The organism is Nitrosomonas sp. Is79A3, assembly GCF_000219585.1.
Classification (GTDB): Bacteria; Pseudomonadota; Gammaproteobacteria; order Burkholderiales; family Nitrosomonadaceae; genus Nitrosomonas.
The window spans coordinates 576,716-807,401 of the sequence record NC_015731.1 but is presented as its reverse complement, the minus strand read 5'-3'; the positions used below and the strand labels follow the sequence as shown (position 1 = coordinate 807,401).

At 45.9% G+C, this 230,686-nt stretch carries 206 protein-coding genes, 4 tRNA genes, 3 rRNA genes, 2 pseudogenes and 1 riboswitch (2 of these 216 cut by a window edge); of the genes and pseudogenes, 106 read left to right on the top strand and 109 right to left on the bottom strand.

The genetic code is table 11. The annotated features are described in order from the left end of the window. On the top strand, positions 1 to 799 hold the end of the coding sequence (locus NIT79A3_RS03650; protein WP_348225712.1) for a cytochrome c. Its footprint begins 1,229 nt before the window's first position; 799 of the gene's 2,028 nt are visible here — the last part of the coding sequence; its start codon lies beyond the left edge, outside the window; it ends in the stop codon at positions 797 to 799. Between the two features lie 91 nt (positions 800 to 890). On the opposite strand, the gene NIT79A3_RS03645 is transcribed toward NIT79A3_RS03650, so the two are convergent. Next, the gene (locus NIT79A3_RS03645; RefSeq protein WP_013964911.1) at positions 891 to 1,241 is read right to left on the bottom strand and encodes a DUF3579 domain-containing protein; all 351 of its coding nucleotides are present in this window, start codon (positions 1,239 to 1,241) and stop codon (positions 891 to 893) included. A gap of 379 nt (positions 1,242 to 1,620) precedes the next feature. Between NIT79A3_RS03645 and NIT79A3_RS03640 the strand changes: the two genes are divergently transcribed. Continuing rightward, the gene (locus NIT79A3_RS03640) at positions 1,621 to 2,706 is read left to right on the top strand and encodes an aminopeptidase (RefSeq protein WP_013964910.1); all 1,086 of its coding nucleotides are present in this window, start codon (positions 1,621 to 1,623) and stop codon (positions 2,704 to 2,706) included. Positions 2,707 to 2,714: 8 nt separating this feature from the next. On the opposite strand, the gene NIT79A3_RS03635 is transcribed toward NIT79A3_RS03640, so the two are convergent. Then, the gene (locus NIT79A3_RS03635) at positions 2,715 to 3,320 is read right to left on the bottom strand and encodes an HD domain-containing phosphohydrolase (RefSeq protein WP_156797006.1); all 606 of its coding nucleotides are present in this window, start codon (positions 3,318 to 3,320) and stop codon (positions 2,715 to 2,717) included. A gap of 102 nt (positions 3,321 to 3,422) precedes the next feature. On the opposite strand from NIT79A3_RS03635, the gene NIT79A3_RS03630 reads away from it, so the two are divergent. The 6 genes from NIT79A3_RS03630 to NIT79A3_RS17680 all read left to right on the top strand — a co-directional run bounded on the left by NIT79A3_RS03630 (position 3,423) and on the right by NIT79A3_RS17680 (position 11,666). Beyond that, positions 3,423 to 4,385 carry an IS5 family transposase gene (locus tag NIT79A3_RS03630; RefSeq protein WP_013964908.1) on the top strand — a complete coding sequence of 321 codons (963 nt, stop codon included), beginning with the start codon at positions 3,423 to 3,425 and terminating at the stop codon, positions 4,383 to 4,385. Between the two features lie 177 nt (positions 4,386 to 4,562). Next, positions 4,563 to 4,958, top strand: coding sequence for a flagellin (locus tag NIT79A3_RS03625; protein ID WP_049785333.1), 396 nt, complete (start codon positions 4,563 to 4,565; stop codon positions 4,956 to 4,958). Between the two features lie 269 nt (positions 4,959 to 5,227). Continuing rightward, entirely contained in the window at positions 5,228 to 6,847 is a 1,620-nt protein-coding gene (locus tag NIT79A3_RS03620) for a multicopper oxidase domain-containing protein (RefSeq protein ID WP_013964907.1), read from the top strand. Between the two features lie 636 nt (positions 6,848 to 7,483). Then, positions 7,484 to 8,350, top strand: a complete 867-nt coding sequence (locus tag NIT79A3_RS03615) for an HDOD domain-containing protein (protein ID WP_041360507.1) — start codon at positions 7,484 to 7,486, stop codon at positions 8,348 to 8,350. 229 nt (positions 8,351 to 8,579) lie between these two features. Continuing rightward, a complete protein-coding gene (locus NIT79A3_RS03610) occupies positions 8,580 to 10,532 on the top strand; it encodes a multicopper oxidase domain-containing protein (RefSeq protein ID WP_013964905.1) in 1,953 nt (650 codons plus the stop codon). Positions 10,533 to 11,138: 606 nt separating this feature from the next. Continuing rightward, positions 11,139 to 11,666: an FxDxF family PEP-CTERM protein gene (locus NIT79A3_RS17680; RefSeq protein ID WP_013964904.1), complete on the top strand. Its 528-nt coding sequence runs from the start codon at positions 11,139 to 11,141 to the stop codon at positions 11,664 to 11,666. 203 nt (positions 11,667 to 11,869) lie between these two features. Here NIT79A3_RS17680 and NIT79A3_RS03600 read toward each other — a convergent pair whose 3' ends face one another. After that, positions 11,870 to 12,256 (bottom strand): hypothetical protein, encoded by a 387-nt coding sequence (locus tag NIT79A3_RS03600; RefSeq protein ID WP_013964903.1) that lies wholly within the window; start codon positions 12,254 to 12,256, stop codon positions 11,870 to 11,872. Positions 12,257 to 12,476: 220 nt separating this feature from the next. On the opposite strand from NIT79A3_RS03600, the gene NIT79A3_RS03595 reads away from it, so the two are divergent. From NIT79A3_RS03595 to NIT79A3_RS03575, 5 genes are all read left to right on the top strand, one after another. Beyond that, complete coding sequence (locus NIT79A3_RS03595; protein ID WP_013964902.1) at positions 12,477 to 13,649, top strand: alkaline phosphatase PhoX; 1,173 nt, start codon at positions 12,477 to 12,479, stop codon at positions 13,647 to 13,649. A 167-nt stretch (positions 13,650 to 13,816) separates the two neighbouring features. Beyond that, a complete protein-coding gene (locus NIT79A3_RS03590; RefSeq protein ID WP_013964901.1) occupies positions 13,817 to 14,764 on the top strand; it encodes a DnaJ C-terminal domain-containing protein in 948 nt (315 codons plus the stop codon). Between the two features lie 3 nt (positions 14,765 to 14,767). Beyond that, positions 14,768 to 15,085 carry a chaperone modulator CbpM gene (locus tag NIT79A3_RS03585; RefSeq protein WP_013964900.1) on the top strand — a complete coding sequence of 106 codons (318 nt, stop codon included), beginning with the start codon at positions 14,768 to 14,770 and terminating at the stop codon, positions 15,083 to 15,085. A gap of 37 nt (positions 15,086 to 15,122) precedes the next feature. Further along, positions 15,123 to 15,560 (top strand): thioredoxin TrxC, encoded by a 438-nt coding sequence (gene trxC, locus NIT79A3_RS03580; protein ID WP_156797005.1) that lies wholly within the window; start codon positions 15,123 to 15,125, stop codon positions 15,558 to 15,560. 27 nt (positions 15,561 to 15,587) lie between these two features. Beyond that, the gene (locus tag NIT79A3_RS03575) at positions 15,588 to 16,745 is read left to right on the top strand and encodes a trypsin-like peptidase domain-containing protein (protein WP_013964898.1); all 1,158 of its coding nucleotides are present in this window, start codon (positions 15,588 to 15,590) and stop codon (positions 16,743 to 16,745) included. 62 nt (positions 16,746 to 16,807) lie between these two features. On the opposite strand, the gene NIT79A3_RS18540 is transcribed toward NIT79A3_RS03575, so the two are convergent. The 4 genes from NIT79A3_RS18540 to NIT79A3_RS03560 form a co-directional block, all read right to left on the bottom strand. Next, a complete protein-coding gene (locus tag NIT79A3_RS18540) occupies positions 16,808 to 16,951 on the bottom strand; it encodes a hypothetical protein (protein WP_156797004.1) in 144 nt (47 codons plus the stop codon). 59 nt (positions 16,952 to 17,010) lie between these two features. Next, complete coding sequence (locus tag NIT79A3_RS03570; RefSeq protein ID WP_348225711.1) at positions 17,011 to 18,237, bottom strand: cytochrome c; 1,227 nt, start codon at positions 18,235 to 18,237, stop codon at positions 17,011 to 17,013. Positions 18,238 to 18,299: 62 nt separating this feature from the next. Further along, the gene (locus NIT79A3_RS03565) at positions 18,300 to 19,019 is read right to left on the bottom strand and encodes a c-type cytochrome (RefSeq protein WP_013964896.1); all 720 of its coding nucleotides are present in this window, start codon (positions 19,017 to 19,019) and stop codon (positions 18,300 to 18,302) included. Between the two features lie 119 nt (positions 19,020 to 19,138). Then, a complete protein-coding gene (locus NIT79A3_RS03560) occupies positions 19,139 to 20,728 on the bottom strand; it encodes an alginate export family protein (protein ID WP_348225710.1) in 1,590 nt (529 codons plus the stop codon). A gap of 404 nt (positions 20,729 to 21,132) precedes the next feature. Here NIT79A3_RS03560 and NIT79A3_RS03555 point away from each other — a divergent pair, with 404 nt between their 5' ends. Next, the gene (locus tag NIT79A3_RS03555; RefSeq protein ID WP_013964894.1) at positions 21,133 to 22,962 is read left to right on the top strand and encodes a sigma 54-interacting transcriptional regulator; all 1,830 of its coding nucleotides are present in this window, start codon (positions 21,133 to 21,135) and stop codon (positions 22,960 to 22,962) included. 53 nt (positions 22,963 to 23,015) lie between these two features. On the opposite strand, the pseudogene NIT79A3_RS03550 reads toward NIT79A3_RS03555, so the two are convergent. Together NIT79A3_RS03550 and NIT79A3_RS03545 are read right to left on the bottom strand one after the other, a co-directional pair. After that, a pseudogene (locus NIT79A3_RS03550) lies at positions 23,016 to 24,241 on the bottom strand (IS256 family transposase). A gap of 143 nt (positions 24,242 to 24,384) precedes the next feature. Next, on the bottom strand, positions 24,385 to 25,944 hold the full coding sequence (locus tag NIT79A3_RS03545) for an adenylyltransferase/cytidyltransferase family protein (RefSeq protein WP_013964893.1): 1,560 nt from the start codon (positions 25,942 to 25,944) through the stop codon (positions 24,385 to 24,387). A 154-nt stretch (positions 25,945 to 26,098) separates the two neighbouring features. On the opposite strand from NIT79A3_RS03545, the gene NIT79A3_RS03540 reads away from it, so the two are divergent. After that, the gene (locus NIT79A3_RS03540) at positions 26,099 to 26,698 is read left to right on the top strand and encodes a hemolysin expression modulating protein (RefSeq protein ID WP_013964892.1); all 600 of its coding nucleotides are present in this window, start codon (positions 26,099 to 26,101) and stop codon (positions 26,696 to 26,698) included. A 74-nt stretch (positions 26,699 to 26,772) separates the two neighbouring features. Here NIT79A3_RS03540 and NIT79A3_RS03535 read toward each other — a convergent pair whose 3' ends face one another. From NIT79A3_RS03535 to NIT79A3_RS03510, 7 genes are all read right to left on the bottom strand, one after another. Continuing rightward, positions 26,773 to 27,858 carry a multicopper oxidase domain-containing protein gene (locus tag NIT79A3_RS03535; RefSeq protein ID WP_013964891.1) on the bottom strand — a complete coding sequence of 362 codons (1,086 nt, stop codon included), beginning with the start codon at positions 27,856 to 27,858 and terminating at the stop codon, positions 26,773 to 26,775. A gap of 260 nt (positions 27,859 to 28,118) precedes the next feature. After that, positions 28,119 to 30,341 carry a hypothetical protein gene (locus NIT79A3_RS03530; RefSeq protein WP_348225709.1) on the bottom strand — a complete coding sequence of 741 codons (2,223 nt, stop codon included), beginning with the start codon at positions 30,339 to 30,341 and terminating at the stop codon, positions 28,119 to 28,121. 151 nt (positions 30,342 to 30,492) lie between these two features. After that, on the bottom strand, positions 30,493 to 32,817 hold the full coding sequence (locus tag NIT79A3_RS03525; RefSeq protein ID WP_348225708.1) for a TonB-dependent siderophore receptor: 2,325 nt from the start codon (positions 32,815 to 32,817) through the stop codon (positions 30,493 to 30,495). Positions 32,818 to 33,194: 377 nt separating this feature from the next. After that, positions 33,195 to 33,419 carry a (2Fe-2S)-binding protein gene (locus tag NIT79A3_RS18150; protein ID WP_013964888.1) on the bottom strand — a complete coding sequence of 75 codons (225 nt, stop codon included), beginning with the start codon at positions 33,417 to 33,419 and terminating at the stop codon, positions 33,195 to 33,197. A gap of 599 nt (positions 33,420 to 34,018) precedes the next feature. Further along, entirely contained in the window at positions 34,019 to 34,438 is a 420-nt protein-coding gene (locus NIT79A3_RS03520) for a biopolymer transporter ExbD (RefSeq protein ID WP_013964887.1), read from the bottom strand. After that, the gene (locus NIT79A3_RS03515; protein WP_013964886.1) at positions 34,438 to 35,196 is read right to left on the bottom strand and encodes a MotA/TolQ/ExbB proton channel family protein; all 759 of its coding nucleotides are present in this window, start codon (positions 35,194 to 35,196) and stop codon (positions 34,438 to 34,440) included. Before NIT79A3_RS03515 ends, NIT79A3_RS03520 begins: the two co-directional genes overlap by 1 nt. 3 nt (positions 35,197 to 35,199) lie before the next feature. Then, a complete protein-coding gene (locus NIT79A3_RS03510) occupies positions 35,200 to 35,895 on the bottom strand; it encodes an energy transducer TonB (protein WP_013964885.1) in 696 nt (231 codons plus the stop codon). A 294-nt stretch (positions 35,896 to 36,189) separates the two neighbouring features. Here NIT79A3_RS03510 and NIT79A3_RS03505 point away from each other — a divergent pair, with 294 nt between their 5' ends. From NIT79A3_RS03505 to NIT79A3_RS03475, 7 genes are all read left to right on the top strand, one after another. Next, the gene (locus tag NIT79A3_RS03505; protein WP_013964884.1) at positions 36,190 to 36,606 is read left to right on the top strand and encodes an RDD family protein; all 417 of its coding nucleotides are present in this window, start codon (positions 36,190 to 36,192) and stop codon (positions 36,604 to 36,606) included. 220 nt (positions 36,607 to 36,826) lie between these two features. Then, complete coding sequence (locus NIT79A3_RS03500) at positions 36,827 to 37,756, top strand: GGDEF domain-containing protein (RefSeq protein WP_013964883.1); 930 nt, start codon at positions 36,827 to 36,829, stop codon at positions 37,754 to 37,756. A gap of 202 nt (positions 37,757 to 37,958) precedes the next feature. Next, on the top strand, positions 37,959 to 40,253 hold the full coding sequence (locus tag NIT79A3_RS03495) for a DNA translocase FtsK (RefSeq protein WP_013964882.1): 2,295 nt from the start codon (positions 37,959 to 37,961) through the stop codon (positions 40,251 to 40,253). A gap of 56 nt (positions 40,254 to 40,309) precedes the next feature. After that, entirely contained in the window at positions 40,310 to 40,936 is a 627-nt protein-coding gene (gene lolA / locus NIT79A3_RS03490) for an outer membrane lipoprotein chaperone LolA (protein ID WP_013964881.1), read from the top strand. Beyond that, entirely contained in the window at positions 40,914 to 42,248 is a 1,335-nt protein-coding gene (locus NIT79A3_RS03485; RefSeq protein WP_013964880.1) for a replication-associated recombination protein A, read from the top strand. Before lolA ends, NIT79A3_RS03485 begins: the two co-directional genes overlap by 23 nt. An 88-nt stretch (positions 42,249 to 42,336) precedes the next feature. Next, a complete protein-coding gene (gene serS / locus NIT79A3_RS03480; protein WP_013964879.1) occupies positions 42,337 to 43,653 on the top strand; it encodes a serine--tRNA ligase in 1,317 nt (438 codons plus the stop codon). Positions 43,654 to 43,692: 39 nt separating this feature from the next. Further along, positions 43,693 to 44,376 (top strand): DUF6781 family protein, encoded by a 684-nt coding sequence (locus NIT79A3_RS03475; RefSeq protein ID WP_013964878.1) that lies wholly within the window; start codon positions 43,693 to 43,695, stop codon positions 44,374 to 44,376. A 15-nt stretch (positions 44,377 to 44,391) separates the two neighbouring features. Here NIT79A3_RS03475 and NIT79A3_RS03470 read toward each other — a convergent pair whose 3' ends face one another. Continuing rightward, positions 44,392 to 45,279 carry a recombination-associated protein RdgC gene (locus NIT79A3_RS03470; RefSeq protein WP_013964877.1) on the bottom strand — a complete coding sequence of 296 codons (888 nt, stop codon included), beginning with the start codon at positions 45,277 to 45,279 and terminating at the stop codon, positions 44,392 to 44,394. 45 nt (positions 45,280 to 45,324) lie between these two features. Here NIT79A3_RS03470 and NIT79A3_RS03465 point away from each other — a divergent pair, with 45 nt between their 5' ends. Both NIT79A3_RS03465 and NIT79A3_RS03460 read left to right on the top strand, forming a co-directional pair. Beyond that, positions 45,325 to 45,663: a DUF2007 domain-containing protein gene (locus NIT79A3_RS03465; protein WP_013964876.1), complete on the top strand. Its 339-nt coding sequence runs from the start codon at positions 45,325 to 45,327 to the stop codon at positions 45,661 to 45,663. 81 nt (positions 45,664 to 45,744) lie between these two features. Further along, positions 45,745 to 47,973 (top strand): Tex family protein, encoded by a 2,229-nt coding sequence (locus NIT79A3_RS03460; protein WP_013964875.1) that lies wholly within the window; start codon positions 45,745 to 45,747, stop codon positions 47,971 to 47,973. A gap of 125 nt (positions 47,974 to 48,098) precedes the next feature. Here NIT79A3_RS03460 and NIT79A3_RS03455 read toward each other — a convergent pair whose 3' ends face one another. Continuing rightward, entirely contained in the window at positions 48,099 to 50,081 is a 1,983-nt protein-coding gene (locus NIT79A3_RS03455; protein ID WP_348225707.1) for a tetratricopeptide repeat protein, read from the bottom strand. On the opposite strand from NIT79A3_RS03455, the gene NIT79A3_RS19290 reads away from it, so the two are divergent. Together NIT79A3_RS19290 and NIT79A3_RS03445 are read left to right on the top strand one after the other, a co-directional pair. Then, complete coding sequence (locus NIT79A3_RS19290; protein ID WP_348225706.1) at positions 50,070 to 50,408, top strand: hypothetical protein; 339 nt, start codon at positions 50,070 to 50,072, stop codon at positions 50,406 to 50,408. The genes NIT79A3_RS03455 and NIT79A3_RS19290 overlap by 12 nt on opposite strands. Before the next feature lie 730 nt (positions 50,409 to 51,138). Beyond that, complete coding sequence (locus NIT79A3_RS03445) at positions 51,139 to 51,879, top strand: hypothetical protein (protein ID WP_013964873.1); 741 nt, start codon at positions 51,139 to 51,141, stop codon at positions 51,877 to 51,879. A 77-nt stretch (positions 51,880 to 51,956) separates the two neighbouring features. Here NIT79A3_RS03445 and NIT79A3_RS03440 read toward each other — a convergent pair whose 3' ends face one another. From NIT79A3_RS03440 to NIT79A3_RS03425, 4 genes are all read right to left on the bottom strand, one after another. Continuing rightward, positions 51,957 to 52,217, bottom strand: a complete 261-nt coding sequence (locus NIT79A3_RS03440) for a DUF5062 family protein (protein WP_013964872.1) — start codon at positions 52,215 to 52,217, stop codon at positions 51,957 to 51,959. Positions 52,218 to 52,294: 77 nt separating this feature from the next. Further along, a complete protein-coding gene (locus tag NIT79A3_RS03435; RefSeq protein WP_013964871.1) occupies positions 52,295 to 52,711 on the bottom strand; it encodes a DUF86 domain-containing protein in 417 nt (138 codons plus the stop codon). Next, positions 52,699 to 53,076, bottom strand: coding sequence for a nucleotidyltransferase domain-containing protein (locus tag NIT79A3_RS03430; RefSeq protein ID WP_013964870.1), 378 nt, complete (start codon positions 53,074 to 53,076; stop codon positions 52,699 to 52,701). The genes NIT79A3_RS03435 and NIT79A3_RS03430 overlap by 13 nt, the downstream gene beginning before the upstream one ends. Next, positions 53,069 to 54,775 carry a glutamine--tRNA ligase/YqeY domain fusion protein gene (locus NIT79A3_RS03425; RefSeq protein WP_083817939.1) on the bottom strand — a complete coding sequence of 569 codons (1,707 nt, stop codon included), beginning with the start codon at positions 54,773 to 54,775 and terminating at the stop codon, positions 53,069 to 53,071. The genes NIT79A3_RS03430 and NIT79A3_RS03425 overlap by 8 nt, the downstream gene beginning before the upstream one ends. 290 nt (positions 54,776 to 55,065) lie before the next feature. On the opposite strand from NIT79A3_RS03425, the gene rplM reads away from it, so the two are divergent. From rplM to erpA, 6 genes are all read left to right on the top strand, one after another. Next, on the top strand, positions 55,066 to 55,500 hold the full coding sequence (rplM, locus tag NIT79A3_RS03420) for a 50S ribosomal protein L13 (protein ID WP_013964868.1): 435 nt from the start codon (positions 55,066 to 55,068) through the stop codon (positions 55,498 to 55,500). Between the two features lie 3 nt (positions 55,501 to 55,503). Beyond that, on the top strand, positions 55,504 to 55,896 hold the full coding sequence (rpsI, locus tag NIT79A3_RS03415; protein ID WP_013964867.1) for a 30S ribosomal protein S9: 393 nt from the start codon (positions 55,504 to 55,506) through the stop codon (positions 55,894 to 55,896). A 107-nt stretch (positions 55,897 to 56,003) separates the two neighbouring features. After that, positions 56,004 to 57,032, top strand: coding sequence for an N-acetyl-gamma-glutamyl-phosphate reductase (argC, locus tag NIT79A3_RS03410; RefSeq protein ID WP_013964866.1), 1,029 nt, complete (start codon positions 56,004 to 56,006; stop codon positions 57,030 to 57,032). 125 nt (positions 57,033 to 57,157) lie between these two features. Continuing rightward, entirely contained in the window at positions 57,158 to 57,892 is a 735-nt protein-coding gene (locus NIT79A3_RS03405) for a DUF6776 family protein (protein ID WP_013964865.1), read from the top strand. A gap of 12 nt (positions 57,893 to 57,904) precedes the next feature. Next, positions 57,905 to 58,366 (top strand): polymer-forming cytoskeletal protein, encoded by a 462-nt coding sequence (locus NIT79A3_RS03400; protein ID WP_013964864.1) that lies wholly within the window; start codon positions 57,905 to 57,907, stop codon positions 58,364 to 58,366. A gap of 81 nt (positions 58,367 to 58,447) precedes the next feature. Continuing rightward, the gene (gene erpA / locus NIT79A3_RS03395; protein ID WP_013964863.1) at positions 58,448 to 58,792 is read left to right on the top strand and encodes an iron-sulfur cluster insertion protein ErpA; all 345 of its coding nucleotides are present in this window, start codon (positions 58,448 to 58,450) and stop codon (positions 58,790 to 58,792) included. A gap of 27 nt (positions 58,793 to 58,819) precedes the next feature. Here the strand turns inward: erpA and NIT79A3_RS03390 are convergent, their stop codons facing one another. Further along, positions 58,820 to 59,926, bottom strand: coding sequence for an anhydro-N-acetylmuramic acid kinase (locus NIT79A3_RS03390; protein ID WP_041360109.1), 1,107 nt, complete (start codon positions 59,924 to 59,926; stop codon positions 58,820 to 58,822). Between the two features lie 95 nt (positions 59,927 to 60,021). Then, positions 60,022 to 61,356 (bottom strand): peptidoglycan DD-metalloendopeptidase family protein, encoded by a 1,335-nt coding sequence (locus NIT79A3_RS03385; protein WP_013964861.1) that lies wholly within the window; start codon positions 61,354 to 61,356, stop codon positions 60,022 to 60,024. Positions 61,357 to 61,509: 153 nt separating this feature from the next. Between NIT79A3_RS03385 and tyrS the strand changes: the two genes are divergently transcribed. The 3 genes from tyrS (at position 61,510) to NIT79A3_RS03370 (ending at position 65,074) form a co-directional block, all read left to right on the top strand. Further along, the gene (tyrS, locus tag NIT79A3_RS03380) at positions 61,510 to 62,712 is read left to right on the top strand and encodes a tyrosine--tRNA ligase (protein WP_013964860.1); all 1,203 of its coding nucleotides are present in this window, start codon (positions 61,510 to 61,512) and stop codon (positions 62,710 to 62,712) included. Between the two features lie 338 nt (positions 62,713 to 63,050). Next, positions 63,051 to 64,433, top strand: coding sequence for a DEAD/DEAH box helicase (locus NIT79A3_RS03375; RefSeq protein WP_013964859.1), 1,383 nt, complete (start codon positions 63,051 to 63,053; stop codon positions 64,431 to 64,433). 98 nt (positions 64,434 to 64,531) lie between these two features. Beyond that, positions 64,532 to 65,074: a hypothetical protein gene (locus NIT79A3_RS03370; RefSeq protein ID WP_013964858.1), complete on the top strand. Its 543-nt coding sequence runs from the start codon at positions 64,532 to 64,534 to the stop codon at positions 65,072 to 65,074. A 31-nt stretch (positions 65,075 to 65,105) separates the two neighbouring features. Here the strand turns inward: NIT79A3_RS03370 and NIT79A3_RS03365 are convergent, their stop codons facing one another. From NIT79A3_RS03365 to rfbA, 4 genes are all read right to left on the bottom strand, one after another. Then, positions 65,106 to 65,891, bottom strand: coding sequence for a hypothetical protein (locus tag NIT79A3_RS03365; protein WP_013964857.1), 786 nt, complete (start codon positions 65,889 to 65,891; stop codon positions 65,106 to 65,108). A 72-nt stretch (positions 65,892 to 65,963) separates the two neighbouring features. Further along, positions 65,964 to 67,313, bottom strand: coding sequence for a DNA repair protein RadA (radA, locus tag NIT79A3_RS03360; RefSeq protein ID WP_013964856.1), 1,350 nt, complete (start codon positions 67,311 to 67,313; stop codon positions 65,964 to 65,966). 10 nt (positions 67,314 to 67,323) lie between these two features. Then, a complete protein-coding gene (gene rfbC, locus NIT79A3_RS03355; protein ID WP_013964855.1) occupies positions 67,324 to 67,872 on the bottom strand; it encodes a dTDP-4-dehydrorhamnose 3,5-epimerase in 549 nt (182 codons plus the stop codon). 13 nt (positions 67,873 to 67,885) lie between these two features. Next, on the bottom strand, positions 67,886 to 68,818 hold the full coding sequence (rfbA, locus tag NIT79A3_RS03350; protein ID WP_013964854.1) for a glucose-1-phosphate thymidylyltransferase RfbA: 933 nt from the start codon (positions 68,816 to 68,818) through the stop codon (positions 67,886 to 67,888). A gap of 215 nt (positions 68,819 to 69,033) precedes the next feature. Here rfbA and NIT79A3_RS03345 point away from each other — a divergent pair, with 215 nt between their 5' ends. Continuing rightward, positions 69,034 to 70,686: an ABC transporter transmembrane domain-containing protein gene (locus NIT79A3_RS03345; protein WP_348225705.1), complete on the top strand. Its 1,653-nt coding sequence runs from the start codon at positions 69,034 to 69,036 to the stop codon at positions 70,684 to 70,686. A 42-nt stretch (positions 70,687 to 70,728) separates the two neighbouring features. Here NIT79A3_RS03345 and NIT79A3_RS03340 read toward each other — a convergent pair whose 3' ends face one another. From NIT79A3_RS03340 to NIT79A3_RS03330, 3 genes are all read right to left on the bottom strand, one after another. Next, positions 70,729 to 72,618: a nucleoside-diphosphate sugar epimerase/dehydratase gene (locus NIT79A3_RS03340; protein ID WP_013964852.1), complete on the bottom strand. Its 1,890-nt coding sequence runs from the start codon at positions 72,616 to 72,618 to the stop codon at positions 70,729 to 70,731. A gap of 1 nt (position 72,619) precedes the next feature. Beyond that, the gene (locus tag NIT79A3_RS03335; protein WP_348225704.1) at positions 72,620 to 73,642 is read right to left on the bottom strand and encodes a glycosyltransferase family 4 protein; all 1,023 of its coding nucleotides are present in this window, start codon (positions 73,640 to 73,642) and stop codon (positions 72,620 to 72,622) included. Positions 73,643 to 73,725: 83 nt separating this feature from the next. After that, positions 73,726 to 74,943, bottom strand: coding sequence for an alanine--glyoxylate aminotransferase family protein (locus tag NIT79A3_RS03330; protein ID WP_013964850.1), 1,218 nt, complete (start codon positions 74,941 to 74,943; stop codon positions 73,726 to 73,728). A 468-nt stretch (positions 74,944 to 75,411) separates the two neighbouring features. Between NIT79A3_RS03330 and NIT79A3_RS03325 the strand changes: the two genes are divergently transcribed. Both NIT79A3_RS03325 and NIT79A3_RS03320 read left to right on the top strand, forming a co-directional pair. Next, on the top strand, positions 75,412 to 75,885 hold the full coding sequence (locus NIT79A3_RS03325; RefSeq protein WP_348225703.1) for a hypothetical protein: 474 nt from the start codon (positions 75,412 to 75,414) through the stop codon (positions 75,883 to 75,885). Between the two features lie 222 nt (positions 75,886 to 76,107). Further along, positions 76,108 to 76,362 carry a helix-turn-helix transcriptional regulator gene (locus tag NIT79A3_RS03320; protein ID WP_013964848.1) on the top strand — a complete coding sequence of 85 codons (255 nt, stop codon included), beginning with the start codon at positions 76,108 to 76,110 and terminating at the stop codon, positions 76,360 to 76,362. A 213-nt stretch (positions 76,363 to 76,575) separates the two neighbouring features. Here NIT79A3_RS03320 and NIT79A3_RS03315 read toward each other — a convergent pair whose 3' ends face one another. Further along, positions 76,576 to 77,184, bottom strand: coding sequence for a hypothetical protein (locus NIT79A3_RS03315; protein ID WP_013964847.1), 609 nt, complete (start codon positions 77,182 to 77,184; stop codon positions 76,576 to 76,578). Positions 77,185 to 77,518: 334 nt separating this feature from the next. After that, positions 77,519 to 77,624, top strand: a riboswitch (guanidine-I (ykkC/yxkD leader). A gap of 62 nt (positions 77,625 to 77,686) precedes the next feature. Here NIT79A3_RS03315 and NIT79A3_RS03310 point away from each other — a divergent pair. The 6 genes from NIT79A3_RS03310 (at position 77,687) to NIT79A3_RS03285 (ending at position 86,711) form a co-directional block, all read left to right on the top strand. Further along, the gene (locus NIT79A3_RS03310) at positions 77,687 to 79,123 is read left to right on the top strand and encodes an APC family permease (RefSeq protein WP_013964846.1); all 1,437 of its coding nucleotides are present in this window, start codon (positions 77,687 to 77,689) and stop codon (positions 79,121 to 79,123) included. A 25-nt stretch (positions 79,124 to 79,148) separates the two neighbouring features. Further along, positions 79,149 to 79,874, top strand: a complete 726-nt coding sequence (locus NIT79A3_RS03305; RefSeq protein WP_013964845.1) for an urea amidolyase associated protein UAAP1 — start codon at positions 79,149 to 79,151, stop codon at positions 79,872 to 79,874. Further along, on the top strand, positions 79,871 to 80,536 hold the full coding sequence (locus NIT79A3_RS03300; protein WP_013964844.1) for an urea amidolyase associated protein UAAP2: 666 nt from the start codon (positions 79,871 to 79,873) through the stop codon (positions 80,534 to 80,536). The genes NIT79A3_RS03305 and NIT79A3_RS03300 overlap by 4 nt, the downstream gene beginning before the upstream one ends. Before the next feature lie 63 nt (positions 80,537 to 80,599). Next, positions 80,600 to 84,226 carry an urea carboxylase gene (uca, locus tag NIT79A3_RS03295; RefSeq protein ID WP_013964843.1) on the top strand — a complete coding sequence of 1,209 codons (3,627 nt, stop codon included), beginning with the start codon at positions 80,600 to 80,602 and terminating at the stop codon, positions 84,224 to 84,226. A 2-nt stretch (positions 84,227 to 84,228) separates the two neighbouring features. Beyond that, positions 84,229 to 86,046, top strand: a complete 1,818-nt coding sequence (gene atzF / locus NIT79A3_RS03290) for an allophanate hydrolase (protein WP_013964842.1) — start codon at positions 84,229 to 84,231, stop codon at positions 86,044 to 86,046. After that, entirely contained in the window at positions 86,010 to 86,711 is a 702-nt protein-coding gene (locus tag NIT79A3_RS03285; RefSeq protein WP_348225702.1) for a thiopurine S-methyltransferase, read from the top strand. Before atzF ends, NIT79A3_RS03285 begins: the two co-directional genes overlap by 37 nt. A gap of 146 nt (positions 86,712 to 86,857) precedes the next feature. Here the strand turns inward: NIT79A3_RS03285 and NIT79A3_RS03280 are convergent, their stop codons facing one another. Then, positions 86,858 to 90,187 (bottom strand): EAL domain-containing protein, encoded by a 3,330-nt coding sequence (locus NIT79A3_RS03280; RefSeq protein ID WP_013964840.1) that lies wholly within the window; start codon positions 90,185 to 90,187, stop codon positions 86,858 to 86,860. Between the two features lie 414 nt (positions 90,188 to 90,601). Between NIT79A3_RS03280 and NIT79A3_RS03275 the strand changes: the two genes are divergently transcribed. Further along, a complete protein-coding gene (locus NIT79A3_RS03275) occupies positions 90,602 to 91,981 on the top strand; it encodes an L-serine ammonia-lyase (RefSeq protein WP_013964839.1) in 1,380 nt (459 codons plus the stop codon). Between the two features lie 7 nt (positions 91,982 to 91,988). Here the strand turns inward: NIT79A3_RS03275 and NIT79A3_RS03270 are convergent, their stop codons facing one another. Further along, positions 91,989 to 93,344: a DUF3422 domain-containing protein gene (locus tag NIT79A3_RS03270; protein ID WP_013964838.1), complete on the bottom strand. Its 1,356-nt coding sequence runs from the start codon at positions 93,342 to 93,344 to the stop codon at positions 91,989 to 91,991. A 164-nt stretch (positions 93,345 to 93,508) separates the two neighbouring features. Between NIT79A3_RS03270 and NIT79A3_RS19005 the strand changes: the two genes are divergently transcribed. The 4 genes from NIT79A3_RS19005 to NIT79A3_RS03255 all read left to right on the top strand — a co-directional run bounded on the left by NIT79A3_RS19005 (position 93,509) and on the right by NIT79A3_RS03255 (position 95,352). After that, on the top strand, positions 93,509 to 93,706 hold the full coding sequence (locus NIT79A3_RS19005; protein WP_198009384.1) for a hypothetical protein: 198 nt from the start codon (positions 93,509 to 93,511) through the stop codon (positions 93,704 to 93,706). Beyond that, positions 93,672 to 94,175, top strand: a complete 504-nt coding sequence (locus tag NIT79A3_RS03265; protein ID WP_013964644.1) for a winged helix-turn-helix domain-containing protein — start codon at positions 93,672 to 93,674, stop codon at positions 94,173 to 94,175. Before NIT79A3_RS19005 ends, NIT79A3_RS03265 begins: the two co-directional genes overlap by 35 nt. After that, the gene (locus NIT79A3_RS19000) at positions 94,148 to 94,732 is read left to right on the top strand and encodes an IS630 family transposase (protein ID WP_013964837.1); all 585 of its coding nucleotides are present in this window, start codon (positions 94,148 to 94,150) and stop codon (positions 94,730 to 94,732) included. Before NIT79A3_RS03265 ends, NIT79A3_RS19000 begins: the two co-directional genes overlap by 28 nt. A 158-nt stretch (positions 94,733 to 94,890) precedes the next feature. Next, entirely contained in the window at positions 94,891 to 95,352 is a 462-nt protein-coding gene (locus tag NIT79A3_RS03255; RefSeq protein WP_013964836.1) for a hypothetical protein, read from the top strand. 95 nt (positions 95,353 to 95,447) lie between these two features. On the opposite strand, the gene NIT79A3_RS03250 is transcribed toward NIT79A3_RS03255, so the two are convergent. The 5 genes from NIT79A3_RS03250 to NIT79A3_RS03230 all read right to left on the bottom strand — a co-directional run bounded on the left by NIT79A3_RS03250 (position 95,448) and on the right by NIT79A3_RS03230 (position 103,213). Further along, positions 95,448 to 95,924, bottom strand: coding sequence for a hotdog fold thioesterase (locus NIT79A3_RS03250; RefSeq protein WP_013964835.1), 477 nt, complete (start codon positions 95,922 to 95,924; stop codon positions 95,448 to 95,450). 217 nt (positions 95,925 to 96,141) lie between these two features. Further along, complete coding sequence (locus tag NIT79A3_RS03245) at positions 96,142 to 97,065, bottom strand: histone deacetylase family protein (protein ID WP_013964833.1); 924 nt, start codon at positions 97,063 to 97,065, stop codon at positions 96,142 to 96,144. A 57-nt stretch (positions 97,066 to 97,122) separates the two neighbouring features. Beyond that, complete coding sequence (locus NIT79A3_RS03240; RefSeq protein WP_013964832.1) at positions 97,123 to 99,801, bottom strand: bifunctional acetate--CoA ligase family protein/GNAT family N-acetyltransferase; 2,679 nt, start codon at positions 99,799 to 99,801, stop codon at positions 97,123 to 97,125. A 235-nt stretch (positions 99,802 to 100,036) separates the two neighbouring features. After that, a complete protein-coding gene (locus tag NIT79A3_RS03235; protein ID WP_013964831.1) occupies positions 100,037 to 101,014 on the bottom strand; it encodes an ABC transporter permease in 978 nt (325 codons plus the stop codon). Between the two features lie 21 nt (positions 101,015 to 101,035). Further along, positions 101,036 to 103,213, bottom strand: coding sequence for an ABC transporter substrate-binding protein (locus NIT79A3_RS03230; protein ID WP_013964830.1), 2,178 nt, complete (start codon positions 103,211 to 103,213; stop codon positions 101,036 to 101,038). 154 nt (positions 103,214 to 103,367) lie between these two features. Here NIT79A3_RS03230 and fabI point away from each other — a divergent pair, with 154 nt between their 5' ends. Continuing rightward, positions 103,368 to 104,153 carry an enoyl-ACP reductase FabI gene (fabI, locus tag NIT79A3_RS03225; protein ID WP_013964829.1) on the top strand — a complete coding sequence of 262 codons (786 nt, stop codon included), beginning with the start codon at positions 103,368 to 103,370 and terminating at the stop codon, positions 104,151 to 104,153. 49 nt (positions 104,154 to 104,202) lie between these two features. Here fabI and NIT79A3_RS03220 read toward each other — a convergent pair whose 3' ends face one another. The 9 genes from NIT79A3_RS03220 to NIT79A3_RS03180 form a co-directional block, all read right to left on the bottom strand. Further along, on the bottom strand, positions 104,203 to 106,086 hold the full coding sequence (locus NIT79A3_RS03220; protein ID WP_013964828.1) for a SurA N-terminal domain-containing protein: 1,884 nt from the start codon (positions 106,084 to 106,086) through the stop codon (positions 104,203 to 104,205). Between the two features lie 85 nt (positions 106,087 to 106,171). Continuing rightward, positions 106,172 to 106,248: transfer RNA gene (locus tag NIT79A3_RS03215), tRNA-Asp, on the bottom strand. Positions 106,249 to 106,272: 24 nt separating this feature from the next. Next, positions 106,273 to 106,348: transfer RNA gene (locus NIT79A3_RS03210), tRNA-Val, on the bottom strand. A 14-nt stretch (positions 106,349 to 106,362) separates the two neighbouring features. Further along, complete coding sequence (locus NIT79A3_RS03205) at positions 106,363 to 106,635, bottom strand: HU family DNA-binding protein (protein WP_013964827.1); 273 nt, start codon at positions 106,633 to 106,635, stop codon at positions 106,363 to 106,365. A 237-nt stretch (positions 106,636 to 106,872) separates the two neighbouring features. Further along, a complete protein-coding gene (locus NIT79A3_RS03200; RefSeq protein WP_013964826.1) occupies positions 106,873 to 107,865 on the bottom strand; it encodes an NAD(P)H-dependent glycerol-3-phosphate dehydrogenase in 993 nt (330 codons plus the stop codon). Continuing rightward, positions 107,862 to 108,344: an SH3 domain-containing protein gene (locus tag NIT79A3_RS03195; RefSeq protein ID WP_013964825.1), complete on the bottom strand. Its 483-nt coding sequence runs from the start codon at positions 108,342 to 108,344 to the stop codon at positions 107,862 to 107,864. Before NIT79A3_RS03195 ends, NIT79A3_RS03200 begins: the two co-directional genes overlap by 4 nt. A gap of 38 nt (positions 108,345 to 108,382) precedes the next feature. Then, positions 108,383 to 108,820: a protein-export chaperone SecB gene (secB, locus tag NIT79A3_RS03190; protein ID WP_013964824.1), complete on the bottom strand. Its 438-nt coding sequence runs from the start codon at positions 108,818 to 108,820 to the stop codon at positions 108,383 to 108,385. 73 nt (positions 108,821 to 108,893) lie between these two features. After that, positions 108,894 to 109,151, bottom strand: coding sequence for a glutaredoxin 3 (gene grxC, locus NIT79A3_RS03185; protein WP_013964823.1), 258 nt, complete (start codon positions 109,149 to 109,151; stop codon positions 108,894 to 108,896). Between the two features lie 8 nt (positions 109,152 to 109,159). Beyond that, positions 109,160 to 109,495: a rhodanese-like domain-containing protein gene (locus tag NIT79A3_RS03180; protein WP_348225701.1), complete on the bottom strand. Its 336-nt coding sequence runs from the start codon at positions 109,493 to 109,495 to the stop codon at positions 109,160 to 109,162. A gap of 435 nt (positions 109,496 to 109,930) precedes the next feature. Between NIT79A3_RS03180 and gpmA the strand changes: the two genes are divergently transcribed. From gpmA to moeB, 4 genes are all read left to right on the top strand, one after another. Continuing rightward, positions 109,931 to 110,680 (top strand): 2,3-diphosphoglycerate-dependent phosphoglycerate mutase, encoded by a 750-nt coding sequence (gene gpmA / locus NIT79A3_RS03175; protein WP_013964821.1) that lies wholly within the window; start codon positions 109,931 to 109,933, stop codon positions 110,678 to 110,680. Positions 110,681 to 110,871: 191 nt separating this feature from the next. Beyond that, positions 110,872 to 111,951, top strand: a complete 1,080-nt coding sequence (locus NIT79A3_RS03170; RefSeq protein ID WP_348225700.1) for a peptidoglycan DD-metalloendopeptidase family protein — start codon at positions 110,872 to 110,874, stop codon at positions 111,949 to 111,951. 46 nt (positions 111,952 to 111,997) lie between these two features. Next, entirely contained in the window at positions 111,998 to 113,428 is a 1,431-nt protein-coding gene (locus NIT79A3_RS03165) for a S41 family peptidase (protein ID WP_013964819.1), read from the top strand. A 12-nt stretch (positions 113,429 to 113,440) separates the two neighbouring features. Continuing rightward, the gene (gene moeB / locus NIT79A3_RS03160; protein WP_013964818.1) at positions 113,441 to 114,214 is read left to right on the top strand and encodes a molybdopterin-synthase adenylyltransferase MoeB; all 774 of its coding nucleotides are present in this window, start codon (positions 113,441 to 113,443) and stop codon (positions 114,212 to 114,214) included. 21 nt (positions 114,215 to 114,235) lie between these two features. Here moeB and slmA read toward each other — a convergent pair whose 3' ends face one another. Continuing rightward, the gene (gene slmA / locus NIT79A3_RS03155; protein WP_013964817.1) at positions 114,236 to 114,838 is read right to left on the bottom strand and encodes a nucleoid occlusion factor SlmA; all 603 of its coding nucleotides are present in this window, start codon (positions 114,836 to 114,838) and stop codon (positions 114,236 to 114,238) included. A gap of 166 nt (positions 114,839 to 115,004) precedes the next feature. Further along, positions 115,005 to 116,120 (bottom strand): ISAs1 family transposase, encoded by a 1,116-nt coding sequence (locus NIT79A3_RS03150; protein ID WP_013964816.1) that lies wholly within the window; start codon positions 116,118 to 116,120, stop codon positions 115,005 to 115,007. A 146-nt stretch (positions 116,121 to 116,266) separates the two neighbouring features. On the opposite strand from NIT79A3_RS03150, the gene NIT79A3_RS03145 reads away from it, so the two are divergent. Genes NIT79A3_RS03145 through lspA form a run of 3 tightly spaced genes read left to right on the top strand, consistent with a single transcriptional unit; the run spans position 116,267 to position 120,588 of the window. After that, positions 116,267 to 117,214 carry a bifunctional riboflavin kinase/FAD synthetase gene (locus tag NIT79A3_RS03145; RefSeq protein WP_041360492.1) on the top strand — a complete coding sequence of 316 codons (948 nt, stop codon included), beginning with the start codon at positions 116,267 to 116,269 and terminating at the stop codon, positions 117,212 to 117,214. A gap of 41 nt (positions 117,215 to 117,255) precedes the next feature. Then, a complete protein-coding gene (gene ileS / locus NIT79A3_RS03140) occupies positions 117,256 to 120,063 on the top strand; it encodes an isoleucine--tRNA ligase (RefSeq protein ID WP_013964814.1) in 2,808 nt (935 codons plus the stop codon). A gap of 33 nt (positions 120,064 to 120,096) precedes the next feature. After that, positions 120,097 to 120,588, top strand: coding sequence for a signal peptidase II (lspA, locus tag NIT79A3_RS03135; RefSeq protein ID WP_013964813.1), 492 nt, complete (start codon positions 120,097 to 120,099; stop codon positions 120,586 to 120,588). 30 nt (positions 120,589 to 120,618) lie between these two features. Here lspA and NIT79A3_RS18995 read toward each other — a convergent pair whose 3' ends face one another. The 3 genes from NIT79A3_RS18995 to NIT79A3_RS03130 all read right to left on the bottom strand — a co-directional run bounded on the left by NIT79A3_RS18995 (position 120,619) and on the right by NIT79A3_RS03130 (position 121,644). Then, a complete protein-coding gene (locus tag NIT79A3_RS18995; RefSeq protein ID WP_013964812.1) occupies positions 120,619 to 120,792 on the bottom strand; it encodes a hypothetical protein in 174 nt (57 codons plus the stop codon). Between the two features lie 232 nt (positions 120,793 to 121,024). Then, positions 121,025 to 121,096, bottom strand: a complete 72-nt coding sequence (locus NIT79A3_RS19285) for a hypothetical protein (RefSeq protein ID WP_348225758.1) — start codon at positions 121,094 to 121,096, stop codon at positions 121,025 to 121,027. Then, a complete protein-coding gene (locus NIT79A3_RS03130) occupies positions 121,087 to 121,644 on the bottom strand; it encodes a pyruvate-binding protein (RefSeq protein ID WP_348225699.1) in 558 nt (185 codons plus the stop codon). The genes NIT79A3_RS19285 and NIT79A3_RS03130 overlap by 10 nt, the downstream gene beginning before the upstream one ends. A gap of 246 nt (positions 121,645 to 121,890) precedes the next feature. On the opposite strand from NIT79A3_RS03130, the gene NIT79A3_RS03125 reads away from it, so the two are divergent. After that, entirely contained in the window at positions 121,891 to 122,331 is a 441-nt protein-coding gene (locus NIT79A3_RS03125) for a pyrimidine dimer DNA glycosylase/endonuclease V (RefSeq protein ID WP_013964810.1), read from the top strand. Positions 122,332 to 122,425: 94 nt separating this feature from the next. On the opposite strand, the gene NIT79A3_RS03120 is transcribed toward NIT79A3_RS03125, so the two are convergent. Next, positions 122,426 to 123,472 carry a hypothetical protein gene (locus tag NIT79A3_RS03120; RefSeq protein WP_156796999.1) on the bottom strand — a complete coding sequence of 349 codons (1,047 nt, stop codon included), beginning with the start codon at positions 123,470 to 123,472 and terminating at the stop codon, positions 122,426 to 122,428. Between the two features lie 278 nt (positions 123,473 to 123,750). Then, positions 123,751 to 124,497, bottom strand: a complete 747-nt coding sequence (locus tag NIT79A3_RS03115) for a Mut7-C RNAse domain-containing protein (RefSeq protein WP_013964808.1) — start codon at positions 124,495 to 124,497, stop codon at positions 123,751 to 123,753. A gap of 167 nt (positions 124,498 to 124,664) precedes the next feature. Here NIT79A3_RS03115 and NIT79A3_RS03110 point away from each other — a divergent pair, with 167 nt between their 5' ends. Then, a complete protein-coding gene (locus NIT79A3_RS03110; protein WP_013964807.1) occupies positions 124,665 to 124,856 on the top strand; it encodes a hypothetical protein in 192 nt (63 codons plus the stop codon). 135 nt (positions 124,857 to 124,991) lie between these two features. Here NIT79A3_RS03110 and NIT79A3_RS03105 read toward each other — a convergent pair whose 3' ends face one another. Both NIT79A3_RS03105 and NIT79A3_RS03100 read right to left on the bottom strand, forming a co-directional pair. After that, entirely contained in the window at positions 124,992 to 126,272 is a 1,281-nt protein-coding gene (locus tag NIT79A3_RS03105; protein ID WP_013964806.1) for a cytochrome P450, read from the bottom strand. Between the two features lie 50 nt (positions 126,273 to 126,322). After that, positions 126,323 to 128,386, bottom strand: coding sequence for a di-heme-cytochrome C peroxidase (locus tag NIT79A3_RS03100; protein ID WP_013964805.1), 2,064 nt, complete (start codon positions 128,384 to 128,386; stop codon positions 126,323 to 126,325). 434 nt (positions 128,387 to 128,820) lie between these two features. On the opposite strand from NIT79A3_RS03100, the gene NIT79A3_RS03095 reads away from it, so the two are divergent. Further along, positions 128,821 to 130,314, top strand: a complete 1,494-nt coding sequence (locus NIT79A3_RS03095) for a bifunctional metallophosphatase/5'-nucleotidase (protein ID WP_013964804.1) — start codon at positions 128,821 to 128,823, stop codon at positions 130,312 to 130,314. A gap of 243 nt (positions 130,315 to 130,557) precedes the next feature. Here NIT79A3_RS03095 and NIT79A3_RS03090 read toward each other — a convergent pair whose 3' ends face one another. After that, positions 130,558 to 130,905 carry a hypothetical protein gene (locus NIT79A3_RS03090; RefSeq protein WP_013964803.1) on the bottom strand — a complete coding sequence of 116 codons (348 nt, stop codon included), beginning with the start codon at positions 130,903 to 130,905 and terminating at the stop codon, positions 130,558 to 130,560. Between the two features lie 307 nt (positions 130,906 to 131,212). Here NIT79A3_RS03090 and NIT79A3_RS03085 point away from each other — a divergent pair, with 307 nt between their 5' ends. The 5 genes from NIT79A3_RS03085 to greA all read left to right on the top strand — a co-directional run bounded on the left by NIT79A3_RS03085 (position 131,213) and on the right by greA (position 139,652). Beyond that, positions 131,213 to 132,631 (top strand): acetyl-CoA carboxylase biotin carboxylase subunit, encoded by a 1,419-nt coding sequence (locus NIT79A3_RS03085; protein ID WP_041360491.1) that lies wholly within the window; start codon positions 131,213 to 131,215, stop codon positions 132,629 to 132,631. 33 nt (positions 132,632 to 132,664) lie between these two features. Then, positions 132,665 to 134,491: a sodium-extruding oxaloacetate decarboxylase subunit alpha gene (gene oadA, locus NIT79A3_RS03080; RefSeq protein WP_013964801.1), complete on the top strand. Its 1,827-nt coding sequence runs from the start codon at positions 132,665 to 132,667 to the stop codon at positions 134,489 to 134,491. 213 nt (positions 134,492 to 134,704) lie between these two features. Further along, on the top strand, positions 134,705 to 135,859 hold the full coding sequence (carA, locus tag NIT79A3_RS03075; RefSeq protein WP_013964800.1) for a glutamine-hydrolyzing carbamoyl-phosphate synthase small subunit: 1,155 nt from the start codon (positions 134,705 to 134,707) through the stop codon (positions 135,857 to 135,859). A 47-nt stretch (positions 135,860 to 135,906) separates the two neighbouring features. Then, positions 135,907 to 139,116, top strand: coding sequence for a carbamoyl-phosphate synthase large subunit (gene carB, locus NIT79A3_RS03070; protein WP_013964799.1), 3,210 nt, complete (start codon positions 135,907 to 135,909; stop codon positions 139,114 to 139,116). Between the two features lie 59 nt (positions 139,117 to 139,175). Next, positions 139,176 to 139,652 carry a transcription elongation factor GreA gene (greA, locus tag NIT79A3_RS03065; protein WP_013964798.1) on the top strand — a complete coding sequence of 159 codons (477 nt, stop codon included), beginning with the start codon at positions 139,176 to 139,178 and terminating at the stop codon, positions 139,650 to 139,652. A gap of 21 nt (positions 139,653 to 139,673) precedes the next feature. Here the strand turns inward: greA and yhbY are convergent, their stop codons facing one another. Then, positions 139,674 to 140,027 carry a ribosome assembly RNA-binding protein YhbY gene (gene yhbY / locus NIT79A3_RS03060; protein ID WP_013964797.1) on the bottom strand — a complete coding sequence of 118 codons (354 nt, stop codon included), beginning with the start codon at positions 140,025 to 140,027 and terminating at the stop codon, positions 139,674 to 139,676. A gap of 30 nt (positions 140,028 to 140,057) precedes the next feature. Between yhbY and NIT79A3_RS03055 the strand changes: the two genes are divergently transcribed. The 6 genes from NIT79A3_RS03055 to cysG all read left to right on the top strand — a co-directional run bounded on the left by NIT79A3_RS03055 (position 140,058) and on the right by cysG (position 147,941). Further along, positions 140,058 to 140,675: an RlmE family RNA methyltransferase gene (locus tag NIT79A3_RS03055; protein ID WP_013964796.1), complete on the top strand. Its 618-nt coding sequence runs from the start codon at positions 140,058 to 140,060 to the stop codon at positions 140,673 to 140,675. A 172-nt stretch (positions 140,676 to 140,847) separates the two neighbouring features. Then, a complete protein-coding gene (gene ftsH, locus NIT79A3_RS03050; protein WP_013964795.1) occupies positions 140,848 to 142,761 on the top strand; it encodes an ATP-dependent zinc metalloprotease FtsH in 1,914 nt (637 codons plus the stop codon). A 100-nt stretch (positions 142,762 to 142,861) separates the two neighbouring features. Next, a complete protein-coding gene (folP, locus tag NIT79A3_RS03045; RefSeq protein WP_013964794.1) occupies positions 142,862 to 143,671 on the top strand; it encodes a dihydropteroate synthase in 810 nt (269 codons plus the stop codon). Between the two features lie 68 nt (positions 143,672 to 143,739). Beyond that, positions 143,740 to 145,101: a phosphoglucosamine mutase gene (gene glmM, locus NIT79A3_RS03040; RefSeq protein WP_013964793.1), complete on the top strand. Its 1,362-nt coding sequence runs from the start codon at positions 143,740 to 143,742 to the stop codon at positions 145,099 to 145,101. Positions 145,102 to 145,335: 234 nt separating this feature from the next. After that, positions 145,336 to 146,334 carry a PstS family phosphate ABC transporter substrate-binding protein gene (locus tag NIT79A3_RS03035; RefSeq protein ID WP_013964792.1) on the top strand — a complete coding sequence of 333 codons (999 nt, stop codon included), beginning with the start codon at positions 145,336 to 145,338 and terminating at the stop codon, positions 146,332 to 146,334. Positions 146,335 to 146,495: 161 nt separating this feature from the next. Further along, entirely contained in the window at positions 146,496 to 147,941 is a 1,446-nt protein-coding gene (gene cysG / locus NIT79A3_RS03030; RefSeq protein WP_013964791.1) for a siroheme synthase CysG, read from the top strand. A gap of 93 nt (positions 147,942 to 148,034) precedes the next feature. Here cysG and nadC read toward each other — a convergent pair whose 3' ends face one another. Beyond that, a complete protein-coding gene (gene nadC / locus NIT79A3_RS03025) occupies positions 148,035 to 148,898 on the bottom strand; it encodes a carboxylating nicotinate-nucleotide diphosphorylase (RefSeq protein WP_013964790.1) in 864 nt (287 codons plus the stop codon). 143 nt (positions 148,899 to 149,041) lie between these two features. Between nadC and NIT79A3_RS03020 the strand changes: the two genes are divergently transcribed. The 6 genes from NIT79A3_RS03020 (at position 149,042) to bamC (ending at position 159,902) form a co-directional block, all read left to right on the top strand. Beyond that, the gene (locus NIT79A3_RS03020; protein WP_013964789.1) at positions 149,042 to 150,529 is read left to right on the top strand and encodes an FMN-binding glutamate synthase family protein; all 1,488 of its coding nucleotides are present in this window, start codon (positions 149,042 to 149,044) and stop codon (positions 150,527 to 150,529) included. A 220-nt stretch (positions 150,530 to 150,749) separates the two neighbouring features. Further along, positions 150,750 to 153,848: a GGDEF domain-containing phosphodiesterase gene (locus tag NIT79A3_RS03015; protein ID WP_013964788.1), complete on the top strand. Its 3,099-nt coding sequence runs from the start codon at positions 150,750 to 150,752 to the stop codon at positions 153,846 to 153,848. Positions 153,849 to 153,913: 65 nt separating this feature from the next. Next, positions 153,914 to 156,529 carry an ATP-dependent chaperone ClpB gene (gene clpB / locus NIT79A3_RS03010; protein ID WP_013964787.1) on the top strand — a complete coding sequence of 872 codons (2,616 nt, stop codon included), beginning with the start codon at positions 153,914 to 153,916 and terminating at the stop codon, positions 156,527 to 156,529. A gap of 61 nt (positions 156,530 to 156,590) precedes the next feature. Beyond that, positions 156,591 to 157,553 carry an IS5 family transposase gene (locus NIT79A3_RS03005; RefSeq protein ID WP_013964369.1) on the top strand — a complete coding sequence of 321 codons (963 nt, stop codon included), beginning with the start codon at positions 156,591 to 156,593 and terminating at the stop codon, positions 157,551 to 157,553. Between the two features lie 302 nt (positions 157,554 to 157,855). Continuing rightward, complete coding sequence (gene dapA, locus NIT79A3_RS03000; protein ID WP_013964786.1) at positions 157,856 to 158,743, top strand: 4-hydroxy-tetrahydrodipicolinate synthase; 888 nt, start codon at positions 157,856 to 157,858, stop codon at positions 158,741 to 158,743. A gap of 10 nt (positions 158,744 to 158,753) precedes the next feature. Next, complete coding sequence (gene bamC, locus NIT79A3_RS02995; RefSeq protein ID WP_156796997.1) at positions 158,754 to 159,902, top strand: outer membrane protein assembly factor BamC; 1,149 nt, start codon at positions 158,754 to 158,756, stop codon at positions 159,900 to 159,902. Between the two features lie 148 nt (positions 159,903 to 160,050). Here bamC and NIT79A3_RS18525 read toward each other — a convergent pair whose 3' ends face one another. From NIT79A3_RS18525 to msrB, 5 genes are all read right to left on the bottom strand, one after another. Then, entirely contained in the window at positions 160,051 to 160,197 is a 147-nt protein-coding gene (locus NIT79A3_RS18525; protein WP_156796996.1) for a hypothetical protein, read from the bottom strand. A gap of 336 nt (positions 160,198 to 160,533) precedes the next feature. Further along, positions 160,534 to 160,686: a hypothetical protein gene (locus NIT79A3_RS18990; protein WP_013964783.1), complete on the bottom strand. Its 153-nt coding sequence runs from the start codon at positions 160,684 to 160,686 to the stop codon at positions 160,534 to 160,536. A gap of 573 nt (positions 160,687 to 161,259) precedes the next feature. Beyond that, positions 161,260 to 162,384 carry a cupin domain-containing protein gene (locus NIT79A3_RS02990; RefSeq protein ID WP_013964781.1) on the bottom strand — a complete coding sequence of 375 codons (1,125 nt, stop codon included), beginning with the start codon at positions 162,382 to 162,384 and terminating at the stop codon, positions 161,260 to 161,262. 10 nt (positions 162,385 to 162,394) lie between these two features. Next, complete coding sequence (msrA, locus tag NIT79A3_RS02985; RefSeq protein ID WP_348225698.1) at positions 162,395 to 162,970, bottom strand: peptide-methionine (S)-S-oxide reductase MsrA; 576 nt, start codon at positions 162,968 to 162,970, stop codon at positions 162,395 to 162,397. 82 nt (positions 162,971 to 163,052) lie between these two features. Beyond that, positions 163,053 to 163,577: a peptide-methionine (R)-S-oxide reductase MsrB gene (gene msrB / locus NIT79A3_RS02980; RefSeq protein WP_013964779.1), complete on the bottom strand. Its 525-nt coding sequence runs from the start codon at positions 163,575 to 163,577 to the stop codon at positions 163,053 to 163,055. Between the two features lie 193 nt (positions 163,578 to 163,770). Here msrB and NIT79A3_RS02975 point away from each other — a divergent pair, with 193 nt between their 5' ends. The 4 genes from NIT79A3_RS02975 to rfbD all read left to right on the top strand — a co-directional run bounded on the left by NIT79A3_RS02975 (position 163,771) and on the right by rfbD (position 168,080). Beyond that, complete coding sequence (locus NIT79A3_RS02975; protein WP_013964778.1) at positions 163,771 to 164,739, top strand: acetyl-CoA carboxylase carboxyltransferase subunit alpha; 969 nt, start codon at positions 163,771 to 163,773, stop codon at positions 164,737 to 164,739. Further along, positions 164,708 to 166,060: a tRNA lysidine(34) synthetase TilS gene (gene tilS, locus NIT79A3_RS02970; protein WP_013964777.1), complete on the top strand. Its 1,353-nt coding sequence runs from the start codon at positions 164,708 to 164,710 to the stop codon at positions 166,058 to 166,060. The genes NIT79A3_RS02975 and tilS overlap by 32 nt, the downstream gene beginning before the upstream one ends. 68 nt (positions 166,061 to 166,128) lie before the next feature. Next, positions 166,129 to 167,184: a dTDP-glucose 4,6-dehydratase gene (rfbB, locus tag NIT79A3_RS02965; protein WP_013964776.1), complete on the top strand. Its 1,056-nt coding sequence runs from the start codon at positions 166,129 to 166,131 to the stop codon at positions 167,182 to 167,184. Further along, a complete protein-coding gene (rfbD, locus tag NIT79A3_RS02960) occupies positions 167,184 to 168,080 on the top strand; it encodes a dTDP-4-dehydrorhamnose reductase (protein WP_013964775.1) in 897 nt (298 codons plus the stop codon). The genes rfbB and rfbD overlap by 1 nt, the downstream gene beginning before the upstream one ends. Before the next feature lie 110 nt (positions 168,081 to 168,190). Here the strand turns inward: rfbD and NIT79A3_RS02955 are convergent, their stop codons facing one another. From NIT79A3_RS02955 to prfB, 7 genes are all read right to left on the bottom strand, one after another. Beyond that, the gene (locus NIT79A3_RS02955; protein WP_013964774.1) at positions 168,191 to 169,135 is read right to left on the bottom strand and encodes a S49 family peptidase; all 945 of its coding nucleotides are present in this window, start codon (positions 169,133 to 169,135) and stop codon (positions 168,191 to 168,193) included. 199 nt (positions 169,136 to 169,334) lie between these two features. Further along, positions 169,335 to 169,447 (bottom strand): 5S ribosomal RNA (gene rrf, locus NIT79A3_RS02950). 120 nt (positions 169,448 to 169,567) lie between these two features. Beyond that, a 23S ribosomal RNA gene (locus tag NIT79A3_RS02945) occupies positions 169,568 to 172,497 on the bottom strand. Between the two features lie 264 nt (positions 172,498 to 172,761). Next, positions 172,762 to 172,837 (bottom strand) — tRNA-Ala (locus NIT79A3_RS02940). Between the two features lie 8 nt (positions 172,838 to 172,845). Continuing rightward, positions 172,846 to 172,922: transfer RNA gene (locus NIT79A3_RS02935), tRNA-Ile, on the bottom strand. A gap of 116 nt (positions 172,923 to 173,038) precedes the next feature. Further along, a 16S ribosomal RNA gene (locus NIT79A3_RS02930) occupies positions 173,039 to 174,576 on the bottom strand. The 16S, 23S and 5S rRNA genes sit together here with 2 tRNA genes alongside, the layout of an rRNA operon. A 319-nt stretch (positions 174,577 to 174,895) precedes the next feature. After that, positions 174,896 to 176,003, bottom strand: a protein-coding gene (gene prfB, locus NIT79A3_RS02925) for a peptide chain release factor 2 (protein ID WP_013964773.1) whose coding sequence is annotated in 2 segments (ribosomal slippage) — positions 174,896 to 175,921 and positions 175,923 to 176,003 — 1,107 coding nt in all. Because the reading frame shifts where the segments join, the coding sequence is not laid out codon by codon here. A gap of 244 nt (positions 176,004 to 176,247) precedes the next feature. On the opposite strand from prfB, the gene ispD reads away from it, so the two are divergent. The 6 genes from ispD to NIT79A3_RS02895 all read left to right on the top strand — a co-directional run bounded on the left by ispD (position 176,248) and on the right by NIT79A3_RS02895 (position 179,936). Further along, entirely contained in the window at positions 176,248 to 176,952 is a 705-nt protein-coding gene (gene ispD, locus NIT79A3_RS02920; protein WP_013964772.1) for a 2-C-methyl-D-erythritol 4-phosphate cytidylyltransferase, read from the top strand. Next, positions 176,949 to 177,446, top strand: a complete 498-nt coding sequence (gene ispF, locus NIT79A3_RS02915) for a 2-C-methyl-D-erythritol 2,4-cyclodiphosphate synthase (RefSeq protein WP_013964771.1) — start codon at positions 176,949 to 176,951, stop codon at positions 177,444 to 177,446. Before ispD ends, ispF begins: the two co-directional genes overlap by 4 nt. Continuing rightward, the gene (thpR, locus tag NIT79A3_RS02910; RefSeq protein ID WP_013964770.1) at positions 177,439 to 177,981 is read left to right on the top strand and encodes an RNA 2',3'-cyclic phosphodiesterase; all 543 of its coding nucleotides are present in this window, start codon (positions 177,439 to 177,441) and stop codon (positions 177,979 to 177,981) included. Before ispF ends, thpR begins: the two co-directional genes overlap by 8 nt. Positions 177,982 to 178,075: 94 nt before the next feature. Then, positions 178,076 to 178,750, top strand: coding sequence for a tRNA (adenosine(37)-N6)-threonylcarbamoyltransferase complex dimerization subunit type 1 TsaB (gene tsaB, locus NIT79A3_RS02905; RefSeq protein ID WP_013964769.1), 675 nt, complete (start codon positions 178,076 to 178,078; stop codon positions 178,748 to 178,750). Further along, entirely contained in the window at positions 178,747 to 179,208 is a 462-nt protein-coding gene (gene rimI, locus NIT79A3_RS02900) for a ribosomal protein S18-alanine N-acetyltransferase (protein ID WP_013964768.1), read from the top strand. Before tsaB ends, rimI begins: the two co-directional genes overlap by 4 nt. Beyond that, a complete protein-coding gene (locus NIT79A3_RS02895; RefSeq protein WP_013964767.1) occupies positions 179,205 to 179,936 on the top strand; it encodes a uracil-DNA glycosylase in 732 nt (243 codons plus the stop codon). The genes rimI and NIT79A3_RS02895 overlap by 4 nt, the downstream gene beginning before the upstream one ends. 307 nt (positions 179,937 to 180,243) lie before the next feature. On the opposite strand, the gene NIT79A3_RS02890 is transcribed toward NIT79A3_RS02895, so the two are convergent. Continuing rightward, positions 180,244 to 181,587 carry an ATP-binding protein gene (locus tag NIT79A3_RS02890; RefSeq protein ID WP_013964766.1) on the bottom strand — a complete coding sequence of 448 codons (1,344 nt, stop codon included), beginning with the start codon at positions 181,585 to 181,587 and terminating at the stop codon, positions 180,244 to 180,246. Between the two features lie 3 nt (positions 181,588 to 181,590). Further along, complete coding sequence (locus tag NIT79A3_RS02885; RefSeq protein ID WP_348225697.1) at positions 181,591 to 182,313, bottom strand: response regulator transcription factor; 723 nt, start codon at positions 182,311 to 182,313, stop codon at positions 181,591 to 181,593. 199 nt (positions 182,314 to 182,512) lie between these two features. On the opposite strand from NIT79A3_RS02885, the gene NIT79A3_RS02880 reads away from it, so the two are divergent. Beyond that, positions 182,513 to 183,091: a Spy/CpxP family protein refolding chaperone gene (locus NIT79A3_RS02880; protein WP_013964764.1), complete on the top strand. Its 579-nt coding sequence runs from the start codon at positions 182,513 to 182,515 to the stop codon at positions 183,089 to 183,091. Positions 183,092 to 183,239: 148 nt separating this feature from the next. Further along, a complete protein-coding gene (locus tag NIT79A3_RS02875; protein WP_013964763.1) occupies positions 183,240 to 184,229 on the top strand; it encodes an EF-hand domain-containing protein in 990 nt (329 codons plus the stop codon). Positions 184,230 to 184,357: 128 nt separating this feature from the next. On the opposite strand, the gene NIT79A3_RS02870 is transcribed toward NIT79A3_RS02875, so the two are convergent. The 4 genes and pseudogenes from NIT79A3_RS02870 to lplT all read right to left on the bottom strand — a co-directional run bounded on the left by NIT79A3_RS02870 (position 184,358) and on the right by lplT (position 190,628). Beyond that, the gene (locus NIT79A3_RS02870) at positions 184,358 to 184,600 is read right to left on the bottom strand and encodes a type II toxin-antitoxin system ParD family antitoxin (RefSeq protein WP_013964762.1); all 243 of its coding nucleotides are present in this window, start codon (positions 184,598 to 184,600) and stop codon (positions 184,358 to 184,360) included. 49 nt (positions 184,601 to 184,649) lie between these two features. Further along, positions 184,650 to 184,775 (bottom strand): annotated as a pseudogene (locus NIT79A3_RS18520) (IS1595 family transposase); the annotation flags it as partial. Between the two features lie 102 nt (positions 184,776 to 184,877). Beyond that, positions 184,878 to 189,089 carry a DEAD/DEAH box helicase gene (locus tag NIT79A3_RS02865; protein WP_013964761.1) on the bottom strand — a complete coding sequence of 1,404 codons (4,212 nt, stop codon included), beginning with the start codon at positions 189,087 to 189,089 and terminating at the stop codon, positions 184,878 to 184,880. Positions 189,090 to 189,353: 264 nt separating this feature from the next. Further along, positions 189,354 to 190,628, bottom strand: a complete 1,275-nt coding sequence (gene lplT / locus NIT79A3_RS02860) for a lysophospholipid transporter LplT (protein ID WP_013964760.1) — start codon at positions 190,626 to 190,628, stop codon at positions 189,354 to 189,356. Positions 190,629 to 190,890: 262 nt separating this feature from the next. Here lplT and alr point away from each other — a divergent pair, with 262 nt between their 5' ends. After that, positions 190,891 to 191,967, top strand: a complete 1,077-nt coding sequence (gene alr / locus NIT79A3_RS02855) for an alanine racemase (RefSeq protein ID WP_013964759.1) — start codon at positions 190,891 to 190,893, stop codon at positions 191,965 to 191,967. A 54-nt stretch (positions 191,968 to 192,021) separates the two neighbouring features. Here alr and NIT79A3_RS02850 read toward each other — a convergent pair whose 3' ends face one another. The 14 genes from NIT79A3_RS02850 to NIT79A3_RS02785 form a co-directional block, all read right to left on the bottom strand. Next, on the bottom strand, positions 192,022 to 192,816 hold the full coding sequence (locus NIT79A3_RS02850; protein ID WP_013964758.1) for a peptidylprolyl isomerase: 795 nt from the start codon (positions 192,814 to 192,816) through the stop codon (positions 192,022 to 192,024). 164 nt (positions 192,817 to 192,980) lie between these two features. After that, positions 192,981 to 193,283 (bottom strand): YciI family protein, encoded by a 303-nt coding sequence (locus tag NIT79A3_RS02845; RefSeq protein WP_041360486.1) that lies wholly within the window; start codon positions 193,281 to 193,283, stop codon positions 192,981 to 192,983. After that, entirely contained in the window at positions 193,283 to 193,894 is a 612-nt protein-coding gene (locus NIT79A3_RS02840) for a septation protein A (RefSeq protein ID WP_041360485.1), read from the bottom strand. The genes NIT79A3_RS02845 and NIT79A3_RS02840 overlap by 1 nt, the downstream gene beginning before the upstream one ends. Before the next feature lie 70 nt (positions 193,895 to 193,964). Further along, positions 193,965 to 195,116 (bottom strand): FAD-dependent oxidoreductase, encoded by a 1,152-nt coding sequence (locus NIT79A3_RS02835; RefSeq protein ID WP_013964755.1) that lies wholly within the window; start codon positions 195,114 to 195,116, stop codon positions 193,965 to 193,967. Next, a complete protein-coding gene (locus NIT79A3_RS02830; protein WP_013964754.1) occupies positions 195,116 to 195,280 on the bottom strand; it encodes a rubredoxin in 165 nt (54 codons plus the stop codon). The genes NIT79A3_RS02835 and NIT79A3_RS02830 overlap by 1 nt, the downstream gene beginning before the upstream one ends. A 188-nt stretch (positions 195,281 to 195,468) precedes the next feature. Next, a complete protein-coding gene (locus tag NIT79A3_RS02825; RefSeq protein ID WP_013964753.1) occupies positions 195,469 to 196,233 on the bottom strand; it encodes a VacJ family lipoprotein in 765 nt (254 codons plus the stop codon). Between the two features lie 225 nt (positions 196,234 to 196,458). Next, positions 196,459 to 198,552, bottom strand: a complete 2,094-nt coding sequence (locus tag NIT79A3_RS02820; protein WP_013964752.1) for a M3 family metallopeptidase — start codon at positions 198,550 to 198,552, stop codon at positions 196,459 to 196,461. A 70-nt stretch (positions 198,553 to 198,622) separates the two neighbouring features. Next, positions 198,623 to 199,897: a dihydroorotase gene (locus tag NIT79A3_RS02815; RefSeq protein ID WP_013964751.1), complete on the bottom strand. Its 1,275-nt coding sequence runs from the start codon at positions 199,895 to 199,897 to the stop codon at positions 198,623 to 198,625. A gap of 10 nt (positions 199,898 to 199,907) precedes the next feature. After that, positions 199,908 to 200,867, bottom strand: coding sequence for an aspartate carbamoyltransferase catalytic subunit (locus NIT79A3_RS02810; RefSeq protein ID WP_013964750.1), 960 nt, complete (start codon positions 200,865 to 200,867; stop codon positions 199,908 to 199,910). Further along, on the bottom strand, positions 200,864 to 201,370 hold the full coding sequence (gene pyrR, locus NIT79A3_RS02805; RefSeq protein WP_013964749.1) for a bifunctional pyr operon transcriptional regulator/uracil phosphoribosyltransferase PyrR: 507 nt from the start codon (positions 201,368 to 201,370) through the stop codon (positions 200,864 to 200,866). Before pyrR ends, NIT79A3_RS02810 begins: the two co-directional genes overlap by 4 nt. Next, positions 201,351 to 201,836, bottom strand: a complete 486-nt coding sequence (gene ruvX, locus NIT79A3_RS02800) for a Holliday junction resolvase RuvX (RefSeq protein WP_013964748.1) — start codon at positions 201,834 to 201,836, stop codon at positions 201,351 to 201,353. Before ruvX ends, pyrR begins: the two co-directional genes overlap by 20 nt. Positions 201,837 to 201,848: 12 nt before the next feature. Next, on the bottom strand, positions 201,849 to 202,412 hold the full coding sequence (locus NIT79A3_RS02795; RefSeq protein ID WP_013964747.1) for a YqgE/AlgH family protein: 564 nt from the start codon (positions 202,410 to 202,412) through the stop codon (positions 201,849 to 201,851). A 78-nt stretch (positions 202,413 to 202,490) separates the two neighbouring features. Further along, a complete protein-coding gene (coq7, locus tag NIT79A3_RS02790) occupies positions 202,491 to 203,117 on the bottom strand; it encodes a 2-polyprenyl-3-methyl-6-methoxy-1,4-benzoquinone monooxygenase (protein ID WP_013964746.1) in 627 nt (208 codons plus the stop codon). 111 nt (positions 203,118 to 203,228) lie between these two features. Further along, positions 203,229 to 204,515, bottom strand: coding sequence for a (Fe-S)-binding protein (locus NIT79A3_RS02785; protein ID WP_013964745.1), 1,287 nt, complete (start codon positions 204,513 to 204,515; stop codon positions 203,229 to 203,231). A 180-nt stretch (positions 204,516 to 204,695) separates the two neighbouring features. Here NIT79A3_RS02785 and rpsP point away from each other — a divergent pair, with 180 nt between their 5' ends. Genes rpsP through rplS form a run of 4 tightly spaced genes read left to right on the top strand, consistent with a single transcriptional unit; the run spans position 204,696 to position 206,723 of the window. Further along, the gene (rpsP, locus tag NIT79A3_RS02780; RefSeq protein WP_013964744.1) at positions 204,696 to 204,962 is read left to right on the top strand and encodes a 30S ribosomal protein S16; all 267 of its coding nucleotides are present in this window, start codon (positions 204,696 to 204,698) and stop codon (positions 204,960 to 204,962) included. 31 nt (positions 204,963 to 204,993) lie between these two features. Then, positions 204,994 to 205,497 (top strand): ribosome maturation factor RimM, encoded by a 504-nt coding sequence (gene rimM / locus NIT79A3_RS02775; RefSeq protein ID WP_013964743.1) that lies wholly within the window; start codon positions 204,994 to 204,996, stop codon positions 205,495 to 205,497. 11 nt (positions 205,498 to 205,508) lie between these two features. Beyond that, on the top strand, positions 205,509 to 206,279 hold the full coding sequence (gene trmD / locus NIT79A3_RS02770; RefSeq protein WP_013964742.1) for a tRNA (guanosine(37)-N1)-methyltransferase TrmD: 771 nt from the start codon (positions 205,509 to 205,511) through the stop codon (positions 206,277 to 206,279). Positions 206,280 to 206,303: 24 nt separating this feature from the next. Then, positions 206,304 to 206,723, top strand: a complete 420-nt coding sequence (gene rplS / locus NIT79A3_RS02765; RefSeq protein WP_013964741.1) for a 50S ribosomal protein L19 — start codon at positions 206,304 to 206,306, stop codon at positions 206,721 to 206,723. Between the two features lie 87 nt (positions 206,724 to 206,810). On the opposite strand, the gene NIT79A3_RS02760 is transcribed toward rplS, so the two are convergent. The 9 genes from NIT79A3_RS02760 to NIT79A3_RS02720 form a co-directional block, all read right to left on the bottom strand. Beyond that, positions 206,811 to 207,155, bottom strand: a complete 345-nt coding sequence (locus NIT79A3_RS02760) for an arsenate reductase family protein (RefSeq protein ID WP_013964740.1) — start codon at positions 207,153 to 207,155, stop codon at positions 206,811 to 206,813. Positions 207,156 to 207,213: 58 nt separating this feature from the next. After that, the gene (locus NIT79A3_RS02755; protein ID WP_013964739.1) at positions 207,214 to 207,729 is read right to left on the bottom strand and encodes an invasion associated locus B family protein; all 516 of its coding nucleotides are present in this window, start codon (positions 207,727 to 207,729) and stop codon (positions 207,214 to 207,216) included. A 100-nt stretch (positions 207,730 to 207,829) separates the two neighbouring features. Then, on the bottom strand, positions 207,830 to 208,084 hold the full coding sequence (locus NIT79A3_RS02750) for a DUF2024 family protein (RefSeq protein ID WP_013964738.1): 255 nt from the start codon (positions 208,082 to 208,084) through the stop codon (positions 207,830 to 207,832). A 177-nt stretch (positions 208,085 to 208,261) separates the two neighbouring features. Continuing rightward, positions 208,262 to 208,945: a class I SAM-dependent methyltransferase gene (locus NIT79A3_RS02745; protein WP_013964737.1), complete on the bottom strand. Its 684-nt coding sequence runs from the start codon at positions 208,943 to 208,945 to the stop codon at positions 208,262 to 208,264. 38 nt (positions 208,946 to 208,983) lie between these two features. Continuing rightward, entirely contained in the window at positions 208,984 to 209,955 is a 972-nt protein-coding gene (locus NIT79A3_RS02740; RefSeq protein WP_013964736.1) for a class I SAM-dependent methyltransferase, read from the bottom strand. A gap of 7 nt (positions 209,956 to 209,962) precedes the next feature. Further along, on the bottom strand, positions 209,963 to 211,156 hold the full coding sequence (locus NIT79A3_RS02735; RefSeq protein WP_013964735.1) for an O-antigen ligase family protein: 1,194 nt from the start codon (positions 211,154 to 211,156) through the stop codon (positions 209,963 to 209,965). Between the two features lie 62 nt (positions 211,157 to 211,218). Further along, positions 211,219 to 212,334 carry a glycosyltransferase family 2 protein gene (locus tag NIT79A3_RS02730; protein ID WP_013964734.1) on the bottom strand — a complete coding sequence of 372 codons (1,116 nt, stop codon included), beginning with the start codon at positions 212,332 to 212,334 and terminating at the stop codon, positions 211,219 to 211,221. A gap of 220 nt (positions 212,335 to 212,554) precedes the next feature. Then, complete coding sequence (locus NIT79A3_RS02725; RefSeq protein ID WP_348225696.1) at positions 212,555 to 213,325, bottom strand: FkbM family methyltransferase; 771 nt, start codon at positions 213,323 to 213,325, stop codon at positions 212,555 to 212,557. 54 nt (positions 213,326 to 213,379) lie between these two features. Beyond that, entirely contained in the window at positions 213,380 to 214,645 is a 1,266-nt protein-coding gene (locus tag NIT79A3_RS02720) for a hypothetical protein (protein ID WP_041360481.1), read from the bottom strand. Positions 214,646 to 214,928: 283 nt separating this feature from the next. On the opposite strand from NIT79A3_RS02720, the gene NIT79A3_RS02715 reads away from it, so the two are divergent. From NIT79A3_RS02715 to NIT79A3_RS02680, 8 genes are all read left to right on the top strand, one after another. Continuing rightward, a complete protein-coding gene (locus tag NIT79A3_RS02715) occupies positions 214,929 to 215,678 on the top strand; it encodes a 3-deoxy-manno-octulosonate cytidylyltransferase (RefSeq protein ID WP_013964731.1) in 750 nt (249 codons plus the stop codon). A gap of 8 nt (positions 215,679 to 215,686) precedes the next feature. Further along, complete coding sequence (locus NIT79A3_RS02710; RefSeq protein WP_013964730.1) at positions 215,687 to 216,457, top strand: aldolase/citrate lyase family protein; 771 nt, start codon at positions 215,687 to 215,689, stop codon at positions 216,455 to 216,457. Continuing rightward, positions 216,454 to 217,392, top strand: coding sequence for a phosphoglycerate dehydrogenase (locus NIT79A3_RS02705; protein ID WP_013964729.1), 939 nt, complete (start codon positions 216,454 to 216,456; stop codon positions 217,390 to 217,392). Before NIT79A3_RS02710 ends, NIT79A3_RS02705 begins: the two co-directional genes overlap by 4 nt. Positions 217,393 to 217,396: 4 nt before the next feature. Further along, on the top strand, positions 217,397 to 218,326 hold the full coding sequence (locus NIT79A3_RS02700; RefSeq protein WP_013964728.1) for an NAD(P)-dependent oxidoreductase: 930 nt from the start codon (positions 217,397 to 217,399) through the stop codon (positions 218,324 to 218,326). Positions 218,327 to 218,328: 2 nt separating this feature from the next. Then, the gene (locus tag NIT79A3_RS02695) at positions 218,329 to 218,970 is read left to right on the top strand and encodes an HAD-IA family hydrolase (RefSeq protein ID WP_013964727.1); all 642 of its coding nucleotides are present in this window, start codon (positions 218,329 to 218,331) and stop codon (positions 218,968 to 218,970) included. A gap of 16 nt (positions 218,971 to 218,986) precedes the next feature. Next, complete coding sequence (pgl, locus tag NIT79A3_RS02690) at positions 218,987 to 219,691, top strand: 6-phosphogluconolactonase (RefSeq protein ID WP_013964726.1); 705 nt, start codon at positions 218,987 to 218,989, stop codon at positions 219,689 to 219,691. A 174-nt stretch (positions 219,692 to 219,865) separates the two neighbouring features. Next, positions 219,866 to 220,804 (top strand): hypothetical protein, encoded by a 939-nt coding sequence (locus NIT79A3_RS02685; protein WP_013964725.1) that lies wholly within the window; start codon positions 219,866 to 219,868, stop codon positions 220,802 to 220,804. 25 nt (positions 220,805 to 220,829) lie between these two features. Further along, complete coding sequence (locus NIT79A3_RS02680; protein ID WP_156796991.1) at positions 220,830 to 221,255, top strand: hypothetical protein; 426 nt, start codon at positions 220,830 to 220,832, stop codon at positions 221,253 to 221,255. Positions 221,256 to 221,618: 363 nt separating this feature from the next. Here the strand turns inward: NIT79A3_RS02680 and NIT79A3_RS02670 are convergent, their stop codons facing one another. Together NIT79A3_RS02670 and NIT79A3_RS02665 are read right to left on the bottom strand one after the other, a co-directional pair. Further along, positions 221,619 to 221,813: an addiction module protein gene (locus NIT79A3_RS02670; RefSeq protein ID WP_013964723.1), complete on the bottom strand. Its 195-nt coding sequence runs from the start codon at positions 221,811 to 221,813 to the stop codon at positions 221,619 to 221,621. Between the two features lie 65 nt (positions 221,814 to 221,878). Continuing rightward, positions 221,879 to 222,799: a sulfotransferase domain-containing protein gene (locus NIT79A3_RS02665; RefSeq protein WP_013964722.1), complete on the bottom strand. Its 921-nt coding sequence runs from the start codon at positions 222,797 to 222,799 to the stop codon at positions 221,879 to 221,881. A 178-nt stretch (positions 222,800 to 222,977) separates the two neighbouring features. On the opposite strand from NIT79A3_RS02665, the gene NIT79A3_RS02660 reads away from it, so the two are divergent. Next, entirely contained in the window at positions 222,978 to 223,271 is a 294-nt protein-coding gene (locus NIT79A3_RS02660) for a BrnT family toxin (protein ID WP_013964721.1), read from the top strand. Continuing rightward, positions 223,255 to 223,575 (top strand): hypothetical protein, encoded by a 321-nt coding sequence (locus NIT79A3_RS02655; RefSeq protein WP_013964720.1) that lies wholly within the window; start codon positions 223,255 to 223,257, stop codon positions 223,573 to 223,575. The genes NIT79A3_RS02660 and NIT79A3_RS02655 overlap by 17 nt, the downstream gene beginning before the upstream one ends. Positions 223,576 to 223,736: 161 nt before the next feature. Here the strand turns inward: NIT79A3_RS02655 and NIT79A3_RS02650 are convergent, their stop codons facing one another. Then, positions 223,737 to 224,159, bottom strand: a complete 423-nt coding sequence (locus NIT79A3_RS02650; RefSeq protein ID WP_013964719.1) for an acyl-CoA thioesterase — start codon at positions 224,157 to 224,159, stop codon at positions 223,737 to 223,739. A 172-nt stretch (positions 224,160 to 224,331) separates the two neighbouring features. Between NIT79A3_RS02650 and NIT79A3_RS02645 the strand changes: the two genes are divergently transcribed. Beyond that, positions 224,332 to 225,171, top strand: a complete 840-nt coding sequence (locus NIT79A3_RS02645) for a ferritin-like domain-containing protein (protein ID WP_013964718.1) — start codon at positions 224,332 to 224,334, stop codon at positions 225,169 to 225,171. A 25-nt stretch (positions 225,172 to 225,196) separates the two neighbouring features. Here the strand turns inward: NIT79A3_RS02645 and metW are convergent, their stop codons facing one another. From metW to NIT79A3_RS02620, 5 genes are all read right to left on the bottom strand, one after another. After that, on the bottom strand, positions 225,197 to 225,811 hold the full coding sequence (metW, locus tag NIT79A3_RS02640) for a methionine biosynthesis protein MetW (protein WP_013964717.1): 615 nt from the start codon (positions 225,809 to 225,811) through the stop codon (positions 225,197 to 225,199). 22 nt (positions 225,812 to 225,833) lie between these two features. Continuing rightward, a complete protein-coding gene (locus tag NIT79A3_RS02635) occupies positions 225,834 to 226,961 on the bottom strand; it encodes a homoserine O-acetyltransferase (RefSeq protein WP_013964716.1) in 1,128 nt (375 codons plus the stop codon). 142 nt (positions 226,962 to 227,103) lie between these two features. Next, positions 227,104 to 228,831 (bottom strand): phosphoenolpyruvate--protein phosphotransferase, encoded by a 1,728-nt coding sequence (gene ptsP, locus NIT79A3_RS02630; RefSeq protein WP_013964715.1) that lies wholly within the window; start codon positions 228,829 to 228,831, stop codon positions 227,104 to 227,106. Continuing rightward, a complete protein-coding gene (locus NIT79A3_RS02625) occupies positions 228,828 to 229,097 on the bottom strand; it encodes an HPr family phosphocarrier protein (RefSeq protein ID WP_013964714.1) in 270 nt (89 codons plus the stop codon). The genes ptsP and NIT79A3_RS02625 overlap by 4 nt, the downstream gene beginning before the upstream one ends. Further along, positions 229,087 to 229,491: a PTS fructose transporter subunit IIA gene (locus NIT79A3_RS02620; protein ID WP_013964713.1), complete on the bottom strand. Its 405-nt coding sequence runs from the start codon at positions 229,489 to 229,491 to the stop codon at positions 229,087 to 229,089. Before NIT79A3_RS02620 ends, NIT79A3_RS02625 begins: the two co-directional genes overlap by 11 nt. Positions 229,492 to 229,768: 277 nt before the next feature. Here NIT79A3_RS02620 and NIT79A3_RS02615 point away from each other — a divergent pair, with 277 nt between their 5' ends. Further along, positions 229,769 to 230,686: the 5' portion of a diguanylate cyclase gene (locus tag NIT79A3_RS02615; RefSeq protein WP_156796990.1), read on the top strand. Its footprint extends 288 nt past the window's final position; 918 of the gene's 1,206 nt are visible here — the first part of the coding sequence; the start codon lies at positions 229,769 to 229,771; the stop codon falls past the right edge of the window.

Here is a 230,686-nt window from a genome sequence, read left to right as displayed (position 1 = left end):
GCCCAAGCTCGACAACACACGGTTGACTAGGGGTGCAGAATTATTTGCTCAATATTGCGCATCGTGCCATGGTCAAATAAATCGGTCAGATCCTGATCGACGCGTCGTCGCTAAAATGATTTCAGTCTCTTCCGTAGGAACGGATTCTAAAATGGCTGCAAACAGCATAGAATTTACCGGCTATAGCGGCATTCTCAAGAATCAATATGTTAGCGTCAGTACCGGTAACATCTTATTGCAAAGTCAAGCACCAGCGGTTGCTCTACTGACCTCCGCTACGCGCAATGTGGTTACCACGCCCGATCGCGACAAATGGTTTATACGACGATGGGTAGAGCGATCGTTTGATTTTGCCTATACATTTTTTGATAATGAAGTGCAATCTTCCCTTAAAAACGGGAACTACACGCCTGATACGACTGCCAAACCTTTTGCTTCGGTAATGGCTTATAAAGCACGCCCGCTCAATGGCATCTGGGCAACCGCTCCTTACTTACATAATGGCTCGGTACCGACACTGTATGATCTACTTCTACCCAAAAGACAAATAAATGATCCGATAGAAGCTGAATATCGGCCGGATGAATTTATGGCCGGTTCGCGTGAATTTGATCCGGAAAAAGTTGGCTTAAAATCTGCTGGCTACGATGGCTTCTTGTTTCGAACCAACATTTGGGGTAATAACAATAGTGGGCATGAATATGCTTCCGGCCGTACACCACAACCGGACGGAACATTTCTACCAGCATTGACTAAAGAACAACGGCTGGATCTGCTGGAATACCTTAAGACTTTATAACTGATATCAGGAAAATGATTACGACTCAGCTTGCATTAACTGCCTAAAACTCCAGCCATCTCCATGAGAATCTTATTCCCCAGTGATGCATTCATAGAGCGAGCGTCAGCTTTCTTACCGGCAACGCCACTTCTGGCACCGTTGCAGATTCATTCAGGTAAATCACTTTTCTTCTTGATACCACTTTGAGCTGGTTGTCACTGGCAAAATCCATAATAAATTCATAAGCGCCCGGATTGCTATTTTTTAGCACTGTTTTTACCCGCACACCCGCTTGCCCATCATGTATGACAGGTTGCGCATGCTCAGAGTATACCCAACGCCCATGGCTATCATAGCTGGCGAGCGCTCCGCAGAGCCTTTCTGACCAATCACTCGGACGAAATGGCCGACCATTGGGAGTAATACCCAGAACCAGCCACTCTTCAGGTTCGAACTTCATCTGTAATGCGGCCAAAATAAAGGCAAGAATTTACAAATAATATGCACTCTAGACATAACAGTTCTCTGAACTGTTGTTCAGAAATGATTTGGTAATTTTTTTGAGATCATGCCAAGAATTCATGATAAGAATCTTCTCTTTCTTTAAAATCCTGGTATTTATATCGGCGCATCTTGAAAAAAATAGAGGGCAGTTTCGATAAAACACAGTAGTAACTATGGAATTAATCAGGAAAAATAGGATCTGAAGCTTTACAACTAAGATCACCCACAACTTGAGTCAAATCTGTTTAAAATTGTTTGAGAAAAAAAAAGAAAGATGAGTATGATGCTTTATTTCATATCTTAGTTTTTCTATTTCATCAGGAGATAGTGTAGCTTTGCGAATTCCATACACCTTAAGACTTGTCATAATTACGAGTCAGGTTATCTGGCTCAGTGCGTGCGCCAATCTTCCATACTATGCTCAAGCCGTTGATGGGCATTTTAATGTTTTACGCCGCTCGCAACCGATTAGTGCGATTATTGCTCATCCTGATACGGATCCCAAATTAAAGCACTCACTGAGCAAAATTGTTCAATTGCGTGAATTTGCCAGTCGTGAATTGAAGTTGCCTGATAACCTGAGCTATACCAGTTATGCGGATTTAGAGCGACCCTACGTAGTATGGAATGTTTTTGCTTCGCCGGAGCTTTCTTTGAAACTCAAAGAATGGTGTTTTGTGCAGGTAGGTTGCGTCAATTATCGCGGTTTTTTCTCTCAAGCCAAGGCAGAACATTATGCAGAAGTGCTTAGAAATGAGGGTTATGATGTGTATGTCGGTGGAATCCGCGCCTATTCCACCTTAGGCTGGTTCAGCGATCCGGTATTAAATACCTTTATCGGGTATTCTGAAATGAATCTTGCCCGTCTGATATTTCATGAGCTCGCTCATCAGGTAGTTTATGTGCCCGGTGACAGTGTTTTCAATGAATCTTTTGCTACCGCAGTTGAGCATGAAGGTGTCCGGCGCTGGTTTGAGAGTAATGGTACAGTTTTTCAGCAAGCTGTATTAAATGCGAGGCAAGAAAGAGAGGCTATTTTTACCAATCTGGTGTTAAAACATCGCAAACGGTTACAAGAATTATTCCATTCGGATATCAGTAACGCTGAGAAACGTATCCAAAAAACACATATATTTGAGGAACTCCGCGAAGAATTCTTACACCTGAAAGCCGACAAAGCTGAGTTCAGCAGTTATGACCAATGGTTTGCGCAACCATTAAATAACGCATTACTGGCAACTGTTTCCATTTACACTCAGTTATTACCCTCATTCCAGGCAATTCTTACCCAACAAGACAAGGATATGGAAAGGTTCTTTAATGCCGTCACAGAAATTAGCAAGCTTCCGAAGAAGGAGCGAAATTTAGTGTTGCAGAAGGCTGCTGAAGGAAGTCAGGAGCGGATAGTTGCCGAGCGTTAGCGTTTCACTTACAGCATACTCACAACTGTGAGTCGTGGCGTTAGATACTGCAGCGTCTGGCATTCCCCTTCATCTTTATATTGTTCTCGTATTACAACAATTTTGTCTATATTTTCAATAAACAAATCAACTAGCTGCGGATCGAACTGCATTCCAGCCTTGCTTTTGATGTACTCAACGGCTCTTTCGATGGGCCAGGCTTCTTTATAGGGTCTTGGCGATGTGAGCGCATCAAAAACATCACTGATGGCGGTAATACGGCCTTCGATTGGAATAGAAGCTGCTCTAAGTTGCTTGGGATATCCGTTTCCATCCCAGTGCTCGTGATGTGATAGCGCAATACTGGCCGCCAGTTGCACCATCAAGGACTCATGCTTGGTTAGCAGATCAGCGCCCGTTTGCGCATGCCTACGCATTTTTTCCCATTCTACATCGGTCAGTTTCCCTGCCTTCAGCAGTATATGATCAGGAATGCCAATTTTACCAATATCATGCAATGGCGCAGCTTTTTCAATCAGATAACAGATATCAGCAGGCAACTCCAAAGCTTCAGAAAGAATGCGCGCGTACTTACCCACACGTATGACGTGCTTGCCGGTATCATTATCACGCATTTCACCCACTTGGGCCAGAATGCTGATTAAGGAAACTCTGATTAAGTCCCAAAAACTTGTAAAATACGCGGTAGATTGTAACCACTGCAAGGGAATGCATTGATGAAACAATTAGTATTGTCGATTCCATTATTTATCAAGAAACCAAAAGTAACTCGCCGGCAAAAGTTTCTCGAAGAAATGGAGCAAGTGGTTCCATGGGTAGACTGGACGAATCGGATCGCGCCGCACTATCCGGTAGCAGGTTTGGGACGCAAGCCATTTGCGTTGGAAGCGATGCTGCGGATTCATATGATGCAGCAATGGTTTGGTTATTCAGATCCGGCAATGGAAGAAGCGTTACATGATGTGCCGATGCTACGTGAATTTGCAGGACTAGATGCGGGAGAAGATGTTATGCCTGATGAGACGACGATCCTCAAGTTTCGCCACCTGCTGGAGAGGCATCACTTGGCACAAAGCCTGTTTGCTGAAACAACTGGGCGGTTAGCGCAACAGGGATTATTGCTGCGTCAGGGCACGATAGTTGACGCCACGCTGATAGCGGCTGCGCCATCGACCAAGAACCGGCAACGCAAACGTGATGGCGAGATGAGTTCGACTAAGAAAGGCAACAACTATTACTTTGGATTAAAAGCACACATAGGCGTAGATGCCGATTCCGGCCTGGTGCATAGCCTGGAAATTACCACGGCCAAAGTGGCCGATGGCAACATGATTGATGCGCTGGTACATGGCGAAGAGGCAATTGTATTGGGTGATCGGGCTTATACTCGTAATGATCGCAATCTGGAAGCGCAACGACAGCCGGAAGAGCCGGTCTGGGGTATGCCATTCAAACGCAAGCGCGGTGAGGAATTGCCAGCAGAACATGTCGTGCTCAATCGTATGCTAGCTTCACTACGCGCAAAGGTTGAACATCCGTTTCGTATTGTCAAAAGACAATTTGGTTATACCAAAGTCCGTTACCGAGGATTATTCAAGAATGCACAACAGCTTTATCTGTTGTTTGCCTTGGCTAATCTTTACCATGTCCGTAAGGTGTGGATGCCAACCACGGGATAATTCCGTCCAATATCCCTGAAAATCAGCCTCAGGGGACAGAATAGTATGCAATCTGCTAAAAATTACAGTTATTAATCGCACAATAATGCCTATATTAGCTACTTTACCGATAGCTTTGTCGACAAAACTGGAATAAATAACTTAATCAGAGCTTCCTTAAGAAGCGGTGAAAATCCCATGAGCGGTTTCAACGAGATCTGGGAAAATATAGCAGTTGCTGCAGTAGGTAATAGCAAACAGTTTCAAGTAGGCGCAAATAAATCTGATACCCTTAATGTGACTTTAGGGGCTGTTAATACTGCGGCAATGAGCATCCAAAGTGTGGATCTGGTCAACAATGCAGGATTTGCTACTTATATGATGGATCTTGCATTGAATCATATCAATGAGGAAAGATCGAAGATCGGTGCGCAGTTAAATCGTCTGGAATCTGTCATTGCCAATAACCAAACCAGTGTTGAGCCTACAACGGCTAGTAAATCGCGAATACAGGATGCTGATTATGCCCTAGAGACAACATCGTTAACTAAAAAACAGATCATGCAGCAAGCTGCCACTGCAGTATTGGCCTAGGCAAATACATCTCCACAAATGTTGATGGCGTTATTGTCTCACCCATAAGTGTTGTAACTTCCTATTCTCCCGCTTTTCTCAGATCCGTCCCCAAAATAGAATTTCCCTACTTTGCTTTAATCGGGTTGCTAATTATCCTTGAGCTGGTACACTAATTTCTAGAATAGTAATCTTGCCATTAGCTGTTATTCTTAAAGCTACAAAAAATTGATATTGAGATACTTTCTATCTAGCCACAAGACTTATCGTTATCATGCGAGAGGTTAATCATGACACACATTGATTACAAAAGACGTCAATTCCTGCAATATGCGACAATAGGTACGATCGCCGCCACATTGCCCGGTTTTGCACTGGCAGAAAGCCAAGGGTTTAGTAAGGCTCCCAACAGTTCATTCAAAGCCGATGTTGAAGTCGCATTAACCGCTCAAACCGCTGACGTCCCTATTCTTGCGGGCGCTCATACTCATGTTTTTAAGTACACTGGGAAATTGCTGAAGGGGCCCCAATCAGCACTTAAAGAATTGCCGGGTTATTTAGGACCGATCCTCAATTTCGAGCAGGGCCAAAAAGTCCGAATATACTTTTATAATCAATTGCCAGAACCATGTGTTACCCACTGGCACGGCATGCATGTACCCCAGGTAATGGACGGACATCCTATGTACGCCATATATCATGGCGAACAGTATGTTTATGAATTTGAGGTGAAGAACCCTGCTGGCACTAACTGGTATCATTCTCACACGCATGAATTAACCGCCACGCAGGTATATCAAGGCCTGGCAGGCCTCATTACCATATCCAATGAAGCTGAACGAAAACTGAATTTGCCCAGCGGTGAATTTGATCTCCCGCTTGTCATTCAGGATCGCAGCTTCACTAATGGCAATCAATTACGTTACATGCTTAATAGGCACCAGCGGATGAGAGGTTTTCTGGGCGACACGATTCTGGTCAATGGCCAAGAAAACAGCATTATTCCCGTAAAAACCAGAGCCTATCGTTTGCGTATACTCAATGGATCGAATTCCAGAATTTACAAGTTAGGCTGGGATGACGGCACTCCCGTAATCGCAATCGGCACAGATGGCGGCTTATTGGAGAAGCCTGAAACTTTACCCTATATTATGCTTGCTCCTGCTGAACGTGTTGAGCTGTGGGTTGATTTTAGTGGCAGAAAACCCGGTTCTGATCTCATGTTGCAAAGCTTGGCCTATCAGGGATCTACATCGCCTATGGGAGGTGGCATGGGTGGCGGAATGCGTCAGGGCATGGGTAGAATGGGTATGATGGATGATGCATCGGCCCAAAATGAAGTTATTTCTATTGCCAAGTTCCATATTACCGAAAAAATCAGTGATTCACCCAAGTTGCCTGCAGAACTAATTCCCATGCGCCGATTGACCGCTCAGGATATCTCCAATCCCGATAAAACTGTTCCTATTGCCATTGGCATGCGGCACATGACATTCCAATTAAATGGCAGAACATTTGACATGCAAGATCATACGGAAATTGAAAATATCCCAGTCAATAGTGTTCAGAAAATAAGGATATTCCACGATACTCACGGAGGCATGAGTAGAGGAGGAATGCGCGGGAGCAGGGGCGGCATGGGCATGATGATGGCAATGCCACATCCTATTCACTTGCATGGTCAGCAGTTTCAAATTCTATCGCGAACGCAGACCAATCAAGGATACGCATATGATACTGTCAAAGACGGATTTATCAACAGCGGCTGGAAAGACACTGTCCTGGTGATGCCGGGAGAAGAAGTAGAAATTATAAAACCGTTTAAGGATTTCACCGGCTTATTCCTTTACCACTGCCATAATCTGGAGCATGAAGATATGGGGATGATGCGCAATTTCCTAATAAGCTGATTTTCTTTGGGTTGAGTTTTTTACAAGCATTTTACGTTCTCGCCCGTCCGTACACCACTCTGTGCGCAGGATGCCGAACGAACGGAAAATGCATCAACTTGAATCTTCTTATTAAGCTTTATTCCTCTTGACAGGCAATTCAAACCAGAACTGAACATTAGGTTAAGGATGACTTACTAGGGCTGAATTCGATCGGCATACAAAACTTTATTGCCCCCCGCAGTATGCGTCAGCAAAATATCCAGCCTTTCCGCTTGTGTCAGTCCGCAGCAGATTTACACATTCTTTCCTGCAACAAACTAAATGAGTAAATCGAACAACTAGCAAATTTTTTCGTGCGCTTCCTCGAAAAAGGTGAGATTTCTCAGAAAAGATAACATTTTACATCTCTATTTACCCAATACTTATTATGGATGCTTTCTATAATGATGCATCCTGTCACCTACTCCAGTGATTCGACATTCACTGGGCCTCACCAAATGTCAGAGTAGTTGATTGTGCTGTGAAATACTGATTGCTGGAAAATTTCTCATGGCAAAATTTTGTGCCCAACCATTATTGTTACAGTGTTTATCAGCATTCAGCATGAGTCAAACTGTACTAAGAGAAGTGGAATTTTCGCGGGAGGAGCGCACTATGTCTCACAGCATTATCGGCTTGCAGCAATCTCTTGAACATATTAATACGCTGCCTGCTATGCCGGTCATTGCCCAAAAAATGCTTGCATTAGCGTTGAATACAGACGAAGGTGAAACGCAACTGCTCAAACTCATCGCACAAGACCCGCAGATTTCTGCCAAGATCATTGGATTGTCTAATTCCTCCTTGTTTGGAGTGCCAGGTACAATATCCTCGATCAGCGATGCTGCCATGTTCCTGGGTCTGACGCAGGTGAAATCAATCGCTATCGGTATGGCCACCCTGTCAGCTTTGACTAAACCACCTGAGGGTAAATTTAAATCCACTGATTTGTGGATTCACAGTATGGCCATCGCCACCACGATGCGCGCTATTGCCAGACACATACCTGCACGAAACCGTCCGATGGACGATCAAATTTTCCTCTCGGGACTTTTGCATGATATTGGATATAACGTACTAAGCTTTATTGCAAAAGACATCAGCGATACACTTTATGAAAGACTGAGCACTGCTTCCGGAATATCACTTTTAGAAATAGAGCGCGAGCTACTTGGTACACATCACGGTGAGATCGGCGCACAACTGGCTGCACATTGGGGATTACCGGCGGAAATCATTGCTGTGATACGCTATCACCATATACCCGACCACACGAATGCTGAAACCGGCCAACCCCTGGTCAAACTTGTCAATATTGCAGAGAAAATGCTACCGGATTTTGCGAACGCCGAACACACGACACAATCAATTACCGGACAGGAATGTACCGATCTTGGCATAGATCCAAGCAAGGCCGATGCTATTACCGAAGAGATTGGAATCGTTGCTGAGCAGGCCAAACAGCTTGCTAGCACTGTTTGATAACACAATATGGAACAGGGTTTCTGACATTCTGCATCCATGCATTTCCAGGAGATTACGACAGTAATCAATGAACTCGCAACCCAATCAAAGTGCGACCAAGGATCTTTAGTGTTCCAGCACGATTCGACCGGAATTCTTGATTCAATCGGCACTTTCTTCCCCGGCCCAGCCATAGTAACCGGATAAATAATGGCTGGTTGATCAGCAACTCATTAGGAATAAAGAAATGAAAAAAAACACCTATCAGTTATTCACCATCCAGTTAATCTTCTTTGTTTTTCTCGTCATGACGATCGCATTGACACATGCGCTTGTTCACGCTGCGCCACTGCAAATGCCTGTATCAGCCAGCTCCGGTTCCACGAAATCATTAAGCGTGCAATTGGATGTTGAATCCGCCAAGTACACACTGTTTGGCCCATCTCCGACTGCCAAGAACGGCCCCAGCGAGAATCCGGTGGTAAGTGTGCGCGGAGCAAAACTCACCCATAGCAAGCCAGCCGCTTCCCAATCTGCCAACCATTTACTGGTTGGGCCTACGTTACGCGTGCGCCCTGGAGACAAGCTGAATATTCTTTTCCGGAATAACCTCAACTATGAGAAATCTGCAGGTGATGCAAGCCATAGCACCACTAATCCGCATGGATTTGATGTCATCAATCTGCATACCCATGGATTGCACGTTTCACCCAGCAGTCCGAGCGATAATGTATTGCTGAATATTTTTCCGAAGAAAACACCCAAAGAACCATTGAACGAATGTTATGCTGAATTCGGCAAAGAAAATTGTGTGACAGAAAAATTTGCTTATGCTTACAAAATTCCCGTCAACCACCCTTCCGGCACCTACTGGTATCATGCGCACAAACACGGTGCTGTCGCAATGCATTTGGCCAACGGCATTGCCGGCGCCTTAATCATTGAAGATCCGGTGCATGGTTTGGAAAGCTTAGCCGCAGTGCAAAAGGCACGCGAACAAATTATTCTGTTGCAGGAAGTCGCTTACGGCGGCAATTATCCGGATAACACCGGTTCAGGCACTGAAAAAGATCCCTATCGCATCGATTGCATGAGCGTATACGGCAATCAAAATGGTTGCGCATTCGGTGGACAAAAACCACCCGCCCCTGGTATTACCAATAACGAATTATCCGTCAACGGCCAGTTCCAGCCGTCGATCACCATGTCGACCAACGAGGCGCAGCTTTGGCGCGTGATTAACGGTAGTATCGGCAATGTCGTCCCAATGTGCTTGATGCCTGTTAATCAGCCAAACGACAAAACTGCCACAGCAAGCCCGGCGGCATATGTTCTTGCGGCAGACGGCGTTCCTGTGCAGAACCCCAATGCCGGAAAAAACGATCTACCGGTACTCTTGACCAACCCGGTTGTGAAACCAACTGATGGCGCAGGAGTATTGAACAATGAGCTGCTCTTCCTAGCCGCAGGCCAAAGACTCGATTTAATGGTAAAGGCGCCATCCACTCCGGGCACTTATGCTCTGTATGATGGCGTTGATCAATCCGGCAATGCGATTCCCCGAGATCAAATATGCCAAGCATCTACCTATGTGCAGCTAACCCCGATCCTCACCGTAAATGTCGAGGTCAGCACGAGTGAAATTGCCTACAATACCGATGTACCAACGCAACAGGCACTCAACAGACTAACAGCGCCGGTCACCATCACAGCTGCCGAAAGCCCCGAGTTGCCTACTCAGGGCGCTGTCTTTGGTTTCACCAATAGCGAATTCGCTCCGATTGACGGTGGCGCATCGGTCATCAACGCCAGAGTTTTCAATCCCATCCGCAGTCAGCGCGATCTCGCACTGAAACAAGTCGATCTATGGTCCGCGCAAAGCGCCGTGGGAACGCATATGTTCCATATCCATATCAATTCATTTCAATTGGTTTCCCGCGGACAAGTGAAATATTCGTTCCCTATCTGGCGGGATACATTGCTGGTAGAGACACAATCCGATAAGGAAGGAAATGCAGAAATCGGCGATATCGTGCAATTCCTGCAAAAACCGCTGGACTACACTGGCTCCTTGGTCATGCACTGCCATAATGTTTTTCATGAAGATAATGGCATGATGGAATTGGTAAAAATTCTACCGCCTGTCAGTATCCACAAACCTTCACACAAGAGAGACGCGGGATCGCATTCATCGCGATAAATTCTGGAAAACGGTTCAGGTTCGTCAGACAAAAAACCTGAACCGAATTAATTGATTTAAAATTTTTATCCGTCAAAAGATCAGTCGAACCTAATCGTCCTGAGCCAGTCAAAATTATTTCTTAAAAGCAGCGTACAAGGCTTATTTACAGGCACCTGCTTGATTATCGCTGAACTTGTCAAACTTGTACTGAAACATCATGTCGAGCAATTGACAACAGTGCCTTTGAATACTTCTCGTTGTTTTTTTTCTCGCCCATTACTTATAATATATCGATGTTCTTGATCGTGATTCAAGTTCTAAAAAAGCCGTAGTGATACAACGAAGAACACTAAATAACCACCGGACAAAACCGGTGGCATTAACCTTTCAACGGATAATAAGAAATATACCCCATTGTTATAAAACGTAATAAATTCAGTCTATTTTATGCCAATTTTAGTACATCTGTACTATAAAAACAGGAAGAATCTCATGGTTCTAAAAAGAAATTAAATGTTAGTATATTTAATAATGATAGTAGAAAATTATTATCATTAAGTACAATTGCTTTATTAACGGATAGTTATAAGAAAATTTTTTATAACCTCACTTTGGGAGTTTGATATGAAAAATAGTAAAATGAAAATACTAACAATTATTGCTGTGATGTGTTTTGGTATTGGTTCAGCAAATGCTACCACAACGGCTCTGAGCTTCAGTTATAACGCACCAAATTGGGATGCTGTTTTTGGTAACAATGCTGTTACTGGGTTTTTTAATGACCATTATACTTTTACTGTACCTGTAGGTGCCGGCGGTGGTGGGGGAGGCAGTGTAATATCAGGTTTTGCAGAATTTGGACCTGATGTATTTATTACAACTTTTGACTTAATTGATACTACCACGGCTTCAACTATTGCTTCAGGAACAGCGGGTCCTGGTATTTTCAAGTTTTTTAGTTTTTCAGGCTTAAATCCTGCTGATAGCTATGAAATTAATGTGAAAGGTGGTCTACTCGGATCTTCAGGCAGTGGTTCATATGCTGGGAATTTTCATATTTCCCCAATTCCTGAACCAGAAACTTATGCCATGTTATTGGCTGGTTTAGGTTTGGTCGGATTTATGGTGCGTCGCAGAAAAGAAATCGTTTAATTTGATCGAACTGTATTTCAGACAACCCCGCCAATATTGCGGGGTTTCTAGCTTGAGAGTAAAGTAGCTGTTTTTTATAGATCGTTGAGAAACGTATTCGAGGCAACCAATGCAAGGCCAGTGGCACCAGATTTGATCGCACTACTCTCCTTTCATCCCCACTCTGATTCTGACAAGTATTTTCCCGCTTAAATTACACCGCATCAATCATAATTACCGGCATTCTGCCGAGAAGCATAAATATAGCCACAGATTGCACCAATAATCACGCCTAATGGCGCGGCGATAAAAATTCCTATCAATGGCCCCTGATTGGTGTCTTTGGCAAAAACCATGGGACCCAAAAAACCAACGATAAAACATAATCCACCGAGAATCAACGCGCCGCTAATAACAGCGATACCGATACCCGTTTTCTCTCCAGAAACCAGTTTCCAAGTAAACCATGCAGCTAGGGATGCACAAGCGAGTGAAAAAGTCGTGCCGAGCCAGAAAGGAAAACTGGTCGTAATCGTTAAAATGGTGCTGATAAAAAACAGCACAGTCAAAAACATCAGTAGAGATACAATTGGTTTCAGTATTTGAATCATTGCAATACGCTTTTTATATTAGTAAGCATTTATGAAAGTTCTGAATAATGCACATTCGTCATTCCGAACAAAGTGAGGAATCTTTGGCAATCAACACTCAACACGAGAGATTTTTCGCTAGGTTCGAAATGCCAGTTATTTGGAGATCCCTTGACAGTGCAACATTGTAAACTATCTCCCATGTATCCATTGCTTGGATTTACTACATGAGGTTCTCAGTATGAATACATTTAACCCGCGCCGGCGCAAATTATTGCAATACGGTTTCATCGGGCTGGGTGCTTTTTTTGGTAATGCTTTGTTGCCGTCTCCGTTGAAGGCGGCATCCTTGGCATTGTCTTTAGCAGCACGCGGAGAGCTGCTGCCACCGGATCAGAATGGCGTGCGTCTGCCCGCGGGTTTTACTTCCCGCATCCTAGCGCATTCGGGGCAAACACTTTTTGGCTATACCTGGCACGCTGCACCGGATGGTGGCGCTGTTTTTGCTACTGCTAATGGCGGTTGGATTTATGTTTCCAATAGCGAGCTGGACAATCAAGCGGGCGGTGTGGGAGCATTGCGCTTCAATGCACAGGGAGAAGTTATAGATGCGTATTCGATTCTGAGTCAGACCAACCGCAATTGCGCCGGTGGGCATACCCCGTGGCAGACTTGGCTGTCGTGCGAAGAAATTGAAAAAGGCCGGGTGTGGGAGTGCGATCCGCTTGGCCGGAAAGCAGCGCAAGTCAGAAGCGCTTTGGGTATATTTAAGCATGAAGCGGTGGCCGTGGATACGCGCAACATGCAACTGTATCTAACCGAAGATCAGTCCGATGGTTGTTTATATCGCTATACCGCACGCTCATTTGATGCTACCGGGAATCCCAATCTGGATGATGGTTTCTTGGAAGTCGCCGAGGTCGTCGAAGGCCCTATTGGCGCAGTGCGTTGGCATACACTGCCCGATCCACTGGCAATCACGACACCGGCGCGCAAACAAGTTGCCAACAGCACCCGGTTTAATGGCGGCGAAGGTATCTGGTATCACCAGGGCATAGTCTACTTCACCACCAAAGGCGATAACCGGGTGTGGGCGTATACTGTGCAACAGCATCGCCTCAGTGTCGTCTACAATGCGGCTTCATATCTACAACCGGTATTAACCGGCGTGGATAATATCATTACCAATGCTGCGGGAGATTTGCTAGTGGCTGAAGATGGCGGTGATATGCAGATTGTTGTGCTGACTGCAGGCAAGGTTTTGCCCTTATTACAAGTGGTAGGCCATAATCGTTCGGAGATTGCTGGCCCCGCTTTCAATCCTGACGGCTCCCGTTTGTATTTCAGTTCACAACGCGGCAAAACCGGGCGCGATAAGGATGGCATAACGTTTGAAATTACTGGTCCATTTTGATTGCAGTACTCTAAAGCTTTTCTCCGGCACTTGATAAATTCGTTCAGTGGTCCCATTTATCCCGGAAACTGCAACAGGTTTTATGTGCGTAAATGAAACTTCACTATTTGGCTTAAAGCAGCAATAATGTTCATGGCGTGACTGCGTGATCAACAGGGAGAATTGATTTGGAATTCAAGGATTACTATAAGACACTTGGCGTTTCACGCGATGCGACAGCAGAGGAAATCAAGAAAGCATACCGCCGCCTCGCGCGCAAGTATCATCCGGATGTTTCCAAGGAAACTAACGCCGAACAGAAAATGAAAGAAGTTAATGAAGCCAATGCGGTACTTTCCGATCCGGAAAAACGCGCAGCTTATGATCAATTGGGGCAGGGACGCGGATTCCAGCCAGGCAGTGATTTTCAACCGCCTCCCGGCTGGGATGCCGGTTTTGAATTCCGTGGACAAGGATTTAACGGTGCACAGGCTGCCGATTTCAGTGATTTCTTTGCGGAATTATTCGGCAAACAAATGGGCGCTGGCGGTCGGCAAGCCCACCATCGGATGCGCGGCGAAGACCATCACGCCAAAATCATGCTCGATCTGGAAGATACCTACCACGGTGCCACACGCAGCCTGACACTGCGTATGCCCAAACTCGACAGTCAGGGACGCACCGTGCTCGCCGACCACATGTTGAATGTCAGAATTCCCAAAGGGGTACATGCCGGGCAAGTGATCCGGCTTGCCGGACAGGGTGGTCCGGGCCATGCTGGGGAAGCTTCCGGAGACTTGTTCCTGGAAGTTCATTTCAAACCGCACAGCCGTTACCGGATTGAAAACAAAGACATCTACGCCACGTTACCGGTCGCACCGTGGGAAGCGGCACTGGGAGCAACAGTTAAAATACCGGTGCCGGATGGTCAGGTGGAAGTGCGGATACCGGAAAACTCTCAATCAGGCCGCAAGCTGCGCTTGAAAGGACGCGGCATCCCTGCTGCCACACCCGGCGACCTATATCTGGTGCTGGAAGTTGTGCTACCGCCCGCTACTACATCCAAGGAACGTGAGTTTTATCAAACTATGGCGCAGGAACTTGCTTTTAATCCACGCCAGAATCTCGGAGTCTAAATCATGTCGCACGAAATCGATGCCATTTTACTTGAGGATACCAAGCTCAACCTGGATGAACTGGCGAGAAGTTGCCAGATCAACCGTGAATGGATTATTGAGCGCGTTCGATGGGGCCTGTTGCTGGATGAGGATTTAATCACTAACGATCCTGCTGCATGGCTATTTGATAGCCGTAGTTTTATGCGGGTCAAGAGAATCATAGCGATTGAGCGGGATTTTGAAGGTAACCCGGAATTAGCCGGTTTGGTCGCCGATCTGCTCGAAGAAGTTGAAGTGTTACGCGCCCGGCTGAAAGCATCCGAGTTGAATGAAGATTAACAAAGCATCTGCCAGCCAAACGAATTAAATAGGAATATTGCTCATGCCTTTACATATCGTGTGTCCGCACTGTCACGCCACCAATCGCGTACCGGCAGATCGCCTCAGTGCATCGCCCAATTGTGGTGCTTGCCATAAAGGGCTGTTTATCGCAAAACCAGTTGAATTAACAGAAAGTCATTTCAACCGGCATATCGCGAACAGCGATATTCCGGTTCTGGTTGATTTCTGGGCACCGTGGTGCGGTCCGTGCCGCATGATGGCACCTGCATTCACCAAAGCTGCTGCTTTGCTAGAACCGGGGATGCGCCTTGCTAAGGTTAACACGGAAGAAGAACAAGGCTTAGCGGCTCGTTACAACATTCGCAGTATTCCGACTTTGGCGCTGTTTAAAAGTGGCCAGGAAATCGCCAGACAATCGGGCGCCATGAGCGAACAGGATCTGGTGCGATGGGCGCAAACGCACAACAAATAATGACCAATACTAAAGGAACAAACACCTATGCCCAATAACGGATTTCTATCCCGTTTCATCTGGACCTCACTCGCAGCCATATTGCTGGCGTTATTTTTCCATAGCTTCCTTTATCATTACTTCCCGGATATCCTCCACCCGGACTATTTTACCGACAAGGATAAGCAGGAAAATGCCGAGCCGCGAGTAGTCCAGGCACGTGGCAATTTAGCCGAAGACGAAAAAAGCACGATTGAATTATTTGAGAATTCGCGTGATTCAGTTGTATTTATCACCACACGCCAACGTGTCATGGATGCATGGACGCGCAATATTTTTTCTGTTCCCAGCGGCACCGGTTCAGGTTTTATCTGGGACGATAATGGCCATATCATCACCAATCTCCATGTCATCAAAGGCGCCAGTGAGGCCACCGTACGCCTGGCTGACGGGCGCGATTACAAAGCCTCCCTAGTTGGCGCCAGCCCGGCGCATGACATTGCCGTACTGAAAATTGGTATTGGTTTCCAGCGCCCTGTCCCGGTTCCTTTGGGTACCAGCCACGATCTCAAGGTCGGGCAGAAAGTATTCGCAATCGGCAATCCTTTTGGCTTGGATTGGACATTAACGACCGGTATTGTCTCGGCACTGGATCGTTCACTCCCAAGCGGTGACGGACGTACCATCGACAATCTGATCCAAACCGATGCCGCCATCAACCCAGGTAATTCCGGTGGTCCCTTATTGGATTCCGCAGGGCGCCTGATCGGCATCAATACCGCCATTTATAGCCCCAGCGGTGCCAGTGCCGGTATTGGATTTTCTGTGCCGGTTGATACCGTCAATCGCGTAGTTCCTCAAATCATCAGCCGCGGCAAATATATCCGTCCGGCAATGGGCATTACCGTCGATAGTAAACTCAATAATCGCCTAACAGAACACTTGAAAATAACCGGTGTTATCATCCTGAGCATCAGCCCCGGATCAGCGGCGGACTCAGCCGGACTTCAAGGTGCAACGATCACCCCCGAAGGTAATATCATCGCGAACGATATTATTGTGGCACTCGAAAATAAACCCATTGATTCCGTCGATAAGCTACTCGCTCGGGTTGATAGCTATAAAGTTGGCGATACCATCAAGATCACCGTGTTGCGAAAAGGTGAAAAAATTGACGTGCCGGTTACGCTACAACCGGGTGAGTGACATAAAGTCAGAAATTCCATAAAAGCGGCACGTTATTGATTCGAAGCAACTGACAAAGCAATCTATTGTTCACCAGTCAGCACAATGACTGAAAAATCATCGCTGCTGCCCGCGTGGCGTGCAGCCTTGAATACATTCGCATGATCCGCTTCACACTCGTTGACGAAGAGAGAAGCAATTTGAGCATCATCCAAGGCTTCGTTCAATCCGTCGCTGCATAGAATGCCCTGGTGTATAAGAGTTCATACTTTACTGCGCGCCATAATTAGTCCCCTCCTTTACTTCGATCAACATCCACTGCTGTCACCAAACTGCTACGATTTCCCCAAGCATTCCGTATATACGACACCACCAGAGCTACCTCTTCATCATGTAAAATCTGCTGGAATGGCGGCATTCCATAAGGTCTAGGATTTCCTGCTGTCGTGGGTGGATATCCGCCATTCAGCACGCTGCGAATAGTATTCAATGGCGAACTCATCAACACCCCTCGATTACCGGCCAGCGCGGGATAAATACCTGGGGCTCCCTCTCCATCGGCACCATGGCACGTTTGGCAATGTTTCTCATACAATTTCCCACCAAAATCCAGATGCCTCTGCAAGCTACCTGACATCACTGAGAAACGGACACCAGGCACTTTACCAGCTTCATTTTCCGTGAGCGCCTTTAGATAGATCGCCATGCCGTTAATATCATCCTGTGACAAATATTGAAGGCTTTGTCTTATAACGGTTGCCATGGGACCTGAAGCTACGGCACGCTTTGTTATACCAGTCGCCAACAGTTCAACGATTTCTTCGATTGACCAGCCACCAATACCTGCTTCCTGATATGAGGACAAGGAAGGCGCATACCAATTCGTACCCATTATTTTCCCACCTGTCAGCGTAACATCTTGACTAGCTCCAAATACATTGCGGGTTGTATGGCAAGCATTACAATGGCCTAAACCCTGCACGAGATAAGCACCGCGATTCCAAGCATCACTCTTGGATTGATCCGGCTCATAAACACCCTCTCTGAAATACATAACGCGCCAAATGGCTAACAACGGTTTGAAATTATAGGGAAAAAAAATATCGTTTGGTGGATTGGATTGCGAAACGGGCGGTATAGATTGAAGATACACAAAAATCGCATTGGCGTCTTGCCGCGTGACTTTGGTGTATTCGGTGTAGGGAAAAGCAGGATACAGGAGTCTCCCATCACGTGACTTACCCTGATGTAGTGCTTGCCAAAAATCTTGTTGACTCCAAAGACCAATTCCTGTTTCTTTGTCAGAAGTAATATTGGGTGTAACGAAAATGCCAAATGAAGTAGATAATCGGCGTCCGCCCGCAAACGGTTGACCACCCTTAGTTGTATGGCATCCCATGCAATTACCAACGCGCGCTAAATAGGCGCCATGCTGCACTTCGACAGAGCGGTCAGGTTCCTCAGCAATCGCGCACGTAGCTTGCGTTATCGAAAGAAATAATAACGATGCCATGCATGCCAAAAATAAGGCATTAAATTTACAATTATTTATATTATATTTTATAGCCAAATGCCTCATTCTTTACCCTCGGCTTCCGTGATGTTTTGGCTGCAACGATGCACTAATTCAGGTAAAAGCGTACTAATTGGTCTTGGTTCCCCTGAAACAAACTGATTTGCTAACCATTTCGCAACCGCATTAACTTCATCATCGGTCAATTGTTTAGCAATTTCAGACATACAGTCAGGCACTTGACCGCGCATAATGCCTCCATTTCGCCATCCACCTAGCTGCGCCGTAATATAAGCTCGGGATAATCCCAGCAATCCCGGGATAGCAGGCTCTATACCCATCAAATCATCTCCATGACAAGCGCTGCATGCTGGAATATTCCTCCCTGGATTTCCCATACGAATAAGTTGTTCTGCCAGTTCGATTTCCTCGGGTTGCATATAAATTTGTTCTGGTAAAGGATAGGGCAACTGTAGAGAAGAAAAATATTGGGCTATTTCATATAAGTATTCATCTGACATGTTTTCCAACAGAATAGCCATCGGTTGATAATAACGCCGGCCATCCCTGAAATTGCGTAACTGATTAATGAGATACCCCTGTGGCTTACCCGCTATGCGAGGGTAATAAGCATCACGCCCCGCTTTATCTTCAGCGCCATGGCAAATGGTACAAGCCCTAATGCGTTCAGCCATCGTGTCCGGTACTTCAACAGGTGTGCCGCCATAAACGGACGACACACAAGTCATACAAAAAAATGCCCATAAAATAAAACGCATCATTTAGGATTTCTTTCCCATCTATAGGTAGTCAAATTAGCGAAGAATGATCGCGCACTGTTGTCATTTTTTAATCAAAATAAATAGCTACAAAGCTGCATGGAAGCAGTCTCAGGAAATTATCAAAAACGGATATTGTACTGAACATAGAAAAGATCAGCCGAGATTCCTGGCCGTTGTTTCTCTAGATAATTACCGCTAAACAGTTTTGAGTAACCGACCAGCACATCTTGATGGCGGTTTACATGGAAGTTCGCACGAAAATCGATCTCATCGCCGACATGACTGCCTGATTGGCCTGTTGGGTCTCTCATGGTGGCTAAGCCAGAAGCGTTATATAAATAATCGGTGTTATTCGCCAGATAGAATCTATGGTACTGGGAAATAAACGTAAACCATGGCATTGGATGTAAGGTGAATTGCGCATTGATGTCATGTATATTTTGACGTCCTACACGATCCAGGAAACCCATGTAGTAGTGACCGAACGGGAAGAGCTGATTAAATGTATTACTTCTGCCATCATTGGATTTGCTATCGCCGGATGCGAAATCATAGCGTATCCAAGCTTGTGGATTCATCGGCAAGGGTAAACGATAACCCACGCCGCTCGCAACTGCAAAGGCGGAAACATCCAAATTGGACCGTTGACCGAACTGATACATACCTTCCAATTCGTATAATAAATTGTCAAAATTTCCAACAAACCGGCCACCCAGGGTATGAAGGTTTGAGTTTCCTTGCAGAATATTTCCTGTTAACACATTGGCTGAACTAAGATTTCTATTGTTATCCAGGCTGAGGAAATAGAGATCAATTAAATGACCGGGTTTCGGCTTGTTGGTAGCCCACAGGCCATAAAAATTCTGTTGCGTATCCCAGTTATCAACATTACCTTTTTCGATAATCATCGGGCGCATCCAGAATGCATCAACGTCCCATGTCGGCGTGCGCCAGAAAGCTTTGACACCTTGGAATGTTCTGCGGGTGTTGACCCAATCGAGCGTAGAAATCAATCTTTGTGAGCCGTACATTAATTCTTGACGGCCGACACGCACATAAACGGGACCATTGTTAACACTGGCAACTTTTATATCGGTAAAAAGATTGAGTATGTCTGCATGATTTCTATCCGTGACGAGCGGAGGCAATTCGGAGCCGAATGCACGCGCATCAATACCTTCTGCAAACAAACGTACTTTGTCTTTATACCATAAGTCCGCGTGGAATCGTGTGCGCAACATATGGAAGTCATTATTAGTACCGGCTGCATTTAAACGGCTATCCGTTTCATGCGTGTAGCGGTACCAAAAATTACCACCAAAAGAGAGCAACCAGTCATTGCCGAGATGCATTCTTTTGACGGGGTCAAAAATATCTTTTTCATGCCCTGGGGTATCCAGGTAGCGGAAATCAATGTCGTATGCGGGAGTAGTCAGCAGTGCAAATGGTGCATAAGGGGCAACCGGCGGTTTTTCACGCTTATTACCGGTGATCAAATCCCACAGTGAAAAATAACCTGGTCCGGTTGGCGGCAACAGAAATAAGCCAGGGCGCGATGGAGCGGTAACTGGCGGAACTTTTGACATGTCAACAGCACCACTGGGTGCACTGACCCCAGTTGCAGCCGCTGCAGTGGTTGTTGCAGGCGGATTTGTATTTGCCGGAGCCGGAGCTTGCGTCTGCGCCTGCACTTGAAAGGCCAGACACATCAATCCTAAACAGCATAAACAGATTTTCAGGAATAATTCACGTACTCTTGTTGGTAGGATTCTTATTGACCGCTTAGTTGTCACCGATGAAGGTATCAAATAGCATAATTTTTTCATTAACTTAATTTCCTTTCCTTTTATTTTAAATACTTATACCGGTGATAAATCTATATTTCAGCAAAGCTGAATTCAGCATTGTGTCCACAGCAAACAAGGAATCCTCCTCCGTTCTGAAATGCCCCTGAATTTAGATATAGATGTTAGTGCCGGAATATGTTTAGCATTATTCATGCCAAAAATAAATTGTTGATTAAATTGTTTTTTTATTATTAATACAGGAACAATATTTCGTTATTCTCAATTTATTGAGATATTATTCTCAAAAATTTGTGAATCTACTTGTGATGATTAATACCTTTAAAACACTGTTTCAAAATTCGCCCCTGTTCCTTGCAATACTTGATGACACACTTATTTGTCGTGACATCAACGAAACTTGGCGTAACTATCTGAATCTGTCTGCAACAGAGACCGTTGCCTTAGCTGTTGAGGAATTATTTGATGATTCGCATAATGTTACAAATCAGATTGAGCAAGTGGCGCATATCGGCCGGATCTTAATTGAATGCCCTGTTACTTTATTAGCGAAGAATCACCTTAGCCTGCTGTTGCATCAAGGATTGTTATCAGCATGGCGCATACAACCGAACCATGACACAGAAGTTTGGGTGTTACTTGTATTTTGTGACCTTACTGAGCACGGCCAAACTTCAAACGAACTACGTCGATTACAAACCATACACGAGTTAATCCTTAACGCAGCTGGAGAAGGTGTCTACGGAGTAGACAACCAAGGCAATACAATTTTTGTCAATGAAGCTGCCACTCAGATACTGGGCTGGCGTGGCGTAGATGTGATTGGAAAACCATTGCATGCCATCCATCATCATTCGTATCCTGACGGCTCGCCCTATCCAAGCAGCGAATGTCCAATTTACGCCGCTCTTCAAGATGGCACGGTGCATCATGGAGACAACGAAGTATTTTGGCATACCGACGGTACCGCAGTTCCTGTTGAGTATACAAGCACACCGATTCGAGAAGACGGCCAGCTCACGGGTGCAGTCGTTATCTTCCGGGATATAACTGAGCGCAAAAAAAACGAACAGCAGCGTATGCTGGCCTATGAAGAGATCAAAATACTGAAGGATTTGCTAGAACATGAGCTTGACTATCTACGGGATGAAATAAATGTCACGATCCATTTCGGCGAGATTATCGGCGAAAGCCAAGCTTTAAAACGCACGCTTGCCCAGATTGAAGCAGTGGCCAAAATGCCGACAAGCGTTCTAATTCTGGGAGAATCAGGTGTTGGAAAAGAAATGGTTGCACGCGCAATTCATGTGAATAGCTCCAGAGCTAGCAAGCAACTTGTGAAAGTGAACTGCGCCTCTATCCCCAAGAATCTTTTTGAAAGTGAATTCTTTGGGCATGTTCGCGGATCATTTACCGGCGCTCATCGCGATCGGATTGGGCGTTTTCAGTTGGCTGAAGGCGGCACTCTTTTTCTTGATGAAATCGGTGAGATACCGATCGATTTGCAAGGAAAATTGTTACGAGTGCTCCAAGAACATGAGTTTGAGCGCGTGGGAGACGACAAAACTATTAATAGCAATGTACGAATTATTGCTGCAACTAACCGTAACTTAAAGGCTGAGGTCGATGCTGGCCGGTTTCGTGAGGATTTGTTTTATCGCTTAAGTGTTTTTCCTATCGAAGTGCCGCCATTGCGAGAGCGTGTCAAAGATATCGGTCCTCTGGCGGCCCAATTCTTAAGTAGCATCTGCATTGAATTGGGACATGATTCTTTATCATTGACCCAACAGCAATTAGACATTCTGAATAGGTATCATTGGCCCGGCAATATCAGAGAGCTCAAAAATGTCATTGAACGAGCTGTAATTCTTACAAAAGGCAAGCGGCTCAGACTAGATTTGGCTATGCCTGGTAATAATGAAGCCACGCAAACCCAAGTATATATACCATCATCCGGAGAAACAGAGTTCGTTACAGATGCAGTTTTTCGCGAAAAAGAAAAAATAAACATGTGTGCTGCCTTACGACACGCAGGCTGGCGTATATCCGGCACAGACGGCGCAGCTGAACTATTGGGTATTAAACCTTCTACCTTTGCTTATAGGATGAAATTACTTGGAATTAAGAAGCCAGATTAATTGAATAGTCTTCGTCATTGAGGGTATCCTAAATTTTGTGTAAGTGGCGGTAATTACTGCTGAGGCATCCTTTCCTCAAACTGAATAGTAAACCTGTTTAACGCAGGTTTCCAATCGCGCAGTGGCATCGTCCATTTCTTGCTGATATTGATCAGTGCCAAATAGAACAATTTAGTAACAGCTTCATCATTTGGAAATGAGCTCCTATTTTTACTAACTTTACGTAAACTCATGTTCACCGACTCAATGGCATTGGTGGTGTAAATGATTTTGCGTATTTCAGGGGGGTAATCGAAGAACGGAATAATACGCATCCAATTGTTACGCCAGGATTTAGCAATTGGCGGATAAGCATCATCCCATTTCACTTCAAATTCAGTGAGATATTGCTCTGCCTCGTCTGCTGTTGATGCGCTGTAAACGCGCTTCAAATCAGTTGCAACCAGACCGCGTTTATTCCAGCCCACGTAATTTAAACTATTACGCACCATATGCACATGCAAAGCTGTACCGTGGCTTGCGGGTAGACCGCCTCAATGGCTTCAGGAAAGCCTTTTAAGCCATCCACACAGGCGATGAAGATGTCTTGTATGCCACGGTTCTTAAGTTCAGTGACAACGCCCAGCCAGAATTTAGCACCTTCAGTCTGCGAGACCCATAAACCCAGCACTTCTTTTTCGCCTTGCATGTTTATGCCAATGGCAAGGTATACGGCTTTGGTACGCACCGCACCGGCATCACGGACTTTGACGTGGATGCAATCCAGATAAATGACGGGATAGACTGCATCCAGCGGGCGGGACTGCCATTGCTTCACATCTTCCATCACTGCATCGGTAACGGATGAGATCAGTGTAGGCGAAACCTCCGCACCATACATCTCGATCAGGTGACTCTGGATTTCGCGTACCGTCATACCACGCGAGTACAGTGATATGATCTTGTCATCAAAGCCAGTCCAGCGTGTTTGGTGCTTAGAGATCAGTTGTGGTTCAAAGCTGCCCTCGCGATCACGAGGGATTTCAATCGGCAACTCACCAAATTCGCCCTTAAGGGTCTTGCTGCTTTTGCCGTTGCGGGCATTGCCAGTGAGGTTGCTGACAGTAGCATGTTTGTCATGACCCAAGTGCTCAGTCATTTCCGCTTGTAACGCACGTTCAATCAGCGCCTTGGTGAGTTGCTTAAGTAAGCCATTCTCTCCAATTAGGTCTTCTGGCTTTTTATAGCCTGATAACAGTTGGTCAATTAAATCGTTGGGTAAAGTTCTTGTTGTCGTCATTTCTTATCCATTTCTGAAAGTAGCAGTTTCCTGCAAAATGACCACTTACACAAAATTTCTTACACCCTCTCGTCATTTAATTTATTTGATTACACAAACTTACCGGGAATGATAAGTACGTCTACTCATCAGACACATCGCACCTACTTACTCGTTATGACGGCTTCTTTACTTCCCGCACCTTCCAGAATGCGCATAACAAGATTGGATGTCGAAATACCGGGTGTATACGTGAGTTCTTGAATCATTTCTGCCGGTAATGACTCACACAGCTTATATTTATCTAAGCGCTCCTGCTCGGATGCGCACGCGAAAGTATAAATGTCGAAACCATGCTGTTGCATAAATGCTTTAGTGACATTCACCGGCGTATCCGTCATTACGGCATCCACATATTTGCAAGCAGCAACAACAGCAGCACGTTCGGCTTGTTGCATGACAGGAAGTTTCCCCTTATTCTCGACAACACGCTCATCCGAAACCACGCACACCGTCAAATGCGTGCCCAATGCGCGTGCTGCTTGTAAAAAATTCACATGACCTTCATGAAACAAATCGGCCACCATGCGTGTATACACGCGTCGTTGCGGTTGATTTATCGGCCACACGGGAATTTCCCGATTTAACCGCATCATGGCTCGTTCCATCCACTGACGGCTACGCAATGCGAGCACGTTGTCAGGATCCTTCAGAGCGATTTGATGCGCATAACACCAGGCCTTAGCCAGGTCCCCTGATAGCCAGCGTTGCACAAGCCGGTGATACGCATAACAGCGCACTAGCAGGGTAAAATTTTCCAGATTATGTGCGGATATCACAGTATCCCAGTTGGGATTTGGCGTGCGCCAATCGCCATAAAATGCCGTCAGGATTTTTTCCGGCTGCCGCGGAAACCAGACTTGACCGTATTCTGAGCTACGCTGCATCAAATCAAACTTGGGAAAAACGGATACCCGCTGATAGTCATCTGGATAACCAGGTAGTGAAAAACCACCGACTATCTGTTTTCCTCTCGCTTGCAAACCACAGACATCGAGCGTAATCCCCAATTCCGGGTGCACATAATCACGATAATTGGCATATTCAATGCGCATAGGCGAGCTGACCCACCCGGCTTGCTCCAATGCATTGCAGCATGCATCCCAGGATTCCATCCGCACGGCTATATCTAGATCTTTGTCGAAATCCAGTAAACATCCGTTACGAACCAGCCCCAGCAGTGTGCCGGCAAAAGGAAATGCCGGTATATCCAGCTTAGCTAATTCCGCACAAGTCTTCCACAGCAAATTCTCTGCTTCTCCGGTGGCAAATAGATTCTCGTCAGATTGCAGTCGCTTAGCCAGCGCTTTTTGCGGCGGGATTTTTCCTGATTTTGCCAGCGCCATTAAGTGTTTCAGCGCACAGGTAAAATGTGTATGCGCACCGGATAAATCTAACAAAATGAAACTCGCTGTCCCCATTATTTGTGCCCACTGTGCCTTGTGAAAATCACCTTGCACATGCGCATAAATTTTTGCTGCGTAAACAAGTGTGTCGGCCGTGCGCTTAGTGCGCATTGCCAGTGAACACCATAACCTCGCAATATCTTGAGACAGCGGATATTCATTTTTTAACGGATCCAGAATCTCACTCGCATCATTCATTTTGCCCGTAGCGATTAAATCCTTCGCTTTCACTAATAATTCATCAAGCTTATCGGTCATGATTATGCATGTTTTGGTTAATTCAATTAATAAGTCTTGTATTTTACCTATTATTTAATATAATAGGAATCATTCTCATTACTATTTGCACAATAATGAGAAGATTGATAAATTTAAATTAATTATTTGATTCAGTATTTCGGGAGGTAAAACCATGGCATTTGATAAAATACCGCGTCCTAGTAGCGGCTCAGGGAAGGTTGAGATAATCGATGGTATAGAATTTCCAGGATTGGGTTCTGGAGGATTTGGTCCCAATGATTTCCTTTTCATCGGTTCTGATGGAGATGATTTTGATTTGATCGGCGGCACCGGTCACGATGAACTCGAAGGCGAAGCCGGTAACGACAAGTTATTAGGCGGGGATGGAAATGATAGAGTGGAAGGCGATGACGGAGAAGACGATCTGGATGGTCAGGATGGCACTGATATACTGGAGGGCGGTGCTGGCAATGATATTCTAAGAGCGGGCTACGGTCATGACGAACTAACCGGTGGTACGGGCGATGATACGTTTGGTTTTTATGCACTGGGGCACTTTCATGTTAAAGACTTTAGTATCGGTGAAGATCAATTGTTTTTTGATGCAGAAAAAATTGGCGTAAATGATCTTTCAGAACTCGTTGGGTATATAACAAATATTGATCAGAGAAGTGACGGTGTAACCGTTGAATTCGGCCCCAATGCATCAATTGAGCTTGTTGGTGTCAATCTCGCTGATATCAGTGCTGATATGGTAGTTTTTCACCTTTGAACGCTTCACTCAATAAATAGCAGAATTTCATAAGCATGAGCCCGGACAATCAATCCGGGCTCAGTTTATTGCATTTATTCCACGGTATAGATTGTCACCATACCCGCACTAATATGATCGTTCACGTGGCAATGATACATCCAAACACCTTGAACATCAGGATTCATATCCAGCGTTTTGGTCGCAGCCGGCAATACTTCTGTCACATCCAATCGATTGCCATTGTGTAACAATGTTGCACCATGCCAATGCGGCGTATGCAGGTCCACTTCAGTGCCCATGCCCATAATATACCAGCGCACACGTTCTCCTTTTCGCATTACATACCCCTGATTATTGCTATAGACCAATCCATTTATACTATGCATCAAATTACTTTCCTGGAACTCTTCATCTTCTGGATCACAAGCGCCGTTGCAGTTAGAAAGATTGGTATCCAGATATGGGCTGGCGTTTTCATCAAACACCGTAAACAGTGAAATAAATTCACGATCAACGTCTGTAGGAATTCTATCCGGATTTCCATACCCTTCTTTCGTAATGATTATCGGACCAATCAATCCAGCATTGGTATCTGCTGGTTCATCACGATGACTATGATAAATCCAAACAATAGAAGATGGATCGTTTTTGCCTGGCCCCGATCGTTCTGGAACATCCCAGAAATAGGTATGTTCTCCACCCGGTGCAACAACGCCATTCGGTTTATGATGACTATCCCCCTCTTTAGGAGAATGGGCAGCACCTTCATGCGCACTGGTATAAAGGACACCATGCGGGTGGATACTCGCTGGAAAACGCGTATTGTTTTTAAAGTGAACGATAATCTTATCCCCTACCGAAGCGCGAATCACGGGCCCCAGTATGCCCAGATGCTCTTCCTTGGATCCGCGTTGTTTTAGCGCACCAAATCCTTCCGTATATTCCCGGTAAACAGATTTCAAATAACGCCGGCCAATCCCTTGTTCTACAAATACACGCTGATCAGCCGCAAACCCTTTATCCGACATCGGATTAATCGGAAACGAAGGCGCATAATCCCAAACCACTTCATCAGCCGCTATCCAATATACCCGGTCTAGCGACTCAGCCAAAACCGAGTTGCTGATGAATTCAACCCACACAATGGCAACGATACACAATATTTTATTTTTCAACATCAAGAAATTCCTTCTGATTAAATATAACAATGCTTTCAGAACACTGTCTTGAAAAATGATTTGCCTCATCCGATCTGTTTCAATCAAACACACAAAGCGCGCATGTCATGGATATTGGCTGGCTACTAATGAGGAAAACACGTTGGCTGGCTGACTAGACCTGCTATAAACAAACACAGGCAAAAATATTTCTTAAAGCGATACTTTTATAAATCGCAACCATGTCCTACCGGAAGAATCTTACAGTACGGCATTTATTCCTAAACTAGCTCCTTTTCATAGGCTGAGATCACTTCTACAATCACCGATCGTGCCGCGATCGCTTTGGATGAATCGCCGGATTCACTGGATTCTTTTAGATCCTGCAGTGCATTTTCCATCTTCACTCGCTGCAAAGCGCCCAAGCGTAATTCCAGGTCCGGCAGAAAAATATTGGCATACAAGGATAATCTCTCGGCCGCAAGCATCGCCAGAGCTTTATCAGTACCAAATGCTGATTCCATCAGGCGCAGATTTCTATTCATTTGGCCAATAATGCCTCTGCTTATTTCGCTGACGATTTCGTCAGCGGCTACATTTTCCAAACCACCGATCAATTGCGCTTTGATGCGATTGCTGCCTGACGGGTTATCCTGTGAAATAAATCCTTCAACGATACGATAGAAAAACTCTCCTTCAATCTGTTTCTCCCTTGCATCGTCGGCATCGGTATCCCTTTTTGCGATTATCCCTTCGACTTCGCTCAGCACACCAATCAAGAAACTTCTGACCAAAGGAATCACTATGTTTTCACGTGCTATCGCAACCTGCGCTAGATCATCCGCGCTCGCTTTGTTTAAGGCTTGCCTACCATTTACAAAAGCGAGCGTAATCTGATCGTCTAAATTCGGATTACTCCCAGCTTTAAGTGTTTGTTTATCCGCTGTCAATACCATATTCTCCTTGGCTGCCGTACCGATAATAGCCTGGTAAGCTGCATAGGCCAGATCCCATTCAAACAACAGATCATCTATTGCAAGATCATCGAAATGATCACCCACCAAAGTTATCCGGTTATACACAGCAAGGGCGAAAACGCGCTGCAGAGATTTGTCTATCGCTTGAGCAGCTAACAGAACTTGATTTTCATTCTTAATGAAATCTATCGCTGTCAGAATATCCTTATCAATGGACAATCCGTACATTTGGTCAATGAACTGCGTCAATTGCTGCAAATCACCGGAATACTGTGCAGCAATCGCATCCGCATCCAACGGAAACTGATTCCGTAACTCACTGACCGCTTGAAATGCAGCCACAGCGCCATCAACGATTAATCCTGTCTCATGCGTTTTTGTGTATTTGGTGACATTAAGCTCATTCTCATAATTGGTCAGAATCGTTGAAATAGCTTGACGCGCTTCTGCCGATTTCGGCCCACTATTCTCACTGCTCGCACTTTGCAGATTACTTAATGCAGTTTCCAGATTGCTGCGCACGCTAGCACCTAGGCGTAACTCTATATCCGGCAAAAGGATCTTAGCAAAACTCATCGCGCCCGAAGCTTCCGCCATCGCTTGCACGCGATTTACGCCAATATTTTCTGCTTGGCCATTCATCTCACCTTTTACCCTACCGGTCAAACCTTTACTTAATTCGCTCACGATTTCATCCGCTACAATGCCTGCGGCATTTCCCGTTAGCTGAGCTTTAATGAGCAAATTACCTGTTGGATTATCTCTCGCAATCAGCGATTCGATAATACGATAAAAAATTTCTCCTTCTTTTTGCTCCTTGCGCGTCTCTTCTGGATCTGTATTTCGATGTTCGATTGCACCTGCTACTTCACGTAAAACCGCAATGTAATACGCACGTGCTAATGACATCCTCGTAACATAGCGCTCAACAGCAACCGTTGCGAAATCTTCGGTCGGATTGCTTTTGTTTAGCGCCGATCTAATTCGCGCAATCGATTCATTAAACTGAATATCCAATCCTGGATTGCTGCCTTCTTCTATAGACTGTCTATCGGCAGTAAGCACTTGATTGGCTCTTGCAACAGTTCCAGTTATCGCTTGGAATGCTGCGACTGATTCATCTAACATTTGAATTAATGTGGCTGACGTTGCTTCATCAAATTGATCTCGTATGGCGGTAATTCGATTCCAGATATTTTGATAAAAGACACGCTGCAATGTCTTATCGATCACTTGACCCGCCAATTCTGACTCTCTATCCTTTTTGATATCATCAATTGCAGCCAGGATTGCGCTATCCAGACTCAGCGCATTGGCCGTATCAACCTCCTGTGCCAGTGTTTGCAACGTTCCAGCGTAAGCATTAGTAATAGCATCTGCGTTCATTGGCGACTCTTTTCGTAGCGTCCCAATCTTTTTGAAAGCCCCAACTGCCGTTTCAATGGCATGAATATTTGATGACGGCTCCGATGTCGCGGCAAGTATCCCTGCACTACTCATTCCAAGCACACTGAAGCTCAAACACATAACCAATGCTCTGCTCATTGAAATGATGCATTCTTTAGAAAAAAACATTATGGAAGATCCTTCTTAAATTATAAATGATAATACGAACCTAAATGATAACTATTTTCATTTACAAAATCAAATAAAATCCCGCCTAAACTTATTCAAGCTACTAGAAATTAACGCTCAACATGGCTCGGACAGCAAATGGCGATCCGGGCGTAATGTTGTTATTATTTTGCACTGCTGCAAAATAATGAGTATCAAACAGATTTTCAATGTTCAATTGCGCACGGACCTGTTTCGTTAATTGAGCAAATAGGGCGGCGTCTACGCGCGTAAAATCCGGTATCTTGACTGTATTATCCGTCGAAGCAAACATGCCACCCCGATAAATCACACCAAAAGCCGCACCAATCCGAGGGGTTATATCATATCGATTCCATACTGAGAATGTATGACGGGGAAGCTCTGCCACCGATGCGCCTTTTAAGGCGGCACTTGATTGGGTACTGGTAATTTCACCGACTTGATAGGCATACCCTCCCATGACGCTCCAGTTTGAAGTCAGTTGACCGTTGAGGCTCACCTCGACTCCCTGGATGCGCTGGCCTTTGGTTAAAAAAGATCGCGATGAATCATTCGGATCAACCGTAATTACATTTGTACGATCCAGTTGAAACACAGCGCCTGTTAAAGCCAGATCAGGACGAATATCCCATTTAACCCCTGTTTCAAGGGTTGTAAATTTTTCTGGCTGAAGTACGGCAGACGTTACTGTTAGTGAAGTCAGTTGATCACCCGCGCGCGGAACATAGGCCCGGCTATAGCTCGCATAAATCGAAACAGGCTGTATCGGTTTATAAATTATGCCAAAGCGTGGAGAAATCAAACCATCGCTCGTCTTTAAGTGGGTTCTGTCGCCATTTTTTTGTTGAAAATTCACTTCGAACAAATCATAGCGAACCCCGGCAATTAGCTGAAGTTGAGGCAGTAGCTCAATCTGATCCTGAACGTATAATGACGTAACATTCACCACACTCCGATTGAATGCATCCTGATCTTTGGTTAAAAAAGTAATCGGTACATTCGTAATCGGATTATTTAAAGGGACCCGCAGGCTGCCGCTTGACAGATCATTATTAAAAAAACCTGTCTGCCGCCTGTTATGGGTTTCCTGGCGACCAATCTCGATACCAGCCATCAGCGTATGTGAAATCGGACCAGTATTTAAAGAATAGAGTAAATTCGTCTGATTAAAAACATTCTCACGGGTGGTCGCATTATTGTAGGCACCCAGATTTAACGAATCCACTCCTCTAAGGGTAAAAACTTGACTATTCGCAAATATATTTTGATATAACTTATCATAAGTTGCGTAATTCGTCCGGTTTTGCAGCGTAAAACCGGAATCGAATTTGTGTTCAATCATCGAGTTGAACGATAACACATCAATTTTTGCGTTGCTGCGTTTAGGATCACCGAAAAACTGCGATCTATGTACGTCAACAGGCTGCCCCATAAATGAAGGAATCCCCCGGTCCGCCGTACGATCATCGTGGAAACGCTCCATGTTTACGATCACTTTGGTGCGATGAGTCGGTTTGATTGTAACCGTTGGTGAAATCCCAAGCCGCTCCATACTGACACCATCTCGAAAACTTCCAGAATCTTCGTACATGGCATTCAAACGAACTGCAGCCACATCATTAATCACATGACCTACATCAGCCGTCATTCTTTTTTGATTAAATGAGCCCCCCTGAAAAGTAAATTCTCGTATTGGATTCCAGTTTGCTTGCTTCGAGACGCGATTAATAACGCCCCCCGAACCACCGCGGCCAAAAATCATGCCATTTGCGCCTTTCAGCACCTCAATCCGGTCAATGTTATAAAGATCCCGGTAGAATTCGGCATCGTCCCGGATACCGTCTATAAAAAAATCACCGGTCGAGCGGTTACCACGAAATACAAGCGCATCACGATTACCTTCACCTTGCGAGACACCCACACCGGGGACATAACGCACGGCATCACCGATACTCCGGATTGATTGATCTTTAATCAGTTCATTGGTTATCACCGAAATGGATTGCGGTACATCGCGCAACAAAGTATTGGTTTTCGTTGCTGTACTGGTACTTACTGCCGCATACCGGTTTGTATTGCTGGCGGTGATCTGTATTGAAGGCAATGTAGTCACGACAGGATCTGCTGAGGACCCAGGTACTTCTGTAAGTGTAAAACTATCGTTCTGTTGCACTACTTGCAGGCCGGAACCTGCAAGCAACTGATCCAGCCCTGGTTTAATCTCAAAATCGCCGGTTAATCCTAGCGTTACTTTTCCCTGTAATTTCACAGGATCAATAGCAAGTTTTATCCCCGCTTGTTGCGAGAACTGAATTAAAGCCTCGTGCAAGAAACCAGCAGGAATATTGTAGGTCCGTAGCGCAGGCGTGGCACTATTTAATGATTCTGCGAAACCTGGTTTAGGCAAAAAAACAAACGCCAGACTCAGGCTGATCAATACTGCAAAAAAATAAATACTTCGAGCAAGACCATGGATAATCATAATATTAGGGCGTAATTATTTTTGCAGTTTTTACCAAACCCTGAAACAGGTAACTGTCATTTCAACATAACAAATTAGACGGAAAAGGATCCGATGATGAAGATAGGTCTAAAAGGCAGCTTGGATTAGGTTCGTCGACTAATTACACCGGTTACTCTGTTTGCAGTTAGCCAAAACATCCTTGAATTCGTACAACAGAAACATATCTGGAACTTCCTAGTAACTCATGCTTTCTTACTGCGCGCCAAGTAAGCGGCAATCGTCAATTAAAGAAAAAACCATACCGCTACTGCTTCTCCTTTTCAGGCTGCAGTTCCACACATACATGTTGATTGGGGAATGAAATCCTGTAATTGGGATTTTTGTACCAATGTCTGATCCAGTACCTGTTTAGCATGGCACGCACAAATGCCACATTGTTCGGTAACCCCCAGAGTGGCCTTCAGGTCTCTCATGCGATCGGCGCCCTGATAGATCGCTTCGCGTATTGCACTTTCTGTTACTCCTTTGCAGACACATACATACATATTAAACACCTTAAGATCTATATTCGAAATAAATTTATATATAAAACAAAGATCAAAAAATTATTACTAATGAGAATGATTCTTAATTATACCAGCATCTTTATAAAAAGCAATCCCATTCAACCCTCCCCCAGGCAAAATTTATAGCGCCTGGAACCATCTCTGCATCACGGTGCAACTGGAGAGAAAATCCGACAAAAATTAGAAATAATCATTTCTGATGCAGTATTGAATAACCAGGAATTACGCAGGAGGATGGTAAAAAACTTGAATGATTTGAGAGCTTAGCAGGCTGTTGAGAAACTATCTGCGATGCCACTACGATGTTAAAAACAAGCTCAAAATGTTCATTTATCACGCATAAACGGCACTTTTTCGCCTGTTTTTCCTTACGGCGGCTGCCTCGGAAACGTTTTTCAACAAACTGTAGCGCATGTAACTGGTGAGAAAACTTGGCAGTATCAAACTAAGCGCTTGTCAGATCAGAAATAATCTCCCGCATCAGGTATTTTATATTGCCCTGCCAAGTCTTGCTGAACAGATCTTTTTTTCTGTAACGTCTCTACCTGAAGAAGATTCAAGACTGGCTTTGATCGTTCTTACTGCTCCGAAGGATCCGTAATAAAGCCGATTCTCGCCATACCGGCTTTGGCTGCTATGCTCATCACCCGTGCAACGTGCTCATAATGTGCCAGCTTATCCGCGCGAATATGTAGTTCTGTTTTAGGCGCCTGAGTCACTTTCGCTGCAAAGCGCGGCGCCAATTGTTCCAATGCTACGGGCTCACCGTTCCAAAAAAGACTGCCATCCGCACGGATAGCCAATTCAACATGCTCCGGCTGAGTAATATTGGGAGCACTCTCAGCTTTTGGCAAATCGATTTTGACTGAATGTGTAAGCAGCGGCGCTGTAATAATAAAAATTATTAACAATACCAGCATGACATCCACCAGCGGCACCACGTTAATTTCCGCCATGGGTGCCTGACGCCCGCTATCTTGCATACTCCCGAATGCCATTATTGCCCCCTTTCAACAGCGATGTCCGTCATTTCTGCGACAGCCGCCGGCGGTGTTTGCAGTGAAGAAGCCGGTGCATCATTGTTATCACCTACAGTAATCAGTGTGAACAGATCATGCGCAAAAGCTTCCAGGCGCGCGAGCCAAATACGATTCCGGCGCACAAAAGCGTTATAGGCAAGCACTGCCGGTATAGCCACTGCCAGCCCTAATGCTGTCATGATCAATGCTTCACCGACAGGACCGGCCACTTTATCCAAGGTGCCCTGACCTGAGAGTCCAATCTGTATTAACGCATGATAAATTCCCCATACCGTTCCGAACAAACCAATATAAGGCGCCGCCGAACCTGCGGATGCAATCAGAGTCAGACCATTTTCAACACGGGTAGCTTCCTGATCAATGCCGTTCCGTAAAGTGCGTGTAAGAAACTCACTGGCACCGCCAGCGGCTGCCAATTTATGTGAGCTGTGAATCTTGGAATCAGCTGCCGCATCAATACCCAGCTTGGCAAGCTCTGCAAACGCATTATTCGGGGCGGCATTCTTAAACTCCACATTAACCGCTTGCAGGGAATCAAAACTCCAGAAATGTTTTAGGAAAGCTTCGGCGCGGCGTTTAGCAATAAGGTTCGCAATAGTTTTTGTGATGATCAAATACCAGCTCGCAATTGAAAGTGACAACAGTAATACCAGCACACTGATGCCAACACCATCGATTTGAGCGAGAAAGTGAGAAAAGCCGAGTCCTTTTTCCATTGGTTAATTTCCTTGCAGTACAAAATTAAAAGGTTGTAAGGCAACAGCCCGAACCGGCTGGCCATTTCGCAGCGATGGATTACATTGCCAGCTTTTCACTGCGGTTAATGCAGCCGCATCAAGACGCTCATAACCACTGCTATTTATAACTTTTGCATCATCAATATGCCCAGTTTCGTCCAATTCCACGCGCAGCACCAATTTACCCTCTTCGCCCATACGCCGGGAAATGGCAGGATAATCGGGGGCAGTCAATTTAGGACAAGAAACAGACAACTCCGATGACAACGTGACTGGCCCTGTTTGCATTTGCGTTGGCGGGACCGCAGCCACAGGTTTGGATTCTTTCGCTTGCTCCATTACTGGTTCTGGTAAAGATTCAACCTGTTTCTGCTCAGATGCTACAGCCGATTTTGCTACAAGGCGCTCTTGTTTCGGCTTAACCACAGGTTTCTTAGCTGGCTGGAGCTTAACTGGTGCAGGTTCTGGCAAGGCTTTAGGTGCAGTATTAGGCGGTGATGATGCAATCAACTCGGCAAATAAGGTAACCACTTGTTCAGGTGGTGGAATTAAACGTTGATTCCATAGAAAATAAAATAATGCAGCATGCACTATGAGTACAAACAGCAATCCGGGGAATGAGATCAAACGTTGCTGCGACCCTAAGTACTCAATATTTTTCCGAGATAATGATTGCATTACAGAATAACAAATAATCCAGACAAACTTCTTACTTACTTGATCTAAAATAGCTTGGATGCCAGTGATTTTTCTTTTTGTTTATGAACGCCAATACAACTTCGACATATGTTGTTAATATATATAAATTCGGGTTATGCTTATCTATGAAATATAATAACGCAAACGATAATAATTATCAATCACCAAGACTTATACTGAATTATTTTTTAGCATACAATTCCCGTTAATTCCTCAGCGATTCTTATTCGGCTATCACATTCGTAGCGTCACTTTTATCGACCCAATTCAAACATGATCTCCTCAACACCCGGTTTCTGGCGGCGAATAATCTGCATGATTTATGAGTTTCTTCTCTTATTGGCTGTTTTATTTATTGCCAGTTTTATTTTTCATCTCATTTTCAGCGATACACAAGCCGCCTATTTTAGGCCATTGTTTCAGTTTTATCTGCTTGTTATTATGGGGTGCTACTTTTCCTGGTACTGGACACATGGCGGACAAACGTTGGCTATGCAGACATGGAAGATGCGACTTGTCGCCGCAGATGGCAGCAGCTTAACGAAAAAACAGGCCATTACACGATACCTGTTTGCATTAATAGGCATTTTCTTTTTTGGTTTTGGAATTATCTGGGCGCTATTGGACCGGGATCGTCAATTTCTTCATGACCGGTTGGCAGGGACACGCATCATTAAAAAAGAAAATTAAGAATTGATAAAAATTTGCTACTTTCTGGGGAAGTCATTAGGCCTTATCTATGCACTTAAGCAATGCACAGAATTTCAAGTTTTGTTTTTAAGAAACAATGTATAATAAAAAATTGTTATAATTTTTCCGGCGTGTTCATTTACATATTTAAAGATTGATTTCCATAATCCGTAAAATATGAATACAAACCATACTTTCATACAGATCTTATTCCAAACAGATGCGTAGCCAAATTTTCTCCGCAACCACCAATCTAAAACTCTTGCTCAGAGAATGCGCAATCCAAGGTAATAGTCTAATTATCTTAGTTGCAACGCTCTCTATTTTGATAATTGATTTGCATCTGCCATTGGGTGTTGCGGCCGGTGTACCGTATGCTTTAGTCATATTTGCGAGTCTGTGGGTGTGCGGAATTCAATTTACCTATTTGATTGCTGCGTTGGGCATTATGTTCACAATAGCCGGTTTCTACCTATCACCCGGCATTGCAGTACCGATGAATATTGTTCTGTTTAATCGGGGAATTACATTATTATTGATTATTTGCTCCGCGATGATGGTCATCAAGATCAAAAAGGCGAATATAGACATATCCACCCTAATGTCTCAGATACTGGTCGACCCAATCACCGGATATAAGAATAGGCAAGCTTTTGAGACTGAATTAGACACCGAAATATTACGCTGCAAACGATATCATCGAAATCTATCAGTCGCCATTATTGACATTGATCTCTTAAAGCTATTTAGTGATAACTATGATTTTAGAAATAAAAATGATTCCATAAAAAAAATTTCTCAAGAGATCAAAGCGGACATCCGCACATCCGATCTTTTCTACCGCATAGACATTAATGTATTCGCTATCGTATTTCCTGAAACAGAATTAGCCAAAGCAAAAGAAGTATGTGAAGCCATTCGCAAAAAAGTTACTGCCAAGATAGATAAAAACACAGAAAATAAAATCACCATAAGTATCGGCATCGCTATGTTGAGTGAAGCCGATAAAAGAATAAATTTATGTAAGCGTGCAGAAGATGCGCTATTTATTTCAAAACGGAACGGAGGGAATTTTGTTTCAACTTTGCCCGAAGTTGCCAATAAAGATAAACCTCACGTAGCTGCTATCTTATCGCGATCAAGATCTTAGTTGAATAAATTTTGAGATTTTTCTCGAACATTTTCACTTTCAGGATTGAAACCAAGACAGATGCTATCTTGCTCGACCCTACTCAAATACCTAAGATTTCAACAATAAAATGTATTTACCGATGCATTAGAGAAATTACTTCAAATTCTCTTATATAATTCAGTGTATCAGTCAGACCAAACCTTTCGTTTCTGAGATACCCATGAGTTTAATGAATAAACCAATGGCCAAGAAAAGTGGCCATTCCTTCTCACCAAGAGTAGCTCGATTATTGCGTGAATCCGGCTGGCTGATCCTGGTAGGCGCTGCACTTTATCTCATAATGATATTTTTCAGTTATGATCGCGGTGATGCAGGCTGGTCACATAGCGGCGATTTCAATCAGATTCAGAATGCGGGCGGACACGTTGGTGCATGGCTGGCTGATTTTCTGCTGTACCTGTTTGGCGCATCCGCATGGTGGTGGGTCGCTTTCTTTCTCTCAGCCGTGAGCTGGAGCTATCATCGTATTGATACCGCAGGAATTTTTGACCGGCACTCCCTGTTACTCTCAGCAGGAGGGTTTCTACTATTATTGTCAGCCAGTAGCGGATTGGAATCGCTCAGGTTTTACACCATCAGTGTTTCACTACCGCTGGTGCCTGGCGGCATGCTGGGCAGCACAATAAGCCATTATTTCTCGCAGATATTAGGTTTTACCGGTGCAACACTGACATTATTAATATTCATCGCGATTGGTTTCAGTCAATTTACCGGCCTATCCTGGGTACGTTTTGTAGAAAAGATTGGTGAAAGCATTGAGAATCTCTTATTACTGATAAAAGATCTGTGGGAAACAAGAAAAGACAAATTTGCAGGCATCATAGCATCACGCGTACGCGAAAAAGTTGTCGAAAATGAAAAGAAACGCATAGAGAGTACTCCGCTTCTGCATATTGAGCCGCCAACCACGAATATAATTAAATCGCAACGTATCATCAAAGAGAGACAGCCCTCGCTGTTTTCTGATTTACCCGACTCGCCTTTACCCCCTTTGCATCTTCTGGATGAGCCCGAAAAAGACTTTGAAGTACTTTCCAAGGAAACCATTGAATTCACTTCGCGTTTAATTGAACGAAAACTCAAGGAATTTGGTGTGGATGTGAAAGTAGTCGCCGCCTTTCCCGGCCCAGTTATCACCCGCTATGAAATTGAACCGGCGGTCGGCGTCAAAGGCAATCAGGTCATCAATCTGATTAAAGATCTGGCGCGCGCATTATCCGTTGCCAGTATCCGGGTGGTCGAAACCATTCCGGGGAAAACCAGTATGGGACTCGAGATTCCCAACCCCAAGCGGCAAATTGTGCGACTGCAGGAAATCCTCAGTTCACAGGTCTATGCCGATTCCGCTTCACCACTGACCATTGCGTTAGGTAAAGATATCAGCGGCCGCCCGGTCGTATCGGATCTGGCGAAAATGCCTCATGCGCTGGTAGCAGGGACAACTGGATCAGGAAAATCCGTCGCGATTAATGCAGTCATTCTAAGCCTGGTCTATAAAACCACTCCCGATCAAACCCGCCTGATCCTGATTGACCCGAAAATGCTGGAATTATCCGTATATGAAGGCATCCCGCATCTGCTAACACCCGTTGTAACCGACATGCGCGAAGCCGCCAGCGCGCTACGCTGGTGTGTCAACGAAATGGAACGGCGCTACAAGCTGATGTCAGCGCTCGGTGTCCGCAATCTCGGCGGCTACAACCAGAAAATTCGTGATGCAGCTAAAAATGAAGAGCCTGTAGTTGACCCATTTGCGCCGCCAGAAGCACCGGAGTACCTGGAAGAATTACCGCTCATAGTCGTGGTGATTGATGAATTAGCCGATTTGATGATGGTCGCAGGTAAAAAGGTTGAGCATCTGATTGCCCGGCTTGCACAAAAAGCACGGGCATCCGGCATACATCTTTTATTGGCAACGCAGCGCCCTTCGGTCGATGTGATTACCGGCCTGATCAAAGCTAATATTCCGACCCGGATTGCCTTTCAAGTATCCAGCAAGATTGACTCACGCACCATTCTCGACCAAATGGGTGCTGAGGCGCTGCTGGGCCAAGGGGACATGCTGTATTTACCGCCGGGTAGCGGCTACCCGCAACGCATTCACGGCGCTTTTGTTGCCGATCACGAAGTACACAGGGTGGTTGAGTATCTGAAAGAACATGGCGAACCGAACTACATCGAAGATATTTTAAAGATTGATGACGAAGAAAGCGATGCCGGTAATTCGCTTGACCCGAAGAAGTCAGCAGAGGGTGAAGCCGATCCACTCTATGACGAAGCTGTCGCCATCGTCATCAAAACCCGCCGCGCTTCGATCTCTTTGGTGCAAAGGAATTTGCGCATCGGCTATAATCGCGCAGCGCGGCTCATCGAAGAAATGGAACGCACCGGTTTGGTTTCATCCATGCAAAGTAATGGAAACCGGGAAGTATTGGCCCCGGCACGCGGCGAATGATCCAATTCTCAGCTACCATGCTTAATATCCCCCGACAACATCACAACAGGAACATTATGGTTCGTTCAAGCTGTGCCTTCTTTTTCTTGTTATTCGTCAGCCTGATACCGGTATGCGTTGAAGCGGCCGCCATCGACAGTCTCAAAACCTTCATCCAGGAAACCCGTACGGTACGCGCAAATTTTTCACAAACGCTGTATGACAAAAACGCACGCACGCTACAGGAATCAAACGGTACCATGCAATTTGAGCGCCCGGAGAAATTCCGCTGGACGTATGATAAACCTTATGAGCAACTCATCGTAGGTGACGGCACTCAGGTCTGGTTTTATGATCGTGACCTCAATCAGGTTACCATACGGCAATTCAATATTGCTATCGGCAGCAGCCCGGCCGCCCTGCTTGCCGGTAGCAGCGCCATTGAAGACAATTTTGAGCTGATTGAGCTCGGTCTGCAAAATCAGATTGAATGGCTTGAAGCCATCCCCAAAAGTAAAGAAAGCGCTTTTGAGTTTATCCAAATGGGATTCTCACCGGAAGGCGCGCTCAAAATTATGGCGTTACGCGATAATTTTGGTCAAACCACATTACTGGTATTCTCAGATCTGGATAAGAATCCCAACTTACCGGCTGATTTATTTAAATTCATACCTCCTGACAATGCAGATGTCATCAGCGAGTGATACCGGTCTGTTTTCACCCAACAAACCCAAAGCACCCCTCGCCGAACAGTTACGTCCCAAGCATCTGAGCGACGTTATCGGGCAAAGCCACCTGCTCGCTGCTGGAAAGCCGCTGCGTCTGGCTTTTGAATCGGGCAAACCGCATTCGATGATTTTATGGGGTCCGCCGGGAACAGGAAAAACCACGCTGGCACGCATTATGTCAACCGAGTTCAATAGCGAGTTCATTGCTTTGTCTGCCGTGCTGTCAGGCATAAAAGATATCCGCAATGCGATTGAACAAGCCCAATTAGTTTTACAACAAAGCGGGCGGCATACCATTCTTTTTGTCGACGAAGTACACCGTTTTAACAAATCGCAACAAGATGCATTCTTGCCATACGTTGAACAAGGCTTGATCACTTTCGTCGGCGCCACGACCGAGAATCCCTCGTTTGAAGTGAATAATGCGCTACTGTCACGTGCGCAGGTTTATGTGCTCACTGCCTTATCCCAAGAAGAATTGTCTCAGCTATTTGATCGCGCACAAAAACTGGCGCTCGGTAATCTGCAATTCTCGGACGAAGCGCGACATCTCTTGATCGAATTCTCCGATGGTGATGCGCGACGTTTGCTGAATTTACTGGAACAAATCAGCACCGCTGCTGAGACCGAAGACATACTGCAAATCAGCAAGGACACTGTACTCAATGCATTGCCACGTAATGCACGCAACTTTGACAACGGCGGGGACGCGTTCTACGATCAGATATCCGCCTTGCATAAATCCATTCGCGGATCCTCACCCGACGCGGCACTCTACTGGCTGTGCCGTATGCTGGATGGTGGAACCGATGCACTGTATATCGGGCGGCGTTTGATTCGCATGGCGAGCGAAGACATCGGCCTGGCAGATCCCCGCGCCTTGCGTCTGGCTTTAGATGCCTGTGAGACTTATGAGCGGTTGGGCAGCCCCGAAGGCGAGCTGGCATTGGCACAAGCGGCTTTGTATCTTGCTTGCGCACCGAAAAGTAACGCAGCCTATTTGGCCTACAATAAAGCACGTGCTTTTATTGCCCACGATAAATCACGCCGTGTCCCCATCCATCTGCGCAATGCGCCAACCCAATTGATGAAAGAAATCGGTCATGGAAACACATACCGCTATGCGCATGATTGCCCGGAGGCATACGCGGCTGGAGAAAATTACTTCCCGGACGAAATGCCGGAGGTCAGTTTTTATCAACCAACGGTTTATGGCTTAGAGCAAAAAATACAAGAAAAAATGACTTATTTGCGCAATTTGGATAAGCAAGCTAAGCATAAAATATAGCAATCTCAATTTTAATGGAACGAAACTGGGATTCTCAGAGATACCTAAAAATCATTTCAATCTATACCGGCTATTTTGGAGTTTTTGCATGTTAGAGATTCAACAACTACGGACTGATCTGGATACTGTCACTCGGCGGCTTACCAAAAGAGGTTATGCCTTTCCGACCGAAGCGTTCAATGCCTTAGAGGCGGAACGCAAAACCATTCAGACCCAGACTCAGGAGCTGCAAGCACAGCGCAATGCGGCGTCAAAGAAAATCGGCAATGCCAAGAGTAAAGGGGAAGATGTTTCGGCCATAATGGCCGAAGTGGCGCATCTGGGCGACGCGCTAAAGCAAGCCGAGACGCAATTGGAGCAAATTCAGAACAGCTTGCAGAAAATATTGCTCGAAGTCCCTAACCTGCCGCACGACAGCGTGCCGGAAGGAAAAAATGAAGAGCATAATCAACAGATTCGCCGCTGGGGCGAGCCACGGCAATTTGATTTTGACATCAAAGATCATGTCAGTATCGGTGAAGATCTAGGGTTATTGGATTTTGAGACGGCTGCGAAACTCAGTGGCGCGCGCTTCAGCCTGATGAAAGGCGGGCTTGCTCGTTTACACCGCGCACTCGCACAATTCATGCTGGATACCCATACACAAGAACACGGCTATATTGAAACGTATGTACCCTATCTGGTTAACCAGGAAAGTTTACGCGGTACGGGTCAGTTACCCAAATTCGAAGAAGACCTGTTTGCCGTCAATACAGGTGGCGCAGAAAATAGCACCGCGAACCACTCGCCTGCATTTCATCTCATCCCGACCGCGGAAGTACCCATTACCAATATGGTGCGTGATGAAATCGTACCGCTGCAATCCCTGCCGCTAAAATATGTTGCACATACGCCGTGTTTCCGTTCCGAGGCGGGCAGCTATGGCAGGGATACGCGCGGGCTGATCCGCCAGCATCAATTCGACAAGGTTGAACTGGTGCATATTGTTCACCCCGAACAATCCTATGAAGCTTTGGAACAACTGGTCGGTCATGCGGAAAAGATTTTACAGAAATTGGCACTCCCATATCGTGTCATGGCACTGTGCACCGGCGACATGGGGTTTTCGGCGGCAAAAACATACGATATTGAAGTCTGGCTGCCGGCACAAAATACCTACCGGGAAATCTCCTCATGCAGTAACTGTGAAGCATTCCAAGCGCGGCGCATGCAAGCACGCTTCCGTAATGAAAATGGAAAACCCGCGCTGCTGCATACATTGAACGGTTCCGGTCTGGCTGTGGGCCGCACGCTGGTCGCGGTGCTGGAAAATTATCAGAATGCGGATGGCAGTGTCTCCATTCCGGAAGTTTTACGTCCTTATATGAATGGTCTTGACCTACTCGGGAGTACCGGAGGAAAATGAAATTGAGGTATCTTTTATTATTTTATAGGACTCATCATCATGCACAATGAAAATACCAGTAAGCCAAATAATAGTGATATTGAAGCGTTAGAAGCGGAAGTTCGTGAGGCGGTAGCCAATGGTTCACATATCCAGGATACCGTACACCGTTTAACGCTGAAAGCCATGAATGCGCAACATATTGACCTGGAATCCTTAAAGCGGATTATCACAGCCGTCATGCAAGGCGCGCACGACGGTACTTCGCAACAGTTACTACAGGCAACCAATCAGGCGCATGCTGCAAAATCACAAATCATTGAAGCCGTCGCTGGATTGGATTCAGCGCTGGCAAAATTTGCCGAAGCTTCGAAACTTGCCATTGAAGAAGCGGCAGGGCAGGCAAAAAAATTCTCTGATACAGAATTGGCGCGCACCCGCTCTGACCTGGAGAGCCTGGAAAGTTTATTCCTGGATACGCTGCATCACACCGCCACAGCCGCACAAGGGTTGATTGCCGATGTTCTGCTCGATTTGAGCCATCATGCCAAAAATACTGGCACTAATGTGGGTTCGCAGTTGAAAGAAACATTAGCCACTCTTGCGCAACAAATCGCCTCGGTTGGACATTCACAAGTGGAAGCCGGTGCCAGTCTGGCACAAAAAACCGCTGATTTTGTGAGCAAATCAGCGAATGGCGTGCTGTCTGGAATCAAGGATCAAGCCAAAACCGGCAAACACTAAACTAGCCCAGCCGGTTTAACCATGATCTTCGCCGCCCAATGCATCGATGACATCGGTGATGAGTTGGCTCAATTCACCCGTCATAATGGCAAAGTCACTGGCAAATAATTCTTCATCCGATTCGGTGGATTCTTTCAGGATATCCAAAGGTGTAATCCGCCGAAGTTGAAGATTATCCTGCAAAACAAATGAAACTTTGCTGTTCCAAGTCATCGCCAATTTAATCACCCGCTTTCCTGCGCGGATATGCCGCGTTGTTTCTTCGGCTTCCAAAACATGGCGGGTATATTTGACCGTTGCTTTCTCATCACTCATGCCTTGCAGTTCACAATCGCGATCTATCGTGAATATCGACGGCAAGTCATCGCCGGACAACCATCGTGTCATGGCCGAAGCAGGCGAAATTTGCGTATCCAGCGGCTCCAAAGCCAGGTCATTCACCGATTTCAGCAGTACCTCAACGAATTCATCGGCTTTGTTGGGACTCGCCGTATCGATAACCACCCGGTTATTGATGCCATCGATCCAAGCATAGGTTTTGTGGCGTTGTGTAAAAGCGCGCGGCAATAATTCAATGATCGTGGCTTCCTTAATGTCTCTAACCTGTTTCTTGCCCGGTTTGTAGCCTTGCATTTGTTCAATTTGCACAAGCCTGGATTTGGCATGTTGATTGATCACCCCAGCCGGCAATAATTTCTTTTCGACCCCCAAAGCGACCAGCCACTGCTGGCCATAAGCATGCACAAAACTCTCTTTCTCCTCGCGCGGCACGACCCAGCCACGGCTTTGCATCTCCATTTGCATGCAGGGTTGCAAGGCGCGCTGTGAAAGTGCCTCCTCGAGACTATTCAGTGTTATATTTCCACCGGTGATACGATAAGCTTGTAAGTTTCTGAACCACATAATTTTACTCAACTAACTGATTGTTTATTTAGCAATTATCATTGCATGAAAAAAGTTTACTCTGCCAACAACTTGATGGAAGCACAGATAGTACTTGATCTGCTCGAACACGCCTATATCCCGGCGCAATTATTTAACCAGCACGCGCAAGGCGGGATGGGAGACATTCCGTTTACGCATGCCTACCCGGAAGTTTGGGTCATGCGTGACGAAGACTATGAACGCGGTAAATTGATTGTACAAACGTATGAAAAAACACCGGCAACAACCGGCACCATCCATTGTCCTGCTTGCGGCGAGGAAAATCCAACTAATTTTCAGTTATGCTGGAAATGCGGTTCCGGTCTGGAAATTGTTCTGCGCCCAAGCAACATGCCTGAGTAGTTGCTAAAATCCTGTTGCGGTGGATAGATAGTAACGCAACCAACTTATTTTCATTCTAATTACCCATAAATATAACCATTCATGCTGCCATCGATAGAACACCGTCTTGCTAAAGAACTTGCTGTAAAACTGACACAAATTCTATCCACCGTTAAATTATTGGACGAAGGCGCCACCGTGCCTTTTATCGCCCGCTATCGCAAAGAAGCCACCGGTGGACTGGATGACGTGCAACTGCGCTTGCTGGAAGAGCGCTTGCACAGTTTGCGTGAACTCGAAAAAAGGCGGCTTGCGATCATTCTAGCGATCGAAAAGCAAAACAAAATGACCCCGGAACTGCTCGATGCTATCACGCATACCGAAGACAAAGCGCACCTGGAAGATTTGTATCTGCCGTACCGCAAAAAACGCCGCACCAAGGCGCAAATGGCCCATGAAGCCGGTTTGCAGGCGTTGGTGGATTCACTGTTGAATAACCCGATGCTCAATCCGGAAACCGAAGCAGCCAAATATCTTAAAGCGCCTTTCACCACTGGGGAAGGTGACAATCCCGGCGTTGCCGATACTGCTGCCGCGCTGGAAGGCGCACAGCACATCCTGATGGAACATTTCTCCGAACAGGCGCCGCTACTCCAGACGCTGCGTGAATACTTGCGCACGCATGGCATCTTGACCGCCAAAGCCGCTAAGGACAAAAAAGACAGCGACACCAAATTCACCGATTACCATGACTACGCAGAGGCGATCAGCAAAATCCCGTCGCATCGCGCGCTGGCCTTGCTGCGCGGTGAGCGCGAAGCAATTTTGAAGTTAAAGCTACACCTGGATTCCGAAATCGAAGAAAAAGCGCGCACGACCACGCTCAATCCGTGCGAGCTGTTGATCGCCCGGCAATTCAGCATTCACGATCAAAAACGCCCGGCCGATGCCTGGTTGATCGATACGGTTCGCGCGAGCTGGCGCACGAAAATCTTTGCGCATCTGGAAACCGAGTTCATGAGCAGCCTGCAGGAACGCGCCGAAACGGAAGCGATTCAGGTTTTCGCGCAAAATCTCAAAGCCCTGCTGCTCGCCCCGCCCGCCGGTCCGCGCGTCACCATCGGCCTCGATCCGGGGCTACGCACCGGCGTGAAAGTCGCGGTCGTCGATGCCACCGGAAAAGTATTGGCCACCACCACCATTTATCCGCACCCGCCGAGAAATGACTGGGATTCTGCGCTGCAGACGTTAAAGCAACTGGCCGAGCAACATCAAGCAACGCTGATTGCGATTGGTAACGGTACCGCATCTCGGGAAACCGATCATCTGGCGAAGGATCTGATTAAAAAATACCCGCAACTCAAACTCACTTCGATCATGGTATCCGAAGCCGGTGCCTCGGTGTATTCCGCTTCCGAACTCGCTTCCGAAGAATTACCGGATCTGGATGTGTCGCTGCGCGGCGCCGTGTCGATTGCGCGCCGGTTGCAAGATCCGCTGGCCGAACTGGTCAAGATCGACCCCAAATCGATTGGCGTCGGCCAATATCAGCATGACGTTGATCAAAACAAATTGGCGCGCTCACTCGATTCCGTGGTGGAAGACAGCGTCAATGCCATCGGTGTCGACGTGAATACCGCTTCTCCGGCTTTGCTGCGCTATGTCGCCGGTCTCAGCAGCAAAATCGCGCACAATATCGTCACGCAACGCAACACCAAAGGCAGGTTCGTTAAGCGTACAGACTTGCTGAAAGTCCCCAGCCTAGGTGAAAAAACCTTTGAACAAGCCGCCGGATTCTTGCGCATTGCCAACGGTACGAACCCGCTCGATGCTTCCGCCGTGCACCCGGAATCATACCCGCTGGTCGAGCAAATCCTCCGTGACGTCAGCCTGGATGTCAGTGGATTGATCGGCAATCAACCGGTGCTAAAATCCATCCGCCCGGAAAAATACGCGAATGCGCAATTCGGCCTGCTGACCGTCAAAGACATCCTGCACGAACTCGAAAAACCCGGCCGCGACCCGCGCTCCACGTTTAAAACTGCCACGTTCAAGGAAGGCATCGAAACGATGAAGGACCTGCACTCCGGCATGGTGCTCGAAGGCGTGGTCACCAACGTCGCCGCGTTCGGCGCGTTTGTCGACATCGGCGTGCATCAGGATGGACTCGTGCATATCTCCGCATTGGCGGATAAGTTTGTCAAGGATCCGCATACGGTTGTTAAGGTGGGGCAAGTGGTTACCGTGAAAGTGTTGGAGGTCGATGAGAAGCGCAAACGGATAGCGTTAACAATGCGGTTAAGCGATGGCGCAGTGACAAAACATTATTGATCCGGCCATTAAAAAGATTTATTGAAACTCCGTATTCCGGTCTTCTCTGCTATAAAAAATCGAACTGTTTAATAGCCGACTCTATAACCTCGATTTCTCTGCGATTCAATTCCTGACAAAAACCATCAGTTGTTATCATCCGGTTCCGACGCAGATTCAAGTAGCCAAGCAAACTGCGCAGGAACCTGAATGTTCTCATCGCGTATGCGCCGCTTGATATGTTGCAACTGAGTCCTTATCGCCATTAATTGTTTGATTTCATCGGCTGTCGGTTTTCCGCTATCCGCCAGACGAAGCAACAGGTTATTCAGGCTATCCGCCAGAGCCGGACCGTACGCGGCGAAGTTGTCCTGCGCCAGCTGCTCATAGATCTGCACCGCGCGCTCGATCGCAGCCAATCCATCCGCGCGCTGCCCGCCCTCAGCCAGATCAATCGACAAGTTATTCAGGCTATCCGCCAGATCCGGGCCGTACGCGGCAAAGTTGTCTTGCGCCAGCTGCTCTCGGATCTGCACCGCGCGCTCGATCGCAGCCAATCCATCCGCTCGCTTTCCGCTATCCGCCAGATGGACAGACAGGTTATTCAGGCTCCTCGCCAGATTCGGGCCGTACGCGGCGAAGTTGTCCTGCGCCAGCTGCTCATAGTTCTGCACCGCGCTTTGATCGGTTGCGATGGCCAACGGTAACAGTGTGTGCTCCAGATTGTTCCGGCTTAAGGCGGCATTGACTGTGGCACTGCGCTCGAAATCCCGGCTGATCCAGTCGATCAGACTTTGCAGCGGCCACGGCCGTTTCAGGATAAATTGCGCGTCGTGAATCAGCCGCCCAAGAATGGAACTGGCTTCACTGCTATCCATGGCTGCAGCCAGTGCGCAGTATTGCCACGCCCCGGTTTGATCGCCGGCGACTTCGGTCAATGCATAGTGCAGCAGGTCGGCGGCGAGCAAATCGGGCTGCAATGCGTGAATACCACCGTCCAACCACAGACTGGTTTGTTTGATCTGGGGTAGCTTGGGCAAACGGCAATCGAGCGGCAGGGTTTCACTGGCCTGGATTAACTGGCGCAATGCCGCACTGTCCAGTTTTCCGGATATTCCGGCCAGCGCGCGCAGCATTACCAGGCTGTAGAAATCGAGTGACAATTGCTTGGCTTCCTTGACCAAGCGGTTGACTTCGTATTGCTGCACCAACGCGCGCAGGATCGCCGGTGCGCTTAAGTCTTGGGCATCGGGTTGCAACATGCGGTGTATCGCCATCGCCAGCACAAACAGCGGACGCTGGTGCGCTGTATTGAGTTGCTGCCATTGCTGAAAGCTGGATTCCGTCAGCGGCAAAGGCGGCACGGCAAGCTGCTGGCGTCGATGCAATTGCTGCCACGCGGCTTGAAATAATTCCCAAGCGTTAGAGTCACCGGTTGTCAACCCCGTTAATTCAAAACCGGGCGTCATGATCGTTTGTGCGGTCTGCGTCAGTTGTTTCAGAAAATCCCCGTTACGCCCCAGCAATAAAACGCGCAGCTTGCATGACAACGATTGCCGAGCGAGCGCGTCCAACAATGCGCTGACTTTTTCCGGGCGTTGTTCCGGGTAATCGATGACCAATAATGTTCCCGCACCGGCGGTATACCAGCAACCACTCAGCCCCTGCGCTTCACCCGCCTGCCAGCCTTTTTGTTCGCGCAATTGACGGGCGAATTCGAACGCCAGCCGGGTTTTTCCGGTACCACCCTCACCAATGATCATGCGGCTGCTGATCGGATTCGGCGAATCCGTCCAGTCGTGCAAGGCTTTGAGTTCCTGCTCGCGGCCAATCAGGTCGGTCAGGCGGCTTTTCCAGCTCAGCAGGTATTCAATGCTATCTGCATTGAAGCTGCCGCTGAGATCGGGAATGTTGAGACAGCGCTTGCCCTGGCCTTCGCTCACCCAATATTCGTTTTCCTGCCATTCGAAACATAAACCGCTCAACCACTGTTGCAAGGTTTGCAGCAGATCGGCGGGCGCAGCCGCTTCGGCCCGGATCAATTGGCGCAAATGCGCCGGATCTTCACCGCGCACCAATCCGGCCAGCACACGATGCGGCAGGGGATCGTCCAGGGTATGAAATTTCAAGGCGTTGGCGCCTTGCAGAAACAGCGAACATTGCGCAATGTGTTCGGGCGACGCGCCCGGCAACAGCACCGGAATGATGCAGTGCTGACGTTGCTGAATTTGGCGCCGCAACGCTGCATCGGCTTCGGCTTGTTGGTACGGGCCGATGCCGTTTGTGCCAAAAAAAATCAGGATCGTGCGGCTACCGCTGAGCTCATTTTCCAGATTCCGCATCCATTGATCGCCCGGCAAAATATCCCATTTATCCAGGAAGCATTTCACCCCTTGTTTTTCCAGCGTAGCAGCGATGATCTCTACCGACGGCTTGTCGGCGCCGTTATGCGATAAAAAAGCATCATTTGAATAATTGGTCATTCATCACCCATGAACCTATGCGCAAAGAGGCGAATCCCCCGGCAGCAGTGCCGATGATAAATCGCCCGGGCATCGGGCGGGAATTTTTTTAACGAGGTAGGGTGGATCAGCGAAGCGCCATCCACCTAGCCCAGAGGTTGCGGAACTCGATCAGAATGGCACTTTTCCGCGAAGCCTGGTTGCATGCGATGTTTCCGGTACTGGAACGCCGACACTTCAGAGCGAGGCTTATGTGTCTGGATCTATGATTTACGCTTCAAATTCTCAGAACTACCGTCTTCTTTCCGCTACGGCGTGTGCCGCCAAAATGATCACTCCGGCTGGGAAATGTTCCGGCAGCGGGGATTGTTCTATATTGACTAACAACGCAGCTACAAAACACATATTTCACGATAGAATGTACCGGCAACACAAGCATTGTCATTCAGTTTATGATGTCGTTGTCATCACACAAGGAGAATCATCATGGCAAAAGGACAGCAACGCAAAAACAAAGAAGCAAAGAAACCTAAAAAAGAAACACCCAAGTAATCAAAAAACCGAGGTCGTGAATTAAGAAAATCTCTGCCTCTCCATCCTTGATTCACGACTTAATCCCGTCAACTACTGAAATTTATAATGGTAGAGACTGCGGATAAAAATAGGCAGTGCCTTTATTTTTCCATGCTCTATCTAAATTTATTTATGCATCATGAGGAGCATCGTGTCTCAATTGAAGCCATCTTTTATTCAAGACATCCGCAATGCACTTGGTAAATCGCAATTTACACCTGAAGATTTCGATCTCGACTTCCCAAAGGCAGGGCATTTTCTGGTAAAGATCACATTTATCCACAAACCCGAATACTCTCTTGCACTGCTTGAGGACGTGAAACAAGAACAAGTAACCGTCGAACAGAAATATTTGATGAGTTCCAGGACAGAACGAATTCGCCAAGTTATCTACTCCATAAAAGCAGTACCTGGTCGATTCAAGGTTGAATCAGACATTGAGGTCTCAGAGCCTGGTGATGTCCTAGAAGAGATACCAAAATGGTGTGAAAACATCAGAGCAGACCTCTATGCACTCACTCCACCAGTACAAGACCCGCTTGAGCTCCTGCGCCAGCAATTCAAGGCAAGCCTTGATGAGCTAGTCAAAGAACCAGAAGCGTACTTTAGCGACAATGAATTATCCGTAGTCGACAAGCGATTCGATCAGCTATACGAAGATGTCGCTCAGCTTCGTGAGCAATACTCACTGACAAAGCAACAACTCGCGGAATTCCAGAAGGAACTTGACGAATTCAAGAAAAGTGCTCGCGCCTATCCAAAGGGCCTTTGGGCACGAATTACCTGCAACAGACTGGTTAAGGCTACCGGACAGATTATCAATTCTCCAGAAGGTCGTACTCTCATATTTGAACAGATACGAAAAGCTCTTGGTCTAGCTGATAACGCATAACTCTTCATCCAACCGAAAATCCGATGGTATAAGTTGCAATACAATATATTCCGCCTATCGATATCTTACATCACGCATCACTTTAACAACGGATGATCCTTGGGCAGTTGTTTGGCATACCACATCGTCAGTTTATGCCGCATGGATTTTTCGGCGACTTGATCTTCCGGTAACGGCTGCATGACTTTATCGTGCACCAACAGGCGATAAATGTAGAGCAGTTTTTCACTTGCCGAATCAGTCGCTTCAAATTCGACCACGCCCCGGCCCTCCGCATACTTCACGCCAGCCAGCATGGCTTCTTTGAATAAAGCAGCTTCATTTTTTAGTTTTTTCATGGCGATCCTCGTTAAGTGTGTGCAATCCCCATGATACCCCGGCATGAAGATACAGCCATCTTATTTGCCAGCCATTGCTATAAAGCAGCATACCGGCTGACTTCCTGGGCAAACCGGCGAAAGTCTTGCAAAGAATTTTGGCAGATTGCATAAACAATTTCCCAATTAATCGCTTCATAGTTATGCACGGCGATATTTCTAAAACCGATCGATTTTTTTAAATGCTCGCAAGTATCGGATGTGATGATGTCCAGTTCATTGAGTGTCGTAAAAACTTCGCCCATAGTTTGCGGAGAGGGTTTATTGGCCGTGCTGATAATATGGCTGCCGATATCAACACAAAGCTGGACAGCCCGAGTGAGGTTAATAACCAATATGTCTTGCAAATCCAGACTCTGAACCAGAAGATTGATATTATCCGGTTTTTTATCTTCAATGCGTTGAATGCAGCGCCGCAGCGATTCAATCTTTTCCGCAAGAATCAATTGATCCATTTATTGCGCCTCTCGGTCAGGATTCGCTGGTGCAGCGGAAGAAAATCGGCGACGTTCAGTAAATGCCGGGTTAACAGCTCGGCATACGCGGCATCACCACCAATCAGCCGGATTCCCTTAAATACCTGGCCCGTAATGGGTTCCGGCACATGATACAAATCAACAATGTCGACCGGGCGGCCAAATTCAGCGCCGATGATTTGTATCAGTTGCAGTTTAAAGTCTGCAGTGAGCGGCGCTTGCGCCAATATGCCCAGATCGACGTCACTGTCCGGGCGCGCATTGCCTGTCGCCTGTGAACCAAACAAAATTGCCAGCTTGATTTCCGGGTATTGCAACAGTAATGTGGTTAATCGGCTATGCACCCGCAACTTTCCCCCACGAATCGCGCAAGGTCACGGCGCGGTTAAAGACAGCCTTACCGGGTTTCATGTCGATGCGGTCGGCAATGAAATAGCCGTTGCGTTCAAACTGGAAACTTTGTTCGGGCTGCGCATCACAGAGCGATTGTTCCACATATGCGGTGATGATTGCCTTTGAATCAGAATTGAGCGATGTTTTGTAATCCTTGTCGCCGCTATCCGGGTAGGGATCGGTAAACAAGCGATCGTACAGGCGTATTTCCGCCGGTTGCGCGTGCTTGGCGGAAAGCCAGTGGATATTGCCTTTGACTTTACGGCTTTCCGATCCGGGAGTTCCACTTTTGGTATCCGGGTCGTAGGTGCAATAGATTGCCTCGATTTCACCCTGCGCATTTTTATCCACTTGCACGCATTTGACGATAAAAGCGTAGCGTAATCGCACTTCCGCACCAGGAGACAGGCGAAAATAACCTTTAGTTGGCACTTCCATGAAATCATCACGTTCGATATACAATGTTTTGGAAAAAGGAATCGTGCGTTTACCCCATTCCGGTTTTTGCGGATGATTCGGCGCAAAGCAATCTTCTTGCTGATCTTCCGGATAATTGTCGATGATCAGTTTCAGCGGCCTAAGTACGGCAATGCGGCGCGCTGCGCTTTCATTCAGATCTTCACGCAAGCAGTCTTCCAATATGCTCATATCAATCCAGGAATCCGCTTTACTGATACCAATCCGGTCGGCAAACAACCGGATCGAACGCGGCGTAAAACCACGGCGGCGTACACCGGCAAGCGTGCTCAACCGGGGATCATCCCAGCCATCCACCAGTTTGCTCTCCACCAGTTCAATTAATTTACGTTTGCTCATGACGGTGTAAGTCAGATTGAGGCGAGCAAATTCGATTTGCTGCGGATGGCACGGCACTTTGCCGGCCAGTTGGTCCAATACCCAATCGTACAATGGCCGGTGATCTTCAAATTCCAATGTGCACAAGGAGTGCGTAATTTTTTCCAGTGCATCGGAAATGCAGTGTGTATAGTCGTACATCGGATAAATGCACCATTGGTTGCCGGTGCGCTGATGATGCACGTGGCGGATACGGTAAATCACCGGGTCACGCATATTGATGTTGGGCGAAGCCATGTCGATCTTGGCTCTCAGCACATATTGACCATCCGGGAATTCACCAGATTTCATGCGTTGGAACAAATTCAGATTTTCTGCAATGGGACGATCCCGGTAAGGACTATTTTTTCCGGGACTGGTCAGTGTGCCGCGCATCTCGCGGATTTCCTCCGCCGTGAGACCTTCGACGTAGGCCTTTCCCTGATTGACCAGATACTCGGCAAATTCATATAATCGATCAAAATAATCGGAAGAATAATAAAGATGCTTGCCCCAATCAAAACCGAGCCAGGATACACTGTCACAAATCGAATCGACGTATTCCTGCGCCTCTTTCTCCGGATTGGTATCGTCAAAACGTAAATGACATACGCCACCATAATCATGCGCAATGCCAAAATTAAGACAGATACTCTTAGCGTGACCAATGTGCAAGTAGCCATTGGGTTCGGGCGGAAAGCGTGTTTCCACGCGTCCATTCCATTTACCGGTACGATTATCCTCATCAATGATATTACGAATAAAATTGGAAGATACTGACTCAATAGGTAAATTAGTTTCGGATTTCTCTTTCAAAGCTCGTCTCTCGGCATGTAATTGATATGTTACTGTAAAATACCACACATGGTGTCTAATTATCAGAAGTTCGCTCGAACTGATTGTTCGAATGTCAGCAGAGCGTCTCCCGGCAGATTATAGCGACGATTAACGTAAAAGCCACCACCCTTGATAGACTACTCGCCGCTGCATGCTTCAGTTTAGGGCTCATCTTTAGCCAAGCATAAAATAACTCGTTCTAAATTTGACTTTTACCCGTGTCTGACATAGAATTCCCGGCTCTTTTTGAATAAGCAGGACAGGTTTTCGTGAAAACATTTTCAGCCAAACCACGCGAAGTAAGTCATGACTGGTTTGTCATTGACGCGACCGATAAAGTACTTGGTCGGCTTGCTTCGTTAATTGCCCATCGTTTACGTGGCAAACATAAACCCATCTTCACACCGCATGTTGATACCGGTGATTATATTGTCGTTGTCAATGTCGATAAGTTGCGCGTTACCGGCAATAAAATGGACGATAAAATCTATTATCGCCATACCGGCTACCCAGGTGGAATATATGAAACTAACTTTAGGAAAATGCATGCGCGTTTTCCAGGCCGCCCTCTTGAAAAAGCGGTTAAAGGTATGTTGCCCAAAGGACCGCTGGGATATGCGATGTTAAAAAAACTTAAGGTATATGCGGGTGATGCACACCCCCATGCCGCTCAACAACCCAAACCACTAGAAGTTAGGGCCTAATTTATGACCACTCAATATAATTATGGAACCGGCCGGCGTAAAAGTGCTGTCGCACGTGTTTTTATCAAACCCGGAAAAGGTGAAATCACCATCAATAACAAACCCATTGATGACTTTTTTTCACGCAAGACCGGTCGCATGATTGTAAGACAGCCGCTGGAATTAACAAATAATTCCACCACATTTGATATCATGGTAAACATCCATGGCGGTGGTGAATCAGGCCAGGCAGGCGCAGTCCGGCACGGTATTACCCGTGCATTGATTGATTATGATGCGACACTGAAACCTGTATTAAGCAAAGCTGGTTTGGTTACCCGTGATGCACGGGAAGTTGAGAGAAAAAAAGTTGGCTTGCGTAAGGCGCGGCGACGCAAACAATTCTCTAAACGATAATTCTTTATTATTGTTTGGATCTAAAAAGCCGCCTCTTATCAGGCGGCTTTTTTATTTGATATTTAGCAAATAGGCATACGCCTTCTGAAAAAACAGCAGGAGTCACGATGGTCAATGTAGGCATTGTTGGTGGAACAGGGTACACAGGTGTGGAATTACTGCGCTTACTGGCACAACACCCAAAAGTCAAAATCAAGGCAATTACCTCACGTAGCGAAGCGGGCATGAGTGTCGCCGAATTATTTACTAATCTGCGAGGACATATCGATCTCAAATTCAGCGACCCTGCTGATGCCAAACTCAACAAGTGTGATCTGGTATTCTTTGCCACTCCGAATGGTATCGCAATGCAGCAAGCCGAATCCCTCCTTAAAGCTGGCGTTAAGATCATCGACTTGGCCGCTGATTTTCGCATCAAGAATGTGACCGAATGGGAAAAGTGGTACGGCATGCAACATGCCTGCCCCGGCCTGGTCGCTGAGGCGGTATACGGTTTACCGGAAATTAACCGCGAACAAGTCAAGAATGCGCGTTTGATTGCCAATCCTGGCTGCTATCCAACAGCGGTACAACTTGGCTTTTTACCGCTGATTGAAGCGGGAATCATTGATTTGGATTACCTCATTGCCGATGTCAAATCGGGCGTATCCGGTGCAGGCCGAAAAGCCGAAGTACATACGCTGCATGCTGAAGCATCCGATAATTTCAAGGCCTATGGTGTTCCAGGACACCGGCATCTCCCAGAAATCAGACAGGGCCTTGCCAATGTAGCCAAGCGGCCGGTCGGCCTAACATTTGTCCCGCATCTGGTACCGATGATTCGAGGCATTCATGCAACGCTCTATGGCAAACTGACCAAACAGATTGACTTGCAGGCACTCTACGAGAAACGCTACCAGAATGAAGCTTTTGTCGACGTGTTACCCGCAGGCAAGCACCCGGAAACCCGCTCGGTACGCGGTTCGAATATTTGCCGTATTGCCGTGCATCAACCACAAAACAGCGACACGGTCGTGATACTATCAGTAACTGATAATCTGGTAAAAGGCGCGGCAGGGCAAGCAATACAAAATATGAATATAATGTTCGGTCTACCTGAAACACTTGGCATTAACCAAGTTCCACTTTTACCTTAATGTGCTATTATTTCTGATGCATCAGAATCTGATTACGATTACAGAAAGAGGATCTTCATCAATACCGGCAACATTGTTATGATCATGTGCAGATAATTTGAATATCCTTTTATAGAGCGCCACAGGTGTACAAGTTTTTCCAGAAAAAACCCAAGATTCTTTCTCCTCGCGTTGTCGTGCGCCCGCATCTGTCTTGGCAATTTCTCCTAACAGCAATTATTATTTGCGGCTCATTATTAACTCTGCTGTCATGGGGCATGTACGAAGCTGGCAGGCAATCAGTAAATACACAAAATGACATTGACCAAGAAAAGTTAGCGCATTCTTATGATCCAGGAAATTGCAGACAAACAAAAAAGCAAAAATTATGCAATCAGATCGGTGATTTGATACAACAATTACAAATCAGCAATACCGCCAATGAGAATCTTGCTGAACAAGTAAAATCGCTTGCTAACGAGAATGATCATTTAAAGGAAAAACAGGCGTTCTTTCAGCATCTAATAGCCAGCAATACAAAAAATGGCCTTTCGATATATCATTTTAGTTTGAAAGAAACACAGACTCCTGGTAAATACCGCTATGCGCTGACACTCATCCAGGGCGGAGAAAGGCCTAATGATTTCAAGGGAAACCTAAGATTCCAGGTTAAGCTGTTGCAAAATGATCAAAGTAAAATCATACCGCTTACCAACAAAAATGCCACGCAAGACTTTCCTGTCAAATTCAAGTCTTTTCACAGACTGGAAGAAACTTTCAATGTACCCCCTGATACCATCGTAGAAAACTTGCAAGTGCAAATTTATAAAAATAATGACAACAAGGCCATATTAACCGAAACTGTGCAACCGGCATTGTGAAGGAGAAGAAATATGTTCGGCAGGAAAAAGAAAAAATCGCTTCACCCCCATATTGATACCTTGATCGGTGCAAACACGCATATCACAGGAGATATTAATTTCACAGGCGGTCTGCGAATTGATGGACACATTTCCGGTAATGTCATAGCAGCCGATGATGAACATAGCACACTGGTACTCAGCACTGAAGGTAGCATAACAGGTAAAATAAAAGTCGCCAATGTCGTAATCAATGGCACAGTAACCGGCCCTATTCAGGCACAAGAGTATCTGGAATTACAAGAAAAAGCGAAGGTATATGGCGACGTTCAGTACGGTTCTTTAGAGATTCAACTGGGCGCCTCGGTGGAAGGAAAAATGATCCACCAGAGCAAACCGGATGCTGAGAGTGCGCAACAACCTGAGACAATGATAGCATTAATGCCATCCGCAGTAGAAAAGCAGCATATTCCCACAGAAAACGATGCGGTATAATGAAATGCGCGATGAACCATTGGGTATTTTAGAAACCTAAAGATAACAAACAACTATGAAACTATGACTGTAGGAACTACTATGAGCACTGAAACTAATACGCCTCTCTTATTTACTGATAGCGCCGCTTCTAAAGTCAAACAACTCATTGAAGAAGAAGGGAATAATAATCTTAATCTCAGAGTTTTTATCAGTGGTGGCGGCTGCTCTGGCTTCCAATATGGTTTTACTTTTGATGAATTGATTAATGAAGATGACACCATTATGGAAAAAAACGGCGTCAAACTGCTAGTTGACCCAATGAGTTTCCAGTATTTGATCGGTGCTGAAATCGACTATCAAGAGAACCTGCAAGGCGCCCAATTTATCATCAAAAATCCCGGCGCCACCAGCACTTGCGGTTGCGGGTCATCGTTTTCCGTATAAGTCATCTGCATCAATAGGGGAATAAATTCAGGCTGGATAAATCGCTCCCAGAATCCTGTCTCCTTTCGCGCCGGTAACGGCAGCCAAGCTTCCAGTTTTACGCAGCATCGTTTGCTGTGCCAGCCAGGCAAATGCAAAGGCCTCCACCCAATCTACTGCCACACCCAATTGATCGGTCAGCGCCACCGCCTTTCCTGGAATGACATCGATCAAGCGATCCAGCAGTAAAGTATTATGTGCGCCGCCACCACAGACATAGACTTCTTCAGCAGTCTGGCAGTATTCCTGTATCGATCTGGCAATTGTTATCGCTGTTAATTGCAGCAATGTGGCTTGCACATCTTCCGGCGTTTCATTCCCCATTAATTTTTTTTCCAGCCACTGAACATTAAACAAATCCCTTCCAGTACTTTTTGGGGGCTGGCGCAAGAAAAAATAGTCCGCCAATAGCGCTTCCAGCAAGACAGGAATAATCCGGCCTGTGGCTGCCCATTGTCCATTGTTGTCATATGTTTTTCCGGTATGACGCAAACACCAGGCATCCATTAGAAGATTTCCTGGACCGCAATCGAAGCCGATGATTGAGTGAGAGGGATCAAGACTGGTTATATTAGCGATACCGCCGATATTGACAATAACGCGATGGCAATCGGGATGCTTGAAAACCGCATCGTGAAAAGCTGGAACCAAAGGAGCGCCCTGACCGCCTGCAGCGATGTCGCGGCTTCTGAAATCAGCGACTACTGTTATCTGAGTTAACTCAGCCAGTAAAGCGCCATTGACAAGCTGAATCGTATAATTTTTTTCTACTTCTGGGCAGTGTCTAACCGTCTGCCCGTGACATCCGATTGCGACAATCTGTTGGGGTGCGATACCGGCATTTTCCAACAAGCCCGCAGTAGCTTGTGCATAAAGACAGGACAATTGGTTACTAAGAATTGCGGCGCGATTGAGTTCATCATAACCGGGTTGATGCAATAACAGCAATTGCTCACGCAATTGATCATCATAAGCGCAAAAAAAAGTTTGCAGTAAAACCGGCGTGGAGCTACCAAAATCAACCAGAACGGTATCGACACCATCCAGGCTTGTGCCTGACATGATGCCTATAAATAGCGAGCCGATTTCAACTATCCTTCAGTGCTTTGGAAAGGGTTTCAATACTGATTTTCATCAATGTAAATTGGCGGTTCTGTTAAAAAACCGCCAATTACACGTTTTATTCCTTATTATTCTAGCGATGCGAGTTGAATATTACGCATGATATTTAAACGCGCGACCAGCGAGTGAGTCTCCTTCTGGAAAGTATTCAAATCACGCTTCGCAATCGGCGGGGCAGTCGGAAGAACAACCTTTGTCGGATCGCGTTGCACACCGTCAACACGTAATTCATAATGTAAATGCGGGCCCGTTGCCATACCGGTCGAGCCAACATAGCCAATCACATCCCCCTGATTAACCCGCTTGCCTTTGCCCATCCCGCTTGCAAAGCGAGACAAATGGCCGTACGCTGATTCATACTTGCCATTATGTTTGAGAACAACCAAATTGCCGTACCCTTTTTGTGAGCCGGAGAATGAAATGATCCCACTTGCCGTTGCTCTTACAGGAGTTCCGGTCTGTGCGGCATAATCAATGCCTCGATGCGCACGCCATTCTTTAAGGATTGGATGAAAACGTGCATTCGTGAAACCTGAGCTGACACGCGAGAAAGCCAGCGGCGAAAGCAAAAATGCCTTGCGTAAACTTTCTCCTTCCGGCGTGTAATAGCCATCTGCACCGTTAGATGCTTTGAAATAGATTGCCTGATGGGATTTTCCCTTATTGATAAACTCAACTGCTAATACACGGCCTGTTTTAGCGCGTTTACCATTATCATTCGAGAATGTTTCATACACGACCGTAAAGCGGTCACCCTGACGCAAGTCCCGATAAAAATCGATTTCCGATGCAAATATTTCAGTCAGCTGCATGGCGATATTGTTGGGTATACCCGCGTTATCGGTCGCAGCAAACAGAGAACTGTTGATGACACCGGATTTCATATGAATCTGAGTATCGAGCTCAATCGATTGCTCAGTCATTTTGAATACATCATCTGTCTTTTCCATCAAAAACAGTTCTTCGTTGCCAAAGAAGTAGCGCAGTGTCAATAACTCGCCATCGGCCGTAGTCTGCGCATAGATGGTTTTACCTGGCTTCAGTTGGCGCATCGCACGGCTTCCCCGTGCTGCCTGTAAAAACTCAGTCGAATCCTGATTACTGACATCCAGCCGATTTAAAATCGCTGCGATGGTATCGCCACGCCGGATGTTTTCCTGGCGCCAGAAAGTGTGATTGGTTTGAGTCTCGGAGAGAACATCTGGAATGGATAGATCAAGGACTACTTCTTCTACTTGAATTTCTTCAAATGAGCGCGTATTGGGTGCAATTCCAAACGCAGTGACGATACCGAATAATGGTATGCTGGATAATGCCACCAGCCAGCGAATTGTTTTTTTTGTTAGTTTTGATGAGTTTTGAGCTAGAATCCTTTGTTTACTGCTAAGTAGTGAATATAGCATCTATGAAGTACCTCCAGTCATTTGTATCATTTACAGACAGGCGCGAGTCTAACATGAAAATAGTCAATTTGTACTAGAGTACAACTAGGAATGTCCTAGTAAAATATTTCCACATATTAAAATATTAATAAAAATCCTTGACTTACATCTATCGTGAATAAATCAATAAAATCCCAGCTTGAAATTATAAAACGCGGAAGCCACGAACTATTAGTTGAAACAGAGCTGGAAAGTAAGCTTATTTCTGGGAAACCCTTACGCATCAAGGCTGGTTTTGATCCAACCGCCCCGGATTTGCATCTGGGTCATACTGTCTTACTCAACAAACTGCGCCAGCTACAGGATATGGGACACCACATTCTGTTTCTGATTGGTGATTTCACGGGCATGATTGGTGATCCAAGCGGGAAAAACACTACTCGTCCGCCGCTGACCCGCGAGCAAGTTGCGGAAAACGCCAAATCCTATACCGCCCAGGTTTTTAAAATATTAAAACCTGAGCATACGGAAGTGGTGTTTAACTCATCCTGGATGGACAAACTGAATGCCGCCGATCTCATCAAATTAGCTGCCACACATACGGTCGCACGTATGCTGGAACGGGATGATTTTGACAAACGCTACAGCAACAATCAGGCAATCGCCATTCATGAATTTCTTTATCCCTTAATCCAGGGCTATGATTCCGTTGCACTGAGGGCTGATCTTGAATTGGGCGGAACCGATCAGAAATTTAACTTGCTCATGGGGCGAGAACTGCAAAAGCACTTTGGACAATCGCAGCAATGCATACTCACAATGCCGTTGCTGGAAGGACTGGATGGTGTCAATAAAATGTCCAAGTCTTTAAATAATTACGTGGGTATCACCGAAAGCTCGAAAGAGATTTTCGGCAAGCTGATGTCCGTATCGGATCAGCTCATGTGGCGTTACTTCGAACTGTTATCTTTTGAATCTTTGCAAACCATTCAGAAATGGCGCGAAGAAGTACAGGAAGGACGCAATCCGCGGGATATTAAGGTAAAGCTCGCACAGGAAATTGTCGTGCGTTTTCATAGCCAACAGGATGCGGCGGAAGCACTCGCCGATTTTGAGGCACGCTTTAAACATGGCGCATTACCTGATGAAATACCGGAAAAAATAATTCAGGCACAAGATAATGAGATACCTTTGGTACAAATATTAAAACTGGCGGGATTAACTGCCAGTACCAGTGAAGCGCTCCGTATGATCGATCAGGGTGCCGTCAAATTAAATGGCGAAAAAATAGAAGACAAATCAACCAAAATCATGCGCGGAGAATCCGTCGTCATACAAGTGGGCAAAAGAAAGTTTGCCAAAGTCGTTATCCAGTAATTCCCTCATCCAGCTTGACGCGTTGTGTCTCAATTATTCTGTTTGGAATCAAAAATCCGGCATGCCATTTGTGAAATAGCGCAAATAAATTGCAAGTAATTATATAATCAAGTATACTGCTCGGCTAAGGTTGATTGGGGCTATTTTTGAAACTTCCTGATCAAGTTTATCTGGTTTCATCGTTCCTGGCCTCTCTTCAATTTTTCAAGTTTCTCCGGAAAATGTGCAGCAATCTTGGTTAGCGGCGATGCTTTATTTAATGCGCTAGCAAGGCTATGCTCCATTCTATGGCGTTCTCCTGGCTCGTGCGTCCAATTCTCACTTTTTAGGAAAACGACGTGTCTTTTGAAGATCTGAACTTAAATCCATCTATTATTAAAGCAATTCAAGACGCAGGGTACACAACCCCTACGCCGATTCAGAAACAAGCCATACCTGAATTACTGTCAGGTCACGATATCATGGCATCTGCACAAACAGGAACCGGCAAAACAGCCGCCTTCATGTTACCAGCACTGCATCTCCTGGCTACACCGGCAAAAACACCTGGTCGTGGCCCACGCGTTTTAGTACTGACCCCGACGCGTGAACTTGCACTGCAAGTCTCCGAAGCAGCCCTGAAATACGGCAAATACCTCCCACGTACAAAAGTCGTCAGCATACTGGGTGGCATGCCTTATCCATTGCAGAACAAACTGTTATCACAACCTGTCGATATTTTAGTCGCCACACCGGGACGTCTGATTGACCATATACAACGTGGCCGGATTGATTTCAAACGATTAGAAATGCTCGTATTGGATGAAGCAGATCGCATGTTGGACATGGGTTTTATCGATGATGTTGAAACGATTGCAGCCGCTACACCAGCCACGCGGCAAACCCTATTGTTTTCTGCTACTTTGGATGGCGCGATTGATAAGGTTGCAGCGAAACTTTTAAAATCTCCCAAACGAATTCAAGTGGCTTCTCAGAAAGCAAGGCTCGATAATATTGAGCAACGATTACATTATGTAGACGATATGTCGCATAAGAATCGTTTATTAAATCACGTATTACGTGACGAAGCTCTCAAACAAGCCATTGTTTTCACAGCAACCAAACGTGACGCGGATACATTGGCCGATAACCTCTATGCGCAAGGTTATGCAGCAGCTGCGTTACATGGCGACATGAATCAACGCGAACGCACCCGCACACTCACCAAACTTCGCAGTGGCGGATTACGTGTTCTGGTGGCAACGGATGTAGCCGCCAGGGGTATTGATATCGCTGATATTACGCATGTGATCAATTTTGACTTGCCTAAATTTGCGGAAGACTACGTGCACCGCATTGGCCGTACTGGCCGTGCAGGTGCTGCAGGTGTTGCAGTCTCCTTTGCATCCAACAGGGATAGCGCGCATCTGACAAAAATCGAACGCTATACCGGGCAACGCATTGCATCGCATATTATTCCCGGCCTGGAACCCCGTATCAAACAACGCCCCCAGAGCAGTGGTTTCAATGGCGCGCCGAGCGTGGCCCAGAAACGTAAACGCACACCGTTAGCACAAAATGGCCGTCAAAACTTTAGTGCGCCGCACGAATTCAAAGGCAATAGTAATAATGATAACGGAAACAATCGCCGTGGTCGCCCATTCGATCAGGAAAACCGTGGCAATTCTTTCCGCACCAATAGCAACCCCAAAGCCGGTTACCAATCGGCCCGTCCTAAGTAACACGCAGTAAAACCGCTTTGTTCCGGGTGACTCGGAGCAAAGCGGTTCATCAACATCACACCAATATATTTCGCACTGATCTTGTTAACAAACTACTAATGGATCATTTCGAAAATATCATCTCTACTTTGCTTGAAGCTGAGGGTTATTGGGTGCGCAGATCGTTCAAGATCAATGTGACGAAAGAGGAGAAACATCTAATTGGTAAACATTCGATTCCCAGACCAGAGATTGATCTTCTTGCATTCAAATTTTCCGCTAATGAAGTGCTTGCCCTCGAGGCAAAATCTTTTCTTGATTCGTTCGGCGTTAATTTCGAACAACTTCAGGAAAAACACGAAGTACCAAAGGGAAGATACAAGTTATTTACGTCCGAGAATTATCGTTCAATCGCGCTCTCCAGATTGCTTTCAGATCTCGTTGCTTGCGGGGTTATGGCAGATGCTAATACAAAGATCACTCTTGGCCTCGCTGCTGGCAAGGTTTACCAAAATCGGAGTGACCCAATCCGAGAATTCATGTCAGACAGAAATTGGTTTTTTTGGTCACCTGAAGATATCAAAGAAAAAGTTGAAGCTCTCGCGAAGCGCGGTTATGAGAACGATCCAGCCATCATTACTGCTAAGATTCTGATGCGGTAAAACATAGAAATTCCGGTGCAATGCGCTTCGCTTATTGGCACCCTACCAACGTCCGTTTCCGCAATATCTGCACAATCCGATAAGCCGCATATGCCGCAATCAGGTGCTTTAGCGTATGGCCGCTGATCCAGCCATCCGTCCAAACAAATATTTGCCCATCCAGCACTTCAGCCAGTTTCGCAATCGCATACAAAGCAATCACTTGATAAACATAGCTGCCGCGCGTGTAACGCGATGGAAAACGCAGGCTGATCCAGACAATCAGCAGAATCGAATAAAACTGCATCACAATATAAAAGTTCAAGTTGCCCGTGCCTTGCAGTTCAGTCCAATACCAATACAACACGCTAAATACGGCTGAAACGACAAGCAGGGGTAATGCCCACAAACCGGCAGCCGGGCTTATGCGGTCAACCAGCGTTGCGGACAGCAAAGCGGCAATACCGATGACAATGGGCAACCGATCCCACATCAAATGATCAACATCCGGCGTCCAGTGATAATACATCGATCCGAGTGCGGCTGCGGTCACACTGAAAAATAACACCCCGTACGGTAAGCATTCTTTGAGGTCATGAAATGTGGTTTGCGAAGGTGCCCGATAAACCCGCAACAGAAACACCAGCCCAGCACTGCCGCTGAGAAAAAAAGCCAGGTTGGAAATGACATCATTGAAATTGGGAATACCGGAAAAACTGCGCTGATCGGCGAACTGGTGGTAATTGGCTGGCTGCGGAACGGGTGGCAGGATCATTGCGGCAGCAACGACCAAAACCGTTATCCCCGCGAGTATCCAGAGCTGCCGGTGCATTTCCATTAAATCAGTCCTTGATTACGTTCGTGGTGATCTTGTCGAACCATGAATGTAATCAACTGCTTCAATGTTTTTCTAATGCATATGTGCAACTGCATCCCTGATCCGCGCAACGGCAATGATGTCCATGCCTGGAATGGCTTGTTTGGGCTTATTGGCTAGCGGAATGATGGCTTGTTTAAAACCCAGTTTCGCCGCTTCTTTCAGTCTTTCCTGTCCGCGTTGCACCGGGCGTATTTCGCCAGCCAGGCCCACCTCACCGATGACGATCATTTTTTCCGCCAGCGGTTTATTCTTCAGCGACGAGACTACCGCCAGTAAAATCGCAAGATCAGCACCCGGTTCGGTAATTTTCACGCCGCCGACGGCATTGACGAACACGTCTTGATCGAAACAGGGGATCCCCGCGTGGCGGTGCAATACCGCGAGCAGCATGGCTAAGCGGTTTTGTTCCAAACCGACGCATAACCGGCGCGGATTGGGCGAGCGCGCTTCATCGACCAATGCCTGTATTTCAACCAACAGCGGGCGCGTGCCTTCTTGTGTGACCATGATGCACGATCCCGGCACTTGCGTGTCATGATGCGAAAGAAACAGTGCCGAAGGATTCTTGACCTCACGCAATCCCTTTTCGCTCATAGAAAACACACCCAATTCATTGACCGCGCCAAAACGATTCTTGAAAGCGCGGATCATGCGAAAACTGGAATGCATATCGCCTTCAAAATACAGCACCGTATCGACCATATGTTCCAGCACACGCGGACCAGCCAGCGCACCTTCCTTGGTCACATGACCAACCAGAATAATGCAAATTCCGCTTGCCTTCGCCAAGCGTGTTAATTGTGCTGCACACTCGCGCACTTGCGCAACAGATCCCGGCGCGGACTGTAATACCTCCGAATAGATCGTCTGAATAGAATCAATCACGGCTACAGCCGGTTTCCGTTCAATCAGAACAGACTGGATTTTCTCCAGTTGAATTTCCGCAAATAAATTAACTGTTTCCACATTCAGCGCTAAACGCTTGGCGCGTAATGCCACTTGGTGCGCGGATTCTTCACCGCTTACATACAATACAGAGCGATGACTCGACAAATGGGAGAGTGCTTGCAGTAATAATGTCGACTTACCAATACCAGGATCCCCGCCTAATAGCACCACACCGCCTTGCACCAGACCACCGCCAAGAACCCGGTCAAGCTCATCCACACCTGTCGGATAGCGCGGTTCTTCACGCGCTTCGATAGTACTTAAATTTTGCACCTGACCGACTTCTGATACTGGACTGAACCGCGATACAGATTTCTCTGCAATGGTTTCTATTAAGGTATTCCATGACTGGCAATGCGGACACTGCCCTTGCCATTTTAAGGTTTGCCCGCCACACTCAGTACACGAGTAGATCGTTTTCTGCTTGGCCATCGCTCAACAGCTAATCATAAACTTCGGCAGCATTGAATGAGATTCCACGCGCATCCTTTTCAGACAGAATTGGCTGCTTGCCAGCAAGCGGCCAATCTATCGCCAAAGTTGCATCATTCCACACAATGCAGCGCTCGTATTCAGGCGCCCAGTAATCAGTCGTGTTATATAAAAACTCCGCATAATCAGAGAGGACTATAAACCCATGGGCAAAGCCTGCCGGAACCCATAATTGTTTTTTGTTCTCTGCGCTGAGTATTTCTCCCACCCATTGTCCAAAAGTTGGGGATGAACGGCGGATATCCACTGCCACGTCGAATACTTCTCCCACCACCACACGCACCAGCTTTCCTTGGGCTTGTTTGATCTGGTAATGCAAGCCGCGCAAAACATGTTGAATGGAACGTGAGTGATTACTTTGTACAAAGTTTATTTTTTCCCCTACTGCTGACTCAAATTCACGCTGATTAAAACTTTCGAAAAAGAACCCGCGTTCATCGCCAAAAACACGCGGTTCAAATAACAGAACTTCTGGAATAGCCAACTGGGTTGATTTCATCTATCGGTCTCGATCAAAATTCACGTTTTAGTACTTGCAGCAAATACTGCCCATAGCCATTTTTGGCCAACGGGATCGCCAGTTTCTCCAGTTGCGCTGCATCAATCCATCCTTGCCTGAAGGCTATCTCTTCCGGGCAGGCAATTTTCAATCCTTGCCGATGTTCAATGGTGGCGACAAATTGACTCGCATCCAGCAATGATTCGTGTGTACCGGTATCCAACCACGCATAGCCACGCCCCATGATTTCAACTCGCAATGCAGATCGCTCCAGATAAATACGATTCAAGTCGGTAATTTCCAGTTCATTGCGTGCCGATGGTTTCAAGCTTTTGGCGTAATCCACTACCTGCTGATCATAAAAATACAAACCGGTGACGGCATAATGGGATTTCGGATGTTCGGGCTTTTCTTCCAGATTAATCACACTCCCCTTCGCATCAAATTCAACCACGCCATACCGCTCCGGATCATGTACATGATAGGCAAAAACACTCGCTCCTTGCGTACGTTCCATCGCACTTGTGAGTAAATGATGAAAATCGTGTCCATGAAAAATGTTATCGCCCAATACAAGTGCTGAACAATCGTTACCAATAAACGATTCGCCAATGATAAATGCTTGCGCAAGGCCGTCTGGCGAGGGTTGTTCGGCATACGATATATTCAATCCCCACTGATGACCATCCCGCAAAAGCTCTGCGTAATTTCCAACATCACGCGGTGTCGAAATGACCAGAATATCCCGGATTCCCGCCAGCATTAAGGTACTGAGCGGGTAATAAATCATCGGCTTATCAAACACCGGCAACAACTGTTTGGAAACCGTCTGAGTAACCGGATAAAGCCGCGTACCGGAACCGCCCGCAAGTACAATACCTTTTCGCCGCGGGAGTGTGGCTTTTAATAAATCTCTTGTCGTATATGAAGTATTTGCTGTTGGCATAAATAAAATCCCGATGTTCACACGCTTATGAACGAATCGCTTTCACCCGGATTAATTCACTAGAAATAATGAGGCTTGTATTATATCTGTTTCACGTTCCGGATAATTGCACGATGTAATAGCAACTGAATGTTCAGGTAGAATTACGCATTATGATCCGCGCACACCTTTTCCTCCGCTTACTCAGAAGACTTGTTCCCCATTGGAAATTACTCTTGCTGGCATTATTTGCCATGTTGGTCATGGCAGCCGCTTTAGCTTCCCTGCCCATACTGATTAAACAAATACTTGAAAGTACCTTTATCCATAAAGATCAATCGCTGATGCAAACAGCAGTGCTGGCGATGATTGCATTATTTATAATCCGTGGAATCGCAGGCTATCTCGGTATCTATACTGTCAACAAAGCCACCGGCAAATTAGGTATTGATTTACGCCTGGATTTTTTTTACAAGCTGCTGACACTACCGGTCAGTCACTATAGCCACCTCAATAAAAATAATGAAATCAACACGCTGATTTCCGATATCAACCAGATAACTCAGACCATACCCAGATATATCACCATCATTACGCAAGATAGCCTAACTATCATTGGATTGGCTATTTGCACGCTTTATCTCAATCAAGAATTCTCTTTGCTATTACTTATGGTAGCTGCGTTCGTCATATTAATAACTCAGATGATGCACAGTCATTTAAACAGGCCTGACCCAAAAAGCTTGTTGGCCTCTAAAAATCTGTTTGAACACTTATCGCAATCCATCGCACATCACAGAAAAATCAGATTAGACGGCGGACAGATGTATGAAAGTCAACGTCTTGGAAAAATTTCCGAAACCATTTATCAGGCAGAAATGCAACAAGCAATAGTTAGTGCACTGATTATCCCTGCAAGCCAGATAATTACTGCATTGATTTTGACAGCCGTCACTTACATGATTGCGCTACAAGCTATTGATGACACACTGAATCTCCACGAAATCGGCGCACTCATTTCCGTTGTATTACTCCTCATCATGCCGATAAATCGCATCGCCGGCATACCCAAACAACTTGCGCATGACCAGAAGATCATAGAAACCATCTTTTCATTCCTAGATCAAGCATCCGAACAAGATGTCGGGATCATTAGCATTCCACATGTCAGCGGGAAATTAGTTTTTGAGCAAGTGCGCTTCTGTAGTGATGCACAAGCAACGCCCATTCTGAATCATATTAACTTCACCATAAAACTAGGCGAAGTAACTGTTTTTACCGGGTATACCACAAGGGAGAAAGATACGCTCATTAACCTGATACTTCACTTACAACAACCAACCAGTGGAAAAATATTGCTGGATGATCATCCGCTCGCCGATATCCAGCTGAATAACTTACATGCCAATATCGCCATGGTCGCGGAAGATGATTATTTGCTGGATGAGAAAATCGCCGGCAACATAGCGTATGGTGCGATGCGCTGTGCCAACGAAGCGAAAATTACCACTGCAGCACACGCTTCTCACGCGATAGAATTTATCCGGCACATGCCGGAAGGTTTACAAACGCTGATTGGCAAAGAAAGTACAACAATCAACAAACAACAATTACATCTGCTTGCCATTGCACGTGCGTTAGTTAAAAACGCCCCCATCCTGATTTTAGATGAAATACCCACGGCACAGGAAGAATCTAATTCTGAAAACCTCTTGCCAGCCTTGGAAAAACTAATACAAAATCGCACGACTCTGATTTTCAATCAACATATTCCTCAATTGAAAAAGATTGATCGAATCGTTGTTCTGGAAAACGGGTGTATCACAGAAAGCCTGAAAGAACCGAACAATTTCCAGGCAAAGAAAGAAAAACAAGCAGTGAACAATTAGCGTTAGTTTTTTGGAGCCATGTTGCAGCTGAAAACCAATCAGTTAATGCTCCGTTTCCTTAGTGATATATTCCGGCACCCACTTGACCAGTTGATCCCGGACTTCCTGATCGCTTAAAACAGTTATTTTATTCAACCAGACAGTCAGCTCGGATAGCCACTGTTCATCAACCTGGCGTGCCTGCGCAATACGTAATTTTTGATGCGGTGTCGGAAAAGTATTCTCACTGGCTGCCAGCAGCTCCTCATGCAACTTCTCACCAGGCCGCAGTCCACTGAAAACAATACGAATATCATCCTCTCCCAATCCCGACAAATGGATTAGATCATTAGCCAGATCAACAATCTTGACCGGGTCACCCATATCCAACACAAATATTTCCCCGCCGCCTTTTGTCCCTCCCATCAGCCCGGCTTGTAAAACCAGTTGTGCCGCCTCCGGGATAGACATGAAATAACGTGTCATTTCCGGATGAGTGATCGTGATGGGACCCCCTCTGGCAATCTGTTCGCGAAATTTTGGGATAACACTGCCGGTACTACCCAATACATTGCCAAAACGCACCATTACAAAGCAGGTTTGATTCGATTGATTATTCTGGTCAGGTTTCGCATTCTTTGTAATAGACTGCTGCAAAGCTTGACACACCATCTCAGCCAGTCGCTTACTGGCTCCCATAACACTCACAGGATTGACCGCTTTATCTGTCGAAATAAGTACAAATTTTTTCACGCCAAAACTTATCGCCACCTGAGCCAGCACATACGTACCCAGGACATTATTCAGCAAAGCTTGGCACGCATTTTCTTGTTCCATGAGCGGAACATGCTTGTAAGCAGCGGCATGAAAGACTACGGAAGGCCGGAATTGCGTGAATAATTGTGTCATGCGCGCATGGTCTTTGATATCACCGATGACAAACGACATAGCCATGCCAGGAAAACGCGACAAGAATTCCTCTTGTATGCTGTAGAGTGCAAATTCGTTCAGTTCAAGGAAAACAATGCGATTGGGTTTAAATGCAGCGAGCTGGCGGCATAATTCTGACCCAATCGAACCGCCCGCTCCTGTAACCAGGATTACTTTTCCTGTCAGCAAACCATGTAATCCGTCATTATCCAAAACTACAGGCGCTCTACCCAGCAAATCATCGAGCTCTATCTCACGAATCTGTGACACGGTGGTTTTACCACTGATCAGATCTGCGTAAGACGGCACCGTCATCGCTTTCACGCCGATTTCCGAGCACATCTCCAAAGCTTGGCGGTGTATTCGACGAGAAACGGATGGTATGGCAATAATCACATGACCGACATTCAGTTTCTGCACCCACTGCGGCAATTCATTGATCGTGCCGAGCACACGAATGCCTTGCAATCGCGTACCCAATTTTCTTGGATCATCATCCAGCATTCCAACAACGTGCCAGTCACGGCTTCTCGTCAAATCTTTAACCAGACTCACTGCAGTACTGCCGGCGCCGAGTATCAATACCAGCTTCGCTTCATTACTCTCCAGACCATAGAGACGGCGCTCTTTCCATGCGCGATAGGTTAAACGGCTGCCACCCATGATCAGCAGCAATAATAATGGCGCCAACAGAATGACCGCTATTGGAATATTGACCAGCAAACCCAATGGCCACAAGATCAGCAATACAGTCACAGTACCGCTTATCACCGTGACAAAAATTCTTTTTAGATCAGGTAGGCTGGCATAGCGCCATAATCCGCGGTAAAGTCCGAGCCACAAAAAGAAACTGCCCTGAACAAGCACTGTCCACGGCAGAATTTCCAGCAAGAGCTGTAATGAAGGCGCAGGAATCTCAAAATTAAAACGAAATAGATAAGCAAGCCACCATGCTACGGCAATTGCAATAAAATCATGCGTGAAAGCAATGAAGGTGCGTATTCCGTATTTTCTGCGAAACATACTATCCCCGATTGGAATAATATTTCTGATTCCAATCAGAAATAAACATTAATAGCAAATAAAAACCTCCCCATAACATTGCAACCCAACTTTGCACCGCCGGGTCTTGCCTATCCGCCCACACAGCACTTGCGCCTGCGGTGAGCATCAAAGCATAAGCCGATAAAGCCGTATTACGATGGCCAAAACCGCTTTGCACCAAGCGCTGATAATAATGCTCACGATGCGCTTGCCAGATTTTTCTCCCGCGCAACAGACGCTTTATCAGTGTGACTGTCGAATCTGCGATAAAAGGTAAGAATACCAGCAACGGCACCCACAATGACCACAAACTATCCATCCATCCGAGTATTCCCAATACAGCGGCCAGGAATCCAAGTGGAATAGCCCCCACATCGCCCAGGAAAATGCGCGCCGGATAAAAATTATGGCGCAAAAATGCGGCAGCGGCGGCGGCTATTGAAAAATTAATGACAGCAAAATCGTAATTCCCTGCCAAATATGCAATTAAGCCATAATAGCCAAACCCAATCACGGTCATTCCGCCCGCCAGGCCATCCGAGCCATCCATAAAGTTATAAAGATTAGCCATCCAGACCACTGCAACTGCGGCACACAATGCCATCATCCAGCCATAGGGCTCCAACAATAGCGTCACAGCAAATCCAGCGGCAACGATACTCTGAATCAGCAACCGGCACCACACCGGCGCGTGCCAAACATCGTCAATCAATGATATACCCGCCAGCAGGCCTATACCTACCCAAACCGTAATGGGCATTACAACCGAAAAACATAACCAGGCAGTGATTACCCCGAATAACAAGCCTAAGCCACCAATACGGGACACCGGCACAGAATGTAGCGAACGTGAATTCGGATGATCCAACACCCAATCAGCCTTTCTCTTGATCAACCATAAAATTGAGAAAAAAGAGATAAAAAAAGACACCAGCGGCGCTGCTACAACTGATAGGGGAGAATCCAAAACCATAGTGACCGGATTATCCGTTATAAGTGTCAATAAAAGACATATGCCACTTTCTCATCGTACACAACGAGAAAGTGGCATGGAGCGGCTAAAATGCCAGCAATTCCGAGAAAACCTTAAGACATAGGTTTTTCTGCATACTTCTGATGCGCCGCTGTTGCCGCAGCACCGCGTTCTACTTTCATGCCCATGTCGGATAGAATACTTTCCAGTGCATTTAAGCAGAAAATCACGTTCTCTACGCGACAGGATGTGCCCATCAGGCCGAAGCGCCATACTTTTCCTGCAAAATCACCCAAACCGGCGCCAATCTCAAGACTATAGTCATCCAACAAGCGGCGGCGGACTTCTTTTTCATCCACACCAGCCGGTACAAAAACGGAATTCAATTGCGGCAAGCGATGTTGCTCCGCAACCACATAATTCATGCCCAATGTCGCGAACCCGGCTTTTAAGGCTTCATAATTATACCGATGCCGTGCCCAGGAATGTTCCAATCCTTCTTCAGCCAGCATCAACAATGATTCATGTAGTGCATACAACGCATTGGTCGGTGCCGTATGGTGATACGTACGGGCTGATGATCCCCAGTAATTTAACAACAAGCCGATATCCATAAACCAGCTATGTACTTTCGTCTTACGATTCTTAACCAGTTCGGTTACACGCTCGGAGAAACTCACTGGAGACAGACCGGGCGGGCAAGATAAGCATTTTTGACTGCCGGAATAAATCGCATCAATTCCCCACTCATCGACTTTAATCGGCGTGCCGCCCAGCGAAGTGACGGTATCCACAATCGTCAGGCAATTATATTTGCGCGCGATTTCGCACAGTGTCTTGGCATCGGACTGCGCGCCGGTAGAAGTTTCTGCGTGAACAAACGCAACAATCTTGGCATCGGGGTTCTTTTTCAGCGCATCTTCCACTTTCTGCGGATCAACCGGTTCACCCCATTTATCCTCCACAACGACCGCAACACCGCCATGACGCTCAACGTTCTCAATCATACGGCCGCCGAAAACCCCATTGCGACACACGATCACTTTATCACCGGGTTCGATCATGTTAACAAAGCACATTTCCATACCGACAGATCCCGGTCCGGAAACCGGAAAAGTCATCCGGTTTTTGGTTTGGAATGCATAGCGCATCAACCCCTTAATCTCTTCCATCATTTCGGTAAAAACAGGGTCAAGGTGACCTAAGGTCGGACGTGCCATGGCATTCAGCACGCGCGGATGGGTATCCGATGGCCCCGGTCCCATCAGAACGCGCTGGGGTGGATAAAATATTTTGATTTCTTTTTCTGGGCGAAAATCTTCGGTATTCATGAACAATCCTAAGTTAATAATGTAATCTGATCTATTTTTGAAAAATGTTGATTCTAACAAGTGAAACGAGAGTTTACTATAAACAAAGGTGTGCTCAATAAATTATCCTTATAGAAAAGCAAAGAAAATCTCATAACAATCTGAAGTTTTGAGCTATTAGTGTTAGCCGGCAGTTTTTACGTTACACATTGAGATTATCTGGTCCCGCAAGACGCTAGTAAAACATGGAGAGCGCTGAGACAACAACGATTTCTTTACTTAAATAAAACAGAAAATTTGCAGATACTGGTTCATTCAGAGGATACGGCCTGCACTATCTAATCCTCCTTCGCTCATGGGCAATACAAAATGATTCTGATACCATTCGATTTACCCTAAATATTAAAATTCTAAGCTTTCCATCTTATGCGCCATTCTCTAAAAAAATCGATCCCGCTTCTGCTCTGTACATTCATGTTATCCGCTTGCATGACAACACCCACACGAGAAGAATTACTCAGTCAGAAAATTATTTATAGCCGCAGCAGTGACAAAAATTATCTGGAAATTGCGGAATGTCTAAAAAGCGAGGAAGGATTTCCTTTACCGAAATGGCATCGTCATACCTGGCGTGATATCAATACCTATTTTATCTACCACGAATCTTTCCAAGTAGATGGATACCCGCAAATGCACGACGAAGCTGCCAAGACTTACTACATCACTGAGATTCATAATCCTAAGTCTTCAGGGAACATCAACAAACCCATTACCCACGGCAATGGGAACTGGATCATGACGATCAAAGATACCGGTAATGCGCAGAACACCCAATCCGAAATCGAAATTCGTAGCAGCAAAGATCTGCTAAGCAATTATCCACCGGCCTCTTATACACCGGATCCTAACGCTTCACTCTCCCAGCGCTTATACAAGGTGGAAACAATTGATCATTGTTTTTGATTAATATGCGATCTATGAAAAGTGGAAAGATATTGTAATAATTTCCTGCCAATAAGGGTTATCGCTGATTGAGGGTTCTTCTGATGAAGCATTAAAAGGCGAATGGGATGGCTACCGATCTTCACAGTTAAATCAGCAATATCGAGTCATTTATAAAATCATCGCCAATGAAGTTTATGTGCAAGTTGAGCAAGTATCGCCCCACGATTACCGGAGAAAAAAATGAATGAATATCAACTGGCAAAAAAAACGTGTGGTGTCACCGTAGGTGAATCCGTAAAAATTATTCGCGAGCTTCAGGGATTCAGTCAGAACGAATTAGCAGAACTGACCGGTATTCCGCAATCGACAATCTCTGCCATCGAGCATGACAAAATCAATTTAGGGATAGAACGTGCAAAAATAATAGCAAAAGCACTGAAATGTCACCCTGCGGTATTGGTTTTTCCCGGGTGGAATATTGAGGTTGCTGCATAGAGAAGTGTGATGTTGGGGTTCCTATCGTCACCCCAACCTACCGCGCTCGGAACTGGCTGCCAGTTCGTGTCGTTCATTTAAATCCAGATCAACGCGTTCCCGAAAAAACCAATCAAAAGGAGGTTAATTTAGAACTCAAAAAGACAGCATAAATTCATACGCTCAGGCGACAACTAGCTTGACAACGACCGTTAGACCTCGGTTGGAGTTGCCTCATTCGAGATGCCCCTGCTTCTCTAACTCGGTGGCCGCTCCTTGAAAGGCTCCGAAGAATTCCGTGACCACCTCAATGATCCGCTGGAGCGACTGGTCCGTGATATCAAGGTAGTACAGCTGCCCCTCGTATGGCGCGCTAAATCGGTCAGGCTCCCGGAAGCCGGTGAGAGCGTACTTGCCATCGGGGGCATGGACCTCCGGATGCGCCTCGTTTTCGCCCTTGTGTGCGGTTGCATGGCGGAGAGCCTCGATATCAGGGAAGTAGTCATCCAACATCTTGCGCGCGCCTCGCATCTTGGACATATTGAGGAGGCTGCGCAGCGACGGGCAAGTGCGTAACAGAACTGATTGAATTTTCTCGAGGCGAGCCCGAAGATGATAGAGCTCCAGCACGCATTCGTTGCAGGCTATGAAGCGCCACCTGCTTGCTACTGAAAGGGACACTGAGGGTGGAGGATGCTTGGCAGTCTTGTAAAGCATCAGCGCCGCTTCCCACGCTAGGACACTGTATTCAAGCCCGGTCAAGTGCGCGCTGACGGTCTTGATTGCATCCACCTCTTCACCAGGGGTTGCAGCAGATGGCCAGAGCAGCGGAGAACGGGGCATTCCGAGGTCTAACTAGGATTAGACTTCCGAAATAACGTAATATAATGCGTCACAAATGAGATCCGATACTGTATTGTTCATATCATCCCCTTATGTTTTAAGCTAAAAGATCGATTTAGCTATCATCATACCAGACTTGTCAGACCCGCAAATACAGAATGAAAACAACGAGACGCTGGAATCCAGTTCTGCAATTTACCTATCAATACAAGCAATAGCGCAATCTGCAAAACCATTGCTTTTTACAAACCACACATTTAAAATGCCACCCGTTACTCGCTTTCTAAAATGCCAATTGAACGATTGGCAGCATAGCAACTCAAAAAGCAGTAATTCAATGGGAAACTAGGGTTCCGGTCGATACAATAAACGGCGTCAGGTCCAAGAGTTTCCGGTCTCGTGATAGCGAGGCTCCACGGAGGGATAAAAGCCCGGGAGGTTAAACGTAATGTACTCGAAGTACATTACAATCTCGGTAAACCCTTTTGTATGGAGACTGGTTATGTCAGGTTCAACAAAACAAATCGCTGCTTCGCAAGATACCCATGTAACAGGTGACACCCTCAATCGCAGCATGAGTGTATGGCACAGTTTCACGCTCGGTTTTGCGGTTGTCTCGCCGGTCGCCGGACTGTATGCCATCATCGGTGTGCAAACTGTAGTCGCCGGTGGCGGCTGGTTTGCTGCATTGGCAGTTTGCTTGCTCATGCAGTTATTGGTGGCGACTGTTTACGCCGAATTGTCTTCACAGTTTCCGATTGCTGGCGGGGCCTATAAATGGGCGCGGCAACTCGGCGGCGCGATCGCCGGGCAATATGCCGGCGTGATTTATATTTGCTCCACCATCGCCATGGTCACCACGACCGCTTATACCGGCGGCTTCTGGCTCGCCACCTTTTGCGGATCGCCGGGTGACGGCGGCGGCATGATGGTGCTCTGGGGTGCGATATTTCTGCTTATCTGCACATTACTCAATCTGGCCCCTGTCAGTATTTTCAATCTGGTGATCAAACTGGGTGTTTACGCGGAAGTCGTCGGGTCATTCGGCGTGGCGTTGTTATTATTTTTTTTCTTCCGTCAGCATCCTGTCATGGAATTGTTCCAGCACATGGGTACCGGAACAGCGCCCAGTGAAATGGCTGCTTTCCTGGCGGCACTGGCCATTGCCGGCTGGGCATTTATCGGTTTTGATGCGTGCTCGACCACCGCGGAAGAAACCCATCAACCGAAACGCATGGTACCCCGTGCAATTTTCATGTCGCTGCTCGTTGTCGGCACAGTCGTTTTATTTAACTCAGCCGCGCTGATTTTGGCCTTTGAGCATGATACATTGAGAAATTCCAGCCATACGGCCGATCCCGTTACCCCCTTGATCGCCAGCAGCATTGGCGATTGGTTTGAGAAACCCTTTTTGGCCATTGTGATGACTGCTTTCCTGGCCTGCGGCGCATCCATGGTCAAATACTCTTCACGCATTGTTTTTTCCATGGCGCGCGAAGGCAATATGCCAGCACTGTTGAGTCAGGTGACGGCGAGCAAAACACCGCGCAATGCGGTTCTCTTCACCGTTCTGCTGGCAGGTTGCGGATTGGTATTTGGGCTCAATGACGACGCTGTGGCGACCATCATCGCTTTCGGTACTGGCGGTTTATATGCCATGTTCGCGTTCACCACGGGCTTTGCTTTGTTTGCCCGGCTCACAGGCCGGTGGAATCCCGCGCTGGGCGAATTAAAACTGGGCGCATGGGGATTGGTCATCAACAGCCTGGCATTTATCTGGTCATTATTTGAACTCATCAATATCGCCTGGCCGCGTCCCTACGCGATTTCAGCGGATGCGCCCTGGTGGCAATTGTGGGCCACTCCGCTGGTATTAGGAAGCATTTTAACGATCACTACGCTGTATATCCTTTGCAAAAAATGGATAACTATTAAGTGAAATCATTTTCAACAAGGAGTTCATCATGAGTCAACCCAACACATTGATCTGGGAACAATCCATCCCAGGCGGATGCCACTGGTCAGGCATTCTGCGTCGTGGCACAACGTTACGTCTGACCGATGTACAGGGCGGTGCGAATGCGGCTGTTTTGTTCTTTAATCAGGAAGAAAAACTCGAACGCTACAATATGGCCGATACCTTGAAATCGCAGCACACCTTCCGCCTGACTAAAGGGCATGCTTGCCATTCCGATATGGGGCGGATTTTTTGTTGCATCACAGCCGACACCGCCGGTTGGAACGACACGGTATGCGGCTTGAGTGATAGCAATTTAATTCAGCACAAATACGGGGTTGCGCGCTATCAGGAGCATCGCAATGAAATGGCTCGCAGTGGTCTGGATGGCATGCTGATCGAATTGGGTAAGTGGGGACTAGGGATGCGTGACATTGTTTCCAATATCAATTTTTTCAGCAAAGTCACCCCGGATGCCCTCGGTGAACTGGCATTTCAACCAGGGAACAGCAAGGCGGGTGATTATGTTGATTTGAGCTTCGTGATGAATACCTTGGTGGTGTTATCGGCCGCACCGCATCCTCTGGATCCCAAGGCATCTTATCAACCTGGCGCAGTCAATCTGGCGGTATTTAACACACCTGTGGAAGCAGTTACAGAATGCCTGTGTAGCGCAGAAAATACCCGCGCATTAAAGAATACACAACATTTTTATTGTGGAGACGAAAAATGAATACGTCTTATCCCATTACAAGTCAGTTTGATCCCAATCACGCCGTCATCGATGAAATCTGTGCGGCTGGGGAACCTTGGGTCAAACTCGTGAAGCAAGGGCAAATTTTCCGCATTGTCGATTTGGAAGGCAATCAAGCCGTTGATACGTTGTTTTTTAACGCAAATCATGCTGTGGAACGCTACAGCGCAACGGATACGATACGCGCCCAGAATAAACTGTATTTAACCACTGGCAGCAAGCTCTACTCCAACCTGGGCAATGTCATGCTCACAATCGTGGCCGATACCTGCGGGCGCCACGACACACTGGGCGGTGCCTGTGCGGCAGAAAGCAATACGGTGCGCTATGCGCTGGAGAAGTTTCCGATGCACAGCTGCCGTGATAGCTTTTTACATGCACTGGCGCATGATCCGCTTTGCCAGCAGCTTGGGATGAATAAGCGCGATTTGCCGAGCAACATCAATTTTTTCATGAACGTGCCTGTGACTGAAGCAGGCGGATTGGAATTTGTCGATGGCATTTCCGCCTCCGGCATGTACGTAGAAATGCAGGCTGAAATGGATGTCTTGGTATTGATTTCGAATTGCCCGCAACTGAACAATCCATGCAATGCTTATAACCCGACGCCGATTCGTTTACTGGTCTGGGATTCTCAATAAGGGATCAATCGGATTGGATTAACTGAGTTCAGCTGATGAATCATCAAGAAAAAGGATAACGCTATGTTCGAAAAAGTCTTGATTGCCAATCGTGGCGCCATTGCTTGCCGTATTATCCGCACGCTGCGCCGCATGAATGTAAAAAGTGTGGCGGTTTATACCGAAGCCGATGCCTTATCGCGCCATGTGACCGAAGCGGATGAAACTTACTGTATTGGCAGCGGTATTGCGGCTGAGAGTTATCTGCGCGCCGATAAAATATTGGAAATCGCACAGCAAGCGGGCGCGCAAGCCATTCACCCTGGCTACGGCTTCCTCAGTGAGAAAGCCGACTTTGCTGAACAATGTATTGCGCATGGCATTTGTTTTATCGGCCCTACTCCGCAACAAATGCGCGCCTTTGGTTTAAAACATACCGCACGCGCGTTGGCATTGGAAAATCAGGTGCCACTCCTGCCAGGAACCGATCTGCTGGAAAACCTTGAAGCGGCTTGTCATCAGGCTAAGCATATCAGTTATCCGGTCATGCTGAAAAGCACTGCTGGCGGTGGCGGCATCGGCATGCGCCTGTGCTGGAATCAGGATGAGCTGATCGGTGCTTACGAATCGGTCAAGAATCTGGCACAAAACAATTTCAAGGATGCCGGTCTTTTCCTGGAAAAATTTGTCGACCGGGCACGCCATATTGAAGTACAGATTTTTGGTGACGGCAAAGGCCAAGTCGTTGCACTGGGCGAACGAGATTGTTCCATGCAACGGCGCAACCAGAAAGTGATTGAGGAAACACCCGCCCCCAACCTCCCGCCGCATCTGCGCCAGGCATTGCTGGACACTGCGGTACGCCTTGGCAAAGCCATTCATTATCAATCCGCTGGCACCGTTGAATACATTTTCGATGCCGCCAGCGGTCAATTTTATTTTCTCGAAGTCAACACGCGCCTGCAGGTTGAACATGGCGTGACTGAGGAAGTCACCGGTATCGATCTGGTGGAATGGATGGTACGGCAAGCTGCGGGCGAACTTCCTTCGCTCGATTCTTTCACCATCAAACCCAATGGCGCGTCCATTCAGGTACGGGTTTATGCTGAAAATCCTGCCAAAGATTTCCAGCCTTCCAGCGGCATACTGACTGCAGCGGAATTTTCTACTGCAGCACGTGTGGAAACCTGGGTCGAGCGCGGCATTGAGGTATCCGCATTTTATGATCCGATGCTGGCAAAAATTATTGTGCATGGATCTGATCGTGACACAGCGATCGCCAAGCTGCTGGGCGTACTGGATGACACATCGTTGCAGGGCATCGAAACCAATCTGGCGTATCTCAAACAAATTCTGTACAGCGCCGTGTTTCGCAGCGGACAACCGTATACGCAATTCCTCAATGGCTTCCATTATCAGCCGCATAGTATCGATGTGCTGAATGCGGGCGTACAAACCTCGATACAAGATTATCCGGGACGGATCGGTTACTGGAACGTCGGTGTTCCACCTTCCGGACCGATGGATAGCCTGGCTTTTCGTCTTGCCAACCGACTGGTCAATAATCCTGAAGATAGCGCCGGACTGGAAATTACCCTGGCAGGCCCAACACTGCGTTTTAATTGCGACAGCATCATCGCAATCTGCGGCGCGCCCATTGATGGGTTACTGGACAGTGAACCATTGGCCCAATGGCAATCTCACTTCGTCAAAGCCGGTGCGCTATTGCAATTTGGCAAAGTGAAACAATCAGGCAGCCGGGTTTACTTGGCCGTGCAAGGGGGGTTTCAGGTGCCTGATTATCTGGGCAGTAAATCCACTTTTACGCTCGGTCAATTCGGCGGGCATGGCGGGCGTGTGCTGCGCGTTGGCGATGTTTTGCATATTCAACCGGCACAACCTTCCGAGATTTTGCCTTCACAGCATTTGCCGCAGGAATTGATTCCTCATTATACGGATCATTGGGAAATCGCCGTGTTGGTTGGACCGCATGGTGCACCTGATTTCTTTACGGAAGCGGATATCGAGCATTTTTTTGCCGCTGAATGGAAGGTACATCATAATTCCAGCCGGACGGGTGTCCGTCTGATTGGTCCTAAACCGCAATGGGCGCGAACCGATGGCGGAGAGGCCGGACTGCATCCATCGAATATTCACGATAACGCGTATGCGATTGGCGCCGTCGATTTTACCGGCGATATGCCGATTATCCTGGGTCCTGATGGTCCTAGCCTGGGTGGTTTCGTCTGTCCGGTCACCATCGCCCATGCGGAATTATGGAAAACCGGACAACTCAAGCCGGGTGACAGTGTTCGTTTTCTGCCCATCGCGCTGGCGCATGCACTTGCACTGGAAAAACAGCAGAATCTGCTTATTCAGCAGCTTCATGTTGATCAAATTCCTATTACCAGCGCTCACTCCGGAAATCCAGGCTGCCCAGTTCTGCATCGCATTCCCGGGCACACAGGGCAAGTTCAAGTCACTTACCGGCAATCCGGCGATAAATATCTGTTGATTGAATATGGGCCGCCCGTGCTCGATCTGAATTTGCGCTTTCGCGCGCATGCTTTGATGACCTGGCTACAGCAGCGCATCGAAGCCGGGGAGCTGGCCGGGATTCTGGATCTGACGCCTGGTATTCGATCGCTACAGATTCATTTTGATTCCAACCGGCTGGCTCGCGATACTTTATTGGATCTTCTGATTGCAGGGGAAAGCAAGCTGCCCGCTATCGATGACATGGAAGTGCCGTCTCGCATCATCCACCTGCCTCTATCCTGGGATGACGCCGCCACACGATTGGCCATTGAAAAATACATGCAATCGGTACGCAGCGACGCCCCCTGGTGCCCCAGCAATATTGAATTTATCCGCCGCATTAATGGATTGGAGCAAATCGAGGATGTTCAACATATTGTATTTGCAGCCAGTTATTTGGTTATGGGGCTGGGTGATGTCTATCTGGGCGCGCCCGTAGCCACACCACTGGATCCGCGTCACCGTCTTGTCACCACCAAATACAATCCGGCACGTACTTGGACACCCGAGAATGCCGTCGGCATTGGTGGCGCCTATTTATGCGTGTACGGAATGGAAGGCCCGGGCGGCTATCAATTTGTCGGACGTACAATACCCATGTGGAACCGCTACCGTCAAACGGCTGACTTTAAGGAAGGCAAACCCTGGTTATTGCGCTTCTTTGATCAAATCCGCTTTTATCCGGTCAGTGAAAGCGAACTGCTCAAGCTGCGCAAGGATTTCATTAGCGGGCGCTTCAAACTGCGTACCGAAGAAACGGTTCTGAGCCTGAAACAATACAACGCTTTCTTGCAACAGCATGCTGCCAGCATTAGCGCATTCAAGGCCACGCAACAAACAGCGTTTGAAGCCGAACGGCAGCGCTGGGAAGCCAATGGTCAATCACAGTATGTCAGTGAAGATATGCTCGACGAAGCGGATACCCAAAGCGAACTGGATCTGCCACCGGGCGCACAAGCTGTCAGTTCGCAAGTAACGGGTACAGTTTGGAAGCTGCTGGTCAAAGAAGGTGACCATGTGGATGCAGGCAATCCGGTTATTATGATCGAATCGATGAAAATGGAATTCCCGGTAGACGCGCCGCTCACTGGCACCGTGCGGCAGATATTCTGCAAACAAGGCGGATATGTCTCTGCCGGACAGATATTGTTCGTCATTCAGGAAGAAAATTAATCATGGGAAAGCTTTTACCGCTTGGTGACATTGCAACTTTGCTGGAAAGCTATGCGCGCAATGAACACTCACCGACTCAGTTGGTTGAAACAATTCATGCCGAGATTCAGAATGATCCCGATCATGTCTGGATTTCTACGCTCCCGCTGGAATCATTGCGCGATTATGCCCGCAAAGTGGAAGCTGAAGGTATGACGTCTCTCCCGCTGTATGGCGTACCCTTCGCTATCAAAGATAATATTGATCTGGCAGAGTTACCCACAACGGCAGCTTGTCCAGCGTTTGCCTACACACCCTCTGGCAATGCAACTGTCGTGCAAAGATTGATCAATGCAGGTGCCATCCCGATTGGCAAAACCAACCTCGATCAATTCGCCACCGGATTAAATGGTACACGATCGCCGTATGGCGCTTGCCGGAACGCATTCAATCCCACTTATATTTCCGGCGGCTCCAGTTCAGGTTCGGCTGTCGCTGTAGCCAAGGGACAGGTATGTTTCAGCCTCGGCACCGATACCGCCGGTTCAGGCAGGGTTCCCGCTGCATTTAACAACCTGATCGGATATAAACCTACCATAGGCTGGCTCTCGGCGCATGGCATGGTCCCGGCCTGCCGTTCCCTGGATACGGTATCCCTCTTCACCTTGACTGCTGCAGATGCGGCTCGCATCCTGACAATCTCTGCCGGTTACGACGCAGCCGATATCTATTCCAGGAAAAGAGAAGGACACGGCTTCAACTTTGGCACGGCAGCCCATTTCCGCTTTGCTATTCCGAGCAAGCAGCAGCTACAGTTTTTCGGTAATCGCGACAGCGATCGATTGTTTAACGAAGCGGTAGTCCAGGTGCAAAAACTGGGTGGAGAGGCCATTGAAATAGATTTTGAGCCATTCCTCGAAGCCGCTCGCCTTCTTTACGAAGGCCCTTGGATAGCCGAACGTTATGCGGCAATTCAATCATTCTATGAGTTGCATGACGAGCAGATCATTGCGCCAGTCCGTGAAATCATCGCAACCGCGAAACAACGCTCGGCTGCAGATGCATTCAATGGATTCTATCAATTGCGCCGGATTAAACAGGAAGCAGATCAGATTTGGGCAAAGGTTGATTGTTTAATGACTCCAACGGCCGGTACGATCTATTCCATTCAAGCCATGCAGCAAGATCCTATTCGTTTGAATACTAATCTGAGCTACTACACGAACTTCATGAATTTGCTCGACTATGCTGCAGTTGCCGTCCCTGCTGGTTTTCAGAGAGACGGACTGCCTTTTGGCATAACGCTGGCAGCACCGCCCCATCAGGATGAACCCTTGCTACAACTTGCTCACCGTTTGCAGCAAGCTTATTCATTCCCGCTGGGTGCAACTGGCATTACGTTTCCCTCCAGTGTCCACTTTCCTGGTGTTTCTCTATCGAGTCAGGTTCGTATTGTTGTCTGTGGTGCGCATTTATCCGGTTTGCCATTAAATGAGCAGTTGACTAGCCACCGGGGTCGATTAATCGCAACGACCACCACTTCATCAGACTATAGACTCTACGCATTACCAGGCAACCCGCCACTACGCCCTGGGTTAATTCGCGTAAACAAAAATGCGCAGGGTGTCCCGATTGAAGTGGAGGTTTGGGAGCTACCAGCCCGCGAATTGGGGAGTTTTGTAGCCAATATTCCAGCGCCGCTGGGAATCGGCTCGATAACCTTGGCAAACGGTGACACCCTACCAGGTTTCCTCTGCGAACATTATGCCATCGAAAATGCTGCAGATATCAGTTACTCGGGTGGATGGCGCAACTACCTGCGACAATTGGCTGGCTCATAATGCAGAAAGAATACTGGCTGGATCGTTGGGAACGGAAAGATACCGGTTTTCATCAGAATGAAATCAATCCGTATTTGAGTCAATTTTGGCAGAGCTTACAGCTTGCTCCGGGTAGTGCGGTGCTTGTGCCGCTGTGCGGCAAAAGCCGCGATATGCTTTGGCTGCATCAACAGGGGCATACGGTTCTGGGTGTCGAATTAAGTATCGTTGCAGCACAGGCATTCTTTACAGAGAATGGCCTGACACCTCAGTGCAGCGTGCATGATCGATTCACCCATCTGGAAGCAAATGACATGCACATTTTGTGTGGTGATTTTTTTGATTTGCGTGAAAATGATATAGCAAAAGTTACTGCGGTCTACGATCGCGCGGCATTAATCGCATTACCGCCGGAAATGCATAAACGCTATACGCACCATCTGTTGTCTATTCTTCCACCCGCAACGCAAATCCTGCTCGTCACACTCGACTACCCTCAGTACGAAATGTCCGGCCCGCCGTTTGCAGTTTCCATGGATGAAGTTACTTTACTCTATCAGCCGCACGCCGGAATCACGTTGTTGTCACAACAAGATGTGCTCGAACAAAATCCGCGCTTTCAAGATCGCGGCTTGAGCCGGTTACAGGAAAATACAATTTTGCTGAAAACATTGAGAAAGCTCTGATTAAGTCCTTCGACAGGCTCAGGACGAACGGTAATATATTGATCACGTTCGTAGTAAGCTTGTCGAACCATCAATGTAATCAACTTAATCAGAGATTCCTTGATCTTATAGTATGGAATCGGGTTGATCAGGACAAATAGCAGTCCTTACGCCTCAATCCGGTTCTTCTGTTCGACTAGCAACAGCTCAAACGCTTGCTGCGCAATCGGGATCGAATACAGAAAACCCTGTACATAATCGCAGCCAAAATGAATCAGCAAATCCTGCTGTTCTTTGGTTTCAACACCCTCGGCTATGGTTTTGATATCCAGTTTATGCGCCATCACAATAATGGCTTCTACCAGCGCCCGGTCTGTCGCATTGTCTATCAGCTGATTAATAAAAGAACGATCTATCTTGAGATAATCAATATCAAACTTCTTTAAATAAGAAAGCGAAGAGAAGCCGGTACCAAAATCATCAATGGAAACTTCTATGCCGTTATTACGAAACTCCAGCAGGTACTCTTGCACAACAGAAGAGTCTTTTAGCAATAGCCCTTCGGTAATTTCCACGTTAATGCAATTTCCTGGCAACCCCATTTGACTCAGGTGATCAAACCAGCGGCCATTATTCATATATTTGAACTGAATAGGAGATACATTCACACTGATTTGAATTGTATAACCGTACTCCTGCCGCCACTGATCAATCAGGGCAATCGATCGTTTAAATACCATCTCTCCGATTTCCACAATTAAGCCGCTTTCCTCGGCTAATGGGATAAAGGTAGCCGGGCTAATCATGCCGCGTAGCGGGTGTTTCCAGCGCAACAGCGCTTCTGCCTTGATAATACGTCCACTGGATAGCTCCAGGATCGGTTGATAATAAACGTGCAGTTCATTTTTTACGATTGCTTGCCTGAGATCATGAATAAGCAGCATTTTTTCATGCGCTTCCTGCTGCATGGAAGCAGTAAAGTAGCAGAAACGGTTACGGCCTTGCAGTTTTGCTGCATACATCGCCTGGTCTGCATGCTTCATCAAGCTTTTCATGTCAGCTCCGTCCTGGGGATAAGAGACGATGCCGATACTGGTGGAAATAAAATGATTGATCTGACTGTGACTAAAATTAAACGGTTTGTTCAATTCTTGAATAATCTTCCGGGCAAGCGTTTCAGCCTGCAGATGATTCTCTGCAGAATTCGTTACAATAACCGCAAACTCGTCTCCACCCAGACGCGCGACCGTATCGGATTGATCGACGCATAACCGGATACGCAAGGCAACTTCTCGCAGCAAATCATCGCCTTTGTCATGACCCAATGTATCGTTGATATCTTTAAAGTGATCCAAATCCAGAAGCAGCAATGTGAGCATCGATTCATTGCAATACGATTTCCTGATCTCAAGTTCCAAACGATTCTTAAACAAATTCCGGTTGGGCAAGCCGGTCAACTGATCATAATTAGCCTGCGACAGGATTATTTCGTCTTTTTTATTCTTCTCAGTGATATCCGAAAACTGTGCAACATGGCAGTGAACACGGCCATCCGGATGACGAATAACATGAATACTGAGCCATTTGGCGTGAACAATACCGTCCTTGCGCAGATCCCAGATTTCTCCTTGCCAGCAGCCTTCATTTAAAAGCTTGCACCCCATATCCTGATAAAAAGCCTCGTTATGCCAGCCTGATCGCAGCATCGTTGAATCCTTGCCAATAACATCTGCGATCTCGTAACCAGTCATACGCGTAAAAGCCGGGTTAACTTGTATAATCCGGTTGTTTTCATCCGTGACCATAATGGCTTCATTGCTCGACTGATAAATAGTGGTCGCCAGACGCATCGAATCGTGCGCTTGCTTTTGCTGTGTAATATCCTGATAGATACCCAGCACCCCTATGATTTCATGATTTGTATTCAGCAGCGGTACTTTAGAGGTCTCTATCCAAATGGTTTCTCCGGCAGGATTATTCAACGGTTCTTCGTAGTAAAGTTTCGGGATTCCTGAGTTGATCACGTTCCGGTCGTCATTCCGGTAGTGATCCGCCTGATCCCTCGTCCAACTTAAATCGTAATCCACTTTACCGATAATTTCCTGAGGCGACCCTATCCCTGCATCTTTAGCAAAAACAGGATTACAACCCAAATAACGGGATTCTTTATCTTTCCAGAAGATACGTGCCGGCATTGTATCCACAATAGTTTTGAGCAAGTTGCGCGATTCCGCCAGTTCCGATTCTTTCATTTTTTGATCGGTAATATTGGTAATCGTACCCACATAACCCAGTACATCACCATTCTGATTCCGTTCAGCTTGTGCCAGACCTAGAATCCAGGTAATTATTTGTTCATCAGTTTGCAAGCGATACTCGCACCTGAACTGCTGTTGATGTTTCACGGCTGCATTCCATTCATCAACCACTTTCTCGCGGTCATCCGGATGAATTGCGTGAGTCCATCCATCTCCTGCAGCCGCTACAACATCCATACCGGCCATACTGCACCAACGCTCATTCACATACAGGCATCTACCCGCTGCATCGGTGCGAAAAATACCGACCGGCGCCACTTCAGTCAAGCTGCGAAAAAGCTGCTCATTATTGCGTAGCGCTATTTCCAGCTGTTTTTGCGGGGTGATATCAACAAATACACCATTCCACCGCGTATTGCCATCCCCTTCTCGTTGCGGTATCGCGTGACCTCGTATCCATTTCTCACCTGCGGAAGTTTGTATAGGAAATTCATAAAACCATGGCATCAGCTTTTCCATTGAATCCCGAATGGATGCTTCCATGCCCGGTGCAGCATGATCGGGTATTCGTTGAAACAAAATTTCAACATTCGCTATGCATTCGGCCGCAGAACAACCAACCAAATTAACAATGCCCTCACTCATAAAAGGAAGCGTGCGATGACCGGTTGCATCAACACAGAACTCATACACTGCACCCGGTATACTTGCGACAAGATTGCGAAAACGTCTTTCACTGGCTTGCAACTCAGCGGTACGCTGCATTACCGTATGTTCGAGATTTTCCTTCAATGACAGGATTTCCGCCTCTGCTGCTTTACGCTCAGTGATGTTGCGGAATATGCCGCGCATGGCAACGGGTTTATTATCTTCACGATAAAGACTTACATTACCTTCCACAACGATGATTTGCCCATCCTTTGTTTGAAATGGCACCTCGATTAATCCAACATGCTCACCCGCCATGATACGTTCCATAAACTTCTGGCAATGCGCACGACAATCCGGATGTATGATGTTAAAGATATTCAACGTGGCGACTTCTTCCACCGAGTATCCGAGTGCTTCGCGCCAAGCGCGGTTCACGAAAAGAAAATGTCCATCCGGTGCAATACTCTGAATCAAATCTTTAATACCGTCGAACAATTCACTCAGCTGCCCCTCGCTTAGTATAGTGGAAACAAGAATCGTCGCCTCACGGTTAGGAGAATCTGCTGAGATTATAAAATCGCGAATCATAGCATTGATTTAGAAAAAGAAAGTCATCCAAAATAATGGCAGAAAGAGTTCAAACAGGACAACATAGAAGAATAATTTATCTATGAAATACAATATTATACAAACAATATCTTACACCAAACATACAAGAAATATTATAAGTATTTAATCATACAGTTTAAAGAAACATTACAACTGTCTTTCCATGTCCATTAGATTACAATATTCTTTCCGCTTTATGGACAATAACACGAAGACTCATTAAATCTTACTGCTACTGTGGTATATGAACCCAATAACCTCCGATACTCAAAAAAATTTGTTGAGTCAATGCAAGACATATAGCATACTAGCTGCGCTATAATTTTCAGCGCGAATATTCCACAAAACATCACCTTGATCCTCTAAGAATTTCGAATTTTCACAGGCAATTTAATGTTCATTAGCGTTCTTGATCTTTTCAAAATAGGTATTGGTCCATCCAGTTCACATACGATGGGTCCTATGGTTGCAGCCAAGGATTTTCGAGACCGTATCGAGGTTTTTATTTCCAGCCATCCCGTGCCATCTTTCCTGCAGGTACGCTGTACCTTACGGGGATCATTAGCGTTCACTGGCAAAGGTCACGCCACCGATCGTGCGGTGACCTTAGGCATGCATGAATATACACCGCGAGGATTGGCGAAACTGAATGTGAATGAATTGTTCCAAAAACTTTGGCAACAAAACACCATCCGCATCAACGAATCGACAGTGATCCACTTTAATCCGCCTGAAGATATTATCTTCGATCGCGGAGAACCGCTGCCGGAACATCCGAATGGCATGATTTTTCAGTTGCTGGACGGAACCGGCAAGACCCTGTTGACCGAAACTTATTTCTCAATTGGCGGCGGTTTTATCACCACGTTGTCTGAAATTGGTCAAATTGTTGCGCCCATTAAAATGGAGGCAACCAGTTCCTGCGGCTTTCCGTTTGATTCAGCCAACCAGATGATGAAAATGTCAGCCGACAGCGGCCTATCGATTGCTGCGATGAAGCGAAGTAATGAACTGGAGCGCATCAGTGAAGCAGAATTGAACGAGGGATTGGATGCAGTTTGGAATGCAATGCAAACTTGCCTGGAAAATGGTCTTGTGGCTGAAGGCCGGTTACCCGGCGGACTTAACATTAAACGGCGCGCGCATTCTTTGTTTCAACAGTTACAAGAGAATCCGCAAAAAGCCAATTTGAATGACTGGCTGTGCGCCTATGCCATGGCGGTGAATGAAGAAAATGCAGCAGGTCATATGGTGGTTACGGCACCCACCAACGGTGCAGCAGGCGTCATACCGGCAGTTATTTATTATGCGGTAAAACATGAGGGTGCAACGCAGGAACAAGTACGTGATTTCTTGCTGGTAGCCGGTGCAATCGGCGGACTGATCAAACATAACAGTTCAATTTCCGGCGCTGAAGTAGGTTGTCAAGGCGAAGTGGGCTCTGCCTCAGCCATGGCGGCTGCAGGCTTATGCGCAATTAAAGGCGGCACTACCGAGCAAATTGAGAACGCTGCAGAAATCGCACTGGAGCATCATTTGGGCATGACCTGCGATCCGGTAGGAAGTCTGGTGCAGGTGCCGTGTATTGAACGCAATGGATTTGGCGCCATCAAAGCTTATACCGCGTCATCACTGGCAATCCGTGGCGATGGCCAGCATTTTATGTCATTGGATAATTGCATCGCTGCCATGAAACAAACCGGACTGGAAATGTCGGTCAAATATAAGGAAACCTCTCTGGGCGGGCTGGCGGTCAGCGTCACCGAGTGTTAATCATCAATCACTCATCCCGATGCAGCTTTCTAATCACGTGGCGCAAACCGCTCACAACAAAAAAGACGCTCAATACTACGATGGGAATCGCGATACCGGTCAGCAATTCAACATTAATATCGTGCCCCGCAGCCTGGAGCGCTTTTAATCCATAGCCCAGAATACCCAGCAAGTAGTAGCTCAGCACGACAACCGACAAACCTTCAACCGTCTCCTGCATGCGCAATTGCACATGAGCACGATGGTCCATAGACTTCAACAAATCGCGAATCTGCGCTTCCATGGACAGGTCAACCCGTGTGCGCAGCAAAGCCGATGCACGCCCGAGACGCATCGACAGCGTCTCCAGTTTGGTATGCACCAATTCACACGTGCCCATCGCTGAAGACAATCGCTGAATCATGAATTCCTGCAGCATCTGCAATCCCTCAATACGCTCTTCGCGTAATTCGGTAATGCGTAATTTCACGATATCGTAATAGGCTCTGGATGCATTAAAACGATGACTGGTTTGCGCAGACAATCGCTCGGTTTCCGCCGCCAAACGCGTCAGTTCGTCCAGCAAGCGCTGTTCGTCTTCGATACTGGTCAGTTCCACATTGTCTGCTATCAGTGTAGCCAGCCGCTGATCGGCGCGCGCCAATTGCGGAATGATCTCGCGCGTTACCGGCAATGGCAGCATCGCCAGCATGCGGTAAGTTTCGATCTCAAGCAGTCGTTGCACCAATCGTCCAACCTGACGGCTGCGCAAATTTTCATCATGGATCAGTATGCGGCCAAAATTATCATGATGTATCTGATTATCACTCCACACACTGGCAGCACCTCCCGCCACCTTGGAACCGATCACTGTTCCGGAAGCAAACAAAATAGACAGTTCATGCAAGCTACGCTTGGGTCGTGACCGGTCCTCCAAAGCAATATGCGTCGCTACCAGCAACTCTCCGGGCAAGCGGACCAACCACTCCTGCGGCACGTATTCAATCGCCGGATGCTCAAAGGGGGTCACAAATGGCTTTGCACGATAAACAGTATACGTCGAGTATTCGGTATGCCGTTCCCAACGGAGGCGGAATTCGCCAAAATCCGCACTGAAATCATTTTCGTGCGTATTGGGCGGAGCAATGCCATAGCGGACACATAACTCACCGATCAATTTACGTTCCTGATCAACCCAGTGCCGCTCGGACATTAATACCAAATGCGAAAGTTGAACAGGCGGCGCCAAAAGTTCATACGCGACCGAATTCAGCTCGTTATGTAACTCCTGCCTTTGCGAATATTCAGGGATAGTCAGCAATTTCTCTTGCGGCGGATCTTGCGATTCAGTAATCAATGAAGACAACGGGGTGAGAGAATCCATAACAACGGCCTGATTAGATTTAACCAGTCTGTAGCATACCTAATTTTTATTACGAATAGATGAATCTTTTCGCTATCGGAAATAAATCAACGCTCAAGGAACGTTGATTTATTAACATTTAGAGAGATACACCCTGAGCCTAGCATGTTTGCTGTGAAGGATTTGTGATAGCAGAAAAACCAGCAATGACTCAGCAAAACACTTCTAAATTAATTGCATATTTCTTTTGTATAAAGAGCGGAATGATGCTATTCACAAACTGCCATCTTATTCCAATTACAGATAAAAACAGTAATAATATAGCTTTTATTTTTGGTAGAGGCCATCATGGCACGGAAGGCAAGTGGGACGGAGCAACTTGAGGTAGCGATGGAACGGTTAAAGAAAGCCAAGACTGCGGCAGAACTTCGAGCTGCGCAAGCGATAGTGCTGCCATTGTCGCTAGGTTTGAGTCTGGAGCAGACAGCGCTTGCCATTGGCCGTTCAGTAGGTGTCACCTGCAGAATGCGTACCCGGTATGATCCAGCGACGGGAGAGGAAAAGAAAGCCACGCGCAGCAAACGCGAATTACGTAACCGGGCCAAGGCCAGTTTGGAGCAGGAAGCCAGGATTCTGGATGAAGTGCTGAGTGAGGCTGCTACCGGTGGCGTGGTCATTGTTCCGCCCTTGAAACCGGCGGTTGAAGCTAGGCTGGGCAAGCCACTGGCTTTGTCTACTCTGTACCAAATGTTGGCACGGCATGGCTGGCGCAAACTGGCCCCGGATAAAAGCCATCCACAAGCCGACCCAGCAGCGCGCGAGGCGTGGAAAAAAAACTCCCCGAGCGGCTAACCGAGGAAGTGGCGGCTTTTGCGGTCTCGCGCCCGCTGCGTCTAATGTTTCAGGATGAAGCGCGTTTCGGCCGCATCAGCGATGTACGGCACTGCTGGGACAAGAAGCCCCATCGTCCCATGGTACGTGCCATGCTGACGCAACAATACACCTACGCTTATGGCGCAGTCAGCCCACTGGATGGGCGATTTGATTCCCTAATCCTGCCCTGGGTGAACGGGGACTGCATGCAACTTTTCGTGGATGAAATCGCGGCACGTTACCCGCATGAAAATATCATTATGGTGATGGACGGTGCAGGCTGGCACAAAAGCCAAACCATGAAATTGGCAGAGAATATGCGAATCCTGTTTCTACCACCTTACTCGCCAGAACTCAACCCGCAGGAACATGTATGGGATGAATTGCGGGAAAAATTCTTTCATAACCGCGCCTTCGATAGTCTGGATGCGCTTGAGATACATCTGGAAAGCGCGCTAAAAAGCTTTGAATTAAACCAGGAGACTATGCGTAGCATTGCCGGATGGGATTGGATTATTAATGCTGTTTTAAAATAAAATTGGAATTAGATCTCAGAATCTAACTGATGATTTCTCACCCAGCTTTATCAGTACATTTTTGATGATGATCTGTGTATCATAAGGTTCAAGATTCTTAGCCTTTTTATGAAATCTGATTTTTATAACCGATAAACCAGAATAAGACAGGGAAACCCATGGGCGCCATTTTCTTTTATATTGTTGTTTATTTCATTGGATATTACGGTTCCAATATATTGAACATGCTGACGGTACGTCCGTTCATTACTAATCGTTACATGGCTGCATTGCTGCCGGTTTATGGCGTTGCCTTGACGCACGCCTACGTGTTGGTGAATAGCCCCCCTCCTCCAGGCTCAGACGTCACAGTGGAATATGCATTGCTGGTTTTTATTACTATGCCGGTTGTTGTGGTTACGCTAGGCGCGGCTTATTTCATGTGGAACAGCAAAGGTAAAGATGAGGATCGTACCGGGGACAATCCATCAGATGACGACAGGAGTTCTGCTGAAACGGCTACCGCTGAAGCCGCCGAGCTAAAAACAGAAGAGCAATCCGGAAATACTGAGTCATCGGATGAGAAAGTAGTCCCCAAAGAAGTGGAAATCAGCAAGAGTAAAGACAGCAAGGAAACTTAAAAAGCGCATAGACAACGCTGGTTCAAGTTTTCGTTCCACATCAACAAAAAAACCCTCATACCGGAAGCATGAGGGTTTTTTGTTAGATTAATGCGTTATGACTCTCTTTCGACGATCACATGTTCCTTCTGCACACTGAGCGTGCCTTGTTCAATGATCGCCAATGTTAATCGTGAAATCGCTACGCGCTTGCCAGTAGCTTCTTCAACAATATCCGTTTGCCAGACTTGTGTACGGCGGCCAGTATGTAACGGTGTGCAAATACCAATAACATGACCCTTGGTAACCGCGCGAACATGGTTGATATTAAGCTCCAGACCGACCGCACGGTACTTTTCCGGGTCAATTGTCATCCAACCCGACACACTGCCCAAGGTTTCAGATAGCACGCAACTGGCACCGCCATGCAGGATACCGAATGGTTGCGTTGTGCGCTTATCGACGGGCATACGCGCCTTCAAAAAATCAGGCCCCAGCTCGGTAAACTGAATACCGATATGTTCGCCCATATTGGCATTGCGTAAACCTTCCAGATACGCAATGGTGTAATCTTTAAACCAAATAGCACTCATGAAACATTTCCTTTTTTATTCTTTTGGTAATCGGTAACACTTAACCCGGATATTGCATGGAGGAATCAATGTTTGCAATTATAGTGCAAAGTCACAGGTTCCAGCACATACATGGACGGTATGCACAGCGGATTCAAAAAACGGCAGTAACCTTGATTTGGATTTTAAAAATGGGTTTTGCAAAAAACTCTATTATGCGATCCGCCAAACCGGTGCTTTAAAGTCCGCTAAGTACTTTGATATGGGCCAGCGCGCTGCGGCCTAGAGCATGCAAAGCATAGCCCCCTTCTAGGGCGGACACAATTCGGCCATTGGCGTGATCGATGGCGATACGCTTAAGTGTTTCTGTAATCCACAGGTAATCTTCCTCGCGCAAAGCAAGTCCGCCCATGTCATCTTCCCGGTGTGCGTCGAATCCTGCTGAAATTAACAACAGCTCTGGTTTGAATTGTTCCAGGGCTGGCAGCCAATTTTCTGTCACGGCAACACGAAATTGCGCGCCCGTTGCACCAGCGGCAAGCGGCACGTTGATAATATGTTCATTGCCGCTATCAACACCCTCGTAAGGATAATACGGATGCCGGAATGTTGAGCACAGCATGACACGGTTATCGCCATTGAAAATCTCATCAGTCCCATTGCCGTGGTGCACATCAAAATCGGCAATTGCCACACGGCTCAGGCCGTAATGCGCAAGCGCATGGGCGGCGGCGACCGCTACATTATTGAATATGCAAAATCCCGCAGCGCTGCTGCGCCCGGCATGATGGCCGGGCGGACGAATATTGCAGAATGCGTTTTCATTCTGGCCCGACATCACCAAGTCAACCGCTTTGACCGCCGCACCAGCAGCATGCAAAGCAGCTTCCAGGCTATACGGATTCATTGCCGTGTCCGCATCGAGATAAACCAGCCCATTACTGGGTGAAGCCCTGAAAATAGTTTCGATATAATCAATCGAATGGGCGCGCTGGAGTTGTTCCTTACTTGCGGCAGGAGCGTCTTGCCGGTCCAGAAAAGGCATCAAACCGGAAGCGATGAGCTGATCCTCGATGGCTTGAATGCGCGTAGGGCATTCGGGATGGCCCGCTCCCATATTGTGTTTGAGCGAGGAAGGATGAGTCAGGTAGGCGGTTTTCATAGGTGCTTACTCTTTTCGTTTGCTGTTAACCCAATACGGGTTGATTTTATTCATTAATCATAATATTTTTCTGACACGCTTGATGTTGTCGTCGTCTAATCTATCTTCAATGCTAAAGCCGAGCCTGTTCATCAGTTTCAACATATTGGTATTGGTTTTAAGCACTTCACCGGCCATGACTTTTAACCCCTTGGCGCGGGCAGCATCCATCAGCGCCGTCATGAGTTTCTGTCCCAATCCTTTGCCCTGCATGGCATCTGCGATAACCAGCGCAAATTCGCAGCTTTCCCCCTCAGGACTGATGGCAAAACGCGCAACACCCAATTCGATTTCTTTGTCTTGTTCGAAGGTTACTGCGATTAACGCCATTTCGCGACTGTAATCAATTTGTGTAAAGCGCAACAACATAGTCTGGCTGAGTTCCTGCACGCTGAACATAAAACGGAAATAACGCGCTTCTTCCGATAAGCCACGTACAAAAGCCTGCTCAATCTCCGCATCTTCCGGACGGATCGGTCTTATGGTGATATTTCTGCCGTCAGCCAATTGCCAAGTGCTGATCAGATGTGCGGGATAAGGGTAAATCGCCATATGTGCATAGCGGTCAGCGCTGGGATGACGCAAGGCAATTACGATGCGCGCATCGGCTGCGAGCGCACCGTGCTCATCGACAATCAGCGGGTTGATATCCATTTCCGTCAATGCTGGCAGCTCGCATACCATCTCTGATACGCGTAACAATACACTTTCCAGTGCAGCCATAGCAACCGGCGGCATATGCCGGAAAGTACCGAGCATCTTCGCAGCATGCGTACTTTGAATCAAATCTTTCACCAGGAAAGTGTTAAGCGGAGGCAAAACAACAGCGCGGTCACCGATCACTTCCACCATAGTACCGCCAACACCAAAGGTAATCACCGGACCAAATACCGCATCGTAAGTAACACCCACCATTAGCTCGCGGCCATTCGGTTTAACTACCATGGGCTCTATCGAAACACCATCCATCTGTGCATCCGGGCGATTCAATTTAACGTTTGCGATAATCGTATGGTAAGCCGCTGTTACTGCTTGGGCGTTCACCAGATTCAGTAGTACACCGCCGGCATCGGTTTTATGGGTGATGTCGCGGGAGTTGACTTTCATCACCACGGGAAATCCCAACTGTTGCGCGATGAGCATTGCTTCATTTGGCGAATGCGCGATCATGGTCTGTGCTACCGGAATATGAAAGGCAGAAAGCAAAGCTTTCGATTCCATTTCACTTAATATCTTCCGCCGGTCCTGCAACGCGCCGTCTATAATCATGCGCGCAGCTTCTACATCGGGTTCCAGGTGATGCGACAAAGGCCCCGGCATTTGCATCAGCAGCTTCTGATTACGATAGTAGGCTGACAGATACGAGAATACCTCTACCGCCGGCTCGGGCGTGCGGAAATTGGGTTTCTTCGCCAGATTAAAAGCGACACGGGATTCCGCTACCTGTGATTCCCCCATCCAGCAAGTCAGCAAAGGTTTGCTGTTTTGCTTCGACAACTCTATTAATGTGTTCGCCGCTTCCAGCGGTTTGGTCATGGCTTGCGGAGTCAATATTGCCAGCACTCCATCCACATTGGAGTCCTCCAGGCATGCGCGCACAGCCTGCTGGTAGCGGTCAGCCTGCGCATCTCCGATCACATCCACCGGATTACCGTGTGACCAGGTGGGCGGCAGCACCTGATTTAACTGCTCCATGGTGGCATCTGACAAAGTAGCCATTTCCAGACCCAGATCAATTGCATGATCAGTGGCCATCACGCCGGGACCGCCTCCGTTGGTGACGATTGCCAGCCGATTACCGCTGGGATGAAAACCACAGGACAGTGCTTTTGCGGCTGAGAATAATTGCGTAATGGTTTGAACACGCACAACACCAGCACGCCGGACCGCGGCATCGAATGCATCATCTGATCCAACCAGTGATGCAGTATGCGACATGGCTGCTTTGGAACCCGCTGCATGGCGCCCGACTTTCACCAGTATGACCGGTTTGATGCGCGCGGCAGCACGCAGAGAACTCATAAAGCTGCGGGCATTTCGAATGCCTTCGATGTACAACAAAATATTCTGAGTCAGCTGATCTGTCACCAGATAGTCTAGAATTTCACCAAAATCCACATCGGCAGTTGAACCCAGAGAAACCACACTGGAAAACCCCACATCATTGGTCTGCGCCCAATCCAGAATAGCGGTGCAGAGTGCGCCCGATTGTGACACAAAAGCCAGATTTCCCGCGTTTGCGCTGCCTTTATTAAACGTTGCATTCAGACCTCTGTCAGGACGCATGATACCCAGGCAATTGGGACCAAGCAGGCGTATTCCATAGCGGCGCGCATTTTCCAGTACCGCACACTCCAATGCCCGCCCGGTAGCGCCAATTTCGGAAAAGCCCGCAGAAATAATGACAGCAGCCTTGATTCCATGCTTGCCGCAATCTTCAATAATGTCAGGTACGGTTTGCGCGGGCGTGGCAATCACTGCAAGTTCTACAATTTCACTAACCTGGAATAATGAGGCATAGGCTTTATGCCCTTGAATTTCTTTATGCTTGGGATTGATGGGAAAAAGTACGCCTTTGTAGCCACTTTTCAGCATGTTGCTCAGAACAATCTGACCAACAGAATCCACACGATCGCTTGCTCCAAATATAGCAACCGATTCAGGTGAAAAGAGCGGTTTGAGATAGTGTTGACTCATGTTGTTAAAATCCCGATTATTTAGCCAGAGTGATTAACAGGCCGTTGAAAAACTATCTGCATTGCCGCTGCGGTGTTAAAAACAGACTCATAATGCTCATTTATTAAGCATAAACTGCGCTTTTTCGCCTGTTTTTGCCTTGCATCGGCTGCCTCGAAAACGTTTTTCAACGGCCTATTAAATGCTCAGTTTCTGGGTGCTGAGATTATTTTTGGGGCATCTTACATTGCCAGCTTTATGCTAGGCGAATTCGAGGATCAACGAGCGTGTAGGATATATCGGTTAAAATTAAGCCTATGATATACAGCATTGATCCCAAAAAGACCATTGCCCGCACAATTGCAAAATCCTGCGAATTAATCGCATCAATGGTATAGCTGCCAAGCCCGGGAATACCAAAAAACGATTCAACCAGCAAGCTGCCTAAAAATAACAAAGGCACCACAACCACCGCACCCGTTAAAATAGGAATCATTGCGTTCCTGAGTACATGCTTAAACAAAACAATACGCTCGGACAGCCCCTTCGCTCTGGCTGTGCGCACATACTCTTTATTCATTTCTTCCAGAAAAACTGTGCGGTACCAGCGCGTACTGGATCCAATGCTACCGATTACGCCAATTAGGATAGGCAACAACAGAAATTTGGCTGCATCCAGCCCGCTTCCATAACCCGATATGGGCACCCAATGCCATAGCTTGCTCACTAAAAATTGCCCCGCAATAATATAAAACAAGCTGGAAATAGACATCAACGCCACACAAAAAACCACTCCCCAGAAATCTATATAAGTGGCGCGAAAAAAAACCATCAGCAATGCGATAGTAATGTACACAACTAATCCCAAGACAAATACCGGCAATGCAATGGCAAGGCTAGGCAACATGCGCGACTTGATCTCCAGTGCAATATCGCGTCCATCATCTGCCCGGCCGAAATCGAAAACAAACATTGATACCGATTTCTCGAAGAAAATTGTATCGGTCAATTTTCCCAGTTTCTCAGCTTCCTGATTGAACAACAGCGGTTTATCATAGCCACGCTCGATTTTCCATTTTTCTATTGCTTCAGGCGTAACGTATTTAATGCCCAATTGCATACGCGCCATGTCATCGGGTGTATTCACCACAAAAAACAAAGCGAATGTAATCAGATTCACTCCGATGAGAATCGGTATTGCATATAAAATACGTCTAATAATATAGCCAAACATTGCTGATGTAATATTGTAATTTCAAGAGGATGCTGTGCGCACGGCCGTGCTGCTTTCATGACGGCGAAAAGCCGCTATAGCAGGGAAAAGACTGAGTGCCGCTATCACCAGCAGCAGCGTAATGGGCCACAATACCGGCTCATTCCATTCACGGCGTTTTTGCGCTCTCAACGTAGCGTCTATTTTTAAATACTTAAGATTATTATTCGATATTCTGTTGGGTTTAATATTCTGATACCAGGAATGATACAACCCATAATCTTTTGGATGATATCCCCACAACCAAGGGGCATCATGACGTAATATTTCCACCATACGATCAATTATTAATTGCCGCTGTGGCCCATCATCCATATTCTTCATCTGTTCAAATAATTTATTGTATTCAGTATTATCATAGTTAGCCGCATTCTCGCCACTGTTGCGCACTTTACTTTGCGGCCCGTACAATAAAAACAGAAAATTCTCTGCATCAGGATAGTCTGCATTCCACCCCCATTCAAAAATTTGCGCATTTCCTTTACGGATTTTGTCTTGGAAACGATTGTAATCAGTACTCCTTACCACCAGTTGTATATTTAATTTTTGGAACTGTTTACGCATCCAATCGAGCTTTGATCTGTCTTCAGAACTGCGCGCCGTCACATCAAAATACAGGACTAAGGGTGCGCCGGTTCGCTGATCTATTCCATTTGGATATCCTGCCTCGGCAAGCAAAGCCTTTGCAACTTGAATTGATTTGCGCTGCGGTTGATCATTCATCCATTCATACACCACGGGATTGATACCTTCTTTCCCCTCACGATACCCTGCAATACCCGGAGAGATCGGACTTTGAGCCGGCATTCCGCGGCCATTTGCAAAAATTGAAATAAATTCTTCATAGTCCACAGCGATAGAAATCGCTTGCCTGAGTTTTCTTGCCGATTCACGTTCCTGCGCATTACTTCCGCCCACTACCGGATCCAGCAGATTAAAACCCATGTAATAAGTCGACACCGCCACGGTAGTTTCCAGCCTTATCCCTTGTTCTGCCATGGTTTCAGTGACGGTTGCTTCTCCCTGACCCACCAACTGCACGGCTTGGTCAAAACTATCTGAACCAATACCGGTAGCATCGTAATAACCTTGCAAAAATTTGTTCCACCGTGGAATACTTTCTTTTTCGCGGGTAAAAATAATTTTATCGATAAATGGCAATTTCTTTCCCGAATCAATTAACAAGCCATTTTCTTCATCTCCCGGCATCCCTTCAGCCGGATAGAATTCATCATGAAAATTAGGATTCTTTTCCAATGCCATTCTCAAATTAGGATTATTCTCGGTTAACATATACGGGCCTGTACCAACCGGATACCAGTCCAATGTAATGTTTTTTTGCATTAATCCTTTCTGCGAATAAAAGCGATCCGCTTCCCAAGGAATCGGTGCAAAAAAAGGCATCGCCAGCCAATAGACAAATTGCGGATACTTACCGGCTATTTTTATGCGATAAGTATATCTATCGACAACCTGCACTCCAGCTAACTGATAATCTCTCAGGTCGAGGTATGTTTTTCCATCGGATTGATTTTGGTCGGCTTGTTTTAATACCTTGGCATAGTCGCTGAGCCCCACTATGTAATCCGCCATGAGCCCGTATATCGGCGAATGCAATCTGGGATGCGCCAAGCGTTTGATCTGATATACATAATCTTCCGCAAGCAATTCTCTTGTAGTTGTTTGAGGAAAATCAGATAACTTGAATACCGCTGCCATTTCTTGTTCATTCAGATCATGGTACAACCAGTCACCTTGCGCATTACTTACAAATGCTGGATGCGGTTGAAAAAGAATTCCCGGTTTAATTGAGATTTCATAAATACTATAGGCAATATCCGCCGCCTGCGCATCATCCGCTAATTGATTTCCTTCATTATCAAGATATTTCACAATGGGTATTTCTTTTGCCGTCGCTGGAATCAATGCAAAAGGGCGTTTTAAATAATGATATTGCAGCGGGGGTTCATAAATTTGCGCGGTGAATTGAATTTCATTAGAACTATAGGATTGCACCGGATCAAGATGCTTGGGCCGCTCGGTAAATACATTATAAAGGATATTTTTCTCTGCATCCGCGGCTGAGTAGGGATTATTCCAATTAGAATCCCCGCAGGCAGATAAAACAAAAGCTTGCAGAATCAACAACCATGATGTCATAACTAATTTTTCCATTGCAAACCCAGTTTATCGGAATTAGCCTGTTTTAAGCAAAATAATACGCGAATACCTTATATCTTTTCTTACACAACTCCACTTATTTCTCCCTTCAGCTATAATTTGCTGATTCACACAATTTTACAAGGAAATTTGTATGGGATTTCTCGCAAATAAACGCGTACTCATTACTGGGTTACTGAGCAACCGCTCAATTGCTTATGGCATCGCCAAGGCCATGAAGCGTGAAGGCGCATCACTGGCTTTTACTTACCAGGGTGAAGAAATCCGTGGACGCGTCGAAAAGCTGGCTGCTGAATTTGATAGCAACTTGCTATTTCCCTGTAATGTAGCCAGCGACAATGAAATCACGCTGTGTTTTGAAAATCTGAAAAAACATTGGGACGGGCTGGATTGCATTATTCATTCAATTGCGTTTGCTCCTCGTGAAGCGCTAACCGGTGATTACCTGGAAAGTGTTAACCGGGAAGCCTTTCGCATCGCGCATGATATCAGCGCCTATAGCTTTTCTGCGCTCGCCAAAGCTGCGCTACCTTTAATGCAAAATAGAAATGGCGCGCTGCTAACATTAAGCTATTTGGGTGCAGTCCGGGTCATGCCAAACTACAACGTTATGGGATTAGCCAAAGCCAGCCTTGAAGCAAATGTCCGCTTCATGGCTTCCAGCCTGGGTCCCAAAGGTATACGCGTCAATGCAATCTCTGCTGGACCTATTAAAACCCTGGCAGCTTCCGGTATCGGAAATTTTGGAAAATTATTGGGTTATACCGAGAAAGTTTCACCACTTCGCCGCAATGTAACAACCGATGAAGTGGGTAATGTGGCTGCTTTTTTATGCAGCGATCTTGCCAGCGGTATTACCGGAGAGATAACTTATGTTGATGCAGGATTCAATACCGTCGCATTTAATATTGATGAATAGAAAGTCCAGCCTATGATAATGCAATTTCAACGAGAGTAATTTCTAAAAACTAGAAATTATCTTGTTTGATTTTCACCTCATAGCGCTGCCTGAGTGCAGCCAGATAGGAAGACATTTCTTCTTGCGTGATCATCTGTTGCAACTGTTTAGTAAAGTTATCAAGCTTTGCTTTGTCTGTAGATTCTGGCTCTATAACTTTACTGATACGTACCAGATTAAACCCGCCACTTGGATTAGCTGTTCCGGTATAAACGGGTAAATTATTGGTTTCTGCTCTAAAAATGGCACGTAATGTTTCATGATCCAATCCTTGCGATTGCATATAAGAAATCTGCTTTGCATCGCTCCAAGTTACATCATCAACATCTTCACCGGCTTGTAAGCGTGCAAGCTTTGTTTTCCCCTCTTCAACGGCAATTGCTTCTGCCATTTGCTTCTTCAGCTTCTCTACGATCTGATCTCTAACCACCATCAGTGATTGTACAGTAGCAGGCTTGTGTTCAAGAATACGAGCGGATACAAATGTATCCGGTTTAACTTCAATAGCACCAGTATTTCTTTGATTTAAAATAACATCTTCAGAAAAAATTGCCGACAAAAGCTTTTCATTAGCTAGAATGGCTGGCTCTGTTGCACTTCTGGTAATCCAGTCACTCGTTTGGATTGGCAACTCAAATTTTTCTGCTGCTGCCTGCAGATTATCTCCCTGCTCATAGACCACATTACTGAAATCTTCAGCAATCTCCCCAAAAACACTTCCTACCATCTCTATTTTGAGTTTCTTCTCGATTTGTTCTCGTACCTCTTCCAAACCGGGGCTTTTCCCTTCCTTGATAGCGGTTAGTTTAATCACATGAAAACCAAAATCTGTTTCTACGATGTCACTGATTTCATCCAGTTGCATTGAAAAAATTTTGTCTTCAAAGGATTTAACCATAACGCCACGGCCAAAGAAACCAAGATCTCCCCCTTGCGCTGCTGAGCCTGGATCATCCGAATTTTCCTTGGTGATTTCTGCAAATTTCTCAGGATTCTGCCTAACTTGCTCTAATATTCCCTCGGCTCTGTCCCGCGCTGCCTGTTTTACATCGTCCGGCGCGTCAGGTGGCACACTAATCAGAATATGACTGGCTTTACGTTCTTCAGGTTGACCAAATTCACCCTGATGTTCCGCAAAATAAGCGTTGATCGCTTCATTACTTACTGTTTCATTCTTCGCTACCGCATCCAGCGACAAAACCAGATATTCAATCCGCGCACGTTCTGGCAAATTAAAGTCGGCTTTATGTTTCTCATAGTAAGCGGCGATATCCGCTTCTGCTGGGTTTACTTGTGATAAAAATTGTTCAGGAGTAATCTGTGATTGACTGATCTCACGCTGCACTTCACTGAGATACTGCACCCTCTCAGCAACCATTTTAGGGGCAAATGCATTTTCGCTATAGCCATCTAATAACTGCTGTAACAAAAGCTCTTGACGTACACGCGACTCAAAAGTTACTGGGTTAAGACCTTGACTTCTCAACAATTCCTCATACTGCTGTTTGGAAAATTTATTATCCCTTTGAAAGGCGGGTATATCCCGGATCGTTTTAACTAGCTGCGAGTCCAGAACAATAAATCCATTACTAATGGCTTCACGATGTAGCAATCGTTGCTGAATAAGTCTTTCCAATACTGAGTTTCTTACTTCGAAAGTATCGAGCATTGCGCTATCAAAATTAGCGCCCAGCATGGCTCGCATTCTTTCATGATGATCACGTAAGGCTTGTTCGTACTCACGGCGCGGGATTTCTTCACCATCTACTATTGCGACATAGCCTTCGCCACCCTTATCTCGATACGATTCAACGCCCCAAAATAAAAATGGCAATACTGCCAAGCCCATTATGACTTGGACGACACGCTTCTTACGGTTGACGAAATCAAACACTATTAGAACCTGAAAATACTAGAAAGTAAAAAGTAAGGGCGAAGAATTTTTATACAGTCAGCTAACACAATTACAATTTTTTATTTGGCGGAGTGGACGGGACTCGAACCCGCGACCCCCGGCGTGACAGGCCGGTATTCTAACCAACTGAACTACCACTCCTAGAACTAGCTAAATTGAATTGACTGGTGGGTGCTGACGGGATCGAACCGCCGACATTCGCCTTGTAAGGGCGACGCTCTACCAGCTGAGCTAAGCACCCGGTCAGAAAGTGCGCTAGTTTACTGCATCTTTGAGTGCTTTACCAGCACTGAATTTAGGAACCTTGGCTGCCTTGATTTTAATGGCAGCGCCTGTACGTGGATTACGACCTGTACGTGCAGCTCTTGCACCTACTTTAAAAGTACCAAATCCGACCAAAGTTACACTTTCATTCTTTTTGAGCGCTCCTTTTATTGCAGTTAACGCTCCATCCAATGCACTTCCTGCGGAGGCTTTAGAAATTTTAGCCGATTTTGCGATAGCTTCGATAAGTTCGGATTTGTTCATATAATTCCCCTTCTAAGTTAATGGTAATTAAATCACAAGCAAGTACTGCAGTCGCTCTTATATCAAGCTGCCAACGCCTGGTCAAGCGAATTAAGGCCTTCCTGCCACATCATTTATCTGACTAATCAGACGGTTTAACAGAAGCAAGTTATCCAAATGAACTACAAAATTTCATAAAAACAACTAACTAATCACACAAAATAGAAACTACATGAAGTTCCTTATGTCAATTTTGTATTAATAAATTTCTGTTTTTTGTTCGCGATTTAGCAACACTTCGACGGCTGTCCGGGCTGACACACCCTCATGCAAAATACTACAGACTGCTTGTGTAATCGGCATTTCTATATTCAATCGATCACCGAGTTTTAATACTGATTGTGCCGTGTGCACGCCTTCAGCAACATGCCCGAGTTCATTCAAAATATCATTCAATGATTTCCCTTCAGCCAGCATCAATCCCACTTTCCTATTTCGAGATAAATCACCGGTACTCGTCAGAATTAAATCACCAACCCCAGCCAGCCCCATAAAAGTTTTCATACTCCCGCCTAAACCAAGTCCTAAACGGGTAATTTCCATCAATCCACGCGTAATCAGTGCTGCACGTGCATTATGTCCAAATCCAATTCCATCAGAAATACCCGCAGCGATGGTGATTACGTTCTTTATCGCACCACCTGTTTCCACACCGACCACATCTTGACTGGTATAAATACGTAGCCTCGAACTATGCAATTCAGCTGCTATTTTGCTGGAAAAATCAACATCTTTGGATGCCAGCGTCAAAGCGGTTGGCAGCCCTTGCGCCACTTCTTCTGCGAAACTAGGACCAGACAGTACGCCGCAGTGCGGCAATATGGCAGAATATTCTGCTTCGACAACTTGGTGCGGCAGATAAGTGGTTTCTGATTCGAAACCTTTACAACCCCATAGGATCGGTATCTTGATTTTTCTTGCGGCAATAGCACGCAAAGTTTCACGCAAACCTGCAATGGGTACTACAATTAAAGCAAGCTCCGCGGTATCAAGTGCTTCATTGAGTATAGATGTGATTTTCAAAGATTCGGGCAAAGGATAACCCGGCAGGAAACTTTGATTAATACGCTCCCTTTCCATCTCAATCGCATGATCTGGATCTTTTGACCACAAACTGATCTGATGACGTGCAGATAAGCTAATTGCTAATGCCGAACCCCATGCACCTGCACCCAGTACAGCAATTCTCATGAACCCCAAACCTGATTAACTTTGACATAGCCAGTCTGCCCATCGAGATGCCGCACTTTTACCCAGCCTTTAACGTCAGAGTCTATCCATTCCATAACGATATTTTCCTCGGCTTGAAATACCAGCTCCGAGTTAATATCAGCTGATTGGTGAATATTAGCTAATGGTACGGTCACGACAACATAACGCTGTTGGTTTAAAACTTTCTTTTCAACCCAGGCAAGACTCCCGCTACTGTCACGCACTTTGGCCCAACCCTCCACATCCACTACAACTTCTACCGGAAGATATCGGCTTGCTACATATAATTTGTCGGCTCTGAGCGATGGTGCGTCATACATAACAACTGCATTTTCAGCTATTGAAAAAAACTCCATCTCTGCAGCCAAATGACTCGGAAGATACAACAAGATAGTAGTCAGCAAAACGCGCATGCTGTTTTTTAACCAGAATGACTGAATCAGCAGGCTTTTTCTCATTGGTATATTCACCCACAGGTTTCCGGATTTTTGTATTTCTAATTCGCGTTTGTTTCTGCTCTTTTTTGATGATAGATAGCTTCAAAATTTACTGGATTAAGAATAACAGGTGGAAATCCAGCTCGTGTCACAACATCCGATACTGTTTCTCGTAAATAAGGAAAAAGAATATTAGGACAGCCAATGCCCAGTATCGGATCAATATCCCCGTCAGGCACATGACGAATACGAAAAATACCTGCCTGCTGAACTTCAGCCAGAAACATTATTTTGTCTTTGATCTTAGCTGTTACCGTTACTGTTAATAGCACCTCATACAACCCGTCATCAATGCTTTGGCTTTTCGTTCCAAGCTGCAAATTAATTTCAGGTGTATCCCTTTCGAGAAAGATATTGGGCGCATTGGGAATCTCTAAGGAAAGATCCTTTACATAGATTTTTTCTATGGCGAAAACTGGTTGCTGTTGCTCACTCATATTGACTTTTTCCAGTAGTGAATTAAAAAGTTTTATACCATCAATTGTTATCGCATCAACCTTAATCCTGCGATCAAGTTGCCAGCAATGCTGCCAATTCGCCTTTGCGATCCAGTTGCGTCAAATCATCATACCCGCCCACATGTCTTTCACCAATGTAAATCTGTGGAACAGTGCGGCGGCCTGTTTTACCCATCATCTCAGCACGCTGAGCCGGCTCAAGATCAATACGTATTTTTTCAATTTCCTGAACCCCTTTTGAGCGCAACAAGCTCTCTGCCATTTTGCAGTAAGGACAAAAACCCGTTGTGTACATAATAACCTTGGGCATTTAGCTCTCTATCGCTTAACCATAGGCAAGCCCGCACGCTTCCAGGAGTCAATACCACCCATGAGGTTAATCACTTGAGGGAAGCCGTTCTTCCTTAGAACCAAACTGGCATGATTGGATCGAATACCACCAGGGTATATCACCAAAATGGGTTTTTCCTTATATTTTTGTAGTTCTACCCAACGTTCCTCAATCTTTTCGGATGGAATATGTTTTGAATTCGGCAAATGACCTACCGCATACTCGCTATCATCACGGACATCCAGCACCAATGCATCCTGGTAATTTATCAGTTGCACGGCCGCAAGCGTGTCGATTTCTTTGATACCACGACGCGTTACCAAGGGCAACAGCAATAATAAGCCACTGATTATTGCTGTTATAAGAAAGAGGAAATTTTCTAATCTAAGAAGAAAATGATCTTGAAGTAATGATAATTCCATATAAGCTTTATTCTGTTTTTTTAAATGTTAATTTTATCAGAAACTGGAAAATTACGGGATTTCCTTGATCCTGCCGTTAAAGCCCACGCATAATAACATTATGCGTATCGATTAATAGTAATTAATCCTGGAATTAATTATACCCAATCTGTTTTATCAGCTATTCACAGTAAAAACAAAAATCAGTCATCATTTTTCACAAAAAGTACCTTACTTATCTTTTATTCGCACAAAAGAATCAGCCGGATACTGTGTTTGCAGTTAAAAATATAATAAAATATCAATATTTTTTAACACTGATTGTTGAAACTTACTCCTCCTTTTCAAAAGGTCACTATGAAAAAAATTGTTCTCCTGCGTCATGGAGAAAGTACCTGGAATAAAGAAAATAGATTTACTGGCTGGACAGATGTTGATTTAACACCTAAAGGCTTGCAGGAAGCGCAAAATGCCGGGCAGCTTCTACACGAGCAAGGGTTTGCATTTGATGTCGCGTATACGTCAGTTCTCAAACGCGCCATTCGCACCTTATGGGTAGTGCTTGATGAAATGAACCAAATGTGGATTCCCATACAACACACTTGGCGATTAAATGAACGTCATTATGGCGCTCTACAAGGTTTGAACAAAGCCGAAACTGCAGCCGAATATGGCGATGAGCAAGTTTTAATATGGCGAAGAAGCTATGATGTCAGGCCGCCCGCATTAACCACCGATGATGAACGCTATGCTGGCACTGATCCGCGATATAAAGACTTAGCGTCTGAGGATATACCTTTGACCGAGTGCCTAAAAGATACGGTCGCAAGATTTTTACCCTATTGGAATGCGGTTATAGCACCTCAAGTTCAGTCTGGAAAAAGCGTTATCATTGCTGCACATGGAAATTCTTTAAGAGCACTGGTTAAGTATTTGGATAATATCTCTGATGAAGAGATCTTAAACTGCAACATTCCAACCGGCATCCCGTTAGTTTATGAATTAGATGATAATATGAAGCCGATCAGGAGTTATTATTTAGGGAATCAGAACAAAATTCAGGAAGCCATGCAAATTGTAGCTAATCAGGGTAAGTCAGCAGTTTAGGGCACAACTAATTCACTTATTCAGATATGAGTGTAAACCATACACTATTTCGAATAAATCATACCAATCTGGAAGTTGATACGTTTAATTTTATCTCTATACGATATATTCAGTTGATGCTGATGATATGCGTTTTGATCTTTTTCTGTCCGCTCTCAGCATTTTCGAACAATCAAGAGAATCTTAAGCTGTTGCGTGAACGCATCCAATCCCTGCAAAAAGATTTAACAAACAAGGAAGCGTTAAAACAGGACACAACGGATACATTACAAGAAACTGAGCGTGCAATCAGCAATATCACGCACAGATTGAGCAAGCTCATTGAGACTGACCGCCAAGCCAATGAAGAATACAAGCAACTGCAAATACAACACAATCAAATCAGAAGCAAAATCGAATCAGAACGAAATCAATTAGAAAGATTGCTCTATCAACAATATGTTGGGGGGCAGCAAGATTATTTAAGATTAGTGTTAAATCAGCAAAACCCTAATCAGATTGCACGGGATATCTATTATTATCAGCAACTTTCACTTACTCTTTCGGGTATTATCAAGAATCTTCAGAATGATCAAGATGAAATTGAGACACTAACGCAAACCAGCCGTCAAAAAAAAGAAGAAATCACTGCTAATCAAGCCGAGTATTTCAGTCAACGTAAAAAACTTGAGCAAGAAAAAGCCAAACACCAGATTATACTCTCGCAGGTATCTGGTCAAATTACCCAACAGCAACGTGAAATTAATAAACTCGAGAGTGATGAAAAGCGCATAACCAATTTAGTTGATGAGATAAATAAATTACTTGTTCAAGAAAAATCTACGAGCACATTGATTAACAATAAGCTCCCAGATGCTTCTACGACAGGTTCTCCATTCTCAACGCTTAAAGGCAAATTAAATTTACCCGTGCGAGGGAAACTTGTGAACACTTTTGGTGGTCAACGCTCAGGTAAGTATGTTTCATGGAAAGGACTGTTCATTCAATCACCCGATGGAAGTGATGTTAAAGCCATCTCAGGTGGTAGAGTGGTATTTGCAGACTGGTTGCGAGGTTTTGGCAATCTGATAATTCTGGATCATGGAAACAACTATATGAGTCTTTATGGCAACAACGCAACACTCCATAAACAAGTGGGTGATACTATTCGTAGCGGCGATACGATTGCAACAGTTGGAAATAGCGGTGGTAATGCAGATTCAGGTTTATACTTTGAACTTCGTCATGGAGGTAAGCCGTTTGACCCTTTGACGTGGATAAAAATAGAATAAACGTAGCGGCCATTTACATAATTTTGATCAGTGCGGAGATAGCATAATGAGTAACGTAGTCAAGAAAACAGGTTTAATTCTAATTGGCGCAATCGCTGGAATAATGCTCAGTTTGAATTTCTCTGCTATTGCCAAGAAAGATAATATCGAGGCGATCCATCCGCTGCCGATCGAAGAATTACGTACATTCGCTCAGGTATTCGGTCGCATCAAAAGTGATTATGTCGAATCTGTGGAAGACAAAAAACTGATTACTGAAGCTATCAATGGCATGCTGGTCGGATTGGATCCCCATTCATCCTACCTCGACAAAGACGATTACAAGGAACTACAAATCGGAACGCAAGGTGAATTCGGCGGTTTAGGCATCCAGGTCACCATGGAAGACGGCGTCGTAAAAGTAATTTCACCAATTGAAGATACTCCCGCATTTCGTGCAGGTATCAAAACCGGCGATTTAATAGTTAAACTGGATGACACCGTTGTAAAAGGCATGACACTGAATGATGCAATTAAACTCATGCGTGGCAAACCGAATACTTCCATAAAGATTACCATTGTGCGGGAAGGTGAAACAGAACCGCTGGTGTTTAATCTAGTGCGTGACATCATAAAAATCCAGAGTGTCAAATCGAAAATGATCGAGCCTGGGTATGCGTATATCCGCATCACACAGTTTCAAGAACAAACCGGCGAGAATCTCGCGCAAGCGATTAGGACACTTTTTGCAGAAAATACTGGATCTATGAAAGGACTAATACTGGATCTGCGCAATGATCCAGGTGGATTACTGAATGGTGCTGTCGCTGTATCAGCCGCTTTTCTGCCAGAAAATGCACTGGTTGTATACACGGAAGGACGCAGTCCCGATGCGAAAATGAAATTGCACGCCAATCCTGAGTATTATCTGCGAGGACCTGATGAAGATTATTTAAAGGATCTTCCTTCTGAAGTCAAAACCGTACCGATGATTACATTGGTCAACGGAGGTTCTGCTTCAGCATCAGAAATTGTAGCAGGCGCCTTGCAAGATCATAAACGCTCTGTAGTCATGGGATCGCAAACGTTTGGTAAAGGCTCTGTTCAAACGATATTACCATTAGGAAATAATACAGCGATCAAATTAACTACCGCGCGCTACTATACCCCCAATGGCCAATCGATCCAGGCAAAAGGAATTACTCCCGATATTCTGGATGAAGCCGATAGTGGTGATGATCAGCGCCTGCGTGAAGCAGATCTGAATCGCCATCTATCGAGCGGTAAAAAAACGGAAACAAAAAAAACGGACTCTGATACAGACAAAGCAGTTCAAAAACCTGTAAGCAAGAAAAAAGCAAATAAGGCTAAAGACAAGAAAGATAGAACCCCTATCGAATTTGGCTCTGCAGATGATCTTTTACTAACACAAGCCATGAATTACTTTAAGGGTATTACTGCACCACCTGAAAAAAAGACCGATGAAAGCGATAGCTGATTCACAAGGATCGTGAATGATAACCAGTTACTTCGGTATAGCCGTCATATCCTGCTCCCGCAAATTGATATTGCGGGGCAGGAGAAACTCAATCACGCACGTGTATTAATTGTCGGCGCTGGCGGTTTAAGTTCTCCTATAGCGCTGTATCTTGCTGCCAGTGGAGTAGGTAACCTGATCATTTGTGATGGTGATCAGGTTGATCTTACCAACTTACAGCGGCAAATTATCCATGACAGCAATTCAATCGGCCTAGCAAAAGTCCTCTCAGCAAAGCAAACACTCAACAGAATTAATCCGGAAGTCAGCGTCCTCGCAATCCAGGAACACGCCGGCACGACAAAACTATTACAACTTGTCACAGGAGTGGATGCCGTAGTCGACGCCAGCGATAACTTCAGCACCCGCTATGCCGTTAATCAAGCTTGTGTTACTCAAAAGAAACCTTTGATTTCCGGTGCTGTAGTACGTTTTGATGGTCAAGTCAGCACATTTGATTTGCGCCATGCCGACAGCCCTTGTTATCACTGTTTATATCCCATTATCTACGGAGAACAGGAAGATATGCCTTGTGCAATCATGGGCGTATTCTCGCCGCTGGTAGGGATTATCGGCTGCATGCAGGCTGCAGAGACACTAAAAATCCTGTTAAATATTGGAGAAAGTCTGAATGGCAGATTGCTGTTATTAGATAGCCTCACCATGAATTGGCGCACAATCAAGCTGCACAAAGATCCAGCCTGTTCGGTGTGTCATTCATCAGTATCTGCTGATACTGATGTCTAATGAGCCGTTGATTTTTTTGCTTTAGCGAAGTTCTGCAGGAAGTAAATTCAGCCTCTGCACCTCCCAGTTTGCAAGTGGATCACGCCTGAACTCACTTTTCACAAACTGATACCAGCGGCCAACAACAAAGCACATGAATAAATTGGCTTGCGCAGCAGCATCAAAATTGGTTTTTATTTGTTGCTCGCTAACAGCAAACCGTAACGCCTGCTTTAAAGTAGCTTCCAACCGATCATGCAACTGATTAATACGTAACTGCAAATGTTCATTCTCATTCACCAGCACATCACCGATCAAGATACGCGTCATGCCCGGATTTTTTTGTGAAAAACCTAATAACAATAACAATAATTTTTCGATCTGCTTTATGCCACAATTTTCCTCTTGCAGAATTTTGTTAATCAGCACAAACAATGTTCGCTCAATAAATTCAATCAAAGCTTCAAACATCTGCGACTTATTAGAAAAGCAGCGATACAGAGATGATTCTGAAATTTCCAGCTGAGCGGCTAACGCTGCGGTAGTAATCCTTTTTCTCTGCGGATACTCCAGCATCCTGGCCAACGCCTGTAGGATCTGATCTTCTCTTTCACTGGATTTTTTTGGCTGATATGAAGGCTTCAATTGGGTAACCGCAAAGAAACAAAGGCAATAGATGGAATATAACAAATTAACAGACCGGCGCAAAAACTATTCTAGTTTTATTCAGATTACTCACAGTTGGACTATTTGGCAAATACTCAATAGTCATTCGAAATCAATAGTCATAATAACCACAGGGCAATCGGGCTTAAATTACTCCAATAATGCGGAGCAAATAATCATTATTCCAACCGGCCTTTAATCGTTTTATTTTTACACCGACTTTTGATATTTTTTCTTTATTTATCAGGTTTAAAGCAATATGTCTGATAGTGGCAAGATTGGCTGCACTATGGCCTTTGCGTGTCCGGTTGCTATCTTCATCAAAAGCAATATCAAGCACCCAATGTAAATTGTTCTCGATAGCCCAATGAGCGCGAACAGCATGTTCCAGTTTAGCCGGATTATTGGCGCTCAGACTACTGATGAAATAACGCGTTTCCCCGGTGATTCTATTTTCTGATTCTCTTGTTGCTGTAACCGCAATGATACTTTGTAGTCCTGCCCAAGCATGACGTTCTTTTAACCATGCGATCTCATCTGTCACACAGATAGTACGTGTTTCAATGCGTCCATGATCCCCATCAACAGTCACCATGGCGGCTTCAGGCGATAACTGCGAGGTAAAATACGTGGCAACATCTTCATGTAAGTTACCCTGGTTGCCCTTCAGGCTCAAGACATAATCGCCACCTTGTTGAATAATCTGCTGAGCAATTCTTTTCTGGCAACCCATGGCATCAACTGTAATCACACTTCCTGCAATATTCAGTCGCGATAACAGCTTGGGAATGGCCGTAATTTCATTGGATTTATTGTCCACTTTAACCTGACCCAAGACCAGGCTATTGTGCTGCGCCCATGCACTGACCATATGGATAGCTGCCTTTCTTGAAGCCTTATCAATGCTACGCCTTAAGCATTTACCATCAATTGCAATGACTTCTCCTTCAGTCAGACTGGCTAAGTCAGACACCCAGTTGGAAAAACACTCGCCAAACTGTTCATTGTCTATCGCTGCAAAAACATCTCCAAAGGTATCATGCGCGGGTATCCCATGCTGCAAACCAAGCAATTTAGTGAACCAGTCTATCTTGGCTTTGCCAAATTCTTCAATAGCCACCCAATTGTCCGCCCCACAGATAACAGCGCATAAGGCGATAAAAAATATATCCTGTAACTGGTGTTTCTTTTGCCTGTCTACTCTCGGGTCTTCAATGCTTGAAAAGTGATGGATAATTGACGCTATCGGTTTCTCTATCATTTGAAATCAAAATGATAAAGCTAATACCTCATCTTGTTTCTGTTTTCAAGCCTCTTTTAGCCCGATTGCCCTGATAATAACCAGGTATGAACTAGACCTGTTTGCCTTAAACAAGCTAAAATTAGTAATTTTAGGGTTTCATGCTCATGCATACTTGGCGAAGGTCATTGATACGCGGCAAAACGCCGGTTGCACTGACCATAGGCAATTTTGATGGTGTCCATTTAGGCCATCAAGCAATGCTTATCCGTCTGAAGGATGTTGCCAAGCGGCTTGGGCTACCCGCCTGCGTGATGACCTTTGAACCCCATCCACGTGAGTTTTTTGCGCCAGATCAGGCACCTGCCCGCTTGACCAGCCTGCGCGAGAAACTGAAATACTTAATCCAAGCAGAAGTCGATTGCATCCATGTCTGCCGCTTCAATTATGATTTCGCCAGAATTAGTCCAGAACAATTTATTACGCGCATTCTGAACCGGGAGCTATCTGTCCGCTGGTTGCTTGTTGGAGATGATTTTCGTTTTGGTGCACGACGCGCGGGTGATTTTGCCATGCTGCAAGCCTATTCATCAGCAAATGGTTTTACCGTAGAAGCCATGCCCAGTGTCGCCATAGACGATCAGCGCATTTCAAGCACTGCTACGCGGCAAGCGCTGGCTGCTGGCAATCTCAATCAGGCCAGGAAATTACTGGGAAGGCCTTACAGCATCAGTGGGCGTGTGATTGATGGTGATAAATTAGGCAAACAAATCGGATTCCCGACAGCGAATATTCAGTTGAAATATAATCACCCGCCACTCTCAGGCATTTTTGTTGTTACCGTACACGGTGCCATGAAAGCATCTCCTGAAACCGTACTTCCCGGTGTTGCCAGTCTGGGCGTAAGACCGACAATCCATGAAAATGGCAAACCCGTATTGGAAGTACATTTGTTTGACTTTAATCAGGACATTTATGGACAACATTTACAAGTTGATTTTCTGCACAAGCTGCGTGACGAAGAAAAATATGCGGATATTGACACACTCATCGTTCAAATTAATAAAGATGTCGTGCAAGCAAAAGAATTTCTTCTCACAGTTCAAAACCTTTAAAGTAGCCGGTAACGTCCTTTAACCCACTAATTCTACATTTCATGACTGACTATAAGAAAACCCTCAATTTACTCGACACACCCTTCCCCATGCGCGGCAATCTGGCCAGCCGTGAACCGGGCATGCTAAAGGCCTGGCAAGAAAAGAATCTGTATCAAAAAATCCGCTCCGTCAGCAAAGGGCGCCCCAAATTCATTCTGCACGACGGTCCCCCTTATGCCAACGGCGACATTCACATCGGTCATGCGGTCAATAAAATTCTCAAAGATATCATCATCAAAAGCAAAACACTGGCTGGTTTCGATGCACCGTATATTCCGGGCTGGGATTGCCATGGGTTACCCATTGAGCATCAGATTGAAAAAAAACATGGCAAGCACTTACCGGCTGATAAAGTGCGCGAGCTTTGCCGCGCTTTCGCTAAGGAACAGGTAGAGCGCCAGAAAGCTGATTTCATCCGCCTCGGCGTGCTTGGTGATTGGGATAATCCCTATCTCACGATGAATTTCAAAACAGAAGCTGGCATTATTCGCGCACTGGGAAAAATTTATCAGAACGGCTATCTGTATCAGGGTCAAAAACCGGTCAATTGGTGTATTGATTGCGGCTCCGCACTGGCTGAAGCCGAAGTGGAATATGAAGATAAAACCTCACCCGCGATTGATGTAGGTTTTACCGTGCAATCGTCCGAGCACCGATCTCTCTGCGATATCTTTGGCATCTTGATCCCTGAAAATGACACCGTTTATGCCATCATCTGGACTACCACGCCCTGGACACTACCGGCCAACCAGGCGGTCAGCGTTCACCCAGATTTTGTTTATGAACTGATAAAAACAACACGCGGCTGGCTGATCCTCGCAGCCGAACTGAAGCAAGCTTGTCTGGAGCGCTACGGCTTGACCGCCATTGAGCACAATGGTATCCCTTGCACGGGAATCAGTCTTGAAAATTTAAAACTACAACACCCGTTTGAACCGCGCACGGTTAAAATAATTTGCGGCGAGCATGTTACGTTGGAAGCCGGCACTGGCCTTGTGCATACAGCACCAGCACATGGTTTGGATGACTATTTTGTCGGCCAGAATTATGGCTTACCCAGCGAAAGCCCGGTTGACGGCAATGGCAAGTTTAATACCAACACCCCTTTGGTCGGCGGTCTTTCGGTGTGGAAAGCCAACGATATCGTCATAGATACACTCAAAACCAGCGGGCATCTATTTTGCCTGAGAAAAATCGATCACAGCTATCCGCACTGCTGGCGTCACAAAACACCCATCATTTTTCGTGCTACCCCACAATGGTTTATTGGCCTGAATCTGCACGGTAAAATTGATGCAGCCGCGCAGAAACAAACCCTGCGTGAACTGGCCATGCGAGCTGTTGACACCACTACTTTTTACCCGACATGGGGCAAGGCCCGCCTGGAGGCGATGATTAAGAACCGCCCGGATTGGTGCGTTTCACGCCAACGTAACTGGGGCGTTCCAATGACATTTTTTGTGCATAAAGAAACCCTTTTGCCGCATCCACGATCACTCGAATTACTCGAGCAAGTGGCGCAAAAAATCGAACAGCAGGGCATTGAAGCCTGGTTTGCACTTGATGCTGCTGAATTGCTTGGGGAAGAAGCCAGGGATTACAAGAAACTAACCGATACGCTGGATGTTTGGTTTGATTCTGGCACCACGCACGACACTGTCGTTAAGCCGAATGCTCAACTCAAATACCCGGCTGATCTCTATCTTGAAGGCTCCGACCAGCATCGCGGCTGGTTCCAGTCTTCGCTGCTGACCGGTTGCGCCATTGATGCCAGAGCCCCATATGATGCGCTACTCACACACGGATTTGTGGTGGATGGCAGCGGTCACAAAATGAGCAAATCCAAAGGAAACGTCATCGCACCGCAGAAAGTGATGGATACTTCCGGTGCCGATATTTTGCGTTTATGGGTGGCTTCAACCGATTATTCCGGTGAACTTTCCATTTCCGAAGAAATTCTGAAACGAGTAGTCGAGAGCTATCGGCGCATCCGTAATACACTGCGCTTTTTACTCGCCAATCTCATGGACTTTAACCCGCAGAACGATCTGGTTGCCGTCACTGATTGCCTGGAGATTGACCGCTATATGCTGGCGTTTACCGATTCTTTCCAAGAAGATTTGACACAAAGCTATCAACGTTATGAATTTCATCAAGTGGTGCATAAATTGCACAATTTCTGTTCTGAAGACTTGGGCGGCTTCTATCTGGATATCCTCAAGGATCGCTTGTACACAGCAGCAGCCAAAGGCACACCACGCCGCTCGGCACAAACCGCGCTATACCATATCGCGCATAGCCTGGTGCGCCTGTTTGCTCCCATTCTGAGCTTTACTTCGGAAGAAATATGGGAACATCTGACCGGCGACACAGAAGGCAGCGTGCTGTTGCATCACTGGCACAGCTTTCCAGCGCAGCCGGATACCCAGTTATTACAGCAACGCTGGTCAAGAACACGCACTTTACGTTCGCAAGTGCTAAAAAAATTGGAAGATTCCCGCGCACAGGGAGAAATCGGTTCCTCATTGGCAGCGACAGTTGAGATACGCGCCAACAGTGACGATTTCACCCTACTCAAAGCACTGGGCGATGATTTGCGCTTCGTGTTGATTGTTTCTGAAGTCCATCTGATTCAGGTTAGTGGCCCGCAACAGGAAAGGATTGATGTAGTATCCAGCACACATGCAAAATGCGAACGCTGTTGGCATTATCGCCGGGATGTCGGGCATCATGCGGAACATTCCACCTTGTGCGAACGTTGCGTCGCCAATCTTTATGGCAGCGGCGAAGAACGTCACTACGCGTAAAAGCCTACACTTATTTACCGGAAATTTCTCACCATGAAACTTTACATTAGTCTGACCATTGCCTTGATCGTTCTGGTACTGGATCTCGCCAGTAAATATTGGGTAGAGTCTGCATTGGAATTTGGGCAGAAAATCCCATTGACCGGTTTTTTTAACCTCGTGCTGACCTACAATCCCGGCGCAGCTTTCAGCTTTCTGAGCGAGGAATCCGGCTGGCAGCGTTGGTTCCTAAGCGCAATCGCAGGTAGCGCTGCCTTACTGATCATCTACCTGCTCAATAAATACAAACATGAGAAATTATTCTGTATGTCGCTGAGCTTGATCCTGGGTGGCGCTTTAGGGAATTTATATGACCGCATCACGCTGGGTCATGTGGTCGATTTTCTGGATTTTTACCTCGGCACTTATCACTGGCCAGCATTCAATATCGCAGATTCTGCCATTTTTATCGGTGCTGCGCTGATGATATATGAAAGTTTCCGGCACAAGGAAGATTCAGAAAATTCTAAAGAAAAGGTTAAGTAGCCATTGGCTAAGCCCTTACCACTATAAATCTTATTTGCTCGATTTCTTTTCCTTGGTAATCGGGTTTTGTAGGGTATAGCCATTCTCTTTCATTTTATACCCGCCATAAGCACCTGCGCCGACAGCAACTAGAGTCCAACAACCTGATAACAGAGGCAGTAACATCAGGAAAGCAATCGCGTTTGCTATCTGTTTTTTCTTCATTCTGAATTCCTGTACAAAATGATATCTTAATGATTACATGAAGCTAACTAAAACCTTTTTGCGGCAGATTTTGTGAATCGCATACAGACTATAGAATATTGAACAAGCCTGCAACCACCTTATCATTCTTCATTACCCTTATCCCAAACATATAAATCATCGTTAGCCCGGCTTCGTATACTTTAGTATCGGCACTACCCCCATCTCTAAGACAGGGTTTCTTAGAACAAATCTAATCTCTGATCAAATGTTTTTTCTTGCGGCGCGCGACGAAGCCCAACAATCCCAGTCCAGCTAACAGCATGACGTAGGTATCTGATCGGGTATAGGACTCGTAAACGAAACCATATCAAGCGAGCCACCGTAACCATCGCTAGCTCCAATAGCGTTAAAAGTGAGCAAGCCATTTCCATCGAAGTTAATGACTGTCGAATAATTTAACCAATTCTGATCATTTCCTCCATTAGTAGCGCTATTCAACACAGTTACGGGGGCGGATCCATCAAATGTAAATGTGAGGTCATTAGTGGCGCCCGTACCCGGACGGGCGGAATACCAGAAACTCAGTTGATACAGACCAGGAGTGCCGATTAAGAACTGTGCCATCGAACTGTTTGAATAGGTATCCAATTCGATAAAGTTGCCACCTTCATAAGCAATTCCGGCAACATTATTGCGCAGCTCGATGTTTGGGCTACCCGTCCAACCGGTCAATGAACTATAAATATTCCAGGTACCGCTCGCTTGCGAATCAGCTTCGAAGCCGCCGTTCGCCACTAGATCCACGGCTGCCGAAGCTATCATCGGGGTTGCAAATAAAGCGCTGGCCATATATTTCAAAAAACTATTCATCGCTATCCCCTGTTCAAGGGTAAAGGGTAAATTATTGGTTTCTTGCCAATGCATCTTGATATCGGAACGATTTAGTTTATCTGGAATAAAAAATTAGCTATATATTATGAGGTTATCTTGCTTTCATACTTACCCCCTATTCTGAGTATTATCAGAATAGTAGAAATAACAATAATTAAGAGCAATTAAGAGGAAAATGTATATGTATGATTGAACCTGCGGAATGCACTCAAAGTAAATTCAATTATGCGACTTTGGTCAATACATCCCTATTATTTAGATGCTAAAGGTTTGGTAGCCCTTTGGCGTGAAGGTCTTTTAGCTCAGAAAGTTTTGCGAGGTGATACCAAGGGATATAAAAATCACCCTCAATTAACAAGATTCAAAAATACCAAAAATCCTATTGACACTATCGCTGTTTATCTGGGGTTTGTGGCAGATGAAGCAGAAAAACGCGGTTATCACTTTGACAGAAATAAAATCACCGATCAGAGTTTTACAGAAAAAATTACTGTCACCAGCGGACAACTGGAATACGAATTCAATCACTTATTGAAAAAACTAAAAGATAGAGATCCCCCGCGGTATTCTCGATTTAAAGAAATAAGCGACATAATCGTTCATCCAATTTTTGACGAAACCGCGGGGAATATTGAAGATTGGGAAGTAATCAGCCCTATCAAATAATGTTGCTATTTCTTTGTGTAATAATTTTATAAGGTAAACTCAATTGAATAAAAACAAGCTTTACCTTGGCATTCAAACACGCTTATTGGAATAATCAAGAAGGTTGCGGAGGAACTTTTATCCATTCTCCCGCGCATTGCTTGACATAGGGATAATATCCTTCAGGATTACGGCAATAGTGCCAATAATTTTTATTCTGTACCGGAGCGGGTCTGGAAACATCATTTTGTTGCACATACGCTGGTGCTCTAGATTGAGTTACAGCCATTGGTGCCGAAAATACCGGCGCTGCAGCAACCACCCCAGGATAGCCACCTAGCGGATAGTAGGGATCAAAATAGCGATATGGTCCGAAACCGACGTAATTATTATAAAGTCCGACACCTACCCGATTACTGTAAAAACCAAAACTGCTAAACGGCACACCAAAACCATAATAGCCAAAGCCTCCAAAAGGCGCAAATGGACTGAAAGGACCCCATGGACCGAATCCAAATCCCAACCCAACACCCAGGCCCAACCCAAACCCTGAATCAAATCCGCCATGATGATGGTGCCCACCACCGTGGTGATCATGTCCGGAGTATTGATTCTGGTCAGTATTAGTATTTTCAATATTCACAGTCTGAATCGAAGAATCACCCTGAGTGACGCCAGTGTCTTGCGTAGTCTGATCTATCTGTATAGCGCCATTGTCCTGGCTCGATTGATCGATTCCAGCAGATCCCGCAGACTCTGATGATGCATTAGACGCTGCCGGCTCGGTTGCAAGCTCGTTTCGAAGTGGCTCCTGTGCAAATCCATCATTCTGTTGTGATCCAGTACTTTGATCTACACTTTCGCTCGGATAAGAATCATTGGACTGGCCGAATGCACCGGTTTGATCAAAATTATCTCCTTGATCTGGGTCATCGGCAAACTCAGAATCCTCCGGTTGATTAAATCCATCATCCTGATAGAAAGCATCACTCTGATCGTAACCATTTTGATCAAAATTACCTTGATCGTAGTCTCCATAACCAGAATAGCCACCGGAGTCGTAACCTCCGTCATACTCGCCTCCGTAGTCACCACCGTCGAAGCCTCCGCCATCGAAACCTCCGCTATCTCCTTCGGCTCCTGCCGGAATTGCTAAAAGCATTCCGCAGATGGCGATGGCGAAGCAAGTTAATTTGAATTTTTTCATACCAACCTCGATCACAATATAATGAAACAATACAAATTAATCTTATACTTAACGACTACCTTTGCAGTCAGGTTCATACGCATTGCCCGCCAAGTAATCGATTAAAACAAATATGTTTTGTATTTAAAAATAGCATAGCAAGCAGAATCTGAATGGGTGCTGAATAAAAGGCTGATGAGGATGCGCATCCTAATTACAATGAAAGATTATTTTCAATCAGAAATTGGACGGAGCTAATATTTTTCTATGGAAAGTTCATCAATCAGAAGTTTTATGCGCACATAATGTCCACCCTGCCAGTAAATCTGGCCACATTCCGGGCAAATCAGGAATTCTTCGTAATATTTCCTTGTCAAGGGTTTTAGGCAATGTTCGATTTGTTGTTTGCCGGTTTCCGCTAATTTTCCATTACAATGCGTGCAGCGTGTCAGTGGTTTTATCAAAGGATACAAATTGAATCTTTTCAAAACTTCTCTAGTTTGAATTTTAGGTATATCCGCACGGACAAAATATCCGTGAGTAATAATGCTGCGTTGCAATAATGAGCGATCCCGGGTAAGCACTGTACGTTGTTGCTCACTGGCTATCGTTGCCACTGCGGCATCGCCGAAATCATTGCGATACAAACAATCAAATCCCAGTAGCCTCAAATAGCGTGCTAATTTTCCGAGATTTGCGTCCACAACAAACACAGGCGGTTGTGATGATTCCGGTCGAAGCGGCAATAACCGTTTGACTTCAGGATTTCCATCGGCGGGATAAACCTGGATGCTGTCTCCATCCTGCACAATATAGTCAAAATTTACCGCAATGCCATTGACCAGAATCAGTTCAACTTCCGGGTGCGGCACATTAAATGACTCGATCATGTCCTTGATCGAGGCTTTCCGGTCAAATTTATGAATAATCTCTGTAGCACTCAGCGCTGGCGCAATAAAGTCGTTTAATGAATGATAAAAACGTATTCTGATCTGCACCACTGATGACACTACCCTAAAAATTAGCTGCAGCTAAAAATTCGATGGATTTTTGACGTCGAGGTTGATCTGGTTTGATTAAGATCAATGTCTCCCATGACTGTAATCGGTATTCTAGGAATCGTTGTAACGAAAGAACTAATTATCAACTAATATTCAGAAGGTTTTATATGAGAATCACACATTTTTTGGCAGTGTCAGTAATTTTGTCTTTAGTCGCTTGCGGTGGCAAACCGACAGCTCCAGAATCGCCCGACCCTGATGCTTACGGCAAAACCATACAACCTTTCCATCAAATACCTGCAGGCGATCAAGAAGGTGGCGGCCAAGCCAGATCAACCACAGAAAAATCAAATTACTAGAGTCTAGTGGAATTTTATCAGTGTTCTACAGCTAAAAATCACAAGCAAATTTGGGCTATAGAACACTGAGTTTTACATGACTATCTGTTCATTTCCTTACATCAATCAGTTTTACTGCTGCAAAAAATAAGAGTCTTATTGTGTAGTCCATGAAAGATCATACGATTCCGGGAACGGGCCGGATTTGTAGTCTATATTGCCTTTTGGTTCAACATCTTTCCTTAACATTACTTGCCGCACCATTTCTGGGATCATCACCATGCCAACGTAACGCCCCAAACACTCATGGCTGCCGAATCCAAAATGGAAATAGTTATACCAATTGCGTTGTGGAATAAAGTCTTCCGGCGAATCAAATGCCCGTTCATCAAACGTAGCGGATAGCGTTACCGGCAGAACATGAGTGCCGGCGCGCAGAACTGTTTCATAGTCCGTGCCTTTTGCAGCAGTATAATCGCTTACAGTGGTGCGAAATAAATACGGAGTGATCGGAACAAAACGCAAAGCCTCCCAGACAATGCCATCTAATTCGGAGGGATCTTCCTTCTGTGCAGCAGCTTTTGCTTTAACCAACCATTCTGCATGCTGAAACAAATACTGCAGCACTTGCGCCACTGCTTGTGAGGTTGTCTCGATTGCCCCGATTAGCAGACCACCGGCATTAACACCCAAGCGCTTAATATCAAAATCCAGCTCTTTTGCAAAGCTGGTCCGCAACATTCTGGTAACAATATCGTCTTGCAGTTTAATGATTGTTGAGAATGTCAATTTTTCAGCTTTTACCGCAAGAAGACGTTTTGCGATCAACATGGTGATAAAACTTCCCAGCTTTTTGGAAGTCTCGTTATGCCGATCTATAATCCGTTGCGACAATTCTGGCGGCAGCAGGTCGAAAGGCTGATTGTGAAAGGTATCGTATTGATTCCAGTAAGACCATTCAATCAAATCCTCGCTTTTAGCCCCAGTTAACCCGAAATATTTTTGTACCAGTGTAGCCGGAACCATACGACAGAAATTATTTACAATCTCAATCTTTCCATTAGCTTGACCGAGAATTCCCCCGGCAATGTCCGCAACCATATTGCGCACTCTTGGCAGATCATCACGATTCAGCATAAACTGCATCAGCGATTTTTCACGGGTGTGCAGCGCATCGTCATCATGCGCCATCAGGTAGTTATCCATTTTTGGAACATAAGGCTTGACCGTAAAAACTTTGTACATAGTCAGTATTTCTCTGACATCATCAAATCGGGTAACCAACGTACAGTCGGGAGTCACCAATATGGGGCGCTTGGCGCGTAACTCCTTAAAAAATGGCAAAGGCTCTGTATCCATCCAGCGGCGTACTAATGGAAATTTCTCTGCATCAGCTGTTGCATCATACTGTTCAAGATAGCTTGTACTCGTATTCATTTCATTACCCCTTGTTCATTAATAAAGGACTGTTGAAGAAATTACTCGAACTACAGCGTTTTTAAATATTCCAGCAAATCGAGCTTCTGTTCTTTGCTGAGTGGCTTTAAAATCTCTCCATTAGGCTGAGCTGTTTTGCCGGATGTATATTCGTGACCAGCATTGCTATTACCAGGAAAACTGGTATCAAAAGTAAATCCCTTATCATTACTCTTTAATCCGACTTTTATCGGATCAAATTCGCGTGATCCAACTTTAAATTGATCAGGACGGTATTCACCCTCTTCCGGATCACCTTCACGTTTTTTGGGTAGTAACAAATCATAAAGAGATGGTACAGAACCATTGTGTAAATAAGGTGCCGTTGCCCAGATACCATTCAAAGATCGTCCCTTATAGGCATTCAGTGAGGCCAATGGATTAACTGTAGTATCCGGATCATAATTGCCATGCTTAATGGAAGATTTAATCTCGTTTTCATAAAATGCTTTTGCAAGATTAACAATCCAATCCGTCCAACGTTGGAAAAACCATTTATCGGGATCAGGAGTAGCCACCACATTTCTAGTTGCTTGAGTCAGCAAGGCCGCAACAGGAGCCTGCTTATCCAGTAAAATATTACCTACACCAAGGCCTACATACTGGTTGCGCAAAATGCCAGAATAGCCCTGAGCAGCGAAACTGTTTTTAGCCATAGCGGAATCCGTTCCTACAAAATTCACTTTTGTCATATTAGCGATGATACGCCGATTTGGATCCTCACGATCAATCCTGGCATGACAGGCCTCGCAATACTCGTCAAACAATGTTTTACCCCGAGCAGCTTTTTCCCTATTGATCTCGCCAAGAATCTCCTCTGGCCATTCAGGAGAATTTAATTTCATCAGGTGTGATTCAATTCTGTGCAAGTTTTGCACATTAATGGAAGAATCAAAGCTGACTTGCGTGATGCCATCGCTTTGTCCGCCGATAATTGATGATAATGTCGTTCTTTTTTCTTCCTTCCAGTCAAGTGTGCCAAATACGCCAATCACTTCACCCGCATTTCGACCAATTGGCCCTAAACCAGCATTGTCGGCTATCCCATTCCATTGCACATAATCGTGTTGGGCGATATCCCATAAGAATGGATAGCTAACAGGTGCGTCAGGTGCGTTGAACAATGCATGACGCAATCGCCCTAATTGCCATTTAGTGAGATGCTTGCTAAGGCGTTCCATCACATGATCACGTTGCTCTCCCGACATCACTTTACCTACGTCCTTTGGTATGATCTCGTCGATTTGTTCCTTAGTCATCACTTGATCTCGCATGACCTTAGGATCACGCAACAGCTCTCTCAACTCTCTTTCATTGATGATATGTTCAAGCACACGATTATAAATACGTCCAAACGCATCCAGTCGTGCATAACCATAGGCAGTTGGGCTATGATTGATCACGGTATAATCGTAAATGCGCTGTTCATACTTTTTTAGATCAGCCAGTATTGCGGCTTCCGATTTGTAATTGCCTTTTGCCAAGACATTTTTGACAAACCGCTGCGAGGCTTCTGCATTTTCACGCGTATATTTCAAAGCTTTTGCGATATCTTTCATGATGTTTTCCATATCCGCGGTGGCCGGACCGCCATCAATACGGATACCCACACCGTTATAGTTTACTTGCCCGGTATGGCATGCGGCGCAAGTTAAACCAACATACTCTTTGCCTTTGTAGTCATCCTTGACCCATCCAACCGGCAGCGCATCTGGGTTACCCGGTGAGGCCTTCTGGGGCAAATAACGATAGAAATTCATATTTGCATCAGAGCGGAAAAGCTGAGATTCTCCCGCCTTTTCCAGTGCTAGGAAGAAATCATAAGGCATCAGGTTTGATCCTTGTGTGGTGTAGTAAAACCACAAGCTGTCGGCAGCATTCCAACCTTGATCAAGGTACTTGACCTCTTTATAACTATCACCTAATTGATCTTGCTCAACTGTAGCTGCGTAGCGACTCTGCTCAGCCTCTGGAATTAGGCCCACCTTACAGCCAGATAGTATTCCGATGAGGAGAGCCGAGGCTGAATAAAGAAATAAAAACCGTTTTTTTGACGATATGAAATATTGTTTCACGATGATACCCCTTCTTACTTGAATTTATTAATCAGTATTTTCAAGAACAAAAACACATGCATGGTAATGCTAATTTCTGAATCTATTAATTGATCGTGTAATGACTTCTTGCTCCTCACATTACATAATCCTGGATTATTTCTATTCGAGGCCCGTGCCGATATCTCAATCTTGGTGAATTGTATTTTTTTAAGTGCTGCAACAATTCCTGATTATATTAAGAATCCGTCGCTGATAACAGCAATACTAACAATCTGACTGCCAAACCAGCAAAAATTTTGCTGCAATTAAACAAAACAGAGCAAATATTAGCTGCGCTGCAAAACAGACACCGATATCATGGATAGGCTTTGATACTGTCAATTTCTTACAACCTGTCATACACTTGGAAAAATACTTACTGTAACAGCGCTATAAAAATCCAGGAAGCCGCCATGAAAAAAACATTCGCCATTTTATTATCTGTACTCTTCGCGCTGACACTGATTGCCTGCATCACAGCGCCTTCTGCACATATTGATGATGACAGGATTCATGTAACGATTCTACACTTTCAGGATATTTATGAAATTACACCGGTAAGCGGCGGCAAAGAAGGCGGCATTGCACGGGTTGCCACATTACGTAAACAGTTGCTGGCACGCAACCCCAATACCATCACTACATTAGGCGGAGATCTATTCAGCCCGTCTGCAATCGGCACAGCACAGTATGAAGGCGATCGGTTGGCCGGACGGCAAATGGTGGATGTTCTGAATCACTTCGAGCTTGACTACGCGACTTTTGGCAATCATGAGTTCGATATCAAGGAGAGTCAATTCCATCAGCGAATGCAAGAAGCAAAATTTACTTGGGTATCAAGCAATGTATTTGACGCGAATGGTCGTCCTTTCTCAGGCGTCAATCAAAATCTCGTTATTTCAGTTACCGGCAAGAAAAGTGGAAAATCTTTCAAGATCGGTATGTTTGGGCTAACCCTTCCAATCAACAAGCCTGACTATGTCAGTTATTCCGAACCCTTGACAGTAGCCAGCGAGCAAATCAAGCAACTCGGCGAACATTCTGATTTCATTATTGCCTTAACACATCAAACCATCGAAGACGACATCGAATTGCTGCAAAAAAATCCACAAATCGGATTACTACTGGGCGGACATGAACACGTCAACTATCAGAACTGGCGCGGGAATTTCACACCGATTCTAAAGGCCGATGCCAATGTGCGCTCGGTTTACGTGGTTGATCTTTACTTTGACCCACAGACCGGAAAAACCGAAATTAAACCCACTTTTGTACCGATCACCGATGCCCTGGCGGAAGATCCTCGCGTCAAGGCAGTCGTCGACAAATGGATGAGTATCGCCTTCGCTGCCTTCCGCCAACAGGGATTTGAACCTGAAGCCGTGGTCACGACCACCACCGAAGCATTGGATGGACTGGAATCCAGTGTACGTACCCGCAAAACCAATCTGACTGAATTAATTGCTAAAAGCCTGCTGCGCCCCTACCCGGAAGCCGAGCTCTCGCTTCACAACAGCGGTTCGATCCGCATTGACGATGTACTGCCTGCGGGTCAAATCACCGTCTACGATATCATCCGCGTGCTGCCTTTCGGCGGCAAAGTTCAGTTGGCTGCGATAAAAGGCGATCTGCTGTTAAAAGCACTGAATCAAGGTGCAGCGAATACAGGCTCAGGTGGCTTTCTGCAATCCGCCAATGCGCAACAGATTAACGGTACCTGGCTGATTAACGGCGTCTCAGTAGATCCCACGAAAACTTATAAACTGGCGATCAATGATTTTCTCGCTTCAGGGAAAGAGCATGGTTTGGATTATCTGAAACCCGGCAATCCGGATTTCACGATAATCAACATAGGAGAAAATTGCGATATCCGCCAAATGGTTATTGATCAGTTGAAGAATAACTAAAAGTTTATGGCTACTTTTTATTATTTCAGGTGTAATTGACTCGGGTGAATATTATGCAAAGCAAATAAAATTGAAGTTCGCCATCGAATTAAATCACTAGATCAGGATAATCACACCCATTTTGCATCAGCTTGATTGTTGCAAACTGAGAAACCCAATATCAAAGACTTTACGAATGTCTAACATTTGAATTCAGCGAATGGCAAAAAATGCAGCTTTTTGATGGTCTACTGAAATTATTTTTTAAGCACGTTTTTTGCCAGGAAACACAATCGGGACTGAAAATTTTATGCGTGAATGTGATGAAGACTCACCATGCGAAGCGCCTTGAGAACCCAATCCAACAGAACCAAGAAAGACACCAATGCCGCCTTTTGTATCTTTCGCACTTGCTTCGGCCAAAGCAATGTCAAATTCTACGTACGTTATTGGCCTACCGTGTTCGTCGGTTATTACTTTAGCGTCTTTCAAATAACCATATGCCTCGTCGGAACCGACTATTGCTCCATACTTTTCAGCTTCATTTCTAGCATCAGCTACACCAGAAACGATTTCAGAAAGAGCGGTCTTGATAAATTCTTGAAGATTCATGTTTAATTCCTGAATTGACTAGTTACAAATAGGTTCCTGAAATAACGAAATACGTAATAATACTAAGTTCTAAAAAAGTTCTAATATTCTAGAATTCATATTCCTTCCTTATCCTCAAAACGAGAGATTGATTTAAGTTTCATCATATCACGCAGTATTAGATCTACAGAAATGCACAATCCCTCGTTTTAGCTCAAGCATAACAGCTACCACACTAAATAGCGTTGATTGTAAATGTCGCATAAACTAATGGAATCGATCGGGTAGAATACGGACATTAACGTTTTTCAGGGTGGCCAATAGAATGATGCTACGTAAAATCTTCATTGCCAATCGCGGCGAGATTGCTGTTCGCATCATTCGCGCATGTGCTGAAATGGGCATCCGCTCAGTGGCGATTTATTCGGAAGCAGATCGTTTCGCGCTGCATATCAAGAAAGCGGATGAATCGTATTGCATCGGCAGCGAGCCGATGGCGTGCTATCTGAATATTCATGCGCTGGTCGATTTGGCGTTGGCGACCGGCTGCGATGCGGTGCATCCGGGTTATGGATTCCTTTCCGAGAATGCGCAATTTGCCCGAGCATGCAAAGAGCGTGGATTGGTTTTCATTGGGCCAGAGGCGGATGTCATTCACCGCATGGGCGATAAAACCGAAGCCCGGAATGCGATGAAAGCGGCGGGTATTCCGGTCACCCCCGGATCGGATGGCAATTTGCATTCGGTGAAAGAAGCGCTCAAAGTTGCGGCGCAAATTGGTTATCCGATCATGTTGAAAGCGACTTCCGGTGGCGGTGGACGCGGCATCCGGCGTTGTGATAATGCCGATGAACTGCAGCGCAATTACGCCCGGGTGATTTCCGAAGCAACCAAAGCGTTTGGCAGCGCCAATGTGTTTCTGGAAAAGTGTATTGTCAATCCAAAGCACATTGAAGTACAGATATTAGCGGACCATCACGGCAATGTGATTCATCTCTTTGAGCGCGATTGCTCGATTCAGCGCCGCAACCAGAAGCTGATCGAGATTGCGCCGTCCCCGCAACTGGACGAAGCGCAACGCCAGTACATCGGCGGCCTCGCGGTGATTGCTGCAAAATCAGTCAGCTACACCAACGCGGGAACGGTGGAGTTTTTGCTGGACGATAGCGGACGCTTTTACTTCATGGAAATGAATACGCGCGTGCAGGTCGAGCATACCATCACTGAAACGATCACCGGCGTCGACATCGTCGAAGAGCAAATCCGCGTAGCGGCTGGATTGCCCCTGCGCTACAAACAAGAAGAGATTGTCCGGCGAGGCTATGCGATTCAGTTCCGCATTAATGCCGAAGACCCGAAGAATAATTTCTTGCCGAGTTTCGGCCGGATTTCTCGTTATTACGCGCCCGGCGGCCCAGGAGTACGAACCGATACCGCAATTTACACCGGTTACGAGATCCCGCCTTTTTACGATTCCATGGTCGCCAAAGTCATTGTCAGCGCGCTGACCTGGGAAGACGTGATTAAGCGCGGAGAACGCACGCTGCGGGACATGGGGTTGTTCGGCATCAAAACAACGATTCCATATTATTTGAAGATACTGAAGCATCCGCAATTTCGCAGCGGTAAGTTCAATACCGGTTTTGTGGAGCAAAACCCCGCGCTGATCAATTATTCCGACAAACCCCGGCCGGAAGTGCTGGCTGGCGTCATTGCTGCTGTGGTGGCCTCACATACCGGTCTGTGAGTGAAGTGCTTACTGGTTAATTAAGGAAAATCCATGCAAAAAGTTCATATCACCGATGTCATTTTGCGCGATGCGCATCAATCTCTGATCGCCACCCGGCTGCGTACCGAAGACATGCTACCGGCCTGTCAAATGCTCGACAGCATCGGCTATTGGTCGCTGGAATGCTGGGGTGGCGCGACTTTTGACGCTTGCTTGCGGTTTCTGAAGGAAGATCCGTGGGAACGCTTAAGCAAACTCAAAGCCGCGCTACCGAACACGCCGCTGCAAATGTTGCTGCGCGGGCAGAATTTGCTGGGTTACCGGCATTATTCCGATGATGTCGTGCGCGCTTTTGTCAAACAAGCCGCCGAAAATGGCATAGATGTCTTTCGTATTTTCGATGCACTCAACGACGTGCGCAATCTCAAAACCGCCATCGAAGCCGCCAAAGCATCGGGCAAACATGCGCAAGGAACCATTTGCTATACCACCAGTCCGGTGCACAATGTCAAAAGCTTTGTGACTCTGGCCAAAGATTTGGCTGAATTGGACTGTGATTCGATTGCAATCAAAGACATGGCCGGTTTACTGACGCCGTATGCAACCAGTGAACTGGTTGTTGCACTAAAAGAAACCGTCGATCTGCCCATCCATTTGCATTGCCATGCGACGGCAGGTTTAGCTGAAATGTGTCAATTGAAAGCGATAGAAGCCGGTTGTCGGCATATCGATACGGCGTTGTCGTCGTGGTCAGGCGGAACCAGCCATCCGCCGACTGAAAGCTTGGTGATGGCATTGCAAGGAACAAAACACGATACCGGTTTGAATTTAGACAGGCTGCAAGAAGTAAACGATTATTTCGCGCAAGTCCGCAAAAAATACCATCGCTTTGAAAGTGAATTCACTGGCGTTGATACCCGGGTTCACGTGTTCCAAGTGCCCGGAGGCATGATCTCGAATCTGGCCAATCAGTTACAGGAACGTAACGCATTGGACCGGATCAACGAAGTCTACGAAGAAATTCCTAAGGTGCGTAAAGATCTGGGCTACCCGCCTTTGGTCACGCCGACTTCGCAAATTGTCGGCACGCAAGCCGTGCTCAACGTGCTGACCGGCAAGCGCTACGAAACGATCACCAACGAAGTGAAACGCTATTTGCAAGGCGGCTACGGCAAAGCACCGGCGCCGATCAATGCCAATCTGCAAAAACGCGCCATCGGCAAGGAGGACGTCATCGATTGCCGCCCCGCCGATCTGTTAAAGCCGGAATTCGAGCATCTGCGCCGGGAAATCGGCCACTTGGCACGAAATGATGAAGATGTACTGAGCTATGCGATGTTTCCGGAAGTGGGCAAACAATTCCTGGAATTGCGTTCAACCGGCCATCTGGTGCCCGAACCTCTGGAATTGGCCTCAGCGGCGACCAATGGAGTGCAAAAAGCCCCCACCGAGTTCAATGTAGCATTACACGGCGAGTCTTATCACGTCAAAGTCACCGGCACCAGTCCTAAAAATGAATCCCTGCGGCATTTTTATTTTATGGTGGACGGCGTGCCGGAAGAAATCGTCGTCGAAACGCTTGATGAAATCGTTTTAGGTGGCGGCACGCAAGGCGCCGTCAAAAGCACTATCGCCAGCAAACGCCCGCGCCCTTCCGCCGAAGGCGATGTGGTCGTCAGCATGCCGTGCAATATTCTTGAAGTGTTAGTCAAAATCGATCAAAAGGTCACCGCCGGACAACCGGTACTGGTCACGGAAGCGATGAAAATGGAAACGGAAATCACCGCGCCGATTGCCGGTGTCGTCAAAGCCATACATGTTGTTAAAGGTGAACCGGCTAATCCGAATGAAGTGCTGATTGAAATTGTGGCGTCGTAATGAGCAGAACTTCACTTTCCGGCACAAGACACACAATGTGAAGTAGCGCAACACTATAGATAGAACAAAAAAACAAACCTTGCTGTGCTTATATCAGCACAAATAGAAAAATAAACCTTTTTCACGTATAATTCTGGCTTCAATAACCGAGGCATTGAAACAAATTGTCCTTGGCCCTGTTTCCAGATCTTGTCCGTATCCAAGGAGTTTTTTGTGTCACAACGCCCGCACGCCATCCTCGCACTCGCCGATGGAACAATTTTTCGTGGCGTGTCTATTGGTGTTGAAGGTATCAAAACCGGTGAAGTCGCTTTCAATACGGCGATGACCGGTTATCAGGAAATATTAACCGACCCTTCGTACTGTCAACAAATCATCACTCTGACCTACCCGCATATTGGCAACACCGGCACCAATCCGGAAGATTTTGAATCAGGCAACATCAACAAAGTGTACGCCGCCGGTTTAGTAATTCGTGATCTCCCCCTGGCAGCCAGTAGTCACCGTAAAACTCAGACATTATCTGAATTTTTGAAAGAACAAAATGTGGTCGCTATCGCAGAAATTGATACTCGCCAGCTCACCCGCATTTTACGGGAAAAAGGCGCACAATCCGGTTGCATCATGGCCGGCGATATAGATGAGGACAAAGCATTACAGACCGCTAGGGCATTCCCTGGTCTAGCGGGCATGGATCTTGCCAAGGTGGTCAGTTGCCAGCAATCGTATCCGTGGACAGAAGGTGAATGGTCGCTCGGATCAGGTTTTGCGGTTCAGAAGAATCCTCAATTCCATGTTGCAGCTTTTGATTTTGGTATCAAACGCACCATATTGCGCAAACTGGCACAACGCGGCTGCAAAGTAACGGTATTTCCTGCACAGACCCCGGCTGAAGAAATTTTAGCGGCACAGCCTGACGGCGTATTTCTCTCCAATGGCCCTGGTGACCCAGAGCCTTGTGATTATGCAATTTCTGCCACGCAAGCATTGCTGGAGAAAAATATCCCGATATTTGGCATTTGTCTTGGCCTCCAATTAATGGGTTTGGCTACGGGCGCACGCACCATCAAAATGAAGTTCGGCCATCATGGCGCCAATCATCCGGTGCAGGATGTTGACACTGGCCGGGTAATCATTACCAGCCAGAATCATGGTTTTGCTGTTGATGCAGATACGTTGTCCGCTAACGCGCGAATTACACATGTGTCACTGTTTGATGGAAGTCTGCAAGGATTTGAGTTAACGGATAAACCTGCATTCTGTTTTCAGGGTCACCCCGAAGCCAGCCCAGGGCCTCATGAGGCTGATTATTTGTTTGACCGTTTTATTAAAATGATGCAGCGTTATAAAAACTCATACCCGCAATAACTTAACCATAAACCCCATTACTACGCAATTTTTACTGGTTAGAAAGCATGCCTAAACGTACCGACATTCAATCCATACTCATCATCGGTGCCGGTCCCATCATCATCGGCCAGGCGTGCGAATTTGATTATTCCGGCGTTCAAGCCTGTAAAGCTTTGCGTGAAGAAGGCTATCGCATCGTTCTGGTGAATTCCAATCCCGCTACCATCATGACTGATCCGGAAATGGCCGATGCAACCTATATCGAGCCGATTACTTGGACGATGATCGAAAAGATCATTGCCATTGAGCGTCCGCAGGCGCTGCTTCCCACCATGGGCGGTCAGACTGCATTGAACTGTGCATTGGATTTGGTCAAACATGGCGTACTGGAAAAATACGGTGTTGAGCTCATTGGTGCGTCACGTGAAGCGATCGACATGGCTGAAGATCGTGAAAAATTCAAACAAGCCATGACGCGCATTGGATTGGGTTCTGCCCGTTCTGCGGTTGCGCATAGTATGGAAGAAGCTCTGCAAGTACAAGCTATGGTCGGCTATCCGGTCATTATTCGCCCTTCTTTTACAATGGGCGGCAGTGGCGGCGGCATTGCATACAATCGCGAAGAATTTCTGAATATCTGCGAACGCGGATTGGAAACATCCCCCACCAAAGAGTTATTGATTGAAGAATCCGTTATTGGCTGGAAAGAATTTGAAATGGAGGTGGTGCGGGATAAAGACGATAATTGTATTATTGTCTGCGCCATTGAGAATGTCGACCCGATGGGTGTTCACACCGGCGACTCGATTACGGTAGCGCCTGCACAAACACTGACTGATAAAGAATATCAGTTGATGCGCAATGCCTCCATCGCTGTACTACGCGAAATCGGGGTGGAAACTGGCGGTTCCAATGTTCAGTTTGCCATTAATCCTAAAAACGGCCAAATGCTGGTGATCGAGATGAATCCGCGTGTCTCGCGTTCTTCCGCGTTGGCCTCAAAAGCAACCGGTTTTCCAATTGCCAAAATCGCCGCAAAACTTGCTGTCGGTTATACCCTGAATGAGCTGGGCAATGACATCACTGGCGGTATTACACCGGCATCCTTTGAACCAACCATTGATTATGTCGTCACCAAGGTGCCGCGTTTCGCATTCGAAAAATTCCCGCAAACCAATGATCGCCTGACGACACAAATGAAATCGGTCGGCGAAGTCATGGCGATTGGACGCACTTTTCAAGAATCCTTGCAAAAAGCGCTACGTGGACTGGAAACTGGCGTGGATGGCCTCGATGAAAAAACCGATAACCTGGAAACTATTAGCAGCGAACTGGCTAACCCTGGGCCGGAACGAATCTGGTATATCGCCGATGCTTTCCGTTGCAATATGTCTATTGAGGAAGTGCATCAACTGACCAATATTGATATTTGGTTTCTGGCGCAAATTGAAGATCTGGTCAAACAAGAACAGGCATTGACCCATACAAAACTGGAAACACTGGATAAACAGGCATTACGCAAATTAAAACGCAGCGGTTTTTCCGACTGCCGTCTGGCAAAGCTGCTTAATATCGAACAAACTGCAGTCCGCGCTTGCCGGCATCAATTCAACTTGCGGCCGGTCTATAAACGTGTCGACACTTGCGCGGCCGAGTTTGCAACTAGCACAGCGTATATGTATTCCACTTACGAAGACGAGTGCGAATCACGCCCCACGGATAAAAAGAAAATTATGGTACTGGGCGGCGGACCCAATCGTATCGGTCAAGGCATTGAGTTTGATTATTGTTGTGTTCATGCAGCGCTGGCGTTACGTGAGGATGGTTTCGAAACCATTATGATTAACTGTAACCCGGAAACCGTTTCAACCGACTATGACACATCGGATCGTTTGTATTTTGAGCCGCTGACGCTTGAAGATGTACTCGAAATCGTTGCTGTGGAAAAACCGCAGGGCGTAATCGTGCAGTATGGCGGGCAAACGCCTCTCAAGCTCGCGCGCGATCTAGAAGCCAATGGTGTACCGATAATTGGCACCAGTCCGGATATGATCGATTGCGCGGAAGATCGCGAGCGCTTTCAGAAAATGTTGCAACAACTGGGCTTAAGACAACCGCCCAATCGGACTGCACGCACCCCGGAGGCTGCTTTAATCGCTGCTGAAGAGATCGGTTACCCGCTAGTAGTGCGTCCGAGTTATGTATTGGGTGGGCGCGCTATGGAAATCGTTCATGAAAAAGCTGATCTGGAGCGCTATATGCGTGAGGCGGTTAAGGTTTCCAATGACTCACCGGTATTATTGGATCATTTTCTTACCAATGCAACGGAAGTAGATGTTGATGCAATCTATGACGGAGAAACCGTTTTGATCGGCGGTATCATGGAGCATATTGAGCAAGCCGGTGTGCATTCAGGCGACTCCGCTTGTTCTCTCCCAACTTTTAACTTGCAACCAGAAATACTGGATGAACTGCGCCGCCAAACCGCTGAAATGGCGCGCGCATTGAATGTCGTGGGACTCATGAATATACAGTTTGCGATTCAGGATAATACAGTCTATGTACTCGAAGTCAATCCCAGGGCATCACGCACTGTGCCTTTCATCTCCAAGGCAACCGGCCTCCAATTAGCCAAAATCTCTGCGCGCTGCATGACAGGAAAGAGTTTAATTGATCAGAATGTTACCGAAGAAATAATCCCTGAGTATTATTCTGTCAAAGAAGCCGTGTTCCCCTTTATCAAACTCTCCGGTGTTGATACGATATTGGGTCCGGAAATGAAGTCTACCGGCGAAGTTATGGGAATGGGCACCACTTTTGCAGAAGCATTTGTTAAATCCCAATTAGCAACGGATGTTCGTTTGCCTGCTTCTGGAAAAATTTTCATCAGCGTAAAGCAATCTGACAAACCACATGCCGTTGAAATCGCACGCAGCCTTGCCGAACTCGGTTTTACCCTTTATGCTACGCGCGGAACTGCGGCTGCAATAACCGAAGCCGGGATAGATGTCGTTATCATTAATAAGGTAGCAGAAGGTCGTCCCCATATAGTAGACATGATTAAAAATGGAGAAATCAGCTTAATCATCAATACAGTAAAAAATCAACGCAGTGCGATACGGGACTCTTACTCGATTCGCCATGCCGCGCTCCAAGCAAAAGTGACTTACTATACAACGTTAGCGGGTGCGCGCGCTGCCTGTATGGGTATAACCAATAGGCGTGAACTGCAGGCTTATAATTTACAGAAATTACATATACAGCTTAAGACGTAAGCATTCAGCTCTCCTTAACTATTAATAAAGCAGATGAAAATGAAAGGCAAAAAATTACGATGAGTACTATTCCATTAACAGTAGCAGGAGCGGAAGCGTTGCGTAAGGAATTACACGAATTGAAAACGGTTCAGCGCCCTGCAGTCATTGCGGCGATCGCCGAAGCACGTGCGCACGGCGACCTCTCTGAAAATGCCGAATATGATGCTGCCAAAGAAAAACAAGGTTTTATTGAAGGACGTATTGCTGAATTGGAAAGTAAACTTTCTAATGCACAAATCATCAACCCAGCACTCATTAATGCAGACGGAGCTTGTGTTTTTGGCGCCACTGTCGAATTGGAAGATCTGCAAAGTGGCGAAACGGTTACTTATCAAATCGTGGGTGACGATGAAGCCAACATCAAGAATGGAAAAATCTCCATCAGCTCTCCGATTTCGCGAGCCTTGATCGGTAAATTTGCCGGAGACATCGCAGAAGTTCAAGCACCCAGCGGCATAAGAGAATATGAAATACTCGATGTCAAGTACATCTAAAGACCAATAGACAAAGACAATTCAATTCTGAAAACTACGTTTGGAACGAAATGCTTCACGTTTCTTTCTAGGGAGCATATGCGCAGATTTATTCTCGGTTTCTTCCGGTTTAGGCCGATAAATAATAAATATTTTACCAATATGCTGCACCGGTGCAGCATCCAGTTGCTGGCATATCTCCTCAAAAAGCGCATTTCGGACAATCCGATCTTCAATTTGAACTTTAATCTTAATTAGTTCATGACTTGAAAGCCCGCGATCCAACTCCTCAATAACGTTCGATGACAGACCAATCTTCCCGATCATCACAACCGGATTTAGCGCATGTGCTTGCGCTTTTAGTTCACGCCGATGAGCAACAGTTAGTGTTAACATAAATCCTCTTAAAATATATTATTTTACTTGATGAAACAGGCTAAAACCAGTAAAGCTTGGATGAAAGAGCATGTTAATGATTTTTTTGTCAAGCAAGCTAAAAAGGATGGCTATCGCTCGCGGGCCGCATACAAACTTCTGGAAATCTCCGAGCGTGATCATATACTGAGACCGGGTATGATTGTTGTTGATTTAGGCGCAGCACCCGGAAGTTGGTCGCAAGTTGCCAGCCATAAAGTAGGTAACAAAGGTGAAGTTATTGCCGTTGATATTCTGGATATGTCACCACTGCCCGGTGTGAAATTCATCCAAAGTGACTTTAGAGAAGAGCATGCTGTTCTTGAATTGAGGAAACACTTAGGTGAACATCAACCGGATCTTGTAATTTCAGACATGTCGCCTAATATCAGTGGTATTGTAGTCAGTGACCAAGCCAGAAGTATGTATTTGGCTGAACTGGCACTAGCATTTTCAATGGAGCAACTGAACTATGGCGGAAACTTTCTAGTCAAAGTTTTTCAAGGCCGGGATTTTGAACAGTTTCTTTGTGACATGCGCGCCGGGTTCAAGAGCGTATTGATACGAAAACCAAAGGCCTCACGTGATCGCAGTAATGAATTATATTTATTAGGGCTTGGGAAAAAATGATCGCTGAGATTGCTGAGAAATGAATGGATTCACTCAGTGATTAGGGGCAATGTAAATAGTAGGATTACAATTTAACAGCAAATTTATACAACATGAACTGTTCTGTTATATTCTACAAAATAGAGTTAGAATGACTAATCAATGATTTTAAGGTGCAAATCAAGGAGCTATTTTGAATAACTTAATTAAAAACATGGCCATTTGGCTAGTAATTGCACTTGTGTTGATGACCGTATTTAATCAATTCAGCGTACGTCAACCGGCGCAAGTACCCATGGAATACTCTCAATTCATTTCCGAATTGAATCAAGGCAGAATCGCAAAGGTTGTCATTGAAGGCCGGACACTTAAAGGTACGAAGTCTGATGGCAGACGTTTTACAACTTATGCGCCATCCGATCCTTGGATGGTCAGCGATTTACTTAAAGCGGGCGTTGTTGTTGAGGCCAAACCGGATGAAGAGCCATCCATGTTGATGAGTATTTTTATCTCATGGTTCCCAATGCTATTACTGATTGGCGTATGGATATTTTTCATGCGTCAAATGCAAGGCGGCGGGCGCAGTGGAGGCGCGTTCTCGTTTGGCAAAAGCAAAGCGCGTATGCTCGACAAATCAACCAACACAGTGACTTTCAATGATGTTGCGGGCTGCGAGGAAGCGAAAGAAGAAGTTGCAGAGTTAGTCGAATTTCTGCGTGATCCAACCAAATTCCAGAAGCTGGGTGGACGTATTCCACGCGGCGTGTTGATGGTAGGCAGTCCTGGAACGGGAAAAACATTACTGGCGCGCGCAATTGCAGGAGAAGCGCAAGTGCCGTTTTTCAGCATTTCGGGTTCCGATTTTGTTGAAATGTTTGTCGGTGTTGGCGCATCTCGGGTACGTGACATGTTTGAGCAGGCTAAAAAACATGCCCCGTGCATCATCTTTATTGACGAGATTGATGCAGTAGGCCGTCAGCGTGGCGCCGGTCTTGGTGGCGGAAACGATGAACGCGAGCAGACGCTCAATCAGTTACTGGTGGAAATGGATGGTTTTGAAGGTGCAATGGGTGTTATTGTGATTGCAGCTACCAATCGTCCTGATGTGCTGGACCCTGCTTTATTACGTCCCGGCCGATTTGACCGTCAAGTAACTGTGCCGTTGCCAGATATTCGCGGACGTGAGCAGATTCTTCATGTGCATATGCGCAAAGTGCCGCTTGCACCGGATGTCAAAGCGGATATTATAGCCCGTGGCACACCGGGTATGTCGGGTGCAGATCTTGCTAATCTGGTCAACGAAGCAGCACTATTTGCGGCGCGCAGCAACAAGCGTCTAGTAGATATGGAAGATTTTGAACGCGCCAAGGATAAGATATTTATGGGCGCAGAACGACGTTCGCTTATTATGCCGGAACATGAACGCAGAAACACTGCCTATCATGAATCAGGACATGCTGTCGTCGCGCAATTATTGCCAAAAACGGACCCGGTACACAAAGTAACCATCATTCCACGAGGCCGTGCTTTGGGTGTAACTATGCAGCTACCCACAGAGGATCGGTTTAGTATGGAACGTGAAGAAATACTACAAAGAATCTCGGTGATGTTTGGCGGGCGTATTGCCGAAGAAGTCTTTATGAAGCAAATGACAACGGGTGCTTCCAATGATTTTGAGCGTGCAACAGAATTAGCCCGGCAAATGGTAACGCAATGGGGAATGTCTGATAAGCTTGGACCAATGGTGTATGGTGAAAATGAAGGGGAAGTTTTTCTGGGCCGTTCAGTGACTACGCATAAAAATATGAGTGAAAAAACTATGCAGACCGTCGACGCAGAGGTTCGCCGTATTGTTGATGAACAATATGCGATTGCCCGAAAACTCATTGAAGCCAATAAGGATAAAATCGAAGCCATGACTAAGGCTTTACTAGAGTGGGAAACGATCGATAGCGACCAAATCAACGATATTATGGAAGGTCGCCCGCCACGCCCGCCTAAACCACCGCAGTCAACTTCTTCGACCACAAGCGGTGAATCATCAGTGAAACAGGATGAACAAGGTGAACCCGCAGCACCGCAGGAAATTATAAAAGAAGCTGATTAATCAGTAATCATCTGAACGACGGGATACGACCAAAAACCGTATCCCGTTTTCAGTTCTACAATCCCTTTTTCTTATTGCAGCCTCATTGCAAAAAAATCTTATGTTCCCGACTAACCGCCCGCTGATCATGGGTGTTGTTAATGTAACCCCCGATTCCTTCTCGGATGGGGGAATTTACCTGTCAACGCAGCAAGCCATTGCACATGCCAGGAATCTTATTGATGAAGGTGCCGATATACTGGACATCGGCGGAGAATCAACACGCCCCGGAAGCCAACAAATCAGTACCGATGAAGAGATAAAACGCGTTATTCCTGTGCTGGAAGCACTCGTAGTGACCAATACGCCGATTTCCATTGACACTTCCAAACCCGAAGTGATGAAACGTGCAATAGCAGCAGGCGCCTCCATGATCAATGACGTAAATGCACTGCGTAATCCCGGAGCATTCGAAGCTGTTGCGCAAAATAACCATGTGAAGCTCTGCTTGATGCATATGCAAGGTACTCCTCAAAGTATGCAGAAAAATCCGCAATACAAGAATATTGTCTCTGAAGTAAAAGATTTCCTCGAGCAGCGTATCCATGCGGCAATGACCGCGGGCATCTCGAAAGATCGACTGATTATCGACCCTGGTTTCGGTTTTGGCAAAACACTGCAACATAATCTTGCGTTACTCAATCAGCTGGATCAATTGACAACACTTGGGGTTCCGGTATTGGCAGGTGTTTCTCGTAAATCCATGCTTGGAGCCATCACCGGAAACAGTGTAGATCACCGGATTCATGAAAGTATCGCGGCTGCCTTGCTTGCAGTAGTTAAAGGTGCAAAAATTATACGCGTGCATGATGTCAAAGCCAGCAAGGATGCGCTTGCTGTCTACAACGCAATGCAGAACTGTGATGTATAACAAACTGCAAATTAATTAATCAGAGCATATATGAAACTTTCTTCAATCTTGATCAATAATCTCTTAAATTGACTAAAAAATATTTTGGAACTGATGGTATACGCGGGCGTGTAGGTAAAGATCCGATTACGCCCGATTTCATCATGCATTTGGGTTATTCCGCAGGTAAAGTTCTGGCATCTGCCGATTGGCATTTGATGGAAGGCAAACGTCCAACCGTCCTTATTGGTAAAGATACCAGGGTATCAGGTTATATGCTGGAGTCTGCACTGGAAGCAGGATTATGCGCAGCCGGAGTGGATGTCATTCTATCCGGGCCGATGCCAACCCCTGCCATTGCTTACCTGATCCGCGCACTGCGATTGCAAGCTGGCATTGTTATTTCTGCTTCCCATAATTTGTTTGAGGATAACGGTGTAAAGTTTTTCTCTGCTGCCGGCAGCAAGCTTCCTGATGAAATGGAACACAAAATAGAGGCGGGATTAAATGCACCCATCGAGACCAAGCCTTCAGCGCAACTGGGAAAGGTACAACGGATCGATGATGCCGCCGGTCGCTATATCGAATTCTGCAAAAGCACTTTCCCCTATCACCTGGATCTGCGCGGATTGCGCATTGTGGTCGATTGCGCGCATGGTGCCGCCTATCATATTGCCGGTCATGTCATGCACGAATTGGGGGCGGATGTCGTCACCATTGGCGTGCAGCCTAATGGTCTAAATATCAATCTTGAATGCGGAGCTACCCATTGCGCCACACTCCAGAAAGCCGTCAAACAGCATCATGCCGACTTGGGTATTGCATTGGATGGTGATGGTGATCGCGTTATGATGGTGGATAAGCAAGGCAGATCTTATGATGGCGATCAACTGATCTACATCATTGCCAAACATCGTCAGCAGAAAAAAACACTAATCGGCGGTATTGTTGGTACTTTGATGACCAATCTTGCAATAGAAGACCAATTCAAGAAACTAAATATTCCATTTCTCCGTGCCAATGTCGGAGATCGTTATGTACTCGAATTACTGCAAGAAAAAAAATGGCATCTCGGTGGTGAAAATTCCGGACATATCATTTGTATGGATAAGCATACGACAGGTGACGGTATCATTTCCGCTTTACAAGTTTTATATGCACTGCGTGATACTAATAAAACACTGGCGGAATTCATGCGCGGCGTCTCCTTATACCCGCAACGCTTAATCAATGTAAGAATCCCCCAGACATTTAATTTTAATACCAACAAAGCGATCAAAACCGTACAGCAAGAAGCTGAAGCCGATCTGAATGGCAACGGACGCGTTCTTATCCGGCCATCAGGTACTGAGCCGCTTATCCGGGTGATGGTTGAAGGTAAATTCAAACATAAGGTTAATTTCTGGGCTGAGCGAATCGCTGAAACCGTGCATGCGGCCAGCGCTTCATAAAAAAACAAAGCGCTTTCAACATTCCACAACCACCCTTTTTAGAAACATAGCCGTCATACTCATAAATCACTGTATGCTGCAGATGATTAGGAATCTTAAAAAGCAGGTCTTGCCAATCCGTTTTCTGACAAAAAATAAAGTTGTCATAATCTTGTAATAATTCTGCAATATGATACGTGTCAGTTTTGAGAAACTTCTCATTACCCTTTATTCACTCATTTGGAGAGCAAATAAATGCCGAACTCGATTAACTTCAGAACACTCATTGCAACCCTATTTCTCAGCGCATCCGTTACCACAGGTATTGCCAACGCCAGTCCGATCGTTAAGATTGATGGTTCCAGCACCGTTTTCCCCATTACTGAAGCTGTCGCAGAGGATTTTCAAATAGCCAAGCGTGGCGCAGTTCGTGTTACCGTGGGCATCTCGGGAACAGGTGGTGGATTCAAAAAATTCTGCCGGAATGAAATTGATATCGCGAATGCTTCACGTCCTATTACACAACTGGAAATGGAAGCCTGTAAACAGGCAGGTGTGCAATTTATTGAAATGCCGATCGCATTTGACGCTTTGACCGTCGTTGTGAATCCCCAAAATACCTGGAGCAAAACCATCACCGTCGATGAGCTGAAGAAAATCTGGGAACCTGGTGCACAAGGTACGATCACTAGCTGGAATCAGATAAACCCGGCATGGCCTGATAAAAAAATTAAACTCTATGGCCCTGGTGCAGACTCCGGTACCTTCGAATACTTCACCGAGGCAATTGTTGGCAAAGCCAAATCAAGCCGCGGCGATTTTACCGCATCAGAGGATGACAATGTTCTGGTACAAGGTGTCGCGAGCGATATCTATGCGCTAGGTTTTTTCGGGTTTGCCTATTACATCGAAAATAGCAAAAAAATTAATGCGGTTGCGATTGACAGTGGCAACGGCGGAGTTATTCCATCGGCAGCAACGGTAGAGAATAATAGTTACAAGCCATTATCACGCCCGATATTCATCTACGTTAATGCCAAATCAACTGAGAAGGCTGAAGTTAATGAATTCATTAATTTCTATATGAAAAATGCGCCAGAACTTGTGACAGAAGTCAAATATTTCCCGCTTTCCAAAGAAGTATATAACCTTAATATCGAACACCTGAATAAGAAAAAAGTAGGTACGGTATTTAAAGGCACGGGAATCAATATTAAATTAGAAGATATTCTTAAATTGGAATCTAATTTATAAACTTAGATCATTTGAAGTCGTTTCGACTGTCAAGAATCTGTATCTGTAGAAAATAGCCACAGCATCTCAAGGAAATGCTGATTAATTCTTGTGCCTATTTTTGGCATAGAATTAATCAGCATTTCCTTTATTTTTTGGATTAGGAATCACCCGGGACAATAATGGATTTTTTACCAGTTTTCTTAAATATCAAAAACAAAAATTGTCTGGTGGTAGGCGGGGGAGATATCGCAACCCGAAAAATCATGCTCTTGCTCCAGGCTGGCGCCCAGGTTTCCGTGGTATCGCCTGAGCTGGATATAACGCTAAAAGAATACCTTGTGCTTGGCAAAATCAAATATTGTGCTGAATATTTTCAACCTGAACAGCTGAAAAATATTGTTTTGGTTATTGCCGCTACAAATGATCGCACTACGAACCAATTAGTTTCTGAAGCAGCCCAGCAACAGCGAATTCCGGTTAATGTGGTTGATAACCCGGATTTATGCACCTTCATCATGCCTTCCATCGTTGACCGGTCGCCGCTGCTGATTGCCGTATCTAGCAGCGGGCAATCCCCTGTACTGGCCAGATTGCTGCGCGCCCAGCTGGAAATAATGATACCGGCCGCCTATGCGCGCGTGGCGGAAATTGCCGGCAAGTTCCGCCAGCCTGTCAAGGAGCATTTTACGCACCCGGAAAAACGGCGTATTTTCTGGGAAAAAGCGCTGCAAGGCCGATTTACGGAAATGGTATTGGCCGGAAAGAATAAAGCAGCACAGGAGTATCTGCTGCAATCGCTACAGCACGAAAAAGACGAATCTACACAAGGCGAGGTTTATCTGGTTGGAGCCGGACCGGGAAATCCTGATTTACTCACTTTCCGGGCGATGCGCTTGATGCAACAGGCCGATGTCGTTGTTTATGACCGCCTGGTCTCACCCGCCATTCTCGATATGGTGCGCCGGGATGCTACCCGTATTTATGCTGGAAAGGAACGTAATCGCCACACCCTGGAACAGGAATCCATCAATCAACTGTTGGTCCGGCTGGCGCAAGAAGGCAAACGAGTACTCCGGCTTAAAGGCGGCGATCCGTTCATCTTTGGTCGCGGCGGCGAAGAAATCGAAACCTTGGCTTCACACCATATTCCTTTCCAAGTCGTACCCGGCATTACCGCTGCCTCTGGCGTTGCAGCCTATGCAGGCATTCCACTCACACACAGGGACTATGCGCAATCGTGCATTTTTGTCACCGGACATCTGAAAAATAACAGCATCGACCTGGATTGGCCCTATCTCGCACGCCCTAACCAAACTATCGTAATTTATATGGGGTTATTGGGCTTACCTGTTTTATGCCAGCAACTGATTGCCCATGGTCTGCCAAATACCACACCTGCCGCAATCGTACAGCAAGGAACGACGCAGAAACAAAAAATCATTACCGGAAAATTACAAACACTGCCTGATCTTGTTGCTGCTGCCAAGCTGACTCCCCCCACACTGATTATTATTGGGGAAGTCGTCAAACTGCACCAAAATCTTGCGTGGTTTGAGCCGGCTGAAGAAATCTCTCAAACACAAATTATTTCAGGGATGGCAACAGACAAGGATAAGAAACAGTAGAGTCATCGTAACCTTGAACAACGTCAGTGGGTGGTAATAAATTCAAATTCAGATCTTTTGATAGCCGTTTAAATGAGATGGCGGGTTGATCAATCAGAATTTTTCTTTCACTCCAGAAAAACGCATCGACAAATCTATCGCTCTGATATTCTTTGTCAGACTGCCAATGGAAATCCTGTCTACACCGGTTTCGGCCACTTGGCGCACGTTCTCCAAGGTCATGTTTCCGGATGCCTCCAATAGAACTTGATCACCGGTTTGCTGGCGAGCCAGTGCAACTGCATCCGATAGCTGAGCCAGCGTAAAATTATCTAATAGAACCATACCGGCACCGGCTGTCAGTGCCTCTTGTAATTCTTGCAAAGATTCCACTTCAATCTGGATAAAACCCCCTGGCGGCACAATTTCCTGCGCTTTCCTCAATGCTGCTGTTATTCCACCCGCTGCAATAATATGATTCTCTTTGATCAAAATCCCATCATACAAGCCAAAACGATGATTGATGCCACCGCCACACTTCACTGCATATTTCTGCGCCAACCGTAATCCAGGCAATGTTTTGCGTGTATCCACTATGACAGCTTGTGTACCATTTATTGCATCGACAAAATACTTGGTTTGTGTCGCTACAGCAGACAGCATTTGTAAAAAATTCAACGCGGAACGTTCGGCTGATAATAAGGCACGGGCTTGCCCTTTAATCTCGCATAGCTTATACCCTGCCTGAACAGTATCTCCATCCTTGGCAAACCAATGCACTGTTGTGTCTGACGATAAAGCTAAAAAACAAGCTTCAAACCACTGCACACCGCACAATACCGCATCTTCTCTGCTAACCACCGATGCGCTCAATTCCTTGTCTCCAGGAATCAAGGATGCCGTCAGGTCGCCCGCGCCAATATCTTCCACCAGCGCCTGCTTTACATTGCTGTCAATTTCAGTATGTAAATCTTGCAATTATTTTCACCCTATTCTTCAATGAACAACGAAATTATAGTACACCTGATTAACGCTACAGTAATTCCAGTAGCTTTCCAGAATGTTCACTCACAGTATTTGAACAGATAGTATATGCTGCCACATGCCGATAAGGAGGTTATATGTCTAGTGCAATTGATTTAATTATCTACAGTATTGCCACCATGCTGGGTCTTGTCATCGTTGGTATGGTCGTATTCTGGTTCATTCAAGATGTAACGCAGAAAAAACATTCTGTTTTACGCAACTATCCTGTTATTGGGCGGCTACGTTATATTTTTGAGCGGCAAGGCAAATATTTCCGGCAGTATTTTTTTTCCAATGACCGGGATGAAATGCCGTTCAATCGTGCTACACGAGGCTGGATTTACAAGAATGCCAAGAATAAAGGCAGCCTCGTCGGCTTTGGTTCCACCAATGATTTACGCCAGCCCGGTTCGATTATTTTTGTCAACGCAGCTTTTCCGATCCAAGAAGAAGATCAACTGCCAACACCTGCGCTGCATATCGGCGAAGGTTATTGCGAATATCCATTCGAAGCCAAATCCATCATCAATATCAGCGGCATGAGCTACGGTGCAATCTCGAAACCAGCCGTGCGCGCGCTATCCCTCGGCGCCGCACAAGCGGGTTGCTGGCTGAATACCGGTGAAGGCGGATTATCTCCATATCACTTGGAAGGCGGTTGTGATTTGATCATGCAAATTGGCACCGCCAAATACGGCATCCGGGATGAAAACGGCAATTTTTCACCGCAACGTGCCAAAGAATTGAGTAAGGTCGTTAAAGCATTTGAAATCAAGCTTTCTCAAGGCGCAAAACCCGGCAAAGGCGGATTATTGCCTGGGAATAAAGTAGGTAGTGAAATTGCTGCCATCCGCGGTATTCCTGAGAATCAGGATTCGATCAGTCCGAATCGCCATAAGGACATCAACAATATTGATGAGCTGCTAGATAAAATTATTTATATCCGAGAACTGACCGGGCGGCCTGTAGGCGTCAAAACGGCTATCGGCGGGTGGAATTTTATTAACGAGCTATGTGATAACATCAACCGCCGAGGACTTGAATATGCACCCGATTTTTTGACTATTGATGGGGGTGAAGGCGGCAGTGGCGCAGCACCGCAGACATTGATCGATCATGTCAGTCTACCAATCGCAGAAGCATTGCCGCGCGTGGTAGATTCATTACTCCAATCCGGTCTGAGAAACCGCATCCATATCGTTGCGGCGGGAAAATTGGTGACTTCTGCAGAAGGCGCATGGGCGCTCTGCGCTGGTGCCGATTTTGTGAATACTGCGCGAGGCTTTATGTTCTCATTGGGCTGCATTCAGGCGATGCGCTGCCATCTCAATACCTGCCCAACTGGAATTACCACGCATGATGCGCGTTTGCAGAATGGTTTGGTGGTTGAAGAAAAATATCTTCGTGTTGCCAATTATGCCCGGAATGTTAATAAAGAGATTAACATGATCGCCCACTCATGCGGCCTGCACCACGCACGGCAATTTAAACGCGAGCATGTACGCATCGTTGAAACAGCGGGTAAAAGCGTGGCACTGAATATTCTTTATCCCTACCCAGAACCATCCAAGAAAAAAACATGAACTAGCGGTCCGATTCTTGATTTTCAAACGTCAAGCCGTTTTATCCAACTTCATCGTGACCCTCTTCCCATATATTATTCATGAGGATTTCGCATTATTTTGAGAATAAGGGGGAAAAAGACCTCCTAAATACAACTTAAGGTTAACGCCCGACTACCGATAATGTATGCCTTATGCTCGGAATCAAATCTACTTAAAACAAGTAGTCCCATAATCGACAATGTTTCGTTTTTTTATCAATCAGGATGACCGAAGAATTCGAATAATTAGCGGACTCACGCTGATTATTCTCATCTTGTCGGCGGGCCTCTCCGTGTATCGCGTCATGCAGTCACAAATTGAAGAAATGGCTGCTGCAGGTCTTAAAGTAGCATTAGAAAATAAAGTCAAGTTAATCGAGAATCAGATTACAAATTCGGTATCATATACAAAAGCATTATCCACACGCATCTTTCTGACTCAAAGCTTAGAAAAGATTTATGTTGATGAATTCAACGACGAGGGTATCGCCGGACTCATTAAGTCTGTGGATAAAATACTGACCACGCATTTTATCGGTATAAAAATCCATGATGTTCAAGGAAACCTGATACTGAGCTCGGGCACAGATTCCATTAACCCATATCTCGCTGTTGAACTAAATACAGACCCGGATATTCGCACAGATTTATTATGGGACGGGCAATTCATTGTCCGTAACTCGATACAGCTAGAGGATGAGAACAATAAACCCATTGGCCGCATCACAACTGAAGAATCAATGCCCGATCTTACAAGGATATTTAAAGAAGCTGCTCTTATTGGTAAAACCGGAGACTTTCTGCTTTGTGCACCTGTAAAAGGAAGTAATCTTGAGATGGATTGCTTCTTGCGCGGATTTGACGGTAATCAATTTAAACGCATGCAACGAATCTTGCATAACAAACCTTTACCGATACATTTTGCTTTAGCAGGGCAGAGCGGCATTAAATTTACTCAGGATTATCGGCAGATGGATGTTGTTGCAGCCCATTCACCGGTTGCCTACGGCTTGGGTGCTGTGCTCAAGATCGATGAAAAAGAACTGTACAGCCATTTGACCCAGCAGATAAAAACAATAGCGTTATATCTGGGTTTGCTTGTTTTAATCGGCATGGCAATTGTATATTGGCTGACCGCTCCGCTCATTCAAAAAACAATCAAATCCAGAAATACATCACTCAAAGCGCATAAGGAATTAATACAGGCTAAAAACAACGCTGAAAAAATTTCTTCCGAACTGACTGCCTATATTAACGCTATCGGTAAGCTTGCTCTAATTTCGATCACAGACGAACAAGGCTGTATTATACAAGTCAATGAGAAATTCTGTGAAATCAGTGGCTATTCCCCAAAAGAACTCATCGGTCAGGATCATCGCATACTGAATTCACGTACACATCCTAACTCCTTCTTCAAGGAGATGTGGAAAACGATTACAAAGGGCCAAACATGGCATCAGGAAATCTGTAATCGCAATAAATCTGGCGGACTCTATTGGGTTGATTCGACCATCGTACCGCTGGTGAATACCAGTGGAAAAATAGACCGCTTTCTTTCTGTCCGGGTGGATGTTACCGCACGCAAACAAAAAGATCTTGACTTGAGCGAGCGATTGAAAGAAAGCAATTGCTTATATACGGTACGCAATTATCTGGAGCAGAATCTGGGTTTAGAAAAAACATGCCAGAGCATATTAAATTGCTTAACCCAGGCTTTACAATTTCCAGAAATGGCTGTGGCCATGATTAATCTGGCAGATAATCAATTTACCACAACACCGTATCAAGAAAATCTTTCAAATACAATAAGCGCAAAAATCATAGCGAATGCAGAAGTATGTGGACAGCTGCAAGTGTCCTATATGCAGAATCTCCTATTTGCCTTACCTTACGAGCAGAATCTTATTGATACCATTGCGCATGATCTAGGCCGGTGGTACGAACGTAACGAAGCAGAAAAACGCATCATCGAGATGGCAACGCATGATGCACTGACAGGTCTGCCCAACCGGCATTTGCTACAAGATCGTATTGAACAGGCACTAGTCCATGATGCGCGCAGCCAAAGACAAATGGCGGTGCTATTTATAGACTTAGATGATTTCAAAACCATCAATGATTCACTCGGCCATGATATTGGCGATCTTTTGTTAAAAGCGGTTGCAGAAAGATTGTTGATTTGTGTCCGCAACGAAGATACGGTTGCCCGTCAGGGAGGTGATGAATTTATTGTCGTATTAAATGCTATTGCGGAATCGCTGGATGCTGCAAAAGTAGCGCAGAAGATTCTGGATTCATTGATGCAGCCCTATTATATCCATAAAAATGAGCTACATATCGGTGGCAGCATCGGTATCGCAGTTTTCCCAAATGATGGAACCAATGCAGAAACATTGCTAAAGAATAGTGATATCGCAATGTATCACGCCAAGGAAAATGGGCGGAATAATTACCAGTTCTTTACCGATGAGCTCAATAAATCAGCGCATGAAAGACATACCCTCGGTCTTGATTTACGCTATGCGCTGGAACGTAATGAGCTGGTATTATATTACCAACCTGTCATGGATATGCCCGATCATCAATTACACAGCGTAGAAGCACTACTCCGCTGGCGGCACCCTGAACACAAATTGATCGCGCCAGATAAATTTATCAACCTGGCAGAAGAAACCGGTTTAATTATCCCAATTGGTGAATGGGTTCTGAAAACAGTCTGCACACAGATTAAAGAGTGGCAAAATCAGGGCTATATCGCCCCTAAAGTAGCTATTAATCTGTCCGCAAGGCAATTCCGTGACAAAGAATTAATTAATAATATTTCACGCACTCTCAGCGAAACAGGTGTAGATGCTAAATATATTGCCCTGGAAATAACAGAAAGCATGTTGATCGATAATATTGAGAGAGTAGTAGAAACGCTGAACCGCCTCAATGCAATGGGCATACAGATTTCAATTGATGATTTCGGAACCGGTTACTCAAGCCTGAGCTATTTGAAGCGTTTCCCGATTCATACACTCAAAATAGATCGTTCATTTGTACGCGACATCGCAACCGATAAAAACGACCGCACCATTGTTGCAACTATTATTGCAATGGCACACAGCCTGGAAATGGATGTTATTGCAGAAGGAATAGAAACGGAAGAACAGCTGAATCTATTGATGGCACAAAAATGCAACCACTACCAAGGCTATTATTTCAGCAAACCAGTACCCGTTTCTGAAATTGAGAGCACCCTAATGAAACCCATACCACCAACAAGCAAAATACGCGCGATTCAATCAGCAAAATAATCTGCTCTTGAAATTTCGGTCCTATCCCCCACGTAGGCAACAATAACCTACTTCGGGAGAATTTCATGCGTTTTGACAAACTAACCACTAAATTCCAGCAAGCCTTTGCTGATGCACAAAGTATTGCTGTTGGTCAGGATAATCCAGCCATTGAACCTCAGCACCTACTATTAGCATTATTACAACAAGAAGATGGCAGTACGCTTTCCTTGCTGCAACGTTCCGGAGTCAATACCACACCTCTGCTGGAGAATGTAAAACAAAGCGTTCATCGTTTACCTAAAGTAGAAAACTCCGGCGGGGAAGTTGCTATTTCACGCACACTGAATAACCTGCTTAATTTGGCAGACAAAGAAGCGCAAAAGCGCAACGATCAGTTTATTGCCTCAGAAATGCTTCTTCTGGCAATCTTGCAAGATAAGGGCGAGATCGCTGCATTGCTTAAGCAACATGGCGCCAATTACTCTGCACTAGAAAAAGCCATTAATGCAATACGAGGCGGCGAACAGATCAGTAGCGCAGAAGCAGAAGGTAGTCGTGAAGCCTTAAAAAAATACACTCTGGATCTTACGGAGCGTGCACGCCAGGGCAAACTGGACCCAGTCATCGGGCGGGACGATGAAATTCGCCGCGCGATACAAGTTCTGCAACGTCGCACAAAAAACAATCCCGTTTTAATTGGTGAACCGGGTGTGGGTAAAACCGCAATTGTTGAAGGTTTAGCCCAGCGCATTATCAATGGGGAAGTACCTGAAAGCCTGAAAGACAAACGCGTTCTCTCTCTGGATATGGCTGCATTGCTGGCAGGTGCAAAATACCGAGGTGAATTTGAAGAACGCCTTAAGTCGGTGCTGAAAGAACTTGCGCAAGACGAAGGTAAAACCATTGTATTTATCGATGAGCTGCATACGATGGTTGGAGCCGGCAAAGCTGAAGGTGCAATGGATGCAGGCAATATGTTAAAACCCGCACTAGCGCGCGGAGAATTGCACTGTGTCGGCGCGACCACATTGGATGAATACCGTAAATATATTGAAAAGGATGCTGCACTGGAACGGCGTTTTCAGAAGGTATTGGTGGAAGAACCGACCGTGGAAGCGACAATCGCAATACTGCGCGGGTTACAGGAAAAATACGAAGTACATCATGGCGTGGATATTACTGATCCCGCCATTGTCGCAGCTGCTGAATTATCCAATCGCTACATTACTGATCGTTTTCTGCCCGACAAGGCAATTGACTTGATTGACGAAGCCGCTGCACGCATTCGCATGGAAATTGATTCCAAGCCGGAAGCACTGGATAAGCTAGACCGGCGCCTAATACAACTCAAAATTGAGCGCGAGGCAATCAAAAAAGAAAAGGATGAGGCATCGCAAAAACGCCTGCAATTACTCGAAGAAGAAATAAAACAAAAAGAACGGGAATATGCTGACTTAGATGAAATCTGGAAAACTGAAAAATTCCATGTACAAGGCTCCCAGCAAATCAAGGAGGAAATGGAAAAAATCAGGCTGGAAATAGAAGCAGCTACCCGTAAAGGAGATTGGCAAAAAGTTTCAGAATTGCAATATGGTCGTCTTCCGCAACTGGAAGCGCAATTGCAATCCCAACTCAATGCTCAAAAACAACAAACCGGAGCAACTGAATCGGGTGCCGCAGCCGCGCCCAAGCTGTTGCGTACCCAAGTCGGCGCAGAAGAAATTGCCGAAGTGGTATCGCGGGCTACCGGCATCCCTGTGTCAAAAATGATGCAAGGTGAACGAGAAAAACTGTTGCTGATGGAACAAAAACTGCATGACCGCGTAGTTGGTCAAGATGAAGCCGTACGCCTAGTATCTGATGCGATCCGGCGTTCGCGTGCCGGACTGGCTGATCCCAACCGGCCTTACGGATCTTTCCTGTTCCTGGGACCAACCGGTGTTGGGAAAACTGAGCTATGTAAGGCTTTGGCCGGTTTCCTGTTTGACTCCGAAGATCATTTAATCCGCATCGATATGTCCGAATTTATGGAGAAACATTCGGTAGCCCGCCTGATAGGTGCCCCGCCCGGTTATGTCGGTTATGAAGAAGGCGGCTACTTAACTGAAATCGTACGCAGAAAACCGTATGCCGTCATTTTGCTGGATGAAGTGGAGAAAGCGCATCCGGATGTATTTAATGTATTACTACAAGTTCTGGATGATGGTCGTATGACTGATGGTCAGGGGCGTACCGTTGATTTTAAGAATACGGTTATCGTCATGACATCCAACCTGGGTTCGCAAATGATTCAGGAAATGTCAGGAAGTGAATATCAAGCAATCAAAGAAGCCGTTATGGGCGAAGTAAAAACGCATTTCCGTCCGGAATTTATTAATCGCATTGATGAAGTTGTGGTATTCCATGCGTTGGATGAAAAACATATAAAATCGATTGCTAGAATACAATTGCATTATCTGGAAACACGATTGGCCAAACTGGAAATGAAACTTGAAGTCAGTGAAGCAGCGCTAGCAGCACTTTCTCAAGCTGGTTTTGATCCAGTGTATGGTGCTCGCCCCCTAAAACGCGCCATCCAAGCGCAAATTGAAAATCAATTGGCCAAAGAGATTCTGGAAGGTAAATTTGTTGCAAAAGATACGATCAAAGTTGATTACAGTGATGACAAGCTCAATTTCACTAAATTAAGGAAACTCTGATTAAGTCCCAAAAACTTGTAAAATACGCGGTAGATTGTAACCACTGCAAGGGAATGCATTGATGAAACAATTAGTATTGTCGATTCCATTATTTATCAAGAAACCAAAAGTAACTCGCCGGCAAAAGTTTCTCGAAGAAATGGAGCAAGTGGTTCCATGGGTAGACTGGACGAATCGGATCGCGCCGCACTATCCGGTAGCAGGTTTGGGACGCAAGCCATTTGCGTTGGAAGCGATGCTGCGGATTCATATGATGCAGCAATGGTTTGGTTATTCAGATCCGGCAATGGAAGAAGCGTTACATGATGTGCCGATGCTACGTGAATTTGCAGGACTAGATGCGGGAGAAGATGTTATGCCTGATGAGACGACGATCCTCAAGTTTCGCCACCTGCTGGAGAAGCATCACTTGGCACAAAGCCTGTTTGCTGAAACAACTGGGCGGTTAGCGCAACAGGGATTATTGCTGCGTCAGGGCACGATAGTTGACGCCACGCTGATAGCGGCTGCGCCATCGACCAAGAACCGGCAACGCAAACGTGATGGCGAGATGAGTTCGACTAAGAAAGGCAACAACTATTACTTTGGATTAAAAGCACACATAGGCGTAGATGCCGATTCCGGCCTGGTGCATAGCCTGGAAATTACCACGGCCAAAGTGGCCGATGGCAACATGATTGATGCGCTGGTACATGGCGAAGAGGCAATTGTATTGGGTGATCGGGCTTATACTCGTAATGATCGCAATCTGGAAGCGCAACGACAGCCGGAAGAGCCGGTCTGGGGTATGCCATTCAAACGCAAGCGCGGTGAGGAATTGCCAGCAGAACATGCCGTGCTCAATCGTATGCTAGCTTCACTACGCGCAAAGGTTGAACATCCGTTTCGTATTGTCAAAAGACAATTTGGTTATACCAAAGTCCGTTACCGAGGATTGTTCAAGAATGCACAACAGCTTTATCTGTTGTTTGCCTTGGCTAATCTTTACCATGTCCGTAAGGTGTGGATGCCAACCACGGGATAATTCCGTCCAATATCCCTGAAAATCAGCATCAGGGGACAGAATAGTATGCAATCTGCTAAAAATTACAGTTATTAATCGCACAATAATGCCTATATTAGCTACTTTACCGATAGCTTTGTCGACAAAACTGGAATAAATAACTTAATCAGAGCTTCCTTAAATGGATAAGGTTTAGCTATCGACAGATCAAAGCGTAGCATCTAAGTCATCAGCAAGAATAAAATATGTCGGAATACATAGCGAATATACTTAAATAAAATGAGATTCGGGTAAAATGAATTATTTTTACTGGATAGATTGTTATGTTTAAAGGTAGCTTGGTTGCTATCGTCACTCCGATGGGTGAAGAGGGCGGATTAGATTTAGAACGCTTCCGCTCTCTTCTTGATTTCCATATTGACCAGGGTACCGATGGCGTTGTGGTTGTTGGCACTACGGGTGAATCGCCAACCGTAGATTTTGACGAGCACCACCTATTGATGCGTACTGCAGTTGATCATGTTGCTGGACGCATACCGGTGATTGCAGGCACTGGCGCCAATTCAACACGTGAAGCCATCGACTTGTCTATTTATGCAAAAGATTCAGGCGTAGATGCCTGTCTTTCGGTTGCTCCTTATTACAACAAACCTACTCAGGAAGGGTTATATCAGCACTTTAAGGCGATCGCAGAAGCAGTAGAAATTCCCCATATCCTCTATAACGTTCCCGGCAGAACTGTTGCAGATATCCATAATAATACAGCACTACGCTTGGCACAGATTCCCAATATTGTCGGTATTAAAGATGCGACGGGGGATATTGGGCGAGGCTCTGACTTATTGTTACGTGCACCGCCTGAATTTTCCATCTATAGCGGAGATGATGTCAGTGCATTAGCGTTGCTGCTGTTAGGTAGTCATGGTGTCATCTCAGTCACAGCGAACGTAGCACCCAGAATGATGCATGAAATGTGTATTGCTGCATTCTCTGGCAATCTAAATACTGCGCGAGCACTGAATAATAAACTCTTGCGTTTACATATTGATCTATTTGTAGAGGCTAATCCAATTCCTGTGAAATGGGCTGTTGCACAAATGGGTTTAATAGACTCTGGGATCCGCCTGCCACTTACACCATTATCCGCTCAGTATCATCAGCTTATTCGAGAAGCAATGCGTTCAGCCAATATCCATGATTTAAAGGAGTAAGATGTCAAGAATGAAATGGCGAAAAGTTACCATACCCTCTCTGGTATTGGCGCTTTCATTGACAAACACAGGTTGCAACCTGTTCCCGGAAACTAAAACAATTGATTATAAGTCAGCAGGTAAGTTACCTGCATTAGATATACCGCCCGATCTCATTAAACCCGCTATTGATGAACGCTATTCAATTCCTGAGCTCAGTACATCGGGTAGCGCAACATTTTCTACCTATAGTAGCGAGCGTGGCGGACAACAAAAAGCTGGCGGCACATCCTCCTCCTTTTTACCGTCATCGATTCAGAATGTGCATATTGAACGTGCTGGTACGCAACGTTGGCTAGTTGTACCGCAGTCTCCTGAAACCGTATGGCCAATAGTAAAAGAATTCTGGCAGGAACTGGGTTTTTTGATCAAAATAGAAGTTCCGGAAGCAGGAATTATGGAAACTGACTGGGCTGAGAATCGCGCAAAAATTCCACAAGACTTTGTGCGTACTTTTCTCTCCACCTTCCTGGATAGCATTTATTCAACTGCAGAGCGTGATAAATTTCGTACTCGTCTGGAACGCAATGAAGCAGGTAGCACTGAAATATATATCAGCCATCGAGGCATGAATGAAGTACTGGAAGGAGGCAGTCTCAACCGGACAATCTGGCAGCCTCGTCCAGCAGATCCTGATCTAGAAGCTGAAATGTTATCGCGTTTGATGATGCGCTTTGGTGTAGAAGAAGAAAAAGCCAAGCTGGAGCTAACTACAGGCAAGAGTACTGCGCTGGAACGCGCCTACATTGATCGGGAAACAGGAAATACTCTCATCATTAACGAAGCATTCGACAGATCATGGCGGCGCGTCGGTTTGGCACTAGATCGCATCGGTTTTACTGTTGAGGATCGCAATCGCGTAGAGGGTATTTATTTTGTGCGCTATCTTAGTCCCGATAAAGACAGCAAGAAAAAAAGCGATGACGAGGGCATACTATCAGGAATTATGTTCTGGCGTAGCGGGAATAAGGAAGATGAAAAAGCTGCAAAATACCGTATACAAATTCATAGTACTGGAACCAATGCCAGTAAGGTTACTCTGTTAAATGATGACGGAACGGCAGTAAATTCCGCCACTACAAGCCGCATTCTGAAGCTCCTGCATGAGCAGCTGAAATAACAAGAGCGGGTGTTTACGTGACAATTAAGCAACCAAAACATCTTGATCCCTATGAGGATGCAGAAGACAAAGGCTTACGAAACAAATCCCACAAATAAAATAAAAAAACCGCCTCTTCGGGCGGTTTTTTTCCTCAAACAAAAGGAAATTATTTTTTGCTGTCTGGCTCTCCGCCTTTCATAACCTTTTCATAGTTTGCTTTTTCAGTTTCAGGCAATGCTTGACTTGGTTTTCCACCACACGCAGATAAAGCTAAAGCCAATAAAATTGTAGCCAGAAGAGTATATTTCATCATGTAATTTTCCTTATAAAAAGTTCTTAAAAGTAAGTCAAGCAGTATATAACGAATTAAACTAATCATTCAAGCAAGTTTTGGTTAGAAATTTAATACGTTTAATCTGCTGTCTGGGTTATTAATCATTCTTGGAATAAGAGAAACCCCGCATATCCCATATGATCTCATAATTTCTGCAAAAATCATTTTCATTTATATATACTTAGTTTTATTTCATGAATTGAAAAAATACTAAGTAGCGCAATAAAATAAAATTTTAGATGTCTTTTAAATTGACTGAAAGAACAGTCCAGCTTATTTTTGCCGATTTTATCAATCGGCAAATCTATTAGTAGACTATTTTGTATTATCAGCGGGCTCTGAATCTCTAGGTGCATAAGCCGATGGAGGCGGTTTATCCATAGGATAACCATCAAGACTTTTTTTGCCCTCACAAGCAGTTAACGTTAATACTGCAAAAGCAGCGGCTAAGAGTGAAAATTTAATCATTTAGTCTCCAATATCCTTTAATTTGTTTAGTTTATATGCAATAGCATAATCGAAACAGTGCAATTATACAATTTTGAACCCCGTATTTAAACTATCACCAAACTTAAAAGACTTCATTTAAAGCTGTTCAACTCACTGACAATATGCGGTCAATATTCACCAATACGACAATTAACTAATTATAAACATAGTACTAAATACCATCATAAAAAAAACCGCCCTTTAACAGAGCGGTTTTTTTATAAAATTATAAAAATTCTTAAACTTCAAAAAAGACCGATACCTCGTTACTTAGGCGTGCCCTCGCGCTCATCCATAAAGCTTGGAGGATATTGACCTGGCTTCGGTTCACCACATCCTACTAGAAATGAAGCTAAAAGAGCGGCAATCAATAGAGAGTATTTCATATCCTAAATCTCCTATATTCAAAAAAAAATTTTGACTAAAGATAAATTATCTAAAACAGCTCATCGGCCATTCAAATTAGAAAGACCATAACCTTAATACCAGAATAAAATAATACTGTCCAGCGAAATTCAAGAAAATTTATAAAATATCGGATTATTAAAGGCTTCACACTGCCTGATTTTTACTTACGATATAACCATTAACATACCACTGATAAAGGATTTTTTCCGTCTCTTCGTCGATATGTGAAGAGGGGGGAAATTGCTGGTTATCAGCAAGCGTAAGCAACATTTTGAATGCATTGCTGCCCACTTTATAGACTTCACCATTGATAAAGAATTTATTGCGGCTGCTTAATAGCCTACTTCTTAAGTCAAGCTGCACACCATTTTTCTTTATCTGCTGCAGAAATAAACGTGGAGATAAAGGTTTCATCGGTTGTTCAAAGAAAACATGTGATTTAGGTTCCGAAAGATAAATACCCAGAAAATTTTCGATATCATCGCGATTCCAGCTAATTTTCTTCAATATCGAATTTACCTGGGATTGCATTGCCGTACCGATCTTTGATGGATGAGATTGCAATTGCAAATCAGGATCAGAATACCAACCTTCCGTTTCAATATTATCTTGCAGATAAACAAGAAATTGCGTCATTAGTTCATCATGACTGGGTGCACGGAAGCCAATGGAGTATGTCATGCAATCATCTTCTGCAATTCCGTTATGCGCATACTTAGGCGGCAAATAAAGCATATCACCCGTTTCCAGCACCCACTCTTGCTCCGGTTGAAACTTTTCCAGGATTCTAAGCGGAGCGTCGGCAATGAATCGATTATGCTGTTGCGCAGAAACCTGCCAACGTCGCGATCCCATTCCTTGCAATAAGAATACATCATAGGAATCAAAATGTGGCCCGATCCCACCGCCCTTGGGTGCATAGCTCACCATTAGGTCATCCAGGCGGGCATGTGGGATGAAGCAGAACTTCGACAATAAATCACGTGCTGAAGGCAGAAAATGATTCACCTCCTGTACTAGCAGTGTCCATTGCTTTTTAGGCAACTTTGCCAAATCAGAGCTGCTGAGTGGGCCATGTTTAAGATGCCACTTACCCTTTCTTTGGATAACAAGACGGGATTGTGCATCTTCATGACATGCCAGTTTCATTAGTCCATCGCGCGTCAACAAACCGTTAAAACCAGGCAATGCATTTCTTATCAACAGCGGCCGCTTTTGCCAATAATCACGTAAAAAATCTTTAGGAGTAATTCCTCCCAAAGAAATCATCTCTATTTTATTAATGTTTAATTCTCCACAAGTCTTCTAACCGTTTGTCCCGTCCGCAGTTGTTTCGATAATATGCATACCGCAGCGGGTTCTTAATGTAATAATCTTGATGATATTCTTCTGCGCGGTAAAATTCGGTCACCGGTAGAATCTCCGTGACAATCGGTTGATTAAATCGCCCGGAAGCCTCCAGCGTCTTCTTTGATGCTTCTGCCAGCTCTTTTTGATCAAAATCGTGGTAAAAAATGACACTACGATACTGTGAACCTATATCACAGAATTGTTGGTTGGTTGTCAGCGGATCTATCGTTAACCAATAGGCAGCTAATAAATTGGAAAAATTGGTCTTTGTTTTATCAAAGTAAATTTGCACGGCTTCAACATGTCCGGTTTTACCAGCGACTACTTGATCATAAGTTGGATTTGCCACAGTACCGCCAATATAACCTGAGGTAGTAGAAACCACACCCGGTAGTTTGTCAAAATCAGACTCTGTGCACCAAAAACAGCCGCCGGCAAAGATTGCCATCTCTAAATTTTCCTCCGTTACTTGCGAAGCCGCTGCCCCTGCTATTGACTCATCCATCTGCCGGCAGGCGTTCAATATCAATACGGACAACGATATTACAACCATAAAATGCTGTTGATTACTCCACTTCCACATAGGTTCAACCTCTGAGTTCAGGTAGCTGATCTGTTTCCAATACAAACTTTAACGCTAATCCATTATTGCACCAACGCTCCCCTCTGGGCGGCGGGCCATCTTTAAAAACATGCCCCTGATGTCCCCCGCAGCGTGCGCAGTGATATTCAGTCCGCAAAAAAATTAGTTGAAAGTCGCGTTTAGTACCAATACTTCCCGGAATAGGTTGGGTAAAGCTCGGCCATCCGCTTCCACTTTCATATTTATACTGACTTTCAAATAATGGTAAATAACATGCAGCACAAATAAAAATTCCTTCCCGATGCTCATAATTTAATTCGCTACTTCCGGGTTCCTCGGTATGTTCTTCAAATAAAACCTTATAACCCTCCGTTGACACTAACCCACGCCATGCTTTATGTGGTTTGTTGAGCGGCTCAATCACAGTCTGCTTGGTATTATTTGCAACTGCTGTTGTTGATAGTGAAAATGAAAAAAAGGGCAAAATAGGAATCACACTACTCCCTTGGAGAAAGGTGCGTCGTTTCATAAAAAAGTTCCTCACATAACTCGTTCAGCCAGATAACTTCATCGCATAAAAAACTCGAACAAACTGATCAAGCAAGTTTTATCCAGTATTTGAGATGCTTACCCAGAAATGGCATTACTTTGATTAACTCCGCCATGCAGATTTATCTATAAATCCTGTATCATCACGGTTTTAAGATTATATCTTAGTCCACATGAAAATCACTTTTCTGGAATTTGAACAAAATATTGCAGAATTTGAATCAAAAATAGAGGAATTACGCTTTGCACAGGATGATTCCGCGCTGGATATTTCAGCTGAAATTGTGCGTCTGCAGGCAAAAAGCCAATCTCTCACGAAAAATGTTTATGCAAAACTGACTCCTTGGCAAATCTCACAAGTTGCCCGGCATCCGCAACGCCCCTATACGCTGGATTACATAGAACATTTATTTACAGACTTTGAAGAATTGCATGGTGATCGGAATTTTTCCGATGACCATGCGATTGTTGGCGGTTTAGCACGATTTAATGGTCAGACTATTATGGTGATTGGCCATCAGAAAGGGCGTGATACCCGGGAGAAGATTTACCGCAATTTTGGGATGCCAAAACCGGAAGGTTATCGTAAAGCATTGCGCTTGATGCGCCTGGCGGAGAAATTTTCTATTCCGCTCGTTACTTTTATCGATACGCCAGGTGCATATCCCGGCATTGATGCAGAAGAGCGCGGACAGTCGGAAGCCATCGGTAAGAATCTTTATGTTCTGGCGGAATTAAGAGTCCCCGTAATCTGCGTGATTATTGGCGAAGGCGGCTCCGGTGGCGCCTTGGCAGTTGCTGTCGGCGATGTCATCCATATGTTGCAATACGCCACCTACTCGGTGATTTCACCCGAAGGTTGCGCATCTATCCTATGGAAAAGTGCGGACAAAGCACCTGAAGCTGCAGAAATTATGGGTATCACTGCCGACCGGCTGAGAACAATGAATTTAATTGACAGTATCATTACTGAACCAATCGGTGGCGCGCATCGTGATTACCCAGCCATCATGCAATCGGTAAAAACTGTTTTACAGGAATCACTCCGCAAGCTTCAGGATCATTCTATCGAAACACTTCTGGAAAAACGTCTAGATCGGCTTATGACATATGGCTCATTTAAGGAAGTCAAAGTCGAATAGCCTTCTATGTGATACGAAAGAAGTATTACTTGCACATATTAAACAGGGCGATCACTTAACCATTGCTTTGAGCGGTGGTATCGATTCCGTTGTATTACTGCACGTACTGGCTACGTTATCCAAGCAATTGCAATTTACGCTTTCGGCCGCGCATGTTAATCATGGTATCAGCAGCAATGCAACATTCTGGAGCAAGTTTTGCTGCAATCTCTGCCACAACTACGGCATTTCAATTTACATCGCCTACCTGCAGATCAAAAAAGAAACTGGCATCAGTCTTGAAGCCATCGCCCGGGAGGAACGTTATCGCATATTCAGTCACATACAAGCAGATTATGTGGTACTGGCGCAGCATCTGGATGATCAGGCTGAAACTCTATTGTTACAATTATTTCGTGGTGCAGGCGTAAAAGGATTGAGTGCGATGCCAATTGTCAGAAAACAAGCTTCTGATGCTGCTCCGCAGATACTGCGGCCACTGTTAGAAGTTTCTCGCAGTCGAATTGAAGCCTATGCACAGCAACAAAAATTAAATTGGATAATCGATGAAAGTAATGACAGCATCACTTTCAATAGAAATTTCTTGCGTCATGAGATTCTACCCATATTAAAAACACGATACCCCAATTATCCAAAAACACTGTTACGTACCAGTCGCCACTTGTCTGAGGCATCATTACTATTGGATGAATTAGCTGAAATCGATAGTGCGTATTGTCTTGCTTTGGGAAAGCTTCAAGTTGAAAATCTACGCAAGCTGAGTTTCTCTCGCGCAAAAAATCTTCTACGCTACACATTATTACAACACGGTGCAATCCTTCCCAGTACAGCTAAAATAGAAAACATTCTGAATCAGCTTTTAGCGATAGGGGTGGATAATCAATTCCATATCAGTTTAAACGATTCTGAAATTCGTTGTTATAAAGGGGCAATTTATATATTGCCCGGAATAACACCTCTTCAAGAGCCTAAGCAATATGTATGGCGTGGGGAAACCTATTTAGCACTCCAGCATTTACGCGGTGCCATCCGATTTACGCAAATAAAGAATCAAGGTATTAGTCAGCAAAAAATATTAAATGAACCGGTCACAGTACGTTCGCGTAGCGGCGGCGAACGTTTTACACCGGCTTGTAACCGTCCACGCAGAAGCTTAAAAAAACTATTGCAGGAAGCAGTTATCCCACCGTGGGAACGTATCGTTATGCCATTATTGTTTTGTGGTGAAAAATTGATATGGGTACCGGGAATCGGCATAGATTGTGAATTTCAAGTAAAATCTGATGAAATAGGAATTTTACCCACTTGGGATCCTGAGTAATAAAAATTAAGCTTTGCTTGCCATTATTCAGAGTATCACTACAACCGGTTTTTTCATTAGGAAAATGCATGATTCTAATCACAGGAGGCGCAGGATTTATTGGAAGTAATTTTGTTTTGGATTGGTTAGCGCAATCTGACGAAAGAATTGTAAATCTTGACAAATTGACTTATGCCGGTAATTTACACAATTTGTCTTCCTTATCTAAAGATCCACGGCATATCTTTGTACAAGGCGATATTGGAGACACCAAACTGGTTTCACAAATACTGGCTCAGTACCAGCCCCGCGCAATTATTAACCTGGCTGCAGAAAGTCATGTTGATCGCTCAATCCACGGACCGGAAGATTTTATCCAAACAAATATTTTGGGTACATTTCGCTTACTGGAAGCTGTACGTGCTTATTGGAACGAGCTTGAATCCATCACACAACAAAATTTCCGCTTTCTCCATATTTCAACCGATGAAGTGTATGGCTCTTTAACGCAGAATGTACCCGCTTTTACCGAAGAACATCGGTATAAGCCTAACAGCCCTTACTCAGCGAGCAAAGCTTCAAGCGACCACTTAGTCCGTGCCTATCATCACACGTACGGCTTACCGGTGCTGACTACAAATTGTTCCAATAATTATGGTCCGTTTCAGTTTCCTGAGAAATTGATTCCTCTAATAATTGTTAATGCTCTGGCAGGAAAATCCTTACCGGTATATGGAGATGGTCAGCAGATTCGTGACTGGCTATTTGTCACTGATCACTGTTCGGCAATCCGCCGTGTGCTAGAAGCCGGTATCCCAGGAGAAACTTACAATATTGGTGGCTGGAACGAGAAGCCAAATATTGAAATCATACAAACAATTTGTACTTTATTAGAAGAATCATTTCCAAGCTCAACCTTTCACAAGCTCATTACTTACGTCAAAGATCGCCCCGGGCATGATCGCCGTTACGCAATCAATGCTACGAAAATAGAACGTGAGTTAAATTGGAGACCTGCAGAATCGTTTGAGACGGGAATACGTAAAACTATTCAGTGGTATCTGAATAATCAAAAATGGATAGCTAATATTCAAACCGGCGCTTACCGGGAATGGATAGAAAAAAACTATTCAAGGTTACGATAATGAAAATATTGCTATTCGGTGGAAATGGCCAAGTGGGGTGGGAGCTGCAGCGAAGTTTGATTCCTTTAGGCGAATTAATCGCACTAAATTCGGCAAGTGAAAATTATTGCGGTGATCTAACTAATCTTACAGGCATAAAACAGACCATACGTAAAATTGTGCCGGATATCATTGTCAATGCAGCAGCCTATACTGCTGTAGACAAAGCTGAGAATGAACCAGAATTAGCTCAAATTCTTAATGCAGAAGCGCCTGGCGTACTTGCACAAGAAGCCAAGCAAATCAATGCCCGGTTAATTCACTATTCGACAGATTATGTTTTTAACGGCACTGGCGATCAACCATATCTTGAAACTGATCCCACAGAACCACTCAATGTTTACGGTAAAACCAAGTTGGAAGGAGAAAAAAACATTCAAACATCCGGCTGTTCACATCTAATATTTCGTACCAGCTGGGTATATGCAACTTATGGGAATAATTTCATCAAAACGATGCTTCGTTTAGCGCAGCACCGTGATAAATTAACTATTGTCAATGATCAAATTGGCTCTCCTACAGGAGCAGAATTAATTGCTGATGTCACGGCACACGCAATGCTTACATTAAAACGTAATCCCGAGGTATCCGGTTTATATCACTTAGTCGCAAAAGGAAATACATCATGGTACGACTTTGCCAAATTCATTTTAAAACATGCTGAACATGCAAACATTCCGCTTAAAGTTCAATCTATTGCGCTACAGCCAATTAAGAGTAGTGACTTTCCATTGCCTGCAAAACGACCACTTAACTCGCGTTTAAATATTTGTAAGCTGCAAAAAACTTTTAATTTAATTCTTCCCGAATGGCAAGTAGGCGTATCGCGCACACTCACCGAAATCCTAGACAAGTAACTTTATCGAAAAACAGAAACATAATTTGTTTACGTATGATTCATTACAATTTTATACATAACCATTTTGCAAAATAAGTACAAATTTTATACCGTATATATGAATCTCTTTTATCGAAAAGTCCAAACATTTTCAGATAAAATACCTAGTATTATTTGGCTAAATCGCTTTGTAAAGATATCAGACAACCCTTCATGCGGTGTGAAATCAACTAAGGTCTCAGCTTCTATAACCTCACGCGCTACATATTCCGCATTACCCAGCGCATCAGCAAGCCCTAAATCAATACTTTTTTGCCCAGTCCACACTATGCCACTAAATATTTCCGGTGCATTTGTTAAACGCTCGCCCCTTCCACGTTTTACAACTTGAATAAATTGTTCGTGTATTTCATGTAGTAATGATGTTGCATGCGCTTTTTGAGCAGGATCCAAAGGAGTAAAAGGATCCAGAAAACCTTTATTTGCACCAGCTGTTAACAAACGTCGCTCAACGCCTAATTTTTCTAAAGTACCAGTAAAACCAAAACCATCCATCAAAACACCAATTGAACCTACTAAACTTGCTTTATCAACAAATATTTTGTCAGCAGCTGCAGCAACATAGTAACCGCCAGAAGCACATATGTCACCAACTACCGCATAAAGTGGAATCTCAGGATATTTAGCACGCAGACGTCGAATTTCATCATTAATATATCCCGCTTGAACTGGGCTACCTCCTGGGCTATTAATTCGCAGTATGACGCCTTTTGTATTTTTATCCCGAAATGCAGATTGCAAGCTAGCACTAATTTTATCTGCACTGCTATTACCTTCAGCGACAATAACACCACGTAAATCAATGAGTGCAGTATGTTTCTCAGCAATTCGTACTTTTCCATCATCTATCCAGCCTAGTGCAAAGAACAGCAAAATAAATAGATAAAGAAAAGTGAGTAGTTTAAAAAAAATCCCCCATGTCCGCGTCCGCCTTTGCTCGCGCAAAGTTGCTAATGCAAGGTTCTCAAGAAGATTTCTTTCCCAATCTTTGTTCTTAATTTCTGTCTCGTTCATAGTGGTGGACTCACAAATTGGAAATTAGATGAAATATCTCTGTTTATATAGCGATAATTTTTAATATTGTAGTATTTATAATAAGATAATTGTAAATATCCAAGCTGCAATAAGATTAAAGTTAATAATTGCTTAGTAGCTATGAAATATTATTAAAAAAAAAGCCCCTCATCGTATTGATGAAGGGCTTTTATAGAGTGCCTGGCGGTAACCTACTTTCACATGCGAATGCACACTATCATCGGCGCAGCTTCGTTTCACGGTTCTGTTCGGGATGGGAAGAGGTGGGTCCAAAGTGCTATGGCCGCCAAGCGAAACTTGGCAATGAATAATATTGTACGAATATTATTCATTTTTGGAAAAAGTAAATTAGATTAGATTAATTCAATAATATACAAATACAATAAAATAATATTAAATTTTTAAAGTTATAGGATCAAGCCTCACGGTCAATTAGTATCGGTTAGCTTAACATATCACTATGCTTCCACACCCGACCTATCAACGTCGTAGTCTTCGACGAACCTTTAGGAGGGTTAAACCCTCGGGAAGTCTCATCTTGAGGAGAGTTTCCCGCTTAGATGCTTTCAGCGGTTATCTCTTCCGCACATAGCTACCCGGCGATACGACTGGCGTCATAACCGGTACACCAGAGGTGCGTCCACTCCGGTCCTCTCGTACTAGGAGCAGGTCCACTCAAACTTCCAACGCCCACGGCAGATAGGGACCAAACTGTCTCACGACGTTTTAAACCCAGCTCACGTACCACTTTAAATGGCGAACAGCCATACCCTTGGGACCGGCTACAGCCCCAGGATGTGATGAGCCGACATCGAGGTGCCAAACTCCCCCGTCGATATGAACTCTTGGGAGGAATCAGCCTGTTATCCCCGGCGTACCTTTTATCCGTTGAGCGATGGCCCTTCCATACAGAACCACCGGATCACTATGACCTGCTTTCGCATCTGCTCGACTTGTCAGTCTCGCAGTTAAGCACGCTTTTGCCATTGCACTATCAGCACGATTTCCGACCGTACCTAGCGTACCTTCGTACTCCTCCGTTACAATTTGGGAGGAGACCGCCCCAGTCAAACTGCCTACCATACACGGTCCCCAATCCAGATAATGGATCTAGGTTAGAACCTCAACAACATCAGGGTGGTATTTCAACGTTGGCTCCATGAATTCTAGCGAATCCACTTCAAAGCCTCCCACCTATCCTACACAAATGTTATCAAAGTCCAATGTAAAGCTACAGTAAAGGTGCACGGGGTCTTTCCGTCTAGCCGCGGGGAGATTGCATCTTCACAAACATTTCAACTTCGCTGAGTCCCAGGAGGAGACAGTGTGGCCATCGTTACGCCATTCGTGCAGGTCGGAACTTACCCGACAAGGAATTTCGCTACCTTAGGACCGTTATAGTTACGGCCGCCGTTTACCGGGGCTTCAATCAAGAGCTTGCACCCCATCATTTAACCTTCCGGCACCGGGCAGGCGTCACACTCTATACGTCCACTTTCGTGTTTGCAGAGTGCTATGTTTTTATTAAACAGTCGCAGCCACCATTTCATTGCAACCCTTTTCTGCTTCACGCGCGAGGCGCTACACATACAAAGGGCACACCTTTTCCCGAAGTTACGGTGCTATTTTGCCGAGTTCCTTCTCCTGAGTTCTCTCAAGCGCCTTAGAATTCTCATCCTACCCACCTGTGTCGGTTTACGGTACGGTCTTCATTCAACTGAAGCTTAGTGGCTTTTCCTGGAAGCATGGTATCACTCACTTGGCGTTCCTAAGAACGTTGCGTTATCACGTCTCAGCTTAGTCGCTCGGATTTGCCAAAGCAACACGCCTACACGCTTGAACCGGGACATCCAACACCCGGCTGAGCTAACCTTCTCCGTCCCCACATCGCATTGAACAAAGGTACTGGAATTTTAACCAGTTTCCCATCAGTTACGCATTTCTGCCTCACCTTAGGGGCCGACTCACCCTGCGCCGATTAGCGTTGCACAGGAAACCTTGGGTTTTCGGCGAGGGAGTCTTTCACTCCCTTTATCGCTACTCATGTCAGCATTCGCACTTCCGATACCTCCAGCAGCCTTTACAAGCTACCTTCGCAGGCCTACGGAACGCTCTCCTACCATTTACATAAAATGTAAATCCCTAGCTTCGGTGCACAGTTTGAGCCCCGTTACATCTTCCGCGCAGGACGACTCGATCAGTGAGCTATTACGCTTTCTTTAAAGGATGGCTGCTTCTAAGCCAACCTCCTGACTGTTTATGCCTTCCCACTTCGTTTCCCACTTAACTGTGTCTTGGGGACCTTAGCTGAGGGTCTGGGTTGTTTCCCTTTCGACACCGGACGTTAGCACCCGATGTCTGTCTCCCACGCTCGCACTCTTTGGTATTCGGAGTTTGCAATGGTTTGGTAAGTCTCAATGACCCCCTAGCCATAACAGTGCTCTACCCCCAAAGGTGATACGTGAGGCACTACCTAAATAGTTTTCGGAGAGAACCAGCTATTTCCAGATTTGTTTAGCCTTTCACCCCTACCCACAGCTCATCCCCTAATTTTTCAACATTAGTGGGTTCGGACCTCCACGAGGTGTTACCCTCGCTTCATCCTGGCCATGAGTAGATCATCTGGTTTCGGGTCTACACCCAGCAACTAAACGCCCTATTAAGACTCGCTTTCGCTACGCTTCCCCTACTCGGTTAAGCTTGCTACTGAATGTAAGTCGCTGACCCATTATACAAAAGGTACGCAGTCACGGAACAAGTCCGCTCCCACTGTTTGTATGCATGCGGTTTCAGGATCTATTTCACTCCCCTTCCGGGGTTCTTTTCGCCTTTCCCTCACGGTACTGGTTCACTATCGGTCGATTACGAGTATTTAGCCTTGGAGGATGGTCCCCCCATCTTCAAACAGGATTCCACGTGTCCCGCTCTACTTATCTCAATCCTAGTTCCACATTTGAATTTTCATCTACAGGGCTATCACCTACTATGGCTTAACTTTCCAGAAAATTCGATTAATTCAAATGCTAAATATTGAAGGCTTTTCCCATTTCGCTCGCCACTACTCTGGGAATCTCGGTTGATTTATTTTCCTCTGGTTACTTAGATGTTTCAGTTCTCCAGGTTCGCTACACTTAACCTATATATTCAGTTAAGGTTGACTCTTGCTCAATCAATTCTTCTTATGTTGCAAAAAACTGATTAAGCAAGAGTCAGGTTTCCCCATTCGGATATCTCCGGATCAAAGCTTGTTTGCCAGCTCCCCGAAGCTTTTCGCAGGCTTCCACGTCCTTCATCGCCTGTAATCGCCAAGGCATCCACCACATGCACTTATTCACTTGATCCTATAACTTTAATAACTTAATATTATCATTACAGGTATTTGCATTTCTCACACTTTCGTGCGATATAAAGATACAATCTAACCCATTGTATTTCATTCACATAAGCGATTAAAAAACACCGCAAAACATAAATAAAACACTTTACTTTTTCCAAATTTTTAAAGAACAAAAAACTTTTATTATAGGCGTAATTCTTTCATACTAAAACGTTTGCTAAATAATACTCCACAATTTATTTAGCATTGTATAAATATGATTTGGTTTTGGTGGAGGTGAACGGGATCGAACCGATGACCCCCTGCTTGCAAAGCAGGTGCTCTCCCAGCTGAGCTACACCCCCAATCCTGTTGGTGGGTCTGGGTGGATTTGAACCACCGACCCCACGCTTATCAAGCGTGTGCTCTAACCAACTGAGCTACAGACCCTAGTATGAGTCTAAGCACCATCCGTTATTATAACGAACACTCAGTACAAATTACTGGCTCTTAGCTCTGCCTATAAACAATCGATAGGTTGTGGGTACTTAAATGAATTTCTCTTGAAAGGAGGTGATCCAGCCGCAGGTTCCCCTACGGCTACCTTGTTACGACTTCACCCCAGTCATGAACCTCACCGTGGCAAGCGCCCTCCTTGCGGTTAGACTACCTGCTTCTGGTGAAACCCACTCCCATGGTGTGACGGGCGGTGTGTACAAGACCCGGGAACGTATTCACCGCGACATGCTGATCCGCGATTACTAGCGATTCCGACTTCACGGAGTCGAGTTGCAGACTCCGATCCGGACTACGACGCGCTTTCTGAGATTAGCTCCCCCTCGCGGGTTGGCAACCCTCTGTACGCGCCATTGTATTACGTGTGAAGCCCTACCCATAAGGGCCATGAGGACTTGACGTCATCCCCACCTTCCTCCGGTTTATCACCGGCAGTCTCATTAAAGTGCCCAACTAAATGATGGCAATTAATGACAAGGGTTGCGCTCGTTGCGGGACTTAACCCAACATCTCACGACACGAGCTGACGACAGCCATGCAGCACCTGTGTTCAAATTCTCTTTCGAGCACATTCTCATCTCTGAAAACTTTCTGACATGTCAAGGGTAGGTAAGGTTTTTCGCGTTGCATCGAATTAATCCACATAATCCACCGCTTGTGCGGGTCCCCGTCAATTCCTTTGAGTTTTAATCTTGCGACCGTACTCCCCAGGCGGTCAACTTCACGCGTTAGCTACGTTACCAAGTCTAATAAGACCCGACAACTAGTTGACATAGTTTAGGGCGTGGACTACCAGGGTATCTAATCCTGTTTGCTCCCCACGCTTTCGTGCATGAGCGTCAGTGTTAACCCAGGGGGCTGCCTTCGCCATCGATGTTCTTCCATATCTCTACGCATTTCACTGCTACACATGGAATTCCACCCCCCTCTGCCACACTCTAGTCCTGTAGTTTCAAACGCAGTTCCCAGGTTAAGCCCGGGGATTTCACATCTGACTTACAGAACCGCCTGCGCACCCTTTACGCCCAGTAATTCCGATTAACGCTCGCACCCTACGTATTACCGCGGCTGCTGGCACGTAGTTAGCCGGTGCTTCTTCTGTCGATACCGTCATGAGTTATGATTATTAGTCACAACCTTTTCTTCTCGACTGAAAGAGCTTTACAACCCGAAGGCCTTCTTCACTCACGCGGCATTGCTGGATCAGGCTTGCGCCCATTGTCCAAAATTCCCCACTGCTGCCTCCCGTAGGAGTCTGGGCCGTGTCTCAGTCCCAGTGTGGCTGGCCGTCCTCTCAGACCAACTACTGATCGTTGCCTTGGTAAGCCATTACCTTACCAACTAGCTAATCAGACATCGGCCGCTCCAAAAGCATAAGGTCTTTCGATCCCCTACTTTCCTCCTCAGAGTATATGCGGTATTAGCACATCTTTCGATGCGTTATCCCCCACTTCAGGACACGTTCCGATGTATTACTCACCCGTCCGCCACTCGCCACCAGGTGCAAGCACCCGTGCTGCCGTTCGACTTGCATGTGTAAAGCATGCCGCCAGCGTTCAATCTGAGCCAGGATCAAACTCTTAAGTTTAATTCTGTTAAAACTCTCGCTTGACTTTTTTGATGTTGATTAAAACCAATATCTAATTTTCTTACGAGTACTCTATTTTTTCAGGATTCTTTTTCAAATCCTGTTATTCATTAAGTACCCACACCTATCGATTGTATTTTTTTAAAGAGCGTCGCTGCTTTTTTTATTTTGTTGCACAGCAGCGAGAAGCGGAATTATACAGACTCCGTAATACTGGTCAAGACATTTTCACAAATAATTCTTATAAGATGAATTCGACCTATTAATAACTCAAAGAAATGCTCTTAAATACAGTTACTCAGCATTCTTTACGAGTTTTTTATTTTACGCCTTGTTTGAGACTTGCTTCAATAAAGTGACTCAGGTCGCCATCTAATACACTTTGCGTATTCCCAATTTCTATATTTGTGCGTAAATCCTTAATGCGGGATTGATCCAAAACATAAGATCGAATTTGATGGCCCCAGCCAATATCTGTCTTAGTCTCTTCTATGGCTTGCTTTTCTTCATTACGCTTACGTAGCTCAGCCTCATATAGTCTTGATTTCAACATGACAAGTGCATCTGCTTTATTGCGATGCTGTGATCGACCGCTCTGACATTGCACAACTATTCCCGTCGGATTGTGCGTAATACGGATAGCGGAATCGGTTTTATTGATATGTTGCCCCCCTGCTCCCGATGCGCGAAATGTATCTATTCTTAAATCCGCCGGATTAATTTCAATCTCTATGGTGTCATCCACTTCTGGATAAACAAATACACTCGCAAAAGAAGTATGCCGACGGTTACCCGAATCAAATGGTGATTTTCTTACCAAACGATGCACACCGGTTTCCGTGCGCAAATAACCATATGCATATTCACCGGTAACCTTTAAGGTGGCACTTTTAATGCCAGCAATATCCCCTACTGATTCTTCCAGAATTTCAACATTCAGTCCCTGTCTTTCGCAATAGCGCAAATACATGCGTTCCAACATAGCTGCCCAATCTTGCGCCTCCGTTCCTCCAGAACCCGATTGGATATCCACAAAACAATTATTTGGATCCATCGGATCAGAAAACATGCGCCGGAATTCCAAATTTGCTATTACTTTCTCCACTTTATTAACATCAATTTCTATACTCTCTAGAGCAGCGCCATCAGATTCATCCTTCGCTATCTGAAATAATTCTTGCGCATCATGCAATTGCTGTTCCATCGATTGCAATGTAAAAACGGTATCTTCCAGCAATTTTTTCTCACGTCCGATCTCTTGGGTGCGTTTACTATCATTCCAAATCGCCGGATCTTCAAGAAGTCGAGTTAATTCGCTCAGGCGGGTCTGTTTCGTATCGAAGTCAAAGAAACCTCCGTAATTCATTAGCTCGATTACTCAGATCCTGAAGATGATTCGAAACTGCATTGATTTGTTCTGCTTCCATATTTTCCACCTAAAATTGAATTTTTAATTATACCTTTTAGTGCACTGAGATCATGTGCACCTGTTGTTAACTTTCGTGATCCATATTATTCATTTGCAATTAGAAGAAATTTTTATGCATATGTTTCAACTTTTCAAACCATCGATCAGTAAAAAAATTATAATAATTAGCTAATATTGCGTGCGATTCATACATTTTCACATTCCAGTTCGTTTTCTTAATCTATTTTTTCATAAACTCAATAATGTCAAAGTTTTTTGCATTGATTCCAGCAGCAGGCTCAGGCGCACGTATGGGCAATGAGCTTCCCAAACAATATCTATCATTGAATAACAGACCTATGATTTATCATGCAATATATACGCTATGCCAGAGCCAGGCCATTGCTGGCGTATTCGTCGTACTTGCGCCAAGTGATAACGAATGGTTCAAATATGACTGGTCTGAGTTTTCAGAAAAACTTGTCATGCTAAGTTGCGGCGGTTTAACTCGTGCAGATAGCGTACTCAATGGCCTTACCACAGCAAAGCAAAAGGATCTGGTAGAAACGGATGATTGGATATTGGTACATGATGCGGCCAGGCCCTGTTTAACTTCAATTCAATTAAACAAATTAATCAATGAATTAGCCACCGATGATGTTGGTGGATTATTGGCAGTGCCTGTTGCTGATACTTTAAAACGCAGTAACATTGATAATCGTGTGACACATACTGAATCCAGAGAGAATTTATGGCAAGCACAGACTCCGCAAATGTTTCGCTTTGACCTCCTCACCCAAGCACTCCGTAGCGCGACGAGCATTAATGTAACAGATGATGCCAGTGCTGTTGAGGCTTTAGGATTTCAGCCAAAACTTGTGACTGGTGATGCTTACAATTTCAAAGTAACCTATCCTCAGGATCTGGCTCTAGCAGAATTAATATTACAAAAAAGGAATAATTCGTGAGCACGTTAAGAATAGGACAAGGTTTTGATGTACATCAGTTAGTTGAAGGCCGCCCGTTGATCATTGGCGGAGTGACTATTCCTTACGAAAAAGGATTACTCGGGCATTCCGATGCGGATGTGTTGCTGCATGCAATCTGTGATGCACTTATTGGTGCCGCCGCATTGGGAGACATTGGCAAACATTTTTCTGATTCTGATCCACGCTATAAAAATATCGATAGCCGCGTGTTATTACGCAATGTATACAGCTTGCTGGCAAATAGTAGTTATAAAATTATCAATATCGATGCAACTATTATTACTCAAGCTCCCAAAATGGCGCCTCATATTCCTGCGATGATTGCAAATATTGCGCAGGATCTAAAAACGCATACGAGTAACATCAATATTAAAGCTAAAACAGCCGAGCATTTGGGTGCGATTGGCCGTAAAGAAGGTATTGTGGCAGAAGTTGTATGCTTAATTAGCTGCACGGAAAACGCGATTGACTAATAAAGACACCAATACAGAATTTATTCGCGTATTTTTTGCCATTTTTCCTAATAAATTAGTACAAAAGCAATTGGCGCATCAAACCGAAATACTGGAATCTACTTACGGTGGGCGCAAAGTTCGAACACAGAATTTGCATCTTACGTTGTTATTCCTTGGAGATATCAGCACGCACCATATTGAAGCGCTGCAGCAAGCCATGAAAAATATATCAGCAAAAAAATTTGAGCTTAGTTTAGACAAAATTGGCTACTGGAAGCACAATCAAATTATTTATATCCAGGCAAAGCAATTTTCTACCGAACTGCTCTTTCTCGTTGATTCTCTGAAGATTGCGCTGTCAGAAGCTGGATTCCCATTTGACAAACGCAGTTATAGACCTCATGTTACGCTAATCCGGAAAGCAACCCATGCAACAGAAATCAATTTAAATACCCCCATCAAATGGCATGTCAATAAATGGTCTCTCATCCAATCCAAACAAACTGAGCACGGTGTTAATTATATTCCACTGAAACAGTGGAACTTGAAATAAACCAATATTGATCGAAGAATTTATCCTATATCAATAGCTCTCAACTCAAAGTTACCTGATTACATTCAATTAAAACCCTTGTCACCCAACTATTTTGAAAATTCTTGCCCTTGAAACATCTACTGAATTTTGCTCTGTTGCACTGTACCTGGATGGCAAAATATTCAACAAGGAAATTCTTGCTGAGCGCCGTCACTCTGAAATTCTTCTGCCTATGGTTCATGAACTGCTCGAAGAGTCTGCACTTGCATTGCAGCAATTAGATGGCATCGCTTTTGGCGCAGGCCCAGGTTCTTTTACGGGTCTGCGCATAGCTTGCGGTGTCGCTCAAGGTTTGGCGTATGCAACCAATCTGCCGGTTATAGGAATTAGCACGCTTGAAGCAGTGGTACAGCAAATTGAGGAACAGAAAATCATTGTGGCACTTGATGCCCGCATGGGCGAGATTTATCATGCCGCCTATCAGAAAACGGCAAATTTTGACTGGAAAATTATCAGTCCGCCGACACTCTGCTTACCGCAGCATGCGCTCTCGGTACCGGGCAATGGCTGGATTGGATGCGGCAGTGGTTTTGATGTCTATCGCGAAGAATTATCAGCACTGTATGGCGAAAATATTCACCAGGTCCATTTCAAGCTCCATCCGCAAGCTGGGGAAATAGCACAACTTGCGCTACCCAAATTTACTGATGGTTCTAATACTGATCCAGCTAATGTAACACCTGTCTATATACGTAACAAAGTCGCATTGAAGGAAAATGAGCGATGAATAGCACATTGCAGCAGACAGCCGAATTCAGAAAAATGTACTCATCGGATCTAGATCGTGTCATCCTGATCGAACGAGAAATTTTTCTTTTCCCCTGGTCACTGGGAAATTTCGCCGATTCAATCAAGGCCGGTTATGTATGTCAGGTTTTGGAACAGGCTGATGTTATTTTCGGCTATGGAATCATGATGATGAGTCCTGAAGAAGCGCATATTCTCACCATTGGCATCGCCGCAGACTGGCAAAAAAAGGGTTGGGGTAAAAAGCTGCTCCAGCATTTTATTCAGCATGCCAGAGGAGAAAATGCAAAATCGATATTCCTGGATGTACGAGAATCAAATCACGGTGCCGCACAGCTCTATAAACAAGCGGGTTTCCAGCACATTGCAACGCGCAAAGGTTATTACCCGGCAATGTGCGGACGTGAAGATGCGCTTGTCATGCAATTGATGTTATGAATAAGCGGCGCAGACAAATACTCAAAGAATTGAATCTGCTACCGGTATGGCAGCAGAAATCAGGCACCCGGAAACAGAATAAGCCGCTTGAATCACAATCATCCGAAGTTAGAAATTTGATATCTCCGCCCGATCCCGCAAAAGATTCACAGCAGCGCCAGGAAATCCATCAAATGAATTGGGATCAACTCAGATTAGCGGTATCCCAATGTACTGCCTGCCCTTTACACCAGACACGTACTCAAACCGTATTGGGTGTCGGCGATGAGAATGCGGATTGGCTCTTTGTAGGCGAAGGGCCGGGAGCCACAGAAGATGCAACCGGTGAACCTTTTGTTGGACCAGCCGGCAAACTACTCGATCAAATGTTGGCGGCTATTAAGCTGAACCGTGGCCAGCAAGTCTACATCACCAATATCGTAAAATGCCGCCCGCCCAATAATAGAAACCCCAATGCCAATGAAGCTCGTCAATGTGAACCTTATCTGACGAGGCAAATTGCTCTGATCAAACCCAAACTTATTGTTGCATTAGGAAAGGTTGCTGCACAAAACCTTCTCCAGTGTGAAGACAGTATTTCCAGCTTGCGTGGAAAAATACATGATTATTCAGGCATACCCCTGATAGTCACTTACCACCCTGCCTATTTATTGCGCACTCTCCCAGAGAAAGCAAAAGCTTGGAAAGATTTATGCTTTGCCCAATCAACTATGCAGTCAATAACATAAGCTTTTTATTTAACGAATATTCATGACTCATTTTATCAATACTAATCTTGTGAATTTCTGATCGGTTGTCAGTGTGTTCGACAATCCAGCTGTTTTCCAGAAGCTTCATCTTTTATGAAAAAGAGCGTTTATTTTTCCTATCCACTATCGTGGGATTCTTGATTCCGGACCCTACGCTTTGTGAACACGCAAGTGTAGTTCAAGAAGCGGCGGCTCCCGACACCGGCTTGGCCATTAAAGCCAGGCTAGTGCTTTCTATTTGGACTACTGCCTTCGGAATAGGGACAGATCATCCGCAGTTACAGACTCACGCAGCAAGCCCGACTAGCAAGGTAATTATTATGCACAGCCCGCCACTCGGACGATTGCTGGCGTAAATCTCCCCCTGATGGGCAGTAATTACGCGCTTCGCAATGGCCAGCCCCAACCCGTGTCCATCTGAGGTTTTCTTTTTATCGCTGCGGAAAAATGGTTCAAATATGGATTGAATATCCGCCTCTGGAACACCGGTTCCTTCGTCCAAAACATAAATGAAAATCGTTTGATCGCTGTTGATCCGTATCTTGATGCCAATCAAACCACCAGACGGTGAGTGCTTCACGGCATTGCGCACAACATTTTCCACCGCGCGGTGTAGCAACTCCGCATTGCCCCGAACAATAGCCCCGCTGCGCGCCTCGAACTCTACACGGCAGCCGCTGGCTGCTGCCTCGAAGCGTGCATCCTCCACCACGTTGGACACTAGTTCGTTGAGGTCGACCTGTTCATTCAGCTTGCCTATCATGTCGGCTTCAAGCCGGGAAAGCGTCAGCAACTCGCTGACCAAAATATCCATGCGCACGGCTTCCCGTTCAATGCGCATCATGGAATCCTCAGTCCGTTCGGGTTGTTGTCGCGCCAAACCGATTGCCGCCTGAAGCCGCGCCAGCGGCGAACGCAGTTCGTGCGAAACATCGTGCAGCACTCTGCGCTGACCATCCATCAATTGCTGTAACCGCTGCACCATGCTGTCGAAATCTCGACCAAGGTCGGACAGCTCGTCACGCCGGTTCCCCATGACCGGTGCAAGACGCACGTCCAGAAGTCCATTTGAAACCGCTGCAAAAGCCGCGCGGAGTGTGCGTATCGGTTTGGAGAAATACCAGGCCAGCCATGCCGCGAAAAATAGACTGACTACTCCGCCTGCCAGCAAGGGCATGACAGGAGGCAACATACCTCGATCATGCGGCGGCGGTTCCATACGTCTATCCAAACCCGGATAACCTAGGGACGGCGCAAACAGCAGATAGGCATATCCATCAGCATCAGTCACTTTCTCCGCCCTGCCGAAATTATTTTGCGAACCTGCAATCTGGCTGGCCTGCGCGAGCATCGCCTCCGAAACCGGGCGACCCAAAATATCCCGGTTGTTTTCATCCACAGCAAAGACTGGTGGAGCCGGTTCACGGCTTTGCTCCCGCAATAATCCCCGCAATGCCTCGCGTCCGCCGTAACGCAATGTCAAAGCTGCGGCAGCAACACCCGACGGCGGAGGCGCGCGCAACTGCTCCATCCCGGGAGATCGCAACCACATCGCGACACCGACACCGATGAAGGTAGTGATCTGCGCCAGCCAAAAGAAAATAAAAAATTTCCAGAACAATCGTCCCACGTTCTACTCCCTGATGAACTGGTAGCCCTTGTTGAACACGGCCAGTATGCGGGAACGCCCATCCGGCAGTGGCTCCAGTTTGCGGCGTATGCTGCTGATGTGGACATCAATGCTGCGATCAAAACGAGCCAGTGGACGCCCCAAAGCCTGTTCGGACAGTTCCGATTTACTCACCACTTGTCCGGCGTTGCGCGCCAATGCCTCAAGCAGGTTGAATTCCGTGCTGGTCAGCTCAAGTGGCTTGCCTGCCCCCTCGGCGCGCCGCTGCTCAGGCCAGATGGACAAAGTGCCAACAATGATCGGCGATGAGGATGAAGCCGATTCCGCAACGCCGCTGCGACGCAGGATAGCGCGGATACGGGCCGTCAGTTCGCGCGGGGTGCAGGGCTTCGTCACATAGTCGTCGGCCCCCAGCTCGAGGCCGACGATGCGATCGGCATCATCCCCTCTGGCGGTCAACATCAACACCGGCATCGCTCCATGGGCGCGTATCTGGACGAGCACATCAATACCGCTTTTGCCCGACATCATCACATCCAGCACGGCAATATCATGGTAACCATGCAGCGCCTCTGTGATACCGGACTCGCCATCATGCACCGCCTTTACCTCGAAGCCTTCACGTTCCAGATAAACCCGGAGCATCCCGGCAAGCTCGACATCGTCGTCAACCAGCAAGACTTTTGTTTTCATCGTGTGCGCGTTCATCAATTTATTGCCTGCCATTTTAGTTAAGCCTGCCCACCCCGCACAGCCACTAACATTGGCATTTACAAGTTTTTACACTTGGCTGCCAGCATCATTTACCTGGATTTACGCATGGTTTACGACACTTTACAGCACCACCCCCGAGAATGGCAGCTAATCGATGGTGCCCAATAGTGGAGAAACCGGAGATCGAGTCAACCAACTTCTGGAGATCAATATGAAAAAAATCGCAAACAAATTCTGGCACGGCCTGATGATCGGAGCCATAGCTCTGGTGCTTCCCCTTGCGGTGAACTCGGCACCGTGTGATTGCCAGGATGAACATGCCAGCTCAAAATTGCCCGGAGCAATCGCCATGCACAATGAAATGATGCTACTCATGCAACAAGGGATACCTCCCTCGCCTCCAGGCGCAATGAGGGCACCGCCTCCTTTCCCACCCGATGGCAAACTCATCCCGCCATTTCTTCGCGACCTCGATTTGACCGAATCGCAACAGGACAAAATATTTGAGCTTTTGCACAACCAGGAACCAGGCATGCGCGAACGGCATAAAGCCGTCCGCAAAGCGGCTGAAGAATTAAACCGGCTAGCTGCGTCGGATTATTACAAACCATCCGAGTTGCGAACTCTTGCCGACAAACTTGCCAAGGAACTCGCCGACACCTTCGTGCAGCATGCGGCAACCGAGGTGAAAATTCTGGCGTTGCTGACAGCCGATCAGCGCAAACAGGCGGATGAAATGCGCTCCAGATTCGGAGCGATTCATGGGCATGGCAGAAATCATCTTCGATAAAAACACGGATATTTTCTTAACAAGCTTTTACCTGCTTTTACACCAATGACGCTGCAATATTAATTCGTTATGACGATAACTAAATCATGCAAACCATTGCATAAAATTAGCAGTCAAGACTGTCCGTTAAATATGAAAGGAGCAAGCCATGAGCAGCATCAGCAGCGTCAATGGGAGCGGGAGCGGATTCTCGATGATGTCCGGCATGAAACACCCGGACCCATCCAAGATGGTGGATGACCTGTTTTCCAAAATCGACACCACGAACAAGGGTTATCTGAGCAAGAGTGATCTGCAATCGACATTAAGCCAGTTATCAGGTTCTGACAGTTCAAACAGCGCAGGCAGTTCCAGTAGCTCGAACAGCACAAATAGTTCGACAACTGTAGACGAGATGTTCAAAAAGCTGGACAGCAACAACGATGACAAGATCACCAAGGACGAAATGCCCAGCGGCATGAAAAAACTTGTCGACGCACTCGACAGCCAGTTTAATCAAATGCGCATGAACGGTACGTCACAGGGAGGCAGCGGGGACTCGACGACAACATCTGGCATGAATCGACCAGACCCTTCCAAGATGGTGGACGACCTGTTTTCCAAGCTCGACACGACGAACAAGGGTTATCTGGAAAAGAGTGACCTGCAATCGGCACTAAGCCAGTCACCCGGCTCTGGCAGTTCAAGCGGCACCAGCAGTTCGCCTAACGTGGACGAGATATTCAAGAAGCTGGACAACAACGGCGATGGCAAGCTCACCAAGAGCGAAATGACCAGCGGCATGAGCAGCACGGCACAAGCGAGCAAAGGTGGAGGCACTCCTCCACCTGGTGGCATGCCTCCGCCCGGCGCTGGTGGCGCGGACTCCGCATCCGGAACAAGCAGCACGAGCGCCACGCAGTCAAGCAGTTCCACGAAAACATATGATCCAGCAGATGCCAACCAGGATGGAAAAGTCAGTGAGCAGGAAAAAATTGACTACGCACAGGCAAAGCAGGATAAGGCATCGACATCCAGTACATCGACAACTTCTACGAACAGCGATGCCAGGGTAATGAAACAGATCATGGACCTCATGCATGCATACAGCAGTTTTGACAGCAGTACCAACAACTCCGGATTATCGGTTACCGCCTAGTAATTTTCGTCGCACGTCCGGATGTTAAAGGGGTGGCAATCATGCCATCCCTTTAACTTTAGCACTCCATAACGGCCAATCGAGAGCATATCGGATCTTGCCTTTTGGGTGAGGGTAAATGATTCCATCTAACCGTCACTTTCCAGTTCATCCAGAATACCTTGCAAAGAATAGTCGGATGCACCGCTTTGTTCACCTTCAATAAAAGCATGGCACAATGCTCCCAACTTGGTTTCACGCTCCTCGAGCAAACGCAACCCCGCCCGTATGGCCTCGCTGGCCGAACCATAACGCCTGGTTTCAATCTGATGCGCCAGAAATTTCTCAAAATGTTCACCCAGCGTCACACTGGTATTTTTTTGTGCAGGCATAAAAATCTCCATGTAAAACTTGCCAAGATTTGATTGTAATATTTATTGGCTATACAGTAATTAATTGTTGAAATTGCCTTGTTTTTCCAAGTGACATTAGGAAACAAATAGTTGGTGTAACGTTCTGACCGAGACGGTCAATCATTCTAGACCACCCCAGATAACTCGCAAGGTAGCATTGTTGCATTTCTTAAACCGCCCCACCCAGTGAAAAGCTTCGTGAGAGCGTCCTTGAACCATGAAGTCCTTCTTGAGAAGGCTGAGAAGAACAGAAATCTCAGCTGCTTTTCTGAATCAAATTCAGTAATTCCTGGGCGTTGATCTTGCCGCTGATTTCGCCGCCTTCCAGGACGCTGTCAGCCAAATCGCGCTTGTGCCTGTGCAGCGAGACGATTTGTTCCTCAATAGTGTTTTTTGTTACCAGCCGGTATACAGTGACGGGGCGCTGCTGGCCGATGCGGTGGGCGCGGTCGGAGGCTTGATCTTCGACAGCCGGGTTCCACCAAGGGTCCATGTGGATGACATAATCCGCTGCCGTTAAGTTCAGGCCGACACCGCCGGCTTTTAGGCTGATGAGAAAGACATCGCCTTGTCCGGCCTGAAATGCATCCACCCGCTTTTTACGTTCTGCCGGCGGAGTTTGGCCGTCCAAATATTGATAGGCGATGCCTTTTTCGTCCAGATAGCTGCGAATAAGGCTGAGGTGGTCGACGAACTGGCTGAATACCAAAGTTTTGTGACGATTGTCCAGAAGCTCATGCAAAACTTCGCCGAACAACGCCAGCTTGCTGCTGGAAAGGCCCAGATCCGGCGCTACCAGTTGCACATTGCAGCAGGCCCGGCGCAGCTTAGTGATCGCAGCTAATACCTTGAAACGTTTGTTTTCCTCAGGTCCCTGGGTCTCGTTCAGCTCGTTCAACAGCTTGCGGCGCAAGGCCTCGTAGAATACAGCTTCCTGCTCGCTCAGCTCGACTTGCAGCTCGATGTCGGTGCGCGGTGGCAGTTCGTCCAGAACCTGGGTCTTAATTCGTCGCAGGATGAAAGGCTGGATCATGCGTTTTAGCCGCTGGCGCGCCTCACGATCCTGATTGCGCTCGATGGGGCCGGCGAAGCGGCGGTTGAAGCTTTCCAGAGAACCGAGCAGGCCGGGATTGATGAATCGGAACAGATTCCAAAGCTCGCCCAGATGGTTTTCTACCGGCGTGCCGGTGGTGATGATCTTGAACCGGCCTTGCAGGGCCATGGCCTGCTGTGAGCGCTTGGTCGCCGGGTTCTTGATGAGCTGGGCCTCATCCAGCACAATAGTTTGCCAGGTCGGTACGGCCAGAATCTTGCCGGCAGATTCCTGCTGCAATAAGGCATAACTGCAAATTAAAAGATCCATCGGACGCAAACCTTCGATCAGGGCTTGCCGATCACTCCCACCCAGGATTTGAACGTTGAGAGTCGGCGCGAAACGTTGGATCTCGCTCTGCCAGTTCATGCAAACCGAGGTCGGCGCAACCACCAGGGTTGGTCCCTCACCGGCCCGGCTCAGGATCACGGCCAAGGCTTGCAGAGTCTTCCCCAAACCCATGTCATCGGCAAGACAAGCACCCACGCCCCAGGCTGACAGCCTGAACAGCCATTCGAAACCGGCGCGCTGATAATCTCGCAATTCCGCCTGCAAAGTAGACGGAAGCTTCGGCTGGACTTGTTCTGCCTGGCGCAGCCGCTCCAACTGCGCCCGCCAAGCGGAATCGCCTTGGAACTCGCCCACTTCTTCGGCAATTTCATCCATGACCGGCAACGCCAGCGCATGGAGGCGCTGATCCTTACCGTGTTTTTCTGAATAAGCACGCAAATCGTCCAGACGCTTCTTGAACGCTTCAGTCAGGGCCAGAAAGCGGCCTTCATCGAGGCGGATGAATTTGCTCCGGGTGCCTTCCGTTAATTCCAGCAGGCGCTGCATGTTCAACACCTGTCCGTCGTCCAGTTTGAGCTCGCCGCTGACGCTGAACCAGTCACGCTGCTGCTTGATCTTGATGCTAAACTGATTCAATCCGGCCTGTCCCAACAGCTTGAGTTTCTCGCCTTGCGGCCATTCAATCTGGACCTTTTCGCCCGCTTCCTGCAGTTCCAGCAAAAACTCAAGACTACTTTCGGCATCAACCAACAGCCATTGAAAAGCTATCACTTCTTGTGCTTGACTGCCGAGACTGGGACAAAGGGCGATGAGTTCGTTTGCCAGTTTCCGCTCAAGCATGAGATCACGCTGGGTTTGCAGGCGTTTACCGCCGATTTCCGCGATCAAGCTGGTGCCGCCGGAACCGGGGGTGTAATAAGAACCCTGGTCTCCAAAGGGGCGGATCAGGATGGCGGCACGCAGTCCCTCGCCTTCGGGAATCAGTTGCACACGGGGATGCGCATTCGCCTCAACTATCTCGGCGGCGGCAAGTTCCCCGCCGCCGATGTCTGAATGGATAGTCACCAGGGTAGATACCGAGCTTAGGCTGGCCAAGATGCGCTCCTGGGCAGAAGCCGGAACCACGATTCCCTTGCCAATAATTTGCGCAAGGCGGTGGTGCTCCGGCTTAAGTTCGACGATCTTGATGCGTGTCAGCCCATCTTCGGCCAGCACTATACTTTCTTCCTCATCGCACAGCGGCCAGAATTCTATTTTTACCTGCTTGCCATTGGCCTTTTTATTGACTCGTAGTTCCGGCTCAGCGGCGACCAATTCCACGGCGACGCCGCTATCCTTCCAGAACACGGCGGATGCGCCCGCCAGCGCCAGCCAACTGCGGTTGGGCAAGGAATAGCCGCCGGTGAAGCGGTCTGGGGCGATATGTGCGGCCACACGACGATCCTGCGCGGAAAAATAGGACGCCGATTCCGCCATCTCGGAAAGCTTCTTCATCGAAAGTGGCTTACCTTTACTCCAGCCACCACTGGCATTGCGTTTCTGTTCCCGCGCTTCCAACGCAAAGCCCAGATAAGCGCGTTCGCGTGACAGCAACCAAGCCAGACGATATTCTGCTGTTTCGTCCTTACCCGCAGCCGCACCACGCACCACGGTATTTTTGATGGCGTTCAGGGCACGCTCCCAAGGTTCCTGATACTGGCTACGCCTGACCAGAAGCCTGATATCCTTGGCGCGTTCGAAAGCATCGGCCGCGCTTTTCATGCCAGTCTGCTTCGGGGCGATCCGTGAGATTAGCGCTGCCAACTCTGCCGCCAGCCATCCATATCCGCAATCGGCAGCCTGTTGCTGATAAGCTTCCGCCTGCAACAGATAGTGGGTTAATTGTGCAGCCGATTCATATTGATGCAGCAGCCACAAGGCAATCCAGAAATTCCAGGGGCTCACAAAACCGGTTCGAGAGACCTGCGCCAGAAGCGCATTCAATTGGGCTAGGGCGCCGGATTGATTCCGTTCCAGCGCCGGAACGAACCCCAACAGATGGAACACGGAACCAAAAGGATGATCTTCTGGAATCATCTCCAGAAGTTTCTTGGCCTCCTCCATATCGCCTGTTTGGTTGCGCTGAAACAGACCCAACACAAAGAAAAATCCCAAAATGCCCGGAAAGAATACCTTACGCCTGCCTTGCTCCTTGCGTAATAGGCTCAATCCTTCCCGATAATATTGCAGGGCATTGTCTTGATCTCCTTTCAGCAGAAAGAATAATCCCCAGCAGGCACGCTCCCGGTAGCCGATCTGGCACCGGGACAGCGCAGCCTGCGCGGCTTGCGTCTCACCCCTTAAAATCGAGATCAGCGCCATGCAGAGTTGCCAATCTTCGGGCGCGGCTGACCCCTCACACCCTTCGCGTAACAGATCGAAGGCCTCTGCATCTAACCTCCAACTCCCCGCCTGCTGCAATAGGATTAACGGCAGGGCCGGTTCTCTGATTTTTGCAGGCAAGCGCACGAACCATTCACGCTCGAAAGGATTGTCGCAAACCATCGCATAAATCGGCACAGGTTCGGGCCAGCGTTGCGGCAGGCCATTCCAGTAGGAATACTGAAGCCGTTCCAGCATTGCGAATAAGTGCTCAATGTAAAGCTCGTCCGCCCGGTAAATACCAATGCGCACTTCCCGAATCAGTTCGTCATCGTTGCGAAACTGGAAATCGCCTTTGGCGGTTTTCTGATAGGCTGCTTGCAAAGGCGCGGCGAGGCGCACCAGTTCGACATAGTGTTCGAAAGTTCCATTCGCGACGAGTTTGCGCGTTACCGGTTCGACGATGAGCCTGTTACACCTTAGACCGTGACTACTCCACAATGATCTATTGACTTCGATCAGACCATTGCGCTGCAGCAGCTCCAGCTTAATTTTGTCTGCTTCACCAGCGCCCAGAATCTTGCGCAATGGTGTTGTGATTTGCGATTTGCTGAGCCCGCCCCAAGCTACAGCCAACAAATTGACTGCGGCCTGCTCAGTTGGAGTGCATTGTTGATAACGTTCAAGCAGTTGATGACGCTCTTCCTTGATCGAAGCGGACATAGACTTATCTCTAACACCTATGTAAGGTATGGTTTTGACGCATTTAATAGAAATACTTAACTCTGGTCTTTCTAAACCTGAGAAATCACGCTATTTAATGTAATGGCAAGTTCAAAAATTAAGGAAGCTCTGATTAAGTCCTTCGACAGGGTCAGGACGAGCGGTAATTTTGTCATTTCGAGCATAGCGAAAAGTCTATAGTGTTGATTCGCAAAGATTCCTCACTGTGTTCGGAATGACAAAGATGAGTTATTCAGAGTTTCCTTAATGTATCTTCCTTGCACCAATCAAATGCAGTGAATCTTCTTTACTTTGATTGAGCAAATGCCATTTTCTGATCAACGCCATCATAACCGATACAAATAAACCAAAAGCAACGATAACAGTATAGATATGCACTTCCAGTAATATCAGAACAGCATACAGTGACAGCATCGTGAGAATACTTAAATTCTCATTAAAATTCTGTACTGCGATGGAATGTCCGGCGCCCATCAAAATATGTCCGCGGTGTTGTAACAAAGCATTCATTGGCACAACGAAGAATCCGGCTAATCCGCCAATCAACATCAACAAAACAATTGCGATCCACAAATCTTTAACTAAAATCATGGCCATCACAACTATACCCATCGCAATACCCAGTGGAATCACTTTTACTGAATGTCTCAAAGAAATCCATCGAGCCGCCATAATTGCGCCAATAGCTATTCCCACTGCAACCACACCCTGAAGTTGCGCGGCTTGGTTGAGGGGGTAGTCCAGCGCCACTTCCGCCCATTTCAATACAATAAACTGTAGCGTTGCACCCGCTCCCCAGAACAACGTTGTCACTGCAAGCGATATTTGCCCGAGCTTGTCTGTCCATAGCAGCTTTATACAATGGGTAAACTCATGAATCAGATAAAATGGATTCTTCTTCGGAATACGGTGATCAACACCTGTATTTGGAATGTACAGATTAAATAACGCTGCAATGGCATAAATTATGGCTATCAAAAGAATACTGCTTTCCAATGCGCTATCAATTCCCGTGTCAATAATAGGAAAGTTAAATTCCATCAATACACTTGCAACTGCCGGCGTAATCAGAATACCGCCCATTACAGTACCTAATACGATGGATGCTACCGTTAATCCTTCAATCCATCCATTCGCGATCACCAGTTTTTCCGGCGGCAATAATTCCGTCAAGATGCCATATTTTGCTGGAGAATAAGCTGCTGCGCCTAAACCTACAACCGCATAGGCAGCCATAGCGAAATATTGATGCGCGGCGATAAATAATAATCCGCAGCCTAGGATTTTAATGGTATTGCTAATAAACATGACACGTCCTTTTGGCATAGAATCTGCAAATGCACCGACAAAAGGAGCTAGAATGACGTAGAACAACACAAAAACAAACTTCAGCATAGGTGTTAAATAGGCGGGTGCATGCAAGTCAATCAATAAAGCAATGGCAACAACCAGCAACGCATTATCTGCCAAAGAAGAGAAAAATTGCGCCGCCATAATAGTGTAAAAACCGCGTTCCAATCCAACTCCCCGTAAGTTTATATTTAACAGCAATTAGTTACAAAATAATTCTTTTTCTTAGCCACATCAGCAAAAACACTGACTGTTGTTTCCATTAATCGATAATTCGATTTAGAACGCAAGATTAGCATATCATGCCAACTAGAGAATTAAAGTATCTCTACACAAAAACCACATGAAAATTGAATCAGTACACTGAATTTAGATTATTATAAAAAACCTGCGAATCATACTCGCATCTGCTTACTCCGAACATAAATTAATGCCACGCCCTACCCAAGCTTTTATTGATCTTTCTGCACTAACACATAACCTGACTATAGTGCGTCACTATGCTCCACACGCACGCATCATGGCAATCCTTAAGGCGAATGCCTATGGCCATGGATTACTCCACACTGCCAGCGCACTAAAAGATGTTGATGGGTTTGCACTCCTCGAATTAGATGCCGCAATATGTTTACGCAATGCTGGCTATCAACAGCCTATCCTACTTCTGGAGGGCTTCTTCTCAATAGAAGAATTAGCACTATTTGAACAGTACCAACTCAGTGCTGTTATTCACCATACTGAACAAATTGCTATGTTGTCTGACTCTAAGTATCACGATCTAGATTTATTCATAAAAATCAATACCGGCATGAATCGTTTGGGATTAGCGCTTGAACAATTTCCACAGACAATCAGAAAACTAACCGAGAATCAGCGTGCGAAACGAATCACATTGATGACACATTTTGCCTGCGCTGATGATCCTGCGGAGGAAGAAAATGTGATGCAGCAGTTGGAAAGCTTTCAGGCAGTTACTAAAGGGTGCGGTTATCCGCGTTCACTCGCAAACTCAGCAGCGATCATCCGCTACCCCCAAACCCATACCGACTGGGTGCGGCCCGGTATCATGTTGTACGGTGCTTCGCCATTTCCGGACAAAACGGCATTAGAGCTCGATCTGCAACCGGCTATGACACTGTCAAGTAGAATTATTGCGATACATGAATTAAAAACCGGGAATAGAGTCGGTTATCACGGTCTTTTCCAGGCCGATCATCCGATGCGCATCGGTATCGTTGCATGCGGCTATGCAGATGGGTATCCACGTCACGCGCCAACAAATACACCGGTATTGGTGAACAATCAACGCAGCCGGTTATTGGGTCGTGTATCGATGGACATGCTGGCTGTAGACTTGACCGGCATTGAGAACGCGGGGCTTAATAGTCCGGTTGTTCTCTGGGGTAAAGAAATACCTGTTGATGAAGTAGCTCAAAGCGCTGAAACAACCAGCTATGAACTACTTTGTGCATTAGCACCACGAGTAGAAAGGATTGTTTTGGTATAGAACAACCCTACAATCCAATCTAATCGGGGTATAAATGCAAAATGTGATAGGTAACTATTCGACTTTTGCTTTACTGCGTAAATCTTGTACAACCGTCGCGAATTCACGTTGTAAAACTCGTTGCTGTATATTCTGTTTTACTTCTTCAAACGCAGGGACTTCCATTGGTCGTATATCCATTAATTGGATTACATGCCAACCGAAAGAAGTCTGCACGGGCTGCTCTGTCAATCCACCTTTCGATAATTTCACTAGTGCTTCAGAAAAAGGCCTGACATAAGCTGCTGGTGGACTCCAGTTAAGTTCACCGCCATTTTCCTTACTGCCATCATCTATAGATTTTTCCTCAGCGATTTTGGCAAAATTAGCACCCTTCTTGAGACTAGCAATAATATCCCGGGCCACACTTTCACTTTCCACTAAAATATGGCGAGCCTTATACTCCTTATCACCCATCTGCACTTTCAGAACTTCATATTCTTTACGTAAAGTATCGTCATTGACTGCATTATTTTTTATGTAATCCGCTTGATATGCTCTGACTAGTACTGATTGACGAGCTAATTCAAGTTGCGCAATCACTTCTGGATTCTTATCCAATTTCTTTTTTGTCGCTTCTTGTGCAAGAATTTCTTCTGCAATTAGATTTTCACGCAAAGCCTTTCTCATTTCCGGACCATCTGGCTGGCCCTGCGCCACGTTTGCTTTCACCATCAATTCCAGACGCGATTGCGGAATCGCTACGCCATTCACCTTAGCCACAACGCCTGTTGATTGAGCCTGAACTGATAGTGCGCTCAAGCCCAGAATACTAACTATCATTACTTGTGAAAATTTCGTCAAACGCATGGAATTTCCTTTTTTGTGATTTGGATAAAATTTATATTCGCCAGAATATATTGCCGAAAGTATACGCCTTAACTTAATAGGCGTGAATCTTTACATACCATCATTTACATTGAAACCATTTAAAACTATTTGAAACTATTGAAAGAAGTACAATTACAGACGTCCTATGCAGGCAATACCTTTTTAAAAGGTTTAACGGTCACTCTCCGATAAACCCCTGAGCTAACATAAGGATCTGCATCCGCCCAAGCCTGTGCTGCCTCGAGGGACTCAAACTCTGCCACAATCAGACTGCCTGAGAAACCTGCTGGCCCCGGGTCATGGCTATCGATAGACGGATAGGGGCCTGCCAGAATTAAATGTCCTGCTTCTTGTAATGCTTGAATTCTTTTTAAGTGTTCTGGACGCACTGCCATTCTTTTTTCCAGGCTATTCGGCACATCTTCACCATTTATGACGTACAGCATCATCTCTCTTTACTCGCTTTATTTTCTATTTTTTCCAGATTATCTTGTTCATTGACAGTTACATTTTCAACTACTGCTGAAGGCATGTCTTTCAGATATTTCCCGATCATCATCATTTGCACTATGATAAAAACAAGCATTAATCCAGTGGCGCCAAATAATTTAAAGGTAACCCATGTATCTACCGAAAAACTGAATGCAACATAAAGATTGATACAACCCATTGCTAGAAAAAAACCGATCCAGCTCAGATTTAACCTATTCCAAACAAATAATGGCACAACAATTTGTTTTTCGAGCATTGTTTGAATCAGGTTTTTTCTGAAAATTAGATTCGATACCAGCAAAACAGTTGCAATTAACCAATACAATACAGTCGGTTTCCATTTAATAAATGTTTCATCCTGGGATATTAATGTAGCACCACCAAAGATAACGATAATAGCCAGGTTTATCCACATCATTTTGTCCACTTCACGTCGGCGAAACCAAAGCCAGCCAATCTGCACAATAGCCGCCACTATAGCAACAGCAGTTGCAACAAAAATATCATACAGCTTAAAAGCCAAGAAAAATAAAATAACGGGAAAAAGATCAAATAAAAATTTCATCATTGCAAATGCTCAGTATTTATACTAATTGCCAGTTAAAAGATTGATTGTCAAAAACAAAAATTGTTTTTTATAGTAATACTGGAGGTAACTGGGCTGTAAGGTTATTTTTTTCCTTAATCGCTACGCCCAATAAAGCATAGCCTAATAAGTTGCCGGCATCATCCCGATAAAAAGCTTTTACACCGTCTATATCAGCATCAACATGCCACTCACCCTTGATACTAAAATCTGGTGGCGAAACCACTGTTGGACATGACGGCGTTTTTACAATTACTGGCATTGCAGGATAGAGGACTGGGGTTGATTTTCCTGCAAGTGTTGCTGCTATGGCTCTGGCCGCATGCGTAATCGGCATCACAAAAGGTAATACTTTCCCTTCAACTTCTGCACAATCACCCAAAGCATAAATATTACTAAATTGGGTTTGCAGCAAGCGGTTCACCACAATGCCGCGATTGACCGGAATACCCGCTGCGGCAGCAAGTTGCGTACGCGGACGCAGTCCTACAGCTGACAATATAATATCGGTTTCTATTGATGCACCGTTAGCAAACGTTATGCGTAAGTGATCTTGCATTTGATCAACCGATTGCGTAGTTGCATTTAAATGAAAAACCACACCCGATGCTTCCAGCTTCTGCTGTATAAAAGCACCGCCCGCGGGCGGCAAAAGACGCCCCAGCGGCTGCGCGCTAATATCTATCACATCCACATGGTAACCAGTAGTTGCCAAATCATTGGCAAATTCACAACCTATTAAACCTGCACCAATAATACTGACTCTTTTTTTCCCATCCAATGCATCACGAAACTTTTTATAATCATCGAGATCATTAATGGTTAATATCTTTTCTATGCCATCGCCCAATAATGGCAAGCGCACTTGATCTGCACCTAGCGCCAGGACTAGTCGATCATAGAATATTTTTTCACCGTTAATTAATGTCACCGCATATCCAGGTTCATCAATAGCGACCACACGGCAATGAGGACGGATAATAATTTTCAATTGTGACGCCATCTGAACAGCATCGCCGTTCAGAATAGATTCGGGAGTTCTCCCGGTTGATAAAGCATTTGACAGCATTGGCTTGGAATAAAAACCACCGTGATCGGCAGATATCATAACGATGGGAATCTCGGCATTCAGTTTACGTAGCTCTCGCGCCACCGCATAACCGGCCAATCCGCTTCCTACAATAACAACCGGATTACCCATTAGATCTCCACCATTTCAAAATCAGTTTTACTCACTCCACACTCGGGACAGATCCAGTTTGCCGGAATATCTTTCCACCGTGTACTTGCTTTAATACCGTGCTCCGGATCACCAATTGATTCATCATAAACAAATCCGCATATATTACATTGGAATCTTTTCATCTATTTTCACTTTCTTTATATGAAGTGATAAAAAAATATGCACATTGATTTAGGAAAATTTTCCACTAATCAATGTGCTCTATTTAATTGTCCAGCAATGATATACACGCAATAAAAAATGCAGTGCCCTGTTATTTCAATACTTAGCAAAATAGTCAGTTGATGTTCAAAATCAACTGCCGTATTTTTTATTTAGCCTCACTACTGTTGTTCACTAAGCTGGTACGTCTTTGCAAATAGGCGTCACGTGTAAATTCATACTTATCCAATGCAGCCTCTTCAAGCGTTTTATCGTCATCAAGAAATTGCGCACGCGCATTGATCGTCCTCGCAGCTGCAACCGGTAAACGTAGCGCAGTCGTATTAAGATAAGCAACATCTTTCATAAAAACACCTGTTACCCCTTGTGTAACGGGATCCATAAAGAAACCATCAACAGCAATACCGAATGTATCACGGGCGGAACTTGGTCCCAAGAAAGGTAAAACTATGTAAGGTCCACTGGCAACTCCATAGTGTCCCAGTGTCTGACCGAAATCTTCATTGCGCTTGTTAAGATTAATATCGCTTGCCGCACTGATATCACTGGCAATGTCGATTAAGCCAAATATACCAAAAGTAGTATTAATCAATAATCGTGTACTGCTTGCGAGTGCGCTCTTATAATTCAACTGAAGAACAGAGTTAGTTATCACCACCACATCGTTTAGATTGGAGAAAAAATTTCCAACCACCAATTCAATAGGATCGGGAGTAACCTTCTTATAACCTCTGGCAACTGGATCAAAAACATTGTCGTACACCATTTCATTAAAATTAAAAACAGCGCGATTCATAGGTTCCAGAGGATCATAAGGACCATTCTGGTTATTCGTTTTTGTCGAAGCACAACCAGTTAAAAATAAACCTAATACCAGACAAGCAGTAACTTTGAAACGGATAGTATTAATCATGTTCTTATTTATTCTAATAAAAATTCGATGGATCTTGCCACATTTATAAAAATGGTTCAATACGCGCCATCACAAAGTGTTATTCGTTCAGGTCAGCTATAAATTGATATTGCGCGCAAAAATTAAAAAGTCTCTAATAAATCAAATACCAAGTTTTTAATATACGACAAATTACTCTGGGTACTTTATGAAATTATTTATTCAGCAACATACAATACTTTCCGTTCAGACGATTTCCATTCCATTATGACGCAGTAGTGCGTCCAGCTCAGGTTCACGCCCACGAAAAGCAATAAACGACTCCAGTGCAGAGCGACTCCCTCCGACCGCAAGAATTTCTTCAAGAAAGTGTGCACCAGTCGCTGCATTGACAACACCGTCGGAAGCAGTTTCTTCAAACATACTATAAGCATCCGCTGACAGTACTTCCGCCCATTTATAACTGTAATAGCCTGCCGCATAACCTCCCGCAAAAATATGCGCAAAACTATTCGGAAAACGATTAAAGTCGGGTGGAATAATTACAGCTACAGCTTTTCGAATATCATTTAATAACTGTAACACAGTCTTGTCACCATTTGGCTTAAAATCAAAATGCACATGCATATCAAAAAGTGCGAACTCAATCTGCCGCAGCATCTGCAGTCCACTCTGAAAATTCTTGGCTTTCAGCATCTTATCAAATAAGGCTCTGGGTAGCGATGCGCCTGTATCAACATGTTGCGTCATCCCGGTCAGCACATCCCATTCCCAACAAAAATTCTCCATAAACTGGCTAGGCAGTTCTACCGCATCCCATTCAACACCGTTGATGCCTGACACACCCAAATCTTCAACTTGTGTCAGCAGGTGATGCAAGCCATGACCAAACTCATGAAATAATACGATCACTTCATTGTGCGTAAATAAAGCCGGGCGGATTTGCTGATTAATAGTGACAGGTGCCGAGAAATTACAGGTGAGGTATGCAACAGGTATTTGTATGACATGCTTTCCTGTTTGCTGATTTTCAATTCGCCGGCGTGTAACGGCATCGTCCATCCAGGCACCGCCGCGTTTTGTAGGGCGCGCATAGAGATCCAAATAAAATTGACCAATTAACTGTCCATTGGCGTCATGAATATCAAAAAACTTTACATCCGGGTGCCAGCACTGAATATTGCATGAAGCCGCTGCGGAAACGATACGGATGCCATATAGCTTTTCCACCAGCTTAAACATGCCGGCCAGCACTTTATCCTCCGGGAAGTATTGTTTGATTTCCTGATCAGAAAAAGCGTAGCGTTCTTCACGCAATTTTTCACTGACATAAGCCAAATCCCAAGCTTCAAGTTCTGCCAGGCCCAGCTTCTCAGCTGCAAATTGCCGGAGGGCTTGTAGATCCTGTTCAGCATATGGTTTTGCTTTAGCCGCTAGCTTTCTTAGGAAATCCAGAACCTGCTGCGGGAAAGTCGCCATTTTTGTTGCCAGCGAAACTTCAGCATAATTCTCATAACCCAGCATTTGCGCCGCTTCTTGGCGCAGCGCCAAGATCTTGTTAATGAGCGGCATATTGTCCTTATCCGATCCAGTCTGGTCATCAAACTCGCTGGCACGCGTGGCATAAGCACGGTACATCTTTTCGCGAAAATCGCGATTGTCGGCATATTGCAGCACCGGAAGATACGATGGCATATGCAAGGTAAACTTCCAGCCTGTTTTGGAATCTGCTGCAGCCAATTCTCTGGCTGTCTGTAATACATCAGCCGGAATACCCGCTACGGTTTCTGCATCCTCAATGAATAATGAAAAAGCATTCGTGGCATCCAACAAATTATCATTGAATTTTGAAGACAAGCTCGATAGCTCTTCTTGGATCTGCAAGAACCGTTGTTTTTTATCAGATGGCAATTCCGCGCCGCCTAAACGAAAATCTCTCAATTCATTTTCTATAATTTTTTTTCGCGCCGGGGTCAGTTGATCGAATACCCCACTTCCACGTAACTGCTTAAATTTTTCAAACAACAGCAAATCTTGCGACAATTCGGCATAAAACTGAGTAATCAATGGAAGATTCTGATTATAGATTTCCCGAAGCTGCGGGCTATTCATCACCGCATTCAAATGCGAGACCTGCCCCCAAGCGCGTGACAAACGTTCACTCGCATCTACCATTGGCTGAACAAAATTTTGCCAGGTAGGCGGTTGATCATCTCCACGCACTTTTTCAACTACTGCACGATTCTCTTTCAGCAGCACATCAATGGCTGGCGTAATATGTTCATCCTTTATTTCTGCAAAACGAGGCAGTCCGGAAAAATCAAGTAATGGGTTTGACATGTTGCTCCAATTAATCAGTTAAACAAATTGCATCGTGTTATTTCTATGGATAAACAAGATATCCCGTCGTTCAGCGCTCATAAACAATATGTCCATTCACCAAGGTATATTTAACACCACCCGGTAACTCCATACCCATAAAAGGGGTGTTTTTCCCTTGACTTAAAATGGCTGATGCTGTCACTTTCCAATAATAGTCCGGATCAAAAATACAGATATCAGCGGCACTCCCGACAGACAGATGTCCGGCGTCAATTCCCAATATTTCAGCCGGTTCTGATGTGATTTTTGCCAAAACTTGAAGTAAAGGCAAGCGCATTTCATTGCCCCATTTTAAAGTTAATGGCAGCAATAATTCCACGCCTGTTGCACCGATCTCAGACTGACCAAACGGCAACAATTTGGCATCCTCGTCTACCGGCGCATGATCTGAACAAATCGCGTCAATCGTACCGTCCAACAAACCATTGCGTAGCGCGTCCCGGTCACTCGAGCTACGCAATGGCGGCATCAGATGACAATTCGAATCAAAAAAACCAATATCCATATCAGATAAATGCAGATGATTAATCGTCACATCACAAGTCATCGGCAAACCCTGCTGTTTAGCTGCGCGAACCATTGTTAATCCTTCCGCACTGGAAATCCGGCACAAATGCACTCTGACCCCTGTTTCTTTGGCCAACAAAATAATATTGGATATAGCTATTGTTTCCGCACAGACTGGAACTGTAGGCAGGCCCAGCCGGGTTGCCACTTCGCCATCATGCGCCACGCCGTCATTAGTCAAACTAATCTCTTGTGGACGTAGCCACACGCTAAAACCAAATGTAGAGGCATACCGCATCGCCTGCATGAGCACCCGCAGATTAGGTAACAAGCCATCCGGCTGGCCAAAAACAACACATCCCGCGTCGTTTAATTCGGCCATTTCAGTCAAGCGTTCTCCGCGCAATCCCTGAGTGAGTGCACCGATGGGGTAAACATGTGCCCGATTAAGATTCTTGGCACGATGTTTCAACATTTCTACCAAACCCGGTTCATCTAACGGCGGATCCGTATCCGGCGGGCATGCAAAACTTGTTACCCCTCCGGCAACCGCCGCTTCCATTTCGGATTCAAGAGTCGCTTTATATTCCAATCCAGGCTCACGCAAGCGTACAGATAAATCAACCAAACCTGGGCATACTATTAACGATTCTGCATCAATGACTCGGCTGGGTTGAAATTCATTAGGAGCCGTACCTATTGCAATGATTTTACCTTTCGAAATAAAAATATCCTGAACAGTATCGGCACCCTGTTTTGGGTCAATCAGACGTCCATTTTTAATATGAATTTTCATGATGACAACCTTAGACCTGATTGCCTGCCAGAATTGACATCACAGCCATACGCACCGCTATACCGAATGTGACTTGAGACAAAATTACAGACTGTTTGCCATCGGCAACCGCAGAATCGATTTCCACACCGCGATTCATCGGACCAGGGTGCATAACGATCGCGTCACGCCGGGCGAGGGATAATTTATCCGGAGTAAGTCCATAGTATTTAAAAAATTCCTCCGAGCTGGGTAAGTTCGCGCCTTTCATCCGTTCATTTTGCAAACGCAACATCATCACTACATCAACATCTTTGAGCCCCTTCGCCATATCGTGATAAACATGCACACCCAGCCGCTCCACCATTCTTGGTAACAAAGTCTTAGGTGCAATCACGCGAACTTCCGGCACGCCCAGTGTAGTCAATGCATGAATCTGGGAGCGTGCTACTCTGGAATGCAGAATATCGCCAACAATAGCTACGCGCAAGTTATGAAAATCCCGTTTGTAGCGCCGGATTGTGAACATATCCAGCAAAGCTTGTGTCGGATGTGCATGACTCCCATCACCAGCATTAATCACATGAACATCTGACCGGACATGCTTGGCAATCAAATGAGCAGCACCGCTCTGTGCATGCCGCACAATAAACATGTCCGCATTCATCGCGGTGAGATTATTGACTGTATCCAGTAATGTCTCACCCTTGGATTGCGCAGAAACTGCAATATTGAGATTGATGACGTCTGCCGACAAACGCTTGGCAGCAATTTCAAATGTCGTTCGTGTGCGTGTACTGGGTTCAAAAAAAAGATTGAATATCGATTTTCCACGCAGCAATGGGATCTTTTTGACATCACGTTCGGTGACACCCACGAATGATTCGGCAGTATCCAATATATGCAGCAAAATAGAAGCCGGCAATCCTTCCGTTGTCAGTAAATGCTGCAGCACACCATTTTCATCGAGTTGCGGATTCCTATTGATCATTCTGGAAGACTCTTATCATACAAATTCAGACTTAACTTTCCGCTTTCTTCCCGTTTCAATTCCAGCATTTTATCGGCCGGCAATTCAAGCACTATGCCGGTAAATTGCGCAGCGATCGGCAATTCCCTGCCGCCCCGGTCAACCAAAGTAGCCAAACTAATGGAGGCAGGGCGGCCGTAATCAAATAATTCATTGACTGCTGCACGAATTGTCCTCCCGGTATGCAGCACATCATCAACCAATATAATATGCGCTCCTTCCACTTCAAAAGGTATTTCTGATGGCTTAACCTGTGAATGCAAACCGATTTTATCGAAATCATCGCGGTAAAAAGACACATCCAGCGTTCCTAGCGGCTGTGTAATTCCAAGTTCCTGATGCAGGCGTTCAGCCAGCCAAACTCCGCCCGTGTGAATACCCACAAGTACAAAATCCTTACCGCCATCAGATCGTATTTTTTTTGCGAGACTTTTGAGTAAAATCTCAGCGTCTGGTAATTGCATGCTGTTCGTCAAAGAATGATTGGAGTATTTGTTGTGCGGCCACTTGATCCAGCACTGATTTTTGTTTTCTTCCGGCAATACCCGCTTCGCGTAATGCGGCACTGGCCATTTGGCTAGTATAGCGTTCATCTTTCAAGATTACCTTGATGTTAAAACGCCCTGCCAAACGTCGCGCGAAGCGCTGGCTTAATTGTGTCAGCTCATGAGCTGTTCCATCACTATGCATGGGCAGACCGACCACCAATAAAACCGGCTGCCATGTGTCGAGCAATTGAGCAATCACTGCAAAACGCTGTTCTGTCACTTCGTTATCAATCGTCATGAGGGGACGTGCTATACCCAGCATGTTATTGCCAATCGCCACACCAATACGCTTCTTCCCAAAATCAAAAGCTAATACGGCCCCCTGAGGAAGCTGCTCTAGTGACTGATACTCCGGCTGCCCATCCGAAAAATTTTCTGTCATCCGTAATGATATTTATGCATGTCCAATTTCATTGGAAAGATTTGCACAATTAGTAATGCCCAATAGCTGCATCGCAGCAGGTAGCCTTTCTTCGGACGGCATATCAAATATCACATCCGCCGAAGCTGGCACCGTTAGCCATGCGTTTTGTGCTAATTCATGTTCAATTTGGCCCGCAGCCCAGCCAGCATAACCCATCGCAATCAGTACTTGCTCAGGCCCTTCGGCATTTGCTATGGCTTTTAAGATATCCAGTGACGTAGTTAGCCCTACTTCTTGATTGACAACCAATGTCGATTGCCATTTACCTACCGGATGATGTAATACAAATCCGCAATCTAGTTGTACAGGTCCGCCGAAAAGCACAGGCGTTGATTCTGCGAGAGAGTCCATCTGTGAAATACCGAGTTGTTTAAAAAGATTGCACAGCGTCAGATCAGTGGGCCGATTAATAACGATACCCAGCGCGCCTTGTTCATTGTGTTCACAAACATACGTCAGAGTCTTGGAAAACAAAGAGTCCACCATTGTTGGCATAGCGATTAAAAAATGGTGTGTCAGATTAATATTTTTCATTGCAGAAATTTTCTTCACTGATTGCTTGATCGCTCTGATTTCTCTTCTTGCTCGACAAATTATAAATTTATGCCACGCTCAAACCCAATATGCTGTTTGAGTCATTACTTTTGATCCAAGTTTCATCGTGAACTTTACCGGTAGCGGCAATTCTGCGCCGCCATATGATAACGCCATGGTCGCATGACTGGCTTCATCAATTTTCATCTGCGTCACAATGGCACGGCTTTTCTCGTCATTATGAGGCAGAAGCAGCAAATGACTGCCTAAATGCGCCCCAACTTGGTGCTCCGTCTCAGCCAGGAATCCTAAATTCCATTTATCTCCCAGCATTCCCGCCACAACACCAATGGCAAAAGATCCGCCATACCAAAGTGGATTGAGTAAGCTTTTACGTCCGCCCAGTTCAGCGATACGGCGCTCCGTCCAAGCCAGATGCTCTGTTTCTTCACGTGCAGCCTGCATCAATGTTTGCTGTACTGTTTCATTACGCGCCGTTAATCCTTGTCCTTGATACAGCGCTTGCGCACAGACTTCACCCACATGATTCACACGCATTAATGCACACGATAGCCGTTTCTCCATATCCGTCAATTCAGCTTCCGGCAATTCACTACCGGGGACAGACCGCAAAGTTTGAGCTGGCGTCAGCAGAGTGCGTAAGGCACTGTCAAAACCAATGATAAGCTTATCAATATTAATCATAGTCTTTACTTCGTAAATCGATAGAATTATGCATCCATTATAGGCCGATATTTAGAGATTCAGGTACACTTAAATTCTGACCTGCCTACACCCGATAAAAACTGGTTTTCATTATAATTCCAAACCCATTTGTCTTGCCAATAATGTAACTGGGTGCAACACTTCTAAGTCTATTCCTTTTTCGTATAATCCATTTGCTATATGCATTGCGCAACCAATATTCGAAGTCACTAGGTGTCGAGCACCGCTATCCATCGCCGCAGATAGTTTGGGTTCCAGCAGACTACTCGCAATTTCAGGCTGATCCATGAAATAAGTCCCCGCAGCACCGCAGCATTGATCATTACCTGGTAGAGACACTATTTGCACACCAGGTATACGGGCAATCAATTTGTACGGATACACTTGATCCCTTAATACATTACGCAAACTGCATGGATCATGCACCAGAATTTTTTGCGGCAATGGTGCTATTTTCACTCTTTCCCATCCTTCAGCCGTTGCCAGAAACCGGCTGATGTCTGTAATCAAATTACGCTCATCAACTACTCCGGATTCAAGCAACTGTACACCACATCCCGATGCGGCACTGATAATCGTGTCCGCTTTGAGTCTGGAAAAAGCTGATTTGTTTTGTTGTGCCAATAAAGCAGCTTGTTTCAGTGCGCCACTATGCTGATGGAGGGCACCACAACAAGTTTGATCTGCTGGAATATGGACGGTATAACCCAAGCGATTCAATACATAGATGCTCGAATTTAATGTCGAGACATCCGTTATTCGTGCCACACATCCCAAGAACAAACCGACTTCACCACGCTTTTTACCTTCCGCCGGATATATATCCCTCCAAAGCTTACCCGGAGCACGCTTCCCATCAACAATCGCTGCAAGAGGAAACTTAACCAAAGGAAGCTGCACAATAAATTTAAATAATTTATTTTTCTCCAGTTGGTCCAGCTTTTGCAGCCAACGTAACCAACCGCTTTTCTGTATAAAATAAAACAATCGACGCAAACGATCTATGCGTGCAGGCCGGGTAAGCAGCTGCTTTTCCAACACACTGCGCGCACTTGACTTTCGAATGACCGTCATGGATTCTGAGTGATCTGCAATCAACGCACGCGTCTCATCAATTAAATGACCATAGGAAACATTATTCGGACAAACAGATTCGCAAGCCCGGCATGTTAAGCACCGATCCATATGTAGAATAAATCGCGCATTCAAAGGAATGCGTCCATTAACAACCCCGTTCATCAAAACAATACGCCCCCGCGGAGAATCAGCTTCTGATTTTAATAATCGATAAGTTGGGCAATGCGGCAAACATAAGCCACATGAAACACACTGGTTTGATTCATGAATAATATAATCTTTGGAAAACTTCGGGAGCAATTTATCTATTCCACTATAGAAGCGTATGTTTAACGCGTTTGTTAATTTCTGCTGGTTAAGAGCTTATAGCCGCAAGAGTATGGTTATTTTATCACTTGTCAGAATTACAGAAATTACTGTAAAATTAAAAGTTATTTCAATTCAAGCTTCATAATTATAGACAGGCTTATAGGCAAAAATATGGTTATTATCAGATTGGCAAGAGGTGGCGCAAAAAAACGTCCGTTTTTTAATATGGTTGTGGCAAATTCCCGCTACGCACGCGACGGCCGGTTTATAGAGCGCGTTGGCTTTTATAACCCAAGAGCTACCGGTGGTGAAGAAACATTGCGGGTTCAACTGGATCGGGTTGCATATTGGCAATCCCAAGGTGCCCAGCTATCAACAACGGCAACCCGGTTGGTCAAACAATTTTCTACCAGCAAAGAAGCGACGGCAAATAGCTAAGACAGATAAATCAGTCGTTCCGATGGCGATAATGGGTCATATTATCGGCCCTTTTGGAATTCATGGTTGGGTAAAAGTCAATCCTTACACTGAATATATTGACGGACTACTGGAATACCCATCTTGGTGGTTAAGAAAAGAAAATGACGAATGGCAAGAAGTGCGCGTTGAAACCGGGCATATTAACGGTAACATATTAAACGCAAGACTAAAGGAATGCACTGACCGCACACAGGCTTTGAAGCTCAAAGGAATGCAAATAGCAGTTCCACGCAGTCAATTGCCAGATTTACCAGAAGACGGGGACAGCGGCTACTATTGGTCAGATTTAGTTGGCACTGAAGTGGTGAATTTAGAAGGCAAAGAACTTGGTAAGGTGATAGGTCTGTTTGAAACGGGTGCGAATGACGTATTACGCGTACAGTGCATGGATCAAGAAGGAAAAGAAAGGCTCATCCCTTTTATCGAACATATTATCGTAAAAGTTGATTTAAAGCTTTCTCGGATCACGGTTGACTGGGGTATAGACTATTAAGGTGACAAGCAATGGCGTTTGAATGCGATGTCATCACATTATTTCCGGAAATGTTTAATGCCATTACGCAATATGGCGTTATAGGGAAGGCGAATAGGAACGCCATCTTTCAACTTAACACATGGAATCCGCGCGACTTTACTCACGACAATCATCGTACGGTAGATGACAGCCCTTATGGCGGAGGGCCGGGGATGGTCATGATGGCACAACCATTAGAAGATGCCATCACTCAGGCTAAAGCAAGACAAAAGGCATTGGGTATTGAAAAAACTCAGACAGCCTATCTGACACCACAGGGAAAGCGGCTTGATCACGAAATGGTCAAACAACTTAGCACACTCCCGGGCTTAATATTGCTCTGCGGGCGGTATGAAGGCATAGATGAACGCTTAATCATGCGCCAAGTTGATATGGAAATTTCTATTGGCGATTATGTTGTCTCAGGTGGCGAGTTGGCTGCAATGGTATTAATCGATTGTATCGTCAGACAGATTCCAGGAACATTAGGTGATCCGGAATCCGCGAATCAGGACTCTTTTGCTGATGGGTTATTGGATTGCCCGCACTATACTCGCCCTGAGATATATAAAGGCAACCAGGTGCCAGAGGTACTTATGTCAGGAAACCATGCGCATATTCGACGCTGGCGCTTACAACAAGCGCTCGGCAGAACATGGTTAAAACGGCCTGATTTATTTGAGTTAAAATTTGCGCATGGCATGACAGTAGAAGAAGAAAAACTTTTGGAAGAATTTAAACAATCCTGTAAATCCAGGTAAGATCTGCAAATAGGGGAAGAAGACATGAACTTAATTGAACAATTGGAAGCAGAAGAAATAAAGCGACTTAACAAAGAAATACCTGTTTTTTCCCCGGGAGATACAGTTATTGTTAATGTCAATGTTGTTGAAGGCGACCGCAAACGTGTGCAGGCTTATGAGGGTGTTGTGATAGCAAAACGCAACCGTGGTCTGAATTCCGCATTTACAGTTCGTAAAATTTCAAGTGGTGAAGGCGTAGAACGCACTTTTCAAACATACTCGCCATTGATAGCGAGTATAGAAATCAAGCGGAGAGGCGCAGTTTGCCGCGCAAAACTTTATTATCTTAGAGATCGCGCTGGAAAATCAGCACGTATCCGTGAAAAATTACCCGCTCGCGCTAGCAGCACTAAAAATTCAAGTTCCGCTTCATCGGATACAGCGAAAGAAACCGCTGTATAGTTCGTAGTTCCATCAAATATATTGGAATAGGGATTCCGTACATTCTAGACACACTGTACGGAATCATCTGTTTTATATAACTTATATTTACTTGAGCAATTCCATAACGTTCTCAGGCGGTCTGCATAATCTCGCTTTGCTGCCACGCACGACTATGGGGCGCTGAATCAGATCTGGATTCTCCACCATTGCTTTAATGATTTCGTCATCCGATGCCGCACCTAAGTTTCCCGCAGATGGCTCATCTTTGCGCAAAAGATCACGTACCGGCAAATTGAGCTTCTGAACCAACTCTCGCAATTTATCAATCGTTAGAGGAGTTTCATAATAATTGATCGATTCAAATTCTTCACCACTTTCTTTCAGCAGAGATAATGTCGCCCTACATTTACTGCAGGTAGGCTTCTGATAAATAACTATCTTGTCACGCATAGACTTTCCTGTTATTGATACAAGGCAGATTCGATATTCCGGGACAAACCTAATAAATTTATTTCACGCCACACTCAGATGAAATTGCCTTATGCGCTGCTGATGAGCCACTCAATCCGAAAGTATCGATTGTTTCCGTACCGCGCGCTGATGCACCCTTGATTACCAATGAATTCCCGCGCTTTATACCATCCGTTATTTTATTATCGGTTGCTTCATCAGAAGCCCAGGCTGAGTCATCCTGAGTAAAAAGACGAAAACTTTGATTATTCACTGTAACTGTCGCTTCACTGCCAGGTTTGTATGCATAACCGGCAATATAACTAAAAACATTTTTACTTTTCTCAGCAGGACGATGGGTAATTAAAGCAAATACATCACCGCGCTTTGAGTAATTGCCTTCTGATTTCTTGGGCTTACTCACCATATAGCAAACTTTGTTATTGTTTTCCATAAACATATAGGCCGTCCAGTCACCGTGTTCACCAATCAATTTTGGCTCTGCGGCTTGAACCGAGTTACACAACGTAAAAACAGCACCAGCTATTATTAATTTTCTAAATTTATGCTTCATTTCGGAAACCTTGAGTATGATGGTCGATACGATTTCAGTGATTGATCAGAGTCAAGATGCAGCATCTAAAATCTAAATTCTTACAATCAGCAAACAATGATTAACAACCTTCCATCTTGTAAATGTAAAAACCATTCTTGTTGATCTCATCAGTCACATTTGCAGGTGCGCTCTGGCTATGACAGAAGCTACATTCCTTACTGGTGACCGTTGCGTCCGCTTCGCCAATTGTAGAAAGCCATTGCTTTGCATACTCAACCGCTTTCTGATCATCCTTCACCGCTGTGAATACGTCAAAATGCATCGTATGCCCGTCTTTCGCTTTAACATAAGTATCATAAACATGAATTTGCATATTATTATTTCCCTGAAAAAATATGTATTACAACAACAAGCGCACTGTAACAGCCCGCTCTATTACAAATGAGATATATTAACTATACCAATTAATCTATTAAACTGCCATGAGAATTACACCAATACTACCGGAAGATCCGCATAGTCAGTTACCATTTCTTGAACATGGTTAGCATTATTTCTTTCTCGCGACGATGACACCATCGCGCGTTGGATTAATAAATGTATCAAAATCCGGGTCAGAAAAAATCAGCCGATTATGTTCTACAATCGCTTTTGTTGAATCATACTCAGCATCCGGGCAATTCTTCATGGCTACACGGCCATGCCACAACACATTGTCAGCAATATATAGCCCGCCGGGACGTATCCGATGCTTGGCCATTTGCCAGATTTCCGGATAATAGCCTTTATCCACATCGTTATAACAAATATCAAATAGACCATTAGTCTGTGCGAAAACATCCTGCGCCCTATCCACACAGAATTCTATACGTTGCCATAAAGCAGCAGTGGAAAGATACTTTTCTGCGCGTTCGCGATTCGTGTCATTAGCGTCACTGCAAATGACACACCCATCGGCACCAACAGCCCTTGCAAACCAGTAAGCCGAATAACCATAACCGCTGCCGAATTCAAATACCCGCTTTGCGTTAATCATTTTCGCTTGTGTTTCAAGAAAAACACCCACCAAGCGATTAACAATCGGAAAATTTCTTAGCTGTGCAAATTTTTCCATTTCTATGAGAACAGGATGATCAGTTTGTGTTAATAAACTGATCATATAGTCATCAATTGCCGGATTAACAGGAATTATCTCAATTGAATCATGAATAACCGGAGATTGAGAATCGATCACTTTTCCTCCCTAATAAGAGCGGATCAGAACAGAGTTGTTCACTTTGTCGCCATCAACACAGATTCCTCACCGGAATTTTTATCGAATTGAAAAACCAGGTACGCAGCCAGCTGAAACCAGAATCCTCTCAACACATCACGAGTTGTCATACACTGACATCCTGCTTTAGTAGTTTCTGCTGACGGTGAGCTACTTTGACCAATCCCATAAGCACCGATCGGTGTCGTCCAAGAATTCGGATTGCTAAAACCAGATTTTTGAGCAAGCCGAACCAATGTTTTACAGGTAAATAGATGTATATGCCGAGGCGATTCAAGACCACGCCAGCCAGCCCCAAATTTGCGATGGCCATAGCTCGCAACATTCGGTGTCAGCAATACCAGTAGACCGTTCTTTTTAAGTAGACGGTGACACATCCTCAACAAAGCAACAGGATCATGTACATGTTCAATGACATGACTCAGAATCACAACATCAAATTCTCCGGGAGTATCCATGGTTTCAAGCGGCCCTAAATGGACGGGAATACCTTTTTCTTCACGCACATACTCCGAGGCCACCGGATCAATCTCCTGCCCTGTGACATCCCAACCCAAAGCCCGCATTCGCGCCAATCGTTTTCCGTTGCCGCAACCCACCTCCAGTAACCGGCCTGGGGCTATTTTATTCAGATACATACACTTATAACGGCGGCGCTCGCTACGTAACCCCAGTAAGCTAATGCTCAGAGTGTGCAGAATGCTGCGAACAATACGAGCCAACCGTGTTTGTTGTGCATAACTAGATTGATCATGCGTGTAATAATTTTGGTAAGCTTTGCCAACCTCATCAATCGTCGGCCTGGGATCTAACCAGACCACACCGCAATCGGCATCTGTGCATTTTTTGAACGTCCATTCCCCGGGAGCGCCAAAAAGCCGATCCACCAGATTACGATACACTATCGTTCCCTGCTTACCGCACAGATAACAAACAGTGGTTGTTTCAGTGCCAATTCGTTCTGGTTGCATAATATGCTTAGATCCTCTCTGGTACTTGTCTGTGCCAGCTCATGATAATCCCCGTGATCAACAACAAAAGAACCGGCGTCCTGCTGAAAATAATAAAAGCATCGGTAAACCCTGCCAGAATAATATAACTCACCAATCCTGCACCCAATATCGCTAAGCGGCTTCTCTTAAACGCCTGGTACCAGCCCCAGTACAAAAACAGTAAAGCCAGCATACCGGGAACACCGATATGCATACCAATCTCGATCCAATCATTATGATAATGGGAGGTTTCCTGAAATTCCGGCAAATCCTTATATATGCCATTTTTGTACGTCAAAATTGCATTGTCGAAATAGCGTTCAGGCGAACCTGTTCCATAGCCCGACAGGGGGCGCTCAGCGATAGCGTGCAGTCCAACATCCCACATGGCAAGACGATATCCTAAGCTAGAACTGTAATTACCTTGTTGTAACAATTCAATATCATTTTTTGCTTGAATTAATCTATCCTGAAACACAGGACTGTTATAAGCAAAAATCACGGTGACTATCGAAACGGAAATTAGAATACCTATAAATTTTCTGATTTCTATTTTGTAGCGCAAGAATGCCATAAGCAATACAGCGATTAGCGTTGCGAGCAGAAGAATTCTTCCATTCTGATGAAATTGAATAAATATTAACGCAATCGCCACAATCCACAACAATATCCCTAGTTTCTTTGACCGATTCATGTCAGCAAAACCAACTGCCATTATTGCACCAACCCCAAGCATGGCTGAAAAACTCAGATAAGACATTCCCACGAGCGGAATACCCTGAACTCCCAGGGCAAGCCACTGATAGATCCCTACAGACAGAACACCCAAGTAGCCTGTCGCCAGCCCGCCTATCGCCCATGGCAGGCGTTTTCTATTCAACAGCGAGTAGAATGGAATGAAAATCAATAGGATAAAGTACTTTAACCATTTCATTCGTCCGTTTCCCAGCAACTCACTCCATAACAACCCTAAAAACAAAAGCGTGCATAACAGAAGAATCGCCTGTACAAATGGTTCTTTGATAGCCTGACTTAATCGATACAAACCGCCGTCTAATACCCAAGCGATCCCGAGCAACGGGAAAGAAACATAATTCACCTCGCTACGCCAGAACCCCAGGCAGAGGAGAACTAGCGCAAACCTTACCAACAATTCTTGATGTGTAATATTAGCTGGCATAAAACCAATTGAAGGCTGTTTTCAATAAATCGTTTTAAATTTGAATTGCTTGAACATTGCAATTATTCCAGATTCTGTTTGATAATCTCTTGCTTTAATACGGGTTTCTCTGGAAATTCCTGCTGCGAATCTGATAAACGTCCGGCAAATTCAAACTGCCCCGCTTCCCATTTCCGTATTTCCAGGTTACGCACACGAGCAAAAAGTACTAATAGAATCTGCAACAATACGGGTGCACCCGGCAAAATCCACACTGCAGAAATACGCTTGTCCACGCGAGACCGGCCGCGTAGCATCAGTCCGATTGCCATTTTGATGCTTGCTGTACCGTTCCGCATCTGCAGACAAGATAACTGGGGTAATGGCAAGGGTGTCAGCCAATGAATGCCGCCACCTTGCCGCAACACCTGATCAATTGAGTCTGCCAGTTGCACAGATAAATCAGCCAATGTGTAGGGGCCTGAAACCAGCAGAATATTGCGGCGTGCTTCAGGATAACGCGAAAGATATAATGCACGGTTACGCTTCGCCAATACCCGATACGACCGGCCGCGTCCAAACGATGCGCCCCCAGCATGGTGGATGGACGCATCCGGATGCACACCCATACGCCATCCTTGCTGAACCAAACGACGTCCCAGATCAGTATCTTCAAAATAACCCCGGCCAAACTGCACATCAAATCCGCCCATTGCGGCAAATAGATTGCGCCGGATTAAAAAAGCATACCCTTGAAAGCGATACGTGGCGATATACCCCCCCGGTCGGCGTTGATAGCGATCCAGTTTAGATCTGGCAGAATTGTCATGCGCTGGACTGATAACCGCCAATTCCGGATCAGCCGCAAAAGCTTCGCACAATAGCGGCAAGAAATTTTCGTCAATTTCGGTATCCGAATTAAGCACGAGCACCAAATCGGCATCCGAGCGTGCCACCGCGTCATTGACCGATTTGCCAAACCCCTGATTTTCGGGCGCGTGATAAACATGAAGCTGCTGGTAACACAAGTGATCGAGCATCGCACAAGTCTCTGTGTCGGATGCATCGTCTTGAATATAAATAGTCCTAATCGACGGACCCAGAACAGTGACAGCAGAATCAATACACCGCTTTGTCAACTCTGGCGCATTATAGACAGGTATGATGACATCAACAGAAGGCGCAACGGGTGTATTCATAAATTGTAAGCAAGCGTTCTTGCAACCGTCCGAGTATGTCTAAAACATGAAGCGATACAAAATAAGAACCTGCAGGCTAGCAGGCCGTTGAAAAACGTTTTCGAGGCAGCCGATACAAGGCAAAAACAGGCGAAAAAGCGCAGTTTATGCATAATAAATGAGCATTTTGAGTCTGTTTTTAACACCGCAGCGGCAACGCAGATAGTTTTTCAACGGCCTGCTAGATCCTTTCAAAAATCAGATACGCCTCTCCCCAGTTCCGGGTTGATCGCTGTTTCACTTCAAGACCGGCTTGTTTCATCAAAGCGATCGCTTTCGCCTGCTCTTCATCAGTACCTAGCTCGATAATAACAGACCGTAACGCAGGATGCGCCAATACAGACTCCGCGCCTTTCAGAATGGAAATTTCGATGCCATCGACATCGATCTTGATATAATTCGGATAGGGGAATCCCCACTTACTGCATAAATCATCTAACGTCACACCAAACATTCCTTGGATGTGCGTGGCTGACATTTTCAAGTTCTCAATGTCTTCTTCTTTTCCAAATTGCGATCGATTACCACCCGGGATAAATTTGGGGATATACAATTTGGAAAATTCGCTTTGCCCGGAAACCGCAACACAATACGATAAAATATTTTCTTTGAGATTGTTAAAATAAATATTTTTGTTCAGTGCGTAGTAATTATTACTTTGCGGCTCAAACGCATAAACCTGAATCTTGCCGCCATATTTTTTGGCCGGGTATAAGGAATATTGACCAATGTTGGCGCCAATATCAAAATAACAGGAGTTGGGTTCAAAACTATCCAGCCAATCCAGTGTATCCGGTTCTTTGATCGAATAAGTCCTTGCACGGTTAAGTGTGCGTAAATGATCGACTGAAATTAGAATGCGCTGATCTCTAACCTGCACATCTGCATACCCGCCTTTTAGTTTATATGCCGCCACAATCAACTCATTCAATATATCTTTGGCCAGCATCATGATCCCTTTTTCAAGTTATAGGGGTAATCTAATTAGGTGGGAACGTAAAACAGTTCAACTTGCAGATTGCTCAAGTAACGCGACATAACGGGGCAGTACGTCGGCATCCGGGAAATCCAGCATTTCCTTTAAAAAGCGCTGCCGATGTTCTTCAATATAGAAGGAGTCACAACCATTGGTTAAAAAATAATTGATTTTTTCATATACATCATCGCGGCATTTCATCTCTGTTTCCGGCATGTAATACGCCACAGCCGAACGGGCTGCGATTAAATAATCAGCCGCCAATACCGGCTTTTTTGCCCTGACGGCTTCAAATACCACCGAAGTAGCCAAATCAATAATCACATCGGACCAGTTCATCAAATGCACCGAATGCGCATCATCGCTCGCAACACGTACATTCGGCAATTGCTTGATCGAACTGTCTTTAGTCAGGGATTGCTTCCAACCGCTCCGCGTATGCGGTTTAATGATCAATTCCACACCGGGAAATTCGGCAATCATATGAACCACTTCGCCAACTTCTTCCCAAAATGTCGTAAAGTTGGATTTTCTGAGGAACATGACAATTTTAAGGCGGCTATCCGAGCGGACAAGAGGCGAAGGCGGCATCAATCCGGCAAGTATTTTTAGCCATTCTTCACAATATCGCGGCGAACCTAATACGGCAAGTTGATTACCATCCAGAAATGGACGAAAACGAATGGAACATAACTCGTTGGGCACCACCACCCGATCAAATATCTTGGCTGCCGAAAATGTAATGTCTGGCTTCAAGTGCCTTTCACCACGGCGAATCAATTGACTGGCATGCGGACTATCACCATGCGGCAAGGAAACCGTACCGAGGCCTCTTGCTTTTGCCATCGCTACCACCACTTCAACCCATTCCACACAAATCACCGAATTCCGCTCAATCCAGTCAAAAGCCACAACCCCTTTGCCCGCATCGCCAAAACATCTGTTCAACAGGAATTCCGCGGTATGCCGCCACAACGGTTCACGCTGTTTCTCATCATAGCGGTCTGCCAGTTTCTCCGCCAACCGGCCAAGAACTTTTATGCGCCGGACATTGCGCGTCAACATCAGCATTTGCAAGCGCCATTTTAAATACTCGACCAGCGGAAACAGCTCCTTCATATGCGCGACACGCACACCTTCGAGTTGGCTTAAATATTTAATGCGGAAATCGCGACGGAATTGCGTTGAACCAATCAGTACCACATCACATTGGTGTCCCGATCCAATCCACTTGTAAATGACCGGGGTAACATGATCAATATCGTTATAATGTCGAAGAAAGAAAAGGGCTTTCATAGCCATGATAAGGTTTCAGAAATATTCAGGATATGCAGCATCTCTATTATTTTCCCAGTTTAAACAGAAGACTCTATGAAGCGCGATCATTCTACTCTTGCAATTATTCAATTACCAGCAACGTGGCCATGTCCGCTTCGGGATAAAATCACAGCATGCAAGAAATTCGTTAAATTTAACAATAAGTATTGCCCAAGAAACAAGAAAAACCTGATAATCAGCAAGTAGCCTCTGAGTGTAACTTTTTATACGCGCAAATATTAACCAACCACACGACAATTCAATGAGAACAATCGCTGTAATACCCGCCCGCATGGGTTCATCACGTTTCCCCGGCAAACCCATCGCAAAAATATTGGGCCGCCCGATGATTGAACATATCTATAAGCGCGTCGCCATGAGCAAATCGCTCGATGCCACCTACATTGCTACCTGCGATGAAGAAATCCGGCAAATCGCGGAAGGTTTTGGCGCGAAGGTGATTATGACCGCCGATACGCACGAACGCGCCAGTGATCGCGTGGCCGAAGCTGTCACCCAACTGGAAGCGGATCTGATTGTCATGGTGCAAGGGGATGAACCGATGACACACCCGAACATGATTGATACCGCCGTGGCGCCGTTTAAACATGATCCGCAGTTGGGTTGCGTCAATCTGGTGCGCAAAATTGATCACGAAGCCGATTATCTGGACGTCAACACCATCAAAGTAGTGATGAATCAGCAAGGTGACGCGCTGTACATGTCGCGCCGCCCGATTCCGTCATTGGCCAAAAGCGGCTTTGCTGATACCGCCGCATATAAACAAGTATGCATTATCCCGTTTCGCCGCGCTACGTTGTTTCAATACACCCATTTAACCCCCACACCGCTGGAGCAATTGGAATCGGTCGACATGCTGCGCCTGCTCGAACATGGCTTCCAGGTTAAAATGGTACACACCGAATATAATACCCAGGCGGTGGATACCACGGCGGATCTAGCACGTGTCGAGAAACTGATGGAATCAGACCCGCTACTCACCCGCTATTAGGAATAATCATGTCATTAAAATCAAGATTGAGCCGGTCCGAATTAACCATTGGCTCATGGGTCACACTGGGCCATCCATCGATTGCCGAAATCATGGCGGCGGCGGGATTTGACTGGCTGGTACTGGACATGGAACACAGCGTGCTGGAACTCAGCGAAGTGCAATCCCTTATTCAGGTGCTGGACGGCAAACAATGCCCGGCCATCGTGCGCCTGACCTCAAATCACCCCGATCAGATCAAACGCGTCATGGACGCCGGAGCAACCGGCGTGATGGTGCCGATGATCAAATCCGCCGTTGACGCCAGAGCTGCCGTCGATGGTGTGTATTATCCGCCACGCGGGCAACGCGGCGTCGGCCTTGCGCGCGCTCAGGGCTATGGCAACAGTTTCCAGGCTTACCGGCAATGGCTGGATGAAAATGCGGTAATCGTCGTGATGATCGAACATGTCGATGCGGTCAAAGCCATTGATAGCATTCTGGCTGTGCCAGGTATCGATGCCTATATCATCGGCCCGTATGATTTGTCTGGTTCGATGGGACGCCCCGGCGATCTCAACCATCCGGATGTGCAGGCTGCCATTGCGCAAGTTCTGGAAGCTGGCCGCCGCGCCAACAAACCCGGCGGCATCCATGTCATCGAACCGGATCTGGAAGCACTGCAACAACGTATTCAGGCCGGCTTTAACTTTCTCGGCTATGGCCTGGATATACGTATTCTGGATTCCATTTGCCGCACTCACTTACAAAGTATCCGCGCAACACTGAAAACGCCATGAGTTCATTTGCCATTTCCACTTCTTCTTTCGACATTGACAATAACCCGCCGATTCAGCAACTCCTGCAAAACGGCATGCAAGTAACCACCAATCCGCACCGGCGCAAACTCACCGAGGATGAGATTATTGAATTACTGCAGGAAGGCGCAACCGGCCTGATCGCCGGGATTGAACCACTGACCGAGCGCGTATTTCAGTCTGCCAGCAATCTAAAAGTCATCTCGCGCTGCGGTGCCGGGTTAGACAGTGTCGACTTGGCGGCGGCAAAGAAACATGGCATTGCGGTTTTCAACACGCCGGAAGCACCCGCACAAGCCGTAGCTGAGCTGACAATGGGGCTGATATTGACTCTGCTGCGGCAAATCCGCCAGATTGATCAATCGGTGCGCAACGGCGAGTGGCCGCGCACGCAAGGCCGTCTGCTGGCCGCGCAAACCGTCGGCATCATCGGCATGGGACATATCGGCCGGCGTGTTGCACGCCTGTGCCAAGCATTTGAAGCCACAGTGATTGCGCACGACCCGTATGCAAGTCAAGTGCCTGCCGATGTCGCATTGATATCCCTGGAGCAATTGCTGGCCACTGCGGACATTATCACGTTGCATCTGCCTTATGGGCCGGAAACACACCATCTGCTGAATGCCAAGGCATTCACAACCATGAAACCTGAAGCGATTGTCATCAATGCCGCACGCGGCGGATTGGTCGACGAAGACGCACTCTTAGCAGCATTACAAACAGGCAAAGTCAGCGCCGCTGCCTTGGATGTGTTCGAGCAGGAACCTTATCATGGTCCATTAATCGAAAGCGGCAACGTCATCCTGACGTCGCATGTCGGCTCTCTTGCCCGGGAATCACGCCAACTGATGGAAATTGAAGCGGCTGAGAACCTGCTGCAGGGTTTAATCAAAGCAGGTCTAATCAATAACGGATAACACTATGGTGAATGAAACGGTTGTTGTATTTGGCGCCAGCGGTTTTTTGGGCAGCCATGTTGCCGACGCGTTATCGGCCGCAGGTTACCGGGTACGGTTATTTGACCGCAGCCCATCGCCCTATCTTAAAAGTAATCAGGAAATGATCATTGGCGATATCATGAATCTCGACCAAGTGATCGAGGCTGCCAAGGGAACATCCATCGTGTATAACTTTGCCGCGATTGCGGATATTGATGAAGCCAACGACAAGCCCATTCCCACCGCAACCATCAATGTGCTGGGCAACATGCACGCTTTGGAAGCCGCGCGCATTGCTGGAGCCCGCCGTTTTGTGTTCGCCAGCAGCATTTATGTTTATTCCGAATCCGGTTCTTTCTATCGCGCCAGCAAGCAGGCTGCGGAACGCTTCACGGAAACCTACCACGAGCGCTACGGTCTGGACTACAGCATTCTGCGCTATGGCTCGCTGTATGGCCGGCGCTCGGATAAACGCAACGGCATCTATCGCATGCTGCACGAAGCCGTCGCCCATCACTCCATTACCTACAAAGGCAGCGGCGACGCCATGCGGGAATATATCCATGTGGAAGATGCCGCGCGCATGAGCGTACAAATATTGGCGCCGGAATTTGCCAACCGCCACATGATTCTGACCGGCCAGGAAAGATTGCGCATCAAAGAGGTCATGACAATGATCTCGGAAATCCTGCCGTGGCCGGTTGAATTGCATTTTGACGAAGCCAACACCGTGCACCACTACGAAATTACACCCTACGCGTTTCAACCCCGCGTTGGCCGCAAGCTGGTTCTGAATGAACACGTCGATCTGGGACAAGGCATACTCGATTGCCTGCGGGAAATTCACCAAGACCTGCATCATGGCGATGAAAACGACGACGCCACCCCCGCCACCTCGGACAACCGCGCTTAATTATGAAAAATTTCGACTGGCAAGCGATCATTTTCGATTTTGACGGCGTCGTGGTGGAATCCGGAAAAATCAAAACCCAGGCGTTCGCGGAACTTTATCGTCCTTACGGTGAAGACATCGTCGCAGCAGTGGTGGAATTTCATACCCAGAACGGCGGCATGTCGCGCTACCGCAAATTCCGTCACTTTCAGGAACACTTCCTTTCAAAGCCCCCATTAACGGAAGCAGAAGAAAAACAACTGGATATCCGCTTTTCCGAACTGGTTGTCGAAGCCGTCATTGCCGCCGAGGCTGTGCCCGGCGCAGTCGAACTCATCCGTCAGCAATCCGGTAAAATTCCATTATTTGTCGCCTCCGGCACCCCGGAAACGGAACTTAAAGTCATCGTCGAACGCCGCGGGCTAGCACCTTACTTCACCGAAGTGCGTGGTGCACCGGCGCTCAAGAAAACCATCATCGCGGAAATTTTATCCGCGCATGCACTCAGCCCCGAATCGGTGCTGATGATCGGCGATGCCATGGCGGATTTGGAAGGTGCGCAAGCCAATAATACTGCTTTCCTGGGCCGCGTTTTTCCCGGCGACCCGAATCCTTTCCCTGCACACGTGAAAATCGTTCCCAATTTACGCGGATTAGTCGCGTAAGCGCATCAACTTCCCGATGCAACGCCATGTCTTCCCGAATATCGAGCAGCTGAGTCAAGCCTTTGCCAATTTTGCCGCAACCACGCTACAAAACACGCTAGCTCATAAACCCCAAGCCACACTGATCGTCCCCGGCGGCAACACGCCGCGTTACTACCTGCCCGCACTGGCAAAATGTGCATTACCCTGGGACCGAATCACCGTCACGTTGAGCGACGAACGCTGGGTTGACGTTACTGATGAACAATCCAACGAGCATTTGGTAAAACAGCACCTGATGAATCACCTCCCCGCAGACACACGCTTTATCGGACTCAAAACTCAACACAATGATCCTTTTGCTGCCGTCGATGAGATTCATCAGCGCTTGGATCAATTGCCGCTGCCATTGAGTTTGACGGTATTGGGTTTGGGAGAAGATGGGCATATTGCTTCGTTGTTTCCTGGGATGAATCCTGAATTGCTCTCTAGGCACCATTGCGTTGCTGTCGCACCGCCGATTGCACCCTCTTTGCGGATTAGTCTTTCGTTGGACATATTGGCTAATAGTGAGCATATTGCTCTGGTTGTTATTGGTAAAGCCAAACGCCAGTTGCTGGATCAATTGAATGAATATCCTGATTCGAAATTGCCAATTGCTTGGTTATTGCAACGCACTCAATCACCGGTTACGGTTTTTGAAACTGATAGAGATCGATTAGAGAGAAAAGTGGCAATTTAATCATCAAATTTATGGTTCAAATAATATATGTTATGATGAAAAACTGGATCAGCATATTACCTTATAAATTATATAGATATCATGAATACCGCCGTAGTAATTGTCATTTCTTGAGTAATATACTATGCCATTCCGAAAATCTAATTTTTGTTAAGCACCCAAAGGAGTACAGAGTTGACAAAAAGATTTTCGTTTCATCTCTTTCGCCTGAATATCGAAGACACCATCGATCTGTTCACCGAGAAAACGATAGCTCGAATACGTACTAATGCCGATATTTCTGCTGTGCTAAAAATGGCTACAGAGCAGGAGCAGGATCAGATTCAGAAGACTCGTTCTGCAGTTTTCAAATGGAGTGTCCGTGAATATAGGGATTTGTCGGAGATCAATTCCGATCGCCCGCTATTGTACATCGTGCTCGCGCGTAGTGTTCTTGAACGAGATGGAGCAATCGTCACTGATGATGGAATGTCAACGGGCACTTCGTCTCTGAATCCACCGCTCGCGAGCACAGCGGTTTGCCTCTTCGATCTTGCTCGCCACTTGGTTGCAGTCGAACACACAGGTGAGTTAGCGCCCACAGCTTGGAAAGATTTCTTCGAACGCGTCCTGGCCACGGCAGCAAATCGACTTGAACTATGGTCGAAGATCTCACTTGAGCCTATACCCGAACAAAATGGGATTGTTGGTCTGTTCCGGTCGTTCGAACGACTTACGCGTATGCGGGTAACCCTACGCATACCTAATCCAGAACTAAATCGCTATACCAAGTTGCTGTATGAGGATTTGGCAAACAGCGGCATCCGGGAGATGACACAAGATATGAAGAATCCGAACGGACTTTCCAAAGCCGAAGAGGCTCGCCCGTTTGCTTCCGCTGTGCTCGCCGAACAAGGATACAAAAAGGGCGATGTACAATTCGAAGGACTTCGGAATGGCTCTTTTGAACAGACCAGTTCAGGCTCTTCCGCGGCCCGAGGCAATGTTCGCGGCCTTCGTGATTATGTACGAGGCATGCACGCCACTGCCAAATCCAAAGAAACCCAAAATGTGCTTGTCGCCATAGCAGCAGAAATTGATCGCATTCACCCTATTCCTGATATCGATGAGTAGGAAATTGGTTTTGTGGGGGTACGTAGTGGAACTCGTGGCAGCCGCGCTGATACTCGTTTGCCTATCGCTTTGGCTTTCAGCAGACTTGGTAGTGGATTTCGTGCGCATTGCTTCTATCGACATCGCCACCCTCTTTGGTGCAGTAATGTTCGCAGCAACCTTAGCATTCCTATGGTCCTTCTATGCAAAAATCGACACGCAATTCTATCGCTGGCTAGAGGAAAAGGGCGCCCTCACTGTTTACCTAAACGCTATAATCTATGCGGTAGGTGTAAGCTTCACCACAACAGCAGCGCTAGTAGTAGCGAAATACATTGAAGGACGAATAGTAGGTCTTATCGCTTGCTATTTTTTGCTCTTAGCCATCATCAATTTATATTCGCTAATATGCAACGTCGCAGGAATCATGCGCCTCAATGCGAAGTTCAACAGTATCAAGCGCGATACCTAGCCACTCCATGAAAGATATATTCCTACAAAATCCTATTGCTTCTAGCACGGTAGGATGTGCCAATATAAGGAGGCGCATTAATCGAGAGATAATCTAAATCAAAACCAAGGTAGAGCATGGCTCTTATTGCGCCAATGTAAATTCCGGTGCAATGCGCTTCGCTCATTGGCACCCTACTACTCGCGGCAGAGACTAAACCCCTGAACAGGTCATTCATACCTGCATCGAAAAAGCACACTATGTTTCCTGTCGTTTTCGCAGTGGCGCGGCTCAATGTCTGTGTTAGCGGGGCCTCCACAAGAATCTTTACCCGGCGCACGATCAGCCGCCAATTCGTGCCTGCATTCGCCGCCGAAATTCATCTCAATCAATCAATTTCGCGGTACTCGCATCAATTTCAGCAAGACGGCGCAGAATTTCCTTCCTCCAAGCTTCCAATGCATCCGTATCATCGGGCGCATCCAGGCTTTTAACCAAAGCATGCGCCAACCCGGCACGTTCTGCTTCCGGTAACATGAGCGCTTCGGAATGAAGTTTGTTCAAAATTTCAGTTTTCATGAGTGCTCTGTAGAAATACAACCAATCCCTATAATAGCTAACTTATCGGTCAATCAAAAACCCCATCAAATCGTCCCACCATTCTCCAGCCATTTCCGGCAATCCGGAGTCAACGCACGCCCGCAAGCGGTGTCATAGAGCGCCAATTCTTCGTCAGAGAGTACGTCGCGCCAGCGATTATTGGTACCTTTGTGCATAAACGTCTCCGCTCCGCCCTTCCAGAACTGACCACCTCCCGGCGCATACAACTCGCCTTGGCGTTTCATCTCTTTAAAGGAGATCGCTTTGATGATGCCGCCCCAAGCTTGCTCGGGCACATCGATCTCCAGAAATGCAGCGATGCGGCGCACCTCACGCTCGGTATCCGCAAGCATGTCGCTGTAGTGGAACAACTGAATGTTGGGCAGGTGACGGAAATTCCACCAGGATTGAACATTGGAGAGGTGCGACCAGTACGGCCAGCCGTCGGTTTCCCACGCGAACGAGCCACGGGTTATCCAATTCCGCCAGAAGGTATGAATATCATCCGGCGGCGGCGGGAGTTCGTCCCCCATGCGCCCAGGCAGCATATTCAGGAGCATCAGCATCTCTTCCTTCATGCCGGTATAGTGATTCCACAACGACATGAAAACATCACGGGTATCGCGGGCGATATAGAGGTATTTAGTCTTTTCATTATAAGGCACGCCATCGAGCGGCAAGTGTGTCTTGATAAAGCGGCGATGCTGCTGCGCCTTCAGGTTGTTCAGAACCACTTCGAGTGGAATAACCCGCATGTCCAGCCACGGCGACATTTGCGCAGGCGGCGCCGGGAAATTCCCGTCCGGAAAGAGCAGATGCGCAACTATCGCTTGTGTCCACGTCGTGCCGGCTTTGTAGGACGTTGCGATGACGATATCATCAGCGCGCGATTCAAAATAATCCCAGCGCGTGCTGTCAAAATGGTGATTCTGGTAAATATGCGTGCGTTGGGGTAGATTCAGCATTTCGGTAACCTGTGATTAAATGTTATCAACATATAGGGACACACCCGATTTGGCAAGCGATTGCGGTGTGAGGATAAAAGATTAGTCAGCACGGCTTCGATCACTTGGACTCATATTTCCTAACTGCTATCCTATACAAATAGGTGACATTAGGCACACACCAATATAAACTACCCCTATGAAACCATTTCGTTGGAATCATGACAAAAATGAGGTGTTAAAAAAAGATCGCGGCATTTCATTCGAGGAAATAGTGCTGGCTATCGAAGCCGATGGTCTGCTGGATGAGTTGCATCACCCCAATCCGGAGAAATATCCTAATCAATATATTCTCGTCGTGGCACTCGATGGTTATGTTTACTTGGTACCCTACGTTGAAGAAACAGATTACTTCTTTCTGAAAACCGTAATTCCGAGCAGAAAGGCCACTCGAGAATACTTGTTAAGGAACAATTATGATGAAAAAACTTGATACCTATGAAGAAGATATTCTGACTGCTTTTGAAAAAGGCGAACTCAAGTCAATTTCACCTTCGAAGGAAAATCTGGCCAAATTCAAAGCAGCGGCTAGCGCTACTTTTACCAAGGACAAGCGAATCAATATTCGTTTATCTTCACCCGATCTAATGGATATTCAGGCACGAGCGCTGGAAGAAGGCATTCCGTACCAAACGTTTATCGCCAGCGTGTTACACAAATATGCCTCCGGCCGCCTGATTGAAAAGCCTTCCAGCCTGATTTCACGCCCAAAGCGACGCACTGGTCAGCACGGCTAACAGGCCGTTGAAAAACGTTTTCGAGGCAGCCGATGCAAGTCAAAAACAGGCGAAAAAGCGCAGTTTATGCGTGACAAATGAGCATTTTGAGCTTGTTTTTAACACCGCAGCGGCAACGCAGATAGTTTTTCAACGGCCTGCTAAGCTTTCATCCAATCCAATTATTCCTGCGGCACCACTTTAGGCCGCCGGTTGTTATCGATAGCGACGTAAGTCAGTACGGCCTCAGTCACTTTGATGCAAACCTCATCACCGCCTTCCCGCACGCCACGCTGCGCGTACACCGAGACATCGACGGTAATCGAAGTATGTCCCACTTTAATAATTTCGGCATAGAGGCTGACGATATCGCCGACAAACACAGGTTGTTTGAATACAAAAGAATTGACGGCCACCGTAGCAACCCGCCCGCGGGCGCGCCGGATAGCCGGGATACTGCCCGCCATATCCACTTGCGACATGATCCAGCCGCCGAAAATATCACCGGCATAGTTAGTATCCGATGGCATCGGCACCACGCGCAGTATGGGCTGACCTTCCGGCAACGGAACATGGAGTATGGGATCATTCGGTATGTTATGCATGACGGTATTTAGCTGATAAATAGAGATACTGCAAGAATACAATAATCCTCTCATCTAAGGTCAGTTTCTGTTTTTCCCAACCTCGCATTCAGCACGGCAATAAGTTCATTCGCTTTTCATTGGGAAACACTGGAGAATGGGGCCAGAAAAATATTCTAACTGGATCAGGCTTATGAAATCCCTATTTGAAACCGCCGAGCACTGCCTGATCGCCTGCGAAATCGAAGAAAAACTGCGTTTGGCCGGGCAAACGGCACAGACATGGCGTGACGGCTTATTGTCTTTAGATTGCAAAGACACGCCTGAACCGATTGGCGAGCCCGGACATCCGGGCAGACCTGTTCTGGTGGCACCCGACAAGGTACCCAAACGCGGCCTGGGTACCAAAGAGGGCATTTCCGCCCTAGTCCATGCAATGGCGCATATCGAATTCAACGCCGTTAATCTTGCCTGGGACGCCGTATATCGTTTCCGTGATTTACCTGAACAGTACTACAGCGATTGGATAAAAGTGGCGGAAGAGGAAGCTTATCATTTTCGATTGTTGCGCACGCGCTTGAATGAGCTGGGCACTGACTATGGAGAATTCACGGCACATAATGGTTTGTGGGATATGGCTAAGCGCACGGCATTTGATCCGATGGTGCGCATGGCGCTGGTGCCGCGTGTGCTGGAAGCCAGAGGATTGGATGTGACACCCGGCATTATCAAACGCTTGCGTCAGGCCGGTGACGAGAAGACGGCCGCAATGTTAGAAATCATTTTGCATGATGAAGTCGAGCATGTGGCGATCGGATCGCGCTGGTTTAAATATTTTTGTCAGCAACGCGGACTGGATTCAGAGCGGACCTTTCGAGAATTGATCAGCCAATACTTTACACGGCCGATATCCGGTCCATTTGATTATGCAGCCAGACAAAAAGCAGGGTTTACGATAGCCGAGCTAGAAGCGCTTGAATGCATGGAAATCTCCGCAGCGCATTGCAAAAAAAATTCATCGAATCGCGCTTAAACACCTAATTTGCCAGGAAACCCGATTACTCTCGCCGCTCAAAGCGGTAAAACGCCAGCATTCCCATCAGATTCGGCAGGAAATTAACCGGATGATCACCGTTCATCACCCTGCGTTCGAGAATACGCGCGTCACATTGCTGGCACAGCGCTTCAAAATCACCCAACGTGCATAAATGGATATTGGGCGTGTCATACCAATGATACGGCAGAGTTTTTGACACAGGCATATGCCCGGAAATAACCTGCATGCGGTTTTTCCAGTAGCCGAAATTTGGAAATGAAACAATGCCTTCCTTACCCACCCGCAGCATTTCCTGGATGATGCCTTCGGTATGGCGCATGGCCTGTAAAGTCTGGGACAGAATGACATAATCGAACGAATCCGATTCAAATCCGGACAGCCCTGTTTCCAGGTCATTCTGGATCACATTAATGCCATTACAAAAGCAACTGAGCAGATTGTCGTCGTCGATTTCCACGCCATAGCCAAAAACATTACGCGTATCGCGCAAATAGCGCAGCAGTGAGCCGTCGCCGCAGCCTAAGTCCAGAATCTTTGCGCCGGGTTTAATCCATTCGGCAATAGCAGCGAAATCCGGGCGTAATGCGATGGTTGATGGTGCTGTTGTATCAGTCATGGTTAATTAATCGCTCTTTCACTCAGGTAGAAACATTGTCCATATACGCCCGCACCAATTGATGGTAATACTGCGTTTCCATCAGAAACGAGTCATGGCCGTGGCTGGAAGTGATTTCCGCATAACTCACGTTAATCTTGTTATCCAGGAGCGCTTTAACAATCTCCCGGGAACGCTCCGGCGAGAAACGCCAATCCGTTGTAAACGATAAAATCAGGTAATTCGCCTTGGCAACCTGGAAAGCCGCGCTTAAATCACCCCCGTAGGCATTGGCCGGATCAAAATAATCCAACGCTTTGGTCATTAGCAGATAGCTATTGGCATCGAACAAATCCGCAAACTTGTCGCCTTGATAGCGCAAATAGGATTCGATTTCAAACTCGACATCAAAACCGAAAGAAAGCTCACTTTTACGCAGACTGCGCCCGAACTTTGCCGCCATCGAGTCATCGGAAAGATAAGTAATATGCCCCAGCATGCGAGCCAGCCGCAAGCCGCGTCTCGGTAAAGTGTCGTAAGCGTAGTAATTCCCGCCGTAAAATTCCTGGTCGGTCATAATCGCCTGGCGGGCTACATCGTTAAACGCGATATTTTGCGCCGTCAATTTGGCCGCCGCGGCAATCACCAGCGCATGGCGCACTTTCTCCGGATAATCCAGCGTCCACTGCATCGCCTGCATTCCGCCCAGACTGCCGCCAACTATTACGGCAAACTGTTCAATTCCCAGATGCTCGGCCAATTGGGCCTGAGTTTCCACCCAGTCTTCCACGGTAACAATAGGAAAGCTCGCGCCATAGTGTTTTCCAGTTTTCGTATCAATACTGGCGGGACCGGTAGAACCGTGGCAACCGCCCAGATTGTTCACACCGATCACAAAGAAACGATTGGTATCAATCGGCTTGCCCGGACCCACCATATTATCCCACCAGCCGTAGCTTTTTTCTTTATCCGCATACACACCGGCCACGTGGTGATTACCCGAAAGCGCATGACAAATTAGTACCGCATTGGATCGTGCTGCATTCAACTGCCCGTAGGTTTCATACACCAGATGATAGTTATCCAGCAGCAATCCGCTTTTCAACTGCAGCGGCTTGTCAATGGTTACATATTGCGGTGTCACAACACCAACTGATTTTGAATCTTGCATTTATATAAGGAAAATCCTGAAGAAATGACTAAATATCCTGTTGACAATTATATCGTCAATGAAACTGGCATACACTAGGGAAAACTCTGATAAACCCATCGGCTAGTGCACCATGATCGCATTTGGCTCTTTCAGAGTTTTTCTAATCATTCAACTTGGCCAGCAATGCCGCCATCTTTTCCGGCTGGTCCGTTTTCATGATCTTTTGTGTCAGCGGAATAATATCAGGCAAATGGCTTTTTAATATCTGGTTTTTCACTGTCAGCAGTTGCGCCGGATACATGGAGAATTGCTGCAGCCCGAAACCTAGAAGCAGCCGGGTAAACTGCTTATCACCGGCCATCTCACCACAAATCGACACAGGCACTTTGGCGTGATTGGCACTCTGAATAATATGCGAAACCAGCCACAATATGGCTGGGTGAAACGGATCATAAAGATGCGCCACCGCATCATCGATCCGGTCAACAGCCAGGGTATATTGAATCAGGTCATTGGTACCAATGGACAAAAAATCCAGCTTTCGCATAAAGAGATTCAGACTCAACGCAGCCGCTGGAATCTCAATCATCCCGCCGACTTTAATATGCTCATCAAAATGAATCTTCTCATCGCGCAAAGTCTGTTTCGCATATTCAATCAGATGCAGCGTTTGATCAATTTCCGCTACATGGGACAGCATCGGCACCAGAATACGGACATCGCCGTATTGAGACGCGCGCAAAATAGCGCGTAGCTGCGTATGAAACATTCTCGGCTCCGCCAGACTCAACCGGATTGCACGCAGCCCTAATGCCGGATTAGCCGCAACTTGTACGGTTCCTTTCAGACTTTTGTCCGCTCCCAGATCAAATGTGCGAATAGTAACCGGCTGTTTATGCATTTTGACTGCGACAGTCCGGTAAGCCTCAAATTGCTCCTCTTCATCCGGCAAGTCATCCCGATTAAGAAATAGAAACTCGCTGCGGAACAAACCGATACCTGTGGCACCGCTGGTTTTGACTTGTTCAATATCTTCCGGCAGTTCGATGTTGGCGTATAAATCGATCGGTGTGCCATCCAGTGTTACCGCAACAACGCTCTTAATACGCTGCAGCTTTTTTCTCTCCAGCTCCAGCTGGCCTTGCCGCAGGCGGTATTCGTCCAGAACATACTTATCCGGATTGACGATGACTATGCCATGCGTGCCGTCCACAATCAGGCGGTCATTTTCCAGAATTAACCGATGCGCCTGATGCAACGCTACGATAGAAGGGATATTGAGACTGCGCGCAACAATCGCGGTATGCGAGGTCTGACTGCCCAGATCGGTCAGGAAAGCGGTAAATTGATGCTGTTTGTATTGCATGACATCGGCAGGACTCAGATCATGCGCTACCAGAATACTATCGCCGGTCAGTCTCGATGCCACCGGCAAATAACCGGGGTGTCCCAGCATCGCTTTGAGCACACGCTCGACAACTTGCACCACATCGGCTTTGCGTTCGCGCAAATAAGCATCTTCGATTTCTTCAAACTGCGCCAGTAACACTTGCATTTGCTGCGTCAGCGCCCACTCCGCATTGCACTGGGTCTGTACAATCATGTTCCGGGTCGCTTCCGAAAGCGTCGGATCCTCCAAGATCATCAGATGCAAGTCCAGGAATGCACTAAACTCCGCCCGCGCATGACCATCGGCGACAGATTTTTGCAACGTCTCAAATTCTTTACGAACGACAGTAAAAGCACTATCCAAGCGTGCAATCTCTTTGTCTATCTGATTTTTTGGAATCAGATAGTGCATCACCTCTAAAGCAGCCGGTGCGGCCAAATGCGCATGCCCGATGGCAATGCCTTCCGATACGCCAATTCCTTGCAGGATAAAGCTCATTCGCCTTCACCAAAATAGTCTTCAACCAATGCCACCAACGCCGCCATCGCCTCAACCTCATCATCACCGGTCGTTTCGATCTGTAGGCGCGACCCTTTATTGGCCGCTAGCGTCATAACTCCCATAATACTTTTTGCATTTACGCGGCGATTATTCTTTGTCGCCCAGACTTCGCATTTGAATTGACTGGCCAGTTTGGTCAGTTTTGCAGATGCACGCGCATGCAATCCCAGTTTATTGACAATTTCCACTTCTTTAGTTTGCATGGCAAGGCTCCGTACCAATATGCATGACACCGCATTGGCCGCCGCTCAACCCTTTCTCGATCACCACAGGCAGCGGCTCATTACGATAAGTCAACACACGTACCAGCATAGGTAAATTGACGCCCGCGATACATTCCACTTTACCGGGTTGCGTTAACCGGCTGGCAATGTTGCAGGGTGTTGCGCCACACATATCACTCAGTACCAGCACCCCGTCGCCGCTATCCAGTTGCTTTATCATTTCACGCGCTCTGGTTAATACGGCATCGGGATCATCCTGTGGAAAAACGCTCAAATGCAGCAACTGCGGCGGCTTCATACCTACCACATGACTGGCGCAGCGAATCATATGATCCCCTAAATCTTCATGTGTAAGAACTAAAATCCCAATCATCTCGCTTTTATCCTGCCTCTGGTTTCGTAAACAACAATTTGAGAATTCTAGCATTGACAGTGCGTTAATACCCCGTGTTGTTGCATTTTCACATGAAAATACGTTCAAATGATTGTTCCGTCTCTTTATTCAACCACTCCCTTGTTCAATACGTTATATTTATTTCTATGAATTAATAATCTGAGGAATACTCAAAGTTTGATGCAGTGGTCAGCGTATACTGATAAATGAATGTCTTGATTTAATGTGCAACATTATTTTCATCGGTGGCAAAGACATGAAAAAGAATGATCGAATTTCAGCTCTGTGTAAAGCAGCCGAAGCGATGGCGCACGGCGATTTCACACCGGACATTCCAATCGGTGACGATGAAATTGGCCACCTGGGTAAGTCCCTCAAAAAACTATCCGCTTACCTCAAGAAACAGTCTGAAAGAAGCCAATCTCTCTATCGGATTATGGTTGAATGCAACCTCAATCTACAGTTGATCGATGTACTGAACCACATTTATGAATCCTTCCAGGACCATTTACCCTATGATCGGATTAGCTTGGCTTTACTTGAGAATGAAGGAAGTAAGCTTAAATTGCATTGGTCACGCGCTGATTATGACAAGCAAGAATTAATCACTGGCCTTGCAATCCCTATGTCTGACAGTGGCTTGCGAGCAATCATCGACATCAACGAAATGCTGATCATCGACGATTTAACCGCACATTTGGAAAAACACCCGGAATCCAGGCTCACGCAAGCAATTATTAAAGAAGGCATTCGCTCCTGCCTCATTTGTCCTTTGGTTGCCGATGGAAAACCCATTGGTTTCGTTTTCTTTTCTTGCCGCAAGAAAAGCATTTATAAAAACCTGCATAAGGATTTATCCCTGCAAATCGCCAGCCAAGTAGCGATCATTCTTGAGAAAACTCAGTTATACAAAGGAATAAAACTAAATAAACAACTCATCGCACAGAAAAAATCATTACAACAGCGCGTCACACATGATGCCTTAACCGGTTTGTTCAACCGCCCCGCCATATTTGATATCCTGCATAAACAAATCCTGCGTGCTAAACGAGGCGGACTGCAAATTGCGGTGATCATGATTGATATTGATTACTTCAAAACCATTAATGATACCTGCGGCCATCTCACGGGTGATGCGGTGTTATGCGAAATTGCCAGCCGCTTGACCCAATCA

Coding starts and splice junctions, on each gene's coding strand:
- msrB (WP_013964779.1), bottom strand. CDS start 163,577: ATGAAACGACGCACCTTTCTCCAAGGGAGTAGTGTGATTCCTATTTTG.
- NIT79A3_RS03635 (WP_156797006.1), bottom strand. CDS start 3,320: ATGCGTGATAATGATACCGGCAAGCACGTCATACGTGTGGGTAAGTAC.
- NIT79A3_RS03610 (WP_013964905.1), top strand. CDS start 8,580: ATGAAAAAAAACACCTATCAGTTATTCACCATCCAGTTAATCTTCTTT.
- serS (WP_013964879.1), top strand. CDS start 42,337: ATGTTAGAGATTCAACAACTACGGACTGATCTGGATACTGTCACTCGG.
- NIT79A3_RS03535 (WP_013964891.1), bottom strand. CDS start 27,858: ATGTTGAAAAATAAAATATTGTGTATCGTTGCCATTGTGTGGGTTGAA.
- NIT79A3_RS02820 (WP_013964752.1), bottom strand. CDS start 198,552: ATGTCAAACCCATTACTTGATTTTTCCGGACTGCCTCGTTTTGCAGAA.
- NIT79A3_RS03320 (WP_013964848.1), top strand. CDS start 76,108: ATGAATGAATATCAACTGGCAAAAAAAACGTGTGGTGTCACCGTAGGT.
- NIT79A3_RS03515 (WP_013964886.1), bottom strand. CDS start 35,196: ATGGAAAAAGGACTCGGCTTTTCTCACTTTCTCGCTCAAATCGATGGT.
- NIT79A3_RS03285 (WP_348225702.1), top strand. CDS start 86,010: ATGGCGCAACTACCTGCGACAATTGGCTGGCTCATAATGCAGAAAGAA.
- NIT79A3_RS03575 (WP_013964898.1), top strand. CDS start 15,588: ATGCCCAATAACGGATTTCTATCCCGTTTCATCTGGACCTCACTCGCA.
- NIT79A3_RS18525 (WP_156796996.1), bottom strand. CDS start 160,197: ATGATGAAATATACTCTTCTGGCTACAATTTTATTGGCTTTAGCTTTA.
- NIT79A3_RS02720 (WP_041360481.1), bottom strand. CDS start 214,645: ATGAAAGCCCTTTTCTTTCTTCGACATTATAACGATATTGATCATGTT.
- ruvX (WP_013964748.1), bottom strand. CDS start 201,836: ATGACAGAAAATTTTTCGGATGGGCAGCCGGAGTATCAGTCACTAGAG.
- NIT79A3_RS02895 (WP_013964767.1), top strand. CDS start 179,205: ATGAATAAGCGGCGCAGACAAATACTCAAAGAATTGAATCTGCTACCG.
- NIT79A3_RS02865 (WP_013964761.1), bottom strand. CDS start 189,089: ATGTCCGCTTCGATCAAGGAAGAGCGTCATCAACTGCTTGAACGTTAT.
- NIT79A3_RS18990 (WP_013964783.1), bottom strand. CDS start 160,686: ATGATTAAATTTTCACTCTTAGCCGCTGCTTTTGCAGTATTAACGTTA.
- NIT79A3_RS02735 (WP_013964735.1), bottom strand. CDS start 211,156: ATGCCAGCTAATATTACACATCAAGAATTGTTGGTAAGGTTTGCGCTA.
- NIT79A3_RS02755 (WP_013964739.1), bottom strand. CDS start 207,729: ATGAAGCATAAATTTAGAAAATTAATAATAGCTGGTGCTGTTTTTACG.
- NIT79A3_RS03125 (WP_013964810.1), top strand. CDS start 121,891: ATGCGACTTTGGTCAATACATCCCTATTATTTAGATGCTAAAGGTTTG.
- NIT79A3_RS03585 (WP_013964900.1), top strand. CDS start 14,768: ATGTCGCACGAAATCGATGCCATTTTACTTGAGGATACCAAGCTCAAC.
- NIT79A3_RS03265 (WP_013964644.1), top strand. CDS start 93,672: ATGGCACGGAAGGCAAGTGGGACGGAGCAACTTGAGGTAGCGATGGAA.
- atzF (WP_013964842.1), top strand. CDS start 84,229: ATGGGAAAGCTTTTACCGCTTGGTGACATTGCAACTTTGCTGGAAAGC.
- pyrR (WP_013964749.1), bottom strand. CDS start 201,370: ATGCAATTACCAGACGCTGAGATTTTACTCAAAAGTCTCGCAAAAAAA.
- NIT79A3_RS03280 (WP_013964840.1), bottom strand. CDS start 90,187: ATGATTCGCGATTTTATAATCTCAGCAGATTCTCCTAACCGTGAGGCG.
- NIT79A3_RS03310 (WP_013964846.1), top strand. CDS start 77,687: ATGTCAGGTTCAACAAAACAAATCGCTGCTTCGCAAGATACCCATGTA.
- NIT79A3_RS03495 (WP_013964882.1), top strand. CDS start 37,959: ATGAGTTTAATGAATAAACCAATGGCCAAGAAAAGTGGCCATTCCTTC.
- NIT79A3_RS02955 (WP_013964774.1), bottom strand. CDS start 169,135: ATGAACGAGACAGAAATTAAGAACAAAGATTGGGAAAGAAATCTTCTT.
- NIT79A3_RS03235 (WP_013964831.1), bottom strand. CDS start 101,014: ATGTTTGGCTATATTATTAGACGTATTTTATATGCAATACCGATTCTC.
- NIT79A3_RS03520 (WP_013964887.1), bottom strand. CDS start 34,438: ATGGCATTCGGGAGTATGCAAGATAGCGGGCGTCAGGCACCCATGGCG.
- NIT79A3_RS02840 (WP_041360485.1), bottom strand. CDS start 193,894: ATGAAATTTTTATTTGATCTTTTTCCCGTTATTTTATTTTTCTTGGCT.
- NIT79A3_RS03465 (WP_013964876.1), top strand. CDS start 45,325: ATGAAAAAAGTTTACTCTGCCAACAACTTGATGGAAGCACAGATAGTA.
- NIT79A3_RS03200 (WP_013964826.1), bottom strand. CDS start 107,865: ATGAGAATTGCTGTACTGGGTGCAGGTGCATGGGGTTCGGCATTAGCA.
- dapA (WP_013964786.1), top strand. CDS start 157,856: ATGTTTAAAGGTAGCTTGGTTGCTATCGTCACTCCGATGGGTGAAGAG.
- msrA (WP_348225698.1), bottom strand. CDS start 162,970: ATGGATGAGTCAATAGCAGGGGCAGCGGCTTCGCAAGTAACGGAGGAA.
- NIT79A3_RS02875 (WP_013964763.1), top strand. CDS start 183,240: ATGAGCAGCATCAGCAGCGTCAATGGGAGCGGGAGCGGATTCTCGATG.
- clpB (WP_013964787.1), top strand. CDS start 153,914: ATGCGTTTTGACAAACTAACCACTAAATTCCAGCAAGCCTTTGCTGAT.
- NIT79A3_RS03020 (WP_013964789.1), top strand. CDS start 149,042: ATGTCTAGTGCAATTGATTTAATTATCTACAGTATTGCCACCATGCTG.
- NIT79A3_RS02810 (WP_013964750.1), bottom strand. CDS start 200,867: ATGATCAATAGGAATCCGCAACTCGATGAAAATGGTGTGCTGCAGCAT.
- NIT79A3_RS03625 (WP_049785333.1), top strand. CDS start 4,563: ATGAGCGGTTTCAACGAGATCTGGGAAAATATAGCAGTTGCTGCAGTA.
- lolA (WP_013964881.1), top strand. CDS start 40,310: ATGGTTCGTTCAAGCTGTGCCTTCTTTTTCTTGTTATTCGTCAGCCTG.
- NIT79A3_RS02730 (WP_013964734.1), bottom strand. CDS start 212,334: ATGAATACACCCGTTGCGCCTTCTGTTGATGTCATCATACCTGTCTAT.
- NIT79A3_RS03305 (WP_013964845.1), top strand. CDS start 79,149: ATGAGTCAACCCAACACATTGATCTGGGAACAATCCATCCCAGGCGGA.
- NIT79A3_RS03230 (WP_013964830.1), bottom strand. CDS start 103,213: ATGACATCATGGTTGTTGATTCTGCAAGCTTTTGTTTTATCTGCCTGC.
- rfbC (WP_013964855.1), bottom strand. CDS start 67,872: ATGAAATCAACCCAGTTGGCTATTCCAGAAGTTCTGTTATTTGAACCG.
- lspA (WP_013964813.1), top strand. CDS start 120,097: ATGAAACTTTACATTAGTCTGACCATTGCCTTGATCGTTCTGGTACTG.
- NIT79A3_RS02885 (WP_348225697.1), bottom strand. CDS start 182,313: ATGGCAGGCAATAAATTGATGAACGCGCACACGATGAAAACAAAAGTC.
- yhbY (WP_013964797.1), bottom strand. CDS start 140,027: ATGTTAACACTAACTGTTGCTCATCGGCGTGAACTAAAAGCGCAAGCA.
- NIT79A3_RS03600 (WP_013964903.1), bottom strand. CDS start 12,256: ATGATTCAAATACTGAAACCAATTGTATCTCTACTGATGTTTTTGACT.
- oadA (WP_013964801.1), top strand. CDS start 132,665: ATGCAAAAAGTTCATATCACCGATGTCATTTTGCGCGATGCGCATCAA.
- NIT79A3_RS03205 (WP_013964827.1), bottom strand. CDS start 106,635: ATGAACAAATCCGAACTTATCGAAGCTATCGCAAAATCGGCTAAAATT.
- NIT79A3_RS03385 (WP_013964861.1), bottom strand. CDS start 61,356: ATGCTATATTCACTACTTAGCAGTAAACAAAGGATTCTAGCTCAAAAC.
- NIT79A3_RS03340 (WP_013964852.1), bottom strand. CDS start 72,618: ATGTTTCGCAGAAAATACGGAATACGCACCTTCATTGCTTTCACGCAT.
- NIT79A3_RS03245 (WP_013964833.1), bottom strand. CDS start 97,065: ATGAAAACCGCCTACCTGACTCATCCTTCCTCGCTCAAACACAATATG.
- NIT79A3_RS18995 (WP_013964812.1), bottom strand. CDS start 120,792: ATGAAGAAAAAACAGATAGCAAACGCGATTGCTTTCCTGATGTTACTG.
- folP (WP_013964794.1), top strand. CDS start 142,862: ATGTTCCCGACTAACCGCCCGCTGATCATGGGTGTTGTTAATGTAACC.
- NIT79A3_RS03500 (WP_013964883.1), top strand. CDS start 36,827: ATGCGTAGCCAAATTTTCTCCGCAACCACCAATCTAAAACTCTTGCTC.
- NIT79A3_RS18150 (WP_013964888.1), bottom strand. CDS start 33,419: ATGTATGTATGTGTCTGCAAAGGAGTAACAGAAAGTGCAATACGCGAA.
- NIT79A3_RS02760 (WP_013964740.1), bottom strand. CDS start 207,155: ATGCGTGACAAGATAGTTATTTATCAGAAGCCTACCTGCAGTAAATGT.
- uca (WP_013964843.1), top strand. CDS start 80,600: ATGTTCGAAAAAGTCTTGATTGCCAATCGTGGCGCCATTGCTTGCCGT.
- gpmA (WP_013964821.1), top strand. CDS start 109,931: ATGAAAAAAATTGTTCTCCTGCGTCATGGAGAAAGTACCTGGAATAAA.
- rfbA (WP_013964854.1), bottom strand. CDS start 68,818: ATGCCAACAGCAAATACTTCATATACGACAAGAGATTTATTAAAAGCC.
- cysG (WP_013964791.1), top strand. CDS start 146,496: ATGGATTTTTTACCAGTTTTCTTAAATATCAAAAACAAAAATTGTCTG.
- NIT79A3_RS03250 (WP_013964835.1), bottom strand. CDS start 95,924: ATGAGTGCTATTTGGTTTAAAGATTACACCATTGCGTATCTGGAAGGT.
- NIT79A3_RS02660 (WP_013964721.1), top strand. CDS start 222,978: ATGAAACCATTTCGTTGGAATCATGACAAAAATGAGGTGTTAAAAAAA.
- NIT79A3_RS03090 (WP_013964803.1), bottom strand. CDS start 130,905: ATGAATCTTCAAGAATTTATCAAGACCGCTCTTTCTGAAATCGTTTCT.
- NIT79A3_RS03470 (WP_013964877.1), bottom strand. CDS start 45,279: ATGTGGTTCAGAAACTTACAAGCTTATCGTATCACCGGTGGAAATATA.
- coq7 (WP_013964746.1), bottom strand. CDS start 203,117: ATGATTAATATTGATAAGCTTATCATTGGTTTTGACAGTGCCTTACGC.
- NIT79A3_RS03035 (WP_013964792.1), top strand. CDS start 145,336: ATGCCGAACTCGATTAACTTCAGAACACTCATTGCAACCCTATTTCTC.
- NIT79A3_RS03510 (WP_013964885.1), bottom strand. CDS start 35,895: ATGCAATCATTATCTCGGAAAAATATTGAGTACTTAGGGTCGCAGCAA.
- NIT79A3_RS03545 (WP_013964893.1), bottom strand. CDS start 25,944: ATGACCGATAAGCTTGATGAATTATTAGTGAAAGCGAAGGATTTAATC.
- NIT79A3_RS03435 (WP_013964871.1), bottom strand. CDS start 52,711: ATGGATCAATTGATTCTTGCGGAAAAGATTGAATCGCTGCGGCGCTGC.
- NIT79A3_RS03555 (WP_013964894.1), top strand. CDS start 21,133: ATGATTAATACCTTTAAAACACTGTTTCAAAATTCGCCCCTGTTCCTT.
- NIT79A3_RS03540 (WP_013964892.1), top strand. CDS start 26,099: ATGGCATTTGATAAAATACCGCGTCCTAGTAGCGGCTCAGGGAAGGTT.
- NIT79A3_RS02850 (WP_013964758.1), bottom strand. CDS start 192,816: ATGCGTTTGACGAAATTTTCACAAGTAATGATAGTTAGTATTCTGGGC.
- ispD (WP_013964772.1), top strand. CDS start 176,248: ATGTCAAAGTTTTTTGCATTGATTCCAGCAGCAGGCTCAGGCGCACGT.
- NIT79A3_RS03505 (WP_013964884.1), top strand. CDS start 36,190: ATGATCTCCTCAACACCCGGTTTCTGGCGGCGAATAATCTGCATGATT.
- NIT79A3_RS02635 (WP_013964716.1), bottom strand. CDS start 226,961: ATGCAAGATTCAAAATCAGTTGGTGTTGTGACACCGCAATATGTAACC.
- NIT79A3_RS03110 (WP_013964807.1), top strand. CDS start 124,665: ATGAGAATCACACATTTTTTGGCAGTGTCAGTAATTTTGTCTTTAGTC.
- NIT79A3_RS02650 (WP_013964719.1), bottom strand. CDS start 224,159: ATGCATAACATACCGAATGATCCCATACTCCATGTTCCGTTGCCGGAA.
- argC (WP_013964866.1), top strand. CDS start 56,004: ATGGTCAATGTAGGCATTGTTGGTGGAACAGGGTACACAGGTGTGGAA.
- rpsP (WP_013964744.1), top strand. CDS start 204,696: ATGGTTATTATCAGATTGGCAAGAGGTGGCGCAAAAAAACGTCCGTTT.
- NIT79A3_RS02695 (WP_013964727.1), top strand. CDS start 218,329: ATGAAAAATTTCGACTGGCAAGCGATCATTTTCGATTTTGACGGCGTC.
- rimI (WP_013964768.1), top strand. CDS start 178,747: ATGAATAGCACATTGCAGCAGACAGCCGAATTCAGAAAAATGTACTCA.
- NIT79A3_RS02815 (WP_013964751.1), bottom strand. CDS start 199,897: ATGAAAATTCATATTAAAAATGGACGTCTGATTGACCCAAAACAGGGT.
- grxC (WP_013964823.1), bottom strand. CDS start 109,151: ATGCCCAAGGTTATTATGTACACAACGGGTTTTTGTCCTTACTGCAAA.
- NIT79A3_RS02795 (WP_013964747.1), bottom strand. CDS start 202,412: ATGAAAAATATTAATCTGACACACCATTTTTTAATCGCTATGCCAACA.
- NIT79A3_RS03645 (WP_013964911.1), bottom strand. CDS start 1,241: ATGAAGTTCGAACCTGAAGAGTGGCTGGTTCTGGGTATTACTCCCAAT.
- rimM (WP_013964743.1), top strand. CDS start 204,994: ATGGGTCATATTATCGGCCCTTTTGGAATTCATGGTTGGGTAAAAGTC.
- NIT79A3_RS03165 (WP_013964819.1), top strand. CDS start 111,998: ATGAGTAACGTAGTCAAGAAAACAGGTTTAATTCTAATTGGCGCAATC.
- NIT79A3_RS03485 (WP_013964880.1), top strand. CDS start 40,914: ATGCAGATGTCATCAGCGAGTGATACCGGTCTGTTTTCACCCAACAAA.
- NIT79A3_RS03560 (WP_348225710.1), bottom strand. CDS start 20,728: ATGTGTCTGGCCTTTCAAGTGCAGGCGCAGACGCAAGCTCCGGCTCCG.
- tilS (WP_013964777.1), top strand. CDS start 164,708: ATGGCTCATTTAAGGAAGTCAAAGTCGAATAGCCTTCTATGTGATACG.
- pgl (WP_013964726.1), top strand. CDS start 218,987: ATGCAACGCCATGTCTTCCCGAATATCGAGCAGCTGAGTCAAGCCTTT.
- fabI (WP_013964829.1), top strand. CDS start 103,368: ATGGGATTTCTCGCAAATAAACGCGTACTCATTACTGGGTTACTGAGC.
- NIT79A3_RS03130 (WP_348225699.1), bottom strand. CDS start 121,644: ATGAATAGTTTTTTGAAATATATGGCCAGCGCTTTATTTGCAACCCCG.
- NIT79A3_RS03630 (WP_013964908.1), top strand. CDS start 3,423: ATGAAACAATTAGTATTGTCGATTCCATTATTTATCAAGAAACCAAAA.
- rpsI (WP_013964867.1), top strand. CDS start 55,504: ATGACCACTCAATATAATTATGGAACCGGCCGGCGTAAAAGTGCTGTC.
- NIT79A3_RS03370 (WP_013964858.1), top strand. CDS start 64,532: ATGGATCATTTCGAAAATATCATCTCTACTTTGCTTGAAGCTGAGGGT.
- NIT79A3_RS03085 (WP_041360491.1), top strand. CDS start 131,213: ATGCTACGTAAAATCTTCATTGCCAATCGCGGCGAGATTGCTGTTCGC.
- NIT79A3_RS02715 (WP_013964731.1), top strand. CDS start 214,929: ATGAGAACAATCGCTGTAATACCCGCCCGCATGGGTTCATCACGTTTC.
- NIT79A3_RS03460 (WP_013964875.1), top strand. CDS start 45,745: ATGCTGCCATCGATAGAACACCGTCTTGCTAAAGAACTTGCTGTAAAA.
- NIT79A3_RS02990 (WP_013964781.1), bottom strand. CDS start 162,384: ATGATTTCTTTGGGAGGAATTACTCCTAAAGATTTTTTACGTGATTAT.
- NIT79A3_RS03565 (WP_013964896.1), bottom strand. CDS start 19,019: ATGATGCGTTTTATTTTATGGGCATTTTTTTGTATGACTTGTGTGTCG.
- NIT79A3_RS03015 (WP_013964788.1), top strand. CDS start 150,750: ATGTTTCGTTTTTTTATCAATCAGGATGACCGAAGAATTCGAATAATT.
- NIT79A3_RS02725 (WP_348225696.1), bottom strand. CDS start 213,325: ATGATGCTGGCCAAAGATATATTGAATGAGTTGATTGTGGCGGCATAT.
- NIT79A3_RS03240 (WP_013964832.1), bottom strand. CDS start 99,801: ATGAGTCAACACTATCTCAAACCGCTCTTTTCACCTGAATCGGTTGCT.
- NIT79A3_RS03595 (WP_013964902.1), top strand. CDS start 12,477: ATGAATACATTTAACCCGCGCCGGCGCAAATTATTGCAATACGGTTTC.
- NIT79A3_RS02670 (WP_013964723.1), bottom strand. CDS start 221,813: ATGAAAACTGAAATTTTGAACAAACTTCATTCCGAAGCGCTCATGTTA.
- NIT79A3_RS02625 (WP_013964714.1), bottom strand. CDS start 229,097: ATGCAAACTAAAGAAGTGGAAATTGTCAATAAACTGGGATTGCATGCG.
- rfbB (WP_013964776.1), top strand. CDS start 166,129: ATGATTCTAATCACAGGAGGCGCAGGATTTATTGGAAGTAATTTTGTT.
- ptsP (WP_013964715.1), bottom strand. CDS start 228,831: ATGAGCTTTATCCTGCAAGGAATTGGCGTATCGGAAGGCATTGCCATC.
- NIT79A3_RS02880 (WP_013964764.1), top strand. CDS start 182,513: ATGAAAAAAATCGCAAACAAATTCTGGCACGGCCTGATGATCGGAGCC.
- NIT79A3_RS03150 (WP_013964816.1), bottom strand. CDS start 116,120: ATGATAGAGAAACCGATAGCGTCAATTATCCATCACTTTTCAAGCATT.
- NIT79A3_RS19290 (WP_348225706.1), top strand. CDS start 50,070: ATGAAATTTCAAGGCGTTGGCGCCTTGCAGAAACAGCGAACATTGCGC.
- NIT79A3_RS03325 (WP_348225703.1), top strand. CDS start 75,412: ATGACAACACCCACACGAGAAGAATTACTCAGTCAGAAAATTATTTAT.
- carB (WP_013964799.1), top strand. CDS start 135,907: ATGCCTAAACGTACCGACATTCAATCCATACTCATCATCGGTGCCGGT.
- NIT79A3_RS02825 (WP_013964753.1), bottom strand. CDS start 196,233: ATGATTAATACTATCCGTTTCAAAGTTACTGCTTGTCTGGTATTAGGT.
- metW (WP_013964717.1), bottom strand. CDS start 225,811: ATGACTGATACAACAGCACCATCAACCATCGCATTACGCCCGGATTTC.
- alr (WP_013964759.1), top strand. CDS start 190,891: ATGCCACGCCCTACCCAAGCTTTTATTGATCTTTCTGCACTAACACAT.
- secB (WP_013964824.1), bottom strand. CDS start 108,820: ATGAGTGAGCAACAGCAACCAGTTTTCGCCATAGAAAAAATCTATGTA.
- NIT79A3_RS03530 (WP_348225709.1), bottom strand. CDS start 30,341: ATGTGTTTGAGCTTCAGTGTGCTTGGAATGAGTAGTGCAGGGATACTT.
- NIT79A3_RS03475 (WP_013964878.1), top strand. CDS start 43,693: ATGCACAATGAAAATACCAGTAAGCCAAATAATAGTGATATTGAAGCG.
- erpA (WP_013964863.1), top strand. CDS start 58,448: ATGAGCACTGAAACTAATACGCCTCTCTTATTTACTGATAGCGCCGCT.
- rfbD (WP_013964775.1), top strand. CDS start 167,184: ATGAAAATATTGCTATTCGGTGGAAATGGCCAAGTGGGGTGGGAGCTG.
- NIT79A3_RS02830 (WP_013964754.1), bottom strand. CDS start 195,280: ATGAAAAGATTCCAATGTAATATATGCGGATTTGTTTATGATGAATCA.
- trmD (WP_013964742.1), top strand. CDS start 205,509: ATGGCGTTTGAATGCGATGTCATCACATTATTTCCGGAAATGTTTAAT.
- NIT79A3_RS03570 (WP_348225711.1), bottom strand. CDS start 18,237: ATGGCATCGTTATTATTTCTTTCGATAACGCAAGCTACGTGCGCGATT.
- NIT79A3_RS17680 (WP_013964904.1), top strand. CDS start 11,139: ATGAAAAATAGTAAAATGAAAATACTAACAATTATTGCTGTGATGTGT.
- ileS (WP_013964814.1), top strand. CDS start 117,256: ATGACTGACTATAAGAAAACCCTCAATTTACTCGACACACCCTTCCCC.
- NIT79A3_RS02870 (WP_013964762.1), bottom strand. CDS start 184,600: ATGCCTGCACAAAAAAATACCAGTGTGACGCTGGGTGAACATTTTGAG.
- NIT79A3_RS03095 (WP_013964804.1), top strand. CDS start 128,821: ATGAAAAAAACATTCGCCATTTTATTATCTGTACTCTTCGCGCTGACA.
- NIT79A3_RS03300 (WP_013964844.1), top strand. CDS start 79,871: ATGAATACGTCTTATCCCATTACAAGTCAGTTTGATCCCAATCACGCC.
- NIT79A3_RS02700 (WP_013964728.1), top strand. CDS start 217,397: ATGGTGAATGAAACGGTTGTTGTATTTGGCGCCAGCGGTTTTTTGGGC.
- NIT79A3_RS03145 (WP_041360492.1), top strand. CDS start 116,267: ATGCATACTTGGCGAAGGTCATTGATACGCGGCAAAACGCCGGTTGCA.
- NIT79A3_RS03440 (WP_013964872.1), bottom strand. CDS start 52,217: ATGAAAAAACTAAAAAATGAAGCTGCTTTATTCAAAGAAGCCATGCTG.
- NIT79A3_RS02655 (WP_013964720.1), top strand. CDS start 223,255: ATGATGAAAAAACTTGATACCTATGAAGAAGATATTCTGACTGCTTTT.
- NIT79A3_RS03005 (WP_013964369.1), top strand. CDS start 156,591: ATGAAACAATTAGTATTGTCGATTCCATTATTTATCAAGAAACCAAAA.
- radA (WP_013964856.1), bottom strand. CDS start 67,313: ATGGCCAAGCAGAAAACGATCTACTCGTGTACTGAGTGTGGCGGGCAA.
- NIT79A3_RS02750 (WP_013964738.1), bottom strand. CDS start 208,084: ATGCAAATTCATGTTTATGATACTTATGTTAAAGCGAAAGACGGGCAT.
- NIT79A3_RS02975 (WP_013964778.1), top strand. CDS start 163,771: ATGAAAATCACTTTTCTGGAATTTGAACAAAATATTGCAGAATTTGAA.
- NIT79A3_RS03615 (WP_041360507.1), top strand. CDS start 7,484: ATGTCTCACAGCATTATCGGCTTGCAGCAATCTCTTGAACATATTAAT.
- NIT79A3_RS02645 (WP_013964718.1), top strand. CDS start 224,332: ATGAAATCCCTATTTGAAACCGCCGAGCACTGCCTGATCGCCTGCGAA.
- NIT79A3_RS02835 (WP_013964755.1), bottom strand. CDS start 195,116: ATGGGTAATCCGGTTGTTATTGTAGGAAGCGGATTGGCCGGTTATGCG.
- NIT79A3_RS03120 (WP_156796999.1), bottom strand. CDS start 123,472: ATGCTTTTAGCAATTCCGGCAGGAGCCGAAGGAGATAGCGGAGGTTTC.
- rplS (WP_013964741.1), top strand. CDS start 206,304: ATGAACTTAATTGAACAATTGGAAGCAGAAGAAATAAAGCGACTTAAC.
- NIT79A3_RS03365 (WP_013964857.1), bottom strand. CDS start 65,891: ATGGAAATGCACCGGCAGCTCTGGATACTCGCGGGGATAACGGTTTTG.
- NIT79A3_RS03195 (WP_013964825.1), bottom strand. CDS start 108,344: ATGAGAAAAAGCCTGCTGATTCAGTCATTCTGGTTAAAAAACAGCATG.
- greA (WP_013964798.1), top strand. CDS start 139,176: ATGAGTACTATTCCATTAACAGTAGCAGGAGCGGAAGCGTTGCGTAAG.
- NIT79A3_RS02620 (WP_013964713.1), bottom strand. CDS start 229,491: ATGATTGGGATTTTAGTTCTTACACATGAAGATTTAGGGGATCATATG.
- NIT79A3_RS03270 (WP_013964838.1), bottom strand. CDS start 93,344: ATGGATTCTCTCACCCCGTTGTCTTCATTGATTACTGAATCGCAAGAT.
- NIT79A3_RS03315 (WP_013964847.1), bottom strand. CDS start 77,184: ATGCCCCGTTCTCCGCTGCTCTGGCCATCTGCTGCAACCCCTGGTGAA.
- NIT79A3_RS03620 (WP_013964907.1), top strand. CDS start 5,228: ATGACACACATTGATTACAAAAGACGTCAATTCCTGCAATATGCGACA.
- NIT79A3_RS03255 (WP_013964836.1), top strand. CDS start 94,891: ATGGGCGCCATTTTCTTTTATATTGTTGTTTATTTCATTGGATATTAC.
- NIT79A3_RS02705 (WP_013964729.1), top strand. CDS start 216,454: ATGAGTTCATTTGCCATTTCCACTTCTTCTTTCGACATTGACAATAAC.
- NIT79A3_RS02710 (WP_013964730.1), top strand. CDS start 215,687: ATGTCATTAAAATCAAGATTGAGCCGGTCCGAATTAACCATTGGCTCA.
- NIT79A3_RS03055 (WP_013964796.1), top strand. CDS start 140,058: ATGAAACAGGCTAAAACCAGTAAAGCTTGGATGAAAGAGCATGTTAAT.
- bamC (WP_156796997.1), top strand. CDS start 158,754: ATGAAATGGCGAAAAGTTACCATACCCTCTCTGGTATTGGCGCTTTCA.
- NIT79A3_RS03275 (WP_013964839.1), top strand. CDS start 90,602: ATGTTCATTAGCGTTCTTGATCTTTTCAAAATAGGTATTGGTCCATCC.
- NIT79A3_RS02665 (WP_013964722.1), bottom strand. CDS start 222,799: ATGCTGAATCTACCCCAACGCACGCATATTTACCAGAATCACCATTTT.
- NIT79A3_RS02740 (WP_013964736.1), bottom strand. CDS start 209,955: ATGCAACCAGAACGAATTGGCACTGAAACAACCACTGTTTGTTATCTG.
- NIT79A3_RS03105 (WP_013964806.1), bottom strand. CDS start 126,272: ATGAATACGAGTACAAGCTATCTTGAACAGTATGATGCAACAGCTGAT.
- NIT79A3_RS02845 (WP_041360486.1), bottom strand. CDS start 193,283: ATGCTGTACGTCATAAATGGTGAAGATGTGCCGAATAGCCTGGAAAAA.
- NIT79A3_RS03330 (WP_013964850.1), bottom strand. CDS start 74,943: ATGAATACCGAAGATTTTCGCCCAGAAAAAGAAATCAAAATATTTTAT.
- NIT79A3_RS03400 (WP_013964864.1), top strand. CDS start 57,905: ATGTTCGGCAGGAAAAAGAAAAAATCGCTTCACCCCCATATTGATACC.